This window comes from Sphingobium sp. JS3065 (genome assembly GCF_026427355.1).
Taxonomy (GTDB): domain Bacteria; phylum Pseudomonadota; class Alphaproteobacteria; order Sphingomonadales; family Sphingomonadaceae; genus Sphingobium.
Genome location: NZ_CP102664.1, coordinates 567,990 through 794,929, shown reverse-complemented (window position 1 = coordinate 794,929; position 226,940 = coordinate 567,990). Strand labels below are relative to the sequence as shown.

Here is a 226,940-nt window from a genome sequence, read left to right as displayed (position 1 = left end):
CCTGCTCGATTTCGCAGATTTCGTTTACGCCGAAATAGAACGTCCACTCTTTGCCAGCGAGCGTATGTTGCAGCACTTTGGGAGCAGGGCGCTCAGCTACGCTGGGCTTTTTGCGAGGTATTCCACTCATGTTTTTTCCTTTCAGGAAGCTGCGTTGCGCGACGCCTGCTGAGCGCCGCGCAACTGTTGGCGGCTTTAAGCGGCCGCGACCTTCAGCACCTTCAGCGCTTCGCTATTCAGAACCGCGCCATGGACGCGCTTGCGGAAGTACCACTTGATCTGGCCTTTGGTGGTGTAGGGATCGCGCAGCACGTTAAGGCGGGTCCGGTCGCCAATAACATAGCCGCGCTGCCAGTTGCCGAAGGCAAGCGGAAACGCGTTGGCTGCCACCTCATCCATGTGCTCAGCTTCGAGAACAGGAAAGCCGAGCAGGCGGCCGGGAACTCCTTCTTGTAGGGATGGGATGTAGAGCGGCCGTCCGTCTGCGTCCTTCAACCGCGCCAAGGCGGCGATCACATCAGTGGACCCGAGCCAGGACACACCGGGAGCCTGACGATATCCGGCTTTGAGGCTGAAGACCATGGCAACCAACGTTGACACCATATCGTCGCCCAGCAGCGCGGCTTCGCCGGTCGGGATATACTGGAGCGTGCCAAGCGGGCGAGTGCCGTCCACATCGGCAGTGGGCACTCGATCCGGCGCGAGAAATCCAGCTGGCTTCTTAATGCCGTTGCCCCGAATGAAAGCCTCGCTTTCGTTTTCCGCGAAGGCGTCGACAACATTCTCCTCAAGGAACTGCTCAAGATTGACGATGGCGTCATCGACAACCTCTTCCGAAGCGCTCGGCAGCGCATAGAGGGTGCCGCCCGGAGGCGTTACCGCTGCCAGCTCGGGCGTATCCGTTTCGGTGCGCTCATCGCCTTCCCCGACCCAGCCAGCGGTCGCACCGCGCATGTTCACCGGCAGCACAACCTTGGGGCTTTCGGTGAAATCGACCACGCGCGCTACTCGGCGAATGGGCGATTGGCGCAGAACCAAGGCTTCGATCTGATTCCTGATGACCTCCGGAACCAGATAGCCGCCGTCGGGATCGTTACCCTCGCGCATGGCGGAGGTGGAGACGCCGCGCATGATGTTGGCAAGTTCTTTGCGGGCGTCGTCGGTGAAGCTCAGGTTCCGCGCATCCGCCAAGCCGAAGCCGGCAGTGAGGTCGACGCCGGAAGTGGCTAGCGCGCCGGGCGGGACAATGCTGCCCCCGCGCGCAGCGGCAGGACGGTGCGGCTGCTGGCTCTGCGAGCGCTGCAAGGCCTGCACCGCGTCGTTGATTGAGGCAATCTGGCCTTCGAAGCCGGAGAGGGCCGCGTCGACATTATCGGTATGCTCGCGCAGCAGGGTTTCGATTTCGCTCATGTTCAGTCCTTTTTGAAACGGGCCAGTTTGCTGCTGGCGCTGGAGAGGATGGTAGTCAGCGCATCGTCGCGCCGTTCATCTGGCGTCTGGATGGCCTGCCATGCGGCGCTCGCGGCGATCTTAGCTTTGCGCCCGGAAAGGCCTCCAGCCTTCAAGACTTCCTCGATCGCGGCAGGGCCGCTGATGGAATTGACGTGAATGATGTTTGCGTTCTTGTTGCCTGGTATGGCGACAAGACTGATCTCCAGAAGATCAGCTTCGGTAATCAACTCGCCCGCACGATCGCCCGCCTCACGAGATTTTGAGCGGACAGGTTCGGTTTTCTCATGAAGCGCGCCGGTCGAAAGGCTCTGGATGGCCTTCGCTTTCACCAAGGCGTAAGCCTCTGCGCCGTCAGCCGTCGATCGCTCAATACGGCCACGCACATGGAGCGCGTTGCCCTTCGCTTCGATCGCTTGCCATGCCCCTACGGGGCGGCTCATGTCGTGGAACAAGAGCATCGCTGGCATTGTGCCGCGCTGGCGATGCTCAGCTAAGGACTTGTCGAAAGCTCCGGCCGCATAACGGCGGAGATTGCGATCTAGCAGCCCGTCATCAAATGCTGCGACACCGATGAGGGTGCCAGCATCATCAAGACTCGTGATGGATATGGGAAATGTCATGCGCATAGTCCGACAGCTCGCCCCAATGGGCGTTTCGACAAGCCGTCGCCTTGCGCGGTCCCCGCGTTTGGCAGAGGGTCAGCAGCGCGGTCCCCGCGCTTCGACTTCGACGGCATAGCAGGCGATGGAATCCAGATCAACGGGGGTGCAACCGGAAGATCGTATGTGGAGCGACATGCGTGCGTGTAAGCTGCCCCAAGGCCTCCAGGCGGGCGATGCAGGGGCGGATGTGCCTGCCTGACATGCCGGTGAGACGCGCAGCTTCAGCTACCTCGATGTGAAACTCATCCCGGCCTTGCGCAATATGGCAAAGAGCTAGCAGGACTAATTTCAGATCCGATGGGATGGCGGCTGCCCATGCTGCCGGGGTGTGATCAGCGGTCATCATCAGGCCTAAGTCCATCATTGGCAGGAGGCGTCCCGCTCCGCGCGGCGACGGCCGGTGGTCGACAGAGAGCCAAGCTCTTGAAAATAAATCATTCGAAGAGTGGGCGCGGAAATGCCGAGAGCCGCCGCTATCTCATCGTGCCTCAAACCGGAGCGACGTAAGTCTTTGACTTTTGACCTGTTTTCTTCGGTTGGTTCATGACGTGGTCGACCAACTGGGCGCGGCGGAGTGGCAAGAGGCTGACCAAAGAGGTCAAAATCCCGCTCACCGATAAAAAAATCTGCGCGTGAGAGAGGCGGCGGTAATAGGGCGTCAGCCGCTTTGGACTTTTGCCCCACCCCCCGGCCTCCGCCTTCGCGCCCACTCATCGGCCCGCGCCCTTGGGCGTGAGCGACACCTTGATGCGCGTCATCCGGGCGCGCATGGCCTGAAGCTCGGTAATGATCTGGTCTAGGTCATCGACCGTCACGCTGACCGCCTCACGCACCTTACGGCCGTCAGCGAGCGGCATCGATCGCGCCGGCACTGGCTGGCCTGCAAAGTCACCCAGCACAGCGTCACGATAGAAGACCGTGTTCGACTTCGAGTGGCGATGGCCGTTCAGCTCCATGAACCGCCGAACCTCACGCGGCGAGCTTGTCGGCAAGTCTCGCTTGTCGGCCCACGCTTCATAGGCCTCCTTCAGCTGCTCAGCACCAAGGCGCGTCCCCGGCTGATACCGGACATGGTCGCGGTAGAAGTTGGGAAACGTGTCCGACGGCGCTCCAGTGGTCAGCAGCAGGCCTTCAAACTGAAACTCAGGTTCTTTTTGGGAGCTTTTCATTCTTCTTCCCTTCAATGGGAGGGATAAATGGGAGGATAAAAGTAAGGTTTTCTGCGGTTCTCAGAGGCAGTTGGGAGCATGGGAGCCAGAAAGTCAGAAAGTTATGTGCGCGCGCACGCGTATGCGCACGCGCGTGCGCGCCTACGTGCGCGGACTTTCATGGATTTGGCTCCCGCACGCTCCCATCCTCCCGCAGCCCCGTATTTCCGGGGTTCCCAGCCTCTTCCATCCTCCCACGCGCAGCGGCGGCGCGGGAGACCGGGAGGGAGATCAGCCTTCCATTTGGAAAGACGCCTTCCCGGCGGGGGCAAGGGGGCGGGATTGTAGGCACAATTTTGAGCCCACAATCAGCGCTGAAAGCCGACTTGATTGAGAGAATCGGTGAACCGATTTTATGGCGGCAGAGCGCCTTTTGTAGGTTAGCCATCAGCCCCGCAACCCCGCAGAACAGCGTGGGTCGGGTTGGCAGGGTTATCCAACGTAAGTTCTTGATTACAAGAGGTTCAGGTAGCCCTCTTGGGTGCGCCAAAATCTCCTTGTAAAATCGGTATGTTAATGGGGCCAACTCCCCTGTCGCCAGTCTCGCTCACCCCGAAAACCGCTTGACCATCCTTGCGGTCAGATCGGCTATCAGTTCGGAGCGCAACGGCATGACCTGCTCGTCCGTGCGGCATACGATGACCGTATCGCAGGTCGCGATGGCGCGGCCATTTTGGAACATCGCCTGAAAGATCGTCCAGCTCGTGCCGCCAAGGCGGCCGAAACCCGACGCGATATGGACTGGATCAGGGAAATTGCCTTCGCCCAGATAGTTTATCTCCAGCGCGGCGACCATCGTCCGCTCATTCGATGGCCGGTTCGTCAATGCGCGCACCTCCCGATTCAACAGGACGCGACCGCTTTCGAACAGCGCTGCAAAGGCGACATTGTTGATATGGCCATTGATATCCAGGTCCTGGAACCGCGTCTGAAAATCCCCGCGCACAGGGTAAATGGCGGCGTCGAGCCGCCAGCTTTCCGGTTTGGGCATAATCAGCGCGCTCCCATATGGCCGTTGTTCCGCCGCGCGTGCCAATCGGCAATCGCGGTGCGGACATTGTCGACGTGGCGCCGCGCGATCTCCTCCGCCGGACCCGCGTCATTCTTCATGATGGCGGCCGCCATATCGGCATAGTCGCGGTGCCGCACCTTCTGGAGGTCGGGCGCCGAATATTGGACGTGGATGATATGCATGCCCACGGACGGAAAGAGGCGGCGCAACTCGCGATTGTCGCCGATCCGCAGCAGCACGCGGTAGAATTGACGCCCTCGATACCGTCGCCGCCGAAATCGCCGCTGCCGGTGGCACGTGCCGGGCGGTCGCCCTCGACATCGCCTCCGCCGACAGCATCGATGCGGCCGCGTAGGAGATCGAGGCGACTGACATTCTCATCAACAATGCGGGCATCGTGCGCGACGCATCCTTCCTCGATCATCGCGAGAGCGACTGGGACGATGTCTTCGACACCAATGTGAAGGGCATGTTCCGGGCGACGCAGGTGGCGGCACGCGGGATGAAGCGCCGAGAAGGCGGGTCGATCGTCAATATCGCGTCGATCACCGGGCTGAGGCAGGCGGGCGGCATCGCCTCCTACGCGGTATCCAAGGCTGCGGTCATCCAACGCCGCGCTTGAGCTTGCCCGCTTCGGCATCCGCGTCAACGCGCTGGCGCCCGGCTATATCGGCACCGACCTCAACGCCGGCTTCTTCCAGAATGACGCCGGACAGGCCATGATCAAGCGCATTCCCCAGCGCCGCCTTGGAAATTTGAGCGATCTCGACGGACCGCTCCTCCTCCTCGCCTCCGATGCCGCCTCCTATATGACCGGTTCGGTCATCGAGGTCGACGGCGGCCACCTCCTCAGCAGCTTGTGAGTCCAACGACATGGCGAGAAAACTTTACGATACAGCCGGTGACGCCCTTTCGGGCCTGCTCTTTGACGGGATGACCATCTCCGCCGGGGGTTTTGGCCTCTGTGGCATTCCGGAAACGTTGTTCCACGAGATCCGCCGAAGCGGCGTCAAGGATCTCACCGTCATTGATTTCGGCCTGGGCCTGCTGCTCCAGAACCGGCAGGTGCGCAAGATGATCTCCTCCTATGTCGGAGAAAACAAGGAGTTCGAGCGCCAGTATCTGACCGGCGCTCTCGAACTTGAATTCAATCCGCAGGGCACGCTTGCCGAGCGGCTCCGCGCCGGTGGTGCGGGGATTGCCGGTTTTTGCACGCGAACGGGCGTCGGAACGATCGTGGCCGACGGCAAGGAAGAAAAAATCTTCAACGGCGAACGCTATATCCTGGAGACCGGGCTGACGGCCGATCTTGCCATCGTCAGGCCTGGCGCGGCGACGAGAAGGGCAATCTCGTCTATCGCAAGACAGCGCGCAACTTCAACCCGATGGTGGCGACATCCAGCCGTATCACGGTCGCCGAGGTCGAGGAACTGCTTCCCGCGGGCGCGATCGATCCCGACCATGTCCACACGCCCGGCATTTTCGTGCAACGGCTGATACCTGCCGAACGGAACGAGAAGCGCATCGAGAAGCGCATCGTGCGCAAGGAGGTTTGACATGCCCTGGACCCGGAACGACATGGCCGCCCGCGCGGCGCGCGAACTGCGCGACGGCTTCTACGTCAATCTTGGCATCGGCATTCCTACGCTGGTCGCCGACAATATACCCGCCGGCATGGACGTGACGCTCCACTCGGAAAACGGCATGCTGGGCCTTGGCCCCTATCCCGATGCCGCGCACGTCGACGCCGATATCATCAACGCCGGCAAGGAGACCATCACCGAGCTTGCGGGCACGAGCTATGTGTCTTCCGACGACAGTTTCGGCATGATCCGCGGCGGTCATATCGACCTTTCGGTCCTCACCGCGATGGAGGTCGCGGAAAATGGCGACATCGCCAACTGGATGGTTCCGGGAAAAATGGTGAAGGGCATGGGCGGCGCGATAGATCTCGTCGCGGGCGTCCGGCGCATCATCGTGGTCATGGATCATGTCGCGCGCGACGGAACGCCGAAATTCCGCAAGAGCTGCACCATGCCCTTGACCGGGTCGGGAGTCGTCGACATGTTGATAACCGATCTTGCCGTCTTTTCGCGTGAGAACCGGAGCAGCGGCTTCCGCCTGATCGAATGCGCGCCCGGCGTCGATCCCGATCAGGTCCGCGCCCTCACCGAAGCGGATTACACGATATAAGCCTTCGGTGCATGAACCGGCCGTCTGCCATGGGAACAGCGATGCCGGGGCGATAGCCCCGGATCGCGCCCATAGCTTCGACCGGCCATGATCCGGTCAGTTTCGCCGGATCACCAGGTTCCGGATTTCGCTCATATCCTCGATCGCGAAGCGCACGCCTTCCCGACCCAGTCCGCTGTCCTTGACCCCGCCATAGGGCATGTTGTCGACGCGGTAGCTCGACACGTCGTTGACGACGATGCCGCCGACGTCGAGATGATCCCATGCGTCGAGCACCTTGTGGATGTCTCGCGTGAACAGGCCCGCCTGAAGCCCGAACTTGCTGTCGTTGACCTCGGCGAGCGCAGCCGCCCAGTCGGTGAATTTCGAAAGAATGACCACCGGGCCGAAAGCTTCCTCGCGCACCAGGTCGGTGTTGCCGGGAACGTCTTCCAGCAAGGCGGCTTCGAGCATATTGCCCTCGCACCCGCCGCCTGCGAGCAAGGTCGCGCCTGCGGCAACCGCATCGTCGATCCAGCCTTTCAGCCGCTGGGCCTCGCTGACCGAGATCATGGGCCCGATGAACGTGTCGCGAAGCTTGGGATCGCCCGATTTCAGCGCCTTGACCTTCACGGTGAGCATGTCGCGGAACGTGTCGTAAATATCCTCGTGGATGATCACGCGCTGCACATGGATGCAGCTTTGTCCCGATTGATAATAGCCGCCAAAGATAATCCGCGCGAGCGCATGGTCGAGGTCAGCGTCCTTGTCGACGACGACCGCCGCATTGCCGCCGAGTTCGAGCACGACCTTCTTCTTGCCTGCCCGCGCCTTCAAATCCCAGCCGACAGCCGGTGAACCCGTGAAGCTGAGCAGCTTCAGCCGGTCGTCGGTGGTGAACAGGTCGGCGCCCGCACGCGATGCAGGCAGAATGCTGAACGCGCCCTCAGGCAGGATATCGCACTCCGCGAGCACCTCTCCCATGATGATCGCGCCCAGGGGGGTGAGCGACGCGGGCTTCATCACGAAGGGGCACCCGATGGCGATGGCCGGGGCGATCTTGTGCGCCGCGAGGTTGAGGGGGAAGTTGAATGGCGAGATGAAGCTGCATGGGCCGATCGGCACGCGCTTCCACATCCCCATATAGCCCTTGGCGCGGGCTGAAATGTCGAGCGGCTGTATCTCGCCATAGTTGCGCACGGTTTCTTCGGCGGCGATGCGGAAGGTGTCGATCAACCGGCTGACCTCCCCCTCGCTGTCGGCGATCGGCTTGCCTGCCTCGACGCACAAAGCATAGGCGAGTTCGTCGAAGCGCTCCTGAAAGCGCGTGACGCAATGGGTGAGCACGTCGCGCCTTTCGAAGCTCGCCAGCCGCGCCATCGGCTCGGCGGCGCGCACCGCGCCCGCGATGGCCTCTGCAATGATGTCCACGGTCGCAAGCGCGGTGCGAAAAGCGACCTCGCCGGTGAACTTGTCGGTCACCGCCAGGTCGGCATTCGGCTGCACCGCTCTGTTGTTGAGATAGAGCGGATAGACGTCTTTGAGTTTCACCACGGCCGTTCTCCCATATCCCCGGCAAAAGCCGGCGGCCCCGGCTGCATGCCCCCGGACATTGCCGGGCTGCGCGCCGGATTGCATTCATCCTATTGCGGCTGGAGAGCCCGCGCGATCCGACTGAGATAGAAGACGCGCTCGAATGTGGCGTCGAACGCGACGGGGATCGTCTGGTCGGGCGATCTGAACCATCGGCCATCCTTCGCCTGCACGTCGCAGATCCATGCCGTCATGCGCGCCGAAGCATCCCTGAATCGCGTATCGCCGGTCAACAGGAATATCTCCGCGCAGCCCCAGGCGATCTTGCCGTTGGAGGTCGACGCAAATATTCCGGGATGACAGCCGTTCACGAACGCCAGCAGCTTGTCCGCCGCATCGATCCATTTGCGTTCGCCCGTCAGCCGATACATCTGGGCCATGAGCGCGAGCGAATACCCAAGATACCAGTAGATCTGCCCGCCTTCCGCCCGCTGGATCGTCCACGCCTTTCCATCCTCATCGGCGGCCGGTTTTATGAATCCGCCCTCAGCCGACCACCGAAAATAAAAGGCCTTTTCGTGTTCAGGCTGATCTTCGACAAGCGCGCGAACCAGTTCGGCCTCCTTCATGACCTCATCGCTCTTCCCCGCCGCGAGAAGCGCCGTCAGGGCGCAGCAGGTCAAGCCGATATCGATAGTCGGTCCCGATCCGTCGGCCAGAACGGCGCCCGTGATCTTGCAAAGCTGCCCGCGGATCGCGTTCACCGCCGGAACCGACATGTCATAGCGCCCGGCAAGATGCGCCCCCCAGGTCAGCCACGAATCCCGGTAGATCGGGCCGACCGCTGCAGCCGGATATTGTTCGCCGCCGAACAGGCCGTCCTTGTAGAAGTACCGTTTGATCTTATGCGCAACGCGCTCCGCCTCCAGATAGCGGCCGGCAACTGTGAATGTCAGGAGGGACTTGTAATAGCCGAACAAAACGTTCTCGCTGCCTTCAAGCTCGCCCTTCTCCGATACGCGGCCGACAAGCCATCCCAGGCCGAGCGATATTGCTTTTTCGCAACGCTGAACGATCTCTGCCAAGTGAACCTCTCCGGGATTTGGAATGCGTGATGGGAGCGGCCTTACGCCGCCGCCTGGCGAATAAGATCGGCCCCCTTCTCCCCGATCATCAGGGCAGCCGCGTTGCTATTCGGGGACGGCATGGTCGGCATGATCGAGGCATCGACAATCCGAAGCCCCTCGATCCCCCTGACACGCAACTGATCATCAACCACCGCCAGATCGTCATGTCCCATCTTGCAAGTGCCGATCGGATGATAGGACGTCTGGCCGCTTTGCCTTATATATTCCCTTATCTCCTCATCGGACGAAACCGATGCCCCCGGGCGCAATTCCGCCACGACTAATTCCGAAAGCGCATCCTGCGACGCTATCGTTCGGGCCATTTTGCTATCCAATTGGGAAACTGGTGGAGAGGATGGCTGCTGGACAGGCCAGGTAGGATGGCGTGACAAGGCGGATGCTTAATCCGGCTCGCCGCCCGCGCTTCGAGCCCAATGTCGCTCCGAAGGCAAAGGGTGGAGGTTCCCATCCTCCCGGATGCGCCATTTTCCAATGGCTGTCAGAACGGTCGTCCTTCCAATCCAAGCAGATATTGCTTGGCTTTCAACCCACCGGCGAACCCCGTCAGCGCCCCGTTGGCGCCCACGACGCGGTGGCAGGGGGCGATGATCGAAATCGGATTGCGCCCATTCGCGGCCCCGACGGCCCGGCAGGCGGAAGGCTTTCCGATCTGGCGCGCAATATCCGCATAGCTGCGCGTTTCGCCGAAAGGGATGGTCAGCAGGGCCGCCCAGACGTTTTTCTGGAAATCCGTGCCCTTGAAATCGAGCGGCAGGTCGAACACCTGCCGGTATCCGGCGAAATATTCGCCTAGCTGCCGCCCGGCCGCATCCAGCAAGGGGTGATCGCCGCTCTCGACCCGCGGCTCCAGGCGAACGCGCCTGGGGTCGTCCTTTTCCCACAGGACCGCCGCCAGCCCCGCTTCACTCGCCACCAGTGTCAGTTCACCGACGGGAGAGGCCATCGTCCGATATATGTAATTCATGCCCCATCCTTTCCACCAGATGACGGCGTCAGCATAGAGCATGACAACAAGGCCGCCTTCCCGGTCCTTGCGGTCAAGGATTATCGCAGGCCGCCGCCCATGGCGCGATACAGTTCGACCATGTTCGTCGCCTGCGTAAGTCGCGTCGCGACCAGGCTTCGCTCCGCGCCGTAGAGCGTACGTTGCGCATCCAGCGTGGTCAGGAAGGCGTCCACGCCTGCCTTGAACCGCGCTTCGGACAGGCGATAGCCGACCCGCGCCGAATCCCGCAAGGATGTCTGAGCCTCCACCTGCGCCGTCATCGTGCCGCGACGGGCCAGGGCATCGGCCACCTCGCGAAAGCCGGTCTGCACGCTCTTTTCATAGGTCGCGACCATGGCGTCGTAGGTCGCCCGCGCATAACGCAGGTTGCCCTGGTTGCGCCCGAAATCGAAGATCGGCAGGCTGGCCGATGGGGCAACGGACCAATAATCGCTGCCCGACTTGAACAGGTTGGAAAGGCCCAGGCTGATCGTCCCGAATGCGGCCGTCAGCGATATATTGGGAAAGAAAGCCGCCCGTGCCGCGCCGATATTGGCATTGGCGGCCGCCAATTGATGCTCAGCCGCCATGATGTCGGGGCGGCGCAGCAAAGCCGCGGAGGGCAGGTCGGACGGTAGATTGGCCAGCGTCACATCCCCCTCCGGCATTGCCGTCGGCAGGTCTTCGGCGGGCACGGTCCCCCCTGCCAGCAGGTTCAGCGCATTCTGGTCCTGCGCCACCAGGGTCGTCGCCTGGGCGATGTCGGATCGCGCCTGGTCATGGCTGGTCTGCGCCTGCCGCACTTCCAGTTCCGACGCGATCCCCTTCGCAAAGCGCGCCCTGGTGAGGTTCAGCGTCTGGCCAAAGGCCTGTTCCAGATCGCGCGCGATCTTCAACCGCTCCTGATCCGCCGCCATGCTGAGCCAGGCATTGGCCACCTCCGCGATAAGCGCGGTCTGCGCGGCGTTGCGGTTCTCGACCGAGGCGAAATATTGCTCCTGCGCCGCCTTGGTCAGGTTGCGCACCCGCCCGAACAGGTCGATTTCCCAGGCCGACACGCCGACCGAAGCGGTGTAGATGTCCGTGCGCCCCGACACGCCCTGCTGGGCGAAGGGCTGATCCTGATAGGTCGCGCCGCCATTGGCGCCAAGTGTTGGAAAGATATCCGCTCGCCGAACCTTATATTGCGCCCGCGCCTGCTCGACATTGGCGAGCGCCACGCGAAGGTCGCGATTGTTGGCGAGGGACGTTTCGATCACCCGGACGAGGCGGGGATCGACGAAGAAATCCTTCCAGCCAGTGTCGGCCGGAACGATCGCCTGCCCGTCGCCCACGGCATAGGCCGGCCCTTGCGGGCTGGATTCCGGCACGGGCAGCGCGGGTCGCACATATTTGGGCGCCATGTCGCAGGCCGCAAGCGTCAACGCGAGAGCAGCGGCCGGGAAGAGCTTGATCCTGTCCATCCTCATGCCTCCTGGGGCGCCAGCGGAGCGCTCCCCTCATGCCCACCTTCATCCCGACCATGATATTCGCGGAACAACCGCTTCACCACGGTGAAGAAGACCGGCACGAAGAAGATGGCGAGTACCGTCGCAGCCAGCATGCCGCCGACCACGGCCGTGCCGATGGCGTTCTGACCGCCCGCACCCGCCCCCTTCGCCACCGCAAGCGGCAGCACGCCGAAGATGAAGGCGAAGCTGGTCATCAGGATCGGGCGCAGACGCAGCTTGCCCGCCTCCAACGCCGCCTGCGCAGGCGGCAGGCCTGCCCGCATCTTTTCCTCGGCGAATTCCACGATCAGGATCGCATTCTTGGCCGACACGCCGATCGTCGTGATCAGGCCGACCTGAAGGTAGATGTCGTTGTTGAGTCCAGCCAGCATCGCCGCCAGCACCGCGCCGAACACGCCCAACGGAACCACCAGCATGACCGCGATCGGCACCGACCAGCTTTCATACAGCGCGGCCAGGCACAGGAAGACGATCAGCATCGACAGCGCATAGAGTGCCGGCGCCTGCCCGCCAGAGGTCTTTTCCTCATAGGAAATGCCGTTCCATTCATATCCGACGCCCGCGGGCAGCTTGGCGGCCATTTCCTCCATCGCCTCCATCGCCTTGCCGGTCGAAACGCCCGGCGCGGGCGCGCCCATGATCTGCATCGACGGCACGCCGTTGAAGCGCTCCAGCTTGGCCGGACCATATATCCATTCGGTGGTCGCGAAGGAGGATATCGGCGCCATCGCGCCACCGCTGCCCCGCACATGCAGCGCGCCAATTGAATCAGGCGCGGTGCGGAAGGGCGCATCGGCCTGCACATAGACGCGCTTCACCCGGTCACGATCGATGAAGTCGTTGATATAGCTGCTGCCCATCGCAGTGCTGATCGTGTCGTTGACGTCGGACTGGGCAATGCCCAGCGCGCCCGCCGCCGCCTGATCCACGTTCAGCTTGATCTGCGGCGTATCTTCCAGGCCATTGGGCCGCACCTGCGCCAGCCGCTTGTCGGCCATAGCCATGCCCAGCAACTGGTTGCGCGCCTCCACCATCTTGTCATGGCCCAGATTGCCCCGGTCCACGAGCTGGAAGTCGAAACCGGTCGCATTGCCCAATTCCTGGACGGCGGGCGGCACGAAGGCGATCGCCATACCGGCGGAAATCTTGCGGAAGGCGCCATTGGCGCGGAGCGCGATGGCCGATACATTATTGTCCCTGCCCTTGCGTTTGGACCAGTCCTTCATCCGGACGAAGACGATGCCGACATTCTGCCCCTGCCCCACGAAACCGAAACCCGCAATGGTGAAGACGGCCGCGACATTCTTCTTTTCATCGATCATATAATGATCGCGCACCCTGGCCAGGGTCCGTTCCGTTTCCTCCAGCGTCGATCCGGTCGGCAGGGACACCTGGTTGATGATGACCCCCTGATCCTCGTCGGGCAGAAAACCGCCCGGCAGGCGCAGGAAGACCAGACCCATGCCGATCACGATCAGCCCATAGACCAGCATCGTTCGGCCCCAGCGGCGCTCGACCTTTTCCACCGACCTGCCATAACGGACGACGCTGCGGTCGAAGGTCCGGTTGAACCAATCGAAGAAACGGCCGAAGCGCGAACCGAAAAAGCCGGTCCAGATATGGCTGTGCCCCCTTGGCCGCAATATCGTCGCGCAAAGCGCGGGCGTCAAAATCAACGCCACCAGCACCGACAGCACCATCGCGGAAACGATGGTGATGGAAAATTGGCGGAAGATCACGCCGGTCGACCCGCCGAAGAACGCCATGGGCAGAAACACCGCCGAAAGCACCAGGCCGATGCCGATCAGCGCGCCGCTGATTTCATCCATCGACTTTTTCGCGGCTTCCTTCGGACTGAGTCCTTCCTCCTGGATGATGCGCTCGACATTTTCGACCACGACGATGGCGTCGTCCACCAGCAGGCCGATCGCCAGCACCATGCCGAACAGGGTCAGCGTGTTGATGGTGAAGCCTGCCACATAGAGGACGGCGAACGACCCCAGCAGCACCACCGGCACCGCGATAGTCGGGATCAACGTGGCGCGCCAGTTTTGCAGGAACACGAACATCACCACGAAGACAAGCAGTATCGCCTCGAACAGGGTGCTGATGACCTGTTCCACCGACAGCTTCACGAAGGTCGAATTGTCGACCGGGAAATCATATTTGACCCAAGGCGGAAAGGATTTGGACAGTTCGGCGACCTGGCTCTTGACGCCTTCGACGGTATCCAGCGCATTGGCGCCGGGTGCCAGCCTGATGGCGAAACCGGCGGCGGGGTGGCCGTTGAACTTCGCCGCAAAGCTGTAGGTCTCCGCGCCCATCTCGACCCTGGCGACATCCGACAGATGGACGACGGACCCATTGCCATTGTCACGCAATCTGATCTGGCGGAACTCTTCGGGCGTCTTCAACCGCGACTGCGCCGTCACCGTCGCGTTCAACGCCTGTCCCCTGGGCGAGGGCGTACCACCGATCTGCCCCGCCGAAACCTGCGCATTCTGCGCCCGGATGGCCGATTTCACGTCCCCCGTGGCGATGCCCAGATTGGCCATCTTATAGGGGTCGAGCCAGATGCGCATCGCATATTGCGCGCCGAGTAACTGGGTGTCGCCCACGCCGTCGACGCGGCTGATCGGATCCTGGAGCGTGGAGGCGACGAAGTCGCCCGCATCCAGTTGATCGTGAATGCCGTCTTCGGAATAGACGGCCATGACCATCAGGAAAGTGGAGGACGACTTGGTGACGCGCAGGCCCTGCTGCTGCACTTCCTGCGGCAGGAGCGGAGTCGCCTGCGCCAGCTTGTTCTGCACCTGCACCTGCGCGATGTCGGCGTCCGTGCCCTGTTCGAAAGTCAGGGTGATGGTCAGGTTGCCGGCGGAATCGCTGCTCGATGCAAAATAACGGAGATGATCGATGCCCTTGAGCTGTTGTTCGATGATCTGCGTTGTCGTGCTTTCCAGCGTTTCGGCGTTAGCGCCGGGATAGCTGGTGGTCACCACCACTGCGGGCGGCGCGATTTGGGGAAACTGGGCGACGGCCAGCGACCGCAGCGCCAGCACACCGGCCAGCATGATGACGATGGCGATGACCCATGCGAAGATGGGCCTGTCGATGAAATAACGGGCCATGGCTTATTTCGTCCCGCGGGCGTCGGCCTGATTCCGGGCCGTCACCTGTTCCGGCGCGCGCGGCTTCACGACCGTTCCGGGACGCAGGTTCACCAGCCCCTCGACGATCAGCCTGTCGCCCACCTTCAGCCCATTGGTGACGATCCATTTGTCGCCCACGGCCCGGTCGGTTTCAACCTGACGCAATTCGACCTTGTCGCCTGCCCCCACGACCATGGCGGTGGCCCGGCCCCGCGCGTCGCGGGATATGCCCTGCTGCGGCGCCAGGATCGCCCGGCTGCGCTGCCCCTCGACCAGCTTGGCGCGGACATACATGCCCGGCAGCAACAGGCCGTCCGGATTGGCGAAGGTGGCGCGCAGGGTCACCGCGCCCGAACTGGGATCGACCGTCACTTCAGAAAATTGCAGCCTCCCCTCGACCGGATAGACGCTGCCGTTGGGCAACAGCAACCGCACCCGCGCCCCGTCCGCCGCGCTGACGCCGCCCGCCTGCATCGCCTGCTTGAGATCGATGATCTGCGCGGCGGACTGAGTCACGTCGACATAGACGATGTCGGTCCGCTGGATCGTCGCCAGCGCACCGGCCTGCCCCGCCTGCACCAGGGCGCCCGGCGTGAACAGCGAACGGCCTATGCGTCCGGAAATCGGCGCCCGTATCCGCGTGAAATCCTGGTTCACCTGAGCGGCCTGCACCGCCGCCCGTTGCGCCGCGACATCCGCGCTCGCCTGTTGGGCGGCTGCGGCGGCGTTGTCGGCCTCCTGCCGGCTGACGGCGTTGATCCCGACCAGTTCCTTGTAGCGCTGCGCCTGCAATGCCGTGGCCCGGATCGACGCCTGCGCCCGCGCCAGCGAACCCTGCGCCTGACTCACGGCTGCGCGATAGGGAGCATCCTCAATCTCATAGAGCAATTGGCCAGCCCTCACCGGGGCGCCCTCCGTAAACAGTCGGCGCCGGATGACGCCGCTGATCTGCGGCCGGACTTCGGCGGTTTCCACAGCCGCGATACGCCCTGGAAGCTCGGTGACGAGGGGAACGGTCTCTTCCGTCACCTTGACGACACCGACCGCGGGCGGCGGCGGCGGCGATGCCTCCTGCTGGCCGCAGCCAGCCAGGGCCGACGCGCAGGCGAGCAGTCCGACGAATATCCCCTTTTGCATCGGCCGGTGCTCCGTTTCCCTAAAGCGGTCATCGGAATGAACGTTCATTCCGCTTGCGCCGCAGGTAGGAACATGCCACAATTTGTTCAAGGGTAAAAAAAGCCAGGGTGAAGATTTTTGATTGCATTGCAGCATGAACAGACTGCCCGAGACCGCATATTGAACGCGGCCCGCGATCTGTTCACCGCCCACGGTTTTCACCAGAGCGCAATGGCGGAACTGGCCGCCGCCGCCCATGTATCCGTGGGCCAGATATACCGCCTGTTCAAGGGCAAGGAAGACATCATCGAAGCCATAGTGAAGAGCGACACGCGCGAACGCGCGGCGATGATCATAAACCTTAGAGCTCGCCTGGATGCGGGAGAGATCAGCATCGAGCGAACTTTCGAGCTGCTGCTGCTGAAAGTCATGAACAATGGGCACGAAGCCTTGTCCTTCGACATATTGGCGGAGGCGTTCCGCAATGAACAGGTGAGCGGCTCCATCACGGAGATGTGCCAGAGTCTGCGCAAGTCGCTGAGCGATTTTGCCTGCGTCGCCAATCCGAACCTTTCCGGCGAAGCGCTGAAAAGCGCAGAGGAGATCATCCTTGCATGCCTTTTCGGCATGGCCCATCGTAGCCTGTCGGGGCCGCGCATCAGCGCCGAACGCATGGCCCCACAGGCCGCTTTCATGATCGTCGCCGCGCTCCGCGCAATGCACTGATCGACACGCCGCGCCTTTAGTCCATTCTGTCGCGTCGCGGCAAAAATCCAGGTGCGCCGCAGCAACTTTCCGCCACGGCGAAGCATTCTCGCTCCCAAATCATCCGGGAGTCAGAAATTGAGCATGAGCGCGTCGTTCGATCGCAGCTATTTCGAGGCACGACTTGATCGCAACCGCAGGCTGGCGGCCCGATCCCGAAATCCGGAAATCCGCGCAATCCATCTGGAATATGTCCGCTTGTACAGTCAGTTGCTGGAGCAAGCGGCCCTTGCCCCCGCCTGACACCGCCTATCGGGCAGTCACCCCTTCCGGCAGGACCACCGCCGACCAGCTCTTGCCCGGCACCAGATATTTGGCCGCCAGAAGCTGGATATCGGCCGGGGTGACGGTCAACATATCCTGCGCCATGGTCTGCATCGCCTGAATATAGCGCGGATCATGGGTGGCCCCTTCCATCTGGTTCATCCAGAAGGCGTTGCCGGTCCCGGCACGCATCAGCAATTGCCGCATCGGCGCGACGGCCCGCTGCAATTCATCCTCGGTCACCGGATTCCCGGCGAGATCGGCCGCCGTTTCTTTCACCACGCCGTAGAAATATTCGACGCGATCCGGCCTTACCTGGCTCGTCACCAGGATATAGCCGCCGCTTTCATAGGAAAAGGGCCAGCTATTCTGGACGCTGGGCGAATAGGCCGCCCCCTCGGTCGAGCGCAACTTGTCGAACAGCCGGTCGTTGAAGATTTGCGTCAGTATTTCCAACTGCCGCGCCTCTTTGCTCAGCGCAAAACCGCCCGCCGTAGGCCAGGCCATAACCGCCGCCGCCTGTTCCTTGTCGCCCTTGTGCCGCAACACGACCGGCGCCTCGACATGGGCGGGAAACCGCATCCGCTTGTTCGCCGCCGGAACCGGCACGTCGGGCCGCGACGGCAAGGCTCCGAAGGTCGACGCAACCGCCGCGATCGCGTCATCCGCCTTCACCTGCCCGAAAATCTGAATCTCGATCGGTCCTGAAGCCAGCAGCGGTTCCCAGGTCGCCCGAAAGGCCTGCGGCGTCAGCCCGTCAATCTCCGCCCGCGACGGGGTGCGGAACCGGACATCCTTGTCGCGCAGCAACCAGTTGAGATCTCGCGCCAGCACGGAATCCGGCGCCCGCGCCATCGCATCATAGGCGACCCCCGCCCCGGTCTTGACCCGCGCAATCGGCGCCGGATCCCATCCAGGCGCGAACAGCTTGGCCGCGAACAACTGAAGCTGGTCCTTATAGTCCGCCGGTCGCGTCACCGCCTGCAATTCGAAGGCATCGTCATCGATGGAAAAGTCCATTCCCATGCGCCGCCCATTGGTCAGGTCGTCCAACTCCCGCTGGCCGAGCTTGCCGATCCCACTCGCCACCAGCGCATAATCGGCGGCCCAGCCGGGCACTGGTCGGGTCGGAGAGAAAGCCTGCTGGCCATGGCCGAAGCGGACATTGATCCGCACCTTCTCCGTCTCCGCATCATTGGCGAAGAGGGTCAGCTTCACGCCATTGGAAAAGCTGATGCTTTCCATCCCCGGCAGCCCGACCGGCGTGCGCGAAACGACCTGGCCCGGCGCGCCCAGACTGGGCAGGTCGGCCATGGTCACCACCTTGTCGCCCAGCCGCGCATTGGTCGCCGCCTTGACGGGAGCCGCGACCGCCGCCGCCAGCTTCGCGTCGACGCCGGGCAATATCTTGCCGGTGATCAATTGCGCCCGGAACACGCCCGCCGAAAACAGCCGCCGCGTCGAATCCAATATCTTGCGCGGCGTCATCGCCTGCTTGCCCGAACGGAAAATGTCCAGAGCGGCCTGCGGGCTGACGGTGGTCTCGCGGATATCGACCGCGCTCACCAGATCGCTGGCCTGCTTGGCGCCCGATTCGGTATCTGCATTTTCGACCTGGATCGCGAGCGCCGTGTCCATCTGCGCATATTCGCGGTCGATTTCTGTCTGGCTCGGCGGACCGGCCTTGGCGTCCTCTATGATGGCGCGGACGTCACCCAGCGCCTTTTCCCAATTCTCGCCCGTGGGCACGATGGTGACGAAGGTGCCGTCCGCGGATCGGCTGACATCCTGCTGATCCACGCTGGCCTGCAGGAAACTGCCGCCACCCCGCGCCGCCTGCTCCAGGCGGCGGCTGATGATCTGCAGCGCCAGCATATCGGTCAGCTTGTCCTGGTTGTAGACGATGGTGTCCGCGCGCGGCTTCCATGGCCGCAACCAGGCCATGGTGAGGCCGGTCGGCGCGCCCGGTTCCACCGTTACCCTGGTCGCTGGCGCCTTGGCGTCGGGTTCCCCGAAATCGGGGAGCGCCGCACCCTTTCCGGGCACGGTCCAGGGCGCGAAATTATCCTTGATCAACTGTTCGGCCATCGCCGGATCGATGTCGCCCGCGATCGAGATGACGGCATTTTCCGGCCGATACCAACGCTGATGAAAGGCCTCCATCTTCGCCGCCGTCACCGCGTTCAGCGTCGCCACCGTGCCGATGGGGCTGTGGTCGGCCAGTGGCTGCCCGGCGAAGAAATGTCTGCGCGTGGCGTCGGAAATCCGCATCTGCGGCCCGTCGCCCTCCCGCTTTTCAGCCAGCACCACGGCGCGCTCGGCATTGACGGCGCTGTCCACGATATTGGGATCGATCATCATGCCGGCCAGGATTTTCAGGCTCTCGCCCAGACTGGTCTGCGTCGCCTGCGGCAGGTCGAGCGCGTAAGTGGTTCCAGTCGGCGTCGTCTGCGCATTGCTGTCGCTGCCGAAAGTGACGCCCAGCCGCTGCCAGATGCGCTTGGACTCCCCGTCGGGAACATGGCGGGAGCCTCTGAACGTCAGATGCTCCATGAAATGGGCGTAACCCAGTTCGTCGGGCTGCTCCATCAGCGAACCGGCGTCGATCCGCAGCCTGACCGAAACCTGGCCCGGCGGCACGCCGTTGCGCCGGATGGCATAGCGCAGGCCATTGGAAAGCTCGCCAAACCGCCATGCCGGATCGATCGGCACGTCGCTATTCTCATAGAGCCAGGGCCTGACCTGCGCCTTGGTCGAACCCGGCGCGGCGGACGCGGCATTCGGGTCCGTCTTCGCGCCGAGGGGCACGGACATTCCCGAAAGCAGCAAGGCGAGAACGGACAGCGAAGCGGCGGAACGCCGGAAGGAAAAGCTCATGGCCGTGCAGCCTAAAGAGATTTTCCTGAATGGCCACTGACAAACATCAGTGGCCAGAAACAAGGCGCAGCGTACTCCTGCCCGCGCAGGAACACGAAATTCTACGACTTACCGCCCGCCGGTCTTCTGCACGGCGCCCTTGTGCGCGCCAACGCCGCTTCCACTGCGGCGGCGGTGGAAATTGTTCTTCGCGGGCTTGGCGGCCTCGCCATCGGGCCGGTGCGCCCGCTCGGCGCTGCCGCGCTGCTGCTTCTGCTGGTCCTGATAACGGCGCTGGCCATCGGCGCGCTTGGTCTTCTGCTCCGGCGTCTGCTCGCGCCCCTTGCGCGGCGGCGCGGCCTTGGGAAGGTTGCGCACCGCCTCCACGAAATTCTCCGGCAGCGGCATGATCTCCAGCTTCACCTTCGCCGTCCGCTCGATCGCTTTCAGATAGGGCCGCTCATCATCCGCCACGAAGCTGATCGCGATCCCTTCCGCACCCGCGCGCGCGGTGCGGCCGATGCGGTGGACATATTGCTCCGGCACATTGGGCAGCTCGAAATTGATGACGTGGGACACGCCTGAAACGTCGATCCCCCGCGCCGCGATGTCGGTCGCCACCAGCAGCTTCACATGCCCATGGCGGAAAGCCTGCAAGGCGGCGGTCCGCTGCGCCTGGCTCTTGTTGCCATGGATCGCGACCGCCTGAATCCCCGCCCCTTCCAGGAAGCGCACGACCCGGTCTGCGCCATGCTTGGTCCGGGTGAAGATCAGCGCGCGGTCGATATCCTCGCTCTTGACCGTCAGGTTCAGCAGCGCCTGCTTCTCCATCTGGTTGACGAAGGTCGCCTGCTGGCGCACCCGTTCCGCCGTGGTGGATTGCGGCGCGACGCTGACCTTTACCGGATCATGCAGGAACTGGCTGGCAAGCGCCTCGATCTCGCCCGGCATGGTGGCGGAGAAGAACAGGTTTTGCCGATCCTTCGGCAGCAGCTTGGCGATGCGCTTCAACGGGTGGATGAAGCCCATGTCCATCATCTGGTCGGCTTCGTCGAGGACGAAAATCTCCGTATCCTTGATGGTGAAGGCGCGCTGGTCGATCAGGTCGAGCAGACGGCCCGGCGTCGCGACAACGATATCGGCGCCGCGGCCCAGCGCCCGAATCTGCTTGTTGATCGGCACGCCGCCGAACACGACCTCCACCGACAGCTTCATGAAGCGGCCATAGTCGCGGAAGCTCTGCGCGATCTGTGCGGCCAGTTCGCGGGTCGGGGACAGCACCAGCATGCGGCAGCCCTGAAGCGGCGTCTGCTTGGGATTGCGGGCGAAATGGTCAAGGCTGGGCAGCGCGAAGGCCGCCGTCTTGCCCGTGCCGGTCTGCGCGATGCCGCACAGATCCTTGCCCTTCAGCAAGACGGGAATGGCCTGCGCCTGGATCGGCGTGGGGGAACCATATTTCTTGGCGGCGAGCGCCTTCAGGATCGGCTCGGCAAGGCCAAGGTCGGTAAATTGCATATCATACTCACGAAGTCAGCCACGGCGTCCTCCGGCATGGCCGGGACGCAAGGCGGGTTACGAAACGACCCGCGTGAAAAGGGAAGCCTCAAAGCTTGGCGCAGACTTTCATTGGCCGGCCCCGATGCCATTTGGCCGGAGCGATCACGCTACCAATCGCTGAAAGGGCATCAAGCCCAACTGCTGCGTTGCAGCGCATATGGCGGGAATGTCGGGAAAAAGCAAGATATGTTCGTTATCCCGACTTTCGCGGGAATGACGATATGCCTTTTTCGATCCCCTAAAGCGTCACTTCCACATGCTTGCTGCGCATTTCTTCACGGACATCACCGCCGAACAACTGCCGGAACATGCCGCCCAGCGACATGTCCGCCCGCCAGATTTCCGCGTGCCCCAGATCGAAACGCAACATCATCATATGCGGATCCTGCCGCCCGCCAGCATACCAGGTCGCCACCTCATGGGTCCAATAGCGGTCGATCACCGCCGGATCAGTCTCCTCGACCAGCGTGCCGTCGATGCAGGCGAAGAGAAAATGACCCTTGGCGACGAATTGCGCCATGGCGGGGCCACCCGCCGCCAACCGGTTCTCCCGCGTGGTGTAGAACCAGAAACAATGGCTTGCGCCGGGATCGAGTTGCGCGGTCATCGGCATGCTATGCTCATGCGATCCCTGCAAACCGATCATCACAAAGGGGCTTTGCGACAATTCTGTCCAGAAACGATGGCGGATTTCGGCCTCATTGCTCATCTTCTCTCTCCATTCGATCTCAAGCGGGACTCAATCGAGGGCATCAAGCGAAGTTCCGACACGCAATTTAGCACGAAAGCTTGATCTTGCGCACTCTTCTCTCCACATAACGCGCATGTTGATAGAGACCGAAGCGACGCCTAATCCGGCCACCGTCAAATTCATTCCCGGCCGCGTGGTCATGGGCATGGGCACCCGCGATTTCGCCACGCCGGAAGAGGCGGAGGCCTCTCCGCTCGCCGATGCGCTGTTCGGCCTGGGCGACGTGACGGGCGTGTTCTTCGGCGGCGACTTCATTTCCGTGACCGTCGCGCCGGGCGTGCAATGGAGCGATGTGAAACCCGACATCCTCTCGATCCTGCTGGAACATTTCTCGGCCAATATGCCGCTCTTCGCGCCGGGTTCGGCCGGTGACATCTTCGTACCGGAAGAGGAGCAATTCGCCGACGATCCCGAAGATGCGGAAATTGTCGCGCAAATCCGCGAACTGATCGATACCCGCGTCCGCCCGGCGGTGGCGAACGACGGGGGCGACATCATCTATCGCGGCTTCGACAAGGGTACCGTCTATCTTCGGATGCAGGGCGCCTGTTCGGGCTGTCCATCCTCCACCGCGACGCTGAAAAACGGCATCGAACAGTTGCTCAAACATTATGTCCCCGAAGTGACCGACGTTCGCGCCGTCTGACGCCGGGGGCCGATTGGCAAACCTGCGCCGATCGACTAACCGCTGATTTACGCATCGCATCGGGCGAGCGATCCACAGGGGTTTTCTTTGCGCATATTGGTCATCGACACCGCGACGCAGGCGCTGTCCGTGGCGCTGCTCGATGACGGCGCGCTGATCGGCCACTTTCACGAAATCGTCGGGCGCGGCCATGCCGAGGCGCTGCTGCCCGCCATCGCCGCAATGCCCGACGGTGGCAAGGCTGACGCGATCGCCGTCGACGTCGGCCCCGGCAGCTTCACCGGCGTCCGCATCGGCATCGCCGCCGCCCGCGCACTGGCGCTGGCCTGGGGCGTCCCCCTGCACGGCTACGGCGCGCCAAGCCTGATCGCAGCAAAGGCAGTGGACGGGCACCAGGAGGGCGAACTGGTCGTCACCATCACCGGGGGCCATGGCGAACTGTTCTGGCAGAAATTCTCTGCGGAAGGGCTGGAGCCTCTAACCAGCCCCGCCTCCACGCCGATCGCCGCACTGGCGCAGCAACTTGCCCATCCGCTATTTTACGGCACCGGAGCCGAAGCGCTGGTGACGGCACGCGGCCATGGCGCGGCAATCAGCCTTTATCCCGACGCCGCCGACTATCCGCTGATCGCCGGGCTTCCTCCGCTTCCCCCGTCCCCCATTTACTGCCGCGACGCCGATGCGCGTCCGATGGCGGATCGGGCGCCGTCATGATCCCCGGCCTCGCCCTCGACACCTATGAAGAAGGCGAGCGCAACGCGATGAGCGACGCCATGGACGTGATGGCCCGCGCCTTCGATCCCGTCTTCGGGGAAGCATGGACGCTGCCCCAACTCGCCGGGGTGATGACGATGCCCGGCACCTGGCTGACCATCGCCCGCGTCGACGCCGCGCCGCTGGGATTTGCCCTTGTCCGCTCCGTGCTGGACGAATGCGAACTGCTGCTGCTGGCCGTCAGCCCGCTCTGGCGCGGGCGGGGCATTGGGGAGGCCCTGCTGCTCGACAGCCTCGGCACGGCGCGCAAGCGGGGCATTACGTCGATGAATCTGGAAGTCCGCGCGTCCAATACCGCAATAAGGCTATATGAAAAAGCGGGTTTCGAATATGTACACCGCCGACCCGGTTACTATCGCGGCAACGATGGACAACTTCATGATGCGCTAAGCTTTCGTATCGATATGCTTAGATGACTTAAATACGCCCTTGCAAAAAAGAAACCATGGGTATAGCTGACCCGTACCGCTCCTGAAATGATTTTCCTTGGGCGGGTCGCACAATCAATAGCCTTCGCAGGGAAAAGAAATGGAAATCGAATCAGCGCAGAGCGAATTGCTCATTACTTTAACGTCGGACATTGTCGCGGCCCATGTCTCGAACAACAGTGTCGCCGTCTCCGACGTATCTACCCTGATCCAGAATGTGCACGCCGCGCTTGCAGGCCTGGCCACGCCGGCCGCCACGCCGGAAGTGAAGCCGGAACCTGCCGTATCGGTCCGTTCATCGATCAAGCCGGACTACATCATCTGCCTGGAAGACGGCAAGAAGCTGAAGATGCTGAAGCGCCACCTGATGACTCATTATCAGATGACGCCGGAGGATTATCGGGCGAAGTGGGGCCTGCCGGCCGATTATCCGATGGTCGCCCCCAACTATGCCGAACAGCGCCGCAACCTGGCGAAGAAGATCGGCCTGGGCACCAAGCGCCGCCGCGTGCGCGCTCCCAAATAAGCGCGAGGATTACAGGGAAAAGCCCATATGAGGGGTGCGCCGGCGGCGCGCCCCTTTTATACCAGGGGAAAAGCCGCTAGGCTCTCATCCGAGTTACGCACATTTCAGCCAAGTGAGCCTGCATGAACCGCAAGATCGACGTCGAAGCCCTTTGCCATGAAAAGGGCCTGCGCATCACGGAACAGCGCCGCGTCATCGCCCAGGTGCTGAGCGACGCCACCGACCATCCGGATGTGGAGGAACTGCACAGGCGCGCTGCGGCGGTCGATCCGGGCATTTCCATCGCCACCGTATATCGTACCGTCCGCCTGTTCGAAGAAGCGGGCATATTGGACCGTCATGATTTCGGTGACGGCCGCGCCCGATATGAGGCGGCTCCCGAATCCCATCACGACCATCTGATCGATGTGGAAACCGGCAATGTGATCGAATTTGTCGACCCCGAACTGGAACAGTTGCAAAAGCAGATCGCGGAGAAACTGGGCTTCCGTCTGGTCGACCATCGGATGGAACTGTACGGCGTCGCGCTCGACCGCAAGAACTGAGGCGGCTTGACCGGACTTCGCCGCATCGCGCGCACCGGAGCGCTGGCCGCCAGCCTGCTGCTCTGCCTTCCTTTGCACCTGTTATGGCGCGCCGCCGGGCGGCGGCATTCACCCTGGCCGCGCCGCTTTCTGGGCATGGCGGCGCGATCCGTCGGCGCCCGCGTGCGGATAGAGGGGCATCCCTTTCATGGCGACAGTTTCATCATCGCCAATCATGTCAGTTGGGTCGACATATTGGCGCTGGGCGGCGCGACCGGATCGGCCTTCGTCGCGCATGACGGCATAGCGGGATGGCCGGTCATCGGCTGGCTCGCCGCGCAGAACAACACGCTGTTCGTCGCCCGCAACCGGCGCGGCGCGCTTTCATCGCAGCTCGGCGCCTTGCGCGCCGCGCTCGCCGGGCATCAGCCGATCGCGCTTTTCCCCGAAGGCACGACCAGCGACGGCACCGGCCTGCTGCCGTTCAAGCCTTCCCTGCTGGCCGTTCTTCTGCCCCCTCCCCGCTCCGTGCGGATTCAGCCTGTCCACATCGATTATGGCCCCGCCACCGCCGAGATCAGTTGGCATAGCGACGAACCGGCGGGCGCGAATGTCAAAAGGCTGCTGGAACGCAAGGGCAGGCTGGACGTCACGCTGCGCTTCCTGGAACCGTTCGACCCCGCCATCTGCCCGGATCGCAAGGCGCTGGCGACGATGACGCGGGAAAGAATCGCCGCCAGCATCGCGCGCTTTCACTCCGACGCGACGCCCTGTATAGCTGGACCGCATGAATCGTAACGACGCCCAAAAGACTCCAGCGACTTTCCACGTCAAATCCTTCGGCTGCCAGATGAACGTCTATGATGGCGAGCGCATGGCCGAAATGCTTGGGACACGCGGCATGACCGCCGCCGCGGAGGGGGCTGAGGCCGATCTGGTCATCCTGAACACCTGCCACATCCGCGAAAAGGCGGTGGACAAGGTCTATTCCGACATCGGGCGCATGACGCGGGAGGATGGCAGTCGCCCGATGATCGCCGTCGCCGGCTGCGTCGCGCAGGCGGAGGGCAGCGAAATCCAGCGCCGCGCCCGCAATGTCGACATCGTCGTCGGCCCGCAGGCCTATCACCGCCTGCCCGACCTGATCGACAAGGCGGGTCGCGGCGAACAGGCCGTCGATACCGACATGCCGCTGGCGTCGAAATTCGCCGCCTTGCCCGGCCGCACCAAGCAGGCGCGGCCTACCGCCTTCCTGACGATCATGGAAGGGTGCGACAAATTCTGCACTTATTGCGTGGTCCCTTATACGCGGGGCGCGGAAATCAGCCGTAGCTGGTCCGCCATCCTGGATGAAGCGAAGGCGCTGGTCGACGGCGGGGTGCGGGAGATCACGTTGCTGGGCCAGAATGTCAACGCCTGGACGGGCGAGGACGGCAAGGGCCGGATGCAGGGAATGGACGGGCTGGTGCGCGAGCTGGCGAAGATCGATGCGTTGAAGCGCATCCGCTACACCACCAGCCACCCCAACGATATGAACGACGGGCTGATCGCGGCGCATGGCGACGAGCCCAAGCTGATGCCGTTTCTCCATCTGCCGGTTCAATCGGGCAATGACCGCATATTGAAGGCGATGAACCGCAGTCACAGCACCGACAGCTATCTTCGCATTATCGAGCGAGTCCGTGAATGTCGTGGCGATATGGCGCTGTCTGGGGATTTCATTGTCGGGTTCCCTGGGGAGACCGAGGCGGAGTTCGCAGATACTCTGAAGATCGTCGAGCAAGTGCGCTATGCGCAATGCTATTCTTTCAAATATAGCCCGCGTCCGGGCACCCCTGCGGCCGACATGGATCATCAGATTCCGGCCGAGGTGATGGACGAACGGCTGGCGCGCCTTCAGGCGGTGATCAACCGGCATCAGGTGGAGTTCAACGCCGCCACGGTCGGGCGCACCACCGATATCTTGCTGGAGCGCAAGGGTCGCCATCCCGGCCAGTTGATCGGCAAGACGCCGTGGCTCCAGTCCGTCCATGTCACCGCACCGGAACTTTCCATCGGCGACATGATCGAAGTCGATATCATCAGCGCCGGCCCGAACAGTCTGGCCGGCGAACCCAGCAGGAGGAAGGCCGCTTGAACCAACTCAAAGTCGTTCCCGCGCAGTCGGGAACCCATCTCCCGGCCTGTCCGCCAGGCATAAAGGACAGGAGATGGATATCCGCCCACGCGGATATGGCTATAGGGAAGGGAGGCTGCTGAATGTCGAAGAAACCGAACCAGAACCATCGCACCGACGTTGCTGAACGCGCCCGGCTGGAGGTCGTTTTCGACCGCCCGCATCTGCTGACCGCGCTGTTCGGCCAATATGACCAGAATCTCGTCGCGATCGAAAACCGCCTGGGCGTCTATATCGCGGCGCGCGGCAACAAGCTCCAGATCGAGGGCGAGGCGGAAGCCGCCGCCCGCGCCCGCGACGTCATGACCGGCCTCTACAACCGCATCGTGGCAGGGCAGGAAATCGACAGCGGCGCGGTGGAGGCGGTCATCGCCATGTCCTCCGAACCGACCCTGGACGGCATCATCCGCCACGACGTGGCCGAACCGCCCAAGGTGATGATCCGCACGCGCAAGAAGACCATCGTCCCCCGCTCCGCGACGCAGGTGACCTATATGGAGGCGCTGACCCGCAACGACATCATCTTCGCGCTTGGCCCGGCAGGCACCGGCAAGACCTATCTGGCGGTGGCGCAGGCGGTGAGCCAGCTTATCACCGGCAGCGTCGACCGGTTGATCCTTTCGCGTCCCGCGGTCGAGGCGGGCGAGCGGCTGGGCTTCCTGCCCGGCGACATGAAGGAGAAGGTCGACCCCTATCTGCGCCCGATCTACGACGCGCTGTACGACACGCTGCCCGCCGAGCAGGTCGAGCGCCGCATCGCGTCGGGCGAGATCGAGATCGCCCCCCTCGCCTTCATGCGCGGACGGACGCTGGCCAACGCCTTCATCGTGCTGGACGAGGCGCAGAACACCACCATCGCCCAGATGAAGATGTTCCTCACCCGCTTCGGCGAGGGCAGCCGCATGGTGATCTGCGGCGATCCGCGTCAGGTCGACCTGCCACAGCCGGGCATTTCGGGGCTGGCCGACGCCGTGACGCGGCTGGAGGGGGTGGACGGCATTTCCGTCGTGCCCTTCGGCATCGGCGATGTCGTCCGCCATCCGGTCGTAGGCCGGATCGTCCAGGCCTATGAGGGGCCTGATGCCTGACATTCAAAAGCCGTTCGTTTCGAGTCCAGTCGAGAGACGATTTTTAGACCCTTGCCATGTCTCGACCTTGACCTGTCCTGATCGCCTGCCTTGCCAGGCAGTCGAAGGGCTCGAAACGAACGGAAGCTGTTATCATGATTGAAGTTGCCGTGCTCCATGATCAGGGGTGGCCGGATATCGATTGGGAATTGCTGGCCCAGCGCGCCGTCGTCGCGGCGATCATGCACAGCCCCTATGCCGCCTTCGCGGCGGACGACGCGCTGTACGAGGTCGCGGTGAAGCTGACCAGCGACGAGGAGGTCCATCAACTCAACCGCGCCTATCGGGACAAGGACAAGCCGACCAACGTCCTGTCCTTCCCGATGGTGCAGGCCGACTTGCTGGAAGCCACCGCCAACACCGACGACGGCGAGGTGATATTGGGCGATATCGTGCTGGCGGAGGGGGTTTGCGCCGCCGAAGCGGCCGAAAAGGGCATCTCCGTCGCGGATCATGCGACCCATCTGATCGTTCATGGGACTTTCCATTTGCTGGGATATGATCATATGGAGGACGCAGAGGCGGAAGCGATGGAGGCTCTTGAGACGCAATCGCTGGTCAGCCTGGGCATTTCCGATCCCTATGGGGATCGCTAACAGGGACTATGGACGAACATGGCTGAAGGCAGTCCGAAGGACGGCAACGGTTCCAAGGAACCGGACAGTAGTAGCCACGAAGGCGGTTTATGGAGCGGCCTGAAGTCGCTGCTATTCGGTGAGGAAGAAAGCCCCAGCCTGCGCCGCGAGCTGGAGGACACGCTCGACGAATATGATGAGGAGGAGCAGGACGAGGGCGCTGCCCCACCTGCCAAGGGCGACCTGTCGGCGATCGAGCGCCAGATGGTCCGCAACCTCCTTCATTTTTCCGAACATACGGTCGACGACGTGGCCGTCCCCCGCGCCGACATCATCGCCATAGAGGAAAAGGCGAGTTTCGCCGACCTTGCCGCCCTGTTCGCGGAAGCGGGACACAGCCGCATTCCGGTCTATCGCGACAATCTGGACACCATCGTCGGCATGATCCACATTCGCGACGCCTTCGCGATCCTGGCGGGCAAGGCCCCGGTTCCCGACAGCCTCGAAACGCTGATCCGCCAGCCGCTCTATGTGCCCGAAAGCATGGGCGCGCTGGACCTGCTGGCGGAAATGCGGGCGAAACGCACCCATCTGGCCATCGTGCTGGACGAATATTCGGGCACGGAAGGCCTGCTCACCTTCGAGGATCTGGTCGAGGAAATAGTCGGCGAGGTCGAGGACGAGCATGACGAGGAGCCGGAAGCGATGCTCGTCCCGCTGGAGGGCGGCCTATGGGAAGCCGACGCCCGCGCCGAACTGGAAGATGTCGCCAAGGAGATCGATGAGAAACTGGCCGATATCGAGGAAGATGTCGACACGCTGGGCGGCTTGGCCTTCGTGATCGCGGGCCGGGTTCCGGAACCCGGCGAAATCATCGAGCATGAGGAAAGCGGCTGGAAGCTGGAGATATTGGCCAGCGATGGACGCCGGGTCAGCCGGTTGCGGCTGCATCCGCCGGTTGGGCGGGAGGTTGAGGAGGAAGGCTGAGGGTTCACTTGGGGGGTGTGGCTGTCCTGATCCTTCCCATCAGTAGATGGGGAGGGGGACCGCGCGAAGCGTGGTGGAGGGGAATGGAGCGCAACCTCCGAATTTCCCCTCCACCACCGCTTTCAGCGGCGGTCCCCCTCCCCACGCTGCGCGTAGGGAGGATTGGGGTGTTGGCACTCTTGGGAAATATATTAACGGTCTTGGCCCTAATCCCACTTCCTGCGCTCCACCGCCGTGGACGGAGGGGATTCGATCGATGCCATGGACGGGATGGGAAAGGATGCTCTACGCGCTGGTTTGCGTGGCGACTTTGTTCTTTTCCTGCGTCACGCCGCCCTTTCAGGCTCCGGACGAAAACCAGCATTATATGAAGGCGCTGCTGCTGTCCGAAGGGCGTGTCCTGACGGAACAGCGGGGAGCGATGATCGGCGCGGACTTGCCGCGTGCGGCGGTCGACCTGCATGACGTGCATTTTCCGACCGGCATGTCTTCCACGCCGCGCAGCTTCGACAAGGGGATGTTGGCGGAGGCCTGGGAGGCGGACGGTCCTCATGGCGATGCGCGGCGTTTTGCCGATTTTCCCAATGTCGCCAATTACGCGCCGACGCTTTACACGCCCGGTGCGATCGGATTGACCATTGGGGATCATCTGGGCTTGCCGCGACTCGGTGCATTTTATGCGGGGCGGGTCGTCAACGCGCTTTTCTCCCTGATCCTGCTGGGTGTGGCGATCGGTCTTCTTCCCTTTGGCCGGAATGCCATGTTGGCCGCCGCGCTGTTGCCGACATTTTGTTATCAGAATGGATCGCTTTCGCCTGACGCGGTGATCAATGGCATGGGATTTCTGGGCCTTGCCTTGACCTTGCGTGTGGGTTTCATGGGATGGACCGGTGGGCGCGGTTTTGCGCTGTATCTGGCGGCGCCGCTGCTGGCGCTGGCGAAGGGCGTCTATCTGCCGTTGATGGCCGCTGGGCTGCGCTGGCCTGAGAGGCGGCGCGATTTTCGCGCTCTGGCGATTTTGGCCGCTATGGCGCTAGGCGCGCTGGCCTTCCTGTTCTGGATGAAATTTTCCGGGGGCAGTCAGGCGCTCTACCATATCGTGTCGCGCAAGACCGGCGAGATGGCCATGACCGCGCCGCTGGGCGAGCAATTGGCCGTGATCCTTCATGATCCCCTCGCCTATCTGCATGTGCTGGCTGGCAGCGTGGCCGAACGCGCGCCGGTCTATGCGCTCCAGATCGTGGGCCGCTTCGGGTGGAATGCGATATTGCTGCCGTTGATGGCCTATCCGCTGGCGTTGCTGATGCTGGGCGCGGCGGTCTTCAGCGGATCGGGCGAGCGCTTTTCCTGGGGGCAGAGGCTGTGGTGGCTTGGTATCGTCGCGGGGGTGGCGCTGTTGATCGAAACGGCCATGTATCTGACCGGGACGCCGCTGGGGGCGGATTATATTCAGGGGACGCAGGGGCGCTATTTCCTGCCGCTGCTGCCGCTGGCGTTGATGGCGTTCATGCCGGAAGAGCCGGTGCGGTGGGCGCGCGTCCTGTTCGCCGGATCGGCGCTGCTGTTGCTGTCAATCGCCGCCGCGACTGTGTTCGACAGCTTCTGGGTCCATGGCTTCGTCACCGCCGACGGCATGCCGCCGCATCGCAGCCTGATCCGCGCCCTCACCCTTCCCTCGCCTCGCTGGTAGCCAGACGCGGCAAAGCGCCAGCCAGCCCAGCCCCTCGATCCATCCGGCCAGCACGTCGCTGGGCCAGTGCACGCCCAGCCACACGCGGCTGATCCCGATCAGCGCAATCGCGAGCGCGGCCCCGGCATAGGCGGACCCCCGCCCCGCCAGTATCGCCAGCGCACCGAAGAAGATCATGTTCCCCGCCGCATGGCCGCTTGGGAAACTATAGCTGTGCACAAGGTCGAGATGCGGCAGCAGATCGGGCCGGGGCGCTGCAAAAACCTGCTTGAGCGCCAGATTGAGCAGCGTCCCGCCAATCACCGTCCACAGCAGCCAGAAGGCGCGGGGCCGCGCGCCGCGCCAGAGACCGACGAAACAGGCGCCCAGCAACGCCAGGCGCCCCGCCGTTCCGCCGATCGTCGACGCCAGTTGCATGATCCAGGTGACGGGCGTGCCCATGTCACTCTCCCGCGCTCGCCCGGCTATCTCCATCAGGCGGATATTCAGCCCGTCCAGCAACCCGTTCCGCTGCGCCAGCGCCATCATCGAGACGCAAAAAAGCGCGAGAGCCAAAGCCCCCGCGCCTTTTGCGACGGCTTTGCGCCGATCAGATATGGAGCGCGCGCCCATAGGCGGCCAGCACGCTTTCATGCATCGATTCCGAAATGGTCGGATGCGGGAAAACCGTGTGCATCAGTTCCGCCTCGGTCGTTTCCAGCGTCTTGCCGATGGTGAAGCCCTGGATCATCTCGGTCACTTCCGCGCCGACCATATGCGCGCCCAGCAGTTCGCCGGTCTTGGCGTCGAACACCGTTTTGGTGAAACCCTCCGCCTCGCCCAGGGCGATCGCCTTGCCGTTGCCGATGAAGGGGAACATGCCGACCTTCACCTCATAACCCGCTTCCTTCGCCTTCGCCTCGGTCAGGCCGACGCTGGCGATCTGCGGATGGCAATAGGTGCAACCCGGTATGTTGCGCACGTCCATGGCATGCGGGTGCTGGCCCGCAATCGCCTCCGCCGCGATCACGCCCTCATGGCTCGCCTTGTGCGCCAGCCATGGCGGCGCGGTGACATCGCCGATTGCCCAGATGCCGTCGACATTGGTCTTGCAGGTGGGATCGGTGACGATATGGCCGCGCTCGGTCTTAACGCCCAGTTCTTCCAGCCCGATATTCTCGGTATTGGGGACGATGCCGATGGCGACGATGACATGGCTATATTCGCCATTGACGACCTTGCCATCCTTGCCCTTGATCGCGGCCTTGACGCCGTTAGCGCCGACTTCCAGCTTCTCGACGCCCGCGCCAGTCATGATGGTCATGCCCTGCTTCTTCAGCGCCTTTTCCAGGAAGGCGGAGACGTCGGCATCCTCGACCGGCACGACGCGGTCCAGCATCTCGACCACGGTCACGTCCGCGCCCATGTCGTTGTAGAAGCTGGCGAATTCGATGCCGATGGCGCCCGAACCGATGACCAGCAGCTTGCCGGGCATTTCCGGCGGGGTCATGGCGTGGCGATAGGTCCACACCCGCTTGCCGTCCGTGGGAGCGAAGGGCAGGTCGCGGGCGCGCGCGCCGGTGGCGACGATGATGTTCTTCGCCGTCAGTTCCTCGGTCTTGCCGTCCCTGGTTACGCTGAGCTTGCCCTTGGCCACCAGCTTGCCGTCGCCCATATGGACGGCGATCTTGTTCTTCTTCATCAGGTGCGTGACGCCCTGGTTGAGTTGCTTCGCCACGCCGCGCGAACGCTTCACCACCGCCTCGATGTCGGCGCTGATCTTCTCGGCGGCCAGGCCGTAATCCTTGGCATGCTGCATATAATGGTAGATTTCCGCCGAACGCAGCAGCGCCTTGGTCGGAATGCAGCCCCAGTTCAAACAGATGCCGCCCAGATTCTCGCGCTCGACGATGGCGGTCTTAAGGCCCAGTTGGGCCGCCCGGATCGCGGCCACATAGCCGCCGGGGCCGGAGCCAAGGACGATGACGTCGTAATTCTCAGCCATGAACAAACTCGCTTTTCCTTGAATATGTCACGCAGCCGCGGGAGTGAAGGGCGGCACCGAACGGGGCTGGCGATCTTCCCCGATCGCCACGAAGGTGAAGGTCGCCTTGGTCACGCGATAGGACCGGTCGTCATGACGGGTCCGCCGCCACGCCTCGACATCGATGCTCATCGATGTGCGACCTACCGAGACGAGCTTCGCGAACACCGAAACCTCGTCGCCGACCACCACCGGGCGCAGGAAGGTCATGCCCTCCACGGCAATGGTCACCGCGCGCCCATGGCTATGGCGGGCCGCGACGGAACCCGCCGCGGAGTCCATCAGACTCATCAGCCAGCCGCCGAAAATATCCCCATAGGGATTGGTGTCTGCAGGCATGGCGATGACCCGCACAGCCGGACTGTCCGCCGGCGGCTGTTCTTCCAGCCGGGCCATCAGGCCAGCATTCCGATCGGATTTTCGACCAGTTCCTTGAAGGCCTGCATCAGGCGGGCGCCGTCGGCGCCGTCGATAGCGCGGTGGTCGAAGCTGCCGGTGGCCGACATGACGGTCGCGATCTGGAGGGAGTCGTCGATGACGAAAGGCCGCTTCTCGCCCGCGCCGATCGCCAGGATCATGCCCTGCGGCGGGTTGATGACGGCTTCGAACTGCTTGATGCCGAACATGCCCATATTGGAGAGCGAAGCGGTGCCGCCCTGATATTCCTCCGGCTTCAGCTTGCCGTCCTTGGCGCGGCTGGCAAGATCCTTCATCGCGGTGGAGATCGCGGCGACGCCCTTGCTGTCGGCGCCCGTCACGATCGGGGTGATCAGGCCGCCGGGGATAGACACCGCCACCGAGATGTCGGCGCGCTGGAATTGAAGCATCTGGTCGCCGGCGAACTGCACATTGCATTCCGGAACCTGGATCAACGCCACGCCCAACGCCTTGATCAGCAGGTCGTTGACCGACAGCTTGACATTGCGCGACGCCAGACCGGCGTTCAGTTCGCTCCGCAGCTTCAGCAGCTTGTCGAGTCGCACGTCCACGGTCAGGTAGATGTGCGGCACCTGCTGCTTGGATTCCGTCAGGCGGCGCGCGATGGTCTTGCGCATGCCATTGAGCTTGATGACTTCATGGGGAATGCCGAAATCCTGCGCAACGGCCGGAGCGGGCACGGGAGCGGCGGCAGGCGCCGTGGCCGGAGCCGGAGCCGGAGCCGGAGCCGGAGCAGCCGCGTTCGCGACGGGTGCGCTCCCTTCCAGGTCGGCCTTCACGATGCGGCCATTGGGACCGGAACCGGTCATGGTGGAGAGGTCGAGGCCCCTCGCCTCCGCCAGACGGCGGGCAAGCGGGCTGGCCTTCACGCGGCTGCCGGTGGATTTGGCCGGGACGGGATCGGCCTTGAGCGCGGGGGCGGGAGCGGTTGCCTCCGCCTTGGCGGGAACGGGGGCAGGAACGGGGTCGGGCTTGGGCGAAGCCTTGGGCGCGGCCTCGGCCCTGGCGGCTTGCGCAGCATCCTCGCCTTCCTCGGCGATGATGGCGATGACGGTGCCGACCTTCACGCCTTCCGATCCTTCGGCCACCAATATCTGGGCCACGATGCCTTCATCGACGGCTTCGAATTCCATCGTCGCCTTGTCGGTCTCGATCTCCGCCAGCAGATCGCCGGACGAAACCCTGTCGCCCTCCTTCACAAGCCACTTCGCCAGAGTCCCTTCTTCCATGGTCGGGGACAGGGCAGGCATCTGGATCGTTTTGCTCATGGACGAGGGCCTCTCATTTTTATCCGCTATGGGGCAATGGGCTTCGTTTCGACGCTTTGGCATGACCGGTCAAGCCAAGCCTTGCGCGCAAGCCGATTATCGGCCACATTTCACCAGCCTGGTTCGCGACTAACCATATCGGTTCAACAACTGGTCGCGGAAGGCCGGCCAAATGGTCGTTACCCCTATGAGGATGCGGGATATGCGGACATATCTGGTTGTCGTGGACGAATCGCCCGAGGCGGAAACCGCCCTTCGCTTCGCCGCCCGGCGAGCCGCCAAGACGGCTGGCGCGATACGCATTCTGGCGCTGATCCCGCCCGCCGAATTCGTCCAGTGGGGCGGCGTCCAGGCGACGATGGAGGATGAGGCGCTGCAACGCGCCGAAGCGCTGGTGACGAGCGCGGCGGGCACCCTGACCGATGAATCGGGCATCCGCCCCAGCATCACCGTGCGGCAGGGCGATCCGGTGACGGTCGTGCGCCACACGCTGGAGGAGATGGACGACGTCGCCGCCCTGGTGCTGGGCGCCGCCGCCAGCGGACATCCGGGCGTCCTCGTCTCCCACTTCGCCGGCGCCGACGCGGGCAAGCTGCCCTGCCCGCTCATGATCATCCCCGGCGGCCTGGACGCCGACGCCATCGACCGGTTGAGTTAGGGCATGCCTATTTCTTGAGGCGATAACCCGTGCGGAACATCCAGCCGATGACGCCCAGGCAGAGCGCCAGCATCCCCGCGATGAACAGCAGGCTGAACTCTATCCCCACATCGCCCCGCCCAAAGAAGGTCCAGCGGAAGCCGGAGATCAGATAGACGATCGGGTTGAACAGGGTGATCGTCCGCCACGGCTCCGCCAGCATGTGAATGGAATAAAATGCCCCGCCCAGAAAGGTCATCGGCATGATGATCAGCAGCGGGATCACCTGCAACTGCTCGAAACTCTGCGCCCAGATGCCCAGGATGAAACCGAACAGGCAAAAGCTGACCGCGATCAGCACCATGAAGGCCATCATCGCCAGCGGATGGGCGACAGGCAGGTCGACGAACAGATGCGCGGTCGCGAAGATGATCGTGCCGACGATCAGCGACTTGGTGGCCGCCGCCCCGACATAGGCGATGATCGTCTCCGCCGCCGACACCGGCGCCGAGAGCAGTTCATAGATGGTGCCGGTGAATTTCGGCATATAGATGCCGAAGCTGGCGTTGAAGATGCTTTCGGTGAACATCGACATCATGATGAGGCCCGGCACGATGAAGGCCGCATAGGGAATGCCGTCGATCTGCGTCATGCGGGAGCCAATCGCGCCGCCGAACACCACGAAATAGAGCGAGGTGGTGATCACCGGCACCAGCAGCCCGGTCAGCAGCGTGCGGCGGAAGCGATGCAGTTCGAACCTGTAGATCGACCAGATGGCGCGGTAATTGAAGCCGCTCATGCCGCCTTCTCCTGATGGACCAGGCTGACGAAAATATCCTCCAGGCTGCTCTGCTGCGTATTGATATCCTTATAGCCGATGCCGAGATCGCCCAGCCTGCGCAGCAGCGACGACACGCCGGTCCGCTCCGCCTGGGTATCGAACAGATATTCGATTTCATGGCCGTCCGCCTTCAGCGCGACCTGCCATTCGCCAAGCTCCGGCGGCAGAGCGCCCAGCGGTTCGGCCAGCACGACGGTCAGCGTCTTCTTGCCCAGCTTCTTCATGAGCGCGGTCTTATCCTCGACCAGGATCAGTTCGCCCTTGTCGATGACGCCGACCCGGTCGGCCATCTCCTCCGCCTCCTCTATATAATGGGTGGTGAGGATGATGGTGACGCCGTTCTGGCGCAGTTCGCCGATCAGCTTCCACATGTCGCGGCGCAGTTCGACGTCGACCCCGGCGGTCGGTTCGTCCAGGAACAGCACGCGCGGTTCGTGGGAGAGCGCCTTGGCGATCATCACGCGGCGTTTCATGCCGCCCGACAGTTCCAATATCTTGCTGTGGCGCTTGTCCCAGAGCGACAGGTCGCGAAGCACCTTTTCGATATGGGCGTCGTCGCGAGGCTTGCCGAACAGGCCGCGGGAGAAGGTGACGGTGTCGATTACCCGCTCGAACGCATCGGTATGAAGCTCCTGCGGCACCAGCCCGATGGCGGAGCGCGATCCGCGATAATCGCGCACGATGTCATGCCCCGCCACGGTCACGCTGCCGCCAGTCGGGCGGACATTGCCGCAGATGATGGAGATCATGGTCGTCTTGCCTGCGCCGTTCGGGCCGAGCAGGGCGAAAATCTCCCCCTCCTCTATCTCCAGGTCGACGCCCTTGAGCGCCTGAAAACCCGAAGCATAGCTTTTGGTCAGGCCGGAAACCGTAATGATGGACGCCATGCGCGGCGATGCCCCCTTGTTTCAAGGCGCAAAGATAGGGTGCCGCCCGCGCAGCGCAACCGGCGCTATTCGCCCTTGCGGAAAAAGCGGAAGACCGTGGCGGGCGGGAAGTTGCGGACCGTCTGCCCGACGCGGACGACGTCCAGCCCCAGCGCATCCCGAATCTCGCGGCTGACCGGCGGGCGCATGGAATAGGTGAACTGTATGAACGCCCCGCCCGGCCGCAGCATGCGGAAGCTTTCGGACAGGATGTCGGCATGCATCTGGCGGTCCATGGCCAGCAGCGGCAGGCCGCTGATGACCGTCTGATATTCCCCCGCCTCGCCCGCCGTCGCGGTGGACACGATCTGCGCGGGCGTTTCCAGGACCGACACATGCGGGAAATGCCGCCGCAGCCCGCGCGCGAAGGCGGGATTGATCTCCACCACCTCCAGCTTTTCGGGAGGCAGGCCGGTGCCCAATATGGCGCGGGTGAAGACGCCTGTGCCGCCGTCCAGTTCGATCACCCTGCCATCCTCCGGGGCGATATGCTCGACCATCAGGCGGGCGAGATAGCGGCTGCTGGGCACGACCGATGCGGTCTGGCGCGGCTTCTTCACCCATGCGGCCAGGAAATCCAGATATTCGGTCGCACGGGTGCGAAACTCGCTATTGGGCAGGGCGACCGCTCGGCTGCACTTTGACTTATGCTGCATGAGCGAGATGCGACCATTTGCGTGTCATGAAGACTCCCTTAGCGGGCTTGATAGGCGGCGTCGATTGGTTTTAGGAACGCTTTCCCGCCATTTGGCGAAGGGCGTTCACGCTTTCAAGGTATCGATACGTTCCTGCAACCACAGCGCGACCGCCGCGATGCGGGGCAGTTTCTTGAGGTCGCCATGGGTGACGAGCCAGAAGCTGCGCATGATCTCCACCTGATCGGCCATGACCGGCGTCAGCCCGGCATCGCGCCCGGCGATGAAATCCGGCAGCACGCCGATCCCCGCCCCTTCCGCGATCATGCGATGCTGCATGTTGATGCTGGTGGCGCGCAGGCTGGCCTCCAGCCCCGCCTCCACCTCGTCCAGATAATCCAGTTCGGGCGAGAAGATGAATTCGGGCACATAGCCCACCAGCACATGGTCGCGCAGGTCGGCGGTGTCGCAGGGCGTGCCCGCTTGCGCCAGATAGGCGGGCGCGGCATAAAGATGCAGCCGATAATCGCCCAGGCGCCGGACCGACAGCCGCCCCCGCTGCGGCCGCGCCAGCATGACCGCCATGTCCGCCTCCCGCTTCGAGGGGTTGAGGAAGCCCGAAGCGGTGATGAGGTCCAGCCGGATGCCGGGATGGCGGCGGCTGAAATCGGCAAGGCCGGGCGCCAGCACCCATGTTCCGAAACCCTCCGCCACCGACAGCCGCACCTGGCCGCTCAGATGATGTTCCCGGCCGGTCGCCTCCTCCATCGCCGCGAGCGCCGCGCTCTCGATGCTTTCGGCATGGCTGAGGAGCGCCTGGCCAAAGGCGGTCAGGCTACGCTCCCCTGCCCCCACCTCGAACAGTTCGGGGCCAAGCGTCCGCTCCAGCCGGGCGAGCCGCCGGGCGATCGTCGTCGCGTCGATGCCCAGCGCGCGCGCCGCCGGGGCGATCTTGCGCGTGCGCGCCACCGCCAGAAAGACCCTGATATCGTCCCAATCGAACATCTGCCGCCCGCTTAATCTGCAAAATCGCTGCGACGCTATGCAGAACTGCGTTGTTGCGTGCAATTCCGCATCGTATCTAGAGGGAAGTTTAAAGTGCACGTCAGGGAGAGCTTGTGAGCCAGTTCGATCTCACCGAGGACCAGTTGGCCATTCAGGAGATGGCGCGCCGGTTCACCGCCGATGCGATCACGCCCCATGCGGCGGAGTGGGACGAAAAGCATATTTTCCCCCGCGACACCATCCGCGCGGCGGCGGAGCTGGGCTTCGGCAGCATCTATGTGTCGGAGGAGTCTGGCGGCATCGGCCTGGGACGGCTGGAGGCGGCGTTGATCATGGAGGCGATGGCCTATGGCTGTCCGTCGACCAGCGCCTTCATCTCCATCCACAATATGGCCGCCTGGATGATCGACCGCTTCGGCGGCAAGGCGGTGAAGGACAAATATCTGCCATCCATGGTGCCGATGGAGCGGATCGGCAGCTATTGCCTGACGGAGGCCGGGTCCGGTTCCGACGCGGCGGCGCTCAAGACGCGGGCAGTGAAGGACGGCGATCATTATGTCGTCACCGGCTCCAAGCAGTTCATCTCCGGCGGCGGGGAGAATGAAATCTATGTCGTGATGGTCCGCACCGGGGACGAAGGGCCGAAGGGCATAAGCTGCCTCGTCATAGAGAAAGACATGCCCGGCGTCAGCTTCGGCGCGCAGGAACGCAAGCTCGGCTGGCATTCGCAGCCGACCGCGCAGGTCAATTTCGACGGCGTGCGGGTGCCGGTGGAAAATCTGGTCGGTGGCGAGGGAGAAGGCTTCCGCATCGCGATGATGGGGCTGGACGGCGGGCGGCTGAACATCGGCGCCTGTTCGCTGGGCGGGGCGCAGCGCTGCATCGATGAGGCGCTGACCTATACCAAGGACCGCAAGCAGTTCGGCCAGAGCATCGCCGATTTCCAGAACACGCAGTTCACGCTGGCGGACATGGAGACGGAACTGCAGGCGGCGCGCACGCTGCTCTATGCGGCGGCCGTCAAGGTGACGGAAAACGCGCCGGACAAGACCCGATTCGCCGCCATGGCAAAGCGGCTGGCGACCGACACCGGATCGTCGGTGGTCGACCGGGCGCTGCAACTGCATGGCGGCTACGGCTATCTGATGGACTATCCGGTCGAGCGGTTCTGGCGCGACCTGCGCGTGCATTCGATCCTGGAAGGCACCAATCAGGTGATGCGCATGATCATCGCCCGCGACATGCTGCGGCAATGAGCGGGGGAGATAATATGTCTGACCAGGTTCTGATTTCCATCGACAATGGCGTGGGGCGCATCCGGCTGAACCGGCCAAAGGCGATCCATGCGCTGACCACGGAAATGTGCAGCGCTATCATCGACGCGCTGCTGGCGTGGCGGACGGATGATAGCGTGGTGGCCGTCATGCTGGATCATGCGCCTTCGCCGGATGGCGATCCCAAACTCTCCCGGGGTTTCTGCGCGGGCGGCGACATCGCCATGATCGCCAACAGCGCCAAGGGCGACTGTTCGGAGGCGGAGCAGTTCTTCTTCATCGAATATCGGATGAATCATCTGCTGTTCGTCTATGAAAAGCCGATCGTCGCCTTCATCGACGGCATCGTCATGGGCGGAGGCGTCGGCATTTCCGATCCGGCACGCTATCGCGTCGCGACAGAGCGGACCACCTATGCCATGCCGGAAACGGGCATCGGCCTGTTCCCCGACGTCGGCGGCGGCTGGTTCCTGCCGCGCATGCCGGGGCGGACCGGGACGTGGCTGGCGACGACCGGCGCGCGGATCAAGGGCGCGGATTGCGCCGCCATCGGCATCGCCACTCATTATATGGCCTCGGACAAGCTGGAGGCGGTGAAGGCGCGGATCATTGCCGATCCGGACGGCCTGGCCGAAATCCTGGACGAAATGGCCGACGCGCCGCCGCCCTCGACCGTGGAAGCGCATCGGGACCGGATCGACCGCCTGTTCGCCTCGGATCGGTTCGAGGAGATATTGGCGGCGCTGGAGGCGGACGGATCGGACTGGGCGCGGGAGCAGATTGCCACCCTGGCCACCAAGTCGCCGCAGACCATCAAGGTCGCGCTGCGCCAGATGGTGGAGGGCGCGGCCTTTACCGACTTTGCCGACAATATGCGCAACGAATATCGCATCGGCCATCATGTCATCCGCCGCCCCGATTTCATCGAGGGCGTGCGCGCGGTGATCTTCGACAAGGACAATGCGCCGCGATGGAATCCGGCGCGGCCGGAGGATGTGACGGACGAGCTGGTAGACAGCCTGTTCGCGCCCCTGCCGCCGGAAAAGGAATGGACGCCGCTGCCTGAATTGCGCGGTTGAACCATGCTTTGTTTCCACGATTTCCGAGCCGTCAGATCGTCCATCTGACTTGAAACCGCTCTAGAGGAGTGCCTGAAATGAGCCAGACCATCGCCTTTATCGGCCTGGGCAATATGGGCGGCGGCATGGCCGCCAACCTGCTGAAGAACGGCTTTGCCGTGCGGGCGTTCGACCTGTCGGAAGAGGCCCTGGCCAAGGTCGTCAAGGCCGGCGCCGTGCGCTGCGCGAGTGCGGCCGAAGCGGTGACGGGCGCCGATGCGGTCGTCACCATGCTGCCTGCGGGCAAACATGTGGAAGCCGTCTATTCGGGAGAAGTGTTCGGCGCGGCCAAGGCGGATGCGCTGTTCCTCGATTGCTCGACCATCGACGTCGCGACGGCGCGCCGGGTAGAGGAAGCCGCCGCCACCAAGGGCTTCGAGATGGTGGACGCGCCGGTTTCGGGCGGCATCGCGGCAGCCAATGGCGGCACGCTGACTTTCATGGTCGGCGGTTCCGACCAGGCCTTCGGCCGCGCCAGGCCGATCCTGTCCGCCATGGGCAAGGCGGTGATCCATGCCGGCGGCGCGGGCAATGGGCAGGCCGCCAAGATCTGCAACAACATGCTGCTCGGCGCGACGATGGTGGCGACCTGCGAGACCTTCGCCATGGCGAAGAAGCTCGGTCTCGATCCGCAGACCTTCTACGATATTTCCAGCGTGTCGTCGGGGCAGAGCTGGTCGATGACCAGCTATTGCCCGGTGCCGGGCGTGGGGCCGCAAAGTCCTTCGGATAACGGTTATCAGGGCGGTTTCGCCGTGGGGCTGATGCTGAAGGATCTGAAGCTGGCGAGTGAAGCGGCGGCTTCGGTCGGGGCGAGCGTGCCGATGGGGAATACGGCGGAATCGCTCTATCAATTGCTCGCCAATCAGGGTGAAGCGGCGCGGGACTTTTCGCTGATGATCGAGATGCTGGAGGGGAAGTAAGCGCTTCCCTTCGTCTGTGTCGCAAATGGGTGGAGAGCCGTCATTCCTTATCCCTCTCCCTGGAGGGAGAGGGCTGCGAAGACTTGGCAGCTTGCTGCCTTAGTCGTAGCTGGGTGAGGGGGTTGCGATCCTCCGGATCGCGCGGGCCGAAGGCCCGCTTCCCCTCATCCAACTGCGCCTAGGCTCCTTCGTCGCCAAGGCTCTGTATCCTTCTCCCTCAAGGGAGAAGGAATGTCTTGAGTTGGCCAGAAGCGGACGTCGATAATATCGTCATCCCAGCGAAAGCTGGGATCTCGTGAGGCTAGGCCGTGCCCTATCGCCTGAGATCCCAGCCTTCGCTGGGATGACGGAATGATGTCCGCTTCCCGCCCAGATAGATCAGTCCGGCGAACCCTTAATTTATCCGCGCGAGGCAGGTAAAACTCGATGGCGGCGTTTCCGGTGGGGGCGGCAGAAGCTGCCCCGGATCACGCCTGCCCTGAGATTGTCGAAGGGTCTGCGGCCCATTCACTCCAGAAGGTTAGGCAAGTCTTTACTTCGCATCGGTTACGGCGGGACGATTATTGGAATGCCGGATTGCCTGATGCATCGTCTGCCTGCCCTTCTCCTTCTTTTCGCGCTGATGGCGCCGCAAACCGCCATGGCGCAAGTCCCGGTGGCCGATAGCGGCGATACCGCCTGGATGATCCTGTGCGGCGTGCTGGTGCTGCTGGCGGCCCTGCCGGGACTGATCCTGCGTCAAGCGGGGCTGGTTCATATGCGCAGCGCCCTGTCGATGGGCATGCAGGGGCTGGTTATAGCCGCCGGGGTTTCGCTGCTCTGGGGGATCATTGGCTATAGTCTGGCCTATGCGCCGGGGAGCGGCTGGCTGGGCGGGCGGGCGCATATTCTGCTCGCCGATCTGGGAGCTTTGCGGGATGGGCTGACCGTGCCGGAATCGGCCTTCGTGTTGTTCCAGATGGGGCTGGCGATCTTTGCCGCCTGCCTGTTGCCCGGCGCGGTGGCGGAGCGGGTGCGATTAGGGTGGATGACGGTCTTCGCCCTGCTGTGGCTGCTGCTGGTCTATGCACCGGTGGTGCATTGGGTCTGGGGTGGCGGATGGCTGGCGGGCCTGGGCGTCATGGACTTTGCCGGGGCGCTGGTCGTGCATCTCTGCGCGGGCTTTTCGGCGCTGGCGCTCACGTTGGTCGTGGGCAAGCGGCGGACGGTTTCCGGCGGCCATGCGCCGCTTCTGGGTCTGGCGGGCGGCGCGCTGCTGTGGATCGGCTGGGCGGGAATCGTCGGCGGCTGGGCCTTTGGCGCTACGGACAATGCCGCGACGGCCATTCTCAACGCTCATTTCGCGGCCTGCGCGGGCGCCTTCGGCTGGATGCTGGTGGAGCGGATCGATCTGGGCCGGGTGACGGCGACGGGGGCCGTATCGGGCGCCTTGACCGGGATGGTGGCGATTTCCGCTTCGGTGGCGCTGGTCGGGCCAGGTGGGGCGATGGCGATCGGGCTGATCGCCGCGCTGCTGTGCCGGGTGGTCAAGTCCCTGTTGGACGAACGGATCGACGATACCGCCGATGTGTTCCTGATCCACGGGTTAGGCGGGCTGGTCGGGATGCTATTGCTGATACCCTTTGTGCTGCCGGTATTGGGTGGGGTCGGCTTCGTGGCCGGGATCAGCCTTGGCGGGGCGTTCGTCGCGCAACTGATCGGCATAGCGGTGGTGGCGCTTTGGGCGATGGCGGGATCGGCGATCATCGCCCTGATGCTGTCGGTGATCGTGCAGGCCCGGATCGGCGCGCGGAAGGAAGCCGAGGGCCTCGATCTGGCGCAGCATGGGCAGCAAAGTTGGGACTTCCGCTAGAGGTGCGCATCGCCATCGGCATATTCGCGCATCAGGAAGAGCGGCGGATCGGGCTGTGCCTGGCGTCCCTGCCGCTGGACCGGGCGGACGTCGCCTATCATGTGCTGGTGAACGGGTCGACGGACACCACCGCGGCACGGGCGCGGGAAGCGGCTGGCGGGCGGGCGAATGTCGTCGTCCATGAACTGGCCGCCGGGGGCAAGGCGCGGACCTGGAATCATTTCGTCCACGATCTGCTTAGCGGCGATGAGGATGCCGTCATCTTCCTGGATGGCGATGCGGAGATTGTCACCGGGTCGATCGATGCGCTGGCGGCGGCGTTGGCGGCACGGCCGGAGGCCAATGCGGCGGCGGGGATGCCGGTCAATGGGCGGTCGGTGGAGGCCTATCGCCAAAGCCTGCGGGATGAGCGGGGGTTGTTCGGTGATCTCTACGCGCTGTCCGGACGCTTCGTCACGGCGGTCCGCGCCAGGGGCCTGCTTTTGCCGGAGGATCTGATCGGGGACGACGGGCTGGTGGCCGCCTGGGCGCATACCGATCTGGGGCGGGATGCCGATTGGGATCGGGAACGGGTGCTGGCCTGCGAGGATGCCGGTTTTCGGTGCGAGGCGGTGAGCCTGCTGCGGCCATCCACGCTGCGCATGCAATATCGGCGGATGATCAATTATTCGGTGCGCTTTTTCCAGAACCGGATCATTTCCGACATCATGAGCCGGGAGGGCGTGGACGGGCTGCCGGTGCGGATGGATGCGCTTTATGGGGCGTGGTTGCCGCGTTTTCGGCCCAGGCCCCTGCCGACGGGATGGTTCGACCGGAAGGCGTTGAAAAGGATGCGGGGGAAGCGTTGAGGCTCCCCCCACTGCCCTGACTTAACGGTCGCGGGCGGCCAGTTCCTTGTTGACGTAAAGCGCCACCATGGTCGCCACCGCGCCCGAGAGCAGGTAGATGCCCGAAGCGGCCAGCCCGAACTTCACCGACAGCAGCAGCGCCACCAGCGGAGCGAAGCCCGCGCCGACCAGCCACGCCAGGTCCGACGTCAGCGCCGAACCGGTATAGCGCGTCTCGGTCGCGAAGTTGGACGCCACCACGCCGGAGGATTGGCCGAACGCCAAGCCCAGCAACATGAAGCCCAGGATCATGAAGGCGACCTCACCCAGATCGCCGCCATTCAGCAGCAGCGGCGCCATGACGCTGAAGATCGCGATGCCGAGCGCCGACCATGCCAGCAGGGAACGGCGACCGATCTGGTCCGCGATGAAGCCGGAGACGACGATGGCCAGCAGGCCCACCGACGCCCCGATCATCTCGATGATCAGGAAGCGTTCCAGCGGCTGTTTGGTGAAGAGCGCGACCCAGCTCAGCGGGAACACCGTCACCATGTGGAACAGCGCGAAGCTGGCCAGCGGGGCGAAGGCGCCGATGATGATGTTGCGCCCCTCCGCCTTGACGGTGGGCAGCACTTCGGAAGGTTGCAGATCCTTCTGTTCGAACAGGCGCTCGAACTCATGCGTCACGACGATCCGCAGGCGGGCGAACAGCGCCACGACGTTGATCGCGAAGGCCACGAAGAAGGGATAGCGCCAGCCCCAGTCGAGGAAATCCGCGTCCGACAGGGTCGTCAGGAAGAAGGCGAACAGGCCGCTCGCCACCAGCAGCGCCAGCGGCGCGCCAAGCTGCGGCACCATGGCGTACCAGCCGCGCTGATGCTGCGGCGCGTTGAGCGAGAGCAGCGAAGCGAGCCCGTCCCAGGTTCCGCCCAGCGCGATCCCCTGCGCGGCCCGCAAAATGATCAGGACGACGGCGGCATAGTGGCCGATCGTCTCATAACCGGGCATGAAGGCGATCGACGCGGTCGATCCGCCCAAAAGGAACAACGCCACCGTCAGTTTCGTTCCGCGCCCGAAGTGGCGGTCGATGGCCATGAAGATCAGCGAACCGACCGGCCGCGTGATGAAGGCGACGGCGAAGATCGCGAAGGAATAAAGCGTCCCCGTCAGCGCATCCACATAGGGGAAGACCAGACTGGGGAAAACGATCACCGAAGCGATGGCGTAGACGAAGAAATCGAAGAATTCGGAGGTGCGACCGATGATCACACCGATGGAAATGTCACCCGGCGCGATCTGGTGGTCCCGCGCATTGATCAGGCGCGCATCATCCTCCAGCGACCGGGAGGTGAAGGTCATGGCCCGTGAACTCATAGGCATCCGCTCCTTGGCTAGGCCATCGGAACCTTTTTCTGTTCTGCCGGCGGCCACTGGCGGGCAGCATAGCAGAAAAGCCGCAGAGTCTAAGCGCTATCCCATCGCCCCGGCATTTTTTGCGCGCGCGCCCAATGGGACAAACTGTCCACTGTTCGCCCTTTGGCGGACGGGTTAGGCGCGGACCATGCCTCACCATTTCCTTCCCCCCTGGACCCGCATTTTTCGCTGGTCCGTCCCGGTTCTGGCGCTGCCGCTGACGGCGTGCGACTGGGTCGTGATGAACCCGTCGGGCGATATCGCGGTGCAGCAGCGCGACCTGATCCTGATCTCGACCGCGCTGATGCTGCTGATCGTCGTGCCCGTCATGGCGCTGGTCGTCTTCTTCGCCTGGCGTTATCGTTCGGCCAACAAGGCGGCGGAGAAGGATTATGATCCGGACTGGGATCATTCGACCAAGCTGGAACTGATGATCTGGTCGGCGCCGCTGCTGATCATCATCTGCCTGGGCGCGCTGACCTGGGTGAGCACGCACAAGCTGGACCCCTATCGGCCGCTCGACCGGATCGATGCGAAGACCGCCATCGACCCCAAAGTGAAGCCGCTGACGGTGGAGGTCGTGGCGCTCGACTGGAAATGGCTGTTCATCTATCCGGAACTGGGCATCGCCACGGTCAATGAATTGGCGGTGCCGGTCAATGTGCCGGTGCGTTTCGACCTTACCGCCTCGACCGTCATGAACAGTTTCTACATTCCCGAACTGGCGGGGCAGATCTACGCCATGCCGGGCATGAAGACGCAGTTGCACGCGGTCGCCAACCGGGCGGTCGGTGGCGTTGGCTTCTCCGCCAACTATTCGGGTGCGGGCTTCAGCCATATGCGCTTCGGCTACAAGGCGCTGGACCGGGCCAGGTTCGACGCCTGGGTCGCTAAGGTGAAGGGGAGCCGCGCCAATCTGGACCGCGGCGCCTATCTGGCGTTGGCCAGGCCCGGCGAGAAGGCGCCGGTCGCCTATTTCTCCGCCGTCGATCCCAAGCTGTTCGACGCGGTCGTCAACCTCTGCCCCAAACCCGGCCAGCGCTGCATGGGCGAGCTGATGCACATCAACATGATGGGCGGCGCGGGCAAGGAATCTGCGCATGAGACCGAAGGGCTTCGCTACGATTTTCCCAACGGCCATGTGATCGATCAGACCGACCGCAATGAAGGGCAGCAGACCGCGCCCGACGCTCCCGGCGCTTCGAATGTCGCTGACGATCACTCTTCCCACAGCGGCGCTGACGCGCACGCGCATCATCGGTAAGGCCTATGACAGGAACACGCACAATGACGCAGATGATTTTCGGTCGTCTGACATGGGACGCATTCCCGTGGCATGAACCGGTGGTCGTCGCGACCTTCGTCGGGGTCGTGATCGGCGGCATCGCCCTCGTCGCGGCGCTCACCTATTTCAAGCTCTGGGGCTATCTCTGGAAGGAATGGTTCACCAGCGTCGACCATAAGAAAATCGGCATCATGTACATGGTGCTGGGGCTGGTCATGTTCCTGCGCGGCTTTTCGGACGCCATCATGATGCGCATCCAGCAGGCCTGGGCCTTCAACGGGTCCGAAGGCTATCTGAACGCGCATCATTATGACCAGGTGTTCACCGCGCACGGCGTGATCATGATCTTCTTCGTGGCGATGCCGTTCATCACGGGCCTGATGAACTATATCGTGCCGCTCCAGATCGGCGCGCGCGACGTCAGCTTCCCCTTCCTCAACAATTTCAGCTTCTGGATGACGACTGGCGGCGCGGTGCTGGTGATGTTCTCCCTGTTTCTGGGCGAGTTCGCGCAGACCGGCTGGCTGGCCTATCCGCCGCTTTCGGGGATCGCCTACAGCCCGGCCACGGGCGTCGACTATTATATCTGGTCGTTGCAGGTGGCGGGCGTCGGCACGACATTGTCGGGCATCAACCTGATCGCGACCATCGTGAAGATGCGCGCGCCGGGCATGTCGCTCATGAAGATGCCGGTCTTCACCTGGACCTCCCTCTGCGCGAACGTGCTGATCGTCGCCTCCTTCCCGATCCTGACCGCCACGCTCGTCCTGCTGTCGCTGGACCGCTATGCGGGGACCGCCTTCTTCACCAATGATTTCGGCGGCAATCCGATGATGTACGTGAACCTCATCTGGATATGGGGCCACCCGGAAGTCTATATCCTCATCCTGCCGCTGTTCGGCGTCTTCTCCGAAGTCGTCTCCACCTTCTGCGGCAAGCGCCTGTTCGGCTACACGTCGATGGTCTACGCCACCTGCACCATCATGGTGCTGTCCTACCTGGTGTGGCTGCACCACTTCTTCACCATGGGGTCTGGCGCCAGCGTCAACAGCTTCTTCGGCATCACGACGATGATCATCTCGATCCCGACGGGGGCGAAGCTCTTCAATTGGCTGTTCACCATGTATCGTGGGCGCATCCGTTTCGAACTGCCGATGATGTGGACCGTCGCCTTCATGTTGACTTTCACCATCGGCGGCATGACCGGCGTATTGCTGGCGGTTCCGCCGGCGGACTTCGTGCTGCACAACTCGCTGTTCCTGATCGCGCACTTCCATAATGTGATCATCGGCGGCGTGCTGTTCGGCCTGTTTGCGGCGATCAATTACTGGTGGCCCAAGGCGTTCGGCTTCAGGCTGAACCAGTTCTGGGGACATGTCAGCTTCTGGTGCTGGAACATCGGTTTCTGGCTCGCCTTCGGCCCGCTTTATGTGCTGGGCCTGATGGGCGTCACCCGCCGCATGCGCGTGTTCGATGATCCGTCGCTGCAAATCTGGTTCGTCGTCGCGGGCATCGGCGCCGCCGTCATCGCCGTGGGCATCGGCGCCATGCTGGTCCAGTTCGCCGTCTCCATCTGGAAGCGCGACGAGCTGAAGGTGGAGGGCGATCCCTGGGACGGCCGCACGCTGGAATGGGCGACCAGCTCGCCCCCGCCAGAGTATAATTTCGCCTTCACGCCGGTCGTCTACGACACCGACACCTGGGCGGACATGAAGAAGAACAACTATCAACGCCCGCTGACCGGTTACCAGCCGATCCACATGCCGAGCAGCACGGGGGCAGGCGTGATCCTGGCCGCGCTGGCGACGCTCTGCGGCTTCGCCCTGATCTGGTATATCTGGTGGCTGGCGGGCCTTAGCTTCATCGCCCTGGTCGCCGTCGCCATCGGCCACAGCTTCAACTACAAGCGCGACTTCCACATCCCCGCGGATGTCGTCACGCGCACCGAGGAAGAGCGCACCCGCATCCTCGCGGCAGGAGTCTGACCCTATGAGCAGCGCCACTGCAACGCTGGAACCCAGGGCATATCATCTGCTCGAGGAACCGCACCTTCACGAAGGCCACAGCACCAATCTGGGCTTCTGGATGTATTTGATGAGCGATTGCCTCATCTTCGCCATCCTTTTCGCCACTTACGCCGTGCTGGGCGGCAGCTATGCCGGCGGGCCGGGGCCGAAGGATCTGTTCGACCTGCCGCTGATCGCGCTCAACACCGCGATGCTGCTGTTTTCTTCGATCACCTACGGCTTCGCGATGCTGGCGATGGAGAAGAACAGGGTCAGCCCCACCCAGGGATGGCTGTTCGTCACCTTGCTGTTCGGCGGGGCGTTCCTGTTCATCGAACTCTACGAATTCTCTCACCTCATCCATGAAGGTGCGGGGCCGCAGCGTTCGGCGTTCCTGTCTTCCTTCTTCACGCTGGTCGGCACGCACGGGCTGCACGTCACCTTCGGTTCGATCTGGCTGATCACGCTGATGGTGCAGGTCGCGAAGAAGGGCCTGATCCCGGCCAACAAACGCCGCCTGATGTGCCTGTCGATGTTCTGGCACTTCCTGGACGTCATCTGGATCGGCGTCTTCACCTTTGTCTATCTGATGGGAGTCCTGCGGTGAGCGACGCTGTCCACACTCACGATCACGGCCATCATGAGGAAGGCGCGCACGGCAGCTTGCGCAGCTATATGATCGGGTTCGGCCTGTCGGCGATCCTGACGGCCATCCCCTTCTGGCTGGTGATGAGTGGCGTGCTGAACGACCCGCAACTGACCGGCGTGGTCATCATGGGCTTCGCCGCAGCGCAGGTGGTGGTCCACATGATCTACTTCCTGCACATGAACACCCGCGTCGAAGGCGGCTGGTCCTTCATGGCGATGATGCTGACGGTCGTGCTGGTCGTCATCGTGCTGTCGGGATCGCTGTGGGTCATGTATCATCTCAACGCCAACATGATGCCGCATGCGGACATGGACATGAGCGCCATGCACAATATGAGCGAGATGCCGTGACAGCGGCGCAAGACGGGGAGCGCTCCAGCCGCTCCCCGGCCTTTATGATCGGCCTGACGCTGATCGCCCTTTTCTTCTTCGCCGGATTCTGCGCGCTTGGCGCATGGCAGGTCCAGCGTCTTGGCTGGAAGCGCGACCTGATCGCCCGCGTCGATGCGCGAAGCCACGCCCTCCCCCTCCCCGCTCCCCGCGCCGCCGCGAGGGCCGACGAATATCGCCGGGTGAAGATTTCGGGCCATTTCCTTCATGACCAGACGGCGCTGGTGCAGGCCGTGACCGTGCGCGGCCCCGGTTTCTGGGTACTGACCCCCCTCGTCACCGACCGGGGCCTCACGTTGATCGTCAATCGGGGCTTCGTCCCGCTCGACAAGCGCCGGGATTATGCCCGACCGCAGGGAAAGGTGCATGTGGCGGGGCTATTGCGCCTGAACGAACCGGGCGGCGGTTTCCTGCGCTCCAACGATCCAGCGGCCGACCGCTGGTATTCGCGCGATGTCGAAGCGATCGCCGACGCACGCGGGATAAAGGGACCGCTGGCCGATTATTTCATCGATGCCGAAGCCGTCGACGGCCCGGACAGCCTGCCGGTCGGCGGGCTTACCGTCGTCAAATTCCCCAACAGCCACCTGCAATATGCGATCATATGGTTCGTGCTGGCGGCGATGGTCGCTGGCGCGTACATGTTCGTCATGCGTCAGGCCCGAAAAGACCGCCGGGGATGAACCGGAACCTGCCGATCAGCACCCTCTGGCAGCCCAGCCAGTGGCCCGCCGACGCCGCCGGACGCAAGAATCTGGCGCTGCTGGTGCAATTGCGCTGGCTGGCCATCGCGGGCCAGCTCGTCACCATATTGGCGGTGCATTTCATCATGGGCATCCGCCTGCCCCTGGCGCCGATGCTGCTGGTCGCGGCCATGGCGATGGCGATGAACGGCCTCAGTTTCGGCGTGCTGCGCAAGCGGACCGACGTGTCCCATGCCGAACTGTTCCTGTCGCTGCTGTTCGACGTGCTGCTGCTGACGGCGCAGCTTTATCTGTCGGGCGGGGCGACCAATCCCTTCATCTCGCTCTATCTCGTGCAGGTGGCGCTGGGCGCGGTGCTGCTCGACCGCTGGAGCATCTGGGGGATCGTATTCGTGTCGGCGCTGTGCGCGGGGCTGCTGGCATTGCACTACCGGCCCCTGGACCTGCGCGGCGCGCTGGAGGGGCATTTGTTCGACCTGCATATCGTCGGCACCTGGATCTGCTTCACCATGATCGCGGTGCTGCTGGTGCTGTTCGTGCTGCCCGTGACGCGCAACCTCCAGATGCGGGACGCCTATCTGGCGAAGCTGCGGCAGCAGGCGGCTGAGGAGGAGCATATCGTCCGCATGGGCCTGCTCGCGTCGGGCGCGGCGCATGAACTGGGCACGCCTCTGTCCCAACTCGCGGTGGTGCTGGGCGACTGGAAACATATGCCGGAGGTCACGACGCACCCTGCTTTGGTCGAGGAGGTGGGCGAGATGCAGGCCGCCGTCCAGCGCTGCAAGGAAATCGTCACCGGCATCCTCCTCTCCTCCGGCGAGGCGCGGGGCGAAGCGCCGGAAGTGACCAATGTGCGCGATTTCATCGACGGCATCGCCATGGAGTGGCGCAGGGCCAATCCCGGCATGCCGCTGCGCTGCGATTTCGGGCCGCATGACTATCCGCGCATCATCGCCGATCCGGTGATCCGGCAGGCTATCGGCAATCTGCTCGACAATGGGCGGGAGGCGGGCGCGACCTATATCGACCTGCTGGTCGGGCGCGACAGCACGTCGCTCAACATCGCGGTGCGGGACAATGGCAGCGGCTTTTCGGAAGCGATGCTGGAGGATTTCGGCAAGCCCTACCGGTCGAGCAAGGGCAAGGAAGGCCATGGCCTCGGCCTGTTCCTGGTCGTCAACGTCGTGCGCAAGCTGGGCGGCACCGTATCGGCCAGCAACGGCGCGGACGGCGGCGCGCTGATCCTGCTGCGCCTGCCGCTGGGCACCCTGGCGCTGGAAGAGGAAACTGCCGATGTCTGAGCGCGTGCTGGTGATCGTGGAGGATGACGAGGCGTTCGCGAAGACGCTCAAGCGATCCTTCGAGCGGCGCGGCTATGCGGTGCTGACGGCGGACAGCCATGCGGCTTTGGAGATGGTCCTGGCAGGCAACAGGCCGGGTTTTGCCGTGGTCGACCTCAAGCTGGGCGCAGAGTCCGGGCTGGTCTGCGTCCAGACTCTTCATGCGCATGATCCGGCGATGGTGATCGTGGTGCTGACCGGCTTCGCCAGCATCGCCACGGCGGTGGAGGCGATCAAGCTGGGCGCGTCCAACTATCTGGCCAAGCCGTCCAACACCGACGACATAGAGGCGGCCTTTGCCCGGTCCACGGGCGACCCCTCCACCCCGCTCGCGCCGCGCCCGACATCGATCAAGACGCTGGAATGGGAACATATCCATGAGGTGCTGAAAGACAGCGACTTCAACATTTCCGAAGCGGCCCGGCGGCTGGGCATGCACCGGCGGACGCTGGCGCGCAAATTGGCGAAGCGGCAGGTGGGGTGACGAACTGATGTTTCAGGTGGAGCGGTGAAGGGAATCGCAAGGTTCACCTAAGGGACTGTAATCAAGTAAATTGCTGCACTGCAGCAAAAAATTAGGCCCCATACAGTGGCCCCATTCCCTTCCCGTAAATCGGGTTCGGAGCTTAAACATGGCTCGCTGGCGGGCTACGCTTGTGCAAAGCCACAATACCTCGTCGAGCCAGCCCTAGCAATTTCCAACCGCCCGCTGACCAAGATTCTTCTTGCTGCTGTGATTACTAACGTCGGCTGCCGCCAACGGAGCAGTCGCTCCCAGGGCCAAATTCATCCGTCGTGACCAGCCATACATTCATGCACTCGAGCCGACCGCCCAATGACCGGTATGGAGAATGCGCTGGGTAGCCCTGCGGTCGGAATGGGTGGATTCGAGACTGACCGATGGATGATGAGCTCAACGAGGACATCGATCTTAAAATCCGTAGCTTAACGTCATGCGAAAGTTGCGAGGCTCACCGTAGATATATCCACCAAACCAAGAATTGGTGTTGTATTGCCTTCCAGCGGATCCAGATAGCGCCCGTTGCGATCCCGCGCGGTCTGTGGATTGAAGATGCTGGTATAGCTTGCATAAGCGGATAGGCTATCGTTGAAATCGAATATCAGGCCCGCATAAGGCGTGAACACGTTCTTTTTCTTAATCTTGTACGCTTCGGGCGTATAGAGCGCCAGTTCCTCGTCCCGGATCCAGTTGCTCAGGCGTCCGCCGACGATCAGTTTGAGACTGTCCAGCAATTGGAATCGCGTCACGCCGTAAATCGCACTCTGCTTCGTCGTGCCGAAGTCGCTCATGCGATAGCGCTCACCCCAAACGGGTTCGGGATAGCTGCCTTCCCAGTCGTTGAAGTTGCCCACTGGCGCGACCGACGCGGGATCAGGATCGCGATTGGTCCAGCCATTCTTCAGGTGATTATACATCGCGCCAACGACAAGTTCATGCTGGCGGCCGAAGATGCTGTAACTTCCCTTGAGCTGGAGATTGAGGTTCCATTGTTTAGGCTTAGCCAAATACCAATAGGGCCAGACATCCATGCCGAGGCCTGTGGCCTGATCCGGGTTCCCCCATAGCCAGATCAGCTTGGAATCCTCGGTCTGCGTGAAATAGGAGATGTCCCCCTTCAACTGCCAGCTTTCCCCCAGGTCCTGTTCGATCGTCAGAAAGGCGGACTTTTCGACCGTGTCCCATTCGTTCCACTTGGCGCCCGTCGTCCTTGATCGCGACCAGTTCGCGACCGAGCCGTCGGCATACCAATAAGGCAGCTGCGCCCACATCACGCCTTTGCGCTCATCCCGCTGATAGCTCGCGCCCGCACGAAGCCGCGTCCCCGGCCCCAGGTCGGCTCCGATCACGCCATAAAGCGTAAAGCCCTTGCTGCTCTCCAGATCGACAAAGGCATCCTGACGATAGACTTCGGCGGCAAAACGCGCTCGTATCGACCCGTCGCTTGTCAATGGCGTGCTGATGTCAGCGGTGCAGAGAAATGATCCCAGGATCCGGCTTCGAGGGTCATCGTGCCGGTCAATTCGCGGGCGTTGGCCTGTCGGCGCACCATGTTGATTGATGCCGAAGGCTCACCCGCGCCCTGTAGCAGACCGACCGAGCCGCGAACGACTTCGACTCGATCGAAGATGACCGTGCTGCTTTCCTCCAGACCGATATTGCCGGTAGCAAAGGGCAGGCCGTCGAGCTGGAAATTGGTGATGTCGAAGCCGCGAGCGGACAGGAGGTTGCGGCCACGATCCACCCGCTTGACGGACAAGCCGGTGGTATATTCAAGCACATCGGCGATTGTAGACGCAGCCTGATCGTCGATCTGCTCCCGGGTGATGATGGTGAGCGACTGCGGTGTCTCGCGCGGCGTCAGGTCAAGCCCGGTGGCAGCGTTGTTCCGGTCAATGCCGCTGCCATAGACGACGATGGTGTCGTCCTTCGCTTCGCTTCCCGCCTCCTGCTTCGAAGCGTCTTCGCCGTCCTGCGCGAAGGCGGGGGCGGAGAGGAAAGTCGCTGCCAAGAGTGCGAACCTGAAGGCCGGAAGGAAAGAACGAACCATTGATCATCCCCCAAATGTGCCTCGATCAAGACCGAGCCCGTCCCGTATCTCAAATTGCTAATGATATGCAATAGTAATTGTTATCATTCGCAATTGCTGGGGTTACGTTTCACATGACGCGCATGCGTCCCTTCAGCACCGGATCGGCGGGAAGGCTGAGGGGGAGATCGGCTGGGTCACACTTTCTGGCCGGGCTGTGCGCCCGGCCACATCCAGTCGATCAGAAGCGATAGCTAACGGTGCCCATCACATTGCGGGGTGCGCCCATGAAGCAGTCGCCGCGCGCAAGGCAGGATGCGTAGAATTTATTGTTCAGCAGGTTCGTCGCATTGAGTGCGAAGCGCCAGCTCTGCCAGTTGATCTCCGCCAGGGCGTCGACGGTGGTGCGGGACGGGGTGACCACCGTATAGAGGGTCCCGGCCGGGATGGCGGGATTGAGGCCATAGGGGTCAAGGGCGCCGGTCGACTTGCTCTTGCCGCTATAGACGACGCCGGCGCCAAGACGCAGCTGCGCGCCGTCCGTCATGCCGAAGCTCTTGGTCGACCAGATCGACGCGATGTGGCGCGGCATATATTCAAGGCTGCTGTTCACCTCCGACTTCAGCTGGTTATAGCCGTAATTGACCAGCAATTCGAAGTCGCCGGGCAGGCGATGGCTCGCCTCGACCTCGATGCCCTTGGTGGTCAGTTCGCCGGACTGGGTCGTGACATTGTTCGGCAGGTAAAGGACGCGGTTCTTTTCCTTGATGTGGAAAGCCGTCACCGTGACAAGCGTCGCAGGGGTCGGCTGCCACTTCACGCCTGCTTCATATTGCGTGCCCGTCTGGGGCTGGAAGGGATCGCCGACGACGCCGCCCGGACCCGTCAGGCTTCCCGCGACCGGCAGAAAGCTTTCCGTATAGCTGAAGAAGGGCGAGAAGCCCGCGCCGATTTCCCCGATGATACCGGCGCGGAAGGTCGTGGCATTGTCCTTCTGCCCGGCGGAGTTGGTGACATGGTCGCGGCGCGCGCCCAGAACGACCGAGACGCGCTCAAAGAAGCGGATCTGGTCCTGGACATACACGCCCAGCTGCTTCTGCGAGACATTGGCGTAGGGCCCGGTCGGCTCGTAGGTCAGCAGCGCGTCATAGTCGATGTTGTAAAGATCGACGGTTTCGAAGCCGAAGATACCGCGCTTGCCGACCTTGTTCCAGCTATAGTCCAGGCCGATGAGCAGCTTGTGCTCGATATCGGTGCCGGTGTTGAAGTTGAACTGGAGGTTGTTGTCGGTCGAGAAGACGTTCATCCGCGCGTCGCTGGCATCGGCATAGAGACCGATGGTGCGGCCGTCGGTGCCGTACACCGAGAAGGGATCGCTTGGGTAAGTGTAGCTATCCGCATAGTGAGTCTTATACTCAAGGTCGCTGTCGATATAGCGGGCCTTGAGGCTGAGACGGATATTGTCCGAGAATCTGTGGGTGATGGAACCGCCACCCTGGAGTAAACGGCCGGCGTAGCGATCCCAGCCGGGCTTACCGACGAAGGTGTAGCGATCGAGCCGCTCGGAGGGATTCGCGGGATTCGGACGGAAATTGCCGACGATCGGCAGGAACTGCGCGGTCGAGCCGGTGTCGTCCTCCTGATAGAGGCCGGTCAGGACGACATCCGTGTCAGGCGTCGGCTGCCAGCGGATCGAGGGCGCGAACAGCACGCGGTCGTCCGGAACATGGTCGACATAGGTGTCGGCGTCGCGCACCCGGCCAACGGCGCGGATCGCCAGATTGTCGGCCAGCGCGATATTGACATCGCCCATCGCCTCCTTGCGGTCGTAGCTGCCATATACCAGGCTTCTGTGGTTGCCGCCCGTGATGCAAGAAGTTTCTGATCCGAAGAGCGAGTGATCGAGTGCGGTCTTCTGTCAGGCCTTTGGTTGCGGCGTTTCAGAAGCCGCTGGCCGGTATGGTGATCTGCGGTTCGAGTCCAAATCTCGTTTTCGAGCTGGGATGCTCACGCCTCGTAACTGGTTTTCCCGAACCAGATCTGTTCGCTCATTTCGCCCATTCGGGTCGTCGCCTTCTCACACCCCCATCATCCGACGTTAGGTAAGCTTGTTGGCATGCCGATCATGCAACTGCTGCCTGCGCCGGAATTCTGTATTCATTACCATTTTTTATCAGGGCCCAAATCGTTCTGGCCATCTTGTTGGCGAGGGCAATTGCCACAAGCATTCTCGGTTTCCTGGCAAGCATATCTGCGAGCCAGGAATTTTCTGGAATCGATCTTCGACCCATCCAATTCAGACGGGACATTGCACCTATGATAAGCAGTCTGCGGATATCGGCCTGACCCGCTTTCGAAATACGTCCAAGGCGCTCCTTTCCGCCCGAGGAGAATTGTCGCGGGACAAGACCGAGCCAGGCCGCGAAGTCCCGCCCGCATCGGAAGCTCTCCATTGATGGGGCGAAGGCCTCGACCGCTAAGGCTGTTAAAGGGCCAACTCCCGGAATCGTCTGTAGCCGCTTGGCCGCGTCAGTTTCAGCCGCCAGCGCTTTGATCTTCTTTGTCCGTATATTGATACGCTCAGTTTTCTCAGCGATCTGTGCCAATAGATCTCGGCATTCCTCCCGCATCAAAACGGGCAAATCGCTGTTAAGCTCATCAAGAATGTCCGCAATCCTGCAGAGCTGATTTATGCCTTGGGGGACAACATGACCATATTCATAGAGCGCCGCCCTTACGGCATTGACCAGTTCCGTGCGTTGATGAACCAGCCGTTCTCTTCCGCGAAATAGAATCGCCCTGCTTTGCTGCTCTTCCGACTTTGGATCAACAAACCGCATCTCTGGTCGTTGAGCCGCAATTACGATCGCTTCAGCGTCAGCGGCATCATTTTTCTGTCGCTTCACGAACGGCTTAACATAGTGTGGTGCGATAAGTTTGACCTCGTGGCCAAGCCGGATCATTTCCCGGGCCCAATAATGCGCACTGCCACATGCTTCCATCACGATCACCGCCGACGGTTGCGCTGCCATAAATGCGGCGAAGGCTGAACGCGGAAGCTTTTTCCGAAACTTGGGTTCGCCTGTCATTGACGCTGCATGAAGCTGAAACACGGACTTTGCCAAGTCCACGCCGATCATTGTATCTTTTGACACGATTGCCGTCCTTTCCGCTCAGTGGTCCTAATTCCACTATCCTGGCACATCTCAGTGCCGTCTGGGGAGGGCGGCAACCACCCCATCTCAATTGGCCGCCCGTCTTGAACTCAGGGGTCTTGGAAACAAGGTTGACGAGGCCGCCGATCGAGCCTTGGCCGAACAGCACCGACGCGGGGCCGCGCACGATCTCCACGCGGGAGAAGTTGTAGGGGTCCGCCGTGATGCTGGCATAATAGCTGAAGATGTCGCGCATGCCGTCGCGGAACTGGAGTGCATCGATACCGCGCACGCTGAAACCGTCGACGCGCGTATCGCGCCCATAGGGGCTGGCGAGCACACCGGCGGCATATTTGACCGTGTCGCTGATGCTGATCGCACCCTGAGAGATATATTGCTCCGAAGTGATCACGGTGATCGGCTGCGGCATTTCGACCAGCGGCGTTTCGGTCTTCGTACCGGCATTGGCAGTGACGATGATCTGATCGCTGACCTCGCCTGCCTTGTCCGCCGGCGCGCTGACATCCACATCTGCCAAAGCCGGCTGGATCGACAGAAGACCGGCAACCCCGGCGACGGCAAATTTTCTCATCATTTCATCCCTTGTCCCTGATCGGGCGTCCACTAGCGCTATTGAGAGAGACTCTCAATAGCATTCTTCTTGCCTGCTTCAGGGGTCATTGCTAACGGTCTTTCCAGCCCAGTCGGATCGGGCGCCGGAGAATTCAGTGTCGCAAAGCTGGCGAAAATGGACGCGCATCTTGTTGGCCGGGCCGGGGGCGGTGCTGGTGGCGCTCGTCGTCATGGCCGGAATGCCGCTGTGGCTTCCGGGCGGGGCGGCCGGTGTCGACAATCTGGTGCTACCGCTGGTTCTTGTGCCGCTAATCTGGGCTGCGCTCTTCTTCCATGCCTGCCTTGATCGCAGGCTTTCGCGCGTAGCGGCTGTCGCTGCCGCTCTTTTCCTTTTGCACGCGGGACTGGTCGCGCACAAATTTCTGAACCAGCGTCCAGTCGCCAGGGAGCATCGCTCATGATCCACCTGAAAAAGGATGAGACGAAGCTGATGGTCGCCGTCCATGGCTGGTCGGGCATCGTGCTGGGGCTGCTGCTCTACGCGGTGATCTTCACCGGCATGGCGGCGGTGTTCGCGGAGGAGATCGGCATCTGGTCGGCTGGCCATGTCGAAACCAAGTCGGCCTTCGAGCGGCCGATGGACGGCAGCATCCGCCGCCTGGCCGCGCAAACGCCCGCCAAATATCATGAAGGTGTCGATCTTTTCGAGATCGGCGACCATAATCTCGGCGCCTTTTTCCACCGACACGAAACCGATCCTGACGGTACCTTGGTCAGCCGCGGCGTCTATTACCAGCTCGATAAGAAGGGCGATATTGCCAAGGCGCTGCACGGAACCGGCGAGGAGGTGTTCGGGCCACGCAACGACGATGCACTGAGCAGCTTTCTGGTCGATACTCATGTCCGCCTGCATGTTCCCAACCCTTGGGGCTTGCTGCTGACAGGTATAGTCGGATTGGTGATGCTGGTGGCCGCGATTTCCGGGCTGCTGATCCATCGCCATCTCTTCAAGGACATCTTCACTCTGCGCCGATCCGCCAGCCCGGTGTTGGTGGATCGCGACCGACACAGCGTGGCCGGGACGTGGAGCCTGCCCTTCGCCTTCATCCTGGCCTTTACGGGTAGCTTCTTCTCCTTTTTCGGCACGATCGGCGTTCCCATTGTCGCCATGGCGGCCTTTGGCGGTGATGTTCAAGCGCTCAACGACGCCGTCTTCGGCAATCCGGGCCGGCCAGACCCCCGGCCCGCAGTCATCGGCAATATGGACCGGGTCGCTACCGATGCCATTCGCCGGACGGGCGAGGTTCCGACCTTCATCACCATCGAGAATTTCGGCCGCGCCGACGCGAAGGTCACGAGCTTCCATCCCCCCAAGGCAGGTGACATCGAGCCTGTGACCCTGCTGTATGACGGGGCACAAGCGCAGTTCCTCCACACCAAGCCGTCGATCGGCACGCAGCCGTCGGCAGGCGGCACGCTGGCCGCGATCATGGCGCCCATGCATTTCGGCAATTTCTCAGGCATGCTGTCCAAAGCTGTGTGGTTCGCGCTGGGGTTCGCCATGTGCTATGTCACATTTACGGGGCTGCGGCTGTGGCTCGCGCGGCGACGGGAGGATATGCGATCGCTGGAATGGCTTGATCGCACCGTCATGGTCGTGGGTTTCGGCCTCCCCTTCGCTCTGGTGGTCTCGGCCGCCGCCTTCCTCATCGCAATGCCGCTGGGATCGGCGACCTATTGGACCCCTGCCGCCTTCCTGATCGCGTCCGGCGTGGCCATATTGGGCGGCGCGATTGCACAGTCGGTGGCTGTGCTGGGACAAATTCTGCAACTCGGCACCGGATTGGTCATGGCTGGCTTGGTCCCACTCCGCTGGATTTCCGGAGGGCCCGGCTGGGACCGCGCAATCGAGGCAGGTCAGCCGATCATCGCCGCACTCGACTTGGCTTTCCTTCTCGCCGGAATTTGGATGGTCTGGCGGGTGGCGGCTTTACCTGCAAGGCGATTGCTGCTCCCAGCCCGTCCGGTGCCAGCCGAATGACTATGCTGTTGGTCTTGGTTGCGACCGCCATATCCGTGCTGATCCTTCTCGCCTTGTGCCTTAGTGACCCCAAACGCAAACGCGCGGCCGGGATGCGGGAAACGGGTCAGACAGGACGGCTGCGGCAAGTGCTGACTGCCGCAGCCTGTCTTCCTGGCCTTCTATGCGCTCTGATAGGGGATGCGGCGGCTTTCCTCATCTGGCTCGGTGGCTGCGGTGTGATTGGCTGGTCGCTGGCAATCTGGTTCAGCCGCGGCGCGCAAGAGAGAAATTGATACCGACCGCGGTTGATATGCCTCCCCGAGGATGAAGTGTCACGGCACGGTTAAAGTTGATCATCCTTCGCTTCGCTTCGATCTCTATCACGATTAATGTCTTGTTTCGGGAGTCGGCGAAGCCGATTTCCACGACAAAATTTGGCGCCGTGCTGAACGACCGCTGATCGGCTTGACCTGACAGGATTTCGGTCGGGCAGGTTTCTGGCAGCGAAAGTAAAGTGGCTGCCCTCCCACGCGTGGCCCGGCGGTGACGGCTGTGCCAACAGAACGGTCATTCGAGTGTTGAATGATGGGTTCTTGAAACCTTCCATTCGTTCATCGGCCGCTCTAGCGGCGGGGCACGCGATCGTGGCGTTTGCATAACTCCTCACATTGGAGGAAAATTTCTCTGACCATGTCACGTCGACCCGCTTTGCCTCGTCATGTCGGCATCCCTATAAAAGAAAGGATATTGCCATGACACCTCGCGCCGATGTGACCGCCACCGCTCCCGACCTTTTTAGGGCCTGGTATGCTTTTTCAATACAGGTCGGAGAGTGCGGGCTTGAGAAACCGCTGCTCGAGCTGGTCAAGATCCGGGCTTCTCAGATCAACGGCTGCGCCAACTGCCTCAACATGCATACTGCCGACGCGCGCCGGGCGGGTGAAACAGAGCAGCGCATCCATCTGCTGGCCGCATGGCAGGAAGCGCCGTGCTATACTGACCGGGAACGCGCCGCGCTGGCCTGGACCGAACATCTGACCGAGGTCGCCACCAAGCGTGCGCCCGATGCCGTCTATGCCCCGCTGGATGGCCAGTTCGACAAGGAAGAGCAGGTGAAGCTAACCATGATGATCAACGTCATCAACGGCTGGAACCGGCTAGCGGTCGGCTTCAACCTTTATGCGCCGGAACTCGGTTGGAAATGACGGATAGCGCCACCGTCCTGTTCGACACGCACCGGCCGGACCTGCTTCGCGTCGCTTATCGGATGCTTGGGTCGATGAGCGATGCGGAAGATGTGATGCAGGATGCGTTCATCCGTTGGGCGCAGGCGGACAGGGGTGCGGTGCGCGTTCCCGCCGCCTTTCTCCGCCGGATCGTCACGCGCCTGTGCCTCGATCATCTGAAGTCGGCACGGGTACGCAGAGAAGCCTATGGTGGCCCCTGGCTCCCCGAACCGGTGGTCGAGGAACACCCGGTGGAGGACGTGACCCTGCCGCTGATGCTGGCGCTGGAGCGACTGTCACCACTGGAGCGCGCGGCCTTCCTGCTGCATGACGTATTTGGGGAGAGCTTCGAGGATATTGCTGCCGCGATTGGTCGCGACCCTGCGGCCTGCCGCCAGCTTGCGAGCCGGGCGCGAACCAATGTGCGCAAGGAACGGACCCGCTATTCCGTTGGCCGGGAACAAGGCATGGAGATTGCCGAGGCTTTCTTCCAGGCGTCACGCGGTGAAGGGATCGCCCATCTCGGCAAGCTCCTCGCCGATGACGTGCGTTTCCACGCCGACGGCGGCGGTAAACGACCGGCTGTAGCCCGCATTCTGGAAGGCGCGCGCGAAGTCACGCGGGCCCTCGCTGCGATATTGCGCCTGAGTCACGGGCCACCCGAGCTGATACGCTATTCCTTCGTCAACGGTCTTCCCGGCTTCGTCACGCGCGAGCCGGACGGCATGCTACAGACGACGGCTCTGTTGATCGAAGACGGTTTGATCCGGGCCATCTACGTTATGCGCAATCCCGACAAGCTGCGTCATCTGGAGGGATCGGTGCATTGAAGTAACCACGTTAATATTTGCTTCCGCCAACATAGCTGTCGTTTCGAGACTCAGATCGTGGCATCGAAACTTGCCGTTCGTTTACAGGTAACTTGGCAGCCACGATCAACCATCGTTGGGGACAATTTGCTCGGTCAGCTTTGGAGGTCGGCTATCGGATAGCGGCCGTTCCTGCGATCCCGTGAGGCTGCTACCTAGCGACGGCATCGCGCCAATTGCCGCCGTTCCTGGCGTAAAGTGGCTCCCCTGAAAGCGGTCATTTGCTCAGTTCAGCGCAAGGCCTCTGATCAGGGCCAGGACGCTGCCGAGCGTGGACACATCCGGGGTACGCATGCGATCGCCGGCAAACTGAAAATGCGTGAGAGCGACCTGCTGCTGGGGCGTCAGGAGGATCTTGACCCCCACGACCCGGTCGGTGACGCGTGCAATGATCGCTGGCACATCGCCCACTTCCCTGATCGAAATCGTACCCCTATCGCCAACGTGCCAGCTGCCTTCATTGGCAAAGGCCACGCCGCTGGATGAAATGTCGAGCAACCTCACCGGGGTGGCACTCTCCCCGGCATTGAAAAGCGCTGTTCCGCTGATGGGAGCCCGCTCTTCGGCTCGTCGCGGTTTTTCGACACAGACGATGATGGCGATGATGCAGACCAGTATGTTGTACATGCTCCAGAACGCCACAATACCCTTCTGGTCGGAGAAGAAGGTCGGTGCCAGCGGTGAGCCGTAGCTGAAGAGCATCCCGGCGACGGTCAGGAACAACACGACCGCAAAGCGCGACAGCAATTTCCAGTGGATCACCGTCCGGGAGCGGTCGCCGCCTTTGGCTGTCACCTTGAAGGGGCGCTCACCCGGGAACAGAAGGGTGTGGCACGAGGCCACGACGATTTCCGGCGCGATCAGCAGTTGGGACGTGTCGGTCAACAGCGGCAGGATGCGCCCGTTGGAATACCAGCTGATGGCGAAGGCTTCCACCAGGATCCGTGGCAGCAGGAATGTCGCAAGCTGTCCAATCGGCGCATCCATGATGGTCAGACCGGTCATCCAGTAGAGGATCGGCACCAGCAGGCAGGCGAGGCGAAAGGGAAAGCTACCCACCCAGTACAGAAAGGTTTCCAGCAAGCTCATCCTGTCGATCCAGCTGAGCCGCCGACGCGAAAACAAGCCGTGGGTGCTACGCATGATCTGCATCGCTCCCACGCACCAGCGGATGCGCTGGGTACAATATTCGCCAATTCCTTCGGGCGCGAGTCCAAGGCTGAGCTTTTCGTTTAAATAGGCCGTGACAAAGCCATGCTGTTTCATCCGGATCGACAGCAGCATGTCTTCAGTGACGCTGTCGGTCGGAAATCCGCCGAGGTCGGTCAGCGCGCTGGTGCGGACGACCGACGATGTTCCGCAGGAAAAGGCCGTGCCCCATCCGTCCTTGGCCGGCAGCAAGGTGTCGAAGAAGAAGCGCTGCTCGTCGGGCAGGTCCAGATGTCCCTTGATCCGGTGTTGCAACGGATCGGGATTGAAGAAATGTTGCGGCGTCTGCACCACGCCGACGGCGGGATCCTCGAACAGCGCCATGCAATGGGATATGAAATTGGGCAGGGCGACGAAATCCGCGTCCAATATGGCTATGAAGTCCGGCGTCTCGCCACGCGCCGCCAATGTCGCCATGCCCGCGTTCATATTGCCGGCCTTGGCATGTACATTGTTTGGGCGCGTCAGCCATTCCACTTCGCGGCGTTCGCATAACGCCTCGACCTCCGGCCGGCGGCCGTCGTCCAGCAGATAAACCTTTGCAGGATAATTCTGATTGAGCGCCCCGGTGATCGTGCGGTCCAGAATCCCGATATCTTCATTATAGGTGCAGATGAAGATCGCCGCGCTGGGCCTGTTGGCGCGCAACCAGCCTATATTGTTGCGGACATCCTTCAAGCGGTCACGCTTTCGCGTCAGGACGATCAGCACCAGGGTTCCGCCCAGCGTGGAGCAGACTTCCAGCATGAAGAAGCTCACGGAAAGCAGGGCGGCGCCAGGCGTGTCCAGGTCGAGCGTAGCTACCAGGCGCCATATCATATAGATCAGGATCGATCCGATCGCGGCGCCGCTGACGATCAGCCGATGCAGGGGGTTGGCTGGCGTGAGTTTGGGAAAGAACAGCAGGCAGAGGCCCAGGGTGGCCATGCCCCAGAAATAGGATGGGATTTCGGCGGCATTCATGGCTGCGTTACAGCACCACCCGGCCCGCCGTGCCGACCGGGCACTGCTTCTGGCCCTGCGTGTCAAGCGTGATCCGTGCGCCGATCAGATATTCGCCCGGGGCGGGGTTGGGAACATGGCTGGTGACGCGGAGCTGGGAAGGATCGCTCACCCCCATGTTGACGATGGTACCCGGCCAGCGATCGCCGCTCGAAAATGCGATGAATGTCACCGGCGCGCCGATGTTGAGCTTGCTGTAGGCGCTGCGGCCAACGGTGAAATAGGCGAAGAAGGACGAACAGTCGGCGAGCATGTAGATCGGATCGCCTTCACGCAGTGATTCCCCCGGAGCGGCGACCTTTGCCCAGACCCGGCCATCGATGCTTGCTTGCAACGGAAGTTGCAGCCGCCGCATGGCGCTGACCTTGCCGCCGCCGCTCAATTTTTGCGCGGTGGCGAGCGCTGCGGTCAGGTTCTCCCTCTCGCCCTGGAGTTCGCTCAACGCCAGATTGAGATCGCTCAGGCGCTGGGTTGAATATTGGACATTGCTATAGCCGTTGTTGAGGAACAGGCCTTGCCCTGCGGCGCGTGCTTCGATCAGATTGGTGCGCCGGCGGGCCATGGCCGCATTCTGGTCCGCCAGAGCGGCCCGCTGATCCTGCTCTGCCCGCTGAAGTCCGGCGGCGCTGATGAATCCTCGATCGGCTAGCGCACGGGTGCGGTCCAGTTGCTTTTGTGCGAAGGTCAGCCGTGCCTGCGCAGCGGAAAGTTCTGCGGAGCTTTCGTCTGCGACCGCATCCATCTGCACCAGCTTTTCAGAACGATAGATACCCGATTCGCTGCGGATATGGTCGGCGTCAGCGCGCAGAGCGGCCATTCGGCCGTCGATGCTGGCCAGTTTCGCCTGGAGTTGATCCACATCTTCCGATCCGGCACGGACAGCCGCCGACAGGCCCACCGGAGCAGCAAAGCTTCCCAGCAGTTGGTCCCGCGCCACGCGATCACCGACATTCGCGCCGAGCCGATCGACCTCGCCGGAGATCGGCGCCCTGACGACGCCCATATCCGCCACCAATGTCGTGTTGTAGCCGGCTGTGAAGATAAAGCTGCGTACCAGTACGGCGAAGGCCATGACCAACAGCAGGCCACCGACCAGCATCCGGCGCGGCAGGTGGAACCATCGCCGCTTGGGCTGTTCGGGTAGTTGCAGTTCCTCTGCGTCATCGGTTAGAAATTTGGCTTCTACGCTCATTTCGCCCTCGACCTCATGGACGCATCGTAAGCAGTCATGGTTAAGAAGGAGTTGATGGGCCCAGCTCCTCGGGGAATTACTTTTGGTTAACCACGGCGAGTTAAGGTGGCCGCGTGAGACGTTCAGACCAGCAGAGACAGGCGCCTCGGCGCCGGAGCTTGACGCTCTTTTCTGAGGCAGTTCCGCTGCCTCAGGCTGTCTACCGTGACTTCATCGACATGCTGTTCAGCATGGGGCTGCCGGTTCTGGGATTGGGGCTGGTTTTTGTCGGCGTTGCCGGATTGACGGCCTATCATCTGGGCGACGCGATCATTGGAACGCTGGCGGTGACAGGCGGCCTGGTCACGATCGGGCGTGGCCTGCTGATCAGAGCGTATAACAAATCCCGTCCTGTCGTTGATGCAAGCCGGCTCAAACAATGGGAACGCTATTATGCCCTGGGCAATTATGCGTTCGCCCTCCTGCTCGGGATGCTCAGTGCCCGCGCATTGACCTATCCTTTCCCGGTCTTCCATCTCCTGACAGTGAGCCTGGTATTCAGCTTCGGCGCCGGGGTGGTGTCGCGCATCTCTATTCGGCCTTTCATTTGCGCAGTCAGCCTGTTGCTCGCCACGGTGCCTACCGTTGTCGCCCTGGCGCTCCACGCTCTCGAAGGGCATCCGACCCCCCTTCACAGCGAGCTTTTTCTGATCGAATCCTTACTCGTCGCGATGATAACGGCCCTGAGCCTGCAGACGGTCGCCCATCTGTACCGTTCAGCGGTCGCGCACCATACCGCCCGTCACGACATGGCCCACCTCGCCAAGCGAGATCCATTGACCGGCCTTGCCAACAGGTTGCTGCTGCGAGAGCGATTTCAGGAAATCAGCACCGACACGATCCGTTCAGGCAGTAAACTCGCTATGCATTTCATTGACCTCGATGGATTCAAGGCGATCAACGACACATACGGCCACCCGGCCGGCGACGAGATACTTCGCCAGGTCGCCGCCCAGCTTGAGACTATGGTAAGAGCCGACGACATAGTGGCCCGTGTCGGAGGTGACGAGTTTATCGTGATCCAGAAAGATGTCTTCCATGAAGACGAGGCGGAAATGCTTGCGCGCCGCCTCATCAAGCGGCTGAGCGCTCCCTATGAGGTGGGCGGTATATCCATGAGTATTTCCGCAAGCGTGGGAATTGCAATAGCTCCTGACCTCAGCCTGGACCTTGAACAGCTTATTTCCTGCGCGGATTCAGCCCTTTACCGTTCCAAGATGAATGGGAAGGCAACGCTGCATTTCTGCACCAGGGAAGATGCGTTGGCCGTCAAGCTGGCGGTGGCGTAGGGAAACCATGAGGTGGTTCCGCCTTCTTCGACAGGCTTGCGGTTGAGTGAAGCTAATCCCAGTTGTCGTTCGTGCCACCGGTTTGATCGTCAGATCATGAGGAACAATCCCAGCGCAACGCCTGATTCTAGCCGAGTAAACTCAACGTGAAAGGGGCTCGTGCATGGCCAACCCAAGCCCCCTCATCAGCCCTTCGACATCGCGCCACTTCCCGCCGTTCGATTGAATTTTTCGGGGTCTTGGAAACGGAAATTCCTGATGAACCCGTCAATCCATAGTTTTGACCTGGCCTTTCTTGCCCAGGACGGATAAGCAGCCGGTCCGCACCTGAGGAGTAAAAACTAGGCGCTGAACGGCAAAGAAGGGTCGGACCCGGAAGCCGATACCGACGCATCCGAATGTCCGCTATTACATTTGTGCGGGTGTGACCTGTCGTTCCGGACAGTCCAACCTCACGGTCGTTCCGGCTTGCGCGCCGTCGCGATCAGTCGCTCGCCAGCGACCCTCTGCTCCATGTTCATGGTCCGCGCCGCCATCCATTCGGGCACATGCCAACTGGCCGGCAGGGATCGTGCAACGGTTCCGGGCAGCACCGCCCATACGAGGATGCCGGCGAGCATGCCCGCTGCCACGCACCATATCTGGCGTTCGATCTGCCGGTCGGCCGCCTGCCCCCGTTTTACAACTCTGTCGATTTGCCCAGCCGACCGGTCGAGCGCGGCGCGCGCGGTGTCGAGCATGCGCCGATCCTCAACGCGCACGGCTTCAGCGGCTCGGTTGATCTGCTGCGCCATTTCGGCGGGTGTGAGCGAGATCGCCGGTGTCTGTTCGACGGCGGCAAGCCGGCCACAGACATTCCCCAGACGTCGATCGATGCCATCAAGCGCCGCCGTGTGATCGGGGATCCGCTCGCGCGCCGCCGTCAGGTTGGCAACGGCATTGTGCAGGAGGCTGAGTTCATGCCGCACGGCCTCGAAGGCCTGGGCAGTGGTTACTTCGGTGTCGGTGGTCTCGGTCATGAACGGCAGGCTAGACCTTGCTCCGTTCGGAATGCCAGAGGCTGAAACATCGCTGGAAGCGATGAGATTCGCGGCCGCGTTGGCGCGCCTGCAACTGAGGCGGCCTGAGATTGTGGCAGGTGGTGAAGACCCCCACGACTCGGGCCTTGGGCTGTTCTACAGCCCCAGCCCGCGTCCCCTGCCAAGATCAATGCCGTGGTCGAACGCGAGCTGGGCGCCAAGCGAGCGCTGGCTGTCCATCATGGTGATGCCAAGCTGCGCCTTGCGGATGGCAAGGAGGGATTCGAGCTGCGGATCGCGGTGGAGGCTCCTCGCCATATCCGCCATGGCCGAACGCGTGGACTTGTAGGCGTCCATATTCCCGGCGGCATAGTGCCGATCAACCCGACCGGAGAGGTCGTTCCAGCGGGTGATGAACCGGTCGGCCCGCAACTCGGGATTGGTGCGCAGCTCGGTTTCCAGCTGCAGTGCGCGGATCGCACGGGCGGTGCGACCCTGCGCCGCCTCGCTCGCGAGGTGTGGGTCCTTGGCATAGGCCACCTCGGCATCGCGCGGCCCATCCGGGCGCTGCTCCTCAAACGCCTGGCGCGCAGACCTGAGCTCGGCGAGCTGCTCGGGGCTTTCCCGGCCGCCACGATCCCGCGTGCTGTAGATCGCATCGATCGCCCTGGCATGGCGTTGCAGCGCATCTGTCCGCTCGTGCCGCAGCTGTGCCTCGCGGCTCTCGGCGCCGGGCGCGGTCGAAACGATCTCCGGCGGAGGCGCGGTGGGTTGTGCCAGATCCTTCGAGACTTTGAGCCGCAGGCCATCGAAGTTCGGATTTGTCGGGATCCGATCGAGCGGTGATGGTTTGAGCTTGAGCCCGTCGAAGATGCCGCGCCTGGGCTGTACTTGCGGGACAGGCTCGGTCACGCAGGCATAGTCCGACGCCATGTCCTTGCCACGCTCGCGGCTGAGGGCGCGGACCAACTTCGACTGATCGGCGAAGTCGTCCTTGCCGTAATGCAGATCGACGCTGTCCCTGTGCCGGGACAGCGCGACATAGGCGGCATGCCGATCGAGACTCGGTGTTGCCAGCACGTGGACATTGCCCACGGTTATGCCCTGCGCCTTGTGGATCGTGGCGGCATAGCCATGATCAACATGGGCATAGTGTTTGAGATCGAAGGCGATGGCCCTGCCGTCATCGGTGCGCACGCGCATGGCGATCGGACTGACATGCTCGACGGTGCCGAGCGTGCCGTTCTTCACCTCCAGGCTGCGCTCGTTTTGCAGGAACATGACACGGTCGCCGGTCGCAAAGGCACGGCTACCGCGCTCGACGACCAGGTTGATGTCGTCACCCAACATCTGCGCGGCGCGCATGCGCCCCCGCGCGGCTTCATTGAGTTCGCGCACCTCCTCGTTGGTATGGGTGAGGATGATCCGGTTGGCATCAGGATGTGCCTGCCGTTCCTTGTCCCAGCGATCGATCAGCGTCTCACGTGCCTGTTCGCGCGTCCCGGCGGCATGGACATGGCCCGCCTCGTCATAGGCGGCGAGTGCCTCGCCCGTCCGACCGTTGGCAAGCTGTCGCGTCGCCTGGCGCTGCCAGTCCTCGGACTGGCGGCGAACGGTCTTGATCTCGACCGCGCCATGGCGCTCGGCGATAGAGCGGAACGAAGCGCCCGCCTCGATCGCCTGAAGCTGCTCGGGATCGCCTACAGCCACGACCTTGGCGCCGCGCTTTTGGGCCTCGGCCATCACGCGCTCCATCTGGCGCGTGCCGATCATGCCGGCCTCGTCGATGACGAGGATCGATCTGTTGGTCAGCAACTCGCGATCCTGAGCCCATTGATGCTCCAGGCTGGCAATGGTGCGGCTGGCAATGCCCGAGCCGCTTTCGAGGTTCTCGGCGGCGATGCCGGATAGGGCCGCGCCCTGCACGGTGTAGCCTGCCGATTCCCATGCTTCGTGCGCGACGCCCAGCATCGCGCTCTTGCCGGTGCCGGCATAGCCGATGACGTTGCTGATGCCGCGAGAGTTGGTCACATGTTCGAACGCGCCGCGTTGTTCGGGCGAGAGCAGCATTCCCCGATCCGCCGCGTGGGCCAACGCCCGCTCGAGATGCCGCTCGCCCACGCCATGATGGCGCCGCGCGTCGAGCGTTGCGGTGGCACGTTCCAGCCGTTGCTCGGTTTCCAGCATCGACCTTGAGGTGAACCTGTCCTCACCCCGGCCATCCTTACCCAGTTTCACCAGCTCGGGCGAGGACCGAACCGCCGCCATCACCTGATCGAACTGGTCCTTCCCTTCGCTGTGCCGGTGCACAAACATGGCAAGGTCATGGGTGGTGAAGGTCGACTGCTGGTGGGTGATCGCATCCAGGGCGATGGCCGGATCAGCGAGCAGCTTCTCGCCATTGGCACGGGCAATGGCGTGGTGCTCGTCGAGCCGCTCGCTCTCCAGTCCCTGCTCGACCATGCGCGAGGCGGCGGGACCGATCTTGTGCTGCGGCTCGAGGTCAATGCCCTGCACTTCCAAAGATCGGTGATCGATCCGGGCGTCGATATCGAGCTGGGCGAGGCGTTGATTGACATGTTCGGCCCAGGCCTCGCGCCAGTGGGTCAGAAGTTCGGTCCTGTTCCAGTCGCGGACTTTGGCGCCAAAGCCTTCTTCGGTGACTTCGCGCATCCCCAACATAACATGGGCATGGGGCTTGGGATTTCCGTCAGGTCCGATATCCCAATGGACATTGAGATCGGCGACCATGCCCCAGTCGACGAATTCACGCTGCACGAAGTCGCGGGCAAGCTCGATCCCGTCCGCCTGGTTCATCTCGCGGGGAATGGCGAACTCGATCTCGCGGGCGAGCTGCGCGTCCTTGCGCAGTTCCGCCGCCTCGACATCATTCCAGAGCTGTTCACGGTCGCGCCATTCCTCCGGCGCGCCATCGGGCAGCATGATTTCGCTGTGCACGACGCCGGGCTTATTGGAGAAGTCGTGGTGGCGGCCCAGGCGCTCATCACGCAGGCGCGAGGCCGAGCGATAGGCGGCCGCTGCCACCGCCGAGGAGCCGGCGGCGCGGGAAATCACTTTGGCCGAGAAGTGGTAGATCGCCATGACGGCAATCCATTTACACTCAAAAGCGCACGTCGGCACGACGTATAAGCGCGCCCTCGAAAGATTTCATCAGTCTCGGGAACGCGAAATCTCAGGAGATTTCATGATGTTGTGACTGATCGGGAACCCCGATAACTGGTTCGTTCCGCTCCATCAAGGAAAGGGACGAACCATGCGCAAACCCAGGAACTATGACGCCGAACTCAAGGCTCTCAATGATAAGGCGCGACAACTCAAGAGCCGCAAGCAAAGCCAGCTTGGCGAGCTGGTCATGGCAACCGGCGCCGATGGACTCAGCATCGAGGAGCTGGCCGGCGTCTTGCTTGGCGCTGCCACTGCCGAGCGCTCAACGCGGGAGGCGTGGCGCAAGCGGGGCGCCGCGTTCTTTCGGGGGGAACGCGAAGACGCTGGCCGCAGCACTGGCGGCCAGCAAGGCAGCGCTGCGAAGGACGACGATCGCACGCTATCGCCTTCAGGCGAAGCAGGCGCGGCATGATCACAGGGACTGGCATGTGAAGCGGCGCAAACGCACGCGGCATCTGATCGAGCTGGGAGGGCTCGTTGCCAAGGCGGGCCTCGTCGAGCTCACCGACGACGATCGCGCCGTGATCCTCGGGCTGCTGGTCGAGGCAGCGGCGAAAATGCGCTGGCCGGATCGCGAGCAGGCGCTGGCCTTATGGCGACGACGTGGAATGCGGGCTTTTGCCGATTCCGATGACGCCGGGAATGAATGAAAGCGCTAGTCACCTGGAACTGAAGTAGGCATCATTGTATATGTCGTTGTCGGACAGGCAGGGGCATTGGGGATGGCGGGCAGACAAGCGGATTTGGTTATATTGAGCGCCGAGGATCGGTCTTTTCTCGAAGGTCAGGTTCGGCGGCACAAAGCGCCGCGTTCTTTGTCCGATCGCTGCCGGATGGTTCTGCTGTGTGCAGAGGGCCTGCAGAGCAAGGAAGTTGCCGAACGCCTCGGTGTTCACGAGCATATTGTGGGCAAATGGCGGCGTCGCTTCGTGCAGGATGGCATTGAAGGGCTGACCGATGAATATCGTGCGGCCGACCCCGCACAGTATCGGATGCGCAGGTAGCTCAGGTGATCGAGCGCACGCTGAACACGACGCCGAAGGATGCCACCCATTGGTCGATCCGCACCATGGCAGCTGCTTCTGGGCTGTCGCACACCACCATCCGCCGAATCTGGGGTGCATTTGGCCTGCAGCCGCACCGGTCAGAGACATTCAAGCTGTCGAGCGATCCGCTGTTCGTCGACAAGGTGCAGGACATAGTTGGCCTGTACATGTCGCCACCGAACCGGGCGGTTGTGCTGTGCGTGGATGAAAAGTCGCAGATCCAGGCGCTGGATCGCGAGCAGCCGGTATTGCCCATGGCGCCTGGCGTACCCGAGCGGCGCACTCATACCTATATCCGCAACGGTACGACATCACTGTTCGCGGCGCTCGACATCGCCACCGGCGCGGTGATCGGCAAGTGCTACAAACGACACCGGGCAACCGAGTTCCTCGACTTCCTCAAGAGGATCGACGCCGAGATGCCCAAGGGTCCGGACGTGCACCTCGTGATGGACAACTATGCCACTCACAAGACAGCGAAGATCAAGGCCTGGCTGGCGCGCCGTCCACATTGGCATGTCCACTTCACCCCGACATCCGCCTCCTGGATCAATCAAGTCGAGCGCTGGTTCGCCGAATTGACCCGCAAGCAGTTGCAGCGCGGTGTCCACCGATCCACGGCCGAACTCGAAGCCGACATCACGGCCTTCATTGCGGCTCACAATGAAAATCCCAAGCCCTACAAATGGGTGAAGTCAGCCGACGAGATCCTCGCCGCGGTCAAACGCTTCTGCCAAAAAACAATGAACCGAACTTCAGATTCACGTGACTAGCAGAATTTCTGCCCGCCCAGCGGTCGAGACTTAATCTATCACGCGGCTGGGCCGACCCCAAGTGAGCGGCTGCGATGCCCGCAATCCGGCTCCAAACCGGACGGTCGCCTATCGGCCATCCAGTTGATCACCGTGGGGAGGCAATCGGGTGAAACGGAAGTCGGGCAGATCCCAAGACGGTCAGCCAGCCATTGCCCCCGGGAAGGGCCGGATGGTGGCTCCACTCCGCAACGAATCCAAGAGATCGGACCACCACTGCGCCATCGCGACCCGTTCCTTCCAATGGGCGCCGCGATGGTAGGCCGCGCGCACCTTGTCGCTGTCGCCATGAGCCAGCGCCCGTTCGATAGCATCCGGGGACCACTTGCCCGATTCGTTGAGCAGAGTGCTCGCCATCGCCCGGAAGCCATGTGCCGTCATTTCGTTACTGGAATAACCAAGGCGGCGCAGCGCTGCGTTAAGGGTGTTCTCCGACATCGGCCGCGTTCTTGATCGCATCGAGGGGAAAACGTAACCTGACGACCCGGTGATCAAGCGGATTTCTTCCAGAATCGCGATTGACTGACGCGAGAGCGGCACGTGATGCGGTTTGCGCATCTTCATCTTTTCGGCCGGGATGGTCCATAGTGCGGCGTCGAGGTCGATCTCATCCCATCGCGCATGACGAAGCTCGCCAGGACGCACGAAGACATGCGGTGCCAGTTGCAGAGCCCATTTCGTCATGCCCTGGCCTTCGTAGCCGTCGATGGCCCTGAGCAGGTCGCCAACCTCACTGGCATCGGTGACTGCCCCGTAGTGCGTGACCGTTGGAATGGTCAGCGCACCGCGCAGGTCCCGCGTCGGGTCAGACCGCAGGCGGGCCGTCGCAACGGCATAGCGGAACACGGCACTGGCCAGCTGCAAGGTGCGTCGCGCACTTTCGAGCTTGCCCCGCTTCTCGATCTTGCGGATCGCGGCAAGGGCGTCGATCGGCTCAATCTCATGGATCGGCATCTTGCCGATGGAGCTGTCCAACAGGCTGAGAAGATATTCGCAGCGCGCAGCGGTGGCCGGTGCCCAGGCCTTGTCGCCGTCGCGGCGCCGCTTGCGGCAATATTCACTGGCAATGCTGGTGAAGGTGTTTTCGGCCAGCGCGCCCGCTCGGAGCTTCTCGCGCTGCTTCTCAAGGGCGGGGTCCTTGCCCTCCACGAGCAGGTCGCGAGCGTCATCGCGCATTTTACGCGCGTCGCGCAGACTCTCCTGAGGGTAAGAGCCAAAGCCCAGTTTCTTTTCAGAGCCGCCGTGACGGAACTTCATTCGCCAGAGTCGGGAGCCAGACGGGGAGATCACCAGAAAGAGCCCCAGCTCATCGTAAAGCTTGTAGGGTTTATCGCGCGTCTTGGCTCGACGAATTGCTATATCAGTCAGTGACATAGTTCAGGCCTTCCACGACGAGGCCCCCACCCTTGGGGGCCTCGTGCATTTTTTGGCCCGCTATTTTCGAAAAAGGCCCCACTTTTGCCTGGGCTTCCATGACATGAAGGGAGATTTCACGAGCCGGATGACCCGAAAAATACCGCATATTTCAGCGGTTTGTAAAGCTGTCGGGGATGTCCTGAGATCGAGAATTGGAGCGGGTGAAGGGAATCGAACCCTCGTCGTAAGCTTGGGAAGCTTCTGCTCTGCCATTGAGCTACACCCGCCTGTCTGCGCGGCTTAGCCGTTGATCCCGATGGCGTCAACGACATCGCCGCGGAGAATTTCAGAGACCGGCGGGCGGTCCCGGACATTCGCTTTCGCAAGCGGAACGTTCGGCATGCGGAAGCGTTGTCCATAACGAACGAGATATTCCACGGGAACCCTCAGATGAGCTTGGCGGCGGCGGAAGGATCTGGAAACCGGTTCGAACTGCTGGTCCAGAACGTCACCGACTATGCGATATACATGCTGTCGCCCGACGGTATCATCGTCAGTTGGAACGCCGGTGCGCGCCGCTTCAAGGGATATGAGGCCGAAGAGATATTGGGCCGGAACTTCGCCTGCTTCTATCCGGAAGAGGACCGCATGGCCGGCATGCCCTCCAGGGCGCTGGAAACCGCGATGCGCGAAGGACGGTTCGAGGCGGAGGGGTGGCGCATCCGCAAGGATGGATCGCGTTTCTGGGCGCATGTCATCATCGACGCGATCCGGGAGGCGAACGGCGAACTGATCGGCTTCGCCAAGATCACCCGCGACCTCACCGAACGGCGGGAGGCGCAACTGGCGCTGGAAGAAGCGCGGGAGACCCTTTTCCAGGCACAGAAGATGGACGCCATCGGCAAGCTGACCGGTGGCGTCGCGCATGATTTCAACAATCTGCTGGCGGTGATCGTCGGCAGCCTGGACCTGGCGAAAAAGCGGTTGGCGACCGGCGCCGACGTGACGCGCTACATCGACAACGCCATGACCGCCGCGGAGCGGGGCGCGACGTTGACGCAGCGCATGCTGGCCTTCGCACGCAAGCAGGAACTGAAGCTGCAAAGCGTCGATTGCATGGCGCTGGTGCGGGACATGGCCGATCTGTTGAGGGCGACGCTGGGCGCCGGGGTCACCATCGAGACGCGCTTTCCCCTGCATCTGAGCGCCGCCCTTGCCGATCCGGCGCAACTGGAACTGGCGCTGGTCAACCTGGCGATCAATGCGCGGGACGCCATGCCGGACGGTGGGCGGATCGTCATAGAGGGCGTGGAGGACAGCTTGCCGCCGGCACAGCGGACCGTTCCGGAAGCTGGCCGCTATGTGCGCCTGTCCGTCGTGGACGAGGGCGAAGGCATGGACGCGGCTACGCTGGAACGGGCGCGCGAACCCTTTTTCACGACCAAGGGGGTCGGCAAGGGCACGGGGCTGGGCCTGTCGATGGTGCATGGTTTCGCCGAACAATGCGGCGGATCGCTGACCATCGTCAGCCAGCAGGGCCACGGCACCACCGTGTCGCTATGGCTACCGGTCGCTCCCGCCGCCGGGGAGGCGGAAGAGACCACCGACATTGCGGCTCCCTTTGCCCCGCCGGTCACGGAGCCGCTGGTCATACTGGCGGTGGACGACGACGATCTGGTGCTGACCAACACCGCTGGCATGCTGGAGGAACTGGGGCACACGGTGTTCCTGGCGACATCGGGGCTGGACGCGCTGCGCGTGCTGGAACAGGGCAGCGTCGACCTGGTCATCACCGATTTCGCCATGCCGGGCATGAACGGCATGCAATTGGGCGACGAGATCGAGAAGAGATTGCCCGGCCTGCCTGTCGTCATCATCACCGGCTTTGCGGAATTGCCGCCGAACATGACCCGGCGGCCAAGGCTAGACAAGCCGTTCAGGCAGGCCGAACTGGCGCGCATGGTGACGTCCGCGACGCAGGAGGGGCGCAAGCTCGTCAGGCTGGCCGCCCCACCGGACGATCTGTAACGCGATCTTTACCAAGCCGGGCGAAACATAGGTAAAGCATCGATTTTCTGCCATCGCCTCTTGCATGCGGCGGGCAGTTCGCCAAAGAGACATGAATATCGCCCGCCCCTTTCCACCAATTCGCAGGATCGCATGAACAGGCAAGCCGCGCCGACTTCGCATTTCTATACGTCGCTGCGCATGCGCCTCCATTATCTGGACTGGGGCAACAGCGCGGCGCCGACGCTGATCCTGGTGCATGGCGGGTTCGACCATGCGCGAAGCTGGGACTGGACGGCGCGGGAACTGGCGAAGGATTATCATGTCATCGCGCCCGACCTGCGCGGCCATGGCGACAGCGCCTGGTCGGCCGAAGGTTCCTATATGATGGCCAATTACGTCTATGACCTGGCGCAGTTGGTGGAACAGTTGGGCCGGGATCCGGTGATATTGGTCGGCCATTCGCTGGGCGGATCGATCGCGCTGCGCTATGCCGGGTTGTTCCCGGAAAAGGTCGCCAAGATGGTCGCGATTGAGGGGCTGGGCCTCTCACCCATCCGGATCGCGGAATATGCGGGGAGACCCGCGCCCGAACAATGGCTCCGGTGGATCGAGAAAAGGCGGACGCGCGCGCGCCAGACCAGGCGGCATTACCCGACCATAGAGGCGGCGGTGGCGCGCATGCGGGAACGTAACGACCATCTGTCGGTCGAACAGGCGATGCACCTCACCATCCACGGCGTCAATCGTAACGAGGATGGCAGCTACCGCTGGAAATTCGACCCCTATGTGTACGATCCGGCGCCCCAGGCCTGGAACGATGCGGACCTGCCCGAATTCTGGAGCCGGATATCTTGTCCGACGCTGTTGTGCCTGGGGCTGGATAGCTGGGCGTCCAATCCTGTTAAGGACGGACGCGCAGCGCATTTTCAGGATGCCCGGCTGGTCGAATTCGCGAATGCGGGCCATTGGCTGCATCATGACCAATTCGACCATTTCATCGCGGAATTGCGCGGATTCCTGTGATCGGAGCATGAGCAATTCCCCCGTCACCCCTGCCTTTACCGGGGTGACGGGGGAAGAACCGCCGATCAGGCGCGGAAGCCGGCGACGGCGGCCTGATATTCCGCCTTCAGTTGCGTTATGAAGGCGCCGGCGGACTGAACCTCCCGAACCGCGCCGATCCCTTGGCCGGCGCCCCAGACATCGCGCCACGCCTTCTTTTCGCCCCGCGCCGCGCTGGAAAAATCCATGTCGGCCGCCTTGGGCAAATTGTCGGCGTCCAGCCCCGCCGCGGTGATGCTGGGGCGCAGATAATTGCCGAGGACGCCGGTGAAATAATCCGAATAGACGATGTCGCCCGCGCCGCTCTCCACGATCATCTGCTTGTAGGCGGGGTCGGCATTGGCTTCCTCCGTCGCGATGAAGGGAGAGCCCATATAGGCGAAGTCCGCGCCCATCATTCGCGCCGCTGCGATCGAACGGCCGGTGGCGATGGAACCCGACAGGGCCAGCGGGCCGTCGAACCAGGCGCGAATCTCCTCCACCAGCGCGAAGGGCGACAGGGTGCCGGCATGGCCGCCCGCCCCCGCCGCCACGGCGATCAGGCCGTCGGCGCCCTTCTCTATCGCCTTGCGCGCGAAGACATTGTTGATGACGTCGTGCAGGACGATCCCCCCATAGCTGTGCACCGTCTGGTTCACATCCTTCCGCGCGCCGAGCGACGTGATCACGATGGGAACGCGATATTTGACGCAGAGGGCGAGATCCTCCTCCAGCCGGCTGTTGGTCTTGTGGACGATCAGGTTGACGGCGAAGGGGGCGTCCTTTTCCGTCAGCGCCTCCCCCAATTGTTGCAGCCATTGTTCGAACACGCCGGACGGCCGGGCATTGAGCGAAGGAAAGGCGCCGATGATCCCGGCGCGGCACTGGGCGATCACGAGCGCCGGCTGCGAAATGATGAACAACGGCGAACCGATCAGCGGCAGGGACAAACGGCCTTCCAAAAATGCCGGCAAACTCACGGGCCCAGCCTCTCCTTCTTGATGTTGGAAAGGCGCTATCATTTACCGGGGCGCGGCAAAAGGCCGAATTTCGTGGCCGGGCGAATGGGGAAAGGCGCATCCCCGTCTCAACATGACGGGAAGCCGAACGGAGTCAGTCCCCCACGATCTTCAGCAGGCGGCGTTCGACCGGCGCGAGAATTCCCTGAAGTTCCGCCCCGCGCTTCAGCACATGGCCAGCCTCCCCGATCAGCGCCCACATCCCCTGGCGGTGACGCAGGGAGGGGCGTTTTTCGATGCGGAATTCCGGGCGTTCGGCGGCGCGGCGGAAGGCGGAAAAGATCGCGGCCTCCCGCCCCATATCTATCGCATAGTCGCGCCAATGACCGGCGGCGACCATGCGGCCGTATAAATCCATGATCCTCTGAAGTTCTAGGCGATCGAAACCGGTCTGACTGACGGATGCCCCCGATCCCTGGCCCGATCCCTGGCCGGTTTGCAAAGGAAACGGCGTCACATTGCTCATCAGGCGCGGCCACGCTCCTTGATGCTGGAGACATCGTCATCGGGCGCGCCGCCGCGTTCCGCCAACAGTTCCGCCAGGCGCTTGCGCAATTGCTCGACCTCCGCCTGGAGTTGTTCCAGCTTCTGCTTTTCGGGATCGAGAGTGTCGGCGCAGGGCGTGCCATAGGGCAGGAATTCGCGCTGATAGGCAGTCACGTCGACCAGCATGGCGCGCGCGGGAATGCCGACCATCGTGGCGCCTTCCTTCACATCCCTGGTTACGACCGCGTTGGCGCCGATTCGCGCGCGGGCGCCGACCCGCACCGGACCCAGAACCTGCGCGCCGGAACCGACGATGACGCCGTCCTCCAGCGTGGGATGCCGCTTGCCCGCAATGCCGTTGGCGGGATCGGTCCCACCCAGCGTCACATTCTGGTAAAGGGTGACGTCGTCGCCGATTTCCGCCGTTTCCCCGATGACGGTGAACCCATGGTCGATGAAGAAACGCCTGCCGATGCGAGCGCCCGGATGAATGTCGTTTCCGGTCAGGAATCGGGAAAAGTGATTCACCGCGCGGGCCAGGAAATAGAGCCGGGCGCGATAGAGCCGATGCGCGACCCGGTGGAAAACCAGCGACCAGACGCCCGGATAGAGCAGGATTTCGGCGCGCGAACGCGGGGCGGGATCACGGGATTTGACCGAGTCCAGATAAGCAATAAGATTGCGCAGCATGCAGCGCCCCTGATGAAACCAACCCAAAGCTACATAAGCGCAAAAGGATGATTTTTCCAGATGGCGGGCTATTTCGGCTTCGCCCGATAAAACAGAAAGTTTCTTGGCGGGCCGTGATATACCAATCAAGATGGTAGACAATCACGACAGGGACCATTGAATGATCGACACCTTTATCGCCCATTTCGGCGAAATTCTGCCTTTCATTCTTATCGGTTTCGGCGCCCAGATGATCGATGGCGCCCTCGGCATGGCCTATGGCGTCATCTCCAGCACGCTGCTGCTGGCGCTAGGCGTACCGCCCAGCAGGGCGTCGGCCAGCGTGCATGCGGCGGAAACCTTCACCACCGGCGTGTCCGCGATCAGCCATATCATCCATCGCAACGTCGACTGGCGGCTGTTTGCGCGGCTGGTCATTCCGGGCGTGATCGGCGGGGTGGCCGGGGCCTATCTGCTGTCCCATGTCGATGGCGCCGTCATCAAGCCGTTCGTGCAATTCTACCTGACGGCGATCGGCGTCTATCTGGTCTGGCGCGGTTTCCATTATCCGCCCCAGGCGCGCAATCCCAAATGGGTCGGTCCGCTTGGGCTGGTGGGCGGCTTCATGGACGCGACCGGTGGCGGCGGCTGGGGACCGGTGGTGACGTCGAACCTGCTGATCCAGGGTTCCAGCCCCCGGCACACCATCGGCACGGTCAACAGCGTCGAATTCATCCTGACCACCTCCATCAGCATCACCTTCCTGCTGCACCTGGGGTGGGAGACCTTCACCACCTATACGATCGGACTGCTGATCGGCGGCGTGATCGCGGCCCCCTTCGGTGCGATGCTGGCCCGGCATGTCTCGCCCCGGACGCTGTTCATCGCCGTGGGATCGATCCTGACGCTGACGTCGCTGTTCGGCGTGGCCAAATGGCTTGGATATATCGGTTAAGCCACTTATATTAAGCCTTCCAATCGAGGAAGGCGATCAATGTCGAGCTACCTGCCAACGCTCAAGCAGCTACAATATCTTGTGGCGCTGAAGGAGCATGGCCATTTCGGCAAGGCGGCGGACAGTTGTTTCGTCACCCAGTCGACGTTGTCGGCGGGCATCCGCGAGTTGGAGTCGCTGATCGGCATCACGCTGGTCGAAAGGACGCGGCGGGTGGTGCGCTTCACGGCATTGGGCGACCGCATCGTGGAAAAGGCGCATCGCGTGCTGCGCGAGGCGGAGGAACTGGCCGCCATTGCGGAGGCGTCGGGCAAGCCGCTGACCGGCGAATTGCGCATGAGCGTCATTCCCACCATCGCGCCATTCCTGCTGCCCCGCCTGCTGCCCAAGCTGCGCAGCGAGAGGCCCGAACTGAAGCTCTACCTGCGCGAGGAGACGACGCAGGCGGCCATCGAATCGCTGCGGCACGGCAATGTGGATTGCGTGCTGCTGGCCCTGCCCTTCCCGACCGGGGAACTGGACAGCGAATTGCTGTTCCAGGATCGGCTCTATGTCGCCTTCCCCCGCGACGATCCCCGCGATCCGCCCGAATGGATCGCGCCGGAGATGATCGACGAGACCAAGCTGCTGCTGCTGGAGGATGGGCATTGCCTGAAGGACCATGCGCTGGCGGCGTGCAACCGGCCGGAGATTCGGGCGAGCGCGATGATGATGGGCACGTCCCTCCACACGCTGGTGCAGATGGTCGACAACGGTCTGGGCATGACGATCATGCCGGAAATGGCGATAGCCAGCGGCCTGCTGGACCATACGCAGATCACGGCGCGCCCGCTGCGGTCGGAACGGGCGCATCGCGACATCGCGCTGGTGTGGCGCAAGAATAGTCCGCGCGAAAAGGAATTCCGGCTGTTGGCGGCGCTGCTGCGCGATGCGGCTGACCTGCCGGAGGTCAGCGCGGCGGCCTGAGCTTGATCAGCGCTTCCAGCTTTCGGCCCTGGCCTCATCATCGGCGCGGGATTCGACCCAGGCGGTGCGATCCGCGAAATATTCTTTCTTCCAGAAGGGCGCCTGCGATTTCAGCCAGTCGATGAGGAAGGCGCAGGCCTCCAGCGCCGCCGTGCGGTGGCGCGAGGCGGTGCCGACGAAGACGATCCGCTCGCCCGGCTCCAGCCGCCCGAAGCGATGGATCACCCGTACCCCCAGCAAGGGCCAGCGCTCGCTCGCCTCCGCGACGATGCGGTCGACCTGGGCGGTCGTCATCGCCGGATAATGTTCCAGTTCCAGCGCGATCAGCCCGCCATCCCCCCGCACGATGCCGGTGAAGCTGGCGACGCCGCCGCCGCCGCTGGCCTCCAGCGCGGCGAGTTCGGCCGCCGGGTCGAAATCCTCGGCCTGGATGGAAACCCGGTTCATCCCCCGGTGACCGGAGGGAAGATCGCCAGTTCCTTCGCTTCCCCGATCAGGCTGTCGAGCGGGACGAACCGCTGGTCGAGCGCGGCGCGCAGCTTGTCCGGCTGGGCGAAAGCCTCGGCATAGCCGCCGCCCCGCGCCGCCAGCGTGGCGACAAGCGCGCCGATGGTGACATTGGCGGCAGGCCGCTCGACCTGCTCCTCATCGCGGCCGATGGCTTCGCGGACCCAGGCGAAATAGACGAGGTTAAGCCCTGCCATAGCTCAATCCATATGCTTGATGCCGACGCGCAGATAGTCCCAGCCCGTGACCAGGGTCAGCATCGCCGCCGCCCAGAGCGTGGCGATGCCGACCAGTTGCACGAAGGGGAATTGCGGAACGGCGCCCGCCAGAATCAGCGCGCCCAGGGCGATCAACTGAAAGGCGGTCTTCCATTTGGCGAGGCGGGATACCGGCACGGATACCTGGAGTCCGGCCAGAAATTCGCGCAGGCCCGACACGGCGATTTCCCGCAGCAGGATGATCATCGCGGCGGCGATATGGATGCCGGAAATGTCGCGGGTGGCCGACAGCATCAGGATCACCGCACCGACCATGATCTTGTCGGCGATGGGATCCAGGAAAATGCCGAGTCTCGACACCGCGCCCTGCGCCCGGGCGAGATAGCCGTCGAAATAATCGGTGACGCCCATCAGGCAATAGAGCGCGAAGGCCAGCATATAGCCGGTGGTCCAGCGCGCGCCGATTTCGGCGGGCCAGAGCAGGGCGACCAGCAACGGCACGGTCAATATGCGCGAAAGCGTCAGCAAATTGGGCAGCGTCAGCATGGCGGCGGACTGCCACAGTCAGCGCCCATGCACAAGCGGGCGCACGAGCAAGGCGACAGGCCTTCGCGCACGGGAGGGTTGGACAGACCGGTCATCTATGGCTAGACCCCGCGACGCTCATCCACAGCGAAGAAGACCCCATCGCCCATGCAAGCCTCTCTCAGGCTCCTTACCAAGCGACGTTTTCTGCCGCTTTTCATCACGCAACTGCTCGGCGCCTTCAACGACAATTTGTTCAAGAACGCGATGGTGCTGTTCGTCGTCTATACCGTCTATAATGACGAGAAATCGGAAACCTGGTTCAGCGCGCTGGCGACCGGCGTCTTCATCCTGCCCTTTTTCCTGCTTTCCGCCCTGTCCGGGCAATTGGCCGACCAGCGGGACAAGGCGACCATCATCCGCATCGTCAAGGCCGCCGAAATCGTCATCATGGCCGTGGGCGCCGCCGGACTGGCGCTGATCTGGAGCGGGATCGCGGTCCACACGCTCGCCATTCCGCTGCTGCTGGTCGCGCTGTTCGCCATGGGGGTGCATTCGACCTTCTTCGGGCCGATCAAATATGCGCTTCTGCCGCAGCATCTGCATGATGAGGAAGTGCTGGGCGGAACCGGGCTGGTCGAAGCGGGAACCTATATCGCCATTCTAGCCGGCACCATATTGGCCGGGATCATCCCGGTACAGGCGGCGGCGGTCGGCATCGTCCTGACCGCGGTGATCGGCTGGCTGGCCGGCCGCGAAGTGCCTGCCGCGCCGTCCCTGCTGGATCGGCAGCCGATCGATTTTCACATCATCCGCTCTTCGGTCGCGTTGGTGCGGGGGACGATGCATATCAGGCGGCTTTACCTCGCCATCATGGCGATCAGCTTCTTCTGGGCGGTGGGCACGGTGCTGTTCATCCAGTTCCCGCCGCTGGTCAAGAATGTGCTGAGCGCCGACAAATCGGTCGCCAGCCTGTTCCTGGCCATTTTTTCCGTCGGCATCGCCATCGGGTCGGTCGCGATCAACCGGCTGCTGGGGGGCCATGTGTCGGCCAAATATGCCCCGGCTTCCGTGATCGGCATGGGAATCAGCATCGTCGCCTTCCATATCGTGTGCGATCTCTGGATGGCGGGGTCGGACGGGCGGATGCTTTCACTGACGGGATTTCTGTCGCATCCGCTGGCGATTCCGCTGTCGATCTGCCTGCTGTGCGTGGCGACCTTCGGCGGCATGTTCGTGGTGCCGCTCTATGCCTTCCTCACCACCACGGTCGAGAAATGCGAGGCGGCGCGGACGGTCGCGGCGAACAATATCGTCAATTCTGGCGCGATGGTGATCGGATCGCTGATCACCATCAGCCTCAGCATCGCGGGCGTATCGGTGGTGAACCAGTTGCTGCTGGTGGCGGCGCTGTGCGTGCCCTGCGCGTGGATTGCGTGGACGCTGCACAAGGCATGCGATTGAGGCGGCAGCGGCGAGTTAGAAGATGAAGCTGTAGAAGGCAGTGAAGAAGGCGCCGAAGCTCAGCATGAACAGCTTCCAGTCATTATCGTCCGAAACCGGCGCGCGTTCGCGTGTACCGCTCGGCTCTGCGACGCGCAGGACATGGCGCGGCAGCCGCTGGCGGAACGGATGGCGCGCCGACTCGCTCGACAGGACTAGAGGTCTCGTGCTCATGATCGACAGGTTAAGAGATTCTTTACCTTTTGGAATATCGTTATTCCTGGTTAATCCTGAGCTGTCCCGCGACGGGACATGCTTGACTGTATCATATAAATAACACAGCATAGCCGGAGCGATGAACGACCCCCAGCCGAATCCGGAGCCTGAAACCCTGCCGCCCCGCGCCTTCGGCGCCGGTCCGCCCAGCGCCTTCGCGCCGCCAAAGCCCTGGAAACGCCGGGTGCAGATCGCCGGATGGGCGGTGGCGGCGATGCTGGCGTTGCTGATGATCGTCATCGCCTGGCTGGCGGTGACCGCGCCGCTATCCCGTTCCCTGAAGCCCATCGCGCCGCCCAGCATCAGCCTGATGTCGGCGGACAGCCATCTGATCGCGCGGCGGGGCGCGATCATCGACAGGCCCGTGACGGTCGTCACCCTGCCCAAACATGTGCCGCAGGCCTTCATGGCGATAGAGGATCGGCGATTCACCAGCCACTGGGGCGTGGACCCACGCGGCATAGCGCGGGCGGCCTGGCATAATCTCTGGTCCAGCGGATCGTCGCAGGGCGGCAGCACGATCACGCAGCAACTCGCCAAGGGCGTGTTCCTTTCCGCCGACCGGACCTTCGGACGCAAGGCGCGGGAGGCGCTGATCGCCTTCTGGCTGGAGGCGTGGCTGACCAAGGACCAGATCATGGAGCGCTACCTCTCCAACGTCTATTTCGGGGACAATGTCTATGGCCTCAGGGCGGCGTCGCTGCACTATTTCAACCGCCAGCCGGAACGGCTGACCATTCCGCAGGCGGCGATGCTGGCGGGGCTGCTGAAAGCGCCCTCCCGCCTCGCGCCGACGACCAATTTGAAGGGAGCGCGGGATCGGGCGGCATTGGTGACGCAGGCGATGGTCGAGGCTGGCTATATCAGCAAGGCGCAGCGGGACGCCCTGTCGCCTGCCAGGCTGAACGTGCATGAAGCGCCCGATCCGACCAGCGGCACCTTCTTCGCGGATTGGGTGCTGCCCCAGGCGCGCGACCGGGCGGGCGCGGTCTATGGCGCGCAAAATGTGACGACCACGCTCGACTGGCGCATTCAAAGGCTGGCGGAAGCCGCGATCCGCCGCGCACCGCTGGGCAAGGCGGAAGTGGCGCTGGTCGCGATGAAACCCGACGGCAGCGTCGTCGCCATGGTGGGCGGCAAGGATTACGGCAAAAGCGCCTTCAACCGCGCTGTGCAGGCCAAGCGCCAGCCGGGATCGACCTTCAAGCTGTTCGTCTATCTCGCGGCCTTCCGCGCAGGCATGACGCCCGATGATTTCATCGAGGACACGCCGATCACCACCGGAAACTACCGCCCGGCCAATCATGGCGGCAAATATCGCGGGCGCATCACGCTGCGGCAGGCCTTTGCCGCGTCGAGCAACGTCGCGGCGGTGCGGCTGACGCAGAAGGTGGGCGTCGACAATGTGATCAAGGTGGCGCGCGACCTGGGCGTCACCGCGCCCCTGACCGAGGATCTGAGCCTGGCTCTAGGCACGTCGGAAATCCCGCTGGTCGAGTTGACGGAGGCCTATGCGGCGGTGGCGGCGGGCGCCTATCCGGTGCTGGCCCATGGCCTGCCGCCGGAGGAACAGGGCTGGTTCGACCGGCTGCTGGGCCGCCAAAAAACCTTCAGCGACGACCATTTGGAGATGATCCGCGACCTGCTGTCCTCTGCCGCCAATCGCGGCACCGGCAGCGCGGCGGCGCTGCGGACCAGCACTTTCGGCAAGACCGGCACGACGCAGGACAGCCGGGACGCGATCTTCGTCGGCTATGCGGGCGGGCTGGTGACGGCGGTGTGGATCGGCAATGACGACAACACCCCCCTGCCCGGCGGTGCGGCGGGCGGCGGCGTGCCTGCGCGGATCTGGCGCAATTTCATGGCGGGCGCCATCAACGAGCCGGTCGAGGACGCGCCGGAGGAGACGAAGGACAGCGATCTGGTCAACGCCATCGCCAATGTCGCGAGCGAGGCGGGCCTGGGCAATATGAGCGTCGGCCTGGATACGCAGGGCGTGACCGTGAATATCGGCGGCGGACAGCTTCGTTTGCCGATCGACCAGCCGCCCGAACCTTCGCCGGGCGCGCCCGGACCGCAGCCCGGCACGCCGCCGCCGCGCATCATCGTTCCGGCCGATCCGGCCGCCAGCGATCAAAAGCCCTGATTTGAAAGCGGCGCGGCAGCAACAAAACATGGACTTGCGCTCTTTCTCCCCGGCGCGTCCTGACCTACATGGATGGGCATGAGCGCTCCCCTCTACAACAAGGACATTTTGCGGCTGGCCGCGAACATTCCCCATCACCGGCGGCTGTCCGATCCGCAGGCGAGCGTGGAGAAGCGCTCCCCCACATGCGGGTCGCGGGTGACGGCGGATGTCAGGATGGCGGCGGGGCGAATCGCGGAGATCGGGCTGGACGTGAAGGCCTGCGCGCTGGGGCAGGCTTCGGCGGCGCTGATGGCGGCGCAGGCGATTGGCCTCTCCGCCGATGAGCTGGCCGATGCGCGGGACCGGTTGACCGCCTATCTGGCCGGGGAAAGCGACGATCTGGATTTCTGGCCGGGGCTGGCGGTGCTGGCGCCGGCGCGGGGCTATCCGGCGCGCCATGCCTCCATTCGGCTTGGTTTCGAAGCCATTGCCGAAGCCGCGCGCATGGCCGACGCCTGATGCACGGACAAGTTGCGCAGGTCGGCGCTCCGCCGGTTTCCGCCACCGATATATTGCTTTCCGAAGGGGTGGTCCTGCTGGGCGCGGCGGTGCTGTTCGTCTTGCTGTTCCGCCGCCTTGGGCTGGGCGCGGTGCTGGGTTATCTGGTCGCGGGCGCGCTGGTCGGGCCGCAGGGGCTGAGGCTGGTGGGCGGTGCGGAATCGAAGCTCGCCATCGCGGAGATCGGCATCGTCCTGCTGCTGTTCCTGGTCGGGCTGGAACTGCATCCGGCGCGGCTATGGCGGTTGAAGCGCGACATATTCGCGCTGGGCACGGCGCAGGTGGTGCTGTGCGGATGCGCGCTGACAGCGATCATCTTCTACACCACCGGCTTTACCTGGGGCGCGGCCATCGCATTGGGGCTGCCGCTCGCGCTTTCCTCCACCGCGCAGGTTCTGCCGGGCCTCAAGAGCAGCGGCCGCATCAATTCGCCCTTTGGCGAGAAAGTGTTTTCGATCCTGCTGTTCCAGGATCTATCGATCGTTCCGCTGATCACCATCGTCGCGGCCCTCTCACGCAATCCCTCCGATGCGGGCGGCACGCCGGGATGGATGACGGCGGGCTATACGGTCGCGGCGATCGCCGGACTGGTGCTGGCGGGGCGATTCGTCCTGCGCCCCTTGCTGCGGCTGGTCGGGCGACTGGGCGAACGGGAACTTTTCGTCACGGTCGGGCTGTTCACCGTGCTGGCGGCGGCGGCGCTGATGCACACGCTGCACCTCTCGACCGCGCTGGGCGCCTTTATCGCAGGCGTGATGCTGGCCGATTCGCCCTATCGGCATGAGATAGAGGCGGATGTCGAACCCTTCCGCTCGATCCTCCTGGGCCTTTTTTTCCTGGCGGTCGGCATGGTGCTGGACCTGCATGTAGTGGCGGCCAACCCCCTGTTCGTGATCGGCATGGCGGCGATATTGGTGCTGACCAAGGCGGGGCTGATCATGGGGCTCGCCCGGCTGTTCGGCATGGAGCGGAACCAGGCCATCGGCGCGGGACTGCTGCTGAGCCAGGGCGGCGAATTCGGCTTCGTCCTGTTCGCGCAGGCGCAGAACGCCCTGCTGATCGCGCCCCAGGCGGCCAGCCTGTTCAGCGCCATCGTCACCTTCTCCATGGCGACGACCCCCTTCCTGATGCTGTTCGCGCGCAGGCTGGAATTTGCCCGGCCCAAGACTGGGCCGGACCTGCCCCGGCCCGAAGACGCGCCGCGCGGCACCGCGATCATCGTGGGCTATGGCCGATTCGGGCAGACCGTCGCGCAAATGTTGATGGGCCACGGTTTCGGCGTTGTGCCGATCGACAAGAAACCCTCCCAGATCGAGGTTTCCAGCCAGTTTGACATGAAGGTCTATTATGGCGACGGCACGCGGATCGACCTGCTACGCCGGTCGGGCGCGGAGGAGGCGCGGCTGATCGCCTTCTGCATCGACGACCCCTCGCTCGACGCGCGGGTGCTGGAGCCGATTGCGGAGGCTTTCCCGCAGGCGGCGCTGGTGGTCCGCGCCTTCGACCGGCGGCAGTTACTGGCGTTGCAGGACATGGATTTGTCAGGCGTGGTGCGCGAAGTGTTCGAATCCGCCATCTGCATGGGCGTGCAGGCGATGCAGGCGCTGGGCGTGCCGTCGGAGGAGGTTGAGGAAGTCGAGCGCCAATATCGCCTGAATGACGAACAGCGCATGGCCCTGCAGGGCGAACATGGCGATTTGCTGGCGGCCAAGGATTTGATGTACCGGCCCGGCAACCGCATGCGTCTGCTGGCGCGGGGCGAAGGAGAGGAAGAGGCATGATTGCGGTTCTGGCGGCATTGTCGGCGGCTTTGGCGATTGCGGCGGGGGCCTTTGGCGCGCATGGCGCGGCCAGCCCGCAGGCGGCGGAATGGCTGCGCACCGGCGGCCTTTATCAGCTCATCCATGCCGTGGCCGCGATCGCCATCATGGGGGTAGCGCGGGGTCCGGCGGCGCTGCAATTGGGCGGGGCGGCGATATTTGCCCTCACCCTCTATGCCATGGCATTGGGAGCGCCCAAATGGCTGGGCGCAGTGACGCCCATCGGCGGGACGCTGATGATCGCCGGCTGGCTATGGGCCGCCTGGATCTATTGGCGCGGCTGATCGCCGCCACTTGCCCCCGCCCTCACCCACGCTTAGATTGAACATATGGCCGATCACCACCACCACGACCATCATGAACCGGCAGGCGACAGTCTGGCGGATGCCGCGCGCGCCACGCTGGAGGCGAGCCAGGAACAATGGACGCCGATGCGCGCCGCCATCTTCGACGCTCTGGCGGCGGAGGAAACGCCCGCATCGGCCTATGACATAGCCGATACCGTGTCGAAGGCGCGGGGAAAGCGGGTGGCGCCCAACAGCGTCTACCGCATCCTGGACCTGTTCGTGGCCAACAATATCGCGATGCGGGTGGAAAGCGCCAACGCCTATATCGCCAATGTGCATCCCGGCTGCCATCACGACTGCATCTTCCTGGTGTGCAAAGGCTGCAAGCAGGCAACCCATGTCGATGACGACAAGGTGACGGACAAGGTCCGCGCCGTCGCCAGGGCGGAGGGTTTCCAGCCGGAACGCCCGGTCATCGAGATATTGGGCACCTGCGCCAAATGCGCGGCGTGAGGGAGACGTTGCGCTTCGGCCCGGAACGGCCTAGCGCGGTCGGGAGTCTATGTCTTACATGAACGATCGCCCCTCCACCCCGCTGCTTGACCAGGTCGTCTGGCCTGCCGACCTGCGCAAACTGCAACCCGACCGGCTTCGGCAACTGGCCGACGAGCTGCGGCAGGAAGTGATTTCCGCCGTGGGCGTGACGGGCGGCCATCTGGGGTCCGGGCTGGGCGTGGTGGAGCTGACCACCGCCATCCATTATGTGTTCGATACGCCCAACGACAAGCTGGTCTGGGATGTCGGCCATCAATGCTATCCGCACAAGATACTGACCGGGCGGCGGGACCGCATCCGCACCCTGCGCCAGGGCGGCGGGCTGAGCGGCTTCACCAAGCGGACGGAGAGCGAGTTCGACCCCTTCGGCGCGGCGCATAGCTCCACCTCGATCAGCGCGGCGCTGGGCTTTGCCGTGGCGAACAAGATGCAGGGCAAGCCGGGCAAGGGCATCGCCGTCATCGGCGACGGCTCCATGTCGGCGGGCATGGCCTATGAGGCGATGAACAATGCGCGGGAGGCCGGGAACCGGCTAATCGTGATCCTGAACGACAACGACATGTCGATTGCGCCCCCCGTCGGCGGCCTGTCGGCCTATCTGGCGCGGCTGGTGTCGAGCCGGGAGTTTCTGGGTCTGCGCGACCTGGCCAAGCGGCTGGCGCGCAAGCTGCCCCGCCCGCTCCACAACGCGGCGCGCAAGACCGACGAGTTCGCGCGCGGCATGGCGATGGGCGGGACATTGTTCGAGGAACTGGGCTTTTACTATGTCGGGCCGATAGACGGGCATAATCTGGACCAGTTGATCCCGGTGCTGGAAAATGTCCGCGACGCGGCGGAGGGGCCGTGCCTGGTCCATGTCGTGACGCAGAAGGGCAAGGGCTATGCCCCGGCCGAGGCGGCGGCGGACAAATATCATGGCGTGCAGAAGTTCGACATCATCACCGGCACGCAGGCCCAGGCGCCTCCGGGACCGCCCAGCTACACCGGCGTCTTCGCCAAGGCGCTGATCGCGGAGGCGAAACGCGATCCGGCGGTGTGCGCGATCACCGCCGCCATGCCTTCGGGCACGGGGCTGGACAAATTCGCCGCCGCCTTTCCCGACCGGACGTTCGACGTCGGCATTGCTGAGCAACACGCCGTGACCTTCGCGGCGGGTCTGGCAGCGCAGGGAATGCGGCCCTTCTGCGCGATCTATTCGACTTTCCTCCAGCGCGCCTATGATCAGGTCGTGCATGACGTGGCGATCCAGAATCTGCCGGTGCGCTTCGCCATCGACCGGGCGGGGCTGGTCGGTGCGGACGGTTCGACCCATGCGGGCAGCTTCGACGTGACCTACCTTGCCAGCCTGCCTAATTTCGTCGTCATGGCGGCCGCTGACGAAGCGGAGCTGGTCCATATGGTCCACACCTGCGCCGTGCATGACGACGGGCCGATCGCGGTGCGCTATCCGCGCGGCAATGGTACGGGGATCGCCCTGCCCGAGACACCGGAGCGGCTGGAGATCGGCAAGGGCCGCATCGTCCGTGAAGGACGGCAAGTCGCGATATTGTCGCTCGGCACCCGGCTGGAGGAGGCGCTGAAGGCGGCGGAAGCGCTGGAGGCCAAGGGGCTTTCGACCACCGTTGCCGACCTGCGCTTCGCCAAGCCGTTGGACGAGGCCCTGATCCGCAAGTTGCTGACCACCCATGAAGTCGCCGTCACCATAGAGGAAGGGTCCATCGGCGGCCTTGGCGCGCATGTGCTGACTTTGGCGAGCGACCAGGGGCTGATCGACAATGGCCTCAAGCTGCGAACCATGCGCCTGCCCGACATCTTCCAGGATCAGGACAAGCCTGAGAAGCAATATGCCGATGCACGGCTGGATGCGGAGGCCATTGTTGATACGGTGCTGACGGCGCTGCGCCATAATAGCGCGGGCATCGGGACGGAGGTGCGGGCCTGATTGGCAACCGGAAGGTTGCATGAACTTCCTGGCGCACCTATATTGGCAACCAGGAGGTTGCCGATATGACCGATGCCATCATCAAGACCATCGAGATCGCTGCGCCCATCGACAAGGTCTGGGACGCGCTGATCGATCATGAGAAGTTTGGAGCTTGGTTCCGCGTGGCGTTGGACCAGCCCTTTGCCGTGGGTCGGGCCTCGACGGGGCAGATGACCTATCCGGGCTATGAACATTATCGCTGGGAAGCGCGGGTCGTGGCGATCGAACCGATGACGCGCTTCGCCTATGAATGGCCCGCGACCGGGGACGACAAGGAATTGATGGAGAGCGGCGTGCCGGCGCCCGAATGGACGCTGGTGGAATTCATGCTGGAGCCGGTGGGAGAAGGCACGCGACTGACCGTCACCGAGAGCGGGTTCGACAAGGTGCCGGAACCCCGGCGGAGCAATATCATGCGGTCCAACGACGGCGGCTGGGCCGAACAGGTGAAGAATATCCGCGACTATGTCGAGGGTTGATGGCTCCCCTGCCCGGCTGTTTGCGGCGCTGGGGGATACGACGCGGCTGGGGTTGATCGGGCGGCTTTCCGAGGGTGGGGAGCGGTCTATCGTCCAGTTGGGCGATGGATTGCCGATCAGCCGTCAGGCGGTGGCGAAGCATCTGGATGTGCTGCTTGGCGCCGGGTTGGTGCGGCGGACCCGGAGCGGGCGGGAGGTGCTGTTCACCCTGCGTCCGGAGGTCGTCGCAGAAGCGCGGGACTGGCTCGACAAGGTCGGGAGTCAGTGGGACGGGACTTTGGGCCGGTTCAAGGAATTTGCCGAGAACCAGCCCTAAGTTACTGGTTCATTGCGGAGTGGAGGCGCGGGCGTCCTGGCCGTCGCCTTCCGGGGCGGCGATGATGTCGCGGGTGGTGGCGCCCTTGTCCACGACTTCGGTGCCCGGATCGCCCGCCGATGAGCGGATGCCTGCGGCGGCATTGGCACGGCCGGCGGCGTTCAGCGTGCCGGTTTCGGCGGCGCTGCGCGCGGCGGGACCGCCGAACATGGCCTCCATCGCGGCCTTGCTGGAATCCACCTGCGCGGCGGCCGGGGTGCCCGGAGCGGGCGGAACCAGCGCGAAGTCGGGCGGGATCACCAGCGGCGCCTGACGCGACACGGCGAACTCATCGGGGCGGGTGCGGTTGAACAGGCCGCCACCGCCGCCGCAAGCGGACAACATGGAAATAAGGCCAGCGGCGAGGATCAGTTTACGCATCAGTTCAGAGACTCCGTCTTTGCGCCCTTCTCGCGCAGCAGAAGCGCCCGCGCAAGCAGGATCAGCACGCCGAAAGTGATGGCCGCATCGGCCAGGTTGAAAATCAGGAAAGGCCGCCATTCGCCGAAATGCAGGTCGGCATAGTCGATCACAAAGCCCAGGCGCACGCGGTCGATGATGTTGCCGATCGCGCCGCCGAGGACCAGGCCGAGCGCCGCGACATCCTGCCGCTCCTTTTCGCGCCACATCCACACCCCCACAAAGCCCGCGATCAGCATGGTCATGCCGACCAGTATCCAGCGCATCACATCCGTTTCGGCATGGAAGAAACCCATCGAAACCCCGCGATTTTCCAGCCAGCGCAGGCGGAAGACCGGCAGGATTTCAATGCCGTCGTCCATCCGGCTTTTCAGCGCCAGCGGATAGGTGACGGTATATTTGACGAGTTGGTCGAGCGCGAGCGTGACGGTCGCGACGATCAGGCCGAGGGGGCGGTGGTTGAGGGCCGCCATCAGCACTGTGCCCGAAAGTAGTTGGGTAACATAGGTGACACGAAAGAACCCCAGATAAGCGCCATTGCTTTATTGTTCACTTGCTACAGCCTGCGTCCCACAGCGCTATAGCCGAGGAACGCGGATGTAGGACAGGGGAAGTTTTAGCTGGCGAGCACCTCGTCGCAGCGGCCGCAGAGCGCGCCGTCCTCTTCCACTTCCGGCAGCAGGCGCCAGCAGCGGCCGCATTTGTGCCAGTCGCTGGGTTTCACTGCGATACCGTCGCCCTTGCCCGTTTCGATGCGGGCGACGATGGCGATTTCGGCGAAGTTCACACCGTCGCTGGGGACCGTCAGCCCCATGGTGACATCGGCCTCCAGGCTGGAGCGGATGATCTTTTCGCGGCGGAGCGGTTCGATGGCTTCGTTGACCTGATCGCGCTGGTTGCGGATTTCGGTCCATTTGTCGTCCAGGCTCCGGTCCAGCCATGCTGCATCGACTTCCGGCCATTCCAGGAAATGGACGCTTTCTTCGGGGTTTGCGTAGCGGCTTTGCCACACTTCCTCAGCGGTGAAGGGGATGATCGGCGCGGCGTAGCGGACCAGGGCGTGGAACAGCGTGTTCAGGACCGTGCGATAGGCGCGGCGCTTGGGGTCGGACTTCGCGTCGCAATAGAGGCAGTCCTTGCGGATATCGAAGAAGAAGGCCGACAGGTCGCCGTTGGCGAAGTCGAACAGGGCGCGGGTGTAGCGGCTGAATTCGAGCCAGTTTTCGCTGCCCGCCGCCTTTTCGACCACGCCCTTGAGGTCGGCGTCGAGCTTCGCCAACAGGTGGAGCATGTAGCGCTCCAGTTCCGGCATCTCGCTGACGGGCAGCTTTTCATCATCAGAGAAATCGGAAAGAGCACCCAGCAAGTAACGGAAACTGTTGCGAAGTTTGCGATAGGCGTCCGACGAACCGGCCAGCACTTCCTTGCCGATGCGGACGTCGTCAAAATAGTCGGTGCTTGCGACCCAGACGCGGAGGATGTCGGAGCCGCTTTCCGCGATGACCTTCAGCGGGTCGACCACATTGCCGAGGCTCTTCGACATTTTGCGGCCCTGCCCGTCCAGCGCGAAGCCGTGGGTGAGAACGGCGTCATAAGGCGCGCGGCCGCGGGTACCGCTGCTTTCCAGCAGGGACGACTGGAACCAGCCGCGATGCTGGTCGGAACCTTCGAGATAGAGGTCGGCGCGGGCATTGGGGCCATAGCGGCCCTCTACCACGAAGCTGTGGGTGGAGCCGCTGTCGAACCAGACGTCGAGGATGTCGTTCACCACCTCATAGTCGTTGAGGTCGTAATCCGGGCCGAGCAGGGCCTGATGGTCGGCGCCGAACCATGCGTCGGCGCCTGCGCCCTTGAACGCCTCGATGATGCGGGCATTGACTGCCTTATCAACGAGATATTCGCCAGTCTTGCGATGGACATAGAGGGCGATGGGCACGCCCCAGGCGCGCTGGCGGCTGATCACCCAGTCGGGACGCCCCTCCACCATCGAGCGGATGCGGTTGATCGAGCGTTCGGGAACCCAGCGGGTGTGTTCGATGGCATTGAGGGCGAGGTCGCGTAGGGTGGCGGCGTTGTCGCCCTCACCCTTCCCACTCGCTTGCGCGAGCGGGCCCCTTCCCTCTCCCGCAGGAGAGGGAGACCACGGCGCGCTGCGATCCATCGGGATGAACCATTGGGGGGTGCAGCGGAAGATGATCTTCGCTTTCGAGCGCCAGCTATGGGGATAGCTGTGCTTGAAGTCGTCGGACGCCGCCAGAAGCCCGCCTGCTTCGCGCAGGTCGGTGCAGATCGGGCCGTCCTTGCTGACGAATTTCGGGTTGATGACCGATCCCTGACCGCCAAGCCAGAGCCAGTCGTCGCGATATTTGCCGTCATTTTCGACCGCGAAGACGGGGTTGATGCCATTCGCCTTGCAGAGCGCGAAGTCGTCCTCGCCATGGTCGGGCGCCATATGGACGAGGCCGGTGCCCGCGTCGGTGGTGACGAAATCGCCCGCGAGGAACGGGCGGGGCTTGGCGAAGAAGCCGCCGAGATGGTGCATCGGGTGGCGGGCGACGGCTCCGGCGAGGTCGGTGCCTTTAAAAGCCGGGGTATTTTCGAATTGAACTTCAGGGACGACTTCGTCTGGAAAATCAGCCACGAATTGCGCCTTGATCGCACCATCCAACCGATTGATGAAAGAACCGAGCAATTCTTTGGCTACGACAAATTTACGACCAGCCCATTGCCCACGCTCAAAACGTGACCAAACGCAAACATACTCAACCTCCGGCCCATAGGCCAAGGCCTGGTTCACCGGGATCGTCCAAGGCGTCGTCGTCCAGATCACCGCATGGGCGCCGACCAGTTCCGGCGCGTTCGGCGCTTCGACAATCTCGAACGCCACATCGATCTGGGTCGAGACGATATCCTCATATTCGACCTCCGCCTCGGCCAGCGCGGTTTTTTCGACCGGGGACCACATGACGGGCTTGGCGCCGCGATAAAGCTGGCCGCTTTCGGCGAATTTCAGCAGTTCGGACACGATGGTCGCTTCGGCGTCGAACTTCATGGTGAGATAGGGATCGTCCCAGTCGCCCATGACGCCAAGGCGCTTGAACTGCTCCTTCTGAACGCCGACCCATTTGTCCGCATAGGCGCGGCATTCGGCGCGGAATTCTTGGGGCGCAACCTCGTCCTTATTCTGCTTCTTCTTGCGATATTCCTCCTCGATCTTCCATTCGATGGGGAGGCCGTGGCAGTCCCAGCCGGGGACATAGGGCGCGTCCTTGCCGAGCAGCGACTGGCTGCGGACGATGATGTCCTTCAGCACCTTGTTCATCGCATGGCCCATATGGATGTCGCCATTGGCATAGGGCGGGCCGTCGTGGAGGATGAAGCGTTCCCGGCCCTTCCGCCGTTCGCGCAGCTTGCCGTAGAGGTCCATTTCCTCCCAGCGCGCCAAAATGGCCGGTTCCTTCTGCGCGAGGCCCGCCTTCATCGGGAAGTCGGTGACGGGAAGGAAGACGGTGCTCTTATAGTCTGGCTGGTCGGTCATTTTGGGTCCGGCGGTGAAATGCAAACGCCGTTCATGCTGAGCGAAGTCGAAGGGCCAAACCGAACGTAGCGAAACACTTCGCTCCGCTCAGTGGGGGCTTCGACCTCGCTCAGCCCGAACGGAAATAATGAAGGGTGGCCCTACGCGAGGTGGGGCGTTCCCGCAAGGATTTGCCGCGCATCGTCGCAGTCCTTCGCAATGGCGGCCATCAGGGCGTCGAGGCCGTCAAACTTCGCTTCGGGGCGGAGGAAGTGGATCATCTGAACCTCTATCCGCTGATCGTAGAGACTTTCGGCGAAGTCGAAGAAATGCGGTTCCAGCAATTCCTTGGGCGGATCGAAACTGGGGCGGATGCCGAGATTGGCGGCGCCGTCCAGCACCCGGCCATCCGGGAGCAGGCCGCGCACGGCGTAGATGCCATAGGCCGGGCGCAGATAATGGCCCAGGTCGACATTGGCGGTCGGGAAACCGATGGTGCGGCCCAGCTTGTCGCCATGCTGGACCGTACCCTCTATAGTGAAGGGGCGGGTCAGCAGGCGGGTGGCCATGGCGCAATCGCCGGATTTCAGCGCCTGCCGGATCCGGGTGGAGGAGATGATGTCGCCATCCTGCCCCGTGATCGGGGCCACGGCCTGCGCGGCGATGCCGAGGGGCGCGCCCAGTTCCGCAAGGGTTGCGATGGAACCGGCGCGGTCCTTGCCGAAGGTGAAATCCTCCCCGGTCACGACTCCGGCGACGCCCCATTGCGCCAGCAGATCGACGAAAGCCTGCGGGTCGAGCGCGGCCAGTCCGCGGGTGAAGTCGAAGACCAGCATCGCGTCGGCGCCCGCCCTGGCGAACAGGCGTTCGCGCTGATCGAGCGTCGTCAGGCGGAACCAGGGCGTTTCCGGGCGGAACAGCCGCATGGGATGCGGGTCGAAGGTGGCGATGATCGCCGGGCGGCCCTGCGCGCTGGCAAGCGCTATGGCGCGGCGGGCAACGGCCTGGTGCCCGGCGTGAAATCCGTCGAAATTCCCCAGCGCCATGATGCTGCCGCGCAGATGGGCGGGCATCGGGGCGCTGCTGTGCAGCCGCTCCATGAGGCGCGCTATAGGGGTGTGTCCGGCCGCTGGCAATGCGTGGCCGGGCGGCGGAAGGTGACGAAGCTGTAGGCGGGGCGGCCGTCTTTCGCGGGATGATCTTCGCGGGCGGTTTCCTGCCATTCGGCAGGGTCGGGATAGGCGATATGGGTGTCGCCTTCCGCGTCGACATGGACTTCGGTGAGTTCGATGCGGTGGGCGAGCGGCAGGAAGAGGCGATAGATTTCCGCGCCGCCGATCACCGCGACCGTGGCGGCAGCGGCCTTTGCGATGGCGGTTTCCGCCGTGGGGACAGGTTCGGCGCCCTCCCCTGCCCATGCGCTGTCGCGGGTAAGGACGATGTGGCGGCGGCCGGGGAGCAGGCCGGGCAGGCTGTCGAAGGTCTTGCGGCCCATGACCATCGGGTGGCCCAGGGTCAGCGCCTTGAAATGCCGGAGGTCGGCGGGCAGGCGCCAGGGCAGGTCGCCATCCTTGCCGATCACGCCATTGTCCGCGCGGGCGAGGATGAGGACGATTTCAGGGGCGGGATGGGTCATGACGCCTGCCTGGCTCTCTTCAAGAAGAAGAGAGGGGCTTCGACAGGCGCAGCCCGAACGGTGGTGGGGTGTCGGGCTGTTTCGATCATAGGGTCAAGCGGGTGACGTGGCCCATCTTGCGGCCGGAGCGGGCTTCATGCTTGCCGTAGAGGTGCAGGTGGTTGGCCGGATCGGACAGGATTTGCAGCCAGTCATTGGCCTGTTCGCCGATCAGATTATGCATCTCGACCTTTGCGGCGGCGAGGCCGGTGTCGCCCAGCGGCAGGCCGCAAATGGCGCGGACATGGTTTTCGAACTGGCTGGTGAGCGCGCCTTCGATGGTCCAGTGGCCGCTATTGTGAACGCGGGGGGCCATTTCGTTGAAGACCGGGCCGTCGGCGCTGGCGAAATATTCCAGCGTCAGGACGCCGACATAGTCGAGGGCGTCGGCGACCTTCGACGCGAGGGCGCGGGCTTCGGGAAGCTGGCCTTCGATCAGGGAGCCTGCGGGGACCGTGGACGTGTCGAGAATGCCGTCCTTATGGACGTTGGCGGCGGAGTCCCAGAAACGAATCTGGCCGTCCGCGCCGCGAACGAGGATGACGGAAAATTCCTGCGCGAAGGTGACGAAGCCTTCCAGTATGGCGCTCTGGCGCTGAATCGCGTTCCATGCGCGCACCGCGTCGCCGGGGTCGGAAAGGCGGGCCTGCCCCTTGCCGTCATAGCCCATGCGGTTGGTTTTCAGGATCGCCCTGCTGCCGATCCGGTCGATGGCTTCTTCCAGGTCGTCCAGGCTTTCGACCGGGGCGAAGGGGGCGGTCAGGCCGCCAAGGTCGCAGACGAAGCGCTTTTCGGCGAGGCGGTCCTGCGCGATGCGCAGCGCCTGCGCGCCGGGGCGGACGAGGCCGTGCGTGGCGAGGACTTCGATGGCCAAGGGGTCGATATTCTCGAACTCATAGGTCACCACGTCGACGCTGTCGGCGAAGGCCGCGAGGGCGGCGGCGTCTTCATAGGCGCCCTGCGTCCAGCGGGGGGAAACGTCGGCGGCGGGGCCGCTCGTTTCCGGGGCGTAGATGTGGGTGCGATAGCCAAGCTGCGCGGCGGCGATGGCGATCATGCGGCCAAGCTGGCCGCCGCCTAATATGCCGATGGTGGAGCCGGGCGCGATCGTCGTCATCTTATTCCGGGGTTTCCGCTACGTCGTTGGTCTGCTTGGCGCGCCAGGCGTCCAGCCGCTGGGCCAGCGCTTCGTCGGTGGTGGCGAGGATGGAGGCGGCCAGCAGCGCCGCGTTGATCGCGCCGGGCTTGCCGATGGCGAGCGTGCCCACGGGGATGCCGCCGGGCATCTGGACGATGGAGAGCAAGCTGTCCATGCCCTTCAATGCCTTGGATTCCACGGGGACGCCCAGGACCGGGAGGCGGGTCATCGATGCTGCCATGCCGGGGAGGTGCGCGGCGCCGCCTGCACCGGCGATGATGACTTTCAGGCCACGGTCGACCGCGCCGGTGGCGTAGTCGTAGAGGCGCTGCGGGGTGCGGTGGGCGGAAACGACCTTGCATTCATGGGCGACGCCGAGCGCTTCGAGGGTTTCGGACGCATGGCGCATCGTTTCCCAGTCGGATCGGCTGCCCATGATGATGCCGACTTTTGCGGCTTCGACTGCCCCGGTCATTTCGCTTGGCGCTTCCCTGGATGGTGCGGAAAGCAAAGCCCCTTAGCGGGAGGTTGGCGGAGGGGCAATGCTTCTTTCTCCCCGCCCCTTCAAGGGAGGGGCCGGGGGTGGGTGTGCCGGGCGAGCGGCAATCCGTAGCGGTTAGGACAGGAGCTCGCTGCGCTCGCACCCACCCCTAGCCCTTCCCTTGAAAGGGTGGGGGACTTTTTAGCGTTCCGACAGATAGTAGCGGTCCTTGGCCGTCAGGTCGTCGGCGAGGTCATAGACGATGGGCTGGCCGGTCGGGATTTCCAGTTCGGTGATCTCGTCATCGGGGATGTTCGACAGATGCTTCACCAGTGCGCGGAGCGAGTTGCCGTGGGCGGAGATGACGACGCGCTTGCCCGCCTTCAGGTCGGGAGCGATGCGTTCCTCCCAATAGGGGAGCACGCGGGCGATGGTGTCCTTCAGCGATTCCGTCGAGGGGATGGCGATGCCCGCATAGCGGCGGTCCTTCGACAGGTCGAATTCGCTGCCCGCCTCCAGCGGCGGCGGCGGCGTGTCGAAGCTGCGGCGCCAGATCTTCACCTGATCGTCGCCATGCCTGGCCGCCGTCTCCGCCTTGTTGAGGCCGGTGAGGCCGCCATAATGGCGTTCGTTGAGGCGCCAGTCCTTTTCCACGGGCAGCCAGAGGCGGCCCATCTCCTCCAGCACCAGGTTCAGCGTCTTGATCGCGCGGGTCTGGACGGAGGTGTAGCACTGGTCGAAATCCAGCCCCTTTTCCTTGAGCAGGCGACCGGCGGCGCGGGCTTCCTCCGCGCCCTTTTCGGTCACGTCCACGTCCCACCAGCCGGTAAAGCGGTTTTCGAGATTCCAGGCGGACTGGCCGTGGCGGATGAGGACGAGGGTGGGCATGGGGCGCGTCTCCTGGACAAGAGCTAAATGTTGCGCCCTCCCATAGCGTTGGAAATATCCAGCGCAAGCTTGCGCAACCCCCGCCCGCCCCCACATTGCAGTCGATCCGTCGATGGGATAGCCCATGCGGGCGTTGGAAGAAGGAAGCGGCGACTTGGCATTCGTGAAGGGCATGTGGCGCATATTGGTCGCCATCAAGGACGGGCTGGTGCTGCTGTTCCTGCTGGGCTTCTTCGGCCTTCTCTATGCGGCGCTGTCCTGGTCGCCCAAGCCCGCGCAGAGCGTGCGCAGCGGCGCGCTGTTGCTGAAGCTGGAGGGCAGCATCGTCGAGCAGCCTTCCGAGGTCGATCCGATGGCGCTGCTGACGGGCGGGAACGACCGGGCGAAGGAATATGGGTTGGCCGACATCGTCGCCGCGCTGGACGCCGCCAGGGATGACAAGAAGGTCAAGGCCGTGGTGCTGAACCTGGACGGGTTCGCGGGCGGCGGTCAGGTGGCGCTGGCGCGGGTGGGAAAGGCGCTGGACGCCGTGCGCGCCGCGAAGAAGCCGGTCTTCGCCTATGCGACCATCTATAGCGACGACGGCTATCAACTGGCCGCCCATGCCAGCGAAAGCTGGGTCAATCCGCTGGGCGGCGTGGCGATCACCGGGCGCGGCGGATCGGGGCTTTACTATAAGGGGCTGATCGACAAGCTGGGGGTCAACACCCATGTCTATCGCGTCGGCACCTATAAGAGCTTTGTCGAACCCTTCACACGGACCGGCCAGTCGCCGGAGGCGAAGCAGGCCAACCAGGCGCTGGCCGATGCGCTGTGGGAGGATTGGAAGCAGGACGTCGCCAGGGCGCGGCCCAAGGCCAGGCTGGCGGCCTATGTCGGCAATCCGGCGGGCCTGGCGGAGGCGGCTGGCGGCAATCTGGCAAAGGCGGCGCTGGGCGCGGGCCTGATCGACAGGCTGGGCGACGAAGCGGCCTTTGGGGCGCGGGTGGCGGAGGTGGCGGGCGACGCGCCGGACGACAAGGACGGGGACTTCGCGGCCATCGACCTGCGCACCTATATGAAGGCGCACAAGCCCGCCGATGACGGGGATATCGGCGTGCTGACCATCGCGGGCGATATCGTCGATGGCGAGGCCGGGCCGGGCACGGCGGCGGGCGACACGATTTCGGGGCTGCTGCGCAAGGCGCTGGCGGAGAAGGATTTGAAGGCGCTGGTGGTGCGGGTCGATTCGCCGGGCGGATCGGTGATGGCGTCGGAGAAGATCCGCAGCGCCATCATGGAGGCCAAGACCGACGGACTGCCGGTCGTGGTGTCCATGGGCAATGTCGCGGCCAGCGGCGGTTATTGGGTGTCGACGCCCGCGAACGTCATCTTTGCCGAGCCGGACACGATCACCGGGTCGATCGGCGTGTTCGGCATCCTCCCAAGTTTCGAGGGCACGTTGGCGAAGATCGGCGTGACCACCGACGGGGTGAAGACGACGCCGCTTTCCGGCCAGCCCGACGTGGCCGGGGGCACGACGCCGGAATTCGACCGGATCATGCAGATGGGGGTCGAGGATATTTACGGCCGCTTCGTCGGGCTGGTCGCGCAATCCCGGCGCAAGACGCCGCAGCAGATCGACGCCATCGCGCAGGGCCGTGTGTGGGACGGCGGCACGGCGCGGCAGATCGGGCTGGTGGATCGCTTCGGCGGGCTGGAGGACGCGATTGCCGAGGCGGCGAAGCTGGCGAAGATCGATCCGGCCAAGGCCAAACCCTATCGCATCGCCAAGGAGCCGGACAAATTCGCGGAATTCGTCCAGTCCATCGTGGATCGCGAGGATGAGGATGATGCCGGGGCGCCCGATAGCCTGATGGGGCGCGACCTGCTGGGACGGCAGGCGATGGTGCAGCGGAACTGGGCCTTGCAGGCTGTTTCCGACGTGCGCGCGCTGGTGAGCGGCGCCGGAGTGCGGGCGGATTGCCTGGAATGCCGCGGCTATGGCGCGCCGCGAGTGGCGAAGGCCGCGGATGAGCGGGGGCTGATGGCCGTGCTGCTGGGCTTCTGGCGGTAGGGCGGGAGACGGACCTGTCCAGATCCTCCCTGTGGGAGGATCAGGCCTTGTAATGCGGCAGGCCGAGACCTCGCCAGATCGCCGCCGCCCGCAGCAGGAAACCGAGCAGCGCGGCGATCAGCCCGGCGACGGGAACGTCCAGCCCCCACCAGTGCAGCACCACGAACAGGCCCGACGACAGCGCCGCCGCCGTCACATAAAGTTCCGGACGCAACAGGATCGACGGTTCCCCCGCCAGCAGATCGCGCATGATGCCGCCGACGCAGCCGGTGACGATACCCATCATCGCCGCGACGAAGGGCGGAACCCCATAGCTCATCGCCTTGGCCGCGCCATAGACGGCGAAGGCGGTCAGGCCCACGGCGTCGAGCCAGTCGAGGGCGCGCTCGCTCCACAGGCGGCGCGGCGTGAACCAGACGAGCAGCGCCGCGATCATGCAGGTGATGGCGGGCACTGCGTCATGCACCCAGAAGACCGGCGCGCCGATCAGCAGGTCGCGGACCGTGCCGCCCCCCACCCCCGTCACCAGCGCGAAGAAAGCGAAGGTCACCATCGTCAGCCTCAGGCGCGCCGCCGCCAGCGCGCCGGAGGCAGCGAAGACGAAAATGCCGACGATGCTCAGCGTTTCGAGGACCGGACCGATCTGGTGAAAGGCGATGGCAGGTTGCAGCATGGGCGGAGTTAACCGCCGTCAGCCGCTTCTGTCGAGCCATCTCAAGCGGGAATCCCTATTTCGCGAGTTCACCCTCGATCACGGCGATCAGGGCGGCGTCATCGGGCGCGGTCGTCGGCGCGAAACGGGCAACCACGCTCCCGTCCTTGCCGATCACGAATTTTTCGAAATTCCACAGGACTTCAGGTTCGGGATTGGGCGTGATGCCATAGCCTTGCAGCTTTTCGCGGAAGGCGGCGCCGTCGCCCTGCGCTTCCGGCTGGGCGTTGGTCAGCGCGGCGTAGAGCGGGTGCTTTTCCGGGCCAGTGACGACGATCTTTTCGAACATCGGGAAATCGACGCCAAAATTGGTGGTGCAGAAGGTCGCGATCTCTTCATTGCTGCCCGGCTCCTGCGCGCCGAAATCATTGGCGGGGAATCCGGCGACCACCAGCCCCCGATCCTTGTAATCGGCATAGAGTTTTTCCAGCCCCTCATATTGCGGGGTCAGTCCGCATTTGGAGGCGACATTGACCGCCAGCACCACCTTGCCGGCATAGTCGGTCAGGCTGGCGTCGGCGCCCTTGATGGTCTTGAGCGGGATTTGCTGAATATCGGTCATCATATCATCTCCTTGAAAAACAGGCGGCGGGTCGCGCCGTCAAATTGCCGCTCCGAAAAGCTTGCCCACGCCGGAGGTCGCCAGCATCGCGAACACGCCCCAGAAGACGACGCGAGCGACGGCGCGCACGATCCCGCCGCCGCCGAGCCGCGCCCCGATATAGCCCAGCACGGCCAGGCAAAGCAGGGACGTGACCGCAACGGCCATGATGGCATGGGATGGGCTGGCCACCGCCGCCAATACGGGCGCGACGGCTCCGACGGAAAAGGTCGCGGCGGATGTCAGCGCGGCCTGGATCGGGCGGGCGGTGCTGATTTCGGAAATGCCCAGTTCATCCCGCGCATGGGCGGCCAGCGCGTCGACATTCATCAACTGGGTCGCCACCTGACCGGCAAGGTCCGGTGTCAGCCCGCGAGCGGCATAGATGTCGCGCAGTTCCTCCCATTCCACATGCGGCTGCTGGGCCAGCGCCTTCTTTTCCTTGGCCAGATCGGCGCGCTCCGTATCGGATTGGGCGCTGACGGAGACATATTCGCCCGCCGCCATAGACATGGCCCCGGCGACCAGCGCGGCTATGCCGGAAAGCAGGATAGTCTCCCGCGCCGCGCCGGACGCCGCGATGCCGGTGAGCAGGCTGGCGGTAGAGACGATGCCGTCATTGGCGCCCAGAACGGCGGCGCGCAGCCAGCCTACGCGGTTGACATAATGGACCGCATGATGGCCGTCGATCATGTCCTTGTCCTGCATCGTCGCGGACTGTTCCATGCGCTTTCCCCAGACTGGCTGTCCTGGCTATCAGATGAGGGGATAGGCGCAAGGCCTAAGCGCCCAGGCCTTCCGCCTTTTCCGCCAGTTCCAGCCAGCGTTCCTCCGCCGCGTCCTTTTCGGCGCGGGCCTTTTCGATGGCCTTGGTGAGCGTGTCGAATTTCTTCGGGTCGCGGCTGTAGAGATTGGGATCGGCCAGCGCTTCCTCGTCGCGGGCGATGGCGGCCTCTATCTCCTCGATGCGCTGGGGGATCAGGTCGTAGTCGCGCTGGTCCTTGTAGCTGAGCTTGGTCGAGGCGGTTTTCTGCGGCGGCGGCGCGGCGGCCTTCTTCTCGGCCCTGGGCGCGTTCTTCGGCTGGCGCTTGGCGACCCAATCGGCATAGCCGCCGACGATCACGTCGATGGTGCCGGAGCCGTCGAGGCCCAATGTCACGGTGACGGTGCGGTCGAGAAAGTCGCGGTCGTGGCTGACGATCAGGACCGTGCCTTCATAATCGGCAATCACTTCCTGGAGCAGGTCGAGCGTTTCGAGGTCGAGGTCGTTGGTCGGCTCATCCAGGATCAGCAGGTTCGATTCGCGGGCGAATTCGCGCGCGAACAGAAGGCGGGAGCGTTCACCGCCCGAAAGCGTCCCCACCCTCGCTTCCGCCAGCGAGGGGTCGAAGAGGAATTCCTTGAGATAACCGTGCACATGCTTGCGCACCCCGCGCACGTCGATCCAGTCGCCGCCTTCGGCCAGCACGTCCCGGACGCGCTTGTCGGGCTGCATCAGGCTGCGCTGCTGGTCGATGAAGATCATGTCGAGCGACTTGGCCTGTTTGACCTGGCCGGAGTCGGGCGCAAGTTCGCCGGTGAGCAGCTTCAAGAGCGTGGTCTTGCCCGCGCCGTTGCCGCCGACGATGCCGATGCGGTCGCCGCGCTGGATGCGCAGGGAGAAATCCTTGATGACGGTCCTGTCGCCGAAATTTTTCGTGACATGTTCGGCGGTGATGACGCTTTTCGTCTTGTTGTCGTCGCTGGCGACGGCGATTTTCGCGACGCCCTGCGGCCCGACCATGGCGGCGCGCTGCGCCCGCATTTCCCAGAGTTTCGCGAGACGGCCCTGGTTGCGCTTGCGCCGGGCGGTGACGCCGCGTTCCAGCCAATGGGCCTCGATCTTCAGCTTGGCGTCCAGCTTTTCGGCGGCGCGGGCTTCCTCGGCATAGACGGCTTCCATCCATTCCTCGAAACCGCCGAAGCCGATTTCGTTGCGGCGGATGCCGCCCCGGTCCAGCCACAGCGTCTGGCGCGTCAGGCGGGTCAGGAAGGCGCGGTCGTGGCTGATGACGATGAAGGCGCCGTTATAGCGGCTGAGCCAGCCCTCCAGCCAGTCGATGGCGTCGATGTCGAGATGGTTGGTCGGCTCGTCCAGCAGCAGCAGGTCGGGTTCGCTGGCCAGGGCGCGGGCGATGGCGGCGCGGCGGCGTTCGCCTCCGCTGGCGGTGGCGGCTTCGCGGTTGAGATCGGTGCCGAGCTGGCTGGCGATGGCGTCCACCTCATGGGCGGGCGGCGCGAACTGGCCCGCCAGCGCGAAATCGCGCAGCGTGGCGAAACCGCTGACGTCGGGGTCCTGCTCCAGCATGATGACGCGGGCGCCGGGGCGGACCGAGCGGTTGCCCTCATCCGGTTCGATCTGGCCGGCGATGAGCTTCAGCAGCGTGGTCTTGCCCGCGCCGTTGCGGCCGATCAGCGCCAGCCGGTCGCGTTCTCCGACGAAAATGTCGAGATTGCGGAAAAGCCAATGGGTGCCCTGGGAAAGGCCGAGATTTTCGAAGGAAAGGATAGGAGCCGCCATGGGCGTGCAGCTAGGCTTTCTCAGGGGCCGGGGCAAGAGGGGGAACCGGAAGCTGTCTGACGGCTTTCAACGCATGTCAGCGTCCGTTCATCGCAGCCGTCACAATAGACGTGCAACGCTTCTTGAGGAGAAAGCCCTGTGAAATCAACATTTGTCCTGGCCGCCCTTGGCGCCGCCCTGCCCGTCGCGGCGGTCGCGCAGACCAGCGTCACCATTGCCGAAACCGCGCCGGTCGTGACGTTGAACATTACGGAAACCGTGGAAGCCGCGCCGGACGTGGCGACGGTCGGCACCGGGGTCCAGACCCGCGCCCAGACCGCCGCGCAGGCGATGCGCGACAATGCGGTGCAGATGGACAAGCTGATCGCCGCGCTGGTGAAGGCGGGAATCCCGAAGAAGGATATCCAGACCAGCGGCATCAACCTCAGCGCGCAATATGATTACAGCAATCGCGACGGACAGCCTTCGGGGCCGCGCTTCATCGGTTATGAGGCGTCGAACCAGCTTTCGGTGAAGCTGCGCGACATCAAGAAGGTCGGCACGCTGCTCGACACGATGGTGGAGGCCGGGGCGACCAATGTGAACGGGCCTAGCTTCTCGATCGACGATCCGACGCCGATGCTGGCGCAGGCGCGGGCCGCGGCGTTGAAGAGCGCGAAGGCGCAGGCGGATTTCTATGCGCAGGCAACGGGTTATCGATCGGCGCGGCTGGTTTCGCTGGCGGAGAGCAACAGCGGCGGCCAGCCGCCCATGCCGATGATGGTGAGGGCGCAGTTCAAGGCGGATGCGGCGCCCGCCACGCCGGTCGAGCCGGGACAGGTCGGGTCTTCGGTGACGCTGACGGTTCAGTACGCGCTGGAGAAATAAGGCGCGCTGTGGTGGGAAGTGGCCAGTTGCTGACATTAGATATCCGTTCGCCCTGAGCGAAGTCGAAGGGCTCTGCTGAGCGGAGGCGAAGCATGGAAGCCTCGCTCCGCTCGGCTGAAGGCTTCGACTTGCCGGAGGCAAGTTTATCCTGAGCGCCTGCCTTGGCAGGCAGACGAAGGACTCAGCCCGAACGGAAAACTGAACGCCCGCCTTCCACCCATTATCCCATTCACCACCTGTTCAATGCTGCGCGGCTATGCCAAGGTCATGCGAATGATGCGGTTCAGACTGATTGCGGGCCTGGGAGCCATGGCGGCGCTTTTCGTCACGAATCCCGCCGCTTATTCCAGCAGCCAGCGCGACGAGCAGGATGCCGCCCGGCGCGCCATGCTGGACGGGCAGGTCATGCCCTTTTCCGTCATCAAGCGCCGGGTCGACGCCGCCATGGGCGGGGCGACCTATCTGGGCAGCGAATTCAACCCTTCATCCAACCGCTATCGCCTGAAATATGTGAAGGACGGCAAGGTGCTATGGGTTGATGCGGACGGTCGCACGGGCGATATAATCGGCTGGGCGCGTTAGTCGCGCTTACAGGCATAATAACGGAAACGGGGCTATATGCGTCTGCTGATCGTCGAAGATGAACCTAGCCTTGGGCAACAGCTCCGCAATACGCTGGAGGGCGCGGGCTATGCCGTGGACCTGGCGACCGATGGGGAAGACGGCCATTTTCTGGGCACGACGGAAAGCTATGACGCGGTGGTGCTGGACCTGGGCCTGCCGACCATCGACGGGCTGACCGTGCTGGACCGCTGGCGCAAGGAAGGCCGGGGATTTCCGGTGCTGGTGCTGACCGCGCGCGATAGCTGGTCGGACAAGGTGGCGGGTCTGGACGCGGGCGCGGACGATTATCTGGCCAAGCCGTTTCAGAGCGAGGAGTTGATCGCCCGCCTGCGCGCGCTGATCCGCCGCGCTTCGGGCAATGCGTCGAGCGAATTGAACGCCGGCGATGTCCGGCTGGACACGCGGTCGGGCAAGGTGACGCTGAAGGGCGAGCCGGTGAAGCTGACCGCGCAGGAATATAAGCTGCTTTCCTACCTGCTGCACCACAAGGGCAAGGTGGTGAGCCGCACCGAACTGATCGAACATATTTACGACCAGGATTTCGACCGCGATTCCAATACGATCGAGGTGTTCGTGACGCGCATCCGCAAGAAGCTGGGCGCGGATGTCATCACGACGATCCGGGGCCTGGGCTACAGCCTCGACGAGCCGGGGCGGTAATCACTCACCTTCCGTTCGGGCCGAGCTTGCCGAAGCCCTGTTTTTCTTCTCAAAGAAGAGCGCGGCCCTTGGACAAGCTGAGGGCGAACGGAAACAAAGGCTTCTGCGTCTTTGACTGACCAGCCCCAAGTTACCTCCACGGGATCGCTCAGCCGCCGCATGATCGGCATCGCGGCATTGTGGATCAGCCTGCTGCTGCTGGGCGGCGGGCTGGCGCTGGATCGGGTGCTGTCCGACGCGATCACGCGCAATTTCGACGACGGCATGAACTATGTGCTGACCGCCATGATCGCGTCGGCCGAAATCGGGCCGGACGGAGAGGTTCTGTTCAACCGGGAACCCGCCGACCAGCGCTTTCTGGAACCCAATAGCGGCCTTTATTACCAGATCAGCGGCAAGGGGCATGAGGATTGGCGGTCGCGGTCGCTGTGGGACCGGGCGCTCAAGGTGCAGGCGGAGCATAAGGACGACGCGCCGCATTTTTATGACAGCAACCAGTTCCCCGGCGAGGATCTGCGCGTCATGGAACGCAGCATCATCCTGCCGGGATCGAACACGCGCTGGATGTTCATGGTGGCGCAGGCGCGCGAAGGGCTGGACGCGCAGATCAAGACATTGCGCTCGACCCTGTTCCAGAGCTTCGCGTTGCTGGCGCTGGGGCTGATCGTGCTGGCGACGTTGCAGACGCTTTACGGGTTGTTGCCGCTGCGCAAGGTGCGGCATGAGATCGTGCGGATGCGCGGCGGCGAGAAGAACCGCGTGACGGAGCCGATGCCCGCCGAAGTGCTGCCGATGGTCGAGGAACTGAACGCCCTGCTCGCCCATAATGAGCGGCAGGCGGAGGAGGCGCGGACCCATGCGGGCAACCTCGCCCATGCGCTCAAGACGCCGCTGACGGTGATCATGAACGCGGCGACCGCGCAATCGCCCGATCTGGGAGACACGGTGATCCGGGAAGCGACGACGATGCGGCGGCAGGTGGACCACCACCTCGCCCGCGCCCGCGCCGTGGGACGGCGCGGCGCGGCGCAGAGCCGGGCGGAGGTGTGGACCAGCCTGGAGGCGGTCGAGCGGGCGGTCCAGCGGCTCTATCCCGATGTGCGGATCGACATGGATGGCGTGAAGGACGCTGCCGTCCGGGTCGAGCGGCAGGATCTGGACGAAATGCTGGGCAATCTGGTCGAGAATGCCGCCAAATATGGCGGCGGCAGCGTGTTCGCGACGGTCGGGCGCCATGGAGCGATGGTCGAGATATTGGTCGAGGATGACGGCGCGGGGATTCCGGAGGTGGATCGGACGCGCATCTTCGACCGGGGCGTGCGGCTCGATTCGGGGAAGCCGGGCACGGGCCTTGGCCTGGCCATCGTGCGGGATGTCGCGGAAATCTATGGCGGGTCGGTCGCTCTGGAGGAAAGCGAGGATCTGGGCGGCGCGCTGGTCCGGTTGCGGCTGCCTGCGGCCTGATGCGGCGGCATTTCTATCTGGTTTGCGGGTTGCTGTCGCTTGGCCTGGGGGCGATCGGGGCTTTCCTGCCGCTGCTGCCGACCGTGCCGTTCATGATATTGGCGGCATTCTGCTTTGCGCGGTCTAGTCCGGCGCTGGAGGCGCGGCTGGTGGACCATCGCCATTTCGGGCCGCATATCCGCCGCTGGCGGGAAAAGGGCGCGATCAGCCGGAGGGGGAAGAAGGCGGCGTTGACGGCCTTTGCGTTCAGCGTGGTGCTGGCGTTGGTATTTTCACCTTTTCCGTGGTTCTTGATCCCGGTTGCGGCTGCGTTGATCGGCGGGACATGGATTTGGACGCGGCCTGAGGGATAAGAGATGCAAGCTCAGTTCATCGCCAGGATCATGTTCCGCACCTGCGGATAGACCTGCTTTTCCCATTTGCTGCCGGAAAACACGCCATAATGGCCGACGCCGGGTTGAAGGTGATGGCGCTTCAGATGCGGACGCAGGCCCGTGCAGAGCGCATGGGCGGCCGCCGTCTGGCCCACGGCGCAGACATCGTCCTTCTCGCCCTCTACGGTCAGCAGCGCGGTGTTGCGGATGGCGCCCGGATTGACCACACGCCCGCGATAGGTGAGTTCGCCCTTGGCCAGCAGGGTCCGCTGGAACACCTTCTCCACGGTTTCGAGGTAGAATTCCGCCGTCATGTCCAGCACGGCGAAATATTCCTCATAGAAGGTCTTGATCCGGTCGGCCTCGACCTTCTTGCCGTCGGCCAGCAGTTGATAGAGTTCGCGATGCGCCGCGCCATGCCGGTCCATGTTCATCGACATGAAGGCGGAAAGCTGGAGGAAGCCGGGATAGACCCGCCGCCCTCTACCCGCATAGCGCATCGGCACCATGCTGATCAGATTTTCCTCGAACCACTTGATCGATCGGTCGTTGGCGAGTTCGTTGACAACCGTGGGCGCCGCGCGCGTATCGATCGGCCCGCCCATCAGCGTCATGGAACGCGGGGTCGCCGGATCCTTGTCCTCCGCCATGATCGACACCGCCGCCATCGCCGGAACGCAGGGCTGGCACACCGACACCAGATGCGATCCCGGCCCCATTTCCTGCATGAAGGTCATGATATAGTCGACATAATCGTCGAAACCGAAACGCCCGGCGCTGAGCGGCACGTCGCGGGCATTTTTCCAGTCGGTGATATAGACGTCATGGTCGCGCAGCAGGGTCTGGACGGTGTTCCGCAGCAGGGTCGCGAAATGGCCGGACATGGGCGCCACCACCAGCACCCTGGGCTGGGCGGTCTCCACATCGTCCTTCACGAAGTGCAGCAGATTGCCGAACGGCAGGTCCAGCGCCACCTCTTCCCGCACGGCGACCTCCGCATTGCCGCTGCGGACCTGCGTTATGCCATAGGCCGGGCGGCGATGCGTCAGCTTTGCGCCCTGGAACACATCCATCAGGGCGAACATGCGGCGGGGCATGGCCCAATCCGCGGCAGGCCCCATCCTGTCCTTGAGCGAAAGAGCGATCTGAGCACCGAAGCGCGCGGGAGCCATCATGTCGTTCCAGGCCTGATAGCCGCTATATAACATCATCATTTTGCTCAAAAACGTCCTACGCTCGGCCGGGACTGATTCGGTCCGCTGCAATGCCGTTATACAGCTTTTTCATATTGCACCGCATCATGATTGATGAAACACTGGAACCAAGTGGGAGGATTGCTATGGCCGACGCGGAATTGACCATTTCCAGCAAGACTTATTCTTCCTGGTCCCTGCGCGGATGGCTCCTGTGCCGTCTGGCGGGCCTGAAGGTCATCGAAAAGACGATTGCGCTGAATGATCCTGAAAACAGGGCGGAATTGCTGCTCCTGTCCCCTTCCGTGCTGGTGCCCCGGCTGACCCATGAAGGGGCGAGCGTCTGGGATACGCTCGCAATTGCGGAATATCTGCATGAGCTTTATCCGCATGCCGGACTTTATCCGGCGGACCGGATCGCCCGCGCCCATTGCCGGTCGGTTTCGGGGGAGATTCACTCCGGCTTCATCAACCTGCGTTCCGCCCTGCCCATGAACCTGAAGGTCAGGCATGAAAAATTCCCGGTCTTTTCAGGCGCCAGGCAGGACATAGAGCGGATCGAGGAAATCTGGACCGAATGCCTGAACGCCTATGGCGGTCCCTGGCTGTTCGGGGAGCAGCCGACCGTGGCCGATGCGATGTTCGCGCCAGTGGCGCAGCGTTTCCTGACCTATGCGGTGGCGCTGTCGGCCAAATCCGCCGCCTATTGCAACTGGAGCAACGATTGGGATCTGATGCGCGAGTGGATCGACGCGGCGCGCAAGGAGAAGGATGAGGTCGAGGAACTGGAAGTCGAGTTTTAGGCTGTATCGACATTCAGCCCTGACGGCCTGCAAATGGCGGTTCTTCGCGCTTCCGGTGCTCACCTACTTTTAGTACGCTGCGCTCCGGGTCACGAAAAACCACCATTTTACCTTTGGTGGCCTTCGGCTCGCCTCGTCATCTTCGATACAGCCTAGATTTCCAGCCCCGCCAGCCATTCGGCGATCATGGCGCGACCGGCGGCGACGGCGCCGGGACCATGATCGACATGGTCCTGCCGCAGGGCGATGCCGCATTGCTTCGCTATATCGAGATCGGCCCAGAAATGAGTCAGCCAGTCCTCGAAACGCGGGTCTTCACCCATTTCCGCGTGGAATTGCAACGCGAGCAGATTACGCCCGCGGCGAAAGGCCTGATGCGCATAATCTTCGGTCGAGGCGAGCAGGTCTACGCCCGGCGGCAGGTCGAACGTGTCGCTGTGCCAATGCAGAACCGGCACGTCCTGCAAATGCCGAAGCGGAGAATCGGCCCCTGCCCCGTTCAACGCGACCGGCGCGAAGCCCAGTTCCATGCAGCCGCCGGGATAGACGCGCGCGCCCAGGGCCGCGGCGATCATCTGGCTGCCCAGACAGACGCCGAGCGTCGGCAGATCCTGCTCCAACCGGGCGGCGAGCTTTTCGATCTGGAGCGGAATCCAGGGATGGATGTCATGTTCGTAAACGCCCATCGGGCCGCCCATCATGATCAGCAGGTCCGGCGTGCAGAGGTCGACATCGGCAAAGTCCGGGCTGGCGACGTCGATCCGCTCGATCGCATAGCCTGCGGCCTCGATCGGCTGGAGATAACCCGCCGCTCCTTCGCGCGGCACATGACGGACGATCAGCGCTTTTTTCATCTCTACCAACTTGGTAGCCAAATGGATCGCCGGCCGCTACCCCAGCCTTTCTTGGCTTTGCGAAATAATGGCTATGGGCGCGCGGCGCGGCGGATGCGCCAGAGCGCCACGAAGCCCACGCCGCTCCAGATGATGTTCAGCACCATCGAGGGGATGGCGCCGTGCCACCCGGTGTTGAGGACAAAGAAGGCCGCGCCCAGCGCGTTCATCCATTGGAAGGCGGCCGATGCCCCCGACAGGCGGCCGGTGGACACGAGGACATAGGCGCACAAAACGAGGATCGCGCCAAGCCACCCCATGAATTCGACGAAGATGGTCATTACGCCCTCCCCCCTTTTCCATGCCTGACACGCCATAGGGCAAAAAGGGCCCCCTCCTCGCGGAGAGAGCCCCTTTTGCGTTCAGCATGTCAGCCGATCAAGCGGCCAGCTTGCGCAGCACGTACTGGAGGATGCCGCCGTTCAGGAAATATTCCAGTTCGTTGACGGTATCGATGCGGCACAGCGCGGTGAAGGTGAAGGTCGAGCCGTCGGCGCGCTTCACGATCACGTCCACATCCTGGCGGGGCTTGAAGCCGGAGACATTCTGGATGGTGAAGGTCTCGTCGCCCGTCAGGCCCAGCGTGTCCTTGTTCTGGCCGTCCTTGAACTGAAGCGGCAGCACGCCCATGCCGACCAGGTTGGAGCGGTGGATACGCTCGAAGCTTTCGACGATGACCGAGCGGACGCCCAACAGGTTGGTGCCCTTCGCCGCCCAGTCGCGCGACGATCCGGTGCCATATTCCTTGCCGCCGATGACGACCAGCGGCGTGCCGTCGGCCTTGTGCTTCATCGCCGCATCGTAGATCGGCAGGACTTCGCCTTCATAGCGGGTCATGCCGCCCTCGACGCCATCCAGCATCAGATTCTTGATGCGGATGTTGGCGAAGGTGCCGCGCATCATGACTTCGTGGTGACCGCGGCGGGCGCCGTAGCTGTTATAGTCGGCCTGGGCGACCTGATGCTCGCTCAGCCATTTGCCTGCGGGCGAAGTCGCCTTGATCGAACCGGCGGGCGAAATGTGGTCGGTGGTGATCGAGTCGCCGAAGATCGCCAGCGGCTTCGCCTCGATGATGTCGGTGACTGGCGCCGGGGTCATGGTCAGCCCCTCGAAATAGGGCGGGTTGGCGACATAGGTCGAACCGGCGCGCCAGCTATAGGTGTCGGATCCGGTGACGTCGATCGCCTGCCAGTGCGCGTCGCCCTTGTAGACATTGGCGTAGCGCGCCTGGAACATCGGGCGGTCCATGCAGCCGGCCATGGTCGAGGCGACTTCGTCGTTGGTGGGCCAGATGTCCTTCAGATACACGTCCTGACCATCGGTGCCCTGGCCGATCGGGGTGGTGATGAAATCCTCGATCACCGTGCCCTTGAGGGCGTAGGCCACGACCAGCGGCGGGCTGGCGAGGAAGTTGGCGCGCACGTCGGGCGACACGCGGCCTTCGAAGTTGCGGTTGCCGGAGATCACGGCGGCGGCGACCAGGCCGTTTTCGTTGATCGCCCTGCTGATCGGTTCGGCCAGCGGGCCGGAGTTGCCGATGCAGGTGGTGCAGCCATAGCCGACCAGGTTGAAGCCGACGGCGTCGAGATGCGACTGAAGCCCGGCCTTTTCCAGATAGTCGGTGACGACCTGCGAACCCGGCGCGAGCGAGGTCTTGACCCAGGGCTTGGGCTTCAGGCCCAGTTCGTTCGCCTTCTTGGCGACCAGGCCGGCGGCGACCAGAACGCCGGGGTTCGACGTGTTGGTGCAGCTCGTGATCGCGGCGATGGTGACGTCGCCGTCGCCAATGTCGAAATCCTTGCCCTCGACCGGAACGCGCTGCTGCGCCTTCTTGTAGACGTTCGCCATGTCGGCGTTGAACACGTCATCGACTTCCGGCAGCGCGACGCGGTCCTGCGGACGCTTGGGACCGGCGAGGCTGGGGACCACGGTGGCGAGGTCCAGTTCCAGCGTGTCGGTGAAGACCAGATCGGCGTTCGGGTCGATCCAGAAGCCCTGCTCCTTCGCATAGGCTTCGACCAGCGCGATATTCTCTTCGGTGCGGCCGGTGAGGCGCATATAATCCAGCGTCTTGTCGTCGATGCCGAAGAAGCCGCAGGTCGCGCCATATTCCGGCGCCATATTGGCCAGCGTCGCGCGGTCGGCCAGCGACAGCGAAGCGAGGCCGGGGCCGAAATATTCGACGAAGCGGCCGACCACGCCCTTGGCGCGCAGCATCTGCGTAGCGGTCAGCACCAGGTCGGTGGCGGTCACGCCTTCCTTCAGTTCGCCGATCAGCTTGAAGCCGACGACTTCGGGGATGAGCATGGAAACGGGCTGGCCCAGCATCGCGGCCTCGGCCTCGATACCGCCCACGCCCCAGCCAAGGACGCCCAGGCCGTTGATCATGGTGGTGTGGCTGTCGGTGCCGACGCAGGTGTCGGGATAGGCGACGGTGACGCCGTCAGGGCCTTCGCTCGACCACACGGCCTGCGCGATATTTTCCAGGTTCACCTGATGGCAGATGCCGGTGCCCGGCGGCACGGCGTAGAAATTGGCGAGCGACTTAGAACCCCATTTCAGGAAGTCGTAGCGCTCCATATTGCGCTGATATTCGATTTCCACATTCTGTTCGAACGCCTTGGGCGTGCCGAATTCGTCGACCATGACCGAGTGGTCGATGACGAGGTGGACGGGAACCTGCGGGTTGATCTTGCTGGCGTCGGCGCCCAGCGCGTTCATCGCGTCGCGCATGGCGGCCAGGTCGACGACGCAGGGAACGCCGGTGAAGTCCTGCAACAGCACGCGGGCGGGACGATACTGGATTTCGCGCTCGGCCTTGCCCTTGTCATTCTGCCAGTCGACGATCGCCTTCACGTCGTCGGTGGTGACGGTCACGCCATCCTCGAAGCGGAGCAGGTTTTCCAGCAGCACCTTCATCGAGAAGGGCAGGCGCGAAACGTCGCCCAGCTTCGCAGCGGCCTTCTTCAGCGAATAATAGGCGATGTCCTTGCCGCCGACCTTCAAAGTGTCGCGCGTGCCGAGTGTGTCCTGTCCGATGGCGGTCATGAGTCGTGCGTCTCCTCGCAGTGCCCCGACCATGCGGAGGCAGGATGACGCAGTTCCACCAGAGGCTCGCCGGACGGCGAAAAAGGACCGGACGGCAAGGTGGCGGGATGCGCCCCAACTCATGGCCGAAGCGGATATGTCCCGATGCGCGCCGCCATAGCGCCTGCGCGCCCCAAGTCAAATGCGAAGGCGCGAAAATGGGACGGTTCCGCGAATCTTTCTTGTAGACGCGGTCATCCGGCGCGGGATACATTGGCCTGCAGCCGCGTTCCGATGCAAGGAGCGGGTTCCGCAGAGATGATAAAAGGGTCGCTCGCTCTGACGTTCGTCGTTGCATCCATGTTGATGTGAAGTTCGGGGGTATTTCCGATTTTTGCGTCGATGCCGTGATATGTGTCTGAGGAGGAAGAGACGATGCGCCCTGTGTCCAGCCTCGCGACCGGCAAGTCTTTTGACCCGGCCTTAAGGGGTTACATCATTCATTATCATCCGGGGGAAGCCAATCATTGCCCCAGTTGCGGCCGCAGCCAGTGGATGGTGGGCCGGTTGATGGCGGAATGCGCCTATTGCGAAACCGCGCTTCCGCTGGAAAACAACCGGGGTTTCGGGGCCTGTGCGCGTTTTGTGAGCACGCATGACGTCATGACGTCCTACGGGCCTCGCGACTCGACCAACCCCTGACTGCCGCGGCCTGGTCAGGCAGCGGCTACGCCTTCCACTTCCACTATGCCGTCCCCGGCATAATAGCCCTGCACGCGCACCCGTTTTTCGACATGATCGACGGGCACGCGCAGCAGCACCAGGCGGAAACTGCCGCCCAGATCGCGCTGGAGCAGAAATCCGGCCTCGTCCCGTATCAAACGCCCGGTTTCGTTCACTCCAGCGCCAATCTCGTCCATGTCGTCAATCTATCGCATTCTTGATGCCCTTGCCAGCCAGGAGGCCGAGGACGAGGAAGATCACGAACAGCGCAATCGCCAGTACGAACAGGAATTTGGCGATGCCGACAAACGTGCCCGCCATGCCGCCGAAGCCCAATATGGCAAGTACGGCGGCAATCACGAGCGAAATGATGGCCAGACGGATCATGCGATATTCCTTTCATTGAAAGAGCTGCATTTTCAACGGCTGATAGGGCGGCGGGTTCCGGCTTTTCCACGGGAAGGGCGTTTTGCGAAGTTGCGATGCGAAGCGATCAAAACCAGAAACGCGCACCCATCACGAAGCTGGTCGCGGACGCCCCCTCCCCCTGCGCGCGGGCGAAGCGGGCGCTGTCCCCCAGCTTCCGTTCCCAATTCACCCCGATATAAGGCGCGAACTCGCGCGCAACCTCATAGCGCAGCCGCAGGCCCAGTTCGATACCGGAGAGACCCGATCCAATCCCCAGTTCCGGCACATCCTGCGCGGCGATATCGACCTCCGCCGCCGGTTGCAGGATCAGGCGCTGGGTGATGCGCTGGTCATAGCTGGCCTCCAGCCGCAGATGGGCATCGCCCTTGTCGGACAGGAAAGCCTGCGCGCCCACCTCGAACCAATAGGGTGCAAGCCCCTCTAGCCCGGCCACCGCATAGGTGCGTTGCGGACCTGGCCGGATATCATGGCGGACCCCCGCCTCCAGATTGAACCAGGGATTGATCGCCCGGCTGTAGAGCGCCTGGACCTCTGCATGCTCCAGGGGGCCGTCGATCGCACCCTCCCCCCGGCTCTTGAAGGCGAAGCGGTCGATATCGCCGCCGATCCAGCCTTCGCCTTCCCAATGATAGCCGTCCGCGCCCCCGCCCCGCCGATATTCCAGCCGGTCGAGCATGAGCCGGGAGAAGGTCATGCCGCCGCTTTCCTTCAGCAGGGCGGCGCGGGAGCGGGCCATTTCGGCGGCGCTGTAAAAGGCTTCGGCGGCATGGTCGGCCGGGACCGGCGGCGGAGTTTCCCGATTGGCGGCTGGCTGGCCGTGGCCGGCATGGGGATCGGCGGAAGGCGCCTGCTGCGCCGCCTCCATGGCGCCATGATCCATATGGCTATGGTCCATCTCCTGCGCGGGAGCGGGAACCGGCAGGGAAAACAGCAGAAAAGCGGCGGCGCGGGCGGGCATCTTCATGCGCCCCCTCCGCCATGCCCCTCAGGCCCGTCATGCCGTACGGTGACGACGCGCATCATCCCCGCATGCATGTGCATCAGCATGTGGCAGTGAAACGCCCAGTCCCCCAGCGCGTCGGCGGTAAGGTCGAAGCTCAGCTTCCCGCCCGGCAGGACATTCACCGTATGCTTGCGGGGGGCATGCGCGCCCGCGCCGTTCACCAGTTCGAAGAAATGGCCGTGCAGATGGATCGGATGCGGCATCATCGTGTCGTTGATCAGGTTCACCCGCACCCGCTCCCCATGGCGGAAGGGGATGGGTTCGGCCCCATCGGACAGCTTCACCCCGTCGAAGGACCACATATAGCGCTCCATATTCGCGGTCAGGTGAATGTCCAGCATGCGCGTGGGCGCGCGGAAGTCCCTATCGGGTTCGAGCGATTTCAGGTCCGCATAGGTCAGCACCCGATGATCGACGGTCTCCAGCCCCGTGGGCCGGTCGGCGGTTCGATCCGTCGGCATGGGCGAAAGGGTCGCCACCCCCGGCCCCATCTTCACCTGGGGCGCGACGGAGGGATCGCGCATCTTCATCTTATGGCCCGCCATGCCTTCATGGCCGGTGGCGCCGTGGCCGGACATGTCCATGCCCATGTCCTTCATGCCCAGCAGCGGCCTTTGACGTAGCGCAGGCACCGCCGCCGCCATCCCGATTTGCGGCGCCAAAGTCGCCCGAACCAGCCCCGACCGGTCGATCGCCTCCGCGATCAGCCCATAGGCCCTGGCCTCTGCCGGCTGCACCACCACATCATAGGTTTCGGCGATGCCGATCTGGAATTCGTCCGTCTCGACCGGCTGCACATTCTGGCCGTCGCACTGCACCACCGTCATCGGCAGTCCCGGCAGCCGCACATTGAAATTGGTCATGGCCGAAGCGTTGATGATCCGCAGCCGAACGCGCTCGCCCGGCGTGAAGAGTCCGGTCCAGTTTTCCGCAGTGCCATGGCCGTTGACGAGGAAGCTGTAGGTCGACCCGGTGACGTCGGAAATATCGGTGGGGTCCATCCGCATCGCCCCCCATGCGAGGCGATCCTTCCCGCGCTGGTCCTTTCCCGCCAACTGCCCGGCCAGCGTCTGTTTCTGCATGTTGAAATAGCCGCCCATCTGCTTGAGTCGTTTCAGCAGCAGATGCGGATGCACCGGGCTCCAGTCAGAGAGCAGGATCACATGTTCGCGGTCGCTATGTACCGGATCGCGCCCGGCGGGGTCGATCACGATCGGGCCATAATGGCCCATCGCCTCCTGCATCCCGGAATGGCTGTGATACCAGTAAGTCCCGGACTGGCGGACCGGAAATTCATAGGTGAAGGTCTCGCCCGGCCCGATGCCCGGAAAGCTGACCCCCGGCACCCCGTCCATCTGGAAAGGCACGATCAGGCCATGCCAATGGACCGACGTATCTTCCTTGAGATGGTTGGTGACGGACAGGCGGACATTCTGCCCTTCCTTCAGGCGGATGAGCGGCGCGGGCAGCGTCCCGTTGACCGTCACCGCATGGGCCGAACGCCCGCCGGTCGAGAAATGACTCTCCCCCACGGTCAGCGCGATCGCTTCGCCGCTCAGCACGCCGGGCGCGGGGGAAAGTCCCGCCGTCCCGCTTCGCGCCCAGGAAGGGAAAGCCCTGCCCAGCGCCAGAGCGCCACCAAGGCCGCCCAGGCCCTGGATGAGGCGGCGGCGGTCGATTTCAGGAAAGCGAATGGACATCCTCCCGGCGGCCTTCAGACCCAGCCTTCCAGCACCTGATTGGGTGGCCGGTGCCCGTCCACCCAGCTTCGGATATTGGCGATCACCCGCGCCCCGGCGGCGTCGCGCCCCTCGAATGTCGCGGACCCCATGTGCGGCAGCAGCACGACATTGGAGAGGTCGAACAACCGGGAGTCGATCGCAGGCTCATGGGTGTAGACGTCGAGGCCCGCCCCGGCAATCCGCCCTTCGGCCAGCGCCGCGATCAGCGCAGGCTCGTCCGTGATCTCGGCCCGGGAGGTGTTGATCAGATAGGCGTCGGGCCGCATCAGCGCGATCCGACGCGCGTCGATCATGCCCCGGCTGTCGGCGTTGAGCGGACAGTGGATGGAAACGATGTCGCTTTCCCTGAGCAGCATGTCCAGATCGCCATGCCAATGCGCCTGCAATTCCTGCTCCACTTCGAAGGGCAGGCGGTGGCGGTTGTGATAGGCGATGGAAAGGCCGAAGGCGACGGCGCGGCGGGCGACGGCGCGGCCGATCCGCCCCATGCCGATGATGCCCAGCTTCTTGCCGCCGATGCGATGGCCCAGCATGCCCGACGGACTCCAGCCGGTCCAGGCGCCGGAACGCACCAGCTTTTCCCCCTCCGCCAGGCGGCGCGGGACGGACAGGATCAGCGCCATGGTCATGTCGGCAGTGTCTTCCGTCAGCACGCCGGGCGTGTTGGTGACGATGATCCCCTTCCGCCGCGCGGCGCCAAGGTCGATATGGTCGACGCCGCTGCCGAAGCTGGCGATCAGTTGGAGCCGATCCGGCGCGGCATCGATCAGGGCGGCGTCCAACTGGTCGGTGACGGCGGGCACCAGCACGTCGCACTGCGCCATGGCGCGGGTCAGCGCGGCCCGGTCCATCGGCACGTCGCCGATGTTGAAGACGGTGTCGAACAGGTCGGCCATGCGCGCCTCGACATTGGGAGGCAGGCGGCGCGTGACGATGACGCGCGGCTTGGCGGGGCGCGGTTTCTTGGCCATATCCGGCCGCTATTCCCCGTAAGCGCGATGGTCAAGCGCTTATCCATATGGGCCAAGAGAGCGGTTGTCGGTCATGGGCGCGAGCGGCTATGGTCGCGGCAACAATGATGGGGATATTATGGGCATGAAGGGCTATCTGGGCGCGGGCATCGTCGCGGCGGCTTGCTGGGCGAGCGGGGCGTGGGCCGCGCCCGCGAAGCCGGTGCCCTATTGGGCTTCGCTGACGCAGGAGGAGGCCCGGATGCGCGTCGGCCCCAGCCTGGATTACCCGTCCAACTGGGTCTATCGCCGCCGCGACCTGCCGGTGAAGGTGGTGCAGGTGCTGGGCCTGTGGCGCAAGGTGGAGGATTCGACCGGCGCCCAGAGGCTGGATGCATGTCCGGCTGTTGAGCGACACGCCCACCGCCATCGTCACCGCCGACGTCGCGCCGATGCGCGCCTCCCCCGGCGAGGATGCCCGCCCCCTCTTCCGCGCCCAGAAGGGCGTGGTGGGGCGGCTGGCCTCCTGCCGCAAGGGCTGGTGCGCCTTCGACGTGGGGGGGCAGAGGGGCTTCATCCGCGCGAGCGACATTTGGGGGGCGACGCAGTAACGCCGCCGCTCAGGCCTCTTCCTCCCCGAAGCGGTCGCTGTGCATCAGCCGCTTCACCAGCGGCGCCAGCGCCATGACGACCAGGCCCGCGCCGACCGACCACCAGCCGATCCGGCTATAAACCGCCAGCACGTCGTCGCGGGACGCCACCCCGCCCTCCCCGCCCGTGGCCGCGGCGATCAGCCCGGCGGCATATTCGCCCAGCGCCATGGCCAGGAACCAGATGCCCATCATCAGGCCGAGCATCCGCGACGGCGCCAGTTTCGACATGGCGGAAAGGCCGACCGGCGACAGGCAGAGTTCGCCCAGCGTGTGGCAGAGATAGAGCAGGAAGATGAACAGCACCGGCGTCAGCGTGCCGGGCGCGCCGGTCCCCGCCACCAGGATCAGGAAACCCGCGCCGACCAGCGCCAGCGCGACGCCGAACTTGGCGGGGGTGGATGGTTCCCATCCCCGCTTCGCCAGCCATATCCACAGGCCCGCGAGAACGGGTCCGAACATCAATATATAGGCGGCGTTGACCGACTGAAACATCGACGCCGGGACGTTGAAGCCCCCTATGTTCCGGTCGGCAAAGCGATCCGTGAACAGGCTGAGCGACGATCCGGTCTGCTCGTACAGGCCCCAGAAGATCGGATTGACGACCAGCAGGAACAGCGCCGCCAGCATCCGGTCCCGCCCGATCCGCTGCATCCGGCCAAAGGCTTCCCAGAGGATGTACAGCACCACTGCCAGGCTGGCCGCCGCCAGCATCCAGCCGACGATCACATGGCTCTGGATCAGGAACCAGCACAGCCCGATCGACGCCAGGCTGGACAGATAGACCAGCCATTCGCGGCTGACGATGCCGCCGACGCGCTGTTTCAGATGGTCGGGATCGCGGGGTTCGCCCTTGCCCTGCAACATCGGCTTGCACAGCATGAAGCCGATGACGCCCACGATCATGCCCACCGACGCCGCGCCGAAACCCCAGTGCCAGCCCCATGTCTGGCCCAGATAGCCGCAGATGACCGGACCCATGGTCGCACCCAGGTTGATGCCCATGTAGAAGATCGTATAGGCCGGGTCGCGCCGCATGTCGTCACGCGGATAAAGCTGGCCCACCAGCGCCGACACGCTGGATTTCAGGAACCCCGTGCCGGTGATCACCGTCGCCAGGCCAAGCCAGAAGAGGCCCAGGCCCATGGCCCCCGCATCGTCGCTTTCCAGGCCCAGCACGATATGCCCGATGGCGATCACGATGCCGCCGAACAGCACCGCCTTTCGCTGGCCCAGATAACGGTCCGCCAGATATCCGCCCATCAGGGGCGAGATATAGATCAGCGACATATAGGCGCCGTAAGCGTAGCTGGCGTCGCGGTCGGAAAAGAGGAAATGCTGCGTCAGGTAGAAGATCAGCAGCGCGCGCATGCCGTAATAGGAGAAGCGTTCCCACATCTCCACGAAGAACAGCAGGAACAGCCCGCGGGGATGGCCGATCCAGCTTTTTTCGGCCGGGGCGGTCGTTGAAACAGAGGTCGCCATTCAGGCCCTTTATCCTATCTTGTTGGGAGAGCGGCAAACGCCCGTGACAGCGCTCCACCTAAAGCCGAAATTATTCATCTGTCAAAGGAGGACGACACCCTTGCGTCCCGGCGGCGGGGGAGCCATCTGGAACGCCATGTTCAATGACCGCAGCTCTCCGCTCTCGCTTCTTCAGACCCGCCGATCCGGCAAGCCCCGCGACCTGATCGCGCCAGGCCCGGACGAAGGCCAGCTCCGCACGATATTGGAGGTCGCGCAGCGCACGCCCGACCATGGCAAGCTGTCGCCGTGGCGTTTCGTGATCGTGCCGCCGGAGAAGCGCGAGACGCTCGCTTCGTTGCTGGAGACCGCCTATCGCGCGGAGAAACCCGATGCGGGCCGACTGGAAATAGAGGCGATGCACCAGTTCGCGCATCAGGCCCCCGCGCTGGTCGTCGCGCTTTCCGCGCCGGTGGAGGACAGCAAGATTCCCCTGTGGGAACAGCAATTGTCGGCGGGCGCGGCGATCATGAACCTGCTTCATGCGACCCATGCTCTGGGGTTTGCGGGCGGGTGGCTGACCGGCTGGCCCAGCTATAATGAGGATGTGCGGGCCGCCTTCGCAAGCGGCAGGGAGCGGATCGCGGGCTTCGTCTTCATCGGCACGCCGGGCAAGGAGCAGGAGGAACGGCCCCGGCCAGAATATGACAATATCGTTTCCATCTGGGATAGATAATTTCATGACTGGCGTGGCGTCGCGCAAGAGCATGGCTTGACCTGCAACGCTGTATTATGGCACTGATGCACCATGGCCGACGACTCCAAACCCGTCTATCTCCGCTTGCGAGAGATCATCGCCGCTTCGATTCTGGACGGTGAATTTCGCGATGGCGACATGCTCCCTTCGGTGCGTGCTTTGGCCGCGCAACAAGGCGCCAACCCGCTGACGGTGGCCAAGGCCTATCAATGTTTTCAGGATGACGGGCTGGTCGCGGTGAAGCGCGGCGTCGGCATGTTCGTCGCCGACGGCGCGACGCGGCGGCTGCGGGACATGGAGCGGGCGCGGTTCATGGATACGGTCTGGCCGCCGGTGGCGGAGCAGATCAGGCGGCTGGGGATCAGCGCGGCGGATCTGGATTTGCAGCGGGTTTAGGATTGCGCGGCGTCGCTCGCCCGGTGGCCCACACGGCCTGGGTCGAAGGTCCGACCTGGGCTGCGTTTCGGGTTAATCCGACAGCCCCCTCAATTCTGCAATCGATATTGCTTCAACAGATCATAGAGCGTCGGCCGGCTGATCCCCAGCATCTTCGCCGCGCCTGATATATTTCCGTCCGTCCGCGCAATCGCCCGGCGGATGGCGCGGCGGTCGGCGGCTTCCCGCGCCGCCTTCAGATTCACCACATCGCCCCCTTCGGCGCGATCCCCATCCAGATCGAGGTCGGCGGCGGTGACATGCTTGCCGTCGGCCATGATGACGGCGCGTTTCATCCGGTTTTCCAGTTCGCGCACATTGCCGGGCCAGCCCCAGACGTCCAGCGCCGCCAGCGCATCCGGCGCAAGGCCCTTGACCTGCGGGTTCATGTCCTTGGCGAAGCGGTTGAGGAAATGCCGCGCCAGCAGCGCGGGATCGCCGGGCCGTTCCCTGAGCGCGGGGATGCGCACCACGATCTCTGCCAGCCGGTAATAAAGATCTTCGCGGAAGCTGCCCGCCGCGATCATCTCCTCCAGATTCTGGTGCGTGGCGCACACGATCCGCGTATCGACCGCAATGGGCTGCCGCCCGCCGATCCGCTCGATCACCCGCTCCTGCAGGAAGCGCAGCAGCTTCACCTGCAACGCCAGTGGAATGTCGCCCACTTCGTCCAGGAACAGCGTACCGCCCTGCGCCTGCTCGATCTTGCCTGGGGTGGTCTTGATCGCCCCGGTGAAGGCGCCCTTTTCATGTCCGAACAGTTCCGCTTCCAGCAGCGTTTCGGGGATCGCCGCGCAATTGATCGCGACGAAGGCCCCCTCCCGGCGCGGACTGGCGTCATGCAGGCCCTGCGCCAGCAATTCCTTGCCCGTGCCGCTCGCGCCCAGCAGCAGGACGGATACGTCCGCCGCCGCCACACGCTCTATGGTGCGGGCGACCTTCATCATTTCCGGCGCGGCGGTGATCAGCCGCCCCAGCACCCGCCCGCCTTCCGGCGCGGTTTCGGCCAGCCGGGCATTCTCCCGCTCCAGCGCATGGACGTGGAAGGCACGGCGGACGATCAGCCCCAATTCATCGATGTCGACCGGCTTCTGGTAGAAATCATAGGCGCCGCCCGAAATGGCATGGAGCGCACTTTCCCGCGCGCCATGGCCGGACGCGACGATGACCTTCGTGTCCGGCTTGATGCGCAGGATTTCCTCCAGCGTGGCAAAGCCCTCGCTGGTGCCGTCCGGATCGGGCGGCAGGCCCAGGTCCAGCGTCACGACGTCCGGCGCCTGTTCGCGCAGCATGTCGATCGCCTCCTCGCGGTCGCCCGCGATGAAAAGCTGATATTCCTCATAGGCCCAGCGCAATTGCCGCTGAAGTCCCGGATCATCCTCCACAATCAGCAATTTCGGTCGCATGTCGCTCATCAGGCGGCCTTCCCCCCAAATTCTTCCCCAGAGGCCAAAGGCAGGCGCAGCGTGAAGCGGCTCCCGACCCCCGGCTTGCTCTCCACGTCGATCCGGCCGCCCATCGCCTGGGCCAGCGCCCGCGCCTCGAACGCGCCGATGCCGAAACCGCCTGCCTTGCTGGACGAAAAGGGCTTGAACAATTCACGGCGGATGAATTCGGCGGTCATCCCCCGACCCTGATCGATCACGTCCAGCAGCGCGCAACCGTCATCGGCGGACAAGCACAATTCCACCGACCTGTCAGGCGCGCTGGCGTCGATGGCGTTCTGAAGGAGGTGGATCACGATCTGTTCGACCCGCGCCGGATCGGCCAGAACCGGAGGCGGATCGCCCGCCACCAGTATCGCATGCTGGCGCGAGCGAGATCGCGCGACCTGCTCCACCACATCGCGCAGCGACATCGGGCGGGGTTCTTCCGCCCTGCCCTTGTTATGCTGCGACAGGCGGGCGAGCATGTCGTTCATCTTGCCCACGGACTCCTTCAGCGTCAGCACCATGTCGGCCCGGAAGTCCGGATTGTCGGCATGCCGTTCCGCATTGCGGGCGAGCAGCGAAAGCTGGCTCACCAGATTCTTCACGTCATGAATGATGAAGGCGAAGCGGCGGTTGAACTCATCGAACCGCTGGGCGTCGTCCAGCGCCTGCTGCCCCTGCGCCTCGCTCAGATAGCTGGCGGCCTGCCGTCCGGCGGCGCGCAGCATGTCGAAATCCTCCCAATCCAGCCGCCGATCTATGGGCGGCCGGGCCAGCAGGATCGCGCCGATCAGCCGGCCGAAATGGATAAGCGGCACCAGCGCCCAGGCGCGGCGGTCGACGGTCATCCAGCCGGGCGCACTGACTTCTCCCGCGCCGCCGGGCGGCCGGTCGATGTCGATGATCCAGCCGCTCTGTTCGATCAGCGCGGCGAGCGGCGCGGGCACGACCGCGCCGTCGAGCATGTCCCCCGGCCAGTTCCACCGCGCCTCGAACGCCAGCGCGCCGTCCTCCGCCCGCAGCATCAGCACGGCGGCGGGGGATTCGGTGATGTCCGCCACCGCCTTCGCCACGCGCTCTCCCAACGGCAGGGCGTTGTCGCCGGGGCGGCCTATCGTGTCGCCGAAGCGCATCCATTCGGTGCGGTAGTCATAGCGGTGCTGGAAGAAATGCTTGGCCACCTGCACCTTCCAGAAGGCGCGCATCCGGCGGGAAGGCAGCAGCACCAGCGCACTGACCGCCATGAAGAAGACGCCGCCGATCTCGACCACGCGCGCATAGGGTCCGGCGACCAGTTCCACCACCACCGCCGCCGCCGCCAGCGCCACGACATAGAGCGCGACCGCCGCCAGCGAGAGCGACCGGAGCGTCAACGCGCGCGACAATTGCACCCGCCCGGCCACATCGTTGCGCATTCCCGCCGCGATCACCGGGGCCAGCAGCGCCATCATCGGTCCCCGCAGCGCATAAAGCTCATGCGCGCGGTCCATCGTGACCGAGGCGATGGCGTAGAGGGTGAAGTCATAGGTCCACATCGCCGCCAGCGCGCCCAGCAGCAGCGCCACCCGTCCCCGTTGCGGCGACGGCCAACTGATGTAGAGATGATGGACCAGCATCACGCTGCCGATCGCGGTCATCATGTGCAGCACCAGCGAGACATGGACGAGCGCGCGGTGCATGTCGCTGAGCGGAGACAATTGCCGCCAGATGAGGTCGGTGAAGGTCTGGAGCAGGATGATGCCCGCCACGGCGGCATAGACCGACCCGACCGCCACCAGCGATTCGCCCCGCGCCGCCCCGGTTCGCCGCAGCATGGCGAACAGCAGCAGCAGCCAGGCGGCGTTGCGGATATTCTCACCAATGCCGGTCAGCGGCTTGTCCACTCCGCCGAAGGAGACGTAGAGCGACCAGCAGGACGTCAGCAGCAGCGCGGCGGCCAGCAGGCGCCGTTCGGCGGCCTCTTCCCGGCGGCGCAGGACGAAGATGCCCAGCGCCGCGAACAGCACGGCGGCCAGGGCATGGCCCCAATCCCCGACGAATTGCAGCAGCGCGCTCACCGCGCGCCTTCGGGCCACAGAATGACCCGCAGCGTCTGGATCAGGATCAGCAGGTCGAGGAAGGGCGTGTAATTCTTGGCGTAATAAAGGTCATATTCCAGCTTGTTCCGGGCATCCTCTATCGACGCGCCATAGGGATAGTTGATCTGCGCCCAGCCGGTGATGCCGGGCTTCACCATATGCCGCTCCGCATAATAGCGCAGATGCTGCTCCAGATCCTCCACGAACTGGCGGCGTTCGGGGCGCGGGCCGACGAAGCTCATTTCGCCCTTCAGCACCGTCCAGGTCTGGGGCAGTTCGTCGATGCGCAGCTTGCGCAGCCAATATCCCAGGCGCGTGATGCGCGGATCGTCCTTTTCCGCCCACACCGCCTGGCCGGACAGTTCGGCATCCTGCCGCATGGTGCGCAGCTTCACGATCCAGAATTCCTCGCCGAACAGGCCGACTCGCTGCTGCCGGTAGAAAGCGGGGCCCTTGCTGTCGAGCTTCACCAGGATCGCGGCGAGCAGGATGACAGGACCGGTCAGCAGCAGCAGGATGGAACTGGCGACGATGTCGAACAGCCGCTTGGCGATGCTGGAAATCCGACGACCGGCGGAAAAGCCGTCGGAGAAGATCAGCCAGCTCGGATTCACGCTGTCCAGGTCGACGCGGCCCGTCTCCCGTTCCAGGAAGGTGGAGATTTCGTTCACATGGACGCCGGTGGTCTTGATGCGCAGCAGGTCGCCCAGCGGCAATGCGTTGCGCCGTTCCTCCAGCGCCAGCACCACCTCGCTCGCGGCCAGGCGGACCACGAAATCGGCCAGATTGTAGATGGCGCTGCGGTTGATCGCTTCGGGGATCACCTGCGCGCCGTCGTTCATCGCGATAAAGCCGACGATGAGGAAACCGGATCCCTTGCGCTGCTCGATCTCCCGGATGCGGGCGGCGCGATTGCCCGCGCCCAGCACGACCAGCCGCCGCTTGAACGCCTCGCCGCCCAGCATCGACCCCAGCAGCAGGCGGATCGCCAGCAGCAGGGCGATGGCCAGCCCCATGGCGTAGAGCGAATTGGACCGCCAGAGCGTGATGTCCGGCAGCAGGAAATGCATGACCGACAGGAACAGCACGCCCAGCGAGATCGCCACCAGCAGCCGCGCCAGCGCATAGCGGATCGATTGCAGCGATTCCGGGCCATAGACGCCGACCGCGATCATCGCCGTCTGGATCGCGATGCCAAAGCTGAGCAGCGGCCCGATGCGGGTCGCGACAGGGTCGACATCCATGCCGATCTGATGGGCGCGCAATATCCACCCGCCCTCGGCCGCGCCGATCAGCAGCATGGAATCCAGCAGCCCGAGCAGCAGCACCGCATGCGGCACATAATGTTTGAACAATCTTATCATTCGTCGCGCGTGTCCCGCTGCGCCCGGCGGGCGGATCATCGCCGGATCGCCTTACAGCGGCTGTAAGGAAATCCGACACCGCCAGGGACGATGCACGACAATCGCAAAGATTTTCTGAACGGGCCGCCCAGCAGGCCAGGATGGGAAAGCGGCCTTATGGTGCTGCGCGACTGCCCAGCACCCTTTCAATCATGATTTCGGAGCGTGTCCGCCGCATTCATCGCGGCGTCGCCCACCATTTGCGCCGCGCTGTCAGGTTTTTCGACCGCCTGCATCACGGCGTCGGCCGGACGGTCGTTCCGGTCCTTGGTCATGTAGAAAAAGCCGATCGCCAGCACCAGCGCCATGGCGACCAGAATGAAGATGATCAAGCTGCCGCGAGACCGGCCCGGTACGGAAGCGGGCTCGGAGGATTCATCCTTGCGACCTTCGTCCATGCTCCTTCTCCCGATCCTCAAATCCAGAGGTGGGGAGTATAACACAGATCATTCCAGGTCGGACTCGCTATCTTCGCTGGCTTCCCGGGCTTCGCGGCCCCGGCTCAAGCGGTCGACATCGTCCATGATCTCATCAAGGACCGGCGTCTCGCTGGTTTCCTGGCTGCGGCGGGAAGGCAATTCGCCATTTTCCAATATCTGCTCCAGGGCAGCGCGGCCGCGCGCGACGCGGCTCTTGATCGTGCCCACGGCGACGCCGCAGATATCGGCCGCCTCCTCATAGGCGAAGCCGCCCGCGCCGACCAGGATCAGCGCCTCCCGCTGCGGCTGCGGCAATTGCAGAAGGGCGCGCTGCATGTCGGACAGTTCGACATATTTGTCCTGTCCGGCAGGCGCGGCGAGCAGCCGGTCGGCCGCCAGATCGTCCCAGTCGCCCCGGAAACGGGAGCGGCGCATCTGCGAAAGATAATGATTGCGCAGGATGATGAAGGTCCACGCCCTCATATTGGTGCCCGCCTGGAAACGGCTGCGCGCGGCCCAGGCCTTCAACAGCGTTTCCTGCACCAGATCGTCCGCCACGTCGCGATTGCCCGACAGGGATCGGCCAAAGGCGCGCAGATGGGGGATCACGCCCGCCAGTTCACGCTTGAAATCCGAGTCGGAGAGAGTTTCACGCTCCCCATTCGGACTTACGCCGTCGCTCATGGAAACAACCCCCTCACCGGCTGTAGCCTTCGCTGCATGAACGGAAGTCGTCAAAGCCATATATGCGTCCGCATCCCAATATTTTTCTTCTCAAGGACCAATTGCCGCAACGGCATTCAATAACCCCACAATATCACGACCATCACGATGATCGCGAGCATCAGGGAAATGCCCAGAACATAGCGCACGATATGCGGCGTCGAGCCCGCGCGGGCTTTGTCGGTCGCGATGTGCTGCTCTTGTTCGGCCATGAGGTCTCTCCCGATCGTTACGCATCAATAACGCGAGCCGCGGACCGGGGTTCCCCTTTATCTGTCCCATTTTGGAAAAGCGGCGGCAACAATCAGGCGGGAGCCGTCGCCTCGTCGAAGAACAGCGCCTGGGAAATCGCCGCTTTCACCGTGGAACGCTGGAACGGCTTGGTGATGAGGAAGGTCGGTTCGGGCCGCTCGCCCGTCAGCAGACGCTCCGGAAAGGCGGTGATGAAGATCACGGGCACGGCGAATTCGGCGAGAATGTCCTTCACCGCGTCGATTCCGCTCGAATCGTCGGCAAGCTGTATGTCGGCCAGCACCAGGCCGGGCCGGTCCGCCATAGCCTCTCGCACCGCGTCTTCGCGGGTGACGGCGATCGCGGTCACCTCATGCCCCAGGTCGCGGACGATGGTTTCAATATCCATCGCGATGATCGGCTCATCCTCTATGATCAGCACCTTGGCGCGGGTCTGCGCCTCGATCTCGCTCAGCGCTTCCTTGACCAGCGCCTCCACATCGTCGCTCTCCAGACCGATCAGATAGCCGACATCGTCGACGGTGAATCCCTCCAGCGCGGTGAGCAGCAGGGCCTGACGCGGCAGCGGCGTCAGCCGGGCGAGCCGCGCTTGGGCGATCGCCTCCTGCCCGTCGGCGCCGGTCAGCACCGGCCCGTCTTCCAGATGGGAGGAGGACCAAATCGCATGGAAGGTCTTGTAAAGGCCAAGGCGCGGGTCGACCGCCGCCGGAAATTCGTCCGGCGCCGCCACGATCGCCTCCAGCGTGGCGCGGACATAGGCGTCGCCATGTGCCTGGCTGCCTGTCAGCGCGCGCGCATAACGACGCAGGAATGGAAGATGAGGGTGCAGTTGCTGACCAAGCGACATCTGTAAAAATTCTCCCCAGCCCATCGGGCGCCTTATTTCGAAACATTAGCCGGATCGGGAGGATGAATGGCCGATGCCGATGTGGCAAGCCCCTTCCCCCATTCCCGTCCCATCGCCGGTGATCGGCAGGGCCAGGCAAAAAATGCTTCGCGAAGGGAACCAACAAGCGGGAAATTTGTTTCACTGCCGTTCGGTTTTTTCGACAATCTTTGGGATTTTGTGATCTGATTTCCCAGACGTTGAATTGACGTCATAGGGGAAAGCCGCGAGAAGAGCAGGCTGGCATGACATTAATGGCTGCAGAGGGGCGTGTTTTGGTTGCTTCAACGACGGAACGGGATGTGACGGGAGGGGACAGCAAAGATGTCGGCACCAGCACTCCGGCTTCTGGCGTGAAGGGTGGAGCCGCCCGCAAGAAGCGCGTGTCTGCGGCGAAAGACGATGGCCAGGTGGCCAATGCCCTGCGCTCCGTCTATCAACGCGCGGTGGATGAGGATATTCCCGCCGAAATGCTCGACCTTCTCAGCAAGCTGGATTGACCCTCCCCCGATCGGTCAGGCCGGGACAAGCGGGAGAGGACGTAGCGGATTGCCTTCCCGGGAAAAGCAGCGCTTGATGTTCGACCTCAGCTAGATGGACAAGAGCCCCGCAACACCGCCTGTCGAAGGCATGCCCCTTCCTGCCGCCGGCCCCTTCATGCGCAGATTGAACGCCGTTTCGCATTCCACCGGCGTCAAGATGTTCCTCATCCTGACGCTGGCGCTGCTGCCGCTTGGCCTGATCGCGCTGGCCGCGTCGCTCCAGGCGATCCGCACGGCCGATCTGGAAAAGGAAGCCCTGCTGCGCGTCGCGGTCACGCAAAGCGCACGCAAATTATCGTCCGATCTGGCGTTCGACCGCACCGCCCTGCTGCTGACCGCCGACAGTTTCGCCACCTCCGGGCCGGACCCGGCCTTGTGCAAGCGCCTGTCGATGTTCCTGACGTCCCATGAGCGCGGCGGGGGCCGCCATTATATCTATGACAGGACAGGACGGATGCTCTGCGGTTCGCCCCTTCCGGAACCCGCGGGGCTGACGCCCTCGGCCCGGTTCGACGGCCCGCCCGCGCAATTGCTGCCCAACTCGCCCTATCTGGTCAGCCGGGCGCGAAGCGGCAATGGCGCGGTCGTGGCGATCGCTTATTATTCGCGCGACTATCTGGAGGCGATGACCAACCCGTCGGGCACGTTGCAGAACCGTCAGATCACGCTGCGCGACGGTCCCCACAGCATGGTCGTCACGCGGCCTGTCGACCCGCCGGGCGGGCGCGGCACCACGCTTTCGGCCCGGCTCGACCCACCCGACATCATCCTGTCCATGACGCTGCGCGATCCCCCGGTCACGGTCGCGCGCATGCTCTCGCTCTTCCTGCCGCTGGTGATGTGGTTCGCGGCGGCGGCCATTGGCTGGTTCGTGGTCAACCGCCTGCTGATCCGGCCCTTGGTGCTGCTGCGCCGGTCCGTGGCGGCCTATCAGCCCGGCGAGGTGCTGGAACCGGCGCGCCGCATCCGCACGCCCGCGCAGGAAATCGTGGCGCTGGGCGACACTTTCCGCGAGATCAGCGAGGATGTCGCCACCCATGAGGCGGAAATGGCGGAGGGGCTGGAAACGCAGCGCAAGCTGACGCGGGAAGTGCATCACCGGGTCAAGAACAACCTTCAGATCATCGCCAGCCTGATCAACCTGCATGCGCGATCCGCCCACGACGCCGAAGCGGTCGAGGCCTATGCGACCATCCAGCGGCGGGTGGACGCCCTTTCCGTCGTCCACCGCAACCATTATGCGGAGCTGGAGGAGCATCGCGGGGTCGGCGTCCGCTCCCTGATCAGCGAATTATCGGCCAGCCTGCGCAGCACCGCCCCAGCCGAAGCGCGCCGCTTCGGCATTCAGATCGACAGCGACAATCTGCATATCAGCCAGGATGTGGCGGTGCCCATCGCCTTCCTGCTGACGGAACTGGTGGAGCTTGCGATGTTGTCCAATCCGCGCACGGCGATGCGGATCGCCGTTGAGTTGGAGCCGGGCCGCACCGACCGCGCGGTGCTCCACATCCTCTCGCCCGCTTTGCGCGGATCGGCGGACATGACCGCCCGGCTGGAGGAGCGTTACGGACGGGTGCTTACCGGCCTGTCCCGGCAGTTGCGCGCGCCGCTGGAGCATGATCCCGAGACAGGCGATTATGCGATAGCGATCACGGTGCTGAAATAAGGGGCGTATGGGGTAAGGCGCGACCTGCGCATTTCCCCTCCACCAGCCTTCGGCTGGTTCCCCTCCCCATCTAACGATGGGGAGGATCAGGTTGGGCCGTCGTCAGGCGCGCTGATAATTTTTCCGGAAATCCGTCGCGAAATGCGCGAAACGTCCCTCCGCAATGCTGTCGCGCATTTCCTGCATCAGCGCCTGATAGAAATGGATGTTGTGCTGCGTCATCAGCATCGCGCCCAGCATCTCCCCCGCCTTCACCAGATGATGCAGATAGGCGCGGCTCCAGGTCGCGCAGACCGGACAGCCGCAGCGCGGATCGAGCGGCCCCATATCCTCGGCGAAGCGCGCATTGCGGATGTTGAGCGGCCCGGCCCAGGTAAAGGCCTGCCCGTTGCGCCCGCTGCGCGTCGGCAGCACGCAATCGAACATATCGATTCCCCGCTCCACCGCGCCGACTATGTCGTCGGGCTTGCCCACGCCCATCAGATAGCGCGGCTTGTCCGCCGGCAGCATGTCCGGCGCGAAATCGAGCGTGGCGAACATCGCCTCCTGCCCCTCGCCCACGGCCAGCCCGCCCACGGCATAGCCGTCGAAGCCGATCTCGATCAGCTTTTCCGCTGAAATCCGCCGCAACCCCTGGTCCAGCGATCCCTGCTGGATACCGAACAGGGCGGCGCGTTCGGCATGCTCCCCGCCCGCGTCGAAGCCGTCGCGCGAACGCTTGGCCCAGCGCATGGAGCGCTCCATGGACCTGGCCGCCTCGTCATGGGTGCAGCCATTTTTCGTGCACTCGTCGAAGGCCATGACGATGTCGCTGTCCAGCAGGCGCTGAATCTCCATCGACCGCTCCGGGGTCAGCATATGCTTCGACCCGTCGATATGGCTGGAAAAGGCGACGCCTTCCTCGCTCATCTTGGTCAGCGCGCTGAGGCTCATCACCTGATAGCCGCCGCTGTCGGTCAGGATCGGCCTGTCCCAGCCCATGAAGCCGTGCAGGCCGCCCAGCCGCGCCATGCGTTCCGCACCCGGACGCAGCATCAGATGATAGGTGTTGCCCAGGATGATGTCGGCGCCGGCGGCGCGCACCTCGGCGGGGCGCATCGCCTTGACCGTGGCGGCGGTGCCCACCGGCATGAAGGCGGGCGTGCGGATGTCGCCGCGGCGCATGCTTATCGCGCCGGTGCGGGCCTTGCCGTCGGTCGCGGCGATCGAAAAGGAAAAGCGGGGATTTGTCACGCTGCGCGCTGTAAGGTCGAAAGGCGCGCCAGACAAGGTCGCACAGGCGCGCTTCAGCCCTTCTTGCGCAGCCCGTCCAGCGCCACGATGGCGTCGATATTGAAGCCCTCTACCCGGCGGTAATTGCCGATGAAGCAAAGGCAATCCGCCGACAGGCTGAGCCGCCAGGCCTCACCTTGCATATCGTGCAGCAGCAGGGTCACAAGCTGCCTATCGTTCCGGGGCATGTTCATAAGCCCCACCGTAATTAATAAAGGTTAACAAAGGCCTGCCCCCAATTTGCGTCGGAACTCAAAAGAGCAGTTTGTTGCATTTCCGCAACATTTACCCTTCGACAACCCTGGTTTGGGCGACATGTCGGCAACAGTAGCTAATAAAAATGGTTAATTTTGGGGCAAGCCTGCGCGCGGCGGTTGCATAAGAACGGCAACACTGTTTTCCTCATGATCAATTGCAGTTTGGGGGCTCAGATGATTGATTCCGGGCGATTTAATTCCGCGCGAGAACATATGGACGATCTTAGTCCCGCCCATCTGCCGGCGGATGAGGATGCGGGTCTGGCTTCCGTTACGGAAAGCACAGCTTCGACGCAGGAAATCGGCACGTCGACCATGTTCGACCTGGGCCAGATCGACGTAAGCTGGGACGCGGCGGCCGCCACTCTCTGGGCTTTCATGACGCCCGCGAATCGGCCCAATTTCAGTCCGGCGATGCTGCGCGACGTCCGTCACTGGTATGTGGAGGCCAAAAGGCTGTTCGACGCGGGCAAGTTGCCGATCAAATATATGGTGGCGGGATCGCGCTTTCCGGGCGTGTTCAACCTGGGCGGCGACCTGGAACTGTTCGCCGGATGTATCGAGCGCGGCGACCTGCCCGGCCTGGTCGATTACGGCCATGCCTGCATCGATGTGGTGCACCGCACCTGGCGCAACGGCGACCTGCCGGTGATCTCGATCGCGCTGGCGCAGGGCGATGCGCTGGGCGGCGGGTTCGAGGCGCTGCTCTGCTTCGATGTCGTGATCGCGGAGCGCAGCGCCCGCTTCGGCCTGCCTGAAATGCTCTTCGGCCTGTTCCCCGGCATGGGGGCCTATTCCATCCTGGCGCGCAGGCTGGGGCGGCTGACGGCGGAACGGATGATCCTGTCGGGCAAGGTCTACAGCGCGCAGGAAATGTACGACATGGGCATCGTCCATACGCTGGTGGAGGATGGCGAGGGCGAACAGGCGGTGCGCGACTATATCGCGTCCAGCCTGTCCCATCATGCGGGCCATGTCGGCGTGTTCCAGGCGGGGCGGCGCGTCGATCCGCTGGAATATGAGGAATTGAAGGACATCGTCGAAAATTGGGCCGAAACCGCGCTCAAACTCGACTTGAAGGATGTGCGGATGATGCGCCGCCTGGCTACCGCCCAGACCCGACTGCACAGATAGGATCAGGCGCGCCGCCGGTCCTGTGGCATGGCCACGGCGCCGCTGGCCTCGTCCATGCGCCGCATCATCTCCAGCACCTGGGCGGCGGGCACCGGCCGGCTCAATATGAAGCCCTGGACATTGGTGAACCCCATTTCCCTGGCGCAGCGCAATTGATCCTCCGTCTCTATGCCTTCCGCCACCGTCTCCACATCCAGCGCATGGGCCAGATAGGCGACCGACTGGGCGATAGCGCGATGGCGTGAATTGCCCTCCACGCCGCGCATGAAGCTCTGATCGACCTTGATCGTGTCGAAGGCATAGTCACGCAGATAGCCGAGCGAGGAATAGCCCGTGCCGAAATCGTCCAGCGCCAGCCGCAGGCCGATCCGCTGCAAGGCGGACAGGATCAGGTTGGTCCGGCCGCTATCCTCCAGGAAGATCGATTCGGTCACTTCCAGTTCCAGGCGGCGCGCCTTCAACCCCGACTGCATCAATGCCGAAATCACGGCGCGGGGCAGGCCATCGCTCTTGATCAGCACCGGGGAGATATTGACGGCGACGCGGACATTCTCATCCCATTCCATCGCATCCTGGCAGGCGCGCTCCAGCGCCCAGGCGGTGATCGGCTCGATCATCGAACAGCTTTCCGCGATCGGAATGAATTCCGCCGGGGAAATGCGGCCGAGCGTCGGGTGATCCCAGCGCATCAGCGCCTCGCAGATCGTGATCCTGCCCGTTTCCGTGTCGAAGATCGGCTGATAATGCAGCACCAGCTCTTCATTGGCCATGGCGCAGCGCAGGCCCATTTCCAGGTCGTAAGTGCGGTTCTGCCGCTCCTTCATCGTCCAGGTGAACTGCGCATGGCGGTTCCGTCCGGCATTTTTCGCCTGATACAGGGCCATGTCGGCATGCTGGAGCAATTCCTCGCCGTCCTGTCCGTCCTCCGGCGCGACGGCGATGCCCATGGAGGCGGTCACGCCCAACCGATAGCCGCCAACCTCGAAATCATGCGCGAATTCCGCCATCACGTCGCCCGCGATCTGCTCCGCCGCGGGCCGGTCGGCGCCGGGACAGATCAGGACGAACTCATCCCCGCCGAAGCGCGCGACATGGCCCCGCCCGTCCAGTGCATGAGACAGCCTTTCGGCGACCCTGCGCAGAAGCTGGTCGCCGATCATATGCCCCAGGGAATCGTTGATTTCCTTGAACCGGTCCAGGTCCATCCAGAACACCGCCATCGCGATCTGGTCGGATCGTCGTCCGTCGAACAGTTCGCGCAGCCGCATCTGCATCGCCATGCGGTTTTCGACGCCGGTCAGGCTGTCGAACCGGGCCAGCCGCTCGAACTTGATGGCGAGTTGGGATTTTTCATATTTGCCCTGCATCGCCTCCAGTACGATGCGATGCGTCGTCTTCGTGATGTCCGCCATGGCGAAGATCATCAGGAAACAGAGGATGCCGAGCACCGTATAGCCCAGCCCACCTGAAAGGATGAGGCCCAGCGAGGTGGGCAGCAATGAAAGGCAGGTCTGGCCGACCGCGACCTGGATGCGCCCCGCATTGCGGCCGGAAATCCCGCCGGAATAGGAGGCTACCAGGCACACGGCCAGTACGTGCAGCTTAGCGTCATGAGACAGCAGCAGGGTCGCGAATGTCAAAATCCCCAGCAGCGCCGCATAGCACCAGGCGCCCAGTTCATAGGCCAGCCCCCAGATCGGCTGAGTGCCACCCCCCTTATGGGCAAGCTGGCGCTGGAAATAGACGGCGGAGATCGACCGGCTGAGTCCGACCAGGCAGATCAGGACGGCAATGACGGTGATGGCGGTGATTCGCGCATACCAGGCGATGACCAGCCCCAGCGCCCCGCCCGCCACCGCGCCGATCATCAGCGACGCCGGGGAGGCATAGAGCGATTTGACGAGATTCGCCTGCACTTCAGCGCTTTGCTGAGTATCCGGCGTCATGCGCCCCCGCAGTAATGCGATCAAGTTTCGTTCAGGGCGTGGCACGTCATCGCCACCATTGCCCAAACATGATTTCCATTTGGTAAATCGCACTCGCCAAGACGGGCCTGGGAAGCCGATTGTTACGCAATCGAGCGATTTTCGCGGCCAGTCCGTCGGGCAACGATGGGATAGGCTTGCTTTCCCCGCATCTTAGCCGAAAATAGGGTCACTATGCCGCATCATCCCCTGCATCGTCCGGTCTGGAACGCCCTTCATGGCGGCTGGCAGCGATTGGCCCAGGGGGATGGACGGGCGTTGCGCATCGATCCGCGCTACGGCCCCTTCGCCGCAGCCGCGGATGACGGGGCGGCGGCGCAAACCGCGCTGGCCGCTCTCGTGCCGGACAATGGCGAGGCGTGGATCGTGGAACCCGATGCCCCGACGCCGCCACCCGGCACGCGCCTGGTGCGCGAAGCCGTGTTGGCGCAGATGGTGGCGGAAGAGATTTTGGGGGACGCCGCGCCGGTTGAAGCCATCGTCCTGACGGACGCGGATGCAGAGGAGATGCGCGCCCTTGCCCTCATGACGAAGCCGGGGCCGTTCCTGCCCCTCACCCACCGGCTTGGCCGCTTCATCGGCATCAGGGAACAGGGCAGGTTGATCGCCATGGCGGGCGAGCGGATGCGCATGCCCGGCTTTGCCGAAGTCAGCGGTGTCTGCACCCATCCCGACCATCGCGGGCATGGTCATGCGAAACGGCTGATGCGGACCGTCGCCAAAGCCATGCTGGAACGGGGGGAGACGCCCTTCCTCCATGCCTATGCCGCGCATGAGGCGACGGTCGCGCTTTACGAGACACTTGGCTTCCGCGTGCGGGCATGGATGCACATGATGGTGATCGCTCCAGGCTGAATCGGCGCCCCGGCGAAATCCTCAGCCGATATGCGTCCACCGCTCCAGCGTGATCCAGCCTTCGACATAATTGGCGTAATAAAGACCGAACGCCACCGCCGACAGGATCGTCGCCCGGATGGCGACCATGCCGGGCCGGAAATTGCTGGGCGCGCTGTCCGCCTGCCCCGTCAGCAGCGCCTCGCCCGTTTCATCGGGCGTGCGAAGGCCGAAGGGCAGCACGATGAAGGCGCTGATCACCCAGAACAGCACATAGATGGCAAAGATGGCGTACCAGTTCATAGGCGTCAGGCTTAGGCTTGAATGAGCAGCACGTCCACCACCGGCTTCTTGCCGGTCCAGCGCGTCGCCGTGCGCCGCACCGCCAGCCGCACCCGCTCGCGCAAGGCGTCCTCTTCGCGCGATCCCTTGGCGACCGCGCTGGCGGCTTCATCCGCGGCTTCCTCCAGAAAGGCCGCCTTGTCCTCTTCCACCGGTACGCCCTGGGTGCGCAAGGCCGGCGTGCCGATCACCCGCCCCTTGCCATCCATCGCCACCGCGACGCTGATCTGGCCGTGCAGCGCGATCTTGCGCCGTTCGTTCATGGTCGATCCGTCCGCCGGCAGGATGACGTCGCCGTCCAGCACCAGCCGTCCGGTCGTTTCCTGACCGATGATCTGCGGTCCGTTGGGGGCCAGACGCAACAGGTCGCCATTGGACTGCACCACGGCGGAGGGCACGCCGCTTGCCAGGCCCAGCCGCGCCTGTTCGGCCATGTGCCGCCGCTCGCCATGCACGGGCAGCAGGATCTGCGGCCGCACCCAGCGGTACATGGCTTGCAATTCGGGCCGCCCCGGATGGCCGGAGACATGCACCTCCGCCTGGCGATCCGTCACCATCAGCACGCCCTTGGCCGCCAGCGCGTTCTGGATGCGCCCGATGGCGATTTCATTGCCCGGAATCTGCTTGGAGGAGAAGACGACCAGATCGCCCTCGTCCAGCTTGATCGGATGGCTGTCGAAGGCGATGCGGGACAGGGCGGCCCGCGCCTCCCCCTGCCCGCCGGTTGCGATGATCATCACCTCATTGTGGGGCAGCGCCATGACATCGTCCCAATCGACGGTCGGCGGGAAATCCTTGAGATAGCCCGCCGTCCGCGCCGTCGAGATGATCCGGTCGAGCGACCGCCCCGCCACGCAGAGCTTGCGCCCCACCGCGTTGGCGACCTCCCCCAAGGTTTGCAGGCGCGCCGCGTTGGAGGCGAAGGTCGTGACCAGCACGCGCCCCTTCGCGCCCTTGATCGTTTCCATCAGCCCTTCGCGCACATCGCCTTCGGACCCGCTGGCTTCGGGGTTGAAGACATTGGTGCTGTCGCACACCAGCGCCAGCACGCCCTCATCGCCGATCGCGGTCAATTCCGCCGGGGTGGAGGGCTGGCCGAGAAGCGGCGTCTCATCCAGCTTCCAGTCGCCGGTATGGAAAATCTTCCCATAAGGCGTGTCGATCAGCACCGCATTGCCTTCCGGGATGGAGTGGGCCAGCGGCACATAGCGGAAGCCGAACGGCCCCAGCGCGAAGCTGCCCTCATTGTCGATGACGTTGAGTTCGACCTCCCTGCTCAGCCCCTCTTCCTCCAGCTTCAGCCGGATAAGGCCCGCGGTGAAAGGCGTCGCATAAAGCGGCACGCCAAGATCGGCGGCGAGATAGGGAATGGCGCCGATATGGTCCTCATGCCCATGGGTCAGCACGATGCCGAGCAGGTCGTCCTTGCGTTCCTCGATAAAGGCGAGGTCCGGCAGCACCAGATCAACCCCCGGATAGGCCGGATCGGCAAAGGTCAGGCCCAGGTCGACCATCACCCATTTGCCCTGGCAACCGTAGAGATTCACATTCATGCCGATCTCCCCCGACCCGCCAAGGGCCAGGAAGATCAGCTCATTTCCAGGTGTCATTATGTTTTCAAACTCCGTTCATACAATGAAGCGAGGCCCAGGATCGTGAGATCGGGCGCGATCGCATCGAAAATGTCGCTATTGTCATCGAAGAGGACCGCCAGGCCCCCCGTTGCAATCACCTTGGCGGGACGGCCGATCTCCGCGCGCATGCGGGCGACCAGCCCCTCCATCATCGCCACATAGCCCCAGAAGACGCCGATCAGCATCTGCGCCTCCGTCGTGCGACCGATAACCGACCGGCTTTCCGGCGGCGCGATCGCGATCTTCGGCAGCTTCGCGGCGGCGGTCACCAGCGCATCCAGCGACAGGTTGATGCCCGGCGCGATGATGCCGCCCTTGTAAGCGCCATGATAGTCGATGACGTCGAAGGTCGTCGCCGTTCCGAAATCGATGACGATCAGGTCTTCGCGATAGAGATGGTGGGCGGCGATGGCGTTTACAACCCGGTCCGCACCGACCGAAGCCGGTTCCGCCACATCGAGTTCGATGCCCCATTCCACCGGCGCCTGACCGGCAACGAGCGCGGTCGTCTTGAAATATTTCTCCGCCAGCACCTGAAGATTATGCAGGGCGCGGGGCACGACCGTGGCGATGATCACCGCCTCCACATCGGCGATCTTATAACCCTCCAGCATCAGAAGCTGGTTCAGCCAGACCGCATATTCATCCGCCGTGCGCCGGGGATCGGTGGCGATGCGCCAGCGGGCGCGTATCTCCCGCCCCTCCAGCAGCGCGAAAACCACATTGGTATTGCCCGCGTCGATCGCGAGAAGCATGGCCTGATCCTCAGATGAGAAAGATATCGCCGGCATGAATGGCACGGCTCTGCCCATTCGCCAAGCGCAGGATCAGCATGCCGTGCCGGTCGAGGGTTTCGAAATTGCCCTCCACCGTCTCGCCATCGGGCTGCACCACCCGCATCGGCGTGCCGGTGGGATGGGCGTTGAGCAGCCAATGCGTCCGCACCGGCTCCAGCCCCTGCGCCCGCCAGATTGCGAGCCAATGGGCGAACAGTTCGGCCAGCCGGACTTGCAGTACAGCCGCATCGGCATCCGATGCTCCCTGTGCGAAGAGGCTCGTCACCGGACGGTCCAATCCGGCGGGATGCCCTGTCACGTTGATGCCGATGCCCGCGACGATGGCGTCCCCCGCCCGTTCCAGCAGGATGCCGGCGATCTTCGCGCCATCGACCAGAATGTCGTTGGGCCATTTGATCCGTGCCTGACCGGCGCACAGCGGCGCCACCAGCGCATGCACGGCGTTGGCAGCGACCAGCGCCAGCGTGTGGGGCAACGGATCGCCGTCCCGCAGGCGGATCACGGTGGAGCAGTAAAGATTGCCGTCGGGGCTTTCCCAGTCGCGTCCCATGCGGCCCCGCCCGCCGGTCTGGCGTCCGGCGCGCAGCCAGCAGCCTTCGGGAACGCCCTGCTCCGCCAACGCCAGCATGTCGGCATTGGTGGAGCCGGTTTCCTCTACGAAACGAAGCTCGGTCAGAACAGCGACGCCGCTGCCGCCGCACTCGCCTTGTCGAGCAGCGGGTTGAGGAAGTAACCGAAGACGATCACCGCCGCGCAGGCCGTCAATATGACATTCTCGACCGCCCCGCCCCGCGCTTCATAGGGCGCGGCCGGTTCGTCGAAATACATCGTCTTGATGATCTTCAGATAATAGAAGGCGCCGATTACCGACATGGCGATGCCGAAAGCCGCCAGCGCCGTCAGGCCCGCCGCGACCGCCGCGTCGAACACCAGGAACTTCGCCCAGAAGCCGAAGAGCGGCGGAATGCCCGCCATGGAGAACATGAAGATCGCCAGCGCCGCCGCCAGCCCCTTGCGCGAACGCGACAGTCCCGCAAGGCTGGCGATGGTCTCGACAGGCTTGCCGTCGGCATCGCGCATCTGGAGGATGCAGGCGAAGCCGCCGATGGTCATGACGACATAGATCGCCATATAGCTCATCGTCGCCGCCGCCCCAGCCGGTGTGCCCGCAGCCAGGCCGATCAGCGCGAAACCGACATTGTTGATGGACGAATAGGCCATCAGACGCTTGATGTTGGTCTGGCCGATGGCCGCGACCGCGCCGAACAGGATCGAGGCCAGCGCCACGAAGATCACGATCTGCTGCCAGTCCAGACCCGCCGGACCCAGCGCCTCTATCGCCACGCGGACGGTCAGGCCGATGGCCGCGACCTTGGGCGCGCTGGCGAAGAAGGTCGTCACCGGGGTCGGCGCGCCTTCATAGACGTCCGGTGTCCACATGTGGAACGGCACGGCGCTGATCTTGAACGCCAGGCCCGCCAGCACGAAGACCAGGCCGAACAGCTCGCCCTTCGACACGCCGTCGCCCAGCGCGACGGCGATGCCGTCAAACGCCGTGCTGCCGGTGAAGCCGTAGAGCAGCGAAATGCCGTAAAGCAGGATGCCGCTCGCCAGCGACCCCAGGACGAAATATTTAAGGCCCGCTTCGGAGGACCGCTCATCCTGCCGCATGAAGCTTGCCAGCACATAGGAGGCAAGGCTGTTCATTTCGAGACCGACATAGAGAGTCAGCATGTCGCCCGCCGACACCATCATCCCCATGCCGATGGCGGCGAAGAGGATCAGTACCGGATATTCGGGGCGCGGGACGCCACCGACCGAAAAATAACGCGGAGCGAGCAGGATCGCCGCCGCCGCCGCGCCATAGATCAGCGCCTTGGCGAAGACAGAGAAGGCGTCGGCGCGGACCAGCCCGTCAAAGGCCACCGGCCCATGGGCCAGCGAGCAGGTCAACGCCAGACCCGCGACGATCAGGGTGACGACCGACAACCAGTTGACGACCCGCGCCGACTTGTCGCCGCCATAGGCCGCGATCAGCATCAGGATCAGGCCGCCAGCCGTCAATATCAGTTCCGGCAGGACCGCCAGAAGGGAAGCGGAATCAATCATCAGTGCGCCTCCCCCGACGCTTCTTCATGAGACATTGCGGGTGCTTCTTCATGGTGGGCGTCCTCGACAGGCTTGGGCGCGCCCATCTTGATCTGGGAATCTCCCGCCGGAGCGGCGGGGGCGAGGCGGGCTTCCAGAGCGCGGATGTCCGGACGCATCGGCGCCAGGAAGCTCTCCGGATAGACGCCCATCCACAGCACAGCCGCGGCGATGGGCGCCAGCAGCCACATTTCCCGCATCGACAGATCGGGCATGGCCGCCGCGTCCGCATTCTTCTGTTCGCCATAGCAAATGCGGCGATAGAGATAGAGCATATAGGCCGCGCCCAGGATGATGCCCGTGGTGGCGACCAGCGCGACCCAGCTAGACGCCTGGTAAATGCCCATCAACGACAGGAATTCACCGACGAAATTGCTCGTGCCCGGCAAGCCGACCGACGCCATGGTGAACAGCATGAACAGCACCGCATATTTCGGCATGTTGATGCTGAGGCCGCCATAGCGGTTGATCTCCCGCGTATGCAGCCGGTCATAGATGACCCCGACGCACAGGAACAGCGCGCCCGACACCAGACCATGGCCCAGCATCACCATCATCGCGCCTTCCAGACCGGCCTGGTTGAAGGCGAACAGGCCGATAGTGACGATCGCCATATGCGCAACCGACGAATAGGCGATCAGCTTCTTCATGTCCGACTGCACCAGCGCGACGAGGCTGGTATAGACCACCGCGACCATCGACAGGCCCCAGACCAGCGGCGCCAACTGCGCCGAGGCTTCCGGGAACATGGGCAGCGAGAAACGGATGAAGCCGTAACCGCCCATCTTCAGCAGCACGCCCGCCAGAATGACCGAACCGGCCGTCGGCGCCTGAACGTGCGCGTCGGGCAGCCAGGTATGGACCGGCCACATCGGCATCTTCACCGCGAAGCTGGCGAAGAAGGCCAGCCACAGCCAGGTCTGGATGTGCGGATCGAAATTATAGGCCATCAGCGTCGGGATGTCGGTCGTGCCCGCTTCATGCACCATCCACATCATCGCGATCAGCATCAGCACCGATCCGAGCAGCGTGTAGAGGAAGAATTTATACGAAGCGTAGATGCGATCCGCGCCGCCCCAGATGCCGATGATCAGATACATCGGGATCAGGCCGGCTTCGAACATGATGTAGAAGAGGTAGAGATCCTGCGCCGTGAAGACGCCGATCATCAGCACCTCCATGAACAGGAAAGCGGCCATATATTCCTGTACGCGCTTCTCGATCGAGAGCCAGCTTGCGCCGATGCAGATCGGCATCAGGAACACGGTCAGCGCGATCAGCAGCAGCGCGATGCCGTCAATGCCCAGCGCCCAGGCGAAACGCCCGAAGATCGGCGCATATTCCTGGAACTGCCATTGGGCCGCACCGCCCGACTGGTCAAAGTTCATCCAGAGGATAATGCCCAGCACCAGATCGGCCAGCGTTGCGAGCAACGCGATCCAGCGGGCCTGATTGGCGCCTGCGAACAGGCAGGCGATGGCCCCCGCCATCGGCACTGCCATCATCAGGGAAAGGATGGGGAAGCCGTCCATTATCGTGTCATCGCCCAGGTTGCGGCCGCGGCGAGGCCGATCAGCATCACCAGCGCGTAGGTATAGAGGTAGCCGGACTGAAGCCGACGGGTGACTTTATTGCCCTGCACGACCAGCGCGGCCAGACCGTTGGGTCCGAAGCGGTCGATGAAGCCCACGTCACCGAACTTCCAGAAGAAGCGGCCGATGGCGAAGGCAGGCTTGACGAAGATGAAGTTGTACAACTCGTCGAAATACCATTTGTTGAGCAGGAACTGGTAGAGCGCGCTGAACGTGGCGACGAAGCGCCGCGGCCAGTCGGTATATTTGAGATATGCCAGCCAGGCGATCACCAGACCCGTCAGCATCACCGTGAACGGACCGAACTTGACCCAGGTCGGCACTTCATGAGCGGCGTGCATCAGATGGCTGTCGAACGCGAGCGCACCCTTCCAGAATTCGACGCCGCCTTCCGAACCGATGAACTGGTCGTGGAAAAGGAAGCCCGCAAACACCGCGCCCAGGCTCAGCACCACCAGCGGGATCAGCATGACCCACGGGCTTTCATGCGGATGATAACCCGCCGTGCCGGTCGGTTCGTGGCCGTGATCATCATGATGGCCATGGCCGTCATGCTCGGTTTCTTCCTCCGGCGATTCATGATGGCCGTGGACTGCGTGCTGGATATGCTCCGAAGCGGCCCAGCGCGGTTTGCCGAAGAAGGTCAGGAACACCAGACGCCAGCTATAGAAACTGGTGAGCAGCGCCGCGAATACGCCGACCAGATAGGCGCCGACGCCCGCACCGCCCGAAGCATAGGCCGCTTCGAGAATGCCGTCCTTCGAATAGAAGCCCGCGAAACCCACGCCGACGAGCGGAAGGCCGACGCCGGTGATGGCCAGCGTGCCCAGCGTCATCGTCCAGAAGGTGATCGGGATCTCCTTCCGCAACGCGCCATAGTAACGCATGTCCTGTTCATGGTGCATCGCATGGATGACCGAACCCGCGCCCAGGAACAGCAGCGCCTTGAAGAAGGCGTGGGTGAAGAGGTGGAACATCGCCGCGCCATAAGCGCCGACGCCCGCCGCGAAGAACATGTAGCCAAGCTGCGAACAGGTCGAATAGGCGATGACGCGCTTGATGTCGTTCTGCACCGTGCCCACGGTCGCCGCGAACAGACAGGTGGCCGCGCCGATGAAGGTCACGAACCCCAGGGCCGTGGGCGAGGTTTCGAACATGGGCGACAGGCGGCACACCATGAACACGCCTGCGGTCACCATGGTGGCCGCGTGGATCAGCGCGGACACCGGGGTCGGGCCTTCCATTGCGTCCGGCAACCAGGTGTGGAGGCCCAACTGCGCCGACTTGCCCATGGCGCCTACGAACAGCAGCAGGCAGAGCACGGTCATGGTGTCGAAACGGTGGCCCAGGAAACCGATGGTCGAACCGGCCATGGAGGGCGCGGCGGCCAGGATTTCCGGGATGGAGATGGTGTTGAACACCAGATAGGTGCCGAAAATGCCCATCATGAAGCCAAGATCGCCGACGCGGTTGACGACGAACGCCTTGATCGCAGCGGCATTGGCGGAGGGTTTGCGGAACCAGAAGCCGATCAGCAGATAGGAGGCGAGGCCCACGCCTTCCCAGCCGAAGAACATCTGCAACAGATTGTTCGCCGTCACGAGCATCAGCATCGCGAAGGTGAAGAGCGACAGATAGGCGAAGAAGCGCGGCTGATCCGGCTCCTCCTCCATATAGCCCCAGCTATAGAGGTGGACGAGGCTGGACACGCTGGTGATGACCACCAGCATGACCGCCGTCATCGTGTCGACCCGCAGCGCCCATTGGGCATCGAAGCTGCCCGACTGGATCCAGGTGAAGACCGGCGCCACAGTGGGTTCGGCATGGCCGGTCAGGAAGCCGATGAAGATCGGCCAGCTCATCGCGCAGGATGCGAATAGCGCGCCGGTGGTAACGATCTTTGCAGGCAGCTTGCCAAGGGCCTTGTTGCCAAGACCGGCGATGGCAGCAGCCAGCAGCGGGAGAAGGACGATAAGCTGGATCATCGAGCTTTAGCCCTTCATCCGGTTGACATCGTCGACGGCGATGGTGCCGCGACCACGGAAGTAAATGACGAGGATGGCAAGGCCGATGGCCGCCTCTCCCGCCGCGACGGTCAGCACGAACATGCTGAACACCTGGCCGACCAGATCGCCCAGGAAGGCGCTGAAGGCGACGAGATTGATGTTCACGCTGAGCAGGATCAGTTCGATCGCCATCAGGATGATGATGACATTCTTGCGATTGATGAAGATGCCCAGCACGCCCATCACGAAGAGGATCGCGCTGACCACCATATAGTGCTGAAGGCCGATCATGACGGCATCCCCTGAAACGAGGCCGTCACCCCAGCGAAAGCCGGGGCCTGAGGCCGTTGCGCGATGAGGCACGAGATGCCAGCCTGCGCTGGCATGACGCGGTTGGGATTGATCACAATTCCACCCCCTGCCCCACGGGCTGATTGACGTTGCGCACGGCATCCTGCGGACGGCGGCGGTTCTGCTTCGCGATATTCTGGCCCTTCACGCCGCCGCGGGCACGATGGGTCAGCACGATCGCGCCGATCATCGCGACCAGCAACACGATGCCCGCCGCTTCGAACAGAAAGATATAGCGGGTGTAGAGCAGCCCGCCGATTGCCTGGATGTTCGAAAGTTCCGGGTTCACCGGCGCGGCGCGCTGCGCCAGTTCGATGGGACCGGCGCTCCACAGGCCGATGCCCAGAACGATCTCCGCCAGCAGCACGAAGGCGATCAGCAGCCCGAACGGGAGGTAGTTGACGAAACCGGCGCGCAGTTCGGCGAAGTCGATGTCGAGCATCATGACCACGAACAGGAACAGCACGGCGACCGCGCCGACATAGACGATGACGAGCAGCATCGCGATGAATTCTGCGCCCAGCAGGACCATCAGGCCCGCCGCGTTGAAGAAGGCCAGGATCAGCCAGAGGACCGAATGGACTGGATTGCGCGACAATATCGTGAGCGCGCCGCTGCTCACCACCAAAATGGCGAACAGGTAGAAGGCGAGGACGTGAATCACAGGATCATATTCCCTTTGACGCCGGCGGCTTAACGATAGGGTGCATCGGCGGCAAGGTTCGCGGCGATCGCCCGCTCCCACTTGTCGCCATTTTCAAGGAGCTTGGCCTTGTCGTAGATCAGCTCCTCGCGGGTTTCGGTCGCGAACTCGAAATTCGGCCCCTCGACCACCGCGTCCACCGGGCAGGCTTCCTGGCAGAAGCCGCAATAGATGCACTTGGTCATGTCGATGTCGTACCGCGTTGTGCGGCGGCTGCCGTCCTCGCGCGGTTGCGCCTCGATGGTGATTGCCTGCGCCGGGCAGATCGCCTCGCACAGCTTGCACGCGATGCAGCGTTCTTCCCCATTGGGGTAGCGGCGCAGCGCATGTTCACCCCGGAAGCGCGGCGAAATCGGGTTCTTCTCGTACGGATAGTTGATCGTCGCCTTGGGCTTGAAGAAATATTTCAAGGTCAGCCAGTGCGCCTTCACAAACTCCCAGAGGGTGAAGCTTTTGACGTAGTAACCGAGGCTCATTGTGCGCCTCCATAGCGCGTCAGCATGAGGAAGCCCGAAACCAGGAAGACGAACAGCAGCGAGGTCGGCAGGAAAATCTTCCAGCCCAGCCGCATAAGCTGGTCGTAACGGTAACGGGGCACCGTCGCCTTCACCCAGGAGAAGACGAAGAAGAAGAACAGGATCTTGGCGAACAGCCAGACGATGCCCGGTACATAATAGAGCGGCGCCCAGTCGAACGGCGGCAGATAACCGCCCCAGAACAGGATCGCGTTCAAGGCGCACATCAGGATGACGTTCGCATATTCGCCCAGCCAGAACAGCGCGAAGGCCATGGACGAATATTCGGTCTGGTAACCGGCGACGAGTTCCGATTCCGCTTCGGTCAGGTCGAAGGGCGCACGCGCCGTTTCCGCCATGGCCGAGATCAGGAACATGATCGCCATCGGGAAGAGCAGCGGGTTGAAGCCGTTGCCGTTCAAGAAGCCATAATAGCCCTTCTGGCTTTCGACGATCTGGGTCAGGTTGAAGCTGCCCGCCCACAGGACGACGCAGATCAGGATGAACCCGATCGAGACTTCATAGCTGATCATCTGCGCGCTGGCGCGGATCGCGGAATAGAAGGGATATTTGGAGTTGGACGCCCAGCCCGACAGCACCACGCCATAGACGCCGAGCGATGAGATGGCGAGGATGTAGAGCAGGCCGACATTGATGTTGGCCAGCACCACGCCCACCTGGAACGGAATGACCGCCCAGGCCATCAGCGCGACGGTGAAGGTGATGATCGGCGCGATCAGGAACAAGGTCCGGTTCGATGCCGAGGGGATGATGGTTTCCTGAAGGAAGACCTTGGCGCCGTCCGCGAACGATTGGAGCAGGCCGAAGGGGCCGACGACGTTCGGACCGCGGCGCAGCGCCATCGCCGCCCAGATCTTGCGGTCGGCATAAATGATCATCGCCACCGCCAGCATCAGGGGCAGAGCGATCACCAAAATGCCGATGATCGTCGAAAGCAGCCAGGCGCCTTCGAACGGCAGGCCGAGATTTTGGAAGAAAGCGGTCACTCTGCGGCCTCCGCAAAAGTCTGACCATGGATCAGTTCGGCGGAGCATTGCTGCATCGTCGGGCTGGCGCGGCAGATGGCGTTGGTCAGGTAGAAATCCTTGATCGGCGAACCGAATTCGCCGGTCGCGCCGGTCGGCAGCTTTGGCGCGGACCAGCCATAATCGGCCAGACCCTCTTGCGCGAGCGCCGGAACCGCCTTCGCCATTTCAACGCGGAGAGCCTCGAAACTGTCGAAGGGCAGGGTCGCGCCCAGCACTTCGGACAAGGCGCGCAGGATCGACCAGTCCTCGCGGGCGTCGCCCGGCGCGAACACTGCCTTTTCGCCGCGCTGCACCCGGCCTTCCAGATTGACGTAGGTGCCCGCCTTTTCGGCGTAGCTGGCGCCCGGCAGGATCACGTCCGCTGCATGCGCGCCCTTGTCGCCATGGTGGCCGACATAGACCTTGAAGCTGTCGGGGAACGCCGCATAGTCGACTTCGTCCGCGCCCAGCGAGAAGAGCAGCTTGGGCTTGGCCGCCGCCACCGCCTTGATGCCGCCCTGCGTCGCATAGCCGAGCATCAGCCCGCCCATGCGCGCCGCCGCGAAGTGCAGGACGTTGTAACCGTTCCAGCCCTGTCCTGAGCCTGTCGAAGCGGCGTCCTTGATCAGGCCGAGCGTCTCGACCAGCGCCAGCGTATCGCCATGCGCACCGTCCTTCGCCAGCACGCCGCCGCCGACGATCATCGCCGGACGCGCCGCCTGGCCGAACGCCTCGACCACCGATTCCGGCAGCTTCGCCAGCAGCGAAGCATCATTGCCCAGCCATTCCACCTTGTAGGTGAGGTCGACCTGCGGGCCGAGGGCGAAGACCTTCGCGCCCTTCTTGATCGCCTTGCGGATGCGGGTGTTCACGAGCGGCGCTTCCCAGCGCAGATTGGTGCCGACCAGCAGGATCGCGTCGGCAGTCTCAAGGCCCGCCAGCGTGGTGTTGAAATTCACCGCCGACAGGCTCGACACATCATAGGCAAGGCCGGTCTGACGCCCTTCGAGCATCGAACCGCCCAGCTTTTCGACCAGCGCCTTGCCCGCGAACATGGTCTCGCAGTCGAGCAGATCACCCGCCAGCGCCGCGACCGAACCGCCATGCTTGACGGCGGCCACAGCCGCGAAAGCTTCGGCCCAGGTCGCTGCGACCAGCTTGCCGTCCTTGCGGACATAGGGCTTGTCGAGGCGCTTGCGAACCAGACCGTCGACATTGTGCCGGGTCTTGTCGCTCGCCCATTCCTCGTTCACGTCGTCATTGATGCGCGGCACGGCACGCAGCACCTGACGACCGCGGCTGTCGAGGCGGATGTTGGTGCCAACCGCGTCCATCACGTCGATGGCGTGGGTCTTCTTGAGTTCCCAGGGACGCGCTTCGAACGCATAGGGTTTGGACGTCAGCGCGCCGACCGGGCAAAGATCGACCACATTGCCCGAAAGCTCGCTCTTGGCGGCATGTTCGAGATAGGTGGTGATCTGCATATTCTCGCCGCGATAGATGGCGCCGATTTCCGGCACGCCCGCGACTTCCTCCGCAAAGCGCACGCAGCGGGTGCACTGGATGCAGCGGGTCATGACCGTCTTGACGATCGGTCCCATATATTTTTCGGTGACGGCGCGCTTATTCTCTTCGAAGCGACTGGTGCCCTTGCCATAGGCCACCGACTGATCCTGAAGGTCGCATTCGCCGCCCTGATCGCAGATCGGGCAATCGAGCGGGTGGTTGATGAGAAGGAACTCCATCACCCCTTCCCGCGCCTTCTTCACCATTTCGGTCTGGGTGAAGATTTCCTGATTTTCCGCGGCCGGCAACGCGCAAGACGCCTGCGGCTTGGGCGGTCCGGGCTTCACCTCGACCAGGCACATGCGGCAATTGCCCGCGATGCTCAGCCGCTCATGATAGCAGAAACGCGGGATTTCCTTCCCCGCCAGCTCGCACGCCTGGAGGACGGTGGCGCCCGCCGGGACTTCGAGTTCTACGCCGTCTACTTTGACCTTCGGCATGGTTACTCCGCTGCCTCCATGACGGGGGCGCTACCCTTGTTCTCATTGATCCGCCGCTCGATTTCGGGGCGGAAGTGCCGGATCAGGCCCTGGATCGGCCAGGCCGCCGCGTCGCCGAGCGCGCAGATGGTGTGGCCTTCGACCTGCTTGGTGACCTGCTGGAGCATGTCGATTTCGCTGATGTCGGCGTCGCCGGAGCGCAGCCGCTCCATCACGCGCCACATCCAGCCGGTGCCTTCGCGACAGGGCGTGCACTGGCCGCAGCTCTCATGCTTGTAGAAATAGGAGAGACGGCTGATGGCGCGGACGATGTCGGTCGACTTGTCCATGACGATGACGGCAGCGGTGCCGAGGCCTGAGCCGAGGGCGCGCAGCCCGTCGAAATCCATCGGCGCGTCCATGATCTGCGCGGCCGGAACCAGCGGAACCGACGATCCGCCGGGGATCACCGCCAGCAGATTGTCCCAACCGCCGCGAATGCCGCCGCAATGCCGGTCGATCAGTTCCTTGAAGCTGATGCCCATCGATTCTTCGACGACGCAGGGCTTGTTCACATGGCCGCTGATCTGGAACAGCTTGGTGCCCTTGTTATTCTCCCGCCCGAAGCTGGAAAACCATTCGGAACCGCGACGCAGGATAGTCGGACCCACGGCGATGGATTCGACATTGTTCACCGTCGTCGGGCAGCCATAAAGGCCCGCGCCCGCCGGGAAAGGCGGCTTCAGGCGCGGCTGGCCCTTCTTACCTTCCAGGCTTTCGATCTGGGCGGTTTCCTCGCCGCAGATATAGGCGCCCGCGCCGCGATGGACGAAGACGTCGAAATCATAACCGGAACCGCAGGCATTCTTGCCCAGGAAACCCTTTTCATAGGCCTGCTCGACGGCGGCGAAGAGGACTTTCGCCTCATAGATGAATTCGCCGCGAATATAGATATAGGCGGCGCGGGCGCGCATCGCGAAACCGGCGATCAGCGCGCCTTCGATCAGCTTGTGCGGATCGTGGCGGACGATTTCGCGGTCCTTGCACGAACCCGGCTCGGATTCGTCGGCGTTGATGACCAGGAAGCTCGGACGGCCATCCTTGCTTTCCTTGGGCATGAAGCTCCACTTCATGCCGGTCGGGAAGCCCGCGCCGCCACGGCCGCGCAGGCCGGACGCCTTGATCCGCTCGATGATCTCGTCCTGGCCGATTTCCATCAGCTTCCTGGTGTTATCCCAATCGCCGCGCTTCATTGCCGCGTCGATGCCCCAATCCTGGAAGCCGTAGACGTTGGTGAAGATGCGATCCTTGTCGGCAAGGGGTGCGATGACGTCGCTCATGCCGAAACTCCAGAACCGTTCGGGCTGAGCTTGTCGAAGCCTTTTGCCGAACGAAGTGAGGTATTGCAGCCTTCGACAGGCTCAGGCTGGCCCTTCGAAAGGCTCGGCGCGAACGGAGGAAAGGTCATGCCCACTGCCCTCTGTAATCGTGATTTTCGGTGACCATCTCCTTGAGCGTGGTCGGGCCGCCTTCGGGGCAGCTCGTCTGACGCTCGATCTGCGGTCCGATCTTGGGCTGCTTGCCAGCGGCGAGATCATCGAGGATCGCGCTCATGCTGTCATAGGTCAGGTCTTCGTAATTATCGTCGTTGATCTGGACCATCGGCGCGTTGGCGCAAGCACCGAGGCACTCGACCTCGGTCAGCGTGAACAGGCCGTCCGGCGTGGTGCCGCCCTTGACCAGACCCTTGTTCTTGCAGGCCGAAAACACGTCGTCGGAGCCGCGCAGCATGCAGGGCGTCGTGCCGCAGACCTGCACATGGTAACGGCCCACGGGCGCGAGGTTGTACATGGTATAGAAGGTCGCGACCTCGTAAACGCGCATGTACGGCATTTCGAGCTGGTCGGCGATATATTCCATCACCGGCACCGGCAGCCAGCCGTTGGTCTGCGTTTCCGCGCCGACCTGACGCTGGGCGAGGTCGAGCAGCGGCATCACCGCCGACTGCTGACGGCCGGCGGGATAGCGGGCGATGACCTTCTTCGCCTGTTCGGCATTTTCGGCCGTCCACGTAAACGCGCCCCAGCGCGCGCGCGTTTCGGCCTCGTCCGGGATATGAACTGCGTCAGCCATTAGCGGTCACATTCTCCAAACACGATGTCCATGGCGCCCAGGACAGCGGTGGTATCGGCCAGCATGTGGCCCTTCATCATGAAATCCATCGCCTGAAGGTGCGAGAAAGCCGTCGGACGGATCTTGCAGCGGTAAGGCTTGTTGGAGCCGTCCGCGACCAGATAGACGCCGAATTCGCCCTTGGGACTTTCGGTCGCGACATAGACTTCGCCCGCCGGGACGTGGAAGCCCTCGGTATAAAGCTTGAAGTGATGGATCAGCGCTTCCATCGACCGCTTCATTTCCCCACGCTTGGGCGGCGAAACCTTGCGGTCGAAGCTGGCGATCGGCCCTTCGGGCATTTCGCTCAAGCACTGCTTCATGATGCGCGCCGACTGGCGGACTTCCTCGACGCGGACCATGAACCGGTCATAGCAGTCATAGTTGGTGCCGACCGGAACGTCGAATTCCATCCGGTCATAAACGTCATAGGGCTGCGCCTTGCGGATATCCCAGGGGATGCCGGAGCCACGGATCATCGGGCCGGAAAAGCCCCATTTCAGCGCGTCTTCCTTGCTGACCACGGCGATGTCGACATTGCGCTGCTTGAAGATGCGGTTGTCGACGACCAGGCTCATCGCGTCTTCGAACAGGCGCGGCAGGCGGGTGTCGAGCCAGTCGGCAATATCGGTCAGCAGCTTGAGCGGCACATCCTGATGCACGCCGCCCGGCCGGAACCAGGCCGAGTGCATGCGGGCGCCCGAAGCGCGTTCGAAGAAGTTGAGGCAATCCTCGCGGATTTCGAACAGCCACAGGTTCGGCGTCATCGCGCCTACGTCCATGACGTGCGAACCCAGGTTCAGCATGTGATTGCAGATGCGGGTCAGCTCCGCGAAGAACACGCGCAGATATTGCGCGCGCAGCGGCACTTCCAGGTTCAGCAGCTTCTCGATCGCCAGCACATAGCTATGCTCCATGCCGAGCGGCGAGCAATAGTCGAGCCGGTCGAAATAGGGCAGCGCCTGCATATAGGTCTTATATTCGATCAGCTTCTCGGTGCCGCGATGCAGCAGGCCGACATGCGGATCGCAACGCTCGACGATTTCGCCGTCCAGTTCCATGACCAGACGCAGAACGCCGTGCGCCGCGGGATGCTGCGGGCCGAAGTTGATGGTGTAATTCTGGATTTCCGTGTCGCCAAACGTCGGGTCCGCCGCGTCGGTGATGTGGTCCAGCTTTTCCAGATAGTCGGACATCAGGCCTTGTCCTCAGACTTTTTATTCGCCTCGCTGTCAGTGGGCTCGCCTGCACCACTCACGCCCGGCTTGTCGGTCGTCTTGGGCGTGTCCGCCTTCGGCTCGCCCTTGGGCGCGGCGGGCGGAGGCGCCGAAGCGGGCGCGGCGCTCGGCGCACCGGGCGCCTGCGGAGCCTTTTCATCGCCGGGCAGCACATATTGCGCGCCTTCCCAAGGCGACATGAAGTCGAAGCTGCGAAAGTCCTGCGCCAGCTTGACTGGCTCATAGACCACGCGCTTATCCTCTTCGGAATAGCGCAATTCGACATAGCCGGTCAGCGGGAAATCCTTGCGCTGCGGATGCCCCTTGAAACCATAGTCGGTCAGGATGCGGCGCAGGTCGGCATTACCTTCGAAGATGACGCCGTACATGTCGAACACCTCGCGCTCCAGCCAGCCGGCGACCGGCCAGATGTGCGTGACGGTGGGAACGGGCGTATCCTCGTCGGTGGCGACCTTCACCCGGACGCGATGGTTCCGCGTGACGCTGAGCAGATGGTAGCAGACCTCGAAGCGCTCCGGCCGCTCCGGATAATCGACGCCCGCGATTTCCATGAGCTGCTGATATTGCGCGCGATCCCGCAGCAGGACCATCGCATCGGCCAGCTTTTCCCGAACGACGGTGAAGCTGAGTTCATCGGCTTGATCGACGGTTTCGATCAGCATCGATCCCAGCAGCCCAGCGATTTCCTGCGCGATCCCGTCGATGGTCGCGATCTTGGGAGCAGAATGACCCATTATTTCCCACCCCCGTTCGGGCTGAGCATATCGAAGCCCCCCGCCGAGCGCAGCGAAGCAGCTTCGACAAGCTCAGCCGAACCCTTCGACAAGCTCTGGGCGAACGGGTAAAAATCCATAGCGCAGCTCACCGTTCAACCGTCCCGATCCGGCGGATCTTCCGCTGCAACTGCATGACGCCATAGAGCAAGGCTTCGGCGGTCGGCGGGCAACCCGGCACATAGATGTCGACCGGCACGATCCGGTCGCAGCCGCGCACTACCGAATAGCTGTAGTGATAATAGCCCCCGCCGTTCGCGCAGCTTCCCATCGAAATCACATATTTCGGATTGGACATCTGGTCGTAAACCTTGCGCAACGCCGGAGCCATCTTGTTGCACAGCGTGCCCGCCACGATCATCACGTCCGACTGGCGCGGGGACGCGCGCGGCGCAGCGCCGAAACGCTCCATGTCGTAACGCGGCATGTTGACGTGGATCATCTCCACCGCGCAGCAAGCGAGGCCGAAGGTCATCCACCACAGCGATCCGGTGCGCGCCCACTGGAACAGCTCCTCGGTCGAAGTGACCAGAAAGCCCTTGTCGCTCACTTCGCCGTTCAGCGCGTTGAAGAAATCCTGGTCGGGCTGGGTTCCGGCGGGCAGCAAGGTGCCGGGCGCGGGCCGCTCAAGTTCTACTCCCAATCGAGTGCTCCCTTCTTCCACGCATAGACGAGGCCAAGCACAAGCTCCGCTATGAAGATCATCATCGTCGCCCAGCCGGCCCAGCCGATCTGGTCGAGGCTGACCGCCCAGGGAAAGAGGAACGCCGCTTCCAGATCGAAGATGATGAACAGGATCGCGACGAGGTAGAAACGCACGTCGAACTGGCTGCGCGGTTCCTCGAAGGCCGGGAAGCCGCATTCATATTCCGACAGCTTGGCCGGGTCGGGCTGATGCGCGCCGGTCAGGCGGCCCACCAGCATCGGCAGGAACACGAATGCGCTCGAAAGCAGGATGGCGATCCCGAGAAAGAGCAGGATCGGCAGATATTGGGCTAGATCGACCAACGGAATCCCCTGGGCGAATTTGACTTACGGGCGCGCTTTAGGCCTGCCGCATATGCGAAGCAAGGCCCGGAGGCATGAGAATGATTCGCAACAATGCGACAAGCCGTTCACGCCGCCGGAGGCACGCCGTCAGCGCAGCGCTCCCGCCACCAACTTATGCAATTTGCTGTGGATGGCGTCATTGCCCGCTATGACTTCCTTGCGCTCGATCGCCTGATCCCCTCCGCGGAAGTCCGACACGAAACCGCCCGCCTCCCGCACCATGAGCAACCCCGCCGCCACGTCCCACGGCTGGAGGCCGCTCTCCCAAAAGCCGTCATAACGGCCGGAGGCGACATGGGCGAGGTCCAGAGAGGCCGCGCCGAAGCGGCGGATGCCCGCCACCGAAGGCCCGACGGCGCCGAAGATGCGCGTCCACTGCGCGAAATCGCCATGGCCCATGAAAGGAATGCCGGTGGCGATCAGGCATTCGCCCAGGTCGCGCCGCGCCGACACGCGCAACCGCTGGTCATGCCGCCATGCGCCCCGGCTCTTTTCCGCCCAATAGCTTTCGTCGGTGACTGGCTGGTAGATGAGGCCCGTCGTGACTTCCCGCTTGCCGCCGAAAAGCGGCTCCTCGACGGCGATGGAGATCGCGAAATGCGGGATGCCGTGGAGGAAGTTGGTGGTGCCGTCCAGCGGATCGATGATCCAGCGCGGCTTGTTCGGATCGCCCGCGATCTCGCCGCCCTCTTCCAACAGGAAGCCCCAGTCGGGCCGGGCCTTCTGCAATTCCTCGACCAGGGTCTTTTCAGCCTGCTGATCGGCCTTGGTCACGAAGTCCGCCGGCCCCTTGCGGGACACCTGGAGATGCTCGACCTCGCCGAAGTCGCGGCGCAGCTTGGAGCCAGCCTTGCGCGCGGCGCGTTCCATGACGGTCAGAAGGCCTGAATGGGAAACCATTGCCATTTTTCTCCCCCCTCCCTTTCAAGGGAGGGGCTGGGGGTGGGTCGCCGCACAAGCGGCGTTCTTGAAAAGGAAAGGGCAGGAAGCTCGCTGACGCTCGCCACCCACCCCCTTCCCCTCCCTGGGAGGGAGGGGTGATTTTTGTCTTTAGTCCGCGCGTTTCACATATTCGCGCTCATACACATCGACGACGATGCGCGTGCCGGTGACGATATGCGGCGGCACCATGACGCGGACGCCATTGTCGAGGATGGCGGGCTTGTAGCTGGCCGAGGCGGTCTGGCCCTTCACCACGGCGTCGGCCTCCACGACCGTCGCCTCGATGGTTTCAGGGAGCTGCACGCTGATCGGGCGCTCTTCATACATTTCCAGGATGACCATCATGCCGTCCTGCAGGAAGGCGGCGGCATCGCCGATCAGGTCCAGGGGCAGGTTGATCTGCTCATAGGTTTCCGTGTCCATGAAGACGAGCATGTCGCCCTCCGCATAGAGATACTGGAAATCCTTGGTGTCGAGGCGGATGCGCTCGACCGTTTCGGCCGAACGGAAACGGACATTGTTCTTGCGTCCGTCGATCAGATTCTTGAGTTCCACCTGCATATAGGCGCCGCCCTTGCCGGGCTGCGTGTGCTGGATCTTCACGGCGCGCCACAGGCTGCCGTCATATTCGATGTTGTTGCCGGGACGAATCTCGACGCCGCTGATCTTCATGGGAAGAGCCTGCCTATATGTCTGAAGGTGAAAAGAGCCGGCCTCTGGAGGCTGGCCGCGCCCTTACATCGGGATGGGCCGAAGGGCAAGAGGGGGCCGACTATCGCGGCTTCGCCAGCAGGGGGTAGGGATTGACCGGTCGTCCGCCATGCCAGGCTTCGCCCGGCGCCATCTCATGCACCGCGAAGTGCAGATGGGGCGCCGCCGGATCGGCATTGCCGGTGCTGCCGACGCTTGCGATCCGCTGGCCGCGCCGCACCGCCTGCCCCTCGGCCAGCCCCGGCGCATAGCCGTCCAGATGCGCATAATAATAGATTCTGCGCTGGTCCGGGGACCGCTGATAGACGGTCCGCCCGCCTTCCTCGCTCCAGAGCAGCTTTTCGATCCGCCCGTCCGCCGCCGCCAGCACGGCCCTGCCCCGCGCCGCCATGATGTCGATCGCGTCATGCGGTCTCGCCCCGCTGGCCCGCGCCTGGGTGAAAGTGTCGCTGAGCGCGGTGGGAGGCACGCCCGCCACCGGGATCAGCAGCGGCCCCGCATCCGCCGCTGCGGGCTGCGAAGACCCCAGCGGACCCGGTGCGTCCGCAGGGACGATCCGCACGCAGAACTTCAGAAAAGCGGCGCCAAGCAGGACAGCCAGGCCGATCCCGGCCCAACCGCGCGCCCTCATGCCTGAAACACCGCCTTCACGCCGGACTGCACCATCTGCGCCAGCCGAGCCGCATCCCAATTGGTGAGGCGAATGCAGCCATGGCTTTCCGTTCGCCCGATGGTCTGCGGCTCCGGCGTGCCGTGAATGCCGTAATGCGGTTTGGAAAGGTCGATCCACACTACGCCGACAGGTCCGTTGGGTCCGGGCTTCAGCACCGCCTTCTGATCGCTGGAGGACGCATCCCAGAACAGATCGGGATTATAATGAAAATCAGGATTTCGGCTCAACCCATTGATTTTCCAGGTTCCGATCGGCAGAGGATCATGTTGCGACCCCATGGTGGCGGGGAACTGCGCGATCAGCCGATTATTCGCATCATAGGCCCTCACCACCCCGTCCGATTTGTCGACGACGATATGATCGGCCTGCGGCTGGTCCTTGGCGACGCCCAGACTGGCGAGCATTGCGCCCCAGCCCCGCTCGTCCCCTTCGATCCGCGCCACCGGCTGGTTGGCGATGGCGGGCACGCGGATGATGGCGCCCGCGCCGACCTTCGTGTTCGGCGCATTGAGCGCCACCAGCGCCTCCGGCCTGGTGTGGAACCGTTCGGCCAGCTTCTCCAGCAGATTGCGATAGCCCAGCGCGGGCAGCTTCGCCTGATCGTTCAAATCCTTGGGAATCGCGAAGAACGGTCCGTTGGCGAACCCGGCCGGAATCTTCACCAGCCATGTCGCGGGCTGCGGCCGGTCGCCCAACAGCGCCTTGGCCGTCGCCGCATCATATTGCCCGGTGGTCGGCAGTCCCCTGGCCTCCTGAAAGCCCTTGAGCGCTGTCGTGAAGGACATGCCCTCCTTTCCATCCAGCACGCCCGGCGAAAAGCCCGCGCGATCCAGCGCCACCTGCGCCTGAAGCATTGCCTCCGCCCGCGCGGGCGCGCCCGCCGGTTCCGGCACGATGACGAAGGCATAGGGATCGGCAGCCGGAGCGGCGGGCCGGGACGAAGTCTCCTTCGCCTGACCGGAAGCCGCATTCGACTGGGCGCTTTCATCCGCCTCCGTCACGGTCATGTTGCAGGCCGCGCATAGCAGCGACAGGATCAGGGCATGGTTTTTCAAGGCGATACTCTCCCGATTATGGGGGAGAAACGCGCCAGATACGGGAAAGCTGCCTTTATTTCCGCCCCAATAGTCCCTCAAAGGCAGCCACCCCGGCACGCGGTCCCTCCGGATGGTTCCACACCGCGCCACTTACGGCCAGAAAGTCCGCCCCCGCCTTTATCAGCGGCGCGGCATTGTCTGCCGTGATCCCGCCTATGGCGACGCAGGGCAGTTCGAACAGCGCGGTCCACCAGCCCAGGATCGACGGATCTGGCCTATAGTGGGTTTCCTTGGTGGTCGTCGGGTAAAAGGCCCCGAAAGCGACATAGTCCGCCCCCGCCTCGCCCGCTTCCATCGCCAGATGGCGGCTGTCATGGCAGGTGACGCCGATCTGCACCGAAGGGCCGAGCAGCTTGCGAGCCTCTCGCGGATCGCCGTCGCCCTGCCCCAGATGCACGCCATCCGCGCCCAACCGCTTGGCCAGCGTCATGCTGTCGTTGACGATGAAGGCGACGTCCCGTTCGGCGCAGAGTTTTTGCAACGGATCGGCGGCGCGGGCGATGGCGTCTTCGTCCAGGCCCTTCAACCGCAACTGGAATGCCGCCACGCCGCCCCCGTCGAAGGCGGCGGCCAGGCTATCGGCAAAGTCCGCTCCGATCGCGGGGGGCGAGATCAGATAAAGCTGACAGGCGGGGCGAAAGCCCTGCTCGAAGCGATCAGCGAAATTCGGGTCGAGGGTCAGTTCTTCATCTGTGAAATCGATCATGCGCTCGCCTTAGCCGCTTTTGGGCCGATTGGAAAAGAGGGGAGCCTATCCCGCTACGCCGACGTTCCTTCCCCATGATCAGGATCGGTTGCTCAGGATGGAATTACCGGGATTGGCGCGGGCGCTTCTACCCGGAGAAGATGGCGGCGAAAAACTGGTTCGCCTTCTATGCCGAACAATTCGACACGGTGGAGATCAACAACAGCTTCTATCGCCTGCCCAAGCCGGAAACCGTCGACAAATGGCGCGAGCAGGCACCGAAAGGCTTTTGCTATGCGGCCAAGGCCAACCGCTATCTGACGCAGATGAAGAGGCTCAAGGACTGCGAGGAGCCGTTGGAAAGGATGATGGCGTCCTTCGCGCATTTCGGCGCCACGCTGGGGCCGATCCTCTATCAATTGCCGCCGCATTTCAGCCTGGCCCTGCCAAGGCTGGAGGCTTTCCTGCGCATTGCGCCGCGCCATCCGGTTCCGGTCTTCGAATTCCGCCATCCAAGCTGGTATGGGGATGAGACCTACGCGCTGCTGGAGCGCCACGGCGCCGCCTTTTGCGTGCATGACATGCCCGGATCGGTCAGCCCCAGGCTGGCCGTCGGCTCCACCGCCTATGTCCGGTTCCACGGCACGAAGGGCAAATATCGCGGCGGCTATTCGCGCAGGAGGCTGGAGGACTGGGCCGAATGGATGAAGGCGCAGAGCCGCGAGGGTCGGACCGTCTGGGCCTATTTCAACAATGATTATGATGCGCGGGCCATCGCGGATGCGCGCATCTTGAAGGAAGCCGCCGGAGCCTGAACCCCGGCGGCCTTTTATCCGATCAGGCCGCCTTCTTGGTCGAGGCGCGGTGGATTTCGTCGATGGCTTCGCCCAGCGAGGCGTTGAACTCTTCGTCGCTCATCTGGTGACGCAGGTCGTTCAGCAGCGCGCGGCTGAAGCTGGCGATGATGCCGCGATTCTTCGCCAGTTCGACACAGGCTTCGGAACGCGAGAACCCGCCCGACAGCGCCACGACGCGCAGCACGCGGGGATGGTCGACCAGCGGGTCGAACAGGCCCGCCTTGACCGGCAGCGACAGCTTCAACATCACCTTGTCGTCGCCCGGCAGAGCGTCGAGATTCTTGAGGATTTCCTCCAGCAGGATCTGGTCGGCCTCGGCGCGTTCGGGGCTCTTGATGTTCACTTCCGGCTCGATGATCGGAACCAGACCGGCGGCCAGCACCTGCTGCCCGACCTCGAACTGCTGCTTCACGACAGCGGCGATGCCCTCGCGGTTGGCGAGGTTGATCACCGAACGCTCCTTGGTGCCGAACACGCCCAGCGCCTTGGCGCGGTGCAGCAGCGTGTCGAGACCCGGATTGGGCTTCATCAACTGCACGCCGTTCGCTTCGTCTTCCAGACCCTTGTCGATCTTGATGAAGGGCACCACGCCGCGCTCGATCAGCGCCTGCGGCACCGGCTTGCCGCCCGCTTCGCCGTCCATGGTCCGTTCGAACAGGATCGCGCCCAGCACCTTCTCGCCCGAAAAGACCGGCGAAGTGATGATGCGGCTGCGCATGGCGTGGATCAGGCCGAACATCTCCTCTTCGCTGGTCCAGGCGTCTTCCTCGATGCCATAGCCCTTCAGCGCCTTGGGCGTCGAACCGCCGCTCTGGTCGAGCGCCGCGATGAAGCCGTTGCCGCTCTCGATCTTCGCCTTCATGTCCTCGAACTGCATCTGCACATACCTCTTCGTTGGATGCGCCGCCCTCCCGGCAGCACGTCTATGGGAGGGACGCCGCGCACGGCGTCCACGGTCGAGCGGGGCGCGCCACTCTCCAAGGCGCACCCCACGATGAATCAGGCCATCAGCGCCTTCACGCCGGGCAGTTCCTTGCCTTCCATCCACTCCAGGAAAGCCCCGCCAGCGGTGGAAACGAAGGTGAAATCGCCCGCCACGCCCGCATGGTTGAGCGCCGCGACGGTATCGCCGCCACCCGCGACGGAGGTCAGGCCGCCTTCCTTGGTGAGCGCCGCCGCCGTCTTCGCCAGCGCCACGGTCGCCTTGTCGAAGGGCGCGATCTCGAACGCGCCGAGCGGCCCGTTCCACACCAGGGTCCGGCAGTTCTTCAGCGCATCGCCCAGCGCTTCGACAGCCGCCGGGCCGACGTCGAGGATCATCTCATCCTCGGCCACCTCATGGACGTTGCAGATGCGCAGCGACGGCGGATTGGCGGCGAATTCCTTCGACACCACCACATCATAGGGCAGATGGATGGTGCAGCCCGCCGCCTCGGCCTTGTCGAAAATGGCTTCGGCGGTCTCGGCCAGATCCTTTTCGCACAGCGATTTGCCGATATCGACGCCGCGGGCATAGAGGAAGGTGTTGGCCATGCCGCCGCCGATGATCAGATGATCGACCTTGGCGACCAGATTGTTGAGCACGTCGAGCTTGGTCGAAACCTTCGCGCCGCCCACGACCGCCGCGACCGGCTTCACCGGCTCGCCCAGCGCGGCCTGGAGCGCGTCCAGTTCCTTTTCCATCGAGCGCCCGGCAAAGGCGGGCAGCTTGTGCGCCAGCCCCTCGGTCGAGGCATGAGCACGATGCGCGGCGGAGAAGGCGTCGTTCACATAAAGATCGCCAATTGCCGCCATCGCCTCGACCAGGGCGGGATCGTTCTTTTCCTCGCCAGCGTGGAAGCGGGTGTTTTCCAGGATCGCGATGTCGCCCGGACGCATCACCGCGATGCCGTCAGTCGCCGCCTCACCCTGACAATCGGGGATGAACTGGACTTCGCGCCCCAGCACCGCCGTCAACGGCCGGGTGATCTTCGACAGCGAAAATTCCGGGTTCTTCTGTCCCTTGGGACGTCCGAAATGCGCCAGGATCAGCACCTTGGCGCCCCGGTCGGCCAGTTCCAGCACGGTCGGCATGGCGGCGCGCAGGCGGGTGTCGTCCGTGACGGAGCCATCCTGCATCGGCACGTTCAGATCCTCGCGCACCAGCACCACCTTGCCCGTGATGTCTCCCATGTCGTCGAGTGTCTTGAACGGCTTTGCCATGATCGCTCCCTGTAAGCGTGGAATTGGATGAAAAACCCCGCCGGATCGGTCCGGCGGGGTTCGTGTCGTTTAGAGGAACTTCGCCACGACACCGCTGGTGTCGATCATGCGGTTCGAAAAGCCCCATTCATTGTCGTACCAGCTCAGCACACGGACCAGCGTGCCGTCGATCACCGCCGTTTCCAGGCTGTCGACGGTCGAGCTGCGCGCATCGCCATTATAGTCGATCGACACCAGCGGCTCGTCCGAATAGCCGAGCACGCCCTTCAGAGGCCCTGCTTCCGAAGCGGCCTTCAGCAGTTCGTTGACTTCCTGAACGGTGGTGGAGCGCTTGGCGATGAACTTCAGGTCGACGACCGAGACGTTAGGGGTCGGCACGCGAACCGACGATCCGTCCAGCTTGCCCTTCAGTTCCGGCATCACCTCGCCCACGGCGCGGGCGGCGCCGGTGGTGGTCGGGATCATCGACACGGCGGCAGCGCGGGCGCGACGCATATCCTTGTGCAACTGGTCCAGCGTGTTCTGGTCGTTGGTGTAGCTGTGGATCGTGGTCATGAAGCCCTTTTCGATGCCCACGGCGTCGTGCAGCACCTTCGCCAGCGGCGCGAGGCAGTTGGTGGTGCAGCTCGCGTTGGAGATGACCACATCGTCTGCAGTCAGCGTTTCATGATTGACGCCGAACACCACCGTCTTGTCGACGCCCGTCGCCGGGGCGGAGATGATGACGCGCTTGGCGCCCGCGGTCAGGTGCGCGCTCGCCTTCGCCTTGTCGGCGAAGATGCCGGTGCATTCCAGGGCGATGTCCACGCCCTGCGCGGCATGCGGCAGGTTGGCCGGATCACGCTCGGCGGTGACGACGATGCGCTTGCCGTTGATGATCAGCGCGTCCCCATCGACGCTGACTTCCCCGGCCCAGTTGCCATGAACGCTGTCGCGCTTGAACAGCAGGGCATTGGACTTGGCGTCGCCCAGGTCGTTGATGCTCACCAGTTCCAGATCATGGTCGGTGCGCGAAAGAATGGCGCGCGCCACCAGACGGCCGATGCGGCCGAAACCGTTGATTGCTACCTTCGTTGCCACTGCACTTGTCTCCCGGTTTGGATTGAATTTCAGTCGAGCGCCGCCGCGATCTGCGGCGCGATCTTGGCGGCGGTCAGGCCGAAATGATCGTAAAGCACTTCCGCAGGAGCCGACGCGCCGAAGCTGTCGATGCCGAAGCGCAGACCCGCGATACCGGTGTAACGCTCCCAACCGAAGGTTGTGCCCGCCTCGATCGAAGCGCGCAGCACATGGTGCGGCAGCAGATCGTCCTTATAGGCCTGCGGCTGCGCGTCGAAATGCGCCCAGCTCGGCATGGATACGACATCCGCGCCGATGCCCTGCTCTTCCAGCAAAGCGGCGGTGGCGACGGCGATCTCGACTTCGGAACCGGTGGCGACCAGCACGACTTTGCGCTCGGCGGTGGCGGCCTTCAGCCGATAGGCGCCCTTGGCCGACAGATTTTCGCTTTTTTCGGTGCGAAGCTGCGGCAAATTCTGGCGGGTCAGCGCCAGCACCGACGGGCCGGTCGCATCCTTCAAGGCCAGTTCCCAGCACTCCGCCGTCTCGACGATATCCGCCGGACGGTAGACATCGAGGTTCGGGATCATGCGCAACGACATGACATGCTCGATGGGCTGGTGGGTCGGGCCGTCCTCGCCCAGGCCGATGGAGTCATGGGTCAGCACATGGATGACGCGCGTCTGCTGGAGCGCAGCCAGACGGATGCCGCCGCGCATATAGTCCGAAAACACCAGGAAGGTGCCGCCATAAGGAATGACGCCGCCATGCAGCGCCATGCCGTTCATCGCGCAGGCCATGCCGAATTCGCGAATGCCGTAATAGACATAGCGGCCCGAATAATCGTCCCTGGTCAGCGGCCCGGTCGACTTGGTCTTGGTGTTGTTGGAACCGGTCAGGTCCGCCGAACCGCCCAGCGTTTCGGGCAGCAGGTCGTTGATCGCGCCCAGCGCCAGTTCGCTCGCCCTGCGGGTGGCGACCTTCTGCGGATTGGCGATCAGCGTGTCGATATAGGCGTCGAGCGAGAAACCGGCGGGCAGTTCGCCGGCCATGCGACGCTCGAACTCCGCCTTCTGACCGTTCGAGCCAAGGCGATCCGCCCAGGCCGCATGGGCATCGCCGCCCTTGGCGCCGATGGCCTTCCAGGCGGCGGCAATATCTTCGGGGATCACGAAAGGTTCAGCCGTCCAGCCCAGGAATTCACGGGCCGCAGCCACTTCCGCCTCACCCAGGGCCGAACCATGGACGCCCGAAGTGCCTGCCTTGTTCGGCGCGCCATAGCCGATCTTGGTGGCGCAGGCGACCAGCGACGGACGCGGATCGGCCAGCGCCTCATCGATGGCGCGGCGCACATCGGCCACGTCATGCCCGTCGCACGACACCACATGCCAGCCGGTCGCGGCATAGCGCGCCCGCACATCCTCGCTGCTCGACAAGTCGACGGCGCCGTCGATGGTGATCTTGTTGTCGTCCCACAGCACGATCAGGCGGCCAAGGTTCAGATGTCCCGCCAGACCGATGGCTTCATGGTTGACGCCTTCCATCAGACAGCCGTCGCCCGCCAGCACCCAGGTCCGGTGATCGACGATCTCGTCCCCGAACTGCGCGTTCAGATGCCGCTCGGCAATCGCCATGCCGACGGCGGTGGCAAGGCCGGAACCCAGCGGGCCGGTGGTCGCTTCCACGCCCGCCAGCTCGAAATTCTCCGGATGTCCGGCGCAGGGGCTGCCGATCTGGCGGAAGTTCGCGATGTCCTGGATCGTCGGCTTGGCATAGCCGGTCAGATGCAGCAACGAATAGATCAGCATCGACCCATGGCCCGCCGACAGCACGAAGCGGTCGCGGTCGGCCCATTTCGGCGCCTTCGGATCGAACTTCAGATAATCCTTGAACAGCACGGTGGCCACGTCCGCCATGCCCATCGGCATGCCCGGATGGCCGCTGTTGGCGGCCTGTACCGCGTCCATGGAAAGCGCCCGGATGGCGTTGGCGAGGGACTTTTCGGAAACGGTCATCGAGGCGGCGTCTTTCCTGGCTTTTCAACCGGCCCCCTGTTCAGGCCGTCGAGTCGAGTTTGCGATCCCTTTGTCGACTCAGGGACAAGGCGTCAACCACGGGCGGCCCCCTGGGTACGCCAAGCCGCCGAATGACTGCTTTTGCGCGGCGAAAACTTTGTTTATGGCAACATTTATGGCAAGCGACCGCATGATGAGGGCGATCACCACGCTGGAGCGTGCGATCAGCCGGTTCGAACAGGATGTGGACGGGCTTTTGTTGGCCCCCTCTTCCGACTCCTCCCCCGGCCTGGACAGGGCGTCCGCGCGCGCGGCGCTGCAATCGCTGGACAGTCTCATCACGGAATTGAAGGGGCGGGATTTGAAGGAACGGGCCGATGGCTGAAACCACTTTGCATATCGCCGGGCGCGCCTACGACCTGCGCTGCCGCGACGGCGAGGAAGCCCATCTGGCGCATCTCGCCAATCTGATAGAACGCAAGGCACGCCTGGCCCAGCAGAACACACCGGGCCTGACCGAAGTGCGCACGCTGCTCTTCGCCGCGCTCTTCCTGGCCGACGAACTCAACGACCTGAAGCGCGAGGCGATCGGCCGCCAGCAGAGCCTGGCGCTGGAGCCGGAGGACGAACCCGCGATCCACGCGCTGGAATCCCTGACCGTCCGCATAGAAAAGCTGCGTGAAAGACTTGTCGCCGCCGCGCCCGAAGCCTAGATAGGAAGGCGACGGGTACTGCGCGGTACGAGCTTTAGCGAACATCCCTGAGGCGATAATCACATCCACGGGGACTGTCCCTGGGCGGGCTCCGGCCCGATCTACATGGTTCCCACCTGACGTTGAGGCGTCAGAGGATTTTCCAGCACACGGCCGAGGCGGTCCCGTCACCCTCCTCCCCAACCGGATCATATGATGAGCGACGATACCGAAAAGGCGACCCTGCGCTCCATCGCCCGGCAGAAACGGCGCGCCTTCGTGGCCTCGCTCGATCCGCTGGCACACCGGCTGGCGTTCAAGGTGATCCCGTCCCCGCTCGCCCGGAGGCTGGCCGATGCGCAGGTGGTGGCGCTTTATATGGGGCTGGACGACGAAGCCCCGGCTCAGCGGCTGGCCGCCCCCTTGCAGGCCATGGGCAAGACGCTGGCCCTGCCCCGCGTGATCGACCGGCTGGGCAGCATGGATTTCCTGAGCTGGCGGCCGGAGGATCAGCTCTTCCCCGGCCTGTTCGGCACCAGCCACCCCGAACCGACCGGCGATCCCGTGACGCCCGACGTCATCATCGCTCCGTTGATCGGTTTCGACAGGGCGATGAACCGGCTGGGCCAGGGCGGCGGCTATTATGACCGGGTCTTCGCCCGCTATCCGGACGCCCTGCGCCTGGGCCTTGCCTGGTCGGTGCAGGAGCATGACGACCTGCCCGCCGATCCGTGGGACTTGCCGCTCAACCTGATCCTGACCGAAGTCGAATTGATCGAAGGCGAAGAGGCATGAGCATCGACCCCCGTCCCACCTACAAGCCAAGTTGGCGCAAGCCGGTGGGCATGTTCGTCATATTGGGCCTGATCGCGCTCTGGGCGGTGCTGATCGGCAGCCTGTCGGGACTGATCGGCGGCCTGCCGATGATCGTGCAGGTGGTGGTTTACGTGTTTCTTGGCCTGATCTGGATCTGGGTGTTGCCGTTGAAACGGCTGTTGGCGTGGATGGAAACCGGGCGCTGGCGCGGTTTTTAGGCCAATTTGGATAGAAAGCCGACCTATCCTATTCCTCCCCATCGAAAGATGGGGAGGGTCGCAGAGAGGCACGTGACTCTCTTCGACGTGCGAAGCGTGGTGGAGGGGAATGGCGCGACCTCCGAATTTCCCCTCCACCAGCCTGCGGCTGGTCCCCCTCCCCCACGCTTCGCGCAGGGAGGAATTGATGTCCGCTACTGGCCAAATTAGCCATTGGGCGCACCCTACTCCTGAAGATAATAGGTGACCCAGCGGCCACAACATCCTCAAAAAACGTCCTATTTCTCCAACATTCCGAAATTCCGCCTGTCCTATTCCGCCCCAACCCGCCTATCCTTCCCGCCTCTTTGAAATGTCCGCTACGCAACGCATACGCGCGCCCAGGCACGCGCGCGCATATAGTGTGAACTTCGACGAAAAATGACGGAAATCAGCCATTGTTGATGAACCCATGGCAAGCGCCACGTCCAACAGCATCAACAGGCGATCATGAAGAGAATGGCGCGAGTGACGGGGCTCGAACCCGCGACCTCCGGCGTGACAGGCCGGCGCTCTAACCAACTGAGCTACACCCGCGCAGGGCGGCATCTAGGCGTGACCCATGCAGGCCACCAGACGATGCTGATCTGAAAAACCATCCACTTGCCGTTAAGGAAAGTGGCGCGAGTGACGGGGCTCGAACCCGCGACCTCCGGCGTGACAGGCCGGCGCTCTAACCAACTGAGCTACACCCGCGTTCGGTGTGGGCGGGCATCTATGCGGCCCCGTTCCCCCTGTCAACCGCCTGCACCATCTGTTTCGCGGCTTTCGTCATTTTCTTTGCGCGGGGACACGGTCAGCGTGCCGCGCTCGAACAGGAAACCGGCAATATCCGGCGTTCCGGCCGCCGAAACCACGGTTTGGATGATGATCAGCAACGGCACGCCCAGCAACGCCCCCGGCGTCCCCCACACCCATCCCCAGAAGGTCAGCGACACCAGAATCAGCAACGGATTCATGGTGAGCCGCCGCCCGAGAAGCGTCGGCGTCACGAAATTCGCCTCGACCAGATGAAAGCCGATCTGGAGCGCGGCGGGCAGCAACGCCTTCCACACATCGTCGAACACCATGAGGCCGCCGAGCGCCAACAACACCGCCACCAGCATCGGCCCGAAATAGGGCACGAAATTCAGCAATGCGACGATGCCGCCCCACATCAGCGGCGAAGGCATGCCGATCAGCCACAGCGCGAAGGCGACGGCCAGCCCCAGGCACAGATTGATGGTCGCGATGGTCAGCACATAGGCCGATGTCGCATCCACGACATTCTGGATGACCCGCGCCACCGCCATGGCGCCGTCGAAACTTTCCCGGCTGTTGATCGTCCGCCGCCGCAGCTTCGTCCAACCGGCCAGAAAAAAATAAATGATGAGCAGCGCGAACACCATCTGGATGATGGCCGAAGGCGCGGAAGTCGCGGCAAATTGCAGCAGCGACCGGGGCGCATCCACCGCCGCCGTCTGCGCCGCCGCTACAGGGCCGGTCGCCAGCATCCGCACCGTTTCATCCACGAAGCGCTGAAGCTGCGAATAAAAATCGATCAGCGGCGCCAGATTATTCTGAATCTTGGGCAGCCGTTCGGGCAACAGGCGAAACCAGTCCGCCGCCGGCACGACAATCAACACCAGCGCGGTGTTCGCCACCAGCAGAAACGCGATCACCGCGGTCAGCGCCGCCAGCGAAGAAGGCACGCGCCGCCGCTCCATCCACTCCAGAAAGGGGACCAGCGCGATCGCGATCACCAGCGCGGCGGTCAGCGGCAGAAAAAACTCCCCACCCTCGCGCAAGGCGAAGGGCATGGCCAGGACCAGCCCGACTCCCGTCGTCAGCGCGATCGACGCCAACAGCCGGTCCCGCCGCCTGTTGATCTCCTGCTGTTCCTGAGGTGTCACGCCTGAAATATCCCTGCCCCGCCCTGCTTTTGTGCACCGGCGGTTCCAGTCCGTCAATTTGCATCGGCGCAACAGGCGGATAGCAAGGAAAACAAGATATTAACCAAATCTTCGTCACCTGCGGCCACATTCGGCCCATATGAGACGGGGGATTGGCATGAAATCGGTGGGATGGCTCATCGCTCTGGCCTGGATAGGCGCGCCGCAAATGGCCCAAAGTCGTCAGGATATGCGGCAGGGCATCAAACTGGACACGCGGATGTTCGTCGAGCGGGTGAGCACCGACATCAATGGCCGCGCCCGCCGCATCCTGCAAAGCGCCGACCGCGCCGGATCGGGCGATCAACTGATATTGGTGGTCAACTGGCGCAACGAAGGCAACCGTCCCGTCCGCAACCTGGCCGTCACCAACGCGGTCCCGCGCGGCGCTCAGTTAGACCTCAGCGATCCCGCGATGCAGGTTTCGGTCGATGGCGGCGCTCATTGGGGCCGCCTGGCCGATTTCTGGCTTCCAACCGCGCTGGGCGGCACTCGCCGCGCCATCTCCGCCGACATCACCCATGTCCGCTGGACCGTGCCCGACGAGATTACGCCGGGCGAGAGTGGCCGGCTGAGCTACCGCGCAACGGTTCGTTAAAGCCTGCCCCGTTCGACCGGGATCAAACCAAGCGATTTCCAGTCAGATGGCATCATCTGACGTTTAAGAAATCGCGGTAAAACAAAGGAATAGAGCGGTCGATCTGATTCAATCAGATCGAAAACCGCTCTAGTCCGCAAACAGGAGGACCGGAGTCTCCAGCAACTTCCGTACCGCCTGGACGAAGCTCGCCGCATCCCAGCCGTCGACCACGCGATGGTCGCAACTGATCGACAGGTTCATGAGCTTTGCGGGCACCACTTCCTTGCCCCGGAACACCGGCCGCTCGATGATGCGATTGGGTCCGATGATCGCGACTTCCGGCCGGTTGATGACCGGCGTGGTCGCCACCCCGCCCAGCGGCCCCAGCGACGTCAGCGTCAGCGTCGAGCCGGACAGTTCCTCCGACTTCGCCTTGCCCGTCCGCGCCGCATCGGCCAGCCGCCTGATCTCCGCCGCGAGTTGCCAGACATTGCGGTCCTGAGCGTCCCGGATCACCGGCACCATCAACCCCGCATCGGTCTGCGTCGCAATGCCCATATGCACGGAACCATAGCGCGTCACCACACCCGCCTCATCGTCATATCGGGCGTTGAGCATCGGATACTCAGGCAAGGCCCGGCAAATCGCCGCGATCAGCAGCGGCAAGATGGTGAGCTTGGGCCGTTCACCCCGGTTGGCGTTCAATTGCTCGCGCATTTCCTCCAGCGCGGTGACGTCGATTTCCTCGACATAAGAGAAATGCGGAATGGCGCGTTTGGAGGCCGCCATATTCTCGGCGATGCGGCGGCGCAGGCCGATGACCTTCACCTCCTCATCGGCGCGCTTGGCAGACCGCCCCGCAGGCCGATAGCCTTGCCCCGACCCATAGAGCAGGAAAGCATCCAGATCGGCGTGCCGGATATGATCGCCGCCTGGTTTCACCTGGGCGAGATCGACTCCCAGCTCCTTGGCACGCGCCCGAACGGCGGGGGAAGCCAGAACCTCCGCCTTCTTTTCTCCCTTCCCTTCCTGGGAGGGGGCGGGCGTTAACGCAATCGGCTGCTCTTCTTCGACCGGTGCAGGCTCGCTATGCTCGCGGCCCTCCCCCGGCCCCTCGCTGGAAGGGAGGGGAGCTATTGAGGCGGGGGCCGGAACCACCTCTTCAACCGAAGGCTGCTGCCCTTTTCCTTCCGTCTCGATCTCCACCAGCATGGAGCCGATGGCGATCTGCTGCCCCGGCTCGCCCGCCAGCCGCACCACGACACCCGAAACCGGGCTTTCCATCTCCACCGTCGCCTTGTCGGTCATCATGTCGGCAATCGGCTGGTCTTCCTCGACCCGGTCCCCGACCTTCACATGCCAGCCGACGATCTCCGCTTCGGCGATGCCTTCACCGATATCCGGCAATCTGAACGTAAAAAGCGCCATGACAGCCCCTCAATCCTTCAAAATCTTGTTGATGGCTTCGCGAATGCGCACCGGTCCCGGAAAATAGGCCCATTCCAGACTATGCGGATAAGGCGTGTCGAAGCCGGTCACGCGCTCGATGGGCGCTTCGAGATGGTAGAAGCACCGCTCCTGCACCTGCGCCATCAATTCCGCGCCAAAACCGCTGGTCCGCGTCGCCTCATGCACGATCAGGCAACGCCCGGTCTTTTTCACCGACCGCTCGATCGCCTCTATGTCCAGCGGCACCAGCGTCCGCAGGTCGAGTATCTCCGCATCCACGCCCATCTCGACCACGCTGTTCTCCACCACATGAACCATCGTGCCGTAGCAAAGCACCGTCAGCGCCTCGCCAGCCCGCGCCACCCGCGCCTCACCCAGCGGCACGCGATAATAGCCGGTCGGCACCTGCGCCGCCTCATGCCCTGCCCAGCTTTTCGCCGGCGTGTCGTAATGTCCGTCGAACGGGCCGTTATAGATGCGTTTCGGCTCGAAGAAGATGGTCGGGTCATTATCCTCTATCGCCGCGATCAGCAGCCCCTTGGCGTCATAGGGCGTCGAGGGGATCACCGTCTTCACCCCCGAAACATGGGTGAAGATGCCTTCGGGCGACTGGCTGTGCGTCTGCCCGCCGAAAATCCCGCCGCCAAAGGGCGACCGCACCGTCATGGGCGAGATGAACTCCCCTGCGGAACGGTAGCGCAGCCGCGCCGCCTCCGACACCAACTGGTCCAGCGCCGGATAGATATAATCGGCAAATTGAATCTCCGGCACCGGCCGCAACCCATAGGCGCCCATGCCCACCGCCACGCCGATGATGCCGCATTCGGTGATCGGCGTGTCGAACACCCGGTTCTTGCCATATTTCTGCTGCAACCCGGCCGTCGCGCGGAAGACGCCGCCGAAATAGCCGACATCCTCGCCCATCACGACCACATCCGGATCGCGGCCCATCATCACGTCCAAAGCGCTGTTGATCGCCTGGATCATGTTCATCTGCACGACGTCGCTCACAGCCCAGCCGCCTTCCATTCGTCCAGCATAGCCTGTTGCTGTTCCTTGAGGTGCCAGGGCATCTCCTCGAACACATCCTCGAACATCGATTCCATCGGATGGTGGAGGCCATGGCCGAGAATGCCGTTCTTCTCCGCCTCCCGCGCCGCGTCGCGGACCATTTCGGCCAGTTCCCTGTCCATGGCCGCGTGCCGTTCCTCATCCCAGATGCCAAGGCCGATGACATGTTTCTTCAACCGCGCGACCGGATCGCCCAGCGGCCAATGGCTCGCCTCGTCCGCAGAGCGATAGGCGCTGGGATCGTCCGAAGTGCTATGCCCCTCGACGCGATAGGTGAAGTGCTCGATCAGCGTCGGTCCGGCATTGGCCCGCGCCCGGTCGGCGGCCCAGCGCGTCGCGGCATAGACCGCCAGCGCATCATTGCCGTCGACCCGCAGCCCCGCGATGCCATAACCGATGGCCCGCGCCGCGAAAGTCGTCGCCTCTGCTCCGGCAAATCCTGAAAAGCTGCTTATAGCCCATTGATTATTAACGATATTCATGATCACTGGCGCCCGATAGACGCTGGCGAAGGTACAGGCCGAATGGAAGTCTCCCTCCGCCGTCGACCCTTCGCCGCACCAGGTCGCGGCGATCCGCGTATCTCCCCGCGCCGCGCTGGCCATCGCCCAGCCCACGGCCTGCGGATATTGCGTCGTGAGGTTGCCGGAGATGGAGAAGAAACCCGCCTCCCGCGCCGAATACATGATGGGGAGCTGACGTCCCTTCAACCGGTCGCCCTTGTTCGAATAGATCTGGTTCATCATGTCGATGATCGACCAGCCCCGCGCGATCAATATGCCCTGCTGGCGATAGCTGGGGAAACACATGTCGTCGCCCGCCAGCGCCAGCGCCGCGCCGATCGACACCGCCTCCTCACCGGTCGATTTCATGTAGAAGCTGGTCTTGCCCTGCCGCTGCGCCCGGAACATGCGCGCATCGAAAGCCCGCGTCAGAGCCATGGCGCGCAGCATCTTGAGCAGCGTCTCAGCCGGCAGTTTGGGGTTCCAGGGGCCGACCGCGACACCATCTTCATCCAGCACGCGGATCAGCCCATAGGCCAGATCGCGCATCTCGCCCGCCTGCGCAATTTCATCCGGCCGCGCCTGCGCGCCTGCGGGCGGAATGTCGAAATCGCTGAAATCGGCGGTGTCGCCCGGCCGGAATTTCGGTTCCGGCACATGCAGCCGGAGCGGAGGCAGATTGCGTCCCGCCCCATCTCTTCCAGCGTCCGAATCGATCCGGTCGCTCATCCTGCCTCCTCTTGTGCGTTGCAATAATATTGCTGAATACAATTATTATATTACAACACCCGCGAAGGCAAGCCTTGCTGACCCATTTCGTCGCAGACCGTTCCCCGCCCGCTAGACGGCGACCGGGGCGGCGATGTGTCTTTGCGGTGCGTAATCGACCACCTCGAAATCTTCGATCCGATAATCGAAAATGGATGAAGGCCGCCGATTGATCCGCAATTTGGGTTCACCGGACGGAATTCGGCTGATCTGCTCCTCCACCAGCTCGGCATGGTTGAGGTAAAGATGCACGTCCCCACCCTGCCAGATGACCTCGCCCGGCTCCAGATCGCATTGCTGCGCCAGCATCCGCGTGATCATCGACAGGCCGAAGATATTGAAGGCAAAGCCCAGTCCCAGGTCGCAACTGCGCTGGAACAGCAGCCCGTTAAGCCGTCCATTCGCCACCTGGAACTGATAGGTCATATGGCAGGGCGGCAGCGCCATGCGCGATACCTCCGCCACATTCCAGCCCGTGAACAACAGCCGCCGCGACCCCGGATTGGTCCGAATTCCCTCGACCAGATCGGCAATCTGGTTGTGTCCCTGCGCCGCCCGCCGGTAGAGGCCGTCCTCCACCTCCTCATAGCGCGGCCAGTTCACCCACTGCGCGCCATAGACCGGCCCCAGATCGCCCCAGCGGGCCGCGAACGCCTCATCCTCGACGATCCGCGCCTCGAAGGCATCGCGATCGATCTGTTCGCCCGTCGCGCGCCTGTAGGCATCCAGCGGCCAGTCGGTCCAGATATGCACCCCCTGCCGCACCAGTTCCCGGATATTGGTGTCGCCGGTCAGGAACCACAGCATCTCCCGCGCCGCGACTTTCCAATAGACGCGCTTGGTGGTCAGCAGTGGCACGGAATCGTCGGCCAGCGAAAATCGCATGGTCGCGCCCAATATCGACCGAGTCCCCACGCCGGTCCGGTCGATCCTCTCATCGCCATGCCGCCAGATGTGCCGCATCAGATCCAGATATTGCTGCTCATAATGGGGATCGGACGAGGGAGGCAGGCTGGTCAAGGCAGGACTTTCGTGATTCTGGAACAGCATTGCTGTAGCCCAGCCGCCCGCGCGCGCCAAATGCTGCGAAACGGATCAAGTTGCGTCCAATCCTCTCGAAAAGGGATCATGCTTCCTCTATCGTGAGCGCGTCGCAAGAGCATGGTCGGCGGGATGCGCGACCCTGCTTCCCTGCAACTGCTCGTCCTGGACGAGGAATGGCGCCCCCTCCATCGGCTGCATGCCGATCATGACTGGCGCCGCACCATGGATGCGTTGCTGCGATGGGACAGCCATTGGCTGGCGATCGAACAGCGGCGGGCCGGCGGCCCCCTCCCTTATTGGACGGATATCCGCCTGACCCGCACGCTTTCGAAACACCTTCGCCCGATGGAAATCTGCCTGGCGGACCATGTGATTCGCAGCGGCCAGGGCCGTTTCAGCTTCCGCGAGGCCGGGCTTTTATGAGCCGCCCAAAAAAATCCCGCTCCACCGCTTGCCAGCCGGAAAAGCCACCTCTATAGGCTGCGGCCTGCCCAGCGGGACCGCCTCGAAACGGACCCGCTATCGGTCGGGGAGTAGCTCAGCCTGGTAGAGCACTGTCTTCGGGAGGCAGGGGCCGGAGGTTCGAATCCTCTCTCCCCGACCAATTATTTCGCTTATTTTTCAGGCATTTGTTGCGGTATCTTGCCTTCCGATAGCATCCTGAGCCTGTGTTCCTCCGGCCAAACGCTCCCGCTGCGCGCTTTTCCGATTTCCTTGATAATCTGGGCGCGTTGGCCCGATAGCCATCGTACTTGAAATCGCCCTGAACCATCGTCCACGAAAAAGGGCGCGTTTCCGCGCCCTTCATCATGTCTTCGTTATCGGATAGGCGCTATTCGCCGAACACCCGGCGGAAGATGGTGTCCACCTGACGGAAATGATAATCGAGGTTGAACTTCTCCTCGATCTGTTCGGCGGTCAGCGCCGCCGCGACATCCGGATCGGCCTTCAGCAATTCCATCAGCGAAAGCTGGCCGTCCGATTCCCAGACCTTCATCGCATTGCGCTGGACATAGCGATAGCTGTCCTCCCGCGACACGCCCGCCTGCGTCAGCGCCAGCAGCACCCGCTGCGAGTGGACGAGGCCGCCCATCTTGTCGAGATTCTTCATCATCCGCTCAGGATAGACGAGCAGCTTGTCGATCACGCCGGTCAGGCGGCCCAGCGCGAAGTCGAGCGTGATGGTCGCATCGGGGCCGATATAACGTTCGACCGAAGAGTGGCTGATGTCGCGTTCATGCCAGAGCGCGACATTCTCCATCGCCGGCAGGGCATAGCTGCGCACCATGCGGGCCAGGCCGGTCAGATTCTCCGTCAGCACCGGATTGCGCTTGTGCGGCATGGCGGAGCTGCCCTTCTGGCCGGGCGAGAAATATTCCTCGGCTTCCAGGACTTCGGTGCGCTGGAGGTGGCGGACCTCGACGGCCAGCCGCTCGATGGACGATGCGATCACGCCCAGCGTCGCGAAGAACATCGCGTGCCGGTCGCGCGGAATGACCTGCGTCGACACCGGTTCGATGGCGAGGCCCAGCTTCTCCGCGACATGCTCCTCCACCCGCGGGTCGATATTGGCGAAGGTGCCGACCGCGCCGGAAATGGCGCAGGTCGCGACTTCCTCCCGCGCGGCGACCAGGCGGGCGCGGCAGCGGCTGAACTCCGCATAGGCCTCCGCCATTTTCAGGCCGAAGGTCACCGGTTCGGCATGGATGCCATGGCTGCGGCCGATGGTCGGGGTCAACTTATGCTCATAGGCCCGGCGCTTGATGACCTCCAGCAGCTTGTCGAGATCGTCGATCAGGATGTCGGCGGCGCGGCTCAATTGCACGGCGAGGCAGGTGTCCAGCACGTCGCTGGACGTCATGCCCTGATGCATGAAGCGCGCTTCGTCGCCCACCTGTTCGGCCACCCAGGTCAGGAAGGCGATGACGTCATGCTTGGTGACGGCCTCGATCGCGTCGATGGCGGGCACGTCGATGGCGGGGTTGGTCGCCCACCAGTCCCACAGCGCCTTGGCGGCGGATGGCGGCACAACGCCCAGTTCGCCCAGCTTTTCGGTCGCATGCGCCTCAATCTCGAACCAGATTTTGAAGCGGGCCTCCGGTTCCCAGAGGGCGGTCATTTGCGGGCGGGCGTAACGGGGGACCATCGGGCGAATCCTGCATGCATGAGTTGAAAGTCGCTGCGCCGCCTAGCAGCACCGCCTTTCGGGGGCAAATCGAGCGGCCAAGGGGGATGATATCGGGCCGCTCTCCGATGTTTCGTCTCATTAATCGCAGCACCGGACGCCGAAACGAGCCGAATCGGGAGGTGAATGGAGCCGGGCAAACAAATAGTCGGGAACTCGATGTTTTATTTGGCTATTGTCGCAGGTGAAAATCGGACGGTCCATTCTGGAGAATGCCATGATCCGCGCCTGTCTTTTGATGACAGCCATCTTCGTTGCGACGCCGGCGTCGGCGCAGGCCGGTGCCGCGCCCCAGGACAATCCGGCCCAGCCCGCCGCGCCCGGCAACGCGGTATCCTCGATCGTGGACACCGAATTTCCGGCCTATGACCAGAATCATGACGGCCAACTCGACAAGGCTGAGTTCTCGCGCTGGATGGTGGCGCTGAAGGATCAGGAAATGAAGGCCACGGGGAATAGTCTGGCGCCGGCCGAGGTGACGGCCTGGGCCGATGGCGCTTTCGTCACGGCCGATGCGGACAAGAGCGCCACCATAAGCAAGCCCGAATTGATCGCCTATCTGAGTGGCGGCGCGGGATAAAATACGGAATTCCCGTCGCGAGGCGGGGATTGGAACCCTAAATGGGTCGCATCGTGAGGCGGCATGGAGCGAAGGCCATGCCGCCTCCTTTTTTGCGCGGCGCGGAAGGTCAGCCGCGCTTCTTGTTCGCGTAGAGCAGCGCCGCGACGATGGCGGCGGAGCCGATGCCGACGGCAGTCCCCATCCAGACGGCCTTGCTCGCCGATTTGCGCGCGGCGGCGGCCATGTCGGTCTTGTCCGTGGTGGAGGCAGGGGCGGCGGCGCTCTCGGGCGCGTCTTCGGTCGGCTTCGTCATGGTGATTCCCGATATGCAACAAAGCATAAGCACAGAAAAGGCGGATGCGGCGAAAATATTGGGCCGACATGATCCATCGCCCATGCGCGGCGGCACTTAAGGGCTTGACCGACAAGCAAGTTGCGTAGCACCCAAGGACGGGCGGTTTTCGCCTCCGACCCCGCCGCGCCCGGACAGGCCCGGCCATATCACGGCTATACAGGATGCAGAGAGGATCAATCATGTCCGAAGGGAACGCCGAGCGGGTCAACATGGCCTTTATCGCGGCGATCGTCGCCGTGGCGACCATAGGCGGATTCATGTTCGGTTATGACAGCGGTGTTATAAACGGCACGCAAAAGGGGCTGGAGGCGGCCTTCGACCTGGGCAAGCTGGGCATCGGGGTCAATGTGGGCGCGATCCTGGTTGGGTCGTCCATCGGCGCGTTCATCGCCGGGCGTCTGGCCGACCTGATCGGGCGGCGCGGCGTGATGATGCTGGCGGCGGTGCTGTTCCTGGGCAGCGCGCTGATGGCGGGTGCGGCGGGATCCTCCGCCATATTCATCATTGCCCGCATCATCGGCGGGCTTGGCGTGGGCGCGGCGAGCGTCATTTCGCCTGTCTATATCTCCGAAGTGACGCCAGCGGCGGTGCGCGGGCGGTTGTCGAGCGTCCAGCAGGTCATGATCATTTCCGGCCTGACCGGCGCGTTCGTCGCGAATTTCGTGCTGGCGCGGCATGCGGGCGGGTCGACGGCGGAACTGTGGCTGGGCTTTCCGGCCTGGCGCTGGATGTTCTGGTTGCAGGCCATTCCGGCGGCAATCTACTTCCTGGCGCTGCTGGCGATCCCGGAAAGCCCCCGCTATCTGGTGGCGCGCGGGCAGGATGAGCGCGCCCATGCCGTGCTGACCCGGCTGTTCGGGGTGGAAACGGCGACCCGCAAGGTGGCGGAGATTCGCGCCAGCCTGGCCACCGACCATCACCGGCCGAAGCTGGGCGACCTGATCGACCGGACGAGCGGCAAGGTGCGCCCCATCGTCTGGACCGGCATCGGCCTGGCCGTGTTCCAGCAGTTCGTCGGCATCAACGTCGTCTTCTATTATGGCGCGACATTGTGGGAAGCGGTCGGCTTTTCCGAAGATCATGCGTTGCAGACCAACATCCTGTCGGGCGTGCTGTCGATCGGCGCATGCCTGACCACCATCGCGCTGGTCGACCGGATCGGGCGCAAGCCGTTGTTGCTGGCCGGGTCGGCGGGCATGGCGGTGACGCTGGCGACGGTCGCCTATGCCTTTTCCACCGCGATCACGGGGGGCGACGGTACGGTGACGCTGCCTGGCCATAATGGCGTGATCGCGCTGGTCGCGGCCAATCTCTACGTGATCTTCTTCAACATGAGTTGGGGGCCGATCATGTGGGTGATGCTGGGCGAGATGTTCCCGAACCAGATACGCGGATCGGCCCTTGCCGTGGCGGGATTTGCGCAGTGGATCGCCAATGCGGCGATCTCCGTCAGCTTTCCCGCGCTGGCGGTGTCGCCGGGGCTGGCGATCACCTATACCGGCTATGCGCTTTTCGCCGCCATTTCCTATTTCTTCGTCCGGGCGCTGGTGCGTGAGACGAAGGGACGCGAACTGGAGGATATGGTCGGCTGAAGGCAGCAGCCGGGCAGCGTTAAAGGAAAATCCGCCGCGCCACCGGCGCGGACCGGATCAGATGATAGGCCGCAAGCGGCGCCAGCAGCGCCGTCATCAGCAACCATGGCTTGCCCAGATAAGGCGACAGATAATGGATCACCGCGACATGCAGGTACATGATGACCAGTGAGGCGCGACCGATCGCCGCGATCCAACCGCTGAACGGCGCGATCCTTACCGACAGGCGGAACAGCAGGAAGCTGGTCGCGACCGCCGATCCGATGGAGAGCAACGGCCAGCCATAATCCGCCGCCTTCATATTGAGCGTCGGCAGCAAGGCCATCAATCCCGCCAGCGACAGCAGGACAAGTGGCGCGACCATCCAGCTTCGCCAGGCCGCAAGCTGCCAGGCTGCGCCGACCCAGAGCAGAACCAGCGCCATCGGCACGCTAAGCACGCCCAGGGGCGACAGGCTGGTGAACTGGCCCACCGCATAAGCGGCCGCCAGGCAAGGCAACATCACCCACGCCCAGTGCCGGTCGAACGGATGGGGCCAGCGCGCCAGCCCCATATTGAACACTATCCGCGCCATCATCAGGCAGGGCACGAACCAGAAGATGGTGAACGGCCCCCGCAGCCAGGAGCCGCCCAGCAGGATCGGCAACAGATCATGCGGCCAGTCGTGAAAGATTGGCCGTCCGCCCTTCATCGTCTCGATGATCTGGTCGGCCACGATCAGAAGGATCAGGAAAGCCGCATAGGGCCGCATCTGCGACGCCCATTGCCGCCATGCGAAGCGCGCCACCGGCTGCGGGCGCGACAGCAGGCCCGACAACAGGAAGAACAGCGGCATATGGAAACTGTACATCGCATCGCGCAGCCCCCCGCGCGTCCACACATGGCCGACGACCACGGCGACGATGCCGACGCCGCGCGCGACATCGATCCATTCCAGCCTGCCTCCGCCCGGCGGATGCCCTTCATGCCCCCTATTCTCCATGACCTCCACGCCCTATAGGAAGCCGCACGCGCGTCAATCGCTCCCCTCATTTACGGAAACGCCTTTGTCCCTGCTTCACGATCGAGTCCTGTTCATCGATGGCGAGGCCATCATCCTCGACAAGCCCGCCGGCCTGCCGGTCGACGCACCGCGTGACGGATCGCTTTCCCTGGAAAACCATCTTTCCTCTCTGACCTTCGGCTTTCAGCGTTGGCCATTGCCGGTGCACCGGCTGGACCGGGACACCAGCGGCTGCCTGCTGCTGGCCCGCAATCCCAAGGCGCACAAGCGCTTCGCCGCCGCCTTCGAAGCGGGTACCGTCGCCAAGCGCTATGTCGCGGTGGTCGACGGCGTCCCGGCGGAGGATAGCGGCATGATCGATCTGGCGCTCAAGAAGATCAGCACACAGGCGCAGGGCTGGCGCATGATCCCGGCCAAGGCGGGCAAGGCGGCGGTCACCGAATGGCGCAAGATCGCGGAGAAGGACGGCCGGTCGGTGATCGTCTTCACCCCCCGCACCGGGCGGACCCATCAGATTCGCACCCATGCGCTGCATGGCCTGGGCTTCGGCATCGCCGGCGATCCGGTCTATGGCACAGGCAGCGGCCCGATGCTGCTCCACAGCCGCTTCCTCAGCATCCCGCGCGGCGAGAAAGCGCCTGCGGAAGCGACGGCGCCCCTGCCGGAAACCTTCGCGGCGGCAGGCTTCGGGCAGGAACTGCTCGAACAGGCGGGGCTATAGCGCTTGGCCCTTATTCCCGTCACCCGGTCGATCGCCATCGACACTGACGAGCTTTCGGAGACTTTCGTCCGCTCGACCGGCGCGGGGGGCCAACATGTCAACACCACCGACAGCGCCGTGCAATTGCGCTTCGACGTGGCGAACAGCCCTTCGCTGCCCGAAGCGGTGAAGCACCGGCTGGCGATGATCGCCGGGCGACGGATGACGGCGGAAGGCGTGCTGATCCTGCGTTCCGAAGGATCCCGGTCGCAACTTTTGAACCGGCAGGAAGTGGTGGAACGGCTGGTCGCGCTGATCCGCGAGGCGACCGTCGTGCCCAAGGCGCGCAAGGCGACCAAGCCCGGCAAGGCCGCCAAGGCCCGCCGCGTCGATGCGAAGAAGGCGCGCAGTTCGGTCAAGGCCGGGCGCGGCAAGGTTCGGTTCGATTAAGGGAATATGGGCGGCACTGGCCGACACGCCCGGCATCCCCTATATCCCCGCCATGTTCGATTTCGCTCCCCCGGCCGACGCCGACAAGGCCACGCTCTATGACGACCTGCTCTCCGCCGCTGATGCGCTGACGGCGGGCGAACCCGATGGCGTCGCCAATATGGCCAATGTCTCTGCGCTCATCTGGCAGTTTCTGCCGGACCTCAACTGGGCGGGCTTTTACCGGATGATCGGGGATGAACTGGTGCTCGGCCCCTTTCAGGGCAAGACGGCCTGCATCCGCATTCCGCTGGGCAAGGGCGTGTGCGGCGCGGCGGCCGCCAGCAGCGAGACGCAACTGGTCGAGGATGTCCACGCCTTTCCGGGCCATATCGCTTGCGACGCGGCCAGCGCTTCGGAGATCGTCGTGCCGGTGATCGTGGACGGCCGGATTGTGGCGGTACTCGACCTCGACAGCCCAACCCGCGCGCGGTTCGACGATGCTGACAGGACGGGACTGGAGGCGCTGATCGCCCGCATCGGATCGCGGCTGGGCTGAACATGCCGTGCCCCGTTTCGAGACAGCATCGCAACCGCCGATGCGTGGATCGCCGTGCTCCATCATGCTAAACAAGCCCTTAACAAAACAGCCGAAACAGGGGTTCTAGCATGCATATCCGGAACATCATCCTGGTGGGCGCCAGCCTGACGATGGGGATGGCGACGCCCGTTCTGGCAAAGGGTCAGGGCGGGTCGCCCGGCCTTCGCTATGATGACGAAGTCACCACGCCGGACCGGCCGTCCGCGCCTTCGCACGGCTATGAAGGCCGCTGGAGCGGCACCTGGCGCGACAAGGACGGGAAAACCTATAGCGGCGATTATGAGGGCCGCTTCGAAGGGCATGTGAGCGGCGGTCCGGGCGTCGATTTCGACCCGCCGCCCTATGCCGCTGCGCCGCGCCCGACGGTCCGCACTTCCGGTCCGGGAGAACCCGTGGTCACGACGACGCAGGCTCCCGGCTTCGTATCGGACGGCTATTATTATCCCGGCGCCACCACGACGACCGTCGTGATCCAACCCGCCGTCACCACCACCCGGACCTATGTAACCGAAGTGCCTGCGCGAAAGAGGAAGTCGCGCTAAGCCGCCTGCGACCGCACCGCCGCCCAGGGCCGGGGCCGGCCCATCAGATAGCCCTGGCCGATGGTGCAACCGCGCGCGATCAGCAGTTCGACCTGCCCGGCCGTCTCCACGCCTTCCGCGACCACCTCCATGCCCAGGCTGCTGCCCAGATTCACGATGGCGTCGACGATGACGGCGTCCCCGGCATCCCGTTCGATATTGCGGATGAAACTGCGGTCGATCTTCAGCACGTCGACGGGATATTGCTTCAAATGGCTGAGCGATGCGTAGCCGGTGCCGAAATCGTCCAGCGCGATCCGCACGCCCGCCGCCGACAGGCGGTGCAGCGCCCGCTCCACCTGTTCGGCGCCGCGGCCGAGGAACACCGTCTCCGTCACCTCGATCTCGAACCGCTGTGGCGGAACGGCGCAGCGCGCGAGATGCGCAAGGACATGGTCGGCAAAATCATGCTGCATGAAGTCGGCGGCCGAAGCGTTGATGGCGACACGGCCCGGATCATAGCCCGACCGCAACCAGCGATCGACGTCGCGAACGACCTTCGCCAGCATCTTTTCCGTCAGTTCGACGGCGATTTCCGCATTATCGAACGCCGCGGCGATGCTGTCGGGCGCATGTACGCCGGTGCGCGGATGCTGCCAGCGAAGCAGCGCTTCATAGCCCAATATCCGGCCCGTCTTCATATCGGACTTCGGCTGATAATAGGGCACCACCAGATCCTCCGCGATCGCCTGCCGCGCCATATGGATCATCGAACTGCGCTGCTGCGCCTCTGCGCGCAATTGCGACTGGAACAGCGTCAGGCGGCCCCGTCCCGACGATTTGGATGCGTAAAGCGCCAAGTCCGCCGCCTTCAGCAATTCGGTCGCGTCCTCCCCATGTTCGCCGAAGACCGCGCCACCCATGCTGATGCCATAGTCGAGCGAACGGCCATTATGGACATAGGGCGCCCGCACACCGCCCAGCAGTTCGGCGCTCCAGTCCGAAAGCGCCGTGCTGCTGGCGAGTGAAGGCGCGATCATGCCGAACTCGTCACCTCCCAGCCGCCCGATCATGGCGTCGGCCGGCGCGCAGGAGGCAAAACGCTGCGCAAAGCCGCAAAGGAGCGCATCGCCCGCATCATGGCCCAGCATGTCGTTGGTCCGCTTCAGATCGTCTATGTCGACCAGGATCAGGCCGAAGCTCTCTCCGCGACTGCGCGCCCGCTCGGTCATTTCCTCCAGCGTCGCCTGCCACAGCGCCCGGTTGGGCATGCGGGTCATCGGATCATGCGTCGCGGCCCAGCGGATGCGTTCCTCGCTATCCCTTTCCTCGGTGACGTCCTGGAAGGTGACGATGACGCGCAGCGGCCGACCCGAATCCGAAAAACTGCGCCATCCGACGCTCTTGATCCAGCGCAGGGCGCCGGTATCGGCCCGGTATATCCTGAGGGTCGCTTCGAAATGCGGCGGCATGCGCTCATTCGCCACGGCGTCCAGCATTGCGGCCAGGCGGGCACGGTCGTCCGGATGCACCAGCTTCAGCGCCAGTTCGCTCGTCGCCGGTTCGGTATCGGACAATCCCAGCATCGACCGGAATTCCGGCGACCATGTCCGCGTGCCCGCCATTGCGTCGAAATCCCAGATGCCCAGACGCGCCGACTGCACGGCCAGGCGGAAGCGTTCCTCGCTATCGGCAAGTTCGCGCTGCGCCAGCTTCTGCGCGTGAATATCCTCCAGCGTGCCGTACCAGCGCACGATCCGGCCCTTCGCATCGCGCCGCGCCGACGCCCGCGACCGCATCCAGCGATAGCCGCCGTCGGCTAGGCGCAGCCGGTAGTCCACATCCACCGGATCGCCCGTTCGGACCTTTTCCATCCAGACCGCCATCGTCCGGTCGACATCGTCGGGATGAAGCGAATCGATCCACCCTGTGCCTTGCGCCTGATCCGGGTCCATGCCGGTCAAATCCCGCCAACGCGGCCCGATTTCCTCAACCGCGCCGTCAGGGGCCGCCGTCCAGGGCACTTGGGGACTGAGTTCCACCGACCAGCGATAATGTTGTCGGCTTTCCGCCAGCGCATCGGCCAATGCCCGACGATCCCGGTCATAGCGCTCGTCAATATCTTCGACTGTGCCGTACCAGAGCGGCTGCTCGTCCGGTTCCGCGACCAGCGTCATGCGCACGATCCCCGATCTCGTCTCCCCCGACAGGGTGCGCATCCGGACGGGGATCGGACCGGGGCGGGAATGCTTCGCCGCGTCGGCCAAGGCCTTGCAGTCGTGGCGGTCCAGCATGGCGCGCCAGCCATTTCCCATCATGTCGGAGGAAAAATGGCGCGCGAACAGGTCGGAAGCGATCTCTCGCGACAGGATGCGACCGCGCGAATCCGCGATCCAGCGAATCAGTGGTGGCGAGACGCGCTGGAATACCGGCGAAAAGAGCAATTCATTGCGATAGTGAAAAGTGTCCCAATCCAGCCCGTCCTGAGCCAGTTCGGTACCCAGTTCCTGAAATCTACGATCAGCAAAACGGTCCATGCGTCAGCCTTGGTTCACCGCCAATTCTGTAATTCATCAGGATGTGGTAATGGAAAAAGTTAAATAAGCTTTCCAACTCCCTAGCGGTAAAAATCCGTAACGGTGGAAAGGATTTCCGGCGGCCGGGCTGCGCGCTCCGGCCCGCGCCGGCGGCCTTATTTGCGGAAGATCGCGGCCAATTCTCGCGGCAATGCCGGCTCGTCGCGGCTTTCCACTTCCCGAACGGCGTGCGCCTGCTCGTCCGGGTCGAAACGGGTCCAGCCGTTGCGGCTCAGCCGTTCGAGCGGGCGGTAGCGGATCTTATACTGCATACGCTGCGACCCCTCGACCCAATAGCCGAGATAGACATAGGACAGCCCGGCCTTCGCGGCGCGCAGGATGTGATCCATGATGATGAAATTGCCCAGCCCCTTGCGATGCTCCAGCTCCGTATCGAAGAAGCTGTAGATCATCGACAGGCCGTCGCCCTGCCGGTCGGTCAGGCAGGCGCCGATCAGTTTTCCGGGGCGGCCATCCTCACCCGGTTCGCGATACTCGACGACATGGCTTTCCACCGGGGTCTGTTCGACCATGTCGGCAAAGTCCATCTCATCCATTTCGGTCATTCCGCCGCCGGGATGACGCGCGCGCAGATAGCGCTGGAGCAGCGCGAACTGCTCCTCGGTCGACCAGGGCTTGCAGGCGGTGATGACCAGGTCTTCATTCTTGCGCAGCAATTTGCGCTGAGTCGCATTGGGTTCGAACTCGCCCGCGACGACGCGCACCGACACGCAGGCGGAACAATCCGCGCAACTGGGGCGATAGGCGACGTTCTGGCTGCGGCGAAACCCGATGCGGCCAAGGGCGTCGTTCAGTTCCGACGCATTGTCGCCGCTCAGTTCGGTGAACACCTTCCGCTCGCTCCTGCCCGGCAGATAGGGGCATGGGCTGGGATTGGTGACGAAGAAACGCGGAAAGCGGAAAGGCGCACTCACAACCGCATCTCCCCCACAGCGCTGCCCGACCCCTGATTCATGAGTCGACTATGCCGTCCGCAAGCGGCTGTGAAAAGTTTATTTACCACGAAAATTGGTTAAGCGGCAGAGGCCGCGTCGATCAGGCCACTTCGATCGGCGCAACCTCATAGCCAACCTCGCGAAGCGCCGCGATCAGGCGCTCCAGATGAGCGCCGTCGCGCGTCTCGCACTCGACGTCGAGGCTGAGGCCCTTGGCAGGCAAATTGGTAAAGATGCGCTGGTGCGAAAGCTCCAGGATATTGACCGCTTCCTGGTCGAAGATGCGCGCCACATGGAACAGCGCACCCGGCCGGTCCTGAAGGATGATGCGCAGCCGCGCCAATCGGCCCGAACGCGCCAGATCGCGCAACAGCACATTCGCCAGCAGGCGCGTGTCGATGTTGCCGCCGGTCAGGATCAGGCCGACATTGCGCCCTGCGAACTCGTCCCTGTGCGTCAGCAGCGCGGCAAGTCCTGCGGCGCCCGCGCCCTCCACCACCGTCTTTTCGATCTGGAGCAGCAGGCTGACCGCTTCCTCCAGATGGCGTTCGCTGACCAGCAGCACATCGTCCGCCAGCCGCTCGACGAAACGGCGGGTGAGTTCGCCCGGCTGCTTGACGGCGATGCCCTCCGCCAGCGTGTCGCCGTCGCAGGGCAGGTTCGCGCCCTTGATATGATCGTACATCGACGGATAGAGTTCCGCTTGAACGCCATATATCTTGATGTCCGGCTTCATCGCCTTGGCCGCCGTCGCCACGCCCGAAAACAGGCCGCCGCCGCCGATGGGGATGATCAGCGTATCGATCTCCGGCGCGTCCTCCAGCATTTCGAGCGCGACCGTGCCCTGCCCCGCCATGATGTCCGGCTCGTCGAAGGGATGGACGAAGGTCAGGCCCTGCTCCACCTCCAGCTTGCGGGCATGGGCATAGGCGTCGTCGAACTTCTCGCCATATTGGACGACCGTGGCGCCATGCCCTTGCGTCTGCGTCACCTTCACGGTCGGCGTGGTGGTCGGCATGACGATGGTCACGGGCACGCCCAGACGCTTGCCATGATAGGCAAGGCCCTGCGCATGATTGCCGGCCGAAGCGGCGATGATGCCCTTCTTCTTCGCCTTCTCGTCCAGTTGCAGCAGGCGGTTGAGCGCGCCGCGTTCCTTGTAGGCGGCGGTGAACTGGAGATTTTCGAATTTCAGATAGACTTTGCAGCCGAACATGGCCGACAGCGTCTGGCTGACCAGCGTCGGCGTATGCACGACGGAGCCGGAAATTCGCACCCGCGCCGCCAATATGTCGTCGACGGAAATGGGCAGCGGCGTGGCGCTTTCGATCTTGGTCAGCGTGTTCATGGCGCGGCACCTACCTCAAAATTGCGGCGGAAGAAACTGGCACTCGCTGAAAACTGTGCCTATGGCTGACGGGCGCGCATCCAACTGATCGAGGCATATGGCTAAAATCGCGTTTATCGGCCTGGGGGTCATGGGCGGCCCGATTGCGGGGCATCTGGCGAAGGCGGGGCATGATCTGACCGTCTACAACCGCTCCATCGGCAAGGCGAAGCGCTGGGCGGAGGCCTATGGCGGCGCGGTCGCGATCAACCCGGCCAAGGCGGCCGAAGATGCGGAGATCGTCATCAGTTGCGTCGGCACCGACGACGATCTGAGCCAGATCACGCTGGGCCGCGACGGCGCCTTTCGATCGATGAAGCCGGGCGGGCTGTTCATCGACCATACGACGGTGTCGGCGCGGATCGCGCGGCAATTGTTCGTGGAGGGCGAGAGCCGGGGGCTGCATTGCGTCGACGCGCCGGTGACGGGCGGTCAGGCAGGTGCGGAAAAGGGCAGCCTGGCCGTCATGTGCGGCGGCAGTGAACCGGCTGTCGCTGCGGCCAGGATCGTGATGCAGGCCTATGCGCCGCGCATCGTCCATGTCGGGCGAGCAGGCGCGGGCCAGACCGCCAAGATGGTGAACCAGATCTGCATCGGCGGCATAGTGCAGGGCCTCGCCGAAGCGCTCCGCTTTGCGCAGGCAGCGGAACTGGATCTGGACAAGACCTTCGACGCGATTTCCGGCGGCGCGGCGCAAAGCTGGCAGATGGACAATTATTGGAAGACGATGGCCGCCGACAGTTTCGATTTCGGCTTCGCGGTCGACTGGATGCGCAAGGATCTGGGGCTGGCGCTGGAGGAAGCGCGGGCCAATGGCGCGACCCTCCCGGTGACAGCGCTAATCGACCAATTCTACGCCGATGTGCAGGCGATGGGCGGTCATCGGCAGGATACTAGCGCCATCGTGCGGCGGATCACACGGGCATGAGGGCCGCATTGCTGGCGGCGGTTGCCGCGCTTGCCCTGCCCGGCGTGGCGCTGGCTTCGGGCGTGATCGACAATGTGAACGGGATCGCGCTGGATGCCGATGGGCGGCTGGTGCGGTTCAAGGCGCTGACCATCGATGACGAGGGCAAGGTCGAAAAATTGCTGCCCGATCGCTATCAGGAACCGGAATATATCCGCCCCAAAAAGCGCCGGAAGAACGATCCGGAACCGGCGCAACCCAAACGTCCCGACTTCAAGCTGGATGCGGGCGGCAAGGTACTGATCCCCGGCCTGATCGACGCGCATGGGCATGTCATGGGCTATGGCCTGTCGCTGATCACGCTCGACCTGTCAGGCACGAAATCGTTGGCGGAAGCGCAGGCGAAGATCAGGGCTTATGCCGCCGCCAATCCGGGCCGGAAATGGATCATCGGCACGGGCTGGAACCAGGAACTTTGGGGCCTGGGCCGTTTCCCGACCGCCGCCGAACTGGACGCGGCGGTCAGCGACGTGCCGGTCTGGCTGGAACGGATCGACGGTCATGCGGGCTGGGCCAATTCGCAGGCGATCAAGGCGGCCGCCATTACCGCCGCGACCAAAGCTCCTGCCGGTGGACGCATCGAAATGGCGGGCGGCAAGCCTGCCGGCGTGTTCGTGGACAAGGCGATGGAACTGGTGACGCGAGTCGTCCCGCCGCCCGCGCCCAAGGACCGGGACATCGCGCTGGAAAAGGCGCAGCAGGCGCTGCTCAAACAGGGCATCACCGGCATTGCCGACATGGGCACCAGCATCGAGGATTGGCAGGCTTTCCGGCGGTCCGCGGATCGCGGAGCGCTGCGGGTGCGGATCATCTCCTATGCCTATGGCCTCGACAATATGGTGCTGATCGCCGGGCCGGAACCGACGCTCTGGCTCTATGACGACCATCTGCGCATGGGCGGTGTCAAGCTGGTCCTGGACGGCGCACTGGGGTCGCGCGGGGCTTGGTTGAAGGCCGACTATGCCGACGCGCCGGGACAGCGCGGGCTGCCGATGATCCCTTCGACCCAGCTCCGCAACATCATGAGCCGGGCGGCGATGGACAATTTCCAGATCGCGGTCCACGCCATAGGCGACGCGGCCAACAGCGAAATATTGGACGCCGTTCAGGAACTCAACGAAACCTACAAGGGCGACCGGCGCTGGCGCATCGAACATGCGCAGATTGTCGATCCTGCGGAACTGCCGCGCTTCGGGCAATTTGGCATCGTCGCCTCGATGCAGCCGGTGCATCAGACCTCCGACTGGCGCATGGCGACGGCGCGGCTGGGCGATGCCCGGTTGAGGGGCGCCTATGCGTGGAAGGCGATGCTGGACAATCGCGTGCCCCTGGCCTTCGGGTCGGACGTGCCGGTGGAAAGCCCCAATCCCTTTCCCGGTATCGCCGCCGCGATGAGCCGGGAGGACGCATCGGGCCAGCCGGGCGGCGGTTGGATGCCCGAACAGCGGGTGAGCTTCGCGTCGGCGCTGGATGGGTTCACCCGGCAGGCGGCCTATGCGGGCTTTGCGGAGAAGCGCTTCGGAAGCCTGATCCCCGGCCAACGGGCGGATTTCATCCTGATCGACCGGGATATTTCCTCCGCCAGCCCGAACGACATTCGCGGGACGCAGGTGCTGGAAACATGGATCGGCGGCAAGCGGGTCTATGTAAAGGGGCAATAGCCCCCCCCTTTACAAGACATCCCCGGCCGCGTTGAACGCCTCTTCCTCCGTCTCGGGCAGCGGCGGCTGGACGGGCTTGTCGCAGCCCTCTGCCTTCATATGTGCGCGCAGGGCGTCCATGCGGCCGAGATTCCATCGCGCCAACGGCACGCCCAGAGGCCGAAATTCAGCCCGGTCGAACAACTCGACCACATAATTTTTGCAGAGATTGTCGACCTGATCCAGCGTCAGCATGCCCAGGTTCATCACCATGGGCTTGCCCGGGACGCCATTGCGTCCCCGCACCAGATCCGTGACGTAAAGACCGCCGCGAGGATCGACCAGCACGACATCAGCCTGCGATGCATCGATCATCCGATGACTCGCAGCATAGGGCGCCACGAAGCCATGCGTGCGCCAAACGAGATAGGCGCTGCCGAGGAGCGTAATCGCCACCCCCAGAAAGACCGGACGCATCGCCCCCTTGCGAAAGCGCACCCAGCCCAGCCCCGCCAACAGGCAGAACGGCCCGATAAAGCCATGGGCATAGCGATAACCCCAGCCATAACCCTGCGCCAGCGCCAGCGCACATCCCGCAAAGCAGCCCAAAGCCAGCGGCAATGCGATTTCCTGTCCCCGGATCGCCTTGCGCCAGCGCATGGCGAACACGCCCAGCGTCGCCAGCGGCACCATCAATATATTGTTCCAGGCGGCAAAGCGGCTGAGATTGACCAGCGGCTGCCAGCGGTCGCCCAGCCGCTCGAACAGGCTGCCCACCTTGTCCGCCACCCCGGCGGATGGCCGAATGTCGGTCGGCTGGCCAAGCACATGCGTCAGGAAGGCAGGCCAGAGCTTGGCCCAGACGATGACGATGGCCGCCAGCACCAATATGTGAAAGATCGCGATTTTCCAACGCCTGCCGAGCAGCATCCAGAGGATGAAGGGCAGGATGAAGATCGGCGGAAAATGCCACTGATGCAGCCCCGCCGCCGCCAGCGCGACTACGCCCGCACTCAGATGTCCGACCAGTCCCCCGCGCAGCACCAGCGCCAGCCAGATCATGTTGAGCGCGAAATGCCCTGTCATGGCATAGGGAGTCATCGCCGTAACCCAAAGCTGCGCGGAGGACAGCGCCAGCAGCATCGTCACCCACACCGCATCGGGCCGGTCGGGGAAAAGATGCAGCGCCACGCGCCACAGCGCGAACAGACCGGCGATCAGCAGCACCGGCCCCGCCAGATTGGGATCGCCCAATTGCCAGAACAACGCCTGGATCGCGCTGTTTACCGGCAGATAGGCCGCCGTCCAATAATCCGCCGCGCCGAAGGGCGAGAAGAATTCCGGCATGATCGCCCGGCGATAGGCTTCCCACTCCATCGGGATGGGCCGCGCCAGGAAACCTTCCCGCATATAGGCGGCGGCAAAGCGCGCCACCTCCTCATCGCGGGAGATGGAATAATCCTGGAACAGCCAATAATGTCCCGCCCAGGCGACGAGGCCGAACAGCATCACCAGCGGCACCATCACCCGCGCCCGGGGAAAGGGCAGGCGCCATCCCAACCCTTCGGCAAAAGGTGCGGCCAGCGTCAGCAGCAGCAGCCCGCCCAGCAGTGCGGGAAAATCCTGATCGAGGAACAGGATGACGGCCAGGCTGATGCCCTGCCGATAGGTCACATGCCATAGGAAAGTCGCGCCCAGCCAGAGCGTCAGCCCGATCGCGCCCGCCAGAAAAAGGCGGGTGGCACTGACGGAGAGCGCTCTGCCGTGCATCAACGGTCCTGCGACAAATATGCCTGATTGACGAAGATGCCGTCCATCTCGACCAGCAGGGGGAAATGTCCCTTGTTGTTGGCGAAGAAGGCAGAAGGCACGAAAGCGCGGATCGCCAGCCAGTCAATCATGTCCCGATAGCCGGTGCCGCCTTCATAGATCGGCCGGACGCCGAGTTCGGTCTGCACCCCCGCCATTTCACCCAGCACGCCGCCCGCGCCTTCACAGACTGAGAGGTCATGACCCTGCGTGTCCATCTTGAGGAACGGCCGGGCGAAGCCGTGGGCGCGCTTCAATTCCGGCAGCATGCTCTCCAGGCGGCGGCACTGCATGTCGACGGTGCGCGTCACCTTGTTGCGGTCGGCAAAGATTGCGTCCTGTTCCCCGGACGGTTTCTTCAGGGAACTGAACTGGTCGGCGGCCATGATGTTGAAGCTGGCCGTCCCGTCGAAATCGGACAGCGCCATGTTGAACACATGCCATTTGCGGTCGGACGCGGCATTCCTCTCCAGTTCCGCGAAAATCTCCGGATTGGGTTCGAAGGACAGGATCGTGCCCCGGAACCCCGCATCCTTGCGCAGCATCGTCGCATATTGGCCGCGATTGGCCCCGACGTCGAACACGCAATCGATGGCAAATACGCTCAAAAACCGGCGCAACGCCTGAATTTCAGGATATTGATGAACACGGCCCGCCACAGCCAGCCGCACAGCCAGCGCCCGGTCGCGCAGTTCACGAACATAACGGCTCATGCTCGCGCCACGCTCCGGTAGATCGCGATGGTGGCCAGCGCCATCTCCTTCCAGTTACCCATTGAATCTCCATAGGTGCGCGCGCGCGCTCCCAAAGCCTGCCTGATGGCCGCGCTTTCTACGAGGGGCAAGAGGACTTGCGCAAGCGCCGCCGCATTTCCCGCCGGCGCCCTGACGGCGACTTCCTGCGGCAGGCCGGCGAACATGCCAGCGTCGGACGTCACCATCGCCTTGCCATGGTGCAAGGCCGAGAGGAAAGCGCCGCTGCTGTCGATGTGCCGATAGGGGAAGGCCAATATGTCCGCCTTCGCCATATGCGCGTCGAGCCGTTGTTCGGTCAGGAAACCGAGATCGGCGATCAGCCGATCGCCAAAGCCCGCCGCGTGCACGCTCTCGATCAGCGGCGCGACGTCCATGAAGGGCTTGCCCGCCAGCGCCAGTTCAAAGCGGTGCCCCGCCCGCCAGAGCGACAGGCAGGCCTCCACCAGCAGGTCGACGCCCTTATAGGGCCGGATCGTCCCGAAGAAGAGCAGGCGCGGCAGGGCGGCGTCCGGCACCTGCGCCAGATCGTCCGGCCCGGCGGACGCAAGGCGCATCGGCGGATGCGGCGTCACATGGATGCGCGCCGGATCGACGCCCTGCCGCTCCAGCGCCGCCCGCGTCGTTCCGCCATGGACGATCAGCGCGTCGAACATGTCGAGCAGATCGCGATAGCCCCTGCCCTGCACCCCGGCATCGGCATGATAGGCATCGGCATTATGGACCGTATGGACCAGCGCCGTCCTGCCCTTCAGCCGCCGCAGCATGATCCTGTCTGCAGGCGCCAACGGAAGCCATTGCATATGGGCGACATCGGCATCGGCCAGGGTGCCGAGATCACCCAGGGCGCAGCTCAGCCCATATTCCGCTGCCTTGAGCAGACGGAAGGCCTGCCCCTCCCCGATCCGCTGCCGCAACGCGTCGCTCCGGCGGAAGAAGCGCGGATCGTAACGATAGGCCTGCGGTTCGATCGCATCGGTCGCCCGCATCGGCCGACCGAGCAAGGTGACGTCCATCCCCTCCGTCGCCATCGCTGCGCAGAGACTGTCGTCATAGCGCCCGGTGAACAGCGACGGATCGCACATGGCGACCTTCATGCGCGCTTGCCCATCAACTGCCGCAGCGAAAGGCCATGGATGGCGGCGGCCACGAACAGCGTCAGCGTATAGAGGATCAGAAACAGTTGATCGAACCGCTCCGGCGCGAACATCCGCGCCAGCGGCACGCTCAGCAGCGAACCGGCAAGGAAGGGCAGCGACCGCCTGAGCAGCAGGGTGAACCGCCCCAATGCGCCCTGCACATAGACCGACACGCAAATGACCGCGAGCGCCAGCAACGCGCCGTCGATCAGCAACAGATCGACGCGGTCGATCGTTGCGCGGCCATCGAACAGCTTGGCGAACAGCCACTCGCCGAGCAGCAGCAAGGCCCCCGAAGCGCCCAGCGCGAAGAACAGCGCGATCCCAAGCGCCCGCCCCAACAACTGGCGCAAACGCGCTCTGTCGCCCGCATGGAAAGCCCTTGTGATCCGGGGCAAGGCCGCCTCCACCATCGCCCGCACGAGCATCGACAGCGACCGCGACATCTTGAAGAAGAAGTCGAAGATCAACATCGGCCGCGCATCATGGGTAGCCGCCGCAATGGTGAAATAGGGCGCGTTATAGGCCAGGATTTCCGAGACGGTGAAGGCCGCCGAAGCGCCGATGTCCCGCAGATAATGGGTCCGGACATGCCCTCCCCCGGTCCGGAAGGACAGCCAGTGGCGCGCCTCCATGCCCAGGCGGCGATGCACCAGCGCTATGGCATAGCCGATCACGGCGATGCTGACGCAAAGCTGCAATGCCACCGACAGGCGCGGATCCAGCCCTTGCAGGATGAACAGCAGCAGCGCAATCGTCATCACCCGGCGCAGGCAGTCGAGCGTTTCCCAGAGGAAATTCCCGTCCACCGCCGCAAGCGCCCGCTTGGCCAGGAGCGCAGGCAGGTTGATGCAGGCGGAGAGGAAAAACAGCAGGAACAGCAGCGGCACAGCGGTGTGCAAGCCGCCCAGGGCGAGCGCTACAATCAGGACGGCAAAACCACCGACGATCAGCAGGCCGAGGAACAGGAACAATATCCCCATTTCCTCCAGCCGGAAGCCGCCCGCCTCATCCTTCCCAAGCCCCAGCCAATGCCGCCGCAGCCGCGCATAGATGATGCTGGTCAGGCCGAACTCAGCGGAGATGGTGAAGTTGCCGAACGCCACCAGCAGCAGGAAGGACTGAAATTCGCGCAGCGGAAGCGCGCGCACGAATACATAGGTGACGGCAAAGCCCCAGATCAGCGTCAGCCCGACATTGGCGAGCTTGATCAGGGCAAGGATGCGGGCCGAAGCCTCCATCCGGGCGAGCGCCCTGCCGAGCGGTTCGCTCACCGTGGGTCGCTTCCCAGCGGCTTGCGCGCGCGAAACAGCCGGTCGTCCAGCGCAAAATAATGCCGCGTATCGGCATCGATCCCGCTGGCGTCGATCTCCTCCAGATCGAAACCCGCAGCGCGGATGCGGTCGGCGAAATCCGGGCCATATTGGCGCACATGATCCCACTGGCCGAAGCGCTGTTCGCGTTCGCGTGGAGGGATGTCGAAACTGCCGTCCTCGGTCGGCTTGTCCCATAGCGGCACGATCAGCCAGGCCTCCCCGCCCGGCTTCAGGGCGCGGTGGATGTTGCGCAGCACGGCATGATCGTCCGGCACATGCTCCATCACATGGCTGGCGTAGAACAGGTCGTACCGTTCGTTGGCGTCAAGCGCCATCAGATCGACGCGCCGCATGTTCGGCACAGAGTAGCGGGCGGGATCGAGATCGGCGGGCGTATAATCGGCGGCGGCGGAAAAACGCTTCACCAGACTGGCTTCATTGGGCGCCAGGTGCAGCACCGCGCCCCCTACCGGCACGGTCAGCACCTCCCCTGCGATGAGATGGTTCATCAGCCGTTCGCGAGGGGAGGCGCCACAGTTCGGGCATCCCCATTCGCCATTGTCGCCATAGCGGAAGAATCCCACCACCGTCTGCCCGCAGGCCGGGCATCCCCGGTTGGCCCGCCCGCCCAGCGCCTTGCGCACGGCCAGCATGGTCCGGGTCAGATGCTTGCCGGCGGCTTTCGCCACCCGCTGGAAAGTAATCACGCCTTGGCTCCGCTAAAGGGTAGGTCGCCTATACAATATGCCGCCGCTTTGGCGAGAGGGATCAGCGCGACTTGGCCGGATTCCAGATGGTGACGGTGCGGCCGGACATCGCTTTCAAGACGCCCTGCAGGGTCGCGACATAAGCCATGAGGATGTCCACCAGCGCCGCGAACGGGCCGCCCCTGGCGCGCAAGCCGCGCCAGAGAATGAACACGCCGGTCAATCCGCCGATCATATAGAGCGTCGGAGAAATCCGCATCGCCAGCGTCCCCGCCGCGACAATCCCTGTCAGAATGAAGAGGCCGCCGAACCAGCGCACGATCTTGCGCGAGGCATATTTGAAGCGGTCCAGCATAGCCATGCGCCGCAATTGCGGCCGCAAATGGCTGTGCGTGTGCCAGGCGCGGGCGGCGATGCGGACCTTACGGCGATATTCATCGCCTCGCGCCGCCACCAGCCGCTCGCGGGCGATCACATTCTTCGCCTTCACCAGCCGCTTGCCCGCAAAGACCACCGCCATGGAAACGGTCAAATCGTCCAGCACGCTGTCGGGAAACTCCGGATAGAGCGCCCGCCGGATCGAGAAGATCGACCCATCCGCCCCCAGCACATTGCCGGTGCGGGATTCCTCGTCCTTCAACCGTTCCTCGATCCGCCAGTAGAGCGAACCGACCGAGGCCGTAGCACTCTCCCCATCGCCCATATAATGCAGCGATCCCAGCACGCCGCCAATCTCCGGATCGGCATAGCGGGCCAGCAGGTTGGCGATGGCGTCGGCGTCCAGCATCACATTGGCGTCGGTGAAGATCAGCACGTCGCCCCGTGCCCTGGCCGCAAGCAGCTTCATGCCATGCGCCTTCCCGCTCCGCCCCGGTCCGCGCAGCAGCGTCACCAGATCGCCCTGCGCGGCGATCAGCGTCGCCGTTTCGTCCGAGGAGCCATCGTCGAAAGAGAGGATTTCGAGGGTCGGATAACGCGCCTTCAACATCGCCAGATTGGCGAGCTTTTCCGGCATCGCCGCCGCCTCATTATAGGCGCAGAAGAGGAGCGATGCGGAAGGCGTCGGCCCCGCCACAGGCCGTTCCGGCCGCGTCGGCAAGGTGCGCAGGATCAGCGGATAGAAAAGAAACGGCCACGCCACCACCACCAGCGACAGCAGCAAAACCAGCACGGCGACAAGATCGATCGCGTCCATCAATAGGCCTTGTGATGCACCAGCACGCCGATGGTCGCGACGATAATGCGCAGGTCGCGCCAGATCGACCATTGGGTCACATATTCCAGGTCCGACTGGAGCCGGTCGATCAGATCCTGATGATGGTCCGTCGATCCGCGATGTCCGCGCACCTGCGCCAGGCCGGTCATGCCCGGCTTGATGCAATGCCGCTCCCAATAGCGATCGTCGACCTCCCAATAGAGGCTGTCCCCCGCCTTGGCGGCGGCGGCATGGGGGCGCGGACCGACGATGCTCATATCGCCGCGCAACACGTTGAAAAGCTGCGGCAGTTCATCGATGCTGGTCTTGCGCAGGAAACGGCCGACCGCCGTCACCCGGTCGTCGTCGCGCCCCGTCAGCTTGTCCGCCTTATGATCGCTGGCCTCGGTACGCATCGATCGGAACTTGTAGATGCTGAACGGCCGGGCATCGCGGCCGATGCGCGGCTGGCGGAAGATGACCGGGCCAGGGCTGGTCAGCTTCACCGCCAGCGCCGCCGCGATCAACACCGGCGACAGGGCAATGGTCGCCGCCGTCGCCACGACGATGTCGAAGAAACGCTTGATCAGCCTATCGCGAAACTGGAAAGGCCCCCCCGCCACGATGATCGTGGGCTGGCCGTCAAATTCGTCCACTCGCGCCGGGGCGAAACGCAGCAGTTCCGGCACCACGATCTCCCCCCGTGCGGAGAGCGATTTCAGCGCCACCGACCAGTCGCTCATCCGCTCCATCGGACAGGCGACGATCACCCGCTCCGCCATGCCAACGGCGGCGGCGAGGCGCGCGGCCATGTCGGCGTCATGCCCCTTGGGGTGCAGTCCAGCGGCAGCCGCCTCGATCACATGCATGTGCGGGCCTGTGTCGATCGCCACGCCATCCATGATCACGACGGTCAGATGCGGCACCTCGCCCAATAGCAGCGTGCCCAGGCGGCCGATGGCAAGCCGAACCACCGCAACGCCGACCGCCGAAAAGCCAAGGCCCACGATGAAGGTCAGACGCGAAAGCTGCTCCGCGATCTTGCCCAGATAGACGATCAGCAGCATCAGCATCGCCGCCTGCGCCAGAGCCAGAAGACTCCGGAAGACGCCGCGCCGCAGATCCTCCAGCATATGGATGCCATAGGCGCCGCCCTGCACCCCCAGCAGCACGTAGAGCGGCGCGATCATGGCGAACATGATGAGGCCGTGGGGCTTGCCCGGTTCCCCGGAAAATGCGCCCAGCACCAGCAGGTTGGCCAACAGAAAGGACAGGAAAAGCCCCGCCATGTCCCCCAGCAGACACAGCAGGTACAGGCGCACCCGCACGATTTCCTTGGAGACTGTCACCTATGGACCCTGATCAGCTTGAGCGTGTCCGCTCCGTTGGCACCCCTTGGGAAGGCTTTCAAGATTGAAATCCATCGTGCTCCCGCGAAGGCCGGAGCGCCTATCGCTCCGATCAAAGGCTGAACAGCCCGGTCAAGGCCTTGTCCAACATCAGCAACTGCCACAGCAGCCGGCCATGATCGGCCAGACCAGCCTTGTGATCGGCGGCCACCTTGCCCAGCATCCTGGTATCGAACCAGCCGGTCTTCGCCAGCGCCGACCCTCCCGCAATCGCCGTCGCCTCCCCGGCGAGGGGCCCGCGGAACCAGGCGCTGATCGGCGTGACGAAGCCCATTTTCGGCCGGTAGAGAATGTCCTGCGGCAGATAAGGCTCCATCGCCTTCTTCATGAGATATTTGCCGCTATTGCCGCGAATCCGCTGGGCGACCGGCAAGCGGGCGGCGAACTCGACCAGCCGGTGGTCGAGCAAAGGCTCACGCGCTTCCAGGCTGACGGCCATGCTCATCCGGTCGGTCTTGGTCAATATGTCGCCGGGCAGCCAGATGCGGATATCGGCATATTGCGCCCGGTCCAGCGGATCGCGGGCAGGCGCCTCCGCCATGGTCTTGATGTAGCGGTCCTCAGCCCGATAGGCGCCGAGCCGCGTCTTCATATCCTGGCTGAACAGCTTCTGCCGCAAGGCATGTGGCGTCACCCCGACCGAAGCGGCATAGGCTTCCCCGCCCTCGCCCGCGAGTTCAAGGAAAGTCGACTTGGCCCGCAAGGCCCGCGGCGCCCAGTCGGCCTTGGGATAATAGCGCCCCAGCGTCCCGAACAAGGGCTGGCGCACCGAAGCCGGGATCAGCCCGCGCAACCGTTCCCCCTGCATCTGGAAACGATGCCGCCTATAGCCCGCAAAGGCCTCATCCGCGCCGTCGCCCGACAGCGCGACCGTCACCTGCTCCCGCGCCAGTTCGCATACCCGATAGGTCGGCAGCGCCGAGGCATCGGCAAAAGGTTCATCGAAATGCAGGGCGAGCGTATCGATCAGCCCATAATCATCCGGGGACACGATCCGCGTGCGATGATCGGTGGCGAAGCGCCGCGCAATCCGGTCGGCATGGGCGGTTTCGTCCAATTCCCTGACGTCGAAACCGATGGTGCAGGTCTTGACCGCCTGCTTCGACGCTTCGGCCATCAGCGCGACGACGCTGCTGCTGTCGACCCCGCCCGACAGGAAGGCGCCGAGCGGCACGTCCGCCACCATGCGGGACCGCACCGCTTGCCGCATCAGCGCGACCAGTTCCTCTTCCAGCGCTTCCGGTTTCGCCTTGCTGCGGTCGGCAAAGCTGACATCCCAATAGCGCTGCGGCTGAGGCAGAGGCCTTCCGCGCACGATCCGCAAAGTTTCCCCCGCCCCAAGCTTGCGCACGCCCGCGACCATGCAGGCATCGTCGGGCACGTAACCGTAAGCGAGATAATCCTCGACAGCCGACAGGTCCGGCGCGCGCCGCAGCAGCGGATGGGCGAGCAGGCTCTTCAATTCCGACCCGAAAATCAGGCTGCCGTCCGACAGCAGCGCATAATGAAGCGGCTTCACCCCCAACCGGTCGCGCACCAGCCAGAGCGACTGCGCCCGCGCATCGAACAGGGCAAAGGCGAACATGCCGTTGAACTTCTCGACACAGGCCTCGCCCCATTGACGATAGCCGTGCAGGATGACTTCGGTGTCGCTGTTCGTGCGGAAGACATGGCCCTTGGCCTCCAGTTCCGCCCGGACCTCCATGAAATTGTAGATCTCGCCATTGAAGACGACGGCGAGACTTTCATCCTCCGTCAGCATGGGCTGCGCGCCGCTGCCAAGGTCGATGATCGACAGGCGCAGATGCCCCAGCCCCACGCCCGGCGCGGTCCAGATGCCGCTGTCGTCCGGCCCGCGCCACGGCATGGCGTCCAGCATCAGCCCGACCCGCGCCGGATCGACCGGCTTGGCCGTTTCAAGGTGGAAGATGCCCGCTATTCCGCACATGCGAACAGGCTTTAGCGGGTTCTGAGGCTGCGGTCAGCCAAATCCTTCACATCGCCCAGATCGTGGAGAAAGGCGCGGATGGCGGCGTCGGACGCCCGTCCTTCCCCTTCTTCCGCCGAGACGAGGATGGCGGCGGCGCGCTGGTCGCCACCCAACAACCGGGCCTTCATCGTCTCCAGCTTGACCAGATGGCCGCTGCCGGTCGGACGCGCCGTTCCAACGACATAGAAGCTCACCACATGGCGCACCACGCGACCCGGACCGGTGATCTGCTCGCCCCGCGCGTCAGCCGGTGCAGGAGCCGGCTGCGACCATGTCCAGTCGCCGTCGGGGTCGGCGGCGCCCTGTGCGAAGCCCACCAGCTCGCGGCCTTCATCCTGCCGGTCGAAGGTGGCGATGGCGAGGTCGACGACCTGCCCCGCTGCGTTGCGATACCGCGCCATGACCCGATAATCGGCGCCGTCGAAGCGCGGCCGCCATGGATGGAGCGGGCCTTCATCGCTCGACGCCCAGCCCTTCACCCGCGGCATGGCGGGCGCTCCCCGCAGAGGCTCTCCCGCTGCGGCGCTGGCCGCCAGCCAAAGCGGCGCCGCGACGACGATCGCCACCGCGCCGCCCGCTATCAGGCCTGTGCCCGAACCGCCCCTGGCCCGCAGCCGTTCCGGATCGAACCAGGGATCGCCAGGCTTGCGGTCGAAAAAGGGCCAGGCTGCGGCCATCACCAGCGTCATGACGACGGCAAAGAAGACCCAGCCATAGACGACATGATCGAAACCCGCCGCCGCATCGATGGTCGTCATTTCAGCGACGAAGATCGTTGCGAAGGCCCGCACGCCGTTCGCCAGGATGGACAGCGACAAGGCTCCAACCATGAAGACGATCCGCCGTTTCCAACTGGTGAAGCAGACATTGCAGACCAGCAGGCCATAAGCCGACATGGCGATCACGAACTTGGCGCCGGAACAGGCCTCCGCCACCTCGAAATAGCCATTGGGCGTGGTGATGAAGATGCCCTGCATCTGCGCGGGAATGCCGGTCACATGGAGCAGGACCATGCTGATATGCGCCGTCACCAATTGCAGGGGCGCGACGATCTCCTCACCGAAGGGCACCATGAAGAAGGCGTAGAACAGCGGAAACAGCAAGGCACGCGACACGGCCGGACCGAGCAATGCGATCACCGAACCCTGCAACATCAGGATCAGCGCGCCGTGGCGAACCACGGCCACCCCTGCCGCCGCGCCAAGCAACCAGGCAAAGGCCCCTAGCCCCAGCCAGATCAGCCCCGGCGCCCAGGCGGTCGGCTCCAACCGGCGAAGGCCTGGCAGGCGCTGCTGCACCAGCCATGCGACCAGGATGGGAATGAACAGGCAATGGCCGTAGGTGGAAGCGTTCCACCAGATCGCCATCATGCCCAGCATATCGCGATAAAACAGCGCCAATATGGTGAAGGCGATGATCGCGAGCGCCGTCAGATGACCGCGCCAGCCAGCAAGCTCGACCCCCGGCTTCATGGACAAGACGCGCTCGGTCATGCTGCCCTCATATCGGCAGGTGACGATCCGAACAGCATGTCCGGCAACCTGGCCAGCGTGGCGGACCAGCGATAGCGCTCCTCCATCCGCGCCCGCGCCGCCCGACCGAGACGTTCGGCATGGTCCTTGTCCGACAGCAAGGCGACGATCTTCTCCGCTTCCTGCGCCGGATCGGCGGCAATCAGCAGATGCTCCTCATCCTGAGCGTCGATCCCTTCGGCGGCTTGCGGCGACGCGACGACGGGCCGCGCCATCGCCATCGCCTCCAGCACCTTGTTCTGGATGCCCCGCGCAATCCGCAGCGGCGCCACCACCACATCCGCCGACGCCAGCCAGCCGCGTACATCGGGCACGGCCCCGGTCACGATCACACCGGGAAGCGCCGCCAGCGCCCGAACCGATTGAGACGGATTGCGGCCCACAATCGCGAAAACCGCCTCCGGGCATTGGGCGCGAACGGCGGGCAGGGTTTCGTGGGCGAAGCTCTCCACCGCCTCTACATTGGGGCGGTAGTCCATCTGCCCGGTGAAGACGAGCAGCGGCCCATTCCCGCGCTCCACCGAAGGAAAATCCGCCACCGGATCGAAATAATCCAGCGCCACGCCATTATCGATCCCGACGATGCGATCCGCGCCAAGCCCGCTGGCCTGCCGGAACAGGGCCGCCTCCGCCTCGCTCACGAAAGCGCAAAGATCGGCGCGTTCCGCCACCTTCCGCTCGAAATCGAGCAATACGCGCCCCTCGCGCCGGTTGATCCAGGCCATCGGGCCGGACCCTTGCGCACCATAAGCGGCATATTTGGCAGAATCGAAATCCACGAAATCCATGACGAAGCGCACCCCTTCGGGCAGCACCGGCACGAAATGCGCCATCTGCGCCGAATAAGTGACGACTGCCTTGATGGGCCGCTCCGCCAGCAGCTTCGCCACCCAGCGATGCAGCCCCGGATGATCGAACAGCGACACCAGCAGCGACTGCCCCGTCGCCAGACCCTTCAGGCCCGCCACCATGCGCGAACGGTCCCGCATCAGCACATACTGGCTGGCGGTCAGCTTCGCCATGTCGGGCGCGAACCCCATGTCCCGCGTATCATCTGCGAAGCAGCCGACATGGACCGGCGCGATCTGCGCCATCCGCTCCAGCAGATGATAGGAGCGGATCTTGTCCCCCCGATCCGGCGGAAAGGGAATGCGATGGCAGAGAAAGAGAATTTCCCCCGTCACCCCAACCCCCGCGCGATGAAAGGGCCGACAAGGTTCGCGACTGGCAAGGGCAGTTTCTTCCAAAGGTCGATCCGCCGTTGATATTGCGCGCTGTTGGGATTGATGTCGCGCCGTTCGCCGGTCGCAGACCAGCTATGATAGGAAAGCGGCACAGGATCGAAGCCGAAGCTCTTCTTCCAGGCCGCCTGACCGCTGCCCGTCTTGGACCGCCCGAAATCGAAGACGTTCATGCCCCGCGCCCGGCCATGGCTCATCAACCGGTAATACATGAGTTCATTGGATCGCAGACGCCGCGCATCCGCGGTCCCGCCACCCCAGAAGGGCAGCACCCGCCCCCGATGATAGAGGGTCAGCACTGCTGAAACCGGCCGCTCGCCCTCATGAACGACCAGAATGTCGGCATCCTCGCCAAAAGCCGTCAGCGCTTCGCGAAACAACCGCGCCGGAAAGACCGGCGTACCGAGATTACGCACGCTTTCCGAATAGACGCGATAATGCGCCTTCAGATGCCGCGCCTCCCGCCCGATCTCGACGCGCAGGTCCGGGTTCGACAAGGCCTTGCGCAGTTCGGCGCGATGCTTGCGCGGCACGGCCAGCAGTTCCGCCTCATCATCATCCGCAATCGGTCGCGCGAAGCCGAGATGACTGCCCTCATGCAATGCCCAGCCCTCACCCGGCACCGGCCCGCCGCGCAATTCCGCAGAACCGATGCGGCCATCCCGCACCATGCCCTCGCAAGCCACGGCCAGCGCGCCAACGACTGCCGGATCGCTCGCGAGAATCCCGCCATCGACGGCGAAACCCGACGACACCAAAGCCTGCCCGAACAGGGCGCTCTTGATGTGATGCAGCGGCAACAGCCCGACGATCTGCCCCGACGGCGCGATTGCGGCCAGCATATGCGCCCGATTGCCCGTCCCCCGCTCGACGCCCCGCAGCCAAGCCGGACGATGAAAGGGCGTGCCCTCCGGATGCGCCATCACGAACGCATCCGCCGCCGACCGCTGCGCCGGATCGGCCAGATCGAGCGACTTGACCAATATCTCCCCGGCCATCACCTCGCCCGCTCCGCTTCCTGCGCGGCAAGGACATCCACCCGCGTCCAGGCGAAATCCCGCGTCAGGCGGCGCAGCTTGCCCGCCATGCCGGAAAGATTGGTGTAATGGCGAAAGCGCGAACGTCGTGGCGCATCCTCCACACGCGGCTGGTCCGGATCGATCTCCCATGGATGGAAATAGATGATCGCGGGCCGCCGGTCGCGCCTATTGACCTGCCGGATGGCCCAGCGCGAAAAGCCATAGGGCAGCAGCCGGAAAAAGCCGCCTCCCCCCGCCGCCAGCGTTCGCCCCGCCAGCTTCGCCGTCGTCACCGGCAACTCGACCAGAGGCGCCCCCGCCACCGGCTTCCATGCGAAGCGCGGGCTTTCCGGCCAGCCATAATGATCGTGCCGGATCGGTGCGACGCTGCTGCTATAGGCATAGCCTTCCTCGGCCAGCACCTCATGCGCCCAGGGAACGCGCCGGTCGATGGAGAAGCTCGGCGCGCGATAGCCGGTCACGGCCTGCCCGGTCGCATCCTCCAATATCGCGCGCGAGCGGCGCAAGTCGGCCCGGAACTGCGCTCCGTCGAAGGTGAATATCCGCCGATGGTCATAGCCGTGGCTGGCGACCTCATGCCCCGCCTCGACGATGCGCCGCATCAGCGCCGGATAGCGCTCCGCCACCCAGCCTAGCGTGAAAAAGGTTGCCTTGACCCCGGCCTCATCGAAAAGCGCCAGCACCGCATCGGTGTTGCGTTCGACGCGATGGGTCAGCCCCGCCCAATCCTCGCGCCGGATCGTGCGCTCGAACGCGCCGACCTGGAACCAGTCCTCGACGTCAACGGATAGGGCGTTGAGCATGGATCACGCAGCGGCGCTGTGCGGCGCGTCACCCATCCGCTCTTCCCGCTCGACCCATTCGACCAGCAGGGTCAGCACCCGGCGCAGCGCCGTGTCCTGTTCGGTCACGCGGAATTCCAGGGTCGAAAGCCGCTCCTCGATCAGGGTGAAGCAGTCCTTGAGCGCTTCGGGATCGACAGTCGGCACGGCGCGGGCAAAGTCGTTTTCCGCCCGCAACATGTCGATTTCCGCCCGCAGCGAAGCGATTTCGTCCAGCAGGTCGATCGCTGGCTCGGTCCGTGCAGAGCGAAGCGTATCGACCTCCGCCCGCAGCGCGGCAACTTCATCCGGTACAGCCGGATCGACCGCAACCGGCGCGACCTCGGGCGTCTCGACCAGTTCCTCGGCTTCATCCAGCACGCTATGCGCCATCGGTTCCGGCGTCACATCGGCGTCCGCGCCCATGTCGTTGACGACCGCATAGACAACCTCTGCATCGATCACCGAAAGCTGGTCCAGCGCGCCCAGCAGCAGCACGCGGCTGACCAGCACGTTGATCCGGCGCGGCACGCCGCCGGTCGCGGCGTAGATGGCGGCGAAGGCCTCCGGCGTGAACTGCGGATCGCCCTGCCAGCCGACCAGCGACAGGCGATGCAGGATATAGGGTTCGACCTCCCGCCGCATCATCGGGTCCAGATGATGGGTGGCGATCACGCGCTGGCGAAGCTGCTCCAGTTCCGGCGATTTCAACAGGTCGCGAAATTCCGGCTGGCCCAGCAGGAAAATCTGCAACAGCGACTGCCCGCCCAACTGGAAGTTGGAGAGCATCCGCAATTCCTCAATGGCCGAGATGGGCAGATTCTGCGCCTCGTCCACGATCAGCAGCGACCGCTTGCCTGCGCGCGCCTGCGCATGGAGATAGGCTTCGATCTGCTTCAAAATCTGCGCCTTGGGCATGCCGTCGACCGCAAGGCCGAAGCTTTGCGCGGCGAGGCGCAGCATGTCGTCGCCCTCCACCTGGGTCGACACGATCTTCACCGCCGTCAGCCGCGAAGGGTCGATGCTGTTCATCAAATGCCCGACCAGCGTCGTCTTCCCCGCGCCGATGTCGCCGGTGATGACGATGAAGCCTTCCCCCTGCGCCAGGCCATAGCCGAGGTAGGACAGCGCCTTGCGATGGGTTGCGCTCTCGAAATAGAAATGCGGGTCCGGCGTTAGCTGGAACGGGCGTCCCTGCAATCCGTAGAACTGATCGTACATATCTATCTCTCCACCCGATCGGGCATTGGCTTAAAATGTATAGCGCAGGCCAAGCTGGCCCATGGCGTTGATGACGGCGTCCAGATTGTCCGCCTTGGCGCTGTCGACGCCGACCGAAGCCGACGCCTGCAAATTGCGGGTGACGAGGCGGTAATAGCTGGTAAAAGCGCCCAGGTTCAGCACGTCCAGGCGATTGCCGCTGGCGTCGAAATAATTGGCGTAGACCGCCGTATCGATGCTCGACTGGCTGTCGACCCGATAGGTGAGCGAGGCGTTGCCGTACCAGTTCTGGTCCCTGGTCCCGCGCACCAGCACCGTGTCGCCGGAGGGCGTGACGAATTTGCGCTGCGAATAGCCAAGGCCGATCCCCATGCCCCACGGCCCGCGCTCCGCCGCGAACTGCGCCGCTACGCCGCGATAGCGGAAATTGACGCCGGTAACGCCCGCCAGCGCGTCGTTGAAACATTGTCCGCCCCCGGTGGTCGAGGAAACGCAGCCGGTGAAATCGCCAGTGAAGGGATTGCGGATGATATTGAGGTCGCTGCCCGAAAGGGCCGCCACGTCGGAAGTGATGACCCGCCCAAAGCTGTCGATCCCGTCGAACACCACCAGGGAGAAGGACTTATTCCGCCCCTGCCAGATGAAGGTGCCCGAATAGGTCATGCCGCCATAGCGTTCGCCCACCCGCGCCGTCAGCGATGTTCGGCGGCTCGGTCGCCAGAGCACGCCGACATCCCAGATGATGTCATCGAAATCATAAATGAGTTGGCGAGGTGAAGCGTTGTCGGTGACATAGCGGCCGCTGGAGGAAATCACCGGTAAGCCATTGGAATCTAACAAGGGAGAGCGTTGGCTGATCTCGATTTTCTCATATCCGACGCCGCCGATCAGGGCGAGCGTGGGCGAGACCGGCAGGGTGGCGTCGAGCCGCGCCCATTTGTCCTCGAAACGCTGGTCGAGCTGGCTTGCATCTTCCCGGCTGTAGCCCGCGCTGGCGACTAGGCCGAGCGGCATCCAGACGCCCGGCCCGACGCCCACCGAACCCATCAGGTCATGGGTGGTCGACTCCGCGAATCCATTACCCAGCGGCGCGCCGGGGAAGTCGACATTTATGTCGTCCTCCACCCGCGCATAGCCGAGCCGATAGGAGGCGCCGATGTCGAGATCGCCCAGCCGCGTCGTGTAGGACGGGCCGACATAGCCGGCATAGACCTGGCTGCTGTAACCGTCATTGCGCACCGAAGCGCCGGAAAAACCGTCCGTCCGCACACGGGTCGCGAGGCCGCCCGCATTCAGCGTCAGGCCGCGCGCCAGGCCATATCGGCCGCTGACGATGCCGCTGATGATGTCCTGATCGCTGAGGTCGCCGCCCCAGCCGAAGCTGTGCGCATATTGCAGGTCGGCGGCTGCCTCGAAACGGCGCGTCTGCACGCTGGCCGTCACGCCCGCCGTGACGTTGGTATAGGTCAGCACGTCGCCGCCGCCCTTGATCGGCGCGACCACGACCTGATCGATGCCAAGATAGGGGGTGACATTGACCTTGCGCCGTTCATCCTGCGCGAGGGCGGGCGAGGCCAGGGCGATGCCTGCGAGAAGGAGGGCGAGGCGAGAGATCATCAGCCCATAGGCTCCTGAGCATAATAGCTGCCGAAACGGCGCGCGTTTTGGGCGAAATTCACGCCGTTGATCAGCAGCTTCACCTTGGACGCGCCCTTGAGCAGGCTGGCGGCGTCGCGCAGGGCGCTTTCGCCCGTGCGGTCGGCCCGCACCACCAGCAGGGCGACAGCGGCATGGCCCGCCAGCACCGCTGCCGCGGAAGCCGCCAGCAGGGGTGGCGAATCGAACAGGATGATGCGGTCGGGGCGGCCTTCGGTCAGGCGGTCGAGAAGCATTTCCGTGCGCGCCGACGCGAGATATTCGGTGTCGTTGTTGCTGCGCTGCCCCGCCGGAAGGATGGAGAGCGAGGGGATGTCCGTGCGCAGGACGCAATCTTCTATGGCGATGGCGGGATCGGCCAGCGCATCCATCAGGCCCAACATCTGGCCAGATTCGGCGGTCAGCCCCAGAGCCTCCGGAATGCCGGGCTTGCCGAAATCGGCGTCGACCAGCAGGATTTCCCGATCCTTCTCCGCCGCCAGGCTGAGCGCCAGGTTGATCGCGCAAAAGCTCTTGCCCTCCCCGCTATGGGCGGAGCAGATCAGCACCCGGTTGCCGCGTCCATTGCCCACCAGTTCGGCGAGCAGATCGCGCTTCAGCAGACGGAATTCCTCGCTCATCGCGGTGACGGGGCCGTCGGGGAGCAGATAGCCCGCCTCGACCAGCGCGATGCGGTCGATGGGCTGCACCGGGCCGGTCCAGTCCGGGGCGCGATAGCCCGGTTCCGGCGCGTCGGCGGCGATCGGCGCAGGCTGGGCGGCCTGCACGACGGGCGCATCCTCCGGCACCTCGACCGCGGGCGCGGCGCGCCCGCGCAGGGCCGCGTTGAAATCGTAGATTTGCGTCGCCCGCTCGATCAGCGATCCGCCCGAAAGGGATTTATGCTCGTTCATTTCCCGTCCTCTTCAGGCCAGCCCGCGCTGGACGAATTCGATGACGACCAGCAGCAGGCACAGCGCCGCCAGTCCGCCGCTTGCCCCCGCGAACCATTTCATCCGCTGCTTTTCCACCGCGATCTGCACGGCATTGACGGTCTGGCTGATCGATCCGATCACCGGCACGCCCAGCGCCTTTTCCAGCCGCGCCGCATTGGGGAAGCCGCCCTTCAACTGCGCCATGGCAAAGGCCGTGCCGACACCCGCGCCGATCCCCAGGACCAGCACGCCGAAAAGCAGCAGCGGCCGGTTGGGCGCATCGGGCACCGTCGGCAGATTGGGCGGATTGACGATGCGGAACTGGACCGAACCGGTTTCCGACTTCACGTCGCCGCGCAGGCGGATTTCCTCCCGGTCGGCCAGCATCTTGTCATATTGGGTCTTGAGCACCTGATAGTCGCGGTCGAGCCGCTCCTGCTCGGCGGCGAGGCCCGGCTCGTCCGTCTGGCGGGATGCCATGGCGTTCAAATCAGCCTGCAACTGCGCCTTGCGGGCGGAAAGCCCCTGCACCGTCGCGGCGCGCTCCGCCTGCATCGAGCGGATCGAAAGATAGGCCGGATTGGGCGTGCTGCCCGCGCCGCCGCCGCCCTGCCCGCGCAGCAGGTCGACCTGCCGCTGGGCCGCGATCACGTCCGGATGGCTGCCGGTGAAGCCCCGCGCCCGCATGGAGGCAAGGTCCGCCTGCGCCTGCGAGAGTGCGGAGGGTCCACCCGAAGCGCCCACGCCCGGCAGGGTCTGCGGCGTGCCCGCCAATTGTCCGTTCATCGCCGCCAGCGCGCTTTGCGCCTGCACCAGTTGCGAATCGATCGAATTGATTTCCGACCGGGCCGCATCCATGCGCTGGCCGATGGACCCCGCGCCCGGCAACATCCCGGCATAGCGCTGTTCGAATTCGACGCGGCGCTGTTCGGCGACGGCAAGCTGCCTGCCCCGCGCCTCCAGTTGCTGATCGAGGAAGGCGAGGCTCTGTTTCGTCTCCACCTTGTCGGAGGACAGGTTGGTTTCCTGGAAGATGTCGACCAGCTTCTGCACGATCTGCTGCGAAATCCGCGCATTGGCACCGTCCGACAGGCCGGAGTCTGCCCATGTCGCGCTGATGTCGATCATGCTGGGGTCCAGTTGCGCGACGACGGCGATGCCCTCGCGCAGCTTGGTGATCTTCGCCGCCAGGTCGCGGGGGCCGTCGACGGTCCGGCTGAGGTCGGTTTCCTTGACCACCCGTTCCAGATTGGCGGTGCTGGCCAGCGTCTGGCGCACCCGGTCCAGATCCTGCTGCGACTGGACCTGGGTGATGCCCACCTTGTCCTCCAGCATGGACTGGGTGTTCACATAGACCCGCGCCTTGGATTCATAGCTGTTGGGGATGAGCGCGATGCCCAGCCACCCCGCCAGGCACACGCCCCAGGCGACGGCCAGCGCCAGCCAGCGGCGGAGCCAGATGCCATGCAGGAGGACCAGCAGTTCGTCGACCAGCGCCGCCATGTCAGAACATGCTTTCGGGGATGATGATCACGTCGCCGGGCGCCAGCATGACGTTCGCCTTGCTGTCGCCGCGCTTCAGCAGATCGCCGATGCGGAGCCGATATTCCTGCTGCTTGGCGGTTTCGCGGTTGAAGCGGACCAGCCGCGCCTTGTTGCCCGCCGCATATTCGCTGAGGCCGCCGACGGAGATCATCGCGTCCAGCAGCGTCATGTTGGCGCGATAGGGGATCGATGCGGGCTTTTCCGTCGCGCCGACGATCCGCACCTGCTGGCTGAACGTGCCGGAGAAATTGTTGACGATCACCGACACCAGCGGATTTTCGATATATTTGGATAGCGCGATCTTCAGATCGTCGGCCAGTTGCCTGGGCGTCTTGCCGACAGCCGCCATGTCCGAAATCAGCGGCGTGGTGATGCGCCCGTCGGGCCGCACCTGGACCTTCGCCCCCAGATCGGGATTGCGCCATACGAAGATGGTGAGGTCGTCCAGCGGGCCGATCACATATTCCTCGCCCGGCCCCTCCTGCGTGGAAACGAAGGAGGCTGGCGGCAATTTCGGCGCACTGCCGCCGGAAGCGCAGCCGGAAAGGGCCACGGCAGGCAGCGATACGCCGATCAACGCCCGGGAAACCGACAGGAAACGCATGATCTTCACCTCTTGCTTGCTTGCCGCGCGCAAGGGGCCGCCAGGGAACAAGGCGGACCGTCGGGCACGGGGCTTTGACCGCCTTCTTGCCCGCAAAGGGTAAAGATACCGTTAGGAGTTAAGTTATTGGCAAATCAGTCAAGTAAAAGTTCCAAAGGACTGGGATGACCAAGAAAAGCGGCGGGGCTGGCCGATGCGCCATAGGCCCCCGCCAGGAAGATCGCGATCAGGTCGCCCGCCTCCACCGGGGGCAGCGCGACCTTGTCCCCCAGCCGGTCAATCGGGGTGCAAAGGCAACCCACGACCGTCACGGCTTCGTCGGCGGGCGCTTCCCCGAACCGGTTGGCGACGGCGATGGGATAGTTGCGCCGGACCACCGTGCCGAAATTGCCGCTGGCCGCGAGTTGATGGTGCAAGCCGCCGTCGACCACGACGAAGGTTTCGCCCTGGCTTTTCTTCACATCGATGATGCGGGTCAGATAGACCCCGGCTTCGCCCACCAGCCAGCGGCCCAGTTCCATGGCGAAACCGCTGTCCCGCAGGATGTCCGCCCGCGAATCCAGCAGCGCGCCCAGTGCTTCGCCGATGGGCCGGATATCCAGCCGCTCGTCGCCCGGAAAATAGGGAATGCCAAAGCCCCCGCCCAGATTGACCAGCGGCGGCGCCTGCCCCACCGCGTCCGACAGGCGGGTTGCAAGGCCGATGGTCGCCGCCTGCGTCTCGATCAGCGCCTCCGCGCCCAGCGCCTGGCTGCCCGCGAAAATATGCCATCCCCGCCAGTCCGCCCCGGCATCGATCACCCAGCGCGCCAGATCCGCCGCCCGATCCGCATCCACGCCGAACGGCTTGGCGCCGCCGCCCATGCGCATGCCGGACCCTTTCAGGTCGAAATCCGGGTTCACCCGCACCGCCAGCTTCGGCGTCCTGCCGCGCTGCTCGCCAATCGCGACGGCCCGGCGCGCCTCGCCTTCCGATTCCAGATTGATCGTCGCGCCGCTGTCTATGGCGGCGATCAGTTCATCGTTCCGCTTTCCCGGCCCGGCGAAGCTGACATGCGCGGCGTCCATCCCCGCTGCCAGCGCCCGCGTCAGTTCCCCGCCCGACGCCACGTCGAACCCGTCGACCAGCTTGCCCATCCGTTCCAGCAGGGGCGCATGGGGATTGGCCTTCACCGCATAATGGAGCGACAATATGGACGGCATGGCGTCGCGGAAGGCGCGCACCTGACCCTCCACGATCCCCATGTCATAGACGAACAGCGGCGTGTCGCCCGCTTCGTCGACCAGGCTGGCCGCGCCGCTGCCGCCGATCAGCAACATGCCCTCCTCGCCCTCGAAAAAGGGCGGGATCGGTCCCATCGGCTTCATGCGGCATAGTCCTTCGAAAGCGCCACCCGGTCGATCTTGCCATTGGGATTGCGGGGGAATTCGGGCAGCATGACGATCTCTCGCGGTTGCATGAAATTGGGCAGGTCGACCTTGAGCCGCGCCTCTACATCGGCCTTTACCCCAGGCGAGGCGGCGCGCAAGAGCAGCAGGACCGCCTGCCCCAACCGGTCGTCCTTCACGCCCAGCGCCACCGCCTCCGCCACGCCATCGATGGCTACGGCGGCTTCCTCGATCTCGGTCGGGCTGATGCGGTTGCCCGCGGACTTGATCATCGCGTCGTCGCGGCCGACGAAGGTGAGCAAGCCTTCCGCATCGCGCCGCACCGTGTCGCCCGACCATACCGCCATGCCGCCATAGCGGGACGCTTTGGGCGCGGGCCTGAACCGCTCCGCCGTGCGCGCTTCGTCCCGCCAATAGCCCTGCGCCACCAGCGGCCCGCAATGCACCAGTTCGCCCGGCTCATCCTGATCGGTCAGGCTGCCGTCGGGGCGCACCACCAATATCTCCGCATGGGGAATGGCCGATCCCATGCTGTCGGGGTGGCTCTCCACCAGCGCGGGCGGCAGATAGGTGGAGCGGAAGGCCTCCGTCAGGCCGTACATGGGATAGAGGTCCGCCTGCGGGAAAAGCGCGCGCAATTTCGCCACCAGGGGCCGGGTCAGCGCCCCGCCGCTGTTGGTGAGGCGCTTGAGCTTCGCCGCGACCTCCGGCGGCCAGTCCAGTTCGGTGAGTTGCACCCAGAGCGGCGGCACGCCTGCCAGCGTCGTGATGTCGCGCCGGTCCACCGACTTCACCACGTCGCGGGGCGTCAGATAGTCGAGCGGATAGACGCAGCCCCCGGCGAACCAGGTGGAAAGCAACTGATTCTGCCCATAATCGAAGCTGAAGGGCAGCACGCACAGCGTCCGGTCCTGCGCGGTCAGCTTCAGATAATCCGCCACCGCCACCGCGCCCAGCCACAGATTGGCGTGGCTGAGCATCACGCCCTTGGGCCGTCCGGTCGATCCGCTGGTGTAGAGGATCGCTGCCAGATCGTCCGGTGCGGCATGGGAAGGCCCCAGCGCCTCCCCGCCGCTCATCGCGCCCGCCGCGTCATCCTCCCGATGGAGGCGGCATCCTTCCGGCACGTCGGCCGGGTCCAAAGTGGCCAGCCGACTCGCCGTGCCGATCAGCAGGGACGCGCCGCTATCGGCCAATATATGCGCGACCTGGGCATGTTTGAGCAGCGGATTGACCGGCACATGGACCAGCCCCGCACGCGGCGCGGCGAGCGGCATCAGCGCCGCCACCGGCCCCTTTGCGATCCAGCTTGCGACTCGCGCGTCCTTTTCCAGTCCGAATCCCGCCAGCCAGGCGGCCAGCCGTCCCAGCGTCCTCTCCAGTTCGGCATAGCTTTGCGTGCCCGACCGCCCGTCCAGCGCGGCCCGGGCCGGATCACCGCGCAGCAGCAGGTGATCGATGGGCAGTAGAGGCGTGCCATCGTCCACCGTCGGCAGGGGGGAATCGCTTAACTCCATCTCCAGACTTTTTTCCTAAATTTCAGGCGACGTCGCCGGGGAGATAATGGTTTGCTGGTCGCAAGGGAATATCGCAGCATCGTGGCGGCGCGCCAAGCGCTGGGCGATGCGCTCGACCGCGCCGCCACGCCATCGCTGTTCGACCGGATCGACTGGTTCGAATCGCTTCATGCCCATTGCTTCGCCTCTACCGAAATTCGCATCTTCCAGGCGTTGGAGGGCGAGCATCAGGCATGGCTTTTCCTCCTTTCGCCCAAATCGGGGCGGCTGAGCGCGTTGGCCAACTGGTATAGTTTCGACTGGGGGCCGGTCTTTCTGGGGCCGCCGGACATGACGGTCCGCCGCCGGTTGGTCGAAGTCGTCGCCCAGCATCTGCTGAAGGACAGCGCGCAGATAGACCTTTATCCGGTGACGGAGGCGTCCGGGCTGTTGCTGGACGCCTTCCGCCGGGCCGGATGGTTCAGCGTGCGGCGGCCGATGGGCGGGCGCCATATGCTGCATCTGGGCGGCCGGACTTTCGAGGAATATTGGGCGCAGAGGCCGGGGCGGCTGCGCACGCTGATCGCCCGGAAGGGCCGCGCCAGCCGCTTCACGCTGAGCATCGCGGACCGGCTGACCGATGCGCTGTGGCGCGATTATGTCGCCGTCCATGGCCGAAGCTGGAAGCAGCCCGAAGCGAACCTGTCCTTCCTCCACGCCCTTGCGGTTCGGGAAAGCGATGCGGGGACGCTTCGGCTGGGTTTCGCGAGGCTGGAGGATCAGCCCGTCGCGACCCAGCTATGGACGGTCGAGAATGGCACGGCGCTGATCCACAAGCTGGCCCATGATCAGGCGTTCGACGGCGCTTCGCCCGGAAGCCTGCTGAGCCACGCCATGTTCCGCCATGCCGTCGAGCGCGATCATGTCGCCACGATCGACTATGGCACGGGCGACAATGGCTACAAGACGGACTGGATGGAGCAGCGCGAGACGCTGTACCGGCTGGACTTCTTCAATCCCCGGCGCGCCTCCATCTGGTTGCCAGCCGCGCGGGCGGCCATTTCCGCGCTTGTAGGTTAGCATCGGAACGACTAGGTAAGCGCCCATTATGCGGGCGGACAATGTACAACCGGTCGACCGGGCAATGAATATCGAAACGATGATGCGCGCCTTGCTGCGCGACGTGCTGGCCTTGTCCCAGGATCGGGTCGACGCCTTCGATTCGGACACGCCGCTGTTCGGGGCTTTGCCGGAACTGGATTCCATGGCGGTCGCGGGCCTGCTCACCGAAATGGAGGACCGTTTCGGCATCCTGATCGAGGATGACGATATCGACGGCGACACTTTCGAGACGTTCGGGTCGCTCGTCGCCTTTGCGCAGGCGAAGGTCGGGAACTGAATTTACCGGGATTGGCGCCGGAAAGCGGGCGCATCCCGATACGTCATCCCGCCGCTTTCACGATCTCCGCCCAGGCGGCCTCGTCGATCACTTCGATGCCGAGCGCGGCGGCCTGCTTCAGTTTCGAACCCGCGCCGGGGCCGGCGACCACCAGGTCGGTCTTCGCGCTGACCGAACCGGCAGCCTTCGCGCCCAGCCGTTCCGCCTGCGCCTTGGCCTCGTCGCGGCTCATGGTTTCCAGCTTGCCGGTGAAGACGACGGTCTTGCCGGTGACCGCGCTGGCGGTGGTTTCGACCACATAGTCGGGCGGAGAGACTTCGCTCAGCAGGTCGTGCCAGACCTCCACATTATGCGGTTCGTGGAAGAAATCGGCCAGCGCATGGCCGACCGCCGCCCCCACATTCTCCACCCCGATATGTTCGGCGATCGCCTTGTCCAGGCGGTTGCGGAAGCGGCCTTCCTCCTCCCCCTCCGCAGGTTCGGCGGCGTCGCGCAGGGCGATGATCTCCAGGGCGAGCGCGTGGATGGCCTCCAGCCGCGCATAGCGTTTCAGCAGGTCGCGGGCCGTGACCGCGCCGATATGGCGGATGCCCAGGCCGAAGAGCAGCCGGGCGGCATCAGGGCGGCGCTTCGCCTCTATCGCGGCGAGGAGGTTGTCGACCGATTTTTCCTTCCAGCCCTCCCGGCCCAGCAGGTCCGGACGGTGCGCCTTCAGGCGGAATATGTCGGCGGGTTCCGCGATCCAGCCGAGGTCGAGAAATTCCTCTATGCTCTTCTCGCCCAGCCCCTCGATATCGAGCGCGACGCGGCTGACGAAATGGCGCAGCCGTTCGAAACGCTGGGCGGCGCAGATGAGGCCGCCGGTGCAGCGAATGTCCACCTCTCCCTCCTCGCGCACCGCTTCCGAATGGCAGACGGGGCAATGGTCGGGGAAGGTGAAGGGATCGCGCGCGGCGTCGCGGGTGAGGTTGTCGACCACCTGCGGGATGACGTCGCCTGCGCGCTGGACGACGATGCGGTCGCCGGGGCGCACGCCCAGCCGGGCGATCTCATCGGCATTGTGCAGCGTCACGTTGGAGACGACGACGCCGCCGACGGTGACGGGGGTCAGGCGGCCGACGGGCGTCAGCTTGCCGGTCCGGCCGACCTGGATGTCGATGGCCTCCAGCGTGGTTTGCGCCCGTTCGGCGGGGAATTTATGGGCGATGGCCCATCGCGGGGCCTTGGCGATGAAGCCGAGGCGATGTTGCCAGTCGAGCCGGTCGACCTTGTAGACCACGCCGTCAATGTCGAAGGGCAGTTCGGCGCGGGCGGCCTCTATGGCGCGATAATGGGCGATCAGCGCCTCCAGCGTGTCGACGCAGGTGAGGCGGTCGGAAACGGGCAGGCCCCAGCCTGCAATCGCCTGCATGACGCCGAGCTGGGTTTGCGCGGGGACGGCGCTGACCTGCCCCCAGCCATGGGCGAGGAAGCGCAGCGGACGGCTGGCGGTGACGGCGGCGTCCTTCTGACGCAGCGAACCGGCGGCGGCGTTGCGGGGGTTGGCGAACTGGCGGGCCTTTTCCGGGTCGTCCGCTTCGGCGGCCAGCCGCTCGTTGAGGGCGACGAAATCGGCCTTGGCCATATAAACTTCGCCCCGGACCTCGAACAGGTCGGGTATGGCTTCGCCAGTCAGGCGCTGCGGTATGTCGGCTATGGTGCGGACATTGGCGGTGACGTCCTCGCCCGTCATGCCGTCGCCGCGGGTGGCGGCGAGGACCAGTTCGCCCCTTTCATAGCGGAGCGAGCAGGACAGGCCGTCGATCTTCGGTTCCGCGGTCAGGGCGACGGGCGCGTCTTCGGGGAGCGCGAGGAAGCGGCGGACGCGGGCGATGAATTCGGCGATGTCCTCATCCGCGAAGCCGTTGTCGAGGCTCATCATGCGGACGGCGTGCTGGACCTTCTTGAGGGCCGAGGTGGGGGCGGCGCCGACTTGCGCATTGGGGGAATCGCTGCGGATGAGGTGCGGGAAGGCCGCCTCCAGCGCGTTATTCTCGCGGATCAGCGCGTCATAGGCGGCGTCGGTGATCTCCGGTTGGTCCTGATCGTGATAGAGGCGGTTGTGGCGCGCAATTTCACGGGCCAGGCGCATCAGGCGGTTGGCGGCTTCGGCTTCGGTCATCGGCGTGGGGTCGGTCATGCGCCTGTCTTTAGCGTTGGGCTTTGCGCACGGGTAGCGGATATTCTGGGGTGGCGGGGGTATGGGGATGGTGGCGGGGGTTATGGGTGGGTAGCCGACTGACTGCTTTTAGGCTTTTGATCGTGAAAAGCCGCCGTTATCTATTATCTAAGTCTCAACAGTTTAGGGGGATAGATGAACGGGCTTTTGAAACGGGTGTTTGGGAGCAAACTGACCGATCCTAGCGCAGTAGTGAGCACGCCACCTATCTCAATTGAAGCTGGACAAGTCTACTCCTTTAAAACACGGCCTTATACGGAGTTCTCACCTTCTGCGACCGGCCGATTTGCTGCGATCAAAATCCTCGGAATCAATGATAATTATGTCGCCGTTGCCGTTCTGGACGGCATTTGGTTTGAACCGCCGACTTTTCCGGAAGTTCGAACCACATCTATAATTAACGAACATCGTTTCGCTCACATGGGGAGGCCCGCCGTTTTCGGCGTAGTCCGCGAGAGGTGGAAACCAGTGAGCGATTTGGACGAGTTCAAATTCGTCGGGACGCAGCCTGTATCTCGCGTGGAGCGATCGTTTTTTGATGCGATTGTGCGCCACGCTCCCGGATCACGCACTTCGACATTGTTCGCTGCCAATCACGCCGCAGAAGGTGAGTGGCGCTGGTCGAATGACCGGGAAGATGTCGTCATCGAGGTCGAGAAAAAGAACGCCAAGAATGAAGCCGAGCGGGCGGCCAAAGAGGAGCGATATCACACCCGGTTGAGCAAACTCACATGGGAGCAGCTTCAATCGGAAACTCCTTTCGAGAGATGGTCTTCATCGCCACCATTCCCACCGGAAGAGTTCACCAATGCCGCTCGCTCTGTGATCCGCAATGCTTGCGATGCCCTCAAAGAGCTTGGCCCCAAGCCTCGCAGAACGGATGTCCGGGCCGTCCTGAAGAATGTAGTCATCTGGTTCAACGAAGCGGACGAGAAGGCCGGTGGCGTCATCGAGACCGAGGAACGCGAGGACATATGTGCCATGCTCGAAGAGATGGCTCATGTGGCGCGGCAGAAGGTCCTCGTGGAAGAGATAGACGAGTGGCGCGAGTGGTAATGCTCGGGCCGGTCTCCGGATAAAATGGCGGGTTTCGGGTTGTCCAATCCGCTGCTCTAATGGCAAAAAATGGTCGCTAGCCGCTGGCTGCTCAATGCACAATCGACCATATGTAGATACCAAAAAAACCCCAGCACCCAAGAAAACCCCAGATCAGTGCTGAATGCGATTCCCGCGATAGTTTGAGGGTTGATAAGATGATTGCGGGCAAGGCCAAAAGTCCGAGCCATAGAATGGTCGGCCACGGATTATGCGACTTCCATAACGCAAAGCCGAAGGTAATGCCGGTAACAAACGCCCCCACGGCTATGAGCATTGCGGGAAGCAACAGCAACCAAAGTGACGCTCGCAGCAGGTCGGGATATGTGATCTTCATGCGAAGAGCATAAATTGATCTGTGCGACCCGCAATCAGTCTCTGTCCGCTTTTAAGCGCGTTAGCAGTTGGAGCGAGTGGCAAGAAATGGTCGCTTGCGGCCGGGCTGCTTCGGGGACGCAGCGCATGACCTGCCGTAACGCGCCTCGCTGCGCTCGACTACCCACCCCCGGCCCCTCCCTTTCAGGGAGGGGAGGAGAATAGGGGCGACTGGTGGCTTGCGTCGTGGATGAAGGGAGAAGAGCGTGTCTCCGGATCAAGCCTGTCCTGAGCTTGTCGAAAGGTCCGGGGTGACGGATCACATGGCATCCAGCTTGGGATAGCTGCTTTATAGCTTTTCCAGCAGGCGTTCGGCCTGCGCACGCGCCTCCGCCGTGATTTCCGCGCCGGAGAGCATGCGGGCGATTTCCTCGCGGCGTTCGCCGTCGCTCAGCGCGTGGACGCCGGTGCGGGTGACTGTGCCCCCATTTTCGCTGGCGCTGGATTTGGCGATCAGCATATGCCCTGCGCCTCGCGCCGCGACCTGCGGGCTGTGGGTGACGACCAATATCTGGTTGGTTTGCGACAGGCGGGCGAGGCGGTCGCCTATGGCGGAGGCTACGGCACCCCCCACGCCCCGGTCGATCTCGTCGAAGATCAGCGTGTCCGCGCCACCCTGTTCCGCCAACGCGACCTTGAGCGCGAGGATGAAGCGGGAGAGTTCGCCGCCCGATGCGATCTTGACCAAGGGGGCGAAGGGCGCGCCGGGGTTGGTGGAGATTTCGAATTCCACCCGGTCCATGCCGTGGGCGCCCCACTGGCCTTCGTCCTGCGGCGCGACGACGGTGCGGAAGCGGGCGGCGTCCAGTTTCAGCGGGGCCAGTTCGGCGGCGACGGCGGCGTCGAGTTTGCCCGCCGCTTGTTTGCGTTCGGCGGAGAGGGATTGGGCGGCTTCGCGATAGGCGGCGGCCTTGGCCTTCACATCGGATTCGAGGGCGGCGAGATGTTCTTCCCCGCCCTCTATGGCGGCCAGTTTCGCGGCCATTTCGTCGCGCAGGGCGGCGAGGTCGTCGGGTTGGACCTGATGCTTGCGGGCAAGGCCGCGCAGGTCGAACAGGCGGGTTTCGATGGCGTCGAGGCGGGCGGGGTCGAAGCTCAATGCTTCGGCGGCTTCGCCCAGGCGGTCTTCGGCTTCGCTGGCTTCGATGACGGCGCGGTCGAGGGCGGCGAGGACTTCGGCCAGCGGTTCATATTCGCTGACGATGCGGTCGAGGCGGCGGGCCGCCTGCCGCAACTGGGCGAGGCCGCCGTCGGAGCCGGTGAAGCATTCGGTGACGGCGAGGAGGTCGTCGGAGAGGCGCGCGCCCTTCTGCATGGTGGCGCGCTCTTCGGCCAGCGTGGCTTCCTCGCCGGGTTCGGGCGCGAAGCGGGTGAGTTCGTCGACCGCATGGGTGAGGTAATCGCGGTCGCGGGCGGCGCTTTCGACGCTGGCGCGGCTTTCCGCGAGGCGGTCGGCGGCGGCGCGCCATGCGTGATGGGCGGTGCTGACGGCGCTCGCGTCGCAGCGGCCATAGGCGTCGAGCAGGGCGCGATGGCCACGCGGGTTGAGCAGGCCGCGATCGTCATGTTGGCCGTGGATTTCGACCAGCGCGCTGCCAAGGTCGCGCAGCAGGGCGGCGGAGCAGGCCTGATCGTTGACGAAGGCGCGGCTGCCGCCGTCGGCTTTCACGGTGCGGCGGATGATGAGCGGTTCGCCCGGATCGATGTCTATGCCGTTTTCGGCCAGCAGGTCGATGGCGCGGTGATCGGCGCGGGGCGTGTCGAAGGTCGCGGTGACGCTGGCCTGCGCCTCCCCATTGCGGACGAGGCCGCTGTCGGCGCGGGCGCCGAGCGCGAGGCCGAGCGAATCGAGCAGGATCGACTTGCCCGCCCCCGTCTCACCGGTCAGCACGCCCAGGCCGGACCCGAAATCCAGGTCCAGCGCCTCGATCAGCACGACATTGCGGATGGAGAGATTGGTCAGCACCGGGCGCTGTCTATCCAGGGCAGGGGTGGATGCGTCACGCCAGCGGCGATTGGCAACGGGGAGGCCGGACGCTCGCTTCGCTCGCGACCCACCCCTAGCCCCTCCCTGGCAGGGAGGGAGATGTTTTTGGATCAGACCTTGCCGCCATGTTCGCGCATCAGCTTGTGGCTGCGCTCATACCATTCCGAACCGGGATAGTTGCGGCCCAGCACGGCGGCGGCCTTCTGCGCTTCGGCGGGGATGCCGAGCGAGAGATAGGATTCCACCAGACGTTCCAGCGCTTCGGGGGTGTGCGTGGTCGTCTGATATTTGTCGATCACCGTGCGGAAACGCAGCGTGGCGGCAAGCCACTGGCCGCGGCGCTGGTAGAAACGGCCGATCTCCATCTCCTTGCCCGCCAGATGATCGTTGACGAGGTCGAGCTTCAGCCGGGCATCGGCGGCGTAGCGCGTGTCGGGATAGCGGCGGATCAGTTCGCCCAGCGCGTCCAGAGCCTGTTGCGTGACCTTCTGGTCGCGGGTGACGTCGGCGATCTGTTCATAATAGCAGAGCGCGATCAGATAATAAGCGTAGGGCGCGTCCTTGTTACCCGTGTGAATCGACAGGAAGCGCTGCGCCGCGCCGATCGATTCCGGATAATCCTTGTTCATATAATAGCTGAAGGCGGACATGAGCTGTGCCCGGCGCGCCCAGGGCGAATAGGGATGCTGGCGCTCCACCTCATCGAACAGGGCGGCGGCGAGCTTGTACTGCCCGCGATCCAGCCGGTATTTGCCCGCATTGTAGAGCGTGGACACGTCGCGGGCGACATATTGGGTGTCGGCCTTGTTCTTCGACGTCGCGCAACCTGAGAGCAGGGCAGCAAGCAAAAGCGGTGCAGTGGCCGCGCCGATGCGCGTCATGGTTTTCGTCAGCATGGCCGGGTCATAGCCGAGGGAATGCGCCTCGCCAAGCGGCAGAATGGTGGGATGGGTCACTATGCATGGACGGGCAGGTCGAGCCGGGCGATCGTGCCGCCCTGCGCGGAGGGCTGGAGCGAGAAGCGGCCGTTCAACTGACCCGCCAGCGCATTGGAAATCCTGAGGCCCAGGCTCTGGTGGAAGCCGGGGTCGAAATCGGCCGACAACCCCTTGCCGTCGTCGGTGACATTCAGGGTGATCGCGCCGTCCGTCACGTCCAGATGGATATGGATGCTGCCGCCCCTGTGCGGCAGGCCATGTTCGATGGCGTTGCTGACCGCCTCCGTCACGATCAGCGCGAACGGCACGGCGATATCGGGTTTGAGGATCAGGCCTTCGGGCGCGTCGATGGTGAGGGCGATGTCTTCGCGACCGTTGGCCTCCAGCACGTCGGCGGTCAGGGTCGACAGGAAGGCGCGGATATTCTGCCCCTCCCCCGACGGATTGTAGAGGGCGCGGCTGATGCGGCCGACCAGCGCCAGCCGGGCCGAGGCCTCGTCCAGGGCGCGGCGGGCGAGATCATGGTCGACATGGCGCCGCTGGAGCGAGAGCATGGCGGCCACGACCTGAAGATTGTTGGACACGCGATGTTGCAGTTCGTGGAACAGCAGTTCGCGATTTTGGGCCAGGACATGGCTCCGTTCGCGTTCGACGGCGAGGTTGAAATTGGCCTTTTGCAGGAAATGGATGAGGGCGATGTCCACGGCCACTACCGCGCCGTAAAAGCTCAGCGCCAGGATGACGCCGGGGTGGAATGGAAAGCCCATGCGCGGCGGGATGAAGAAATACCAGGACAGCAGGCCGCAAAGCAGGCCCGCATAGATGCCCGGCCGCACGCCGAAAAGAAAGGAGGAGAGGATGACCGCCGGGAAGAAGGAAATGAAAGGATAGCCGATCGGCATGGCTATTTCGGCGGCGCTGCGAATGGCGAGCGCGGCCAGGCACAGGCAGGTCGTCAAAAAATAGGCATACCACGATCTTCGCAGAGCGAGCGGAAGACGCTCCACGAATTTTTCGTTCCTGTGCCGCA

General features: G+C 63.8%; 216 protein-coding genes, 4 tRNA genes and 5 pseudogenes (2 of these 225 cut by a window edge). 85 read left to right on the top strand and 140 right to left on the bottom strand.

The window, feature by feature from the left end:
• The 6 genes from NUH86_RS03895 to NUH86_RS03870 form a co-directional block, all read right to left on the bottom strand.
• Window positions 1-76, bottom strand: partial view of a GTA-gp10 family protein gene (locus tag NUH86_RS03895; protein ID WP_267251372.1) — the beginning only. It extends 194 nt beyond the left edge of the window; 76 of the gene's 270 nt are visible here — the first part of the coding sequence; the start codon lies at window positions 74-76; its stop codon lies beyond the left edge, outside the window.
• Between the two features lie 119 nt (window positions 77-195).
• Window positions 196-1,410 carry a phage major capsid protein gene (locus NUH86_RS03890; RefSeq protein WP_267251371.1) on the bottom strand — a complete coding sequence of 405 codons (1,215 nt, stop codon included), beginning with the start codon at window positions 1,408-1,410 and terminating at the stop codon, window positions 196-198.
• 2 nt (window positions 1,411-1,412) lie between these two features.
• Complete coding sequence (locus NUH86_RS03885; RefSeq protein ID WP_267251370.1) at window positions 1,413-2,072, bottom strand: HK97 family phage prohead protease; 660 nt, start codon at window positions 2,070-2,072, stop codon at window positions 1,413-1,415.
• Window positions 2,073-2,824: 752 nt separating this feature from the next.
• Complete coding sequence (locus NUH86_RS03880; protein ID WP_267251369.1) at window positions 2,825-3,283, bottom strand: hypothetical protein; 459 nt, start codon at window positions 3,281-3,283, stop codon at window positions 2,825-2,827.
• Window positions 3,284-3,869: 586 nt separating this feature from the next.
• Window positions 3,870-4,313 carry an acyl-CoA thioesterase gene (locus NUH86_RS03875; RefSeq protein WP_267251368.1) on the bottom strand — a complete coding sequence of 148 codons (444 nt, stop codon included), beginning with the start codon at window positions 4,311-4,313 and terminating at the stop codon, window positions 3,870-3,872.
• Between the two features lie 2 nt (window positions 4,314-4,315).
• The gene (locus tag NUH86_RS03870; RefSeq protein WP_267251367.1) at window positions 4,316-4,573 is read right to left on the bottom strand and encodes a hypothetical protein; all 258 of its coding nucleotides are present in this window, start codon (window positions 4,571-4,573) and stop codon (window positions 4,316-4,318) included.
• Window positions 4,574-4,731: 158 nt separating this feature from the next.
• Between NUH86_RS03870 and NUH86_RS03865 the strand changes: the two are divergent.
• The 3 genes and pseudogenes from NUH86_RS03865 (at window position 4,732) to NUH86_RS03855 (ending at window position 6,527) form a co-directional block, all read left to right on the top strand.
• Window positions 4,732-5,197, top strand: a pseudogene (locus NUH86_RS03865) (SDR family NAD(P)-dependent oxidoreductase).
• 10 nt (window positions 5,198-5,207) lie between these two features.
• A pseudogene (locus NUH86_RS03860) lies at window positions 5,208-5,890 on the top strand (CoA transferase subunit A).
• Between the two features lies 1 nt (window position 5,891).
• Window positions 5,892-6,527: a 3-oxoacid CoA-transferase subunit B gene (locus NUH86_RS03855; protein WP_267251366.1), complete on the top strand. Its 636-nt coding sequence runs from the start codon at window positions 5,892-5,894 to the stop codon at window positions 6,525-6,527.
• A gap of 96 nt (window positions 6,528-6,623) precedes the next feature.
• On the opposite strand, the gene NUH86_RS03850 is transcribed toward NUH86_RS03855, so the two are convergent.
• From NUH86_RS03850 to NUH86_RS03820, 7 genes are all read right to left on the bottom strand, one after another.
• Window positions 6,624-8,057: an aldehyde dehydrogenase family protein gene (locus NUH86_RS03850; protein WP_267252027.1), complete on the bottom strand. Its 1,434-nt coding sequence runs from the start codon at window positions 8,055-8,057 to the stop codon at window positions 6,624-6,626.
• Window positions 8,058-8,149: 92 nt separating this feature from the next.
• Window positions 8,150-9,124: an apramycin biosynthesis protein gene (locus tag NUH86_RS03845; RefSeq protein WP_267251365.1), complete on the bottom strand. Its 975-nt coding sequence runs from the start codon at window positions 9,122-9,124 to the stop codon at window positions 8,150-8,152.
• A gap of 41 nt (window positions 9,125-9,165) precedes the next feature.
• Window positions 9,166-9,489 (bottom strand): GMC oxidoreductase, encoded by a 324-nt coding sequence (locus NUH86_RS03840; RefSeq protein ID WP_267251364.1) that lies wholly within the window; start codon window positions 9,487-9,489, stop codon window positions 9,166-9,168.
• A 176-nt stretch (window positions 9,490-9,665) separates the two neighbouring features.
• Window positions 9,666-10,151 carry a methylated-DNA--[protein]-cysteine S-methyltransferase gene (locus NUH86_RS03835; protein WP_267251363.1) on the bottom strand — a complete coding sequence of 162 codons (486 nt, stop codon included), beginning with the start codon at window positions 10,149-10,151 and terminating at the stop codon, window positions 9,666-9,668.
• Window positions 10,152-10,231: 80 nt separating this feature from the next.
• Entirely contained in the window at window positions 10,232-11,635 is a 1,404-nt protein-coding gene (locus tag NUH86_RS03830; protein ID WP_267251362.1) for an efflux transporter outer membrane subunit, read from the bottom strand.
• A gap of 2 nt (window positions 11,636-11,637) precedes the next feature.
• Window positions 11,638-14,814 carry an efflux RND transporter permease subunit gene (locus NUH86_RS03825; RefSeq protein ID WP_267251361.1) on the bottom strand — a complete coding sequence of 1,059 codons (3,177 nt, stop codon included), beginning with the start codon at window positions 14,812-14,814 and terminating at the stop codon, window positions 11,638-11,640.
• Window positions 14,815-14,817: 3 nt separating this feature from the next.
• Window positions 14,818-15,972 carry an efflux RND transporter periplasmic adaptor subunit gene (locus NUH86_RS03820; RefSeq protein WP_267251360.1) on the bottom strand — a complete coding sequence of 385 codons (1,155 nt, stop codon included), beginning with the start codon at window positions 15,970-15,972 and terminating at the stop codon, window positions 14,818-14,820.
• Between the two features lie 117 nt (window positions 15,973-16,089).
• Between NUH86_RS03820 and NUH86_RS03815 the strand changes: the two genes are divergently transcribed.
• Together NUH86_RS03815 and NUH86_RS03810 are read left to right on the top strand one after the other, a co-directional pair.
• Entirely contained in the window at window positions 16,090-16,677 is a 588-nt protein-coding gene (locus NUH86_RS03815; RefSeq protein ID WP_267251358.1) for a TetR/AcrR family transcriptional regulator, read from the top strand.
• A 123-nt stretch (window positions 16,678-16,800) separates the two neighbouring features.
• Entirely contained in the window at window positions 16,801-16,959 is a 159-nt protein-coding gene (locus NUH86_RS03810) for a hypothetical protein (RefSeq protein ID WP_267251357.1), read from the top strand.
• Between the two features lie 6 nt (window positions 16,960-16,965).
• On the opposite strand, the gene NUH86_RS03805 is transcribed toward NUH86_RS03810, so the two are convergent.
• From NUH86_RS03805 to NUH86_RS03795, 3 genes are all read right to left on the bottom strand, one after another.
• On the bottom strand, window positions 16,966-19,857 hold the full coding sequence (locus NUH86_RS03805) for a M16 family metallopeptidase (protein WP_267251356.1): 2,892 nt from the start codon (window positions 19,855-19,857) through the stop codon (window positions 16,966-16,968).
• A gap of 108 nt (window positions 19,858-19,965) precedes the next feature.
• Window positions 19,966-21,351 carry a DEAD/DEAH box helicase gene (locus tag NUH86_RS03800; protein ID WP_267251355.1) on the bottom strand — a complete coding sequence of 462 codons (1,386 nt, stop codon included), beginning with the start codon at window positions 21,349-21,351 and terminating at the stop codon, window positions 19,966-19,968.
• Window positions 21,352-21,631: 280 nt separating this feature from the next.
• A complete protein-coding gene (locus NUH86_RS03795; RefSeq protein ID WP_267251354.1) occupies window positions 21,632-22,102 on the bottom strand; it encodes a pyridoxamine 5'-phosphate oxidase family protein in 471 nt (156 codons plus the stop codon).
• Between the two features lie 115 nt (window positions 22,103-22,217).
• On the opposite strand from NUH86_RS03795, the gene NUH86_RS03790 reads away from it, so the two are divergent.
• The 11 genes from NUH86_RS03790 (at window position 22,218) to NUH86_RS03740 (ending at window position 31,597) form a co-directional block, all read left to right on the top strand.
• Window positions 22,218-22,790, top strand: a complete 573-nt coding sequence (locus NUH86_RS03790; RefSeq protein ID WP_267251353.1) for a NifU family protein — start codon at window positions 22,218-22,220, stop codon at window positions 22,788-22,790.
• A gap of 87 nt (window positions 22,791-22,877) precedes the next feature.
• On the top strand, window positions 22,878-23,504 hold the full coding sequence (gene tsaB / locus NUH86_RS03785; RefSeq protein ID WP_267251351.1) for a tRNA (adenosine(37)-N6)-threonylcarbamoyltransferase complex dimerization subunit type 1 TsaB: 627 nt from the start codon (window positions 22,878-22,880) through the stop codon (window positions 23,502-23,504).
• A complete protein-coding gene (locus tag NUH86_RS03780) occupies window positions 23,501-23,980 on the top strand; it encodes a GNAT family N-acetyltransferase (protein WP_267251350.1) in 480 nt (159 codons plus the stop codon). Before tsaB ends, NUH86_RS03780 begins: the two co-directional genes overlap by 4 nt.
• Window positions 23,981-24,092: 112 nt before the next feature.
• Window positions 24,093-24,518, top strand: a complete 426-nt coding sequence (locus NUH86_RS03775; RefSeq protein ID WP_267251349.1) for a MucR family transcriptional regulator — start codon at window positions 24,093-24,095, stop codon at window positions 24,516-24,518.
• Window positions 24,519-24,640: 122 nt separating this feature from the next.
• The gene (locus NUH86_RS03770) at window positions 24,641-25,063 is read left to right on the top strand and encodes a Fur family transcriptional regulator (protein ID WP_267251348.1); all 423 of its coding nucleotides are present in this window, start codon (window positions 24,641-24,643) and stop codon (window positions 25,061-25,063) included.
• A gap of 6 nt (window positions 25,064-25,069) precedes the next feature.
• Window positions 25,070-25,840, top strand: coding sequence for a lysophospholipid acyltransferase family protein (locus NUH86_RS03765; RefSeq protein WP_267251347.1), 771 nt, complete (start codon window positions 25,070-25,072; stop codon window positions 25,838-25,840).
• Window positions 25,830-27,179 (top strand): tRNA (N6-isopentenyl adenosine(37)-C2)-methylthiotransferase MiaB, encoded by a 1,350-nt coding sequence (miaB, locus tag NUH86_RS03760; RefSeq protein ID WP_267251346.1) that lies wholly within the window; start codon window positions 25,830-25,832, stop codon window positions 27,177-27,179. Before NUH86_RS03765 ends, miaB begins: the two co-directional genes overlap by 11 nt.
• A 122-nt stretch (window positions 27,180-27,301) precedes the next feature.
• Entirely contained in the window at window positions 27,302-28,306 is a 1,005-nt protein-coding gene (locus NUH86_RS03755; protein ID WP_013847012.1) for a PhoH family protein, read from the top strand.
• A gap of 134 nt (window positions 28,307-28,440) precedes the next feature.
• Window positions 28,441-28,941, top strand: coding sequence for an rRNA maturation RNase YbeY (ybeY, locus tag NUH86_RS03750; protein WP_267251345.1), 501 nt, complete (start codon window positions 28,441-28,443; stop codon window positions 28,939-28,941).
• A gap of 18 nt (window positions 28,942-28,959) precedes the next feature.
• Window positions 28,960-29,907 carry a hemolysin family protein gene (locus NUH86_RS03745; RefSeq protein ID WP_267251344.1) on the top strand — a complete coding sequence of 316 codons (948 nt, stop codon included), beginning with the start codon at window positions 28,960-28,962 and terminating at the stop codon, window positions 29,905-29,907.
• A gap of 256 nt (window positions 29,908-30,163) precedes the next feature.
• The gene (locus tag NUH86_RS03740; RefSeq protein WP_267251343.1) at window positions 30,164-31,597 is read left to right on the top strand and encodes a DUF2142 domain-containing protein; all 1,434 of its coding nucleotides are present in this window, start codon (window positions 30,164-30,166) and stop codon (window positions 31,595-31,597) included.
• Here the strand turns inward: NUH86_RS03740 and NUH86_RS03735 are convergent.
• Genes NUH86_RS03735 through NUH86_RS03720 form a run of 4 tightly spaced genes read right to left on the bottom strand, consistent with a single transcriptional unit; the run spans window position 31,478 to window position 35,326 of the window.
• The gene (locus NUH86_RS03735; protein WP_267251342.1) at window positions 31,478-32,209 is read right to left on the bottom strand and encodes a phosphatase PAP2 family protein; all 732 of its coding nucleotides are present in this window, start codon (window positions 32,207-32,209) and stop codon (window positions 31,478-31,480) included. The genes NUH86_RS03740 and NUH86_RS03735 overlap by 120 nt on opposite strands.
• Window positions 32,187-33,581, bottom strand: coding sequence for a dihydrolipoyl dehydrogenase (gene lpdA / locus NUH86_RS03730; RefSeq protein WP_267251341.1), 1,395 nt, complete (start codon window positions 33,579-33,581; stop codon window positions 32,187-32,189). Before lpdA ends, NUH86_RS03735 begins: the two co-directional genes overlap by 23 nt.
• Window positions 33,582-33,608: 27 nt before the next feature.
• Entirely contained in the window at window positions 33,609-34,016 is a 408-nt protein-coding gene (locus NUH86_RS03725; protein ID WP_267251340.1) for an acyl-CoA thioesterase, read from the bottom strand.
• Complete coding sequence (locus NUH86_RS03720) at window positions 34,016-35,326, bottom strand: pyruvate dehydrogenase complex dihydrolipoamide acetyltransferase (protein WP_267251338.1); 1,311 nt, start codon at window positions 35,324-35,326, stop codon at window positions 34,016-34,018. The genes NUH86_RS03725 and NUH86_RS03720 overlap by 1 nt, the downstream gene beginning before the upstream one ends.
• Before the next feature lie 202 nt (window positions 35,327-35,528).
• Here NUH86_RS03720 and NUH86_RS03715 point away from each other — a divergent pair, with 202 nt between their 5' ends.
• Window positions 35,529-35,984, top strand: a complete 456-nt coding sequence (locus NUH86_RS03715) for a universal stress protein (RefSeq protein ID WP_267251337.1) — start codon at window positions 35,529-35,531, stop codon at window positions 35,982-35,984.
• A gap of 7 nt (window positions 35,985-35,991) precedes the next feature.
• Here the strand turns inward: NUH86_RS03715 and NUH86_RS03710 are convergent, their stop codons facing one another.
• From NUH86_RS03710 to NUH86_RS03695, 4 genes are all read right to left on the bottom strand, one after another.
• Window positions 35,992-36,762 carry an ABC transporter permease gene (locus NUH86_RS03710; RefSeq protein ID WP_267251336.1) on the bottom strand — a complete coding sequence of 257 codons (771 nt, stop codon included), beginning with the start codon at window positions 36,760-36,762 and terminating at the stop codon, window positions 35,992-35,994.
• Entirely contained in the window at window positions 36,759-37,691 is a 933-nt protein-coding gene (locus NUH86_RS03705) for an ABC transporter ATP-binding protein (protein WP_267251334.1), read from the bottom strand. Before NUH86_RS03705 ends, NUH86_RS03710 begins: the two co-directional genes overlap by 4 nt.
• Window positions 37,692-37,756: 65 nt before the next feature.
• Window positions 37,757-38,386: a class I SAM-dependent methyltransferase gene (locus tag NUH86_RS03700; protein WP_267251333.1), complete on the bottom strand. Its 630-nt coding sequence runs from the start codon at window positions 38,384-38,386 to the stop codon at window positions 37,757-37,759.
• A gap of 105 nt (window positions 38,387-38,491) precedes the next feature.
• Window positions 38,492-39,370 carry a LysR family transcriptional regulator gene (locus NUH86_RS03695; protein WP_267251332.1) on the bottom strand — a complete coding sequence of 293 codons (879 nt, stop codon included), beginning with the start codon at window positions 39,368-39,370 and terminating at the stop codon, window positions 38,492-38,494.
• A gap of 113 nt (window positions 39,371-39,483) precedes the next feature.
• On the opposite strand from NUH86_RS03695, the gene NUH86_RS03690 reads away from it, so the two are divergent.
• From NUH86_RS03690 to NUH86_RS03670, 5 genes are all read left to right on the top strand, one after another.
• Window positions 39,484-40,626, top strand: coding sequence for an acyl-CoA dehydrogenase family protein (locus tag NUH86_RS03690; protein ID WP_267251331.1), 1,143 nt, complete (start codon window positions 39,484-39,486; stop codon window positions 40,624-40,626).
• A 14-nt stretch (window positions 40,627-40,640) separates the two neighbouring features.
• Window positions 40,641-41,723: an enoyl-CoA hydratase/isomerase family protein gene (locus NUH86_RS03685; protein ID WP_267251330.1), complete on the top strand. Its 1,083-nt coding sequence runs from the start codon at window positions 40,641-40,643 to the stop codon at window positions 41,721-41,723.
• 77 nt (window positions 41,724-41,800) lie between these two features.
• The gene (gene mmsB / locus NUH86_RS03680; protein WP_267251329.1) at window positions 41,801-42,685 is read left to right on the top strand and encodes a 3-hydroxyisobutyrate dehydrogenase; all 885 of its coding nucleotides are present in this window, start codon (window positions 41,801-41,803) and stop codon (window positions 42,683-42,685) included.
• A 583-nt stretch (window positions 42,686-43,268) separates the two neighbouring features.
• The gene (locus NUH86_RS03675; RefSeq protein ID WP_267251328.1) at window positions 43,269-44,537 is read left to right on the top strand and encodes an ammonium transporter; all 1,269 of its coding nucleotides are present in this window, start codon (window positions 43,269-43,271) and stop codon (window positions 44,535-44,537) included.
• A gap of 2 nt (window positions 44,538-44,539) precedes the next feature.
• Window positions 44,540-45,385, top strand: coding sequence for a glycosyltransferase (locus NUH86_RS03670; RefSeq protein WP_267252026.1), 846 nt, complete (start codon window positions 44,540-44,542; stop codon window positions 45,383-45,385).
• Window positions 45,386-45,406: 21 nt separating this feature from the next.
• Here NUH86_RS03670 and NUH86_RS03665 read toward each other — a convergent pair whose 3' ends face one another.
• On the bottom strand, window positions 45,407-46,738 hold the full coding sequence (locus NUH86_RS03665; RefSeq protein ID WP_267251327.1) for an MFS transporter: 1,332 nt from the start codon (window positions 46,736-46,738) through the stop codon (window positions 45,407-45,409).
• A 187-nt stretch (window positions 46,739-46,925) separates the two neighbouring features.
• Between NUH86_RS03665 and cyoA the strand changes: the two genes are divergently transcribed.
• From cyoA to NUH86_RS03630, 7 genes are read left to right on the top strand one after another with little or no spacing between them, the layout of a single operon-like run.
• Window positions 46,926-48,041 (top strand): ubiquinol oxidase subunit II, encoded by a 1,116-nt coding sequence (cyoA, locus tag NUH86_RS03660; protein WP_267251326.1) that lies wholly within the window; start codon window positions 46,926-46,928, stop codon window positions 48,039-48,041.
• Window positions 48,042-48,046: 5 nt separating this feature from the next.
• Complete coding sequence (gene cyoB, locus NUH86_RS03655) at window positions 48,047-50,047, top strand: cytochrome o ubiquinol oxidase subunit I (RefSeq protein ID WP_267251325.1); 2,001 nt, start codon at window positions 48,047-48,049, stop codon at window positions 50,045-50,047.
• Window positions 50,048-50,051: 4 nt separating this feature from the next.
• Window positions 50,052-50,675: a cytochrome o ubiquinol oxidase subunit III gene (gene cyoC, locus NUH86_RS03650; RefSeq protein WP_267251324.1), complete on the top strand. Its 624-nt coding sequence runs from the start codon at window positions 50,052-50,054 to the stop codon at window positions 50,673-50,675.
• The gene (gene cyoD, locus NUH86_RS03645) at window positions 50,672-51,067 is read left to right on the top strand and encodes a cytochrome o ubiquinol oxidase subunit IV (RefSeq protein ID WP_267251323.1); all 396 of its coding nucleotides are present in this window, start codon (window positions 50,672-50,674) and stop codon (window positions 51,065-51,067) included. Before cyoC ends, cyoD begins: the two co-directional genes overlap by 4 nt.
• Window positions 51,064-51,789: an SURF1 family protein gene (locus NUH86_RS03640; RefSeq protein WP_267251322.1), complete on the top strand. Its 726-nt coding sequence runs from the start codon at window positions 51,064-51,066 to the stop codon at window positions 51,787-51,789. Before cyoD ends, NUH86_RS03640 begins: the two co-directional genes overlap by 4 nt.
• Window positions 51,786-53,111 (top strand): ATP-binding protein, encoded by a 1,326-nt coding sequence (locus NUH86_RS03635; protein ID WP_267251321.1) that lies wholly within the window; start codon window positions 51,786-51,788, stop codon window positions 53,109-53,111. The genes NUH86_RS03640 and NUH86_RS03635 overlap by 4 nt, the downstream gene beginning before the upstream one ends.
• The gene (locus NUH86_RS03630; RefSeq protein ID WP_267251320.1) at window positions 53,104-53,634 is read left to right on the top strand and encodes a response regulator transcription factor; all 531 of its coding nucleotides are present in this window, start codon (window positions 53,104-53,106) and stop codon (window positions 53,632-53,634) included. Before NUH86_RS03635 ends, NUH86_RS03630 begins: the two co-directional genes overlap by 8 nt.
• A 467-nt stretch (window positions 53,635-54,101) precedes the next feature.
• Here the strand turns inward: NUH86_RS03630 and NUH86_RS03625 are convergent, their stop codons facing one another.
• The 5 genes and pseudogenes from NUH86_RS03625 to NUH86_RS03605 form a co-directional block, all read right to left on the bottom strand.
• The gene (locus NUH86_RS03625; protein ID WP_267251318.1) at window positions 54,102-55,121 is read right to left on the bottom strand and encodes a TonB-dependent siderophore receptor; all 1,020 of its coding nucleotides are present in this window, start codon (window positions 55,119-55,121) and stop codon (window positions 54,102-54,104) included.
• Entirely contained in the window at window positions 55,118-55,681 is a 564-nt protein-coding gene (locus NUH86_RS03620) for a TonB-dependent receptor plug domain-containing protein (protein WP_267251317.1), read from the bottom strand. Before NUH86_RS03620 ends, NUH86_RS03625 begins: the two co-directional genes overlap by 4 nt.
• 259 nt (window positions 55,682-55,940) lie before the next feature.
• Window positions 55,941-57,512, bottom strand: coding sequence for a TonB-dependent siderophore receptor (locus NUH86_RS03615; RefSeq protein ID WP_267251316.1), 1,572 nt, complete (start codon window positions 57,510-57,512; stop codon window positions 55,941-55,943).
• A 310-nt stretch (window positions 57,513-57,822) separates the two neighbouring features.
• Window positions 57,823-58,854 (bottom strand): IS110 family transposase, encoded by a 1,032-nt coding sequence (locus tag NUH86_RS03610; RefSeq protein ID WP_139139481.1) that lies wholly within the window; start codon window positions 58,852-58,854, stop codon window positions 57,823-57,825.
• Window positions 58,855-58,942: 88 nt separating this feature from the next.
• Window positions 58,943-59,449, bottom strand: a pseudogene (locus NUH86_RS03605) (TonB-dependent receptor plug domain-containing protein); the annotation flags it as partial.
• A gap of 133 nt (window positions 59,450-59,582) precedes the next feature.
• Here NUH86_RS03605 and NUH86_RS03600 point away from each other — a divergent pair.
• The 4 genes from NUH86_RS03600 (at window position 59,583) to NUH86_RS03585 (ending at window position 63,506) form a co-directional block, all read left to right on the top strand.
• The gene (locus NUH86_RS03600) at window positions 59,583-59,888 is read left to right on the top strand and encodes a hypothetical protein (protein ID WP_267251315.1); all 306 of its coding nucleotides are present in this window, start codon (window positions 59,583-59,585) and stop codon (window positions 59,886-59,888) included.
• Window positions 59,885-61,468 (top strand): PepSY-associated TM helix domain-containing protein, encoded by a 1,584-nt coding sequence (locus NUH86_RS03595; RefSeq protein ID WP_267251314.1) that lies wholly within the window; start codon window positions 59,885-59,887, stop codon window positions 61,466-61,468. The genes NUH86_RS03600 and NUH86_RS03595 overlap by 4 nt, the downstream gene beginning before the upstream one ends.
• 734 nt (window positions 61,469-62,202) lie before the next feature.
• Window positions 62,203-62,655 carry a carboxymuconolactone decarboxylase family protein gene (locus NUH86_RS03590; RefSeq protein ID WP_267251312.1) on the top strand — a complete coding sequence of 151 codons (453 nt, stop codon included), beginning with the start codon at window positions 62,203-62,205 and terminating at the stop codon, window positions 62,653-62,655.
• Window positions 62,652-63,506 (top strand): sigma-70 family RNA polymerase sigma factor, encoded by an 855-nt coding sequence (locus NUH86_RS03585; protein WP_267251311.1) that lies wholly within the window; start codon window positions 62,652-62,654, stop codon window positions 63,504-63,506. Before NUH86_RS03590 ends, NUH86_RS03585 begins: the two co-directional genes overlap by 4 nt.
• 264 nt (window positions 63,507-63,770) lie before the next feature.
• Here NUH86_RS03585 and NUH86_RS03580 read toward each other — a convergent pair whose 3' ends face one another.
• Both NUH86_RS03580 and NUH86_RS03575 read right to left on the bottom strand, forming a co-directional pair.
• Window positions 63,771-65,717: a glycosyltransferase gene (locus NUH86_RS03580; protein ID WP_267251310.1), complete on the bottom strand. Its 1,947-nt coding sequence runs from the start codon at window positions 65,715-65,717 to the stop codon at window positions 63,771-63,773.
• 7 nt (window positions 65,718-65,724) lie between these two features.
• The gene (locus NUH86_RS03575; protein ID WP_267251309.1) at window positions 65,725-66,948 is read right to left on the bottom strand and encodes an HlyD family secretion protein; all 1,224 of its coding nucleotides are present in this window, start codon (window positions 66,946-66,948) and stop codon (window positions 65,725-65,727) included.
• 158 nt (window positions 66,949-67,106) lie between these two features.
• Between NUH86_RS03575 and NUH86_RS03570 the strand changes: the two genes are divergently transcribed.
• Window positions 67,107-68,276, top strand: a complete 1,170-nt coding sequence (locus tag NUH86_RS03570) for a GGDEF domain-containing protein (RefSeq protein ID WP_267251308.1) — start codon at window positions 67,107-67,109, stop codon at window positions 68,274-68,276.
• Window positions 68,277-68,728: 452 nt separating this feature from the next.
• On the opposite strand, the gene NUH86_RS03565 is transcribed toward NUH86_RS03570, so the two are convergent.
• Both NUH86_RS03565 and traA read right to left on the bottom strand, forming a co-directional pair.
• Window positions 68,729-69,295: a DUF6118 family protein gene (locus NUH86_RS03565; protein WP_267251307.1), complete on the bottom strand. Its 567-nt coding sequence runs from the start codon at window positions 69,293-69,295 to the stop codon at window positions 68,729-68,731.
• Window positions 69,296-69,451: 156 nt separating this feature from the next.
• Window positions 69,452-72,397: a Ti-type conjugative transfer relaxase TraA gene (gene traA / locus NUH86_RS03560; protein ID WP_267251306.1), complete on the bottom strand. Its 2,946-nt coding sequence runs from the start codon at window positions 72,395-72,397 to the stop codon at window positions 69,452-69,454.
• Between the two features lie 172 nt (window positions 72,398-72,569).
• Here traA and NUH86_RS03555 point away from each other — a divergent pair, with 172 nt between their 5' ends.
• The 3 genes and pseudogenes from NUH86_RS03555 to NUH86_RS03545 all read left to right on the top strand — a co-directional run bounded on the left by NUH86_RS03555 (window position 72,570) and on the right by NUH86_RS03545 (window position 74,300).
• Window positions 72,570-72,893, top strand: coding sequence for a conjugal transfer protein TraD (locus NUH86_RS03555; protein WP_267251305.1), 324 nt, complete (start codon window positions 72,570-72,572; stop codon window positions 72,891-72,893).
• Between the two features lie 16 nt (window positions 72,894-72,909).
• Window positions 72,910-73,131, top strand: coding sequence for a conjugal transfer protein TraD (locus NUH86_RS03550; protein ID WP_267251304.1), 222 nt, complete (start codon window positions 72,910-72,912; stop codon window positions 73,129-73,131).
• Window positions 73,132-73,203: 72 nt separating this feature from the next.
• Window positions 73,204-74,300: pseudogene (locus NUH86_RS03545) on the top strand (IS630 family transposase).
• 180 nt (window positions 74,301-74,480) lie between these two features.
• Here the strand turns inward: NUH86_RS03545 and NUH86_RS03540 are convergent.
• The 3 genes from NUH86_RS03540 to NUH86_RS03530 all read right to left on the bottom strand — a co-directional run bounded on the left by NUH86_RS03540 (window position 74,481) and on the right by NUH86_RS03530 (window position 76,133).
• Window positions 74,481-75,713, bottom strand: a complete 1,233-nt coding sequence (locus NUH86_RS03540; protein WP_267251303.1) for a tyrosine-type recombinase/integrase — start codon at window positions 75,711-75,713, stop codon at window positions 74,481-74,483.
• A gap of 195 nt (window positions 75,714-75,908) precedes the next feature.
• Window positions 75,909-75,982, bottom strand: a tRNA-Gly gene (locus NUH86_RS03535).
• Between the two features lie 13 nt (window positions 75,983-75,995).
• A complete protein-coding gene (locus tag NUH86_RS03530; protein ID WP_267251302.1) occupies window positions 75,996-76,133 on the bottom strand; it encodes a hypothetical protein in 138 nt (45 codons plus the stop codon).
• A gap of 12 nt (window positions 76,134-76,145) precedes the next feature.
• On the opposite strand from NUH86_RS03530, the gene NUH86_RS03525 reads away from it, so the two are divergent.
• Window positions 76,146-77,723 (top strand): PAS domain S-box protein, encoded by a 1,578-nt coding sequence (locus NUH86_RS03525; RefSeq protein ID WP_267251301.1) that lies wholly within the window; start codon window positions 76,146-76,148, stop codon window positions 77,721-77,723.
• 132 nt (window positions 77,724-77,855) lie between these two features.
• Window positions 77,856-78,728, top strand: a complete 873-nt coding sequence (locus NUH86_RS03520; RefSeq protein ID WP_267251300.1) for an alpha/beta fold hydrolase — start codon at window positions 77,856-77,858, stop codon at window positions 78,726-78,728.
• Between the two features lie 65 nt (window positions 78,729-78,793).
• On the opposite strand, the gene NUH86_RS03515 is transcribed toward NUH86_RS03520, so the two are convergent.
• The 3 genes from NUH86_RS03515 to epsC all read right to left on the bottom strand — a co-directional run bounded on the left by NUH86_RS03515 (window position 78,794) and on the right by epsC (window position 80,941).
• The gene (locus NUH86_RS03515; protein WP_267251299.1) at window positions 78,794-79,726 is read right to left on the bottom strand and encodes an NAD(P)H-dependent flavin oxidoreductase; all 933 of its coding nucleotides are present in this window, start codon (window positions 79,724-79,726) and stop codon (window positions 78,794-78,796) included.
• Window positions 79,727-79,859: 133 nt separating this feature from the next.
• Entirely contained in the window at window positions 79,860-80,231 is a 372-nt protein-coding gene (locus NUH86_RS03510) for a DUF2794 domain-containing protein (protein WP_267251298.1), read from the bottom strand.
• The gene (epsC, locus tag NUH86_RS03505; protein ID WP_267251297.1) at window positions 80,231-80,941 is read right to left on the bottom strand and encodes a serine O-acetyltransferase EpsC; all 711 of its coding nucleotides are present in this window, start codon (window positions 80,939-80,941) and stop codon (window positions 80,231-80,233) included. Before epsC ends, NUH86_RS03510 begins: the two co-directional genes overlap by 1 nt.
• A 160-nt stretch (window positions 80,942-81,101) precedes the next feature.
• On the opposite strand from epsC, the gene NUH86_RS03500 reads away from it, so the two are divergent.
• Both NUH86_RS03500 and NUH86_RS03495 read left to right on the top strand, forming a co-directional pair.
• Window positions 81,102-81,875, top strand: coding sequence for a sulfite exporter TauE/SafE family protein (locus tag NUH86_RS03500; RefSeq protein WP_267251296.1), 774 nt, complete (start codon window positions 81,102-81,104; stop codon window positions 81,873-81,875).
• A 39-nt stretch (window positions 81,876-81,914) separates the two neighbouring features.
• Window positions 81,915-82,841 carry a hydrogen peroxide-inducible genes activator gene (locus NUH86_RS03495; protein WP_267251294.1) on the top strand — a complete coding sequence of 309 codons (927 nt, stop codon included), beginning with the start codon at window positions 81,915-81,917 and terminating at the stop codon, window positions 82,839-82,841.
• Between the two features lie 6 nt (window positions 82,842-82,847).
• Here NUH86_RS03495 and NUH86_RS03490 read toward each other — a convergent pair whose 3' ends face one another.
• The 3 genes from NUH86_RS03490 to pgsA are packed head-to-tail and all read right to left on the bottom strand — an operon-like array spanning window position 82,848 to window position 84,112.
• Window positions 82,848-83,288: a molybdenum cofactor biosynthesis protein MoaE gene (locus NUH86_RS03490; protein ID WP_267251293.1), complete on the bottom strand. Its 441-nt coding sequence runs from the start codon at window positions 83,286-83,288 to the stop codon at window positions 82,848-82,850.
• Window positions 83,285-83,545 carry a molybdopterin converting factor subunit 1 gene (gene moaD / locus NUH86_RS03485; RefSeq protein WP_267251292.1) on the bottom strand — a complete coding sequence of 87 codons (261 nt, stop codon included), beginning with the start codon at window positions 83,543-83,545 and terminating at the stop codon, window positions 83,285-83,287. The genes NUH86_RS03490 and moaD overlap by 4 nt, the downstream gene beginning before the upstream one ends.
• Before the next feature lie 3 nt (window positions 83,546-83,548).
• The gene (gene pgsA / locus NUH86_RS03480) at window positions 83,549-84,112 is read right to left on the bottom strand and encodes a CDP-diacylglycerol--glycerol-3-phosphate 3-phosphatidyltransferase (protein ID WP_267251291.1); all 564 of its coding nucleotides are present in this window, start codon (window positions 84,110-84,112) and stop codon (window positions 83,549-83,551) included.
• Between the two features lie 147 nt (window positions 84,113-84,259).
• On the opposite strand from pgsA, the gene NUH86_RS03475 reads away from it, so the two are divergent.
• Window positions 84,260-85,555, top strand: coding sequence for an MFS transporter (locus NUH86_RS03475; RefSeq protein ID WP_267251290.1), 1,296 nt, complete (start codon window positions 84,260-84,262; stop codon window positions 85,553-85,555).
• A gap of 15 nt (window positions 85,556-85,570) precedes the next feature.
• Here the strand turns inward: NUH86_RS03475 and NUH86_RS03470 are convergent, their stop codons facing one another.
• The gene (locus NUH86_RS03470) at window positions 85,571-85,768 is read right to left on the bottom strand and encodes a hypothetical protein (protein WP_267251289.1); all 198 of its coding nucleotides are present in this window, start codon (window positions 85,766-85,768) and stop codon (window positions 85,571-85,573) included.
• A gap of 109 nt (window positions 85,769-85,877) precedes the next feature.
• On the opposite strand from NUH86_RS03470, the gene NUH86_RS03465 reads away from it, so the two are divergent.
• The 8 genes from NUH86_RS03465 to NUH86_RS03430 all read left to right on the top strand — a co-directional run bounded on the left by NUH86_RS03465 (window position 85,878) and on the right by NUH86_RS03430 (window position 93,937).
• A complete protein-coding gene (locus tag NUH86_RS03465) occupies window positions 85,878-87,956 on the top strand; it encodes a transglycosylase domain-containing protein (RefSeq protein WP_416365357.1) in 2,079 nt (692 codons plus the stop codon).
• Window positions 87,957-88,034: 78 nt separating this feature from the next.
• On the top strand, window positions 88,035-88,457 hold the full coding sequence (locus tag NUH86_RS03460) for an iron-sulfur cluster assembly scaffold protein (protein WP_267251287.1): 423 nt from the start codon (window positions 88,035-88,037) through the stop codon (window positions 88,455-88,457).
• The gene (locus NUH86_RS03455) at window positions 88,457-90,277 is read left to right on the top strand and encodes a monovalent cation:proton antiporter-2 (CPA2) family protein (RefSeq protein WP_267251286.1); all 1,821 of its coding nucleotides are present in this window, start codon (window positions 88,457-88,459) and stop codon (window positions 90,275-90,277) included. The genes NUH86_RS03460 and NUH86_RS03455 overlap by 1 nt, the downstream gene beginning before the upstream one ends.
• Window positions 90,274-90,600, top strand: coding sequence for a DUF423 domain-containing protein (locus NUH86_RS03450; protein ID WP_267251285.1), 327 nt, complete (start codon window positions 90,274-90,276; stop codon window positions 90,598-90,600). Before NUH86_RS03455 ends, NUH86_RS03450 begins: the two co-directional genes overlap by 4 nt.
• 45 nt (window positions 90,601-90,645) lie before the next feature.
• Window positions 90,646-91,116 carry a Fur family transcriptional regulator gene (locus NUH86_RS03445; RefSeq protein WP_267251284.1) on the top strand — a complete coding sequence of 157 codons (471 nt, stop codon included), beginning with the start codon at window positions 90,646-90,648 and terminating at the stop codon, window positions 91,114-91,116.
• Window positions 91,117-91,165: 49 nt separating this feature from the next.
• Entirely contained in the window at window positions 91,166-93,100 is a 1,935-nt protein-coding gene (gene dxs, locus NUH86_RS03440) for a 1-deoxy-D-xylulose-5-phosphate synthase (RefSeq protein ID WP_267251283.1), read from the top strand.
• Between the two features lie 65 nt (window positions 93,101-93,165).
• Window positions 93,166-93,621, top strand: coding sequence for an SRPBCC family protein (locus tag NUH86_RS03435; RefSeq protein ID WP_267251282.1), 456 nt, complete (start codon window positions 93,166-93,168; stop codon window positions 93,619-93,621).
• Window positions 93,608-93,937, top strand: a complete 330-nt coding sequence (locus tag NUH86_RS03430) for an ArsR/SmtB family transcription factor (RefSeq protein ID WP_267251281.1) — start codon at window positions 93,608-93,610, stop codon at window positions 93,935-93,937. Before NUH86_RS03435 ends, NUH86_RS03430 begins: the two co-directional genes overlap by 14 nt.
• 9 nt (window positions 93,938-93,946) lie before the next feature.
• Here NUH86_RS03430 and NUH86_RS03425 read toward each other — a convergent pair whose 3' ends face one another.
• From NUH86_RS03425 to gpmA, 8 genes are all read right to left on the bottom strand, one after another.
• Window positions 93,947-94,357: a DUF3035 domain-containing protein gene (locus NUH86_RS03425; RefSeq protein ID WP_267251280.1), complete on the bottom strand. Its 411-nt coding sequence runs from the start codon at window positions 94,355-94,357 to the stop codon at window positions 93,947-93,949.
• Complete coding sequence (lspA, locus tag NUH86_RS03420; protein ID WP_267251279.1) at window positions 94,357-94,869, bottom strand: signal peptidase II; 513 nt, start codon at window positions 94,867-94,869, stop codon at window positions 94,357-94,359. The genes NUH86_RS03425 and lspA overlap by 1 nt, the downstream gene beginning before the upstream one ends.
• Before the next feature lie 143 nt (window positions 94,870-95,012).
• Window positions 95,013-97,934 (bottom strand): isoleucine--tRNA ligase, encoded by a 2,922-nt coding sequence (ileS, locus tag NUH86_RS03415; RefSeq protein WP_267251278.1) that lies wholly within the window; start codon window positions 97,932-97,934, stop codon window positions 95,013-95,015.
• 140 nt (window positions 97,935-98,074) lie between these two features.
• Window positions 98,075-99,013: a bifunctional riboflavin kinase/FAD synthetase gene (locus tag NUH86_RS03410; RefSeq protein WP_267251277.1), complete on the bottom strand. Its 939-nt coding sequence runs from the start codon at window positions 99,011-99,013 to the stop codon at window positions 98,075-98,077.
• An 8-nt stretch (window positions 99,014-99,021) separates the two neighbouring features.
• Window positions 99,022-99,549: a dihydrofolate reductase gene (locus tag NUH86_RS03405; protein WP_267251276.1), complete on the bottom strand. Its 528-nt coding sequence runs from the start codon at window positions 99,547-99,549 to the stop codon at window positions 99,022-99,024.
• 85 nt (window positions 99,550-99,634) lie between these two features.
• Window positions 99,635-100,705: a 5-(carboxyamino)imidazole ribonucleotide synthase gene (locus tag NUH86_RS03400; protein WP_267251275.1), complete on the bottom strand. Its 1,071-nt coding sequence runs from the start codon at window positions 100,703-100,705 to the stop codon at window positions 99,635-99,637.
• 1 nt (window position 100,706) lies between these two features.
• On the bottom strand, window positions 100,707-101,201 hold the full coding sequence (purE, locus tag NUH86_RS03395) for a 5-(carboxyamino)imidazole ribonucleotide mutase (RefSeq protein WP_267251274.1): 495 nt from the start codon (window positions 101,199-101,201) through the stop codon (window positions 100,707-100,709).
• 207 nt (window positions 101,202-101,408) lie between these two features.
• Window positions 101,409-102,095: a 2,3-diphosphoglycerate-dependent phosphoglycerate mutase gene (gene gpmA / locus NUH86_RS03390; RefSeq protein ID WP_267251273.1), complete on the bottom strand. Its 687-nt coding sequence runs from the start codon at window positions 102,093-102,095 to the stop codon at window positions 101,409-101,411.
• Window positions 102,096-102,249: 154 nt separating this feature from the next.
• Between gpmA and sppA the strand changes: the two genes are divergently transcribed.
• The gene (gene sppA, locus NUH86_RS03385) at window positions 102,250-104,151 is read left to right on the top strand and encodes a signal peptide peptidase SppA (protein WP_267252025.1); all 1,902 of its coding nucleotides are present in this window, start codon (window positions 102,250-102,252) and stop codon (window positions 104,149-104,151) included.
• A 40-nt stretch (window positions 104,152-104,191) separates the two neighbouring features.
• On the opposite strand, the gene NUH86_RS03380 is transcribed toward sppA, so the two are convergent.
• Genes NUH86_RS03380 through NUH86_RS03365 form a run of 4 tightly spaced genes read right to left on the bottom strand, consistent with a single transcriptional unit; the run spans window position 104,192 to window position 108,024 of the window.
• Window positions 104,192-104,824 (bottom strand): trimeric intracellular cation channel family protein, encoded by a 633-nt coding sequence (locus tag NUH86_RS03380; RefSeq protein ID WP_267251272.1) that lies wholly within the window; start codon window positions 104,822-104,824, stop codon window positions 104,192-104,194.
• A gap of 55 nt (window positions 104,825-104,879) precedes the next feature.
• On the bottom strand, window positions 104,880-105,425 hold the full coding sequence (locus tag NUH86_RS03375; RefSeq protein ID WP_267252024.1) for a glutathione peroxidase: 546 nt from the start codon (window positions 105,423-105,425) through the stop codon (window positions 104,880-104,882).
• A gap of 39 nt (window positions 105,426-105,464) precedes the next feature.
• The gene (locus NUH86_RS03370) at window positions 105,465-106,190 is read right to left on the bottom strand and encodes a VIT1/CCC1 transporter family protein (protein ID WP_267251271.1); all 726 of its coding nucleotides are present in this window, start codon (window positions 106,188-106,190) and stop codon (window positions 105,465-105,467) included.
• Window positions 106,191-106,245: 55 nt separating this feature from the next.
• Window positions 106,246-108,024 carry an ABC-F family ATP-binding cassette domain-containing protein gene (locus NUH86_RS03365; protein WP_267251270.1) on the bottom strand — a complete coding sequence of 593 codons (1,779 nt, stop codon included), beginning with the start codon at window positions 108,022-108,024 and terminating at the stop codon, window positions 106,246-106,248.
• A gap of 138 nt (window positions 108,025-108,162) precedes the next feature.
• On the opposite strand from NUH86_RS03365, the gene NUH86_RS03360 reads away from it, so the two are divergent.
• From NUH86_RS03360 to NUH86_RS03340, 5 genes are all read left to right on the top strand, one after another.
• Entirely contained in the window at window positions 108,163-108,891 is a 729-nt protein-coding gene (locus NUH86_RS03360; protein WP_267251269.1) for an SIMPL domain-containing protein, read from the top strand.
• Window positions 108,892-109,164: 273 nt separating this feature from the next.
• Complete coding sequence (locus NUH86_RS03355) at window positions 109,165-109,473, top strand: hypothetical protein (RefSeq protein ID WP_416365339.1); 309 nt, start codon at window positions 109,165-109,167, stop codon at window positions 109,471-109,473.
• A 36-nt stretch (window positions 109,474-109,509) separates the two neighbouring features.
• The gene (locus NUH86_RS03350) at window positions 109,510-110,175 is read left to right on the top strand and encodes a response regulator transcription factor (RefSeq protein WP_267251267.1); all 666 of its coding nucleotides are present in this window, start codon (window positions 109,510-109,512) and stop codon (window positions 110,173-110,175) included.
• Window positions 110,176-110,334: 159 nt separating this feature from the next.
• On the top strand, window positions 110,335-111,639 hold the full coding sequence (locus NUH86_RS03345) for a sensor histidine kinase (protein ID WP_267252023.1): 1,305 nt from the start codon (window positions 110,335-110,337) through the stop codon (window positions 111,637-111,639).
• Window positions 111,639-111,992, top strand: coding sequence for a YbaN family protein (locus NUH86_RS03340; RefSeq protein ID WP_267251266.1), 354 nt, complete (start codon window positions 111,639-111,641; stop codon window positions 111,990-111,992). Before NUH86_RS03345 ends, NUH86_RS03340 begins: the two co-directional genes overlap by 1 nt.
• An 11-nt stretch (window positions 111,993-112,003) precedes the next feature.
• Here NUH86_RS03340 and NUH86_RS03335 read toward each other — a convergent pair whose 3' ends face one another.
• Window positions 112,004-113,227: a polyhydroxyalkanoate depolymerase gene (locus NUH86_RS03335; protein ID WP_267251265.1), complete on the bottom strand. Its 1,224-nt coding sequence runs from the start codon at window positions 113,225-113,227 to the stop codon at window positions 112,004-112,006.
• A gap of 125 nt (window positions 113,228-113,352) precedes the next feature.
• Here NUH86_RS03335 and NUH86_RS03330 point away from each other — a divergent pair, with 125 nt between their 5' ends.
• A complete protein-coding gene (locus NUH86_RS03330; RefSeq protein WP_267251264.1) occupies window positions 113,353-114,009 on the top strand; it encodes a glutathione S-transferase in 657 nt (218 codons plus the stop codon).
• Window positions 114,010-114,161: 152 nt separating this feature from the next.
• Here the strand turns inward: NUH86_RS03330 and NUH86_RS03325 are convergent, their stop codons facing one another.
• The 3 genes from NUH86_RS03325 to acnA all read right to left on the bottom strand — a co-directional run bounded on the left by NUH86_RS03325 (window position 114,162) and on the right by acnA (window position 117,950).
• A complete protein-coding gene (locus NUH86_RS03325) occupies window positions 114,162-114,863 on the bottom strand; it encodes a glutamine amidotransferase (protein WP_267252022.1) in 702 nt (233 codons plus the stop codon).
• A 71-nt stretch (window positions 114,864-114,934) separates the two neighbouring features.
• Window positions 114,935-115,183 (bottom strand): CBU_0592 family membrane protein, encoded by a 249-nt coding sequence (locus NUH86_RS03320; protein ID WP_267251263.1) that lies wholly within the window; start codon window positions 115,181-115,183, stop codon window positions 114,935-114,937.
• 97 nt (window positions 115,184-115,280) lie between these two features.
• Entirely contained in the window at window positions 115,281-117,950 is a 2,670-nt protein-coding gene (gene acnA / locus NUH86_RS03315) for an aconitate hydratase AcnA (protein WP_267251262.1), read from the bottom strand.
• Between the two features lie 414 nt (window positions 117,951-118,364).
• On the opposite strand from acnA, the gene NUH86_RS03310 reads away from it, so the two are divergent.
• A complete protein-coding gene (locus NUH86_RS03310; protein ID WP_267251261.1) occupies window positions 118,365-118,631 on the top strand; it encodes a hypothetical protein in 267 nt (88 codons plus the stop codon).
• 14 nt (window positions 118,632-118,645) lie between these two features.
• On the opposite strand, the gene NUH86_RS03305 is transcribed toward NUH86_RS03310, so the two are convergent.
• The 5 genes from NUH86_RS03305 to NUH86_RS03285 form a co-directional block, all read right to left on the bottom strand.
• Window positions 118,646-118,849 carry a DUF5818 domain-containing protein gene (locus NUH86_RS03305; protein WP_267251260.1) on the bottom strand — a complete coding sequence of 68 codons (204 nt, stop codon included), beginning with the start codon at window positions 118,847-118,849 and terminating at the stop codon, window positions 118,646-118,648.
• A gap of 4 nt (window positions 118,850-118,853) precedes the next feature.
• Window positions 118,854-119,039, bottom strand: a complete 186-nt coding sequence (locus NUH86_RS03300; RefSeq protein ID WP_267251259.1) for a DUF1328 domain-containing protein — start codon at window positions 119,037-119,039, stop codon at window positions 118,854-118,856.
• 106 nt (window positions 119,040-119,145) lie between these two features.
• Window positions 119,146-120,045: a copper resistance protein B gene (locus NUH86_RS03295; RefSeq protein ID WP_267251258.1), complete on the bottom strand. Its 900-nt coding sequence runs from the start codon at window positions 120,043-120,045 to the stop codon at window positions 119,146-119,148.
• Window positions 120,042-121,784 carry a copper resistance system multicopper oxidase gene (locus tag NUH86_RS03290; protein WP_267251257.1) on the bottom strand — a complete coding sequence of 581 codons (1,743 nt, stop codon included), beginning with the start codon at window positions 121,782-121,784 and terminating at the stop codon, window positions 120,042-120,044. The genes NUH86_RS03295 and NUH86_RS03290 overlap by 4 nt, the downstream gene beginning before the upstream one ends.
• A 14-nt stretch (window positions 121,785-121,798) precedes the next feature.
• Complete coding sequence (locus NUH86_RS03285; RefSeq protein WP_267251256.1) at window positions 121,799-122,797, bottom strand: 2-hydroxyacid dehydrogenase; 999 nt, start codon at window positions 122,795-122,797, stop codon at window positions 121,799-121,801.
• Window positions 122,798-122,915: 118 nt separating this feature from the next.
• Here NUH86_RS03285 and NUH86_RS03280 point away from each other — a divergent pair.
• A pseudogene (locus NUH86_RS03280) lies at window positions 122,916-123,387 on the top strand (SH3 domain-containing protein).
• Window positions 123,388-123,396: 9 nt separating this feature from the next.
• On the opposite strand, the gene NUH86_RS03275 reads toward NUH86_RS03280, so the two are convergent.
• Window positions 123,397-124,911, bottom strand: a complete 1,515-nt coding sequence (locus tag NUH86_RS03275; RefSeq protein ID WP_267251255.1) for a peptide MFS transporter — start codon at window positions 124,909-124,911, stop codon at window positions 123,397-123,399.
• 136 nt (window positions 124,912-125,047) lie between these two features.
• On the opposite strand from NUH86_RS03275, the gene NUH86_RS03270 reads away from it, so the two are divergent.
• On the top strand, window positions 125,048-125,626 hold the full coding sequence (locus NUH86_RS03270) for a nitroreductase (RefSeq protein WP_267252021.1): 579 nt from the start codon (window positions 125,048-125,050) through the stop codon (window positions 125,624-125,626).
• A gap of 72 nt (window positions 125,627-125,698) precedes the next feature.
• Window positions 125,699-126,043 (top strand): GntR family transcriptional regulator, encoded by a 345-nt coding sequence (locus tag NUH86_RS03265; protein ID WP_267251254.1) that lies wholly within the window; start codon window positions 125,699-125,701, stop codon window positions 126,041-126,043.
• An 89-nt stretch (window positions 126,044-126,132) separates the two neighbouring features.
• Here NUH86_RS03265 and prsR read toward each other — a convergent pair whose 3' ends face one another.
• From prsR to NUH86_RS03230, 7 genes are all read right to left on the bottom strand, one after another.
• Window positions 126,133-127,497 carry a PEP-CTERM-box response regulator transcription factor gene (prsR, locus tag NUH86_RS03260; RefSeq protein ID WP_267251253.1) on the bottom strand — a complete coding sequence of 455 codons (1,365 nt, stop codon included), beginning with the start codon at window positions 127,495-127,497 and terminating at the stop codon, window positions 126,133-126,135.
• Window positions 127,497-129,569 carry an XrtA/PEP-CTERM system histidine kinase PrsK gene (prsK, locus tag NUH86_RS03255; protein WP_267251252.1) on the bottom strand — a complete coding sequence of 691 codons (2,073 nt, stop codon included), beginning with the start codon at window positions 129,567-129,569 and terminating at the stop codon, window positions 127,497-127,499. Before prsK ends, prsR begins: the two co-directional genes overlap by 1 nt.
• The gene (locus NUH86_RS03250; protein ID WP_267251251.1) at window positions 129,566-130,954 is read right to left on the bottom strand and encodes a TIGR03013 family XrtA/PEP-CTERM system glycosyltransferase; all 1,389 of its coding nucleotides are present in this window, start codon (window positions 130,952-130,954) and stop codon (window positions 129,566-129,568) included. Before NUH86_RS03250 ends, prsK begins: the two co-directional genes overlap by 4 nt.
• A 185-nt stretch (window positions 130,955-131,139) precedes the next feature.
• The gene (locus NUH86_RS03245; RefSeq protein WP_267251250.1) at window positions 131,140-131,391 is read right to left on the bottom strand and encodes a hypothetical protein; all 252 of its coding nucleotides are present in this window, start codon (window positions 131,389-131,391) and stop codon (window positions 131,140-131,142) included.
• Between the two features lie 48 nt (window positions 131,392-131,439).
• Window positions 131,440-132,096, bottom strand: a complete 657-nt coding sequence (locus tag NUH86_RS03240; protein ID WP_267251249.1) for a sigma-70 family RNA polymerase sigma factor — start codon at window positions 132,094-132,096, stop codon at window positions 131,440-131,442.
• A gap of 116 nt (window positions 132,097-132,212) precedes the next feature.
• Complete coding sequence (locus NUH86_RS03235) at window positions 132,213-132,347, bottom strand: hypothetical protein (protein WP_267251248.1); 135 nt, start codon at window positions 132,345-132,347, stop codon at window positions 132,213-132,215.
• Window positions 132,348-132,439: 92 nt separating this feature from the next.
• Complete coding sequence (locus NUH86_RS03230) at window positions 132,440-133,234, bottom strand: response regulator (RefSeq protein WP_267251247.1); 795 nt, start codon at window positions 133,232-133,234, stop codon at window positions 132,440-132,442.
• A 66-nt stretch (window positions 133,235-133,300) separates the two neighbouring features.
• Here NUH86_RS03230 and NUH86_RS03225 point away from each other — a divergent pair, with 66 nt between their 5' ends.
• The 3 genes from NUH86_RS03225 (at window position 133,301) to NUH86_RS03215 (ending at window position 135,481) form a co-directional block, all read left to right on the top strand.
• Entirely contained in the window at window positions 133,301-133,462 is a 162-nt protein-coding gene (locus NUH86_RS03225) for a hypothetical protein (RefSeq protein WP_267251246.1), read from the top strand.
• 86 nt (window positions 133,463-133,548) lie between these two features.
• Window positions 133,549-133,773, top strand: coding sequence for a NepR family anti-sigma factor (locus tag NUH86_RS03220; protein WP_267251245.1), 225 nt, complete (start codon window positions 133,549-133,551; stop codon window positions 133,771-133,773).
• Window positions 133,774-133,930: 157 nt separating this feature from the next.
• Complete coding sequence (locus NUH86_RS03215; RefSeq protein WP_267251244.1) at window positions 133,931-135,481, top strand: sensor histidine kinase; 1,551 nt, start codon at window positions 133,931-133,933, stop codon at window positions 135,479-135,481.
• A 102-nt stretch (window positions 135,482-135,583) separates the two neighbouring features.
• Here NUH86_RS03215 and tgt read toward each other — a convergent pair whose 3' ends face one another.
• The gene (gene tgt / locus NUH86_RS03210) at window positions 135,584-136,714 is read right to left on the bottom strand and encodes a tRNA guanosine(34) transglycosylase Tgt (protein WP_267251243.1); all 1,131 of its coding nucleotides are present in this window, start codon (window positions 136,712-136,714) and stop codon (window positions 135,584-135,586) included.
• Window positions 136,715-136,767: 53 nt separating this feature from the next.
• Window positions 136,768-136,947, bottom strand: a complete 180-nt coding sequence (locus NUH86_RS03205; protein ID WP_267251242.1) for a hypothetical protein — start codon at window positions 136,945-136,947, stop codon at window positions 136,768-136,770.
• A 276-nt stretch (window positions 136,948-137,223) separates the two neighbouring features.
• Between NUH86_RS03205 and NUH86_RS03200 the strand changes: the two genes are divergently transcribed.
• Window positions 137,224-138,144: a crotonase/enoyl-CoA hydratase family protein gene (locus NUH86_RS03200; protein ID WP_267251241.1), complete on the top strand. Its 921-nt coding sequence runs from the start codon at window positions 137,224-137,226 to the stop codon at window positions 138,142-138,144.
• A gap of 2 nt (window positions 138,145-138,146) precedes the next feature.
• On the opposite strand, the gene NUH86_RS03195 is transcribed toward NUH86_RS03200, so the two are convergent.
• Window positions 138,147-140,090 carry a putative bifunctional diguanylate cyclase/phosphodiesterase gene (locus NUH86_RS03195; RefSeq protein ID WP_267251239.1) on the bottom strand — a complete coding sequence of 648 codons (1,944 nt, stop codon included), beginning with the start codon at window positions 140,088-140,090 and terminating at the stop codon, window positions 138,147-138,149.
• 213 nt (window positions 140,091-140,303) lie between these two features.
• On the opposite strand from NUH86_RS03195, the gene NUH86_RS03190 reads away from it, so the two are divergent.
• Window positions 140,304-140,984, top strand: a complete 681-nt coding sequence (locus NUH86_RS03190; RefSeq protein WP_267251238.1) for a GNAT family N-acetyltransferase — start codon at window positions 140,304-140,306, stop codon at window positions 140,982-140,984.
• A gap of 21 nt (window positions 140,985-141,005) precedes the next feature.
• On the opposite strand, the gene NUH86_RS03185 is transcribed toward NUH86_RS03190, so the two are convergent.
• From NUH86_RS03185 to thiE, 23 genes are all read right to left on the bottom strand, one after another.
• On the bottom strand, window positions 141,006-141,266 hold the full coding sequence (locus NUH86_RS03185) for a DUF1467 family protein (protein WP_267251237.1): 261 nt from the start codon (window positions 141,264-141,266) through the stop codon (window positions 141,006-141,008).
• Between the two features lie 11 nt (window positions 141,267-141,277).
• The gene (locus NUH86_RS03180) at window positions 141,278-142,915 is read right to left on the bottom strand and encodes a ribonuclease J (RefSeq protein ID WP_267251236.1); all 1,638 of its coding nucleotides are present in this window, start codon (window positions 142,913-142,915) and stop codon (window positions 141,278-141,280) included.
• Entirely contained in the window at window positions 142,915-143,694 is a 780-nt protein-coding gene (locus tag NUH86_RS03175) for a type III pantothenate kinase (protein WP_267251235.1), read from the bottom strand. The genes NUH86_RS03180 and NUH86_RS03175 overlap by 1 nt, the downstream gene beginning before the upstream one ends.
• 10 nt (window positions 143,695-143,704) lie before the next feature.
• The gene (locus NUH86_RS03170) at window positions 143,705-144,412 is read right to left on the bottom strand and encodes a biotin--[acetyl-CoA-carboxylase] ligase (protein WP_267252020.1); all 708 of its coding nucleotides are present in this window, start codon (window positions 144,410-144,412) and stop codon (window positions 143,705-143,707) included.
• Window positions 144,409-145,845, bottom strand: a complete 1,437-nt coding sequence (gene nuoN / locus NUH86_RS03165) for an NADH-quinone oxidoreductase subunit NuoN (protein ID WP_267251234.1) — start codon at window positions 145,843-145,845, stop codon at window positions 144,409-144,411. Before nuoN ends, NUH86_RS03170 begins: the two co-directional genes overlap by 4 nt.
• Window positions 145,845-147,416, bottom strand: coding sequence for an NADH-quinone oxidoreductase subunit M (locus NUH86_RS03160; protein ID WP_267251233.1), 1,572 nt, complete (start codon window positions 147,414-147,416; stop codon window positions 145,845-145,847). Before NUH86_RS03160 ends, nuoN begins: the two co-directional genes overlap by 1 nt.
• Window positions 147,416-149,461 carry an NADH-quinone oxidoreductase subunit L gene (gene nuoL / locus NUH86_RS03155; protein ID WP_267251232.1) on the bottom strand — a complete coding sequence of 682 codons (2,046 nt, stop codon included), beginning with the start codon at window positions 149,459-149,461 and terminating at the stop codon, window positions 147,416-147,418. Before nuoL ends, NUH86_RS03160 begins: the two co-directional genes overlap by 1 nt.
• Before the next feature lie 6 nt (window positions 149,462-149,467).
• The gene (nuoK, locus tag NUH86_RS03150; RefSeq protein ID WP_004211745.1) at window positions 149,468-149,773 is read right to left on the bottom strand and encodes an NADH-quinone oxidoreductase subunit NuoK; all 306 of its coding nucleotides are present in this window, start codon (window positions 149,771-149,773) and stop codon (window positions 149,468-149,470) included.
• 112 nt (window positions 149,774-149,885) lie between these two features.
• A complete protein-coding gene (locus NUH86_RS03145) occupies window positions 149,886-150,497 on the bottom strand; it encodes an NADH-quinone oxidoreductase subunit J (protein WP_267251231.1) in 612 nt (203 codons plus the stop codon).
• Between the two features lie 29 nt (window positions 150,498-150,526).
• Window positions 150,527-151,012, bottom strand: a complete 486-nt coding sequence (gene nuoI / locus NUH86_RS03140) for an NADH-quinone oxidoreductase subunit NuoI (RefSeq protein WP_037463273.1) — start codon at window positions 151,010-151,012, stop codon at window positions 150,527-150,529.
• Window positions 151,009-152,058, bottom strand: coding sequence for an NADH-quinone oxidoreductase subunit NuoH (gene nuoH, locus NUH86_RS03135; protein WP_267251230.1), 1,050 nt, complete (start codon window positions 152,056-152,058; stop codon window positions 151,009-151,011). The genes nuoI and nuoH overlap by 4 nt, the downstream gene beginning before the upstream one ends.
• On the bottom strand, window positions 152,055-154,085 hold the full coding sequence (nuoG, locus tag NUH86_RS03130) for an NADH-quinone oxidoreductase subunit NuoG (RefSeq protein WP_267251229.1): 2,031 nt from the start codon (window positions 154,083-154,085) through the stop codon (window positions 152,055-152,057). Before nuoG ends, nuoH begins: the two co-directional genes overlap by 4 nt.
• A 2-nt stretch (window positions 154,086-154,087) precedes the next feature.
• Window positions 154,088-155,404 carry an NADH-quinone oxidoreductase subunit NuoF gene (gene nuoF, locus NUH86_RS03125; RefSeq protein ID WP_267251228.1) on the bottom strand — a complete coding sequence of 439 codons (1,317 nt, stop codon included), beginning with the start codon at window positions 155,402-155,404 and terminating at the stop codon, window positions 154,088-154,090.
• 124 nt (window positions 155,405-155,528) lie between these two features.
• On the bottom strand, window positions 155,529-156,197 hold the full coding sequence (nuoE, locus tag NUH86_RS03120) for an NADH-quinone oxidoreductase subunit NuoE (protein ID WP_267251227.1): 669 nt from the start codon (window positions 156,195-156,197) through the stop codon (window positions 155,529-155,531).
• Window positions 156,197-157,432: an NADH-quinone oxidoreductase subunit D gene (locus NUH86_RS03115; RefSeq protein ID WP_267251226.1), complete on the bottom strand. Its 1,236-nt coding sequence runs from the start codon at window positions 157,430-157,432 to the stop codon at window positions 156,197-156,199. The genes nuoE and NUH86_RS03115 overlap by 1 nt, the downstream gene beginning before the upstream one ends.
• Window positions 157,432-158,208 (bottom strand): NADH-quinone oxidoreductase subunit C, encoded by a 777-nt coding sequence (locus NUH86_RS03110; RefSeq protein WP_267251225.1) that lies wholly within the window; start codon window positions 158,206-158,208, stop codon window positions 157,432-157,434. The genes NUH86_RS03115 and NUH86_RS03110 overlap by 1 nt, the downstream gene beginning before the upstream one ends.
• Before the next feature lie 127 nt (window positions 158,209-158,335).
• Entirely contained in the window at window positions 158,336-158,890 is a 555-nt protein-coding gene (locus NUH86_RS03105; protein WP_323749002.1) for an NADH-quinone oxidoreductase subunit B family protein, read from the bottom strand.
• Entirely contained in the window at window positions 158,881-159,255 is a 375-nt protein-coding gene (locus NUH86_RS03100) for an NADH-quinone oxidoreductase subunit A (protein ID WP_267251224.1), read from the bottom strand. Before NUH86_RS03100 ends, NUH86_RS03105 begins: the two co-directional genes overlap by 10 nt.
• 129 nt (window positions 159,256-159,384) lie before the next feature.
• The gene (locus NUH86_RS03095) at window positions 159,385-160,197 is read right to left on the bottom strand and encodes an inositol monophosphatase family protein (protein WP_267252018.1); all 813 of its coding nucleotides are present in this window, start codon (window positions 160,195-160,197) and stop codon (window positions 159,385-159,387) included.
• Window positions 160,198-160,347: 150 nt separating this feature from the next.
• On the bottom strand, window positions 160,348-160,911 hold the full coding sequence (gene efp, locus NUH86_RS03090; protein ID WP_066555738.1) for an elongation factor P: 564 nt from the start codon (window positions 160,909-160,911) through the stop codon (window positions 160,348-160,350).
• 100 nt (window positions 160,912-161,011) lie between these two features.
• The gene (locus tag NUH86_RS03085) at window positions 161,012-161,581 is read right to left on the bottom strand and encodes a M23 family metallopeptidase (RefSeq protein WP_267251223.1); all 570 of its coding nucleotides are present in this window, start codon (window positions 161,579-161,581) and stop codon (window positions 161,012-161,014) included.
• The gene (locus NUH86_RS03080; RefSeq protein WP_267251222.1) at window positions 161,578-162,678 is read right to left on the bottom strand and encodes a L,D-transpeptidase family protein; all 1,101 of its coding nucleotides are present in this window, start codon (window positions 162,676-162,678) and stop codon (window positions 161,578-161,580) included. The genes NUH86_RS03085 and NUH86_RS03080 overlap by 4 nt, the downstream gene beginning before the upstream one ends.
• A gap of 55 nt (window positions 162,679-162,733) precedes the next feature.
• Window positions 162,734-163,426 carry a thiamine phosphate synthase gene (thiE, locus tag NUH86_RS03075; RefSeq protein WP_267251221.1) on the bottom strand — a complete coding sequence of 231 codons (693 nt, stop codon included), beginning with the start codon at window positions 163,424-163,426 and terminating at the stop codon, window positions 162,734-162,736.
• A 74-nt stretch (window positions 163,427-163,500) separates the two neighbouring features.
• Here thiE and NUH86_RS03070 point away from each other — a divergent pair, with 74 nt between their 5' ends.
• The gene (locus NUH86_RS03070; RefSeq protein ID WP_267251220.1) at window positions 163,501-164,220 is read left to right on the top strand and encodes a DUF72 domain-containing protein; all 720 of its coding nucleotides are present in this window, start codon (window positions 163,501-163,503) and stop codon (window positions 164,218-164,220) included.
• A 22-nt stretch (window positions 164,221-164,242) separates the two neighbouring features.
• Here the strand turns inward: NUH86_RS03070 and NUH86_RS03065 are convergent, their stop codons facing one another.
• The 4 genes from NUH86_RS03065 to tkt form a co-directional block, all read right to left on the bottom strand.
• The gene (locus tag NUH86_RS03065; protein WP_267251219.1) at window positions 164,243-165,139 is read right to left on the bottom strand and encodes a fructose bisphosphate aldolase; all 897 of its coding nucleotides are present in this window, start codon (window positions 165,137-165,139) and stop codon (window positions 164,243-164,245) included.
• A gap of 122 nt (window positions 165,140-165,261) precedes the next feature.
• Entirely contained in the window at window positions 165,262-166,464 is a 1,203-nt protein-coding gene (locus NUH86_RS03060) for a phosphoglycerate kinase (RefSeq protein WP_267251218.1), read from the bottom strand.
• Window positions 166,465-166,533: 69 nt separating this feature from the next.
• Window positions 166,534-167,544: a type I glyceraldehyde-3-phosphate dehydrogenase gene (gap, locus tag NUH86_RS03055; protein ID WP_267251217.1), complete on the bottom strand. Its 1,011-nt coding sequence runs from the start codon at window positions 167,542-167,544 to the stop codon at window positions 166,534-166,536.
• Between the two features lie 29 nt (window positions 167,545-167,573).
• Window positions 167,574-169,538, bottom strand: a complete 1,965-nt coding sequence (gene tkt / locus NUH86_RS03050; protein ID WP_267251216.1) for a transketolase — start codon at window positions 169,536-169,538, stop codon at window positions 167,574-167,576.
• A 175-nt stretch (window positions 169,539-169,713) separates the two neighbouring features.
• On the opposite strand from tkt, the gene NUH86_RS03045 reads away from it, so the two are divergent.
• The 4 genes from NUH86_RS03045 to NUH86_RS03030 all read left to right on the top strand — a co-directional run bounded on the left by NUH86_RS03045 (window position 169,714) and on the right by NUH86_RS03030 (window position 171,264).
• Window positions 169,714-169,923, top strand: coding sequence for a hypothetical protein (locus NUH86_RS03045; RefSeq protein ID WP_267251215.1), 210 nt, complete (start codon window positions 169,714-169,716; stop codon window positions 169,921-169,923).
• Window positions 169,916-170,251 (top strand): cell division protein ZapA, encoded by a 336-nt coding sequence (locus tag NUH86_RS03040; protein WP_267251214.1) that lies wholly within the window; start codon window positions 169,916-169,918, stop codon window positions 170,249-170,251. Before NUH86_RS03045 ends, NUH86_RS03040 begins: the two co-directional genes overlap by 8 nt.
• Window positions 170,252-170,446: 195 nt before the next feature.
• Window positions 170,447-171,025 carry a 5-formyltetrahydrofolate cyclo-ligase gene (locus NUH86_RS03035; RefSeq protein WP_267252017.1) on the top strand — a complete coding sequence of 193 codons (579 nt, stop codon included), beginning with the start codon at window positions 170,447-170,449 and terminating at the stop codon, window positions 171,023-171,025.
• On the top strand, window positions 171,022-171,264 hold the full coding sequence (locus tag NUH86_RS03030) for a DUF2842 domain-containing protein (RefSeq protein WP_267251213.1): 243 nt from the start codon (window positions 171,022-171,024) through the stop codon (window positions 171,262-171,264). The genes NUH86_RS03035 and NUH86_RS03030 overlap by 4 nt, the downstream gene beginning before the upstream one ends.
• Window positions 171,265-171,763: 499 nt before the next feature.
• Here the strand turns inward: NUH86_RS03030 and NUH86_RS03025 are convergent.
• The 3 genes from NUH86_RS03025 to NUH86_RS03015 all read right to left on the bottom strand — a co-directional run bounded on the left by NUH86_RS03025 (window position 171,764) and on the right by NUH86_RS03015 (window position 173,195).
• Window positions 171,764-171,840 (bottom strand) — tRNA-Asp (locus NUH86_RS03025).
• A gap of 82 nt (window positions 171,841-171,922) precedes the next feature.
• Window positions 171,923-171,999: transfer RNA gene (locus tag NUH86_RS03020), tRNA-Asp, on the bottom strand.
• Window positions 172,000-172,040: 41 nt separating this feature from the next.
• On the bottom strand, window positions 172,041-173,195 hold the full coding sequence (locus tag NUH86_RS03015; RefSeq protein WP_267251212.1) for an AI-2E family transporter: 1,155 nt from the start codon (window positions 173,193-173,195) through the stop codon (window positions 172,041-172,043).
• Between the two features lie 157 nt (window positions 173,196-173,352).
• On the opposite strand from NUH86_RS03015, the gene NUH86_RS03010 reads away from it, so the two are divergent.
• Window positions 173,353-173,832 carry a hypothetical protein gene (locus NUH86_RS03010; RefSeq protein WP_267251211.1) on the top strand — a complete coding sequence of 160 codons (480 nt, stop codon included), beginning with the start codon at window positions 173,353-173,355 and terminating at the stop codon, window positions 173,830-173,832.
• A 129-nt stretch (window positions 173,833-173,961) separates the two neighbouring features.
• Here NUH86_RS03010 and NUH86_RS03005 read toward each other — a convergent pair whose 3' ends face one another.
• The 4 genes from NUH86_RS03005 to thyA form a co-directional block, all read right to left on the bottom strand.
• Window positions 173,962-175,242 (bottom strand): dihydrolipoamide acetyltransferase family protein, encoded by a 1,281-nt coding sequence (locus NUH86_RS03005; protein WP_267251210.1) that lies wholly within the window; start codon window positions 175,240-175,242, stop codon window positions 173,962-173,964.
• A 9-nt stretch (window positions 175,243-175,251) separates the two neighbouring features.
• On the bottom strand, window positions 175,252-176,256 hold the full coding sequence (locus NUH86_RS03000; protein WP_267252016.1) for an alpha-ketoacid dehydrogenase subunit beta: 1,005 nt from the start codon (window positions 176,254-176,256) through the stop codon (window positions 175,252-175,254).
• A 14-nt stretch (window positions 176,257-176,270) separates the two neighbouring features.
• Window positions 176,271-177,566 carry a 3-methyl-2-oxobutanoate dehydrogenase (2-methylpropanoyl-transferring) subunit alpha gene (locus tag NUH86_RS02995; RefSeq protein WP_267251209.1) on the bottom strand — a complete coding sequence of 432 codons (1,296 nt, stop codon included), beginning with the start codon at window positions 177,564-177,566 and terminating at the stop codon, window positions 176,271-176,273.
• Window positions 177,567-177,677: 111 nt separating this feature from the next.
• Complete coding sequence (gene thyA / locus NUH86_RS02990; protein ID WP_267251208.1) at window positions 177,678-178,655, bottom strand: thymidylate synthase; 978 nt, start codon at window positions 178,653-178,655, stop codon at window positions 177,678-177,680.
• Window positions 178,656-178,778: 123 nt separating this feature from the next.
• On the opposite strand from thyA, the gene NUH86_RS02985 reads away from it, so the two are divergent.
• Together NUH86_RS02985 and NUH86_RS02980 are read left to right on the top strand one after the other, a co-directional pair.
• The gene (locus NUH86_RS02985) at window positions 178,779-179,072 is read left to right on the top strand and encodes a JAB domain-containing protein (protein WP_267251207.1); all 294 of its coding nucleotides are present in this window, start codon (window positions 178,779-178,781) and stop codon (window positions 179,070-179,072) included.
• 104 nt (window positions 179,073-179,176) lie between these two features.
• Window positions 179,177-179,253, top strand: a tRNA-Pro gene (locus NUH86_RS02980).
• A 228-nt stretch (window positions 179,254-179,481) separates the two neighbouring features.
• Here NUH86_RS02980 and purB read toward each other — a convergent pair.
• A complete protein-coding gene (gene purB / locus NUH86_RS02975; RefSeq protein WP_267251206.1) occupies window positions 179,482-180,795 on the bottom strand; it encodes an adenylosuccinate lyase in 1,314 nt (437 codons plus the stop codon).
• A gap of 256 nt (window positions 180,796-181,051) precedes the next feature.
• Here purB and NUH86_RS02970 point away from each other — a divergent pair, with 256 nt between their 5' ends.
• On the top strand, window positions 181,052-181,414 hold the full coding sequence (locus tag NUH86_RS02970; protein WP_267251205.1) for an EF-hand domain-containing protein: 363 nt from the start codon (window positions 181,052-181,054) through the stop codon (window positions 181,412-181,414).
• A 109-nt stretch (window positions 181,415-181,523) separates the two neighbouring features.
• On the opposite strand, the gene NUH86_RS02965 is transcribed toward NUH86_RS02970, so the two are convergent.
• Window positions 181,524-181,709 (bottom strand): hypothetical protein, encoded by a 186-nt coding sequence (locus NUH86_RS02965; protein WP_267251204.1) that lies wholly within the window; start codon window positions 181,707-181,709, stop codon window positions 181,524-181,526.
• A gap of 221 nt (window positions 181,710-181,930) precedes the next feature.
• Here NUH86_RS02965 and NUH86_RS02960 point away from each other — a divergent pair, with 221 nt between their 5' ends.
• The gene (locus NUH86_RS02960) at window positions 181,931-183,343 is read left to right on the top strand and encodes a sugar porter family MFS transporter (RefSeq protein ID WP_267251203.1); all 1,413 of its coding nucleotides are present in this window, start codon (window positions 181,931-181,933) and stop codon (window positions 183,341-183,343) included.
• A gap of 19 nt (window positions 183,344-183,362) precedes the next feature.
• On the opposite strand, the gene NUH86_RS02955 is transcribed toward NUH86_RS02960, so the two are convergent.
• Window positions 183,363-184,325, bottom strand: coding sequence for an acyltransferase family protein (locus NUH86_RS02955; RefSeq protein WP_267251202.1), 963 nt, complete (start codon window positions 184,323-184,325; stop codon window positions 183,363-183,365).
• A 64-nt stretch (window positions 184,326-184,389) separates the two neighbouring features.
• On the opposite strand from NUH86_RS02955, the gene NUH86_RS02950 reads away from it, so the two are divergent.
• The 4 genes from NUH86_RS02950 to NUH86_RS02935 all read left to right on the top strand — a co-directional run bounded on the left by NUH86_RS02950 (window position 184,390) and on the right by NUH86_RS02935 (window position 186,618).
• Window positions 184,390-185,067 carry an RluA family pseudouridine synthase gene (locus NUH86_RS02950; RefSeq protein ID WP_267251201.1) on the top strand — a complete coding sequence of 226 codons (678 nt, stop codon included), beginning with the start codon at window positions 184,390-184,392 and terminating at the stop codon, window positions 185,065-185,067.
• Window positions 185,068-185,070: 3 nt separating this feature from the next.
• The gene (gene arfB, locus NUH86_RS02945; RefSeq protein ID WP_267251200.1) at window positions 185,071-185,496 is read left to right on the top strand and encodes an alternative ribosome rescue aminoacyl-tRNA hydrolase ArfB; all 426 of its coding nucleotides are present in this window, start codon (window positions 185,071-185,073) and stop codon (window positions 185,494-185,496) included.
• Between the two features lie 52 nt (window positions 185,497-185,548).
• Window positions 185,549-186,034, top strand: coding sequence for a GAF domain-containing protein (locus NUH86_RS02940; RefSeq protein ID WP_267252015.1), 486 nt, complete (start codon window positions 185,549-185,551; stop codon window positions 186,032-186,034).
• Window positions 186,035-186,144: 110 nt separating this feature from the next.
• A complete protein-coding gene (locus NUH86_RS02935; RefSeq protein WP_267251199.1) occupies window positions 186,145-186,618 on the top strand; it encodes a hypothetical protein in 474 nt (157 codons plus the stop codon).
• On the opposite strand, the gene NUH86_RS02930 is transcribed toward NUH86_RS02935, so the two are convergent.
• From NUH86_RS02930 to NUH86_RS02920, 3 genes are all read right to left on the bottom strand, one after another.
• Entirely contained in the window at window positions 186,615-189,134 is a 2,520-nt protein-coding gene (locus tag NUH86_RS02930; RefSeq protein ID WP_267251197.1) for a putative bifunctional diguanylate cyclase/phosphodiesterase, read from the bottom strand. The two genes, NUH86_RS02935 and NUH86_RS02930, sit on opposite strands and share 4 nt — an antisense overlap.
• A 155-nt stretch (window positions 189,135-189,289) precedes the next feature.
• Window positions 189,290-190,108 carry an arginyltransferase gene (locus NUH86_RS02925; protein ID WP_267251195.1) on the bottom strand — a complete coding sequence of 273 codons (819 nt, stop codon included), beginning with the start codon at window positions 190,106-190,108 and terminating at the stop codon, window positions 189,290-189,292.
• 121 nt (window positions 190,109-190,229) lie between these two features.
• Window positions 190,230-191,477: a threonine ammonia-lyase gene (locus tag NUH86_RS02920; protein WP_267251194.1), complete on the bottom strand. Its 1,248-nt coding sequence runs from the start codon at window positions 191,475-191,477 to the stop codon at window positions 190,230-190,232.
• Between the two features lie 97 nt (window positions 191,478-191,574).
• Here NUH86_RS02920 and NUH86_RS02915 point away from each other — a divergent pair, with 97 nt between their 5' ends.
• Together NUH86_RS02915 and NUH86_RS02910 are read left to right on the top strand one after the other, a co-directional pair.
• Entirely contained in the window at window positions 191,575-192,444 is an 870-nt protein-coding gene (locus NUH86_RS02915; protein WP_267251193.1) for an NAD(P)-dependent oxidoreductase, read from the top strand.
• Window positions 192,441-194,144 (top strand): amidohydrolase, encoded by a 1,704-nt coding sequence (locus NUH86_RS02910; protein WP_267251192.1) that lies wholly within the window; start codon window positions 192,441-192,443, stop codon window positions 194,142-194,144. The genes NUH86_RS02915 and NUH86_RS02910 overlap by 4 nt, the downstream gene beginning before the upstream one ends.
• 9 nt (window positions 194,145-194,153) lie before the next feature.
• On the opposite strand, the gene NUH86_RS02905 is transcribed toward NUH86_RS02910, so the two are convergent.
• The 19 genes from NUH86_RS02905 to NUH86_RS02815 all read right to left on the bottom strand — a co-directional run bounded on the left by NUH86_RS02905 (window position 194,154) and on the right by NUH86_RS02815 (window position 217,919).
• On the bottom strand, window positions 194,154-195,893 hold the full coding sequence (locus tag NUH86_RS02905) for an MFS transporter (RefSeq protein ID WP_267251190.1): 1,740 nt from the start codon (window positions 195,891-195,893) through the stop codon (window positions 194,154-194,156).
• The gene (locus NUH86_RS02900) at window positions 195,893-196,645 is read right to left on the bottom strand and encodes an FkbM family methyltransferase (RefSeq protein ID WP_267251189.1); all 753 of its coding nucleotides are present in this window, start codon (window positions 196,643-196,645) and stop codon (window positions 195,893-195,895) included. Before NUH86_RS02900 ends, NUH86_RS02905 begins: the two co-directional genes overlap by 1 nt.
• Window positions 196,642-197,781 carry a glycosyltransferase family 4 protein gene (locus NUH86_RS02895; RefSeq protein WP_267251187.1) on the bottom strand — a complete coding sequence of 380 codons (1,140 nt, stop codon included), beginning with the start codon at window positions 197,779-197,781 and terminating at the stop codon, window positions 196,642-196,644. The genes NUH86_RS02900 and NUH86_RS02895 overlap by 4 nt, the downstream gene beginning before the upstream one ends.
• Window positions 197,778-199,064, bottom strand: coding sequence for a hypothetical protein (locus NUH86_RS02890; RefSeq protein WP_267252014.1), 1,287 nt, complete (start codon window positions 199,062-199,064; stop codon window positions 197,778-197,780). Before NUH86_RS02890 ends, NUH86_RS02895 begins: the two co-directional genes overlap by 4 nt.
• Window positions 199,065-199,093: 29 nt before the next feature.
• Entirely contained in the window at window positions 199,094-199,846 is a 753-nt protein-coding gene (locus tag NUH86_RS02885; protein WP_267251186.1) for a class I SAM-dependent methyltransferase, read from the bottom strand.
• A gap of 61 nt (window positions 199,847-199,907) precedes the next feature.
• On the bottom strand, window positions 199,908-201,041 hold the full coding sequence (locus NUH86_RS02880; protein WP_267251185.1) for a glycosyltransferase family 2 protein: 1,134 nt from the start codon (window positions 201,039-201,041) through the stop codon (window positions 199,908-199,910).
• The gene (locus tag NUH86_RS02875; protein WP_416365356.1) at window positions 201,041-202,330 is read right to left on the bottom strand and encodes a sugar transferase; all 1,290 of its coding nucleotides are present in this window, start codon (window positions 202,328-202,330) and stop codon (window positions 201,041-201,043) included. The genes NUH86_RS02880 and NUH86_RS02875 overlap by 1 nt, the downstream gene beginning before the upstream one ends.
• 172 nt (window positions 202,331-202,502) lie before the next feature.
• Entirely contained in the window at window positions 202,503-204,398 is a 1,896-nt protein-coding gene (locus tag NUH86_RS02870; RefSeq protein WP_267251183.1) for an XrtA/PEP-CTERM system amidotransferase, read from the bottom strand.
• Window positions 204,399-204,409: 11 nt separating this feature from the next.
• On the bottom strand, window positions 204,410-205,933 hold the full coding sequence (xrtA, locus tag NUH86_RS02865; protein WP_267251182.1) for an exosortase A: 1,524 nt from the start codon (window positions 205,931-205,933) through the stop codon (window positions 204,410-204,412).
• Window positions 205,930-207,156, bottom strand: a complete 1,227-nt coding sequence (locus NUH86_RS02860; RefSeq protein ID WP_267251181.1) for a TIGR03087 family PEP-CTERM/XrtA system glycosyltransferase — start codon at window positions 207,154-207,156, stop codon at window positions 205,930-205,932. The genes xrtA and NUH86_RS02860 overlap by 4 nt, the downstream gene beginning before the upstream one ends.
• Window positions 207,153-208,214, bottom strand: a complete 1,062-nt coding sequence (locus NUH86_RS02855; protein ID WP_267251180.1) for a FemAB family XrtA/PEP-CTERM system-associated protein — start codon at window positions 208,212-208,214, stop codon at window positions 207,153-207,155. The genes NUH86_RS02860 and NUH86_RS02855 overlap by 4 nt, the downstream gene beginning before the upstream one ends.
• Window positions 208,211-209,056 carry an XrtA system polysaccharide deacetylase gene (locus NUH86_RS02850; protein ID WP_267251179.1) on the bottom strand — a complete coding sequence of 282 codons (846 nt, stop codon included), beginning with the start codon at window positions 209,054-209,056 and terminating at the stop codon, window positions 208,211-208,213. The genes NUH86_RS02855 and NUH86_RS02850 overlap by 4 nt, the downstream gene beginning before the upstream one ends.
• Before the next feature lie 3 nt (window positions 209,057-209,059).
• Window positions 209,060-210,295, bottom strand: coding sequence for an XrtA/PEP-CTERM system-associated ATPase (locus tag NUH86_RS02845; protein ID WP_267251178.1), 1,236 nt, complete (start codon window positions 210,293-210,295; stop codon window positions 209,060-209,062).
• 30 nt (window positions 210,296-210,325) lie between these two features.
• Entirely contained in the window at window positions 210,326-211,912 is a 1,587-nt protein-coding gene (locus NUH86_RS02840; RefSeq protein WP_267251177.1) for a hypothetical protein, read from the bottom strand.
• The gene (locus tag NUH86_RS02835) at window positions 211,912-212,844 is read right to left on the bottom strand and encodes an AAA family ATPase (protein ID WP_267251176.1); all 933 of its coding nucleotides are present in this window, start codon (window positions 212,842-212,844) and stop codon (window positions 211,912-211,914) included. Before NUH86_RS02835 ends, NUH86_RS02840 begins: the two co-directional genes overlap by 1 nt.
• Before the next feature lie 12 nt (window positions 212,845-212,856).
• The gene (locus NUH86_RS02830; RefSeq protein ID WP_267251175.1) at window positions 212,857-214,368 is read right to left on the bottom strand and encodes an XrtA system polysaccharide chain length determinant; all 1,512 of its coding nucleotides are present in this window, start codon (window positions 214,366-214,368) and stop codon (window positions 212,857-212,859) included.
• Window position 214,369: 1 nt separating this feature from the next.
• Window positions 214,370-215,014, bottom strand: a complete 645-nt coding sequence (locus tag NUH86_RS02825) for an XrtA/PEP-CTERM system exopolysaccharide export protein (protein ID WP_267251174.1) — start codon at window positions 215,012-215,014, stop codon at window positions 214,370-214,372.
• 134 nt (window positions 215,015-215,148) lie between these two features.
• Complete coding sequence (locus NUH86_RS02820) at window positions 215,149-216,381, bottom strand: pyridoxal-dependent decarboxylase, exosortase A system-associated (RefSeq protein ID WP_267251173.1); 1,233 nt, start codon at window positions 216,379-216,381, stop codon at window positions 215,149-215,151.
• On the bottom strand, window positions 216,378-217,919 hold the full coding sequence (locus NUH86_RS02815; RefSeq protein WP_267251172.1) for an acyl-CoA ligase (AMP-forming), exosortase A system-associated: 1,542 nt from the start codon (window positions 217,917-217,919) through the stop codon (window positions 216,378-216,380). Before NUH86_RS02815 ends, NUH86_RS02820 begins: the two co-directional genes overlap by 4 nt.
• Window positions 217,920-217,970: 51 nt before the next feature.
• Between NUH86_RS02815 and NUH86_RS02810 the strand changes: the two genes are divergently transcribed.
• Both NUH86_RS02810 and NUH86_RS02805 read left to right on the top strand, forming a co-directional pair.
• A complete protein-coding gene (locus NUH86_RS02810; protein ID WP_267251171.1) occupies window positions 217,971-218,978 on the top strand; it encodes a GNAT family N-acetyltransferase in 1,008 nt (335 codons plus the stop codon).
• Between the two features lie 28 nt (window positions 218,979-219,006).
• On the top strand, window positions 219,007-219,297 hold the full coding sequence (locus NUH86_RS02805; protein WP_267251170.1) for an acyl carrier protein: 291 nt from the start codon (window positions 219,007-219,009) through the stop codon (window positions 219,295-219,297).
• Window positions 219,298-219,340: 43 nt separating this feature from the next.
• Here the strand turns inward: NUH86_RS02805 and ligA are convergent, their stop codons facing one another.
• The gene (ligA, locus tag NUH86_RS02800) at window positions 219,341-221,476 is read right to left on the bottom strand and encodes an NAD-dependent DNA ligase LigA (RefSeq protein WP_267251169.1); all 2,136 of its coding nucleotides are present in this window, start codon (window positions 221,474-221,476) and stop codon (window positions 219,341-219,343) included.
• 174 nt (window positions 221,477-221,650) lie between these two features.
• On the opposite strand from ligA, the gene NUH86_RS02795 reads away from it, so the two are divergent.
• Window positions 221,651-222,571 (top strand): hypothetical protein, encoded by a 921-nt coding sequence (locus NUH86_RS02795; RefSeq protein WP_267251168.1) that lies wholly within the window; start codon window positions 221,651-221,653, stop codon window positions 222,569-222,571.
• Window positions 222,572-222,662: 91 nt separating this feature from the next.
• Here NUH86_RS02795 and NUH86_RS02790 read toward each other — a convergent pair whose 3' ends face one another.
• The 4 genes from NUH86_RS02790 to NUH86_RS02775 form a co-directional block, all read right to left on the bottom strand.
• A complete protein-coding gene (locus tag NUH86_RS02790) occupies window positions 222,663-222,947 on the bottom strand; it encodes a hypothetical protein (protein ID WP_267251167.1) in 285 nt (94 codons plus the stop codon).
• A gap of 327 nt (window positions 222,948-223,274) precedes the next feature.
• Window positions 223,275-224,951 (bottom strand): DNA repair protein RecN, encoded by a 1,677-nt coding sequence (gene recN, locus NUH86_RS02785; RefSeq protein ID WP_267251166.1) that lies wholly within the window; start codon window positions 224,949-224,951, stop codon window positions 223,275-223,277.
• 131 nt (window positions 224,952-225,082) lie between these two features.
• Window positions 225,083-225,868, bottom strand: a complete 786-nt coding sequence (locus NUH86_RS02780) for an outer membrane protein assembly factor BamD (RefSeq protein ID WP_267252013.1) — start codon at window positions 225,866-225,868, stop codon at window positions 225,083-225,085.
• Between the two features lie 59 nt (window positions 225,869-225,927).
• Window positions 225,928-226,940, bottom strand: partial view of a sensor histidine kinase gene (locus NUH86_RS02775; protein WP_267251165.1) — the 3' portion only. It continues 1 nt past the right edge of the window; only the last 1,013 of its 1,014 coding nucleotides appear in the window; only part of the start codon is in view: it crosses the right edge, with 2 bases visible at window positions 226,939-226,940; the stop codon is at window positions 225,928-225,930.

Bases quoted from the DNA above. Each gene is read 5' to 3' on its own strand.
- NUH86_RS03890 (WP_267251371.1), bottom strand. From the start codon at position 1,410: ATGAGCGAAATCGAAACCCTGCTGCGCGAGCATACCGATAATGTCGAC.
- NUH86_RS03885 (WP_267251370.1), bottom strand. From the start codon at position 2,072: ATGACATTTCCCATATCCATCACGAGTCTTGATGATGCTGGCACCCTC.
- NUH86_RS03880 (WP_267251369.1), bottom strand. From the start codon at position 3,283: ATGAAAAGCTCCCAAAAAGAACCTGAGTTTCAGTTTGAAGGCCTGCTG.
- NUH86_RS03875 (WP_267251368.1), bottom strand. From the start codon at position 4,313: ATGCCCAAACCGGAAAGCTGGCGGCTCGACGCCGCCATTTACCCTGTG.
- NUH86_RS03855 (WP_267251366.1), top strand. From the start codon at position 5,892: ATGCCCTGGACCCGGAACGACATGGCCGCCCGCGCGGCGCGCGAACTG.
- NUH86_RS03840 (WP_267251364.1), bottom strand. From the start codon at position 9,489: ATGGCCCGAACGATAGCGTCGCAGGATGCGCTTTCGGAATTAGTCGTG.
- NUH86_RS03835 (WP_267251363.1), bottom strand. From the start codon at position 10,151: ATGAATTACATATATCGGACGATGGCCTCTCCCGTCGGTGAACTGACA.
- NUH86_RS03830 (WP_267251362.1), bottom strand. From the start codon at position 11,635: ATGGACAGGATCAAGCTCTTCCCGGCCGCTGCTCTCGCGTTGACGCTT.
- NUH86_RS03825 (WP_267251361.1), bottom strand. From the start codon at position 14,814: ATGGCCCGTTATTTCATCGACAGGCCCATCTTCGCATGGGTCATCGCC.
- NUH86_RS03820 (WP_267251360.1), bottom strand. From the start codon at position 15,972: ATGCAAAAGGGGATATTCGTCGGACTGCTCGCCTGCGCGTCGGCCCTG.
- NUH86_RS03810 (WP_267251357.1), top strand. From the start codon at position 16,801: ATGAGCGCGTCGTTCGATCGCAGCTATTTCGAGGCACGACTTGATCGC.
- NUH86_RS03805 (WP_267251356.1), bottom strand. From the start codon at position 19,857: ATGAGCTTTTCCTTCCGGCGTTCCGCCGCTTCGCTGTCCGTTCTCGCC.
- NUH86_RS03800 (WP_267251355.1), bottom strand. From the start codon at position 21,351: ATGCAATTTACCGACCTTGGCCTTGCCGAGCCGATCCTGAAGGCGCTC.
- NUH86_RS03795 (WP_267251354.1), bottom strand. From the start codon at position 22,102: ATGAGCAATGAGGCCGAAATCCGCCATCGTTTCTGGACAGAATTGTCG.
- NUH86_RS03790 (WP_267251353.1), top strand. From the start codon at position 22,218: ATGTTGATAGAGACCGAAGCGACGCCTAATCCGGCCACCGTCAAATTC.
- NUH86_RS03780 (WP_267251350.1), top strand. From the start codon at position 23,501: ATGATCCCCGGCCTCGCCCTCGACACCTATGAAGAAGGCGAGCGCAAC.
- NUH86_RS03775 (WP_267251349.1), top strand. From the start codon at position 24,093: ATGGAAATCGAATCAGCGCAGAGCGAATTGCTCATTACTTTAACGTCG.
- NUH86_RS03770 (WP_267251348.1), top strand. From the start codon at position 24,641: ATGAACCGCAAGATCGACGTCGAAGCCCTTTGCCATGAAAAGGGCCTG.
- miaB (WP_267251346.1), top strand. From the start codon at position 25,830: ATGAATCGTAACGACGCCCAAAAGACTCCAGCGACTTTCCACGTCAAA.
- NUH86_RS03755 (WP_013847012.1), top strand. From the start codon at position 27,302: ATGTCGAAGAAACCGAACCAGAACCATCGCACCGACGTTGCTGAACGC.
- ybeY (WP_267251345.1), top strand. From the start codon at position 28,441: ATGATTGAAGTTGCCGTGCTCCATGATCAGGGGTGGCCGGATATCGAT.
- NUH86_RS03745 (WP_267251344.1), top strand. From the start codon at position 28,960: ATGGCTGAAGGCAGTCCGAAGGACGGCAACGGTTCCAAGGAACCGGAC.
- NUH86_RS03740 (WP_267251343.1), top strand. From the start codon at position 30,164: ATGCCATGGACGGGATGGGAAAGGATGCTCTACGCGCTGGTTTGCGTG.
- NUH86_RS03735 (WP_267251342.1), bottom strand. From the start codon at position 32,209: ATGGGCGCGCGCTCCATATCTGATCGGCGCAAAGCCGTCGCAAAAGGC.
- lpdA (WP_267251341.1), bottom strand. From the start codon at position 33,581: ATGGCTGAGAATTACGACGTCATCGTCCTTGGCTCCGGCCCCGGCGGC.
- NUH86_RS03725 (WP_267251340.1), bottom strand. From the start codon at position 34,016: ATGGCCCGGCTGGAAGAACAGCCGCCGGCGGACAGTCCGGCTGTGCGG.
- NUH86_RS03720 (WP_267251338.1), bottom strand. From the start codon at position 35,326: ATGAGCAAAACGATCCAGATGCCTGCCCTGTCCCCGACCATGGAAGAA.
- NUH86_RS03715 (WP_267251337.1), top strand. From the start codon at position 35,529: ATGCGGACATATCTGGTTGTCGTGGACGAATCGCCCGAGGCGGAAACC.
- NUH86_RS03710 (WP_267251336.1), bottom strand. From the start codon at position 36,762: ATGAGCGGCTTCAATTACCGCGCCATCTGGTCGATCTACAGGTTCGAA.
- NUH86_RS03705 (WP_267251334.1), bottom strand. From the start codon at position 37,691: ATGGCGTCCATCATTACGGTTTCCGGCCTGACCAAAAGCTATGCTTCG.
- NUH86_RS03700 (WP_267251333.1), bottom strand. From the start codon at position 38,386: ATGCAGCATAAGTCAAAGTGCAGCCGAGCGGTCGCCCTGCCCAATAGC.
- NUH86_RS03695 (WP_267251332.1), bottom strand. From the start codon at position 39,370: ATGTTCGATTGGGACGATATCAGGGTCTTTCTGGCGGTGGCGCGCACG.
- NUH86_RS03685 (WP_267251330.1), top strand. From the start codon at position 40,641: ATGTCTGACCAGGTTCTGATTTCCATCGACAATGGCGTGGGGCGCATC.
- mmsB (WP_267251329.1), top strand. From the start codon at position 41,801: ATGAGCCAGACCATCGCCTTTATCGGCCTGGGCAATATGGGCGGCGGC.
- NUH86_RS03675 (WP_267251328.1), top strand. From the start codon at position 43,269: ATGCATCGTCTGCCTGCCCTTCTCCTTCTTTTCGCGCTGATGGCGCCG.
- NUH86_RS03665 (WP_267251327.1), bottom strand. From the start codon at position 46,738: ATGAGTTCACGGGCCATGACCTTCACCTCCCGGTCGCTGGAGGATGAT.
- cyoA (WP_267251326.1), top strand. From the start codon at position 46,926: ATGCCTCACCATTTCCTTCCCCCCTGGACCCGCATTTTTCGCTGGTCC.
- cyoB (WP_267251325.1), top strand. From the start codon at position 48,047: ATGACAGGAACACGCACAATGACGCAGATGATTTTCGGTCGTCTGACA.
- cyoC (WP_267251324.1), top strand. From the start codon at position 50,052: ATGAGCAGCGCCACTGCAACGCTGGAACCCAGGGCATATCATCTGCTC.
- NUH86_RS03635 (WP_267251321.1), top strand. From the start codon at position 51,786: ATGAACCGGAACCTGCCGATCAGCACCCTCTGGCAGCCCAGCCAGTGG.
- NUH86_RS03630 (WP_267251320.1), top strand. From the start codon at position 53,104: ATGTCTGAGCGCGTGCTGGTGATCGTGGAGGATGACGAGGCGTTCGCG.
- NUH86_RS03615 (WP_267251316.1), bottom strand. From the start codon at position 57,512: ATGGGCGATGTCAATATCGCGCTGGCCGACAATCTGGCGATCCGCGCC.
- NUH86_RS03595 (WP_267251314.1), top strand. From the start codon at position 59,885: ATGATCCACCTGAAAAAGGATGAGACGAAGCTGATGGTCGCCGTCCAT.
- NUH86_RS03590 (WP_267251312.1), top strand. From the start codon at position 62,203: ATGACACCTCGCGCCGATGTGACCGCCACCGCTCCCGACCTTTTTAGG.
- NUH86_RS03585 (WP_267251311.1), top strand. From the start codon at position 62,652: ATGACGGATAGCGCCACCGTCCTGTTCGACACGCACCGGCCGGACCTG.
- NUH86_RS03580 (WP_267251310.1), bottom strand. From the start codon at position 65,717: ATGAATGCCGCCGAAATCCCATCCTATTTCTGGGGCATGGCCACCCTG.
- NUH86_RS03575 (WP_267251309.1), bottom strand. From the start codon at position 66,948: ATGAGCGTAGAAGCCAAATTTCTAACCGATGACGCAGAGGAACTGCAA.
- NUH86_RS03565 (WP_267251307.1), bottom strand. From the start codon at position 69,295: ATGACCGAGACCACCGACACCGAAGTAACCACTGCCCAGGCCTTCGAG.
- traA (WP_267251306.1), bottom strand. From the start codon at position 72,397: ATGGCGATCTACCACTTCTCGGCCAAAGTGATTTCCCGCGCCGCCGGC.
- NUH86_RS03555 (WP_267251305.1), top strand. From the start codon at position 72,570: ATGCGCAAACCCAGGAACTATGACGCCGAACTCAAGGCTCTCAATGAT.
- NUH86_RS03540 (WP_267251303.1), bottom strand. From the start codon at position 75,713: ATGTCACTGACTGATATAGCAATTCGTCGAGCCAAGACGCGCGATAAA.
- NUH86_RS03525 (WP_267251301.1), top strand. From the start codon at position 76,146: ATGAGCTTGGCGGCGGCGGAAGGATCTGGAAACCGGTTCGAACTGCTG.
- NUH86_RS03520 (WP_267251300.1), top strand. From the start codon at position 77,856: ATGAACAGGCAAGCCGCGCCGACTTCGCATTTCTATACGTCGCTGCGC.
- NUH86_RS03510 (WP_267251298.1), bottom strand. From the start codon at position 80,231: ATGAGCAATGTGACGCCGTTTCCTTTGCAAACCGGCCAGGGATCGGGC.
- epsC (WP_267251297.1), bottom strand. From the start codon at position 80,941: ATGCTGCGCAATCTTATTGCTTATCTGGACTCGGTCAAATCCCGTGAT.
- NUH86_RS03500 (WP_267251296.1), top strand. From the start codon at position 81,102: ATGATCGACACCTTTATCGCCCATTTCGGCGAAATTCTGCCTTTCATT.
- NUH86_RS03495 (WP_267251294.1), top strand. From the start codon at position 81,915: ATGTCGAGCTACCTGCCAACGCTCAAGCAGCTACAATATCTTGTGGCG.
- NUH86_RS03490 (WP_267251293.1), bottom strand. From the start codon at position 83,288: ATGAACCGGGTTTCCATCCAGGCCGAGGATTTCGACCCGGCGGCCGAA.
- moaD (WP_267251292.1), bottom strand. From the start codon at position 83,545: ATGGCAGGGCTTAACCTCGTCTATTTCGCCTGGGTCCGCGAAGCCATC.
- pgsA (WP_267251291.1), bottom strand. From the start codon at position 84,112: ATGCTGACGCTGCCCAATTTGCTGACGCTTTCGCGCATATTGACCGTG.
- NUH86_RS03475 (WP_267251290.1), top strand. From the start codon at position 84,260: ATGCAAGCCTCTCTCAGGCTCCTTACCAAGCGACGTTTTCTGCCGCTT.
- NUH86_RS03470 (WP_267251289.1), bottom strand. From the start codon at position 85,768: ATGAGCACGAGACCTCTAGTCCTGTCGAGCGAGTCGGCGCGCCATCCG.
- NUH86_RS03460 (WP_267251287.1), top strand. From the start codon at position 88,035: ATGAGCGCTCCCCTCTACAACAAGGACATTTTGCGGCTGGCCGCGAAC.
- NUH86_RS03455 (WP_267251286.1), top strand. From the start codon at position 88,457: ATGCACGGACAAGTTGCGCAGGTCGGCGCTCCGCCGGTTTCCGCCACC.
- NUH86_RS03450 (WP_267251285.1), top strand. From the start codon at position 90,274: ATGATTGCGGTTCTGGCGGCATTGTCGGCGGCTTTGGCGATTGCGGCG.
- NUH86_RS03445 (WP_267251284.1), top strand. From the start codon at position 90,646: ATGGCCGATCACCACCACCACGACCATCATGAACCGGCAGGCGACAGT.
- dxs (WP_267251283.1), top strand. From the start codon at position 91,166: ATGTCTTACATGAACGATCGCCCCTCCACCCCGCTGCTTGACCAGGTC.
- NUH86_RS03435 (WP_267251282.1), top strand. From the start codon at position 93,166: ATGACCGATGCCATCATCAAGACCATCGAGATCGCTGCGCCCATCGAC.
- NUH86_RS03430 (WP_267251281.1), top strand. From the start codon at position 93,608: ATGTCGAGGGTTGATGGCTCCCCTGCCCGGCTGTTTGCGGCGCTGGGG.
- NUH86_RS03425 (WP_267251280.1), bottom strand. From the start codon at position 94,357: ATGCGTAAACTGATCCTCGCCGCTGGCCTTATTTCCATGTTGTCCGCT.
- lspA (WP_267251279.1), bottom strand. From the start codon at position 94,869: ATGGCGGCCCTCAACCACCGCCCCCTCGGCCTGATCGTCGCGACCGTC.
- ileS (WP_267251278.1), bottom strand. From the start codon at position 97,934: ATGACCGACCAGCCAGACTATAAGAGCACCGTCTTCCTTCCCGTCACC.
- NUH86_RS03410 (WP_267251277.1), bottom strand. From the start codon at position 99,013: ATGGAGCGGCTGCACAGCAGCGCCCCGATGCCCGCCCATCTGCGCGGC.
- NUH86_RS03405 (WP_267251276.1), bottom strand. From the start codon at position 99,549: ATGACCCATCCCGCCCCTGAAATCGTCCTCATCCTCGCCCGCGCGGAC.
- NUH86_RS03400 (WP_267251275.1), bottom strand. From the start codon at position 100,705: ATGACGACGATCGCGCCCGGCTCCACCATCGGCATATTAGGCGGCGGC.
- purE (WP_267251274.1), bottom strand. From the start codon at position 101,201: ATGACCGGGGCAGTCGAAGCCGCAAAAGTCGGCATCATCATGGGCAGC.
- gpmA (WP_267251273.1), bottom strand. From the start codon at position 102,095: ATGCCCACCCTCGTCCTCATCCGCCACGGCCAGTCCGCCTGGAATCTC.
- NUH86_RS03380 (WP_267251272.1), bottom strand. From the start codon at position 104,824: ATGCTGCAACCTGCCATCGCCTTTCACCAGATCGGTCCGGTCCTCGAA.
- NUH86_RS03375 (WP_267252024.1), bottom strand. From the start codon at position 105,425: ATGACCGATATTCAGCAAATCCCGCTCAAGACCATCAAGGGCGCCGAC.
- NUH86_RS03370 (WP_267251271.1), bottom strand. From the start codon at position 106,190: ATGGAACAGTCCGCGACGATGCAGGACAAGGACATGATCGACGGCCAT.
- NUH86_RS03365 (WP_267251270.1), bottom strand. From the start codon at position 108,024: ATGGCGGCTCCTATCCTTTCCTTCGAAAATCTCGGCCTTTCCCAGGGC.
- NUH86_RS03355 (WP_416365339.1), top strand. From the start codon at position 109,165: ATGATGCGGTTCAGACTGATTGCGGGCCTGGGAGCCATGGCGGCGCTT.
- NUH86_RS03350 (WP_267251267.1), top strand. From the start codon at position 109,510: ATGCGTCTGCTGATCGTCGAAGATGAACCTAGCCTTGGGCAACAGCTC.
- NUH86_RS03345 (WP_267252023.1), top strand. From the start codon at position 110,335: ATGATCGGCATCGCGGCATTGTGGATCAGCCTGCTGCTGCTGGGCGGC.
- NUH86_RS03340 (WP_267251266.1), top strand. From the start codon at position 111,639: ATGCGGCGGCATTTCTATCTGGTTTGCGGGTTGCTGTCGCTTGGCCTG.
- NUH86_RS03335 (WP_267251265.1), bottom strand. From the start codon at position 113,227: ATGATGATGTTATATAGCGGCTATCAGGCCTGGAACGACATGATGGCT.
- NUH86_RS03330 (WP_267251264.1), top strand. From the start codon at position 113,353: ATGGCCGACGCGGAATTGACCATTTCCAGCAAGACTTATTCTTCCTGG.
- NUH86_RS03325 (WP_267252022.1), bottom strand. From the start codon at position 114,863: ATGAAAAAAGCGCTGATCGTCCGTCATGTGCCGCGCGAAGGAGCGGCG.
- NUH86_RS03320 (WP_267251263.1), bottom strand. From the start codon at position 115,183: ATGACCATCTTCGTCGAATTCATGGGGTGGCTTGGCGCGATCCTCGTT.
- acnA (WP_267251262.1), bottom strand. From the start codon at position 117,950: ATGACCGCCATCGGACAGGACACACTCGGCACGCGCGACACTTTGAAG.
- NUH86_RS03310 (WP_267251261.1), top strand. From the start codon at position 118,365: ATGCGCCCTGTGTCCAGCCTCGCGACCGGCAAGTCTTTTGACCCGGCC.
- NUH86_RS03305 (WP_267251260.1), bottom strand. From the start codon at position 118,849: ATGGACGAGATTGGCGCTGGAGTGAACGAAACCGGGCGTTTGATACGG.
- NUH86_RS03300 (WP_267251259.1), bottom strand. From the start codon at position 119,039: ATGATCCGTCTGGCCATCATTTCGCTCGTGATTGCCGCCGTACTTGCC.
- NUH86_RS03295 (WP_267251258.1), bottom strand. From the start codon at position 120,045: ATGAAGATGCCCGCCCGCGCCGCCGCTTTTCTGCTGTTTTCCCTGCCG.
- NUH86_RS03290 (WP_267251257.1), bottom strand. From the start codon at position 121,784: ATGTCCATTCGCTTTCCTGAAATCGACCGCCGCCGCCTCATCCAGGGC.
- NUH86_RS03285 (WP_267251256.1), bottom strand. From the start codon at position 122,797: ATGGCCAAGAAACCGCGCCCCGCCAAGCCGCGCGTCATCGTCACGCGC.
- NUH86_RS03275 (WP_267251255.1), bottom strand. From the start codon at position 124,911: ATGGCGACCTCTGTTTCAACGACCGCCCCGGCCGAAAAAAGCTGGATC.
- NUH86_RS03270 (WP_267252021.1), top strand. From the start codon at position 125,048: ATGTTCAATGACCGCAGCTCTCCGCTCTCGCTTCTTCAGACCCGCCGA.
- NUH86_RS03265 (WP_267251254.1), top strand. From the start codon at position 125,699: ATGGCCGACGACTCCAAACCCGTCTATCTCCGCTTGCGAGAGATCATC.
- prsR (WP_267251253.1), bottom strand. From the start codon at position 127,497: ATGAGCGACATGCGACCGAAATTGCTGATTGTGGAGGATGATCCGGGA.
- NUH86_RS03250 (WP_267251251.1), bottom strand. From the start codon at position 130,954: ATGATAAGATTGTTCAAACATTATGTGCCGCATGCGGTGCTGCTGCTC.
- NUH86_RS03245 (WP_267251250.1), bottom strand. From the start codon at position 131,391: ATGGACGAAGGTCGCAAGGATGAATCCTCCGAGCCCGCTTCCGTACCG.
- NUH86_RS03240 (WP_267251249.1), bottom strand. From the start codon at position 132,096: ATGAGCGACGGCGTAAGTCCGAATGGGGAGCGTGAAACTCTCTCCGAC.
- NUH86_RS03235 (WP_267251248.1), bottom strand. From the start codon at position 132,347: ATGGCCGAACAAGAGCAGCACATCGCGACCGACAAAGCCCGCGCGGGC.
- NUH86_RS03230 (WP_267251247.1), bottom strand. From the start codon at position 133,234: ATGTCGCTTGGTCAGCAACTGCACCCTCATCTTCCATTCCTGCGTCGT.
- NUH86_RS03225 (WP_267251246.1), top strand. From the start codon at position 133,301: ATGGCCGATGCCGATGTGGCAAGCCCCTTCCCCCATTCCCGTCCCATC.
- NUH86_RS03215 (WP_267251244.1), top strand. From the start codon at position 133,931: ATGCGCAGATTGAACGCCGTTTCGCATTCCACCGGCGTCAAGATGTTC.
- NUH86_RS03205 (WP_267251242.1), bottom strand. From the start codon at position 136,947: ATGAACATGCCCCGGAACGATAGGCAGCTTGTGACCCTGCTGCTGCAC.
- NUH86_RS03200 (WP_267251241.1), top strand. From the start codon at position 137,224: ATGGACGATCTTAGTCCCGCCCATCTGCCGGCGGATGAGGATGCGGGT.
- NUH86_RS03195 (WP_267251239.1), bottom strand. From the start codon at position 140,090: ATGACGCCGGATACTCAGCAAAGCGCTGAAGTGCAGGCGAATCTCGTC.
- NUH86_RS03190 (WP_267251238.1), top strand. From the start codon at position 140,304: ATGCCGCATCATCCCCTGCATCGTCCGGTCTGGAACGCCCTTCATGGC.
- NUH86_RS03185 (WP_267251237.1), bottom strand. From the start codon at position 141,266: ATGAACTGGTACGCCATCTTTGCCATCTATGTGCTGTTCTGGGTGATC.
- NUH86_RS03180 (WP_267251236.1), bottom strand. From the start codon at position 142,915: ATGACACCTGGAAATGAGCTGATCTTCCTGGCCCTTGGCGGGTCGGGG.
- NUH86_RS03175 (WP_267251235.1), bottom strand. From the start codon at position 143,694: ATGCTTCTCGCGATCGACGCGGGCAATACCAATGTGGTTTTCGCGCTG.
- nuoN (WP_267251234.1), bottom strand. From the start codon at position 145,845: ATGATTGATTCCGCTTCCCTTCTGGCGGTCCTGCCGGAACTGATATTG.
- NUH86_RS03160 (WP_267251233.1), bottom strand. From the start codon at position 147,416: ATGGACGGCTTCCCCATCCTTTCCCTGATGATGGCAGTGCCGATGGCG.
- nuoL (WP_267251232.1), bottom strand. From the start codon at position 149,461: ATGATCCAGCTTATCGTCCTTCTCCCGCTGCTGGCTGCTGCCATCGCC.
- nuoK (WP_004211745.1), bottom strand. From the start codon at position 149,773: ATGATCGGCCTTCAGCACTATATGGTGGTCAGCGCGATCCTCTTCGTG.
- nuoI (WP_037463273.1), bottom strand. From the start codon at position 151,012: ATGAGCCTCGGTTACTACGTCAAAAGCTTCACCCTCTGGGAGTTTGTG.
- nuoG (WP_267251229.1), bottom strand. From the start codon at position 154,085: ATGCCGAAGGTCAAAGTAGACGGCGTAGAACTCGAAGTCCCGGCGGGC.
- nuoF (WP_267251228.1), bottom strand. From the start codon at position 155,404: ATGAGCGACGTCATCGCACCCCTTGCCGACAAGGATCGCATCTTCACC.
- nuoE (WP_267251227.1), bottom strand. From the start codon at position 156,197: ATGGCTGACGCAGTTCATATCCCGGACGAGGCCGAAACGCGCGCGCGC.
- NUH86_RS03115 (WP_267251226.1), bottom strand. From the start codon at position 157,432: ATGTCCGACTATCTGGAAAAGCTGGACCACATCACCGACGCGGCGGAC.
- NUH86_RS03110 (WP_267251225.1), bottom strand. From the start codon at position 158,208: ATGGGTCATTCTGCTCCCAAGATCGCGACCATCGACGGGATCGCGCAG.
- NUH86_RS03095 (WP_267252018.1), bottom strand. From the start codon at position 160,197: ATGGTTTCCCATTCAGGCCTTCTGACCGTCATGGAACGCGCCGCGCGC.
- efp (WP_066555738.1), bottom strand. From the start codon at position 160,911: ATGAAGATCAGCGGCGTCGAGATTCGTCCCGGCAACAACATCGAATAT.
- NUH86_RS03085 (WP_267251223.1), bottom strand. From the start codon at position 161,581: ATGAGGGCGCGCGGTTGGGCCGGGATCGGCCTGGCTGTCCTGCTTGGC.
- thiE (WP_267251221.1), bottom strand. From the start codon at position 163,426: ATGATCGATTTCACAGATGAAGAACTGACCCTCGACCCGAATTTCGCT.
- NUH86_RS03070 (WP_267251220.1), top strand. From the start codon at position 163,501: ATGATCAGGATCGGTTGCTCAGGATGGAATTACCGGGATTGGCGCGGG.
- NUH86_RS03065 (WP_267251219.1), bottom strand. From the start codon at position 165,139: ATGCAGTTCGAGGACATGAAGGCGAAGATCGAGAGCGGCAACGGCTTC.
- NUH86_RS03060 (WP_267251218.1), bottom strand. From the start codon at position 166,464: ATGGCAAAGCCGTTCAAGACACTCGACGACATGGGAGACATCACGGGC.
- tkt (WP_267251216.1), bottom strand. From the start codon at position 169,538: ATGACCGTTTCCGAAAAGTCCCTCGCCAACGCCATCCGGGCGCTTTCC.
- NUH86_RS03045 (WP_267251215.1), top strand. From the start codon at position 169,714: ATGGCAAGCGACCGCATGATGAGGGCGATCACCACGCTGGAGCGTGCG.
- NUH86_RS03040 (WP_267251214.1), top strand. From the start codon at position 169,916: ATGGCTGAAACCACTTTGCATATCGCCGGGCGCGCCTACGACCTGCGC.
- NUH86_RS03035 (WP_267252017.1), top strand. From the start codon at position 170,447: ATGAGCGACGATACCGAAAAGGCGACCCTGCGCTCCATCGCCCGGCAG.
- NUH86_RS03030 (WP_267251213.1), top strand. From the start codon at position 171,022: ATGAGCATCGACCCCCGTCCCACCTACAAGCCAAGTTGGCGCAAGCCG.
- NUH86_RS03010 (WP_267251211.1), top strand. From the start codon at position 173,353: ATGAAATCGGTGGGATGGCTCATCGCTCTGGCCTGGATAGGCGCGCCG.
- NUH86_RS03005 (WP_267251210.1), bottom strand. From the start codon at position 175,242: ATGGCGCTTTTTACGTTCAGATTGCCGGATATCGGTGAAGGCATCGCC.
- NUH86_RS03000 (WP_267252016.1), bottom strand. From the start codon at position 176,256: ATGAACATGATCCAGGCGATCAACAGCGCTTTGGACGTGATGATGGGC.
- NUH86_RS02995 (WP_267251209.1), bottom strand. From the start codon at position 177,566: ATGAGCGACCGGATCGATTCGGACGCTGGAAGAGATGGGGCGGGACGC.
- thyA (WP_267251208.1), bottom strand. From the start codon at position 178,655: ATGCTGTTCCAGAATCACGAAAGTCCTGCCTTGACCAGCCTGCCTCCC.
- NUH86_RS02985 (WP_267251207.1), top strand. From the start codon at position 178,779: ATGCGCGACCCTGCTTCCCTGCAACTGCTCGTCCTGGACGAGGAATGG.
- purB (WP_267251206.1), bottom strand. From the start codon at position 180,795: ATGGTCCCCCGTTACGCCCGCCCGCAAATGACCGCCCTCTGGGAACCG.
- NUH86_RS02970 (WP_267251205.1), top strand. From the start codon at position 181,052: ATGATCCGCGCCTGTCTTTTGATGACAGCCATCTTCGTTGCGACGCCG.
- NUH86_RS02965 (WP_267251204.1), bottom strand. From the start codon at position 181,709: ATGACGAAGCCGACCGAAGACGCGCCCGAGAGCGCCGCCGCCCCTGCC.
- NUH86_RS02960 (WP_267251203.1), top strand. From the start codon at position 181,931: ATGTCCGAAGGGAACGCCGAGCGGGTCAACATGGCCTTTATCGCGGCG.
- NUH86_RS02955 (WP_267251202.1), bottom strand. From the start codon at position 184,325: ATGGAGAATAGGGGGCATGAAGGGCATCCGCCGGGCGGAGGCAGGCTG.
- NUH86_RS02940 (WP_267252015.1), top strand. From the start codon at position 185,549: ATGTTCGATTTCGCTCCCCCGGCCGACGCCGACAAGGCCACGCTCTAT.
- NUH86_RS02935 (WP_267251199.1), top strand. From the start codon at position 186,145: ATGCATATCCGGAACATCATCCTGGTGGGCGCCAGCCTGACGATGGGG.
- NUH86_RS02930 (WP_267251197.1), bottom strand. From the start codon at position 189,134: ATGGACCGTTTTGCTGATCGTAGATTTCAGGAACTGGGTACCGAACTG.
- NUH86_RS02920 (WP_267251194.1), bottom strand. From the start codon at position 191,477: ATGAACACGCTGACCAAGATCGAAAGCGCCACGCCGCTGCCCATTTCC.
- NUH86_RS02915 (WP_267251193.1), top strand. From the start codon at position 191,575: ATGGCTAAAATCGCGTTTATCGGCCTGGGGGTCATGGGCGGCCCGATT.
- NUH86_RS02910 (WP_267251192.1), top strand. From the start codon at position 192,441: ATGAGGGCCGCATTGCTGGCGGCGGTTGCCGCGCTTGCCCTGCCCGGC.
- NUH86_RS02905 (WP_267251190.1), bottom strand. From the start codon at position 195,893: ATGCACGGCAGAGCGCTCTCCGTCAGTGCCACCCGCCTTTTTCTGGCG.
- NUH86_RS02900 (WP_267251189.1), bottom strand. From the start codon at position 196,645: ATGAGCCGTTATGTTCGTGAACTGCGCGACCGGGCGCTGGCTGTGCGG.
- NUH86_RS02895 (WP_267251187.1), bottom strand. From the start codon at position 197,781: ATGAAGGTCGCCATGTGCGATCCGTCGCTGTTCACCGGGCGCTATGAC.
- NUH86_RS02890 (WP_267252014.1), bottom strand. From the start codon at position 199,064: ATGGAGGCTTCGGCCCGCATCCTTGCCCTGATCAAGCTCGCCAATGTC.
- NUH86_RS02880 (WP_267251185.1), bottom strand. From the start codon at position 201,041: ATGGACGCGATCGATCTTGTCGCCGTGCTGGTTTTGCTGCTGTCGCTG.
- NUH86_RS02875 (WP_416365356.1), bottom strand. From the start codon at position 202,330: ATGGCGGGGCTTTTCCTGTCCTTTCTGTTGGCCAACCTGCTGGTGCTG.
- NUH86_RS02870 (WP_267251183.1), bottom strand. From the start codon at position 204,398: ATGTGCGGAATAGCGGGCATCTTCCACCTTGAAACGGCCAAGCCGGTC.
- xrtA (WP_267251182.1), bottom strand. From the start codon at position 205,933: ATGACCGAGCGCGTCTTGTCCATGAAGCCGGGGGTCGAGCTTGCTGGC.
- NUH86_RS02850 (WP_267251179.1), bottom strand. From the start codon at position 209,056: ATGCTCAACGCCCTATCCGTTGACGTCGAGGACTGGTTCCAGGTCGGC.
- NUH86_RS02845 (WP_267251178.1), bottom strand. From the start codon at position 210,295: ATGTACGATCAGTTCTACGGATTGCAGGGACGCCCGTTCCAGCTAACG.
- NUH86_RS02840 (WP_267251177.1), bottom strand. From the start codon at position 211,912: ATGATCTCTCGCCTCGCCCTCCTTCTCGCAGGCATCGCCCTGGCCTCG.
- NUH86_RS02835 (WP_267251176.1), bottom strand. From the start codon at position 212,844: ATGAACGAGCATAAATCCCTTTCGGGCGGATCGCTGATCGAGCGGGCG.
- NUH86_RS02830 (WP_267251175.1), bottom strand. From the start codon at position 214,368: ATGGCGGCGCTGGTCGACGAACTGCTGGTCCTCCTGCATGGCATCTGG.
- NUH86_RS02825 (WP_267251174.1), bottom strand. From the start codon at position 215,014: ATGCGTTTCCTGTCGGTTTCCCGGGCGTTGATCGGCGTATCGCTGCCT.
- NUH86_RS02820 (WP_267251173.1), bottom strand. From the start codon at position 216,381: ATGAAGCCGATGGGACCGATCCCGCCCTTTTTCGAGGGCGAGGAGGGC.
- NUH86_RS02815 (WP_267251172.1), bottom strand. From the start codon at position 217,919: ATGGAGTTAAGCGATTCCCCCCTGCCGACGGTGGACGATGGCACGCCT.
- NUH86_RS02805 (WP_267251170.1), top strand. From the start codon at position 219,007: ATGCGGGCGGACAATGTACAACCGGTCGACCGGGCAATGAATATCGAA.
- ligA (WP_267251169.1), bottom strand. From the start codon at position 221,476: ATGACCGACCCCACGCCGATGACCGAAGCCGAAGCCGCCAACCGCCTG.
- NUH86_RS02795 (WP_267251168.1), top strand. From the start codon at position 221,651: ATGAACGGGCTTTTGAAACGGGTGTTTGGGAGCAAACTGACCGATCCT.
- NUH86_RS02790 (WP_267251167.1), bottom strand. From the start codon at position 222,947: ATGAAGATCACATATCCCGACCTGCTGCGAGCGTCACTTTGGTTGCTG.
- NUH86_RS02780 (WP_267252013.1), bottom strand. From the start codon at position 225,868: ATGCTGACGAAAACCATGACGCGCATCGGCGCGGCCACTGCACCGCTT.